We start from the raw sequence: 200,459 nt of genomic DNA, 5'->3' as shown, positions 1-200,459 counted from the left end.
GAGATATAGGTTCCAGACACCCTGTCCATACGGGAAAAATCCAGCTCGTCTATCCATTCTTCCTTAACGAAACCGGTCAAAAGATCCCGTACCATCTCTTTATTGGAAAAAAGCTCTTTATATCCTAGATCCATCTGTCCCATGACTACATTCTAGGACAACAACGGTCTTGCCACAAGAACCGGACCCCGCGAAGCATTGTTCATGGGCCTGCTGACTCGAATATCAATGTGCGAAACATAGTGGACAGCACCTTCGGATACCTAGTCTAAAGGTGATCTCGTTCAAAAAGACATTGGGACCCGTTTAGAGTATCAAATAGTCCATTTCATCCCTTTAAAACCGCTCGTCCTCTTTGGCATGGAGGTCCGGCCAAGTGACGGGATAGCGATCTAGAAGACCCTGCAACTCTTGCCTATCGATGAGCTTAACATCATTCTGCGCGGCCAGTTCGCAAATTTCCTGAGGATACCCCCTGTTCGTTACGATGCACGGAGCAAGTCCCTGTCCAAATTGCTCCCGATAATATCCCAGCCCTTTAAGGAGTTCTATAAGGGCAGGTTCGCCAACAGATTTTTCGCACTGCTCGGCCTTGAATAGATATCCCTCACCATCCTTAACGGCAAGCACATCAGCCCCACGGCTGGCTTTTGAGGAGATGAGATGGGTCTCGTATCCTTGCAAAGTCCAAATAACTGCAATCATCGCTTCAAAAAACTCCTGCGACATGCTGTCTAAGTTCTGCTCTGTGACCCGACGTGGAGAGCTAATCGTCCTGGATGTCTCTTTAGTCAAATCCTCGAAAAGATCTGTCGGATTAACTTCGATCCTTTCCGTCGGAAAGAGTGTACCTTTAGCCAAGTCCATCTTCATCCTGAGGCGTTCATCGAGTATTTCGTCGAATGATTGAAATCCCTGCCCAGTTGCCATGGGGTAGTAAACGTACACGTCTCTTTTCTGTCCGATTCGATAGGCGCGATCAGTAGCCTGGGCCTCTTTGGCGGGATTCCAATGTCTGGAGTAGTGGATGACATGGTTCGCCTCGGCAATGTTCAGACCAAATCCTGCCGCAAGGGGTGAGATCACGATTGCCTGAAAACCTGGGCGAGACTGGAAAAGATCCACCGCCTTCTGACGGCTCACTTCACCTCGTTTGGCAAGGATCGGACTCGCCGGTGTCGATCCGTTAATGATCGACACATGCTCCATCGGTAAGCCGAAGGCTTCGGACAAGATCTTTTGAAGGAGTTCCTGGATCGGCCGACGCAGAGCGAATAGAATAACTTTCTCCCCTTTATCTCTAATCTGCCTGAGGATCTCCATAGTCACCTCCAACTTTGCGGAGGTCTCAATCAGCTCTGGGTAAGGGCGTTCCTTGTGGAACCCCTCGCCCATCTCAACCAGATAGGGATGATCGGAAATATCCCTAAGCTTATTAAGAGTCTTTAAAATAATCCCCTGTGTCTTCTCATTGTTTTCGCGAGCAAGCGCAAGACGGTCTACCGTTTCTTGGTAGACCTGGCTTTGATGCGGCGTCATGGGTCGTGGAAACTCTTCAACGTATTTGGATGGCAGATCGTCCAAGATATCCTCTTTCAGGCGACGCTTGAAAAAACAACCCAACTTCCCCTGCAATGCCTCGCCAATGGCACGAATGTCTGTGTCAGGATCCTGAAGCGGCCGCTGGTAGGTTTTGTTGAACTCTTTGGCACTGCCCAAGAGACCTGGCATGATGAAGTCCGACAAACACCAGAGATCGACCAGGGTATTTTCGACAGGCGTGCCCGTAGCAGCAATCCGCACTCCCGCTTTCAACGCCTTAGCGGCATTGGTCACTAAAGTCCCCGGAGTTTTTATTTTCTGGGCTTCGTCGAGAATCGTAACCGCCCAATCGACGGCACAGAAAAACCTTTGCCGTTTACGCATAGTCTCGTAGGTCGTCAGATAAATCGCTTTCGGGAGTTTAGGGACATTATGCTCCGTATCCTTGGGGGGTAAGACACTTCCCCTCTTCCCGTAGAGGGGATTCACCCCCAAAGCCCCGTCTGGAAAAAACTTGATATACTCTTTCTTCCAATTTTCCAGGAGGGCAACCGGTGCAACGACCAAATAAGGTTTCCCTTCCGTGTTCCGAACGGCATTGTGCCACTCGACAAAAGCCAGAATCTGGAGCGTCTTACCAAGCCCCATATCGTCGGCAAGCATGGCGCCGACCGAAGCTTCATCATGAAAGCGAGAGAGCTGCTGAAGCCAGGCGACACCTTCCTGCTGATGTGGAAGAAGAGAAAAACCCTCCCCTAGATTCGGGGGCATTTCGTAGATATGTTCCAGACCTGCAGAGGTGGGGGCTGTTTTAGCAAAGTCCAGGGTTTCAACGTTTTCAAAAATAATGAGAACATCGTTGCGCGTTTTTCCAGCACTATCCCCCTTAGAGACAGCTTGTGCTTTCGAATCTCCACGCAGACATTTTTCGGCTCTGCTGTAGAGATCCTGGGCTCGCTCCAAGGGAATACCGAAATCTCCCCACGTAACTCTCTCATCGCTATTTTCCACTGCCTGTGCTATTGCCGTCGAGAGAAGGTCCAGGTCCTCTTCGTTCTTCACAACGATCTTCTGCTGCCCGCCAGTCTCATCCTCTGTCATCAAGCCTCCAAACCACATTGACTTATACGGCATGATGAACGAATAATATTTCGGCTTGTAGCAGCCGATCTCTCGTACCCTGTCGCTGAAGGAGTCCAAATCCACCAAATCGGGGTCAAAATACTCCTCGGGATGATCGATGAAGTTCTCTTTTTCTTCAGGAGAGACATAACGATGACGCTTGATCTTTTTCAGCTCTCCCTTTTGGGCTTCAGAGAAAATCACTCGGTGTCGAGAACCATCGGGAAGCGACTCTGTGTAAATATCTCGGGGTTTTTTAGCAACCTGCCTCTCAAAACGCTGGCTATCTATGGAGATCTCGGGAAGTTCGGGGGCAACGGAGATCCCCTCCCCTTCCCTGGCAAGCTTGATTCCCAGCTTTTCGGGCACATCCACCTGAGTTTCTGCGAGAAGAGGTTCAAGCTCGGCCCCGCCCTCTTTAGCAAGATCCTGAATGACCTTTAGTGCTCTCAGGTTAACAGCTAAATCTTTAGGCCCATCAAATGCGTTCGCCTCTGTAAGCACTTCACAGAGTTTAAACAGATTCAAAGGGAGAGTGTATGCGGGATTTTCATCTTGAAACAGAAGAGAACCACACCTGCCCAGAGGGAGTTTTTCCCCATGGTAATGGACGTAAAAACCCCAGTTGAAGCGAAACTCGGAATCCTGAAGATCTCCCTCCGATTCAATTCTGACGACAAATGGGAAAAGGTCAGGAAGACCGAGCATCGTCATTTCGTGAGATGAAAGGGCAGATACAGCCTCGTGGGAAACGAGGAATCCATCTCCCCGCTCTTCAGCCGAACCGTTATCGGCCAATTCACGAAGAAGGCTTAAAGCTAGAGCCTCGGAAAGATCCTGTTTTCCAGTGTCCTTTTCCATCGGTTTCGGGAAGAATACTCCATCAGGGACAAGTTGGAATGAAGACATCATCACACCCCCACCTGCGTCTTCAGCCATAAAGCAAGCGTTCTTTCCCAATCTGCATAATGGAAGAACCTGCCTTCTTCCTGATATACCTCGGATATCCGGGGCATATCCGTCTTTTTGATATCAAAAACGCTAAGCGATTCCTCCGCATCGTTTTCTATCACATCTTCAAGCCGTTTCAGTCCGTATTTCCCAAGATTCTCCCTCTTGTAGACGTAAAAAGCGTTGCCTCCCGTGCTGAACTCGATCAGAAGATAGTCCCCCGCAGTCATCACCAGGACAGCCCCCGTTCCCCTAAGCTGGCTCAAGCGAGTCCCCATTTGATTTATAATTCTTGAATCTTCTCTCAGACTATTTAGATCACCCTTATTACAAAAAATTCTGACCGATAGCTTCTCCGCATAGGGCAGCCAGAACTCCTTGCGGTCATTGTTGATCATAATCTTTTCAAAGAAAAGGGAAATGAGAGACTCGCTGATCCAGCGATTCAGGATATCCCTCGCTAGATCGAGAGCTTTCTTTTGCCTTTCACCGATCCCAGGCCAACCACCCCAATTGGCCTTGATATAGGGATCGCCGACCTTACGCATAGCCAGTTCCTTGATACGTTCCTTCCAGGACGCACCCTCACTAGGATGTTTATCTATCCAGACGATTATAGGAACGAGGATCCTGCGGAGGTCCGCGCCAATAAAGCGCTTTTCGGCCAACTTCACCAGGGAAGGAAGGACTCTGTTCAGTTTCTCCGTTTGACCCGCTTTATCGATGGCATACGGTCCACAGATAGCATCGATAGTATACGCAGCGACTTCAAAGAAATAGCTTGTGGCTTTAAGAGAATTGACGAAAAAAGGCAGCGATGTAAACCGATCCGAGGATTTCATATGGTCCGGATCCAGGAAGGACTCTAATTCTTCATGTGAGGCTTTAAGAATTTCCAACGAAAGCAAATACGGGCCTTTCTCCTCCAAAAAATAGAAATGTTCCTTCTGGAGCAAACGAACAAAACGATTTTTGTCATTGCTGATAGCTAATAGTTGTTTCAATGACGCCTGAAGGAGTTTTCGATTACCTGAAGGGATCTGGCTCCATTCTGAAAGCAGCAAATCGAAGAGGATCCGCAAAAAACGCCTTTGCGGCATGCTCCCAATAACTTCAAGGGCCAATGAAAAGTAAGGACTTTCCATGATGGACTTCGGACAAGCCTCATCTTTGTAGCTGAGAGCCCAGGCAAGATGTTTTACGTCTCTATGCCGGAAAAACCTTTGTTTCAGGCCATCGATCCCATGAGGAGCAAGATCGATAAAACTGGTAGCCACGGCCGCAAGGTCGGCGCCTGCCGGAGGCTTCCCGCTTCCAGCACAATTTTCCTGAACACGCTGCATAACCACAGATGCCGAATGCACAATCTCTTTAGTTTGACTTGAAACCACATTTCGCGCTTTTGCAGAAAATAACTTCGATTCGAATTGAAAGTTCAAGAGTTGGGATGCTTTTTCAGAAGACAGGAGACTCATTAGTTATCGACTCTCCTTCTGTATGGAGTCCCTCCAGCGTTCAAGGAAGGCGGCAATCTTTTCCTCTGCATTGGTCCTAACTCGGAACTCGACACGACGAGAGGCGCTTTTGTTTTCCACCCCATCCTTTAGAATAAGCTGGCTCGACGAAAGTCCATTGGCGGTAATCTTGCTGCGAACCCAGTCTTTGAGGTCTGGATCGCCAATTGTCGCGAGAGAACTCCGAAGAACGTTACGGGTTCTATTCTGGGATAGTTCCATATTGAGGAAATATGCCATCTCCTGGTCTTCCTTCCCCGTCCATTCACTGGAAGTGTGCCCTTCGATGCGAACTTCCTCGATAGATTCTTTATATTTCGGAGAGGAAAGAATCGTGACGTATCTCGGGAAGAAATCGCTGATGATCTCAGAGAAACGCCCCTTTACGGCATCTTTTCCCTGATCAAAAAGCACTTCCGGCTCGGTAAAGCGCAACGATAGAGTGTCTCGGTCCAGAACCGCAGACCATCGGGGTAAATCCATTTTGAACTCTTCGTTCAAATCCTGATAGAGCTCCTCCCGGAGAAGACGATAATCCTCTGCGAAGCTAACCTTTTGCTCAAATTCGTCTTCAAGACGCAGTAATGTCGAGGCAAGAATAAGGACAAAGACTAGGAGGAGCCCCGCCATCAAGTCTCCTGTCGATTGGGCAAAGGGATTTTCTTCATCGTGGGAAAGTAAGATGGCTGTCTTTTCTTTCATTAGAACGACCTCGGATTCTAGCTTTTCACCAGATCTGGCTCACGAATCCCGTCGGAGACCTTCCCCAGATATTCTTCGAACTCTTCCACCGTGCTTCCAAGATCTCCGACAGCTGTTTTAAAGTGATCCGAAAAAGCAGAAAGAGTGCTGTTTAGATTCGTCTCCACGCCTGCCTGGTACTGCTGAAGCCCTTCCCCAATCTGCTCGAAAATCGATTTGAGTCCCTGTTCGATAACCTGAAATTTTTCGACATAGCTTTGATTCAAATTCTCAAGCCTTTCAAGCTTTTGGGAGACCTGCGCCGAAATGATCTCACGCTGAGCTGCGAGTTCTTTGCCCTCTAGCTTCAAATCGGAGATGAGCTGAATCGCCTCTGACTGGACCCTTTGTATGTTTTTCATAGAGCCATCCATTTCCGTACCCACTGCGCTGATTTGAGCAAGTGTTTCATGAATTGACTGCGCCGAGGTATTGAATTTCCCCTGAGCCACACCAGCCTCTTTTATGACATCTCCCAGAACACGTCCCGCGTTATTAAGTTCCTGAAGAGTTTTGTTCTGTTCTGCCAGAATTTCGTTCATACTATCTTTAAGTCCCTGAGTGACTTCTCCCAGAACGTTGACACCGTCCCGAAACTGATCTCCCAAGGCACTGGCGGCTCTATTGGCTTCTGCGCCAAGATGCCCTGCCGAAGCAGCCAAGCTTTTTTCAAGCGTCTCTGCGCTGGCCAGTAATTTTTCAGACGCAGTCTTCATCGTATCGACTATTGAAGAAGAAATCTCCTTCGCATTCCCAACCGACTGCCCCGATGCCTCCGACAGATCCTTCGCCATGGTTCCCACTTCTTCGCGGAAGGAACCCACTGCCGACTGAAATTCCCTGGGGACCGACTCTAAGGCCTCGCCTGACCGGATCATCAGCTGTGCAAGCTCCTGTAGTTGATCCTGGGTACTGCCTGAAACTGTCTCCTGAAGCTGTGTCATCATGTCCATAATCCCATTCTGGAGCTGATCCACTATGAGTAGACTGATTTCCTCGGTCGATTTTCCTTTTTCCTGCCGCATCTCCTGAATAGCCGTCGAAAGCTGCCCCAATGTGTTTGACATGGAATTTGAAATCGCATCACCGATCACTTCGGCGAAGTCGGTGGAAAAATTCCCCAAAGATTGACTCTGTTTTTTTGATTCCTGAAGAAGATCTCGAAAGAAGTGAGACGGCCTCGTTTCCTGACCTTCCTGGTTGAGGGTAAAGAGACGCTCAAGAGAGTCTGTCACACATTCCTTGATCGTCTGCTGCTCCTTTTCCTGGAGAATCTGTGCCTCTTGAGCAGAGGATAATTTAAAGAGATGATTCAAATGAGCAATCAGCTCTGCGGTTGAACGGTGGAACCGCCCAAATGCCCATTTTTCAACAATGTTGAAGACAATCGAAAGCAGCATGCCCCAGATAGAAGTCGCAAATGCAGTGTTCATCCCAGCCAAAAGCTGAGAGATACTCCCCCTTATAGCCTCCGTGCTTCCTGTATCAAAACTGCCGACACCATAGGTCAGACCTACAAACGTCCCCAAAATTCCCCAGCCAACGAAAATCCCAGGAAGCACTGTCCAATAACGAATATTCATACATCGATCCAAAACCCGATTCGCCCCAAAATATTCGTTTGAGTCTTCCGACGTCTTTTCCATTTCATCGAGTATGTAGACAAAACTCGCACGATAGTCACGCCAGACCGCTAACAAATCACTAGAGACCTGAACCGTTTCCGGCACAGACTCAGCAGCTGGAGTCTGTTTTATGATTTGGAAATAATCCTTATCAAGAGACAATAATAACTTCCATAAAAAATAGGCTAAGGAGCCTCCTGCGAAAATCAATGAGACTAGAATGAAAAAGGCCGTAATCGAATCGGCTGAAAAACTATGAAAATCTGAGAGGGAAAATGGCACCAATAGGTTGTAAATTTCAAGTATTAGATGCATTGCTTAACCTCCACGACAATAAAAAATTTACCTTACGCTCTTTATGGTTACTATTAACCCAAGTCACTGTTTTGACTACGAATAAGGAAAGCCAGCTCCAACAGAGCCATCTGAACCTGGCCGACAAACCTGTGGTTTGTTTTTACTAAATGCTACATCCAATAAATCTATTTCGCAATTGTTTTACACATAAAAAATAAGGTCCAGAAAGAGCGACAAGTGGGAACAGCTTTTGTCATGAAGTCTCGAACTCCTCACCATGCCTGCGAAGAAAAATCCCATTCCGTTACCTCTGCACCGCTGAACTGGAGAGCTAGTTCTACAGGGCCTGCCAAGTCGAGCAGACCCCGCAAAGATTTACCTTAATAAAGACATACTCTCACAGCACCAACGGAATCAAAAAGGCCTTCGCAACCGCGTCGGCAACTTCCTTTCCCTTCAGGATTTCCAGGAGCCTCAGTGCGAAGAACGGGGTCACGGCAGGCCCCTTGGCGGTGGTTATGTGACCATCGGTCTCGACCATGTCGGAACCGATCGTGGCGCCGGTGAGCCATGACTCCATGCCGGGGTAGCACACGGCCCTTCGTCCTTTGAGAATTCCCGCCTTGCCGAACACCGCCGGAGCCGCGCATATGGCGGCCAGCTTTTTGCCCTCCGAATCATAACGGACCACCAGATCCAACAACCCTCGGTGCTCCGTATACGCCACGGTTCCGCCAGGGACCACCAGCATATCGAAGGTCCGGTTCGCCACATCGTCGAAAAGGGCGTCCGCCGTGACCGGCACGCCGTGCTTCCCCTTGACGGTCATGCATCCTGTCAGGGACGTCGTGGTCACGTCCACATTTCCCCTTCGCAGTATGTCCACCGTCGTGAGGGCCTCGGTCTCCTCGAAACCGTCCGTCAGAAAAACCGCAACTTCGATCATCGTGGATCACCTCTCATACAGTTTTAGGCAGCCGTCTAAACCGCCATCTCCTATCATACTACCGGATTCATCTGCCAACCACGGATGAAATAAGTATCCGCTTCGTTCGGATACCTATTTTGTCGGCAAAGATTCTCTTTTCTCAGTTGACCGAATTAAGCGAAAGGCATATATTCCTGTTACCCCTAGAAGGTAATATGGATAACGTGAGGAGGAACCGATATGGCTAAGAAGAAGACCCGATTGGACTTTGTGAAAATGAAGAGAGAGGGAGAAAAGGCGACCTGGATAACCGCCTACGATTTTCCCACCGCTTCCTTCGCCCAGCAGGCCGGGATGGACATGATCCTGGTTGGAGATTCCATGGGTATGGTGTTGCTAGGCTACGACGGCACCGTTCCCGTCACCATGGAGGAATGCCTGATACACTGCCGGGCGGTCCGCCGGGGAGCCCCCGACCTGTGGTGCATGGGAGATATGCCCTTCGGTTCATACCAGGTATCCGACGAGGACGCCGTGATCAACGCCATACGGTTCCTGAAGGAGGCCGATATGGACTGCGTCAAGCTGGAGGGAGGACGCAGGGTCTGCTCCAGGATCAAGGCCATAACCGACGCGGGCATTCTCGTATGCGGCCATATAGGGCTGACGCCTCAGAGCTCCGGACAGCTCGGCGGCTTCAAGGCCCAGGGAAGGGACCCTGAAAGCGCCAGAGAGCTTATAAAAGACGCCATCGCGGTACAGGACGCCGGGGCCTACGCCCTTCTGCTGGAGGCGGTTCCGCCGGAGCTTACCGAGTTCATAGCCAAAAAACTGGAGATACCCGTCTACTCCATAGGTGCCGGAGCTCCCTGCGACGGACAGCTCATAATCTGCGGCGACATGCTGGGGCTGTTTCAGGCCTTCACCCCCAAGTTCGTCAAGAAATACGCCAACGTAGCCGAGGTGGAGATAGCCGCCTTCAAGGAATACGTCCAGGACGTAAAGAAAGGCCGTTTCCCCACGGACGACCACGTCTACCACATTCACGAGGGCATGGAGGAGGATTTCCAGTCCATGCTGAGAGAGTTCGACCTGCCCACGGGAGTGGTTTGACTTTGACGTTATAGGGGGCATAAAGGAGAGAGAGCATGAACTTTAACTGCATCTGCAAAGACCCTGATTTTTCCGACCCTAGATATCCGGCCGACCTGCTGGACCTGACCATACCCAGCCACGGAAGCGACCTGTACGGAATAATGTACACTCCTCAGGGAAGAGGCCCCCATCCCACTGCTTTGATACTGCACGGATTCCCCGGAAGCGAGCAGAACGTGGATCTAGCGCAGATCCTCAGGAGAGGCGGCTTCAACTCGGTCGTGTTTCACTACAGAGGTTCGTGGGGCAGCGAGGGAGATTTTTCCTTCCAACACGTCCTGGAGGACACCAGGGCGACGGTAGAATACCTCATGGATCCGATCAACAGAGAACGATACATGATAGATCCCGCCAAGTTCGTCCTGATCGGCCACAGCATGGGAGGATTCGCCGCCCTGATGACCGGGGCGGAGATGACCGAGGTCGACAGGATAATAGCCATAGCTACCTACAACCTGGGAGCGGTGGCGAAAGAAAGGCAACGGGAGAACAGGGACGAAAGGTACGCGAAGGACACCTACGAGATGTTCATAAACTGCACCAGGCCGCTCAAGGGAACCAGCCCGGAAACTCTTCTGGACGAGATAAAGGAGAAAGCCCAGGAGTGGGATCTAAGAGAACTGGCACACCGCCTCAAGGGCAAAAAACTGCTGACCATAGCCGGATCCAGAGACGACGTGTCTCACCTGGAGATACACCACAACCCCCTGATGACGGCGCTTAGAAAGGCGGGAGTGACCACGGCAAAGGACGTGGTGATGACCACCTCCCACTCGTTTCACGACAAGAGGATAGCCCTGGCGGAGGCTATCCTTAAGTGGCTGAGCTCGGATATACCGATACGCTGAAAAACTGAAAGAGGAGGCCCGGTCGGGCCTCCTCTTTCGGTACTATTTGGTGGAAGCTACATGCCGGACTCTGGCGAATACCAGCATCATGGCCGATTCCCCGTCGGGGAAGTTGCCTACGACCTTTGTTCTTCGACGGATCTCTCGGTTCAGTCGTTCCATCGAATTGTTGGTTCTGAGCCGCTTCCAATGTTCCGAGGGAAAATGGAAGTAGCTCAGGGTCTTCTCGTAGCCTTCCTGGACGATCTTAAAATATCAAACACAAGCGATTCCGCTATAGAGAGCTGGATCAAGGGGAATATGGAGAGGGATTCGGACAAGGAGGCTCACTTCGTCGTGGCAGACAGGGAGACGGAGCGGTATATAGGGCAAATAGACTTTCACGTGATAGACTGGAAAAACCGCTCCGCCAGGATCGGGCTCGTCATAGGAGCCCCGGGGCCAGAGGAAAAGGGTACGGTTTGAAGGCCCTCAGAACCCTGACCGACTACGCCTTTCGGTTCATGAACCTGCACAGGGTAGACCTGCTGGTCCCAGAGGATAACCTTTAAGCGATAAAATGCTACGAAAGATGCGGATTCGTGGAGGAAGGCAGGATGAGACAGGCCATATACAGAGACGGACGTTATCTGGACATGATCGTTATGTCCCTTCTCAAAGAAGATTGGCCGGATACCGTGACCATATAAAGCGATGATACCCGACCAATCTCGCTATTGCGGAGATTTTCTCTCAAAAAAATCCACACTGAGCCGATAAAAATCCTCCTGATTGCTCAGCATAGCAGGGTGCCCACCTGACTCAAAAAGGAAAATATCACCATGACCAATTTTTGACATCATTTTACCGTAGGACTGTTCAAAGTAGTCTGGAGAGATAGCACACACAAACTCATCTTTTTTGCTACCGGTCATCAGGATCTCAGGCTTGAGAGAGCCCAAATCCTTGTGGAAGAACAACCCGATTTCCTTCTCATGTTCCACTATGGCTCTTGTATCGTTGTCCACGACCTGCTCCCAGTCAGAACCATGCATCGATAGGTAGAAAGACCTTGCACCAGGGTCTCTCTTGGAGAGCTCTCTTTCCTCCACTATGTTTTGTATAAAGGACCTTAAGGGCTCCTCTCCTTCAAAGCTATCGGCGATAACCCTATTCACCAGATCAGGAGCCTCTAGAGCGACGTTTATAGCGACCAGAGCACCTCCACTGCTTCCGATAAGGTTAACCCTTCCAAGCTGAGCCTCCCTCAAAAAAGCAATCGTCTGCTGGGCCTCATAAAACCACAGATCAGGAGGGAGCCTATCCAGTCTATCCGATCTTCCATGACCAAGAAAATCGATCGATATAACCCTGAAAACCTCAGCGTATCTTTCAGCAATGCCGGAAAACATTTTGGAGGAGGCTGTATTGCCGTGAAGCAACACCAAAGGGACACCAGATCCTAGTTCAGAATAATAAATATTTTTGCCTTCAAAATTAAAAAGCGCCACAAAAACACCTCCTTCTCCATTCCAGGAGCTCCGCCCAATATACATTGATGAGGGCTTCGAAGCAACAATACCGAGAACCCATCTGGAACCACGTTTCGGCCAAAGATGGAAAAGCTATCCCCGCCCAAGGTTTCCGACATGGCCCTTGCCATTACTTCCACCCCTATGTTTAGAGACCGATAGTCCAAGGGATCCTCTCCGAACTGATGGCAGGAGTGGCTCTTCCCTAGGGATATAAGTATCACGTCTCCAGGAGAGATACAGCTCTCCTCCCCTCGATATACAAACCTGCGCCGACTCCTCTCTACGAAGCCTATGACGTAGTAATTGTGAGAATGACAGGGGAACTCCTGCGAGGAGGCAAACGAGGACCAGAGCCTCAAGATAATGGAGCTTATACACGAGGTTGATTACTTCAGGCAATCTGGGGGGGAAACCCCGGAGATACTGGCGAAGAGGAAGAAAACCCTGGAAGAAGCCAAGAGAAAACACCCGGACAGATGGAGAAACAGACCGAGAAGAAACTGCTCCATCGAGGAGACGGTCTATCTGAATCCGGAGAAAGAGCCCCAGGAAAAGCGCAGAGACTGAGTCATTCCAATTCGATCTTTTTGCGACATCTCGTTTGACAGGTCCCGCTAGGCTCTCGAGAAACATCTAACCCCCGACTCGATTAACTAAAAACAAACTTTATCGACCATTATTAGAGTACATAGAAGCTGATCTTTACTAACCTACATTCCCAGGCTGAAAGCTCCCTCGGTCGTCACACCGATCGAGATATCTTCGAAACACATAGAGGCCGACGTCCTGAAGGACGTCGGCCTCTATGTTGAGATTCTATTTTACGTTGAGCTTGGATCAGTTCTTGACTATCTGGGTTCCCTCGGTGCCTTCCAGAGCCTCCAGGGCCTGGTCCAGGCTGGCTATTACCGCACGGGATCCTCCGTTCATCACGAAGGCCATGGCGGCGGATACCTTGGGGCCCATCGATCCGGCCTTGAAGTGTCCCTCAGACTGGTAGACCTTCATCTCGTCTATGGTCACCTTGCCGAGCCATTCCTCATCGGGGGTTCCGTAACGGAGGGCCACCTTGGGTACGTCGGTCAGGATCATGAAGAGGTCCGCGTCCACCTGCTGGGCGAGAAGCTCTCCCGCCAGGTCCTTGTCTATGACCGCCTCTACTCCGCCGTAGCTGCCATCGGAGCTCTTCACCACGGGAATGCCGCCTCCGCCGGAGGCCACCACGACGTAGCCGTTGTCGGCAAGCTCTCTGACCGCCTTGCGCTCCACTATGTTGATGGGCTTAGGCGAGGGGACTACCCTTCTCCATCCCCTTCCGGCGTCCTCTATCCAGCTCTCTCCGGACGACTCGATCCGGGCCTTGGCCGTGGCCTCGTCGTAGAAGGGGCCAACCGGCTTGGTCGGGTTCGCGAAGGCGGGATCCTCCGAGGACACCTCCACCTGGGTCACTATGCAGATCGGCTCTTTATCCAGGCCGTGAGCTATCAGGGCCTTCTTGAACTCCTGAACGAACATGTAGCCTATGAACCCCTGGCTCTCGGCTCCGCACACGTCCATCGGCATGGCCGGCACGCTGCCCCTGCCCGCCTCGTTCTGGATCAGTATGGCTCCGACCTGAGGTCCGTTGCCGTGGGTCAGTACCACCTCGTAGCCCGCCTCTATCATCTTGACTATCTGTGCCACCGTCTTGCGGACGTTCTCCCTCTGATCCGCTTCCGTTCCCTTCTGCCCTCTCTGAAGGATCGCGTTTCCGCCCAACGCCACGACAACTCTTTTACTCATGTTATATCCTCCCGTTCAAATTAGTCTCTCGTATTTCGGAAGAGGTATTTACCCCGTCCGGGCTCGCAGAGATGCCGCCCTTCCGAGTAGATAATCTCTCCCCGGGCCACGGTGGTAATCACCCGACCCTGTATCTCCATCCCCTCGTAGGGGGAGAAGTCCACCTTCATGTGCAGATCCTCGGCCCTCGCCGTCCACCGGGCCTCTGGGTCGAACAGAACCAGATCGCCGTCGTAACCGGGAGCCAGCCTGCCCTTGTTCTTCAATCCGTATCTCTCCGCCGGAGCCTGGGACATGATGACCGGAAGCGTCTCCAGAGGGATCCGCCCCGTCGCCACCCCTCCCGAGTAGATCAGGGGAAGGGACGTTTCCACCCCGGGAAGTCCGTAGGGTAGGTCGGAGAAGGATCCCTTCCAGGCCTTCTGCTCCGACGTGAAGGGACAGTGATCGGTGGCGACGAAGTCCAGAGCGCCGTATCCCAGACAACCCCAGAGGTATTCGCCGTCGTCCTCGCCTCTCAGGGCCGGACTGGCCGAGTAGAGGTGGCCGTCTTCTCTCCGGTAGACCTGGTCGGTGAGGTAGAGATACTGGGGACAGGTCTCGGCGGTGATGTCGAGCCCTCTCATTCGGGCCGCCTCTATTCTGGAAGCCCCCAGAGCGGAGCTGACGTGCACCACGTGGACCGAGGCTCCCGTCACCTCGCCGTAGAATGCCGCCTGATCTATGGCGGCTCCCTCGCAGATATCCGGTCTGGTCCTGGCCAGGGCCGTCATGGACGATTTCTCGTCGTCGGAAAGCTCGGCCGTCAGGGATCTTATGAGGTCGTCGTCCTCGGCGTGGACCACCGCCACGGCTCCGGTCTCGGCTATTTTGGAGAAACAGCGATAGAGAGCTCCGCTGTCGGACCGGCGTCCCGAGTCGCCGTAGGCGGTGAAGAACTTGAAGCTGGTAACGCCTTTTTCGACCGCCGAGGGTATCTCGTTTTCCCTGCCGGGAGTCCATCCGACCATCTCGCAGTGGAAGCCGTAGTCTATCACCGACGGCTCCGCCGTCTCCAGCCTGGCGTCTATATCCTGAACCAGATCGGTCCGGGGGCTTCCAACGGTGAAGTCGACCATGGAGGTAACTCCCCCCGCCGCCGCCGCCATGCTGCCGGACAGAAAGTCATCGCTGGACCGGTCTCCCCTTACCGGAAGAGCCATATGGACGTGGGCGTCCACCACTCCCGGTAAAACCAAAAGACCGTCGGCGTTCAGTTCTTTTCTGCCCTTTAGTTTAGAACCAACGGCGACGATTACACCTTCATCCACCGCTAAATCGCAGTAGGATAGCCCTTCCGGGATAACCATCCTGCCGTTTCGCACCACTAGATCATACACTAAAAATCACCTCCATGGGAGATCGAGTTTATGTTTTTTTCGATTTTTACTACCGCCGCTCCTTCTCGTAGGGAACCCCCAATGTTGCGGGGACGTTGAACCGTTTTCTGGCTACCGTGGCCACTATGGTCAGTATGTAGGGCATGGCTATTAGAAACTCGTTCGGTATAAGGGTTACGCCGGAGGTCTGAAGCTGGATGGCCATGGCGTCGGCAAGTCCGAACACCAGAGCTCCCACCAGGACCCCCATGGGGTTCCAGTTTCCCAGGAAACATATGGCGAAGGCTATCCATCCTCGACCGCCGATTATGTCGTTGGTGTACATGCCCAGAAATCCCAGCGAGTAGAACGCCCCAGCCAGGCCGTCCAATGCGCCTGCGGCCAATACCGCGCCGAGACGTACCGTCTCCACCTTTATTCCGGCGGCGTCCACTGCCTCGGGGTTTTCACCGGTTGAACGCAGTATCAGCCCGAGCTGGGTTTTATAGAGTATCCAATAGCCGACGGGGATGAGGGCCCAGGCCAGATAGGTGAGGGCGTTTTGATGGAACAGGGCCTCACCTATAACCGGTATGGACGACAGTCCCGGTACGGCTATCCTCTCGAGGGGATCCACCGTAAGGGGAAGAAGGGGAACTCCGAAGAAGACCCTGTAGAGGAATATGCCCAGTCCGGCGGCGAAGATGTTTATCGCCGTGCCCGTTACTATCTGATGCTGTTTGAGCTTTACCGTGAAGATCCCGTAGACCAGGGCCGTGGCCGTCCCTATAGCCATGGCGGCCAGCAGACCGAGCATCATGCTTCCGGTCGAATATGCGGCCACGAAACCTCCCCAGGCTCCCAGGAGGAAGATCCCCTCTATGGCGATTATCATGACCCCGGTCCTCTCGGCGTAGACCTCCGCCAGGGCTCCCATCATCAGGGGGGTGCTCATCTGGAGGGCTCCGGCCAGCAGTCCGGTAATCATCGTCGGTCACCTTCCTCTCTGGCTTTTTTCTTGCTCCTGGCGGAGGCCAGCCTTATCTGGAGAGCGTAGGAGAGTATGACGAAGAGCATGACGAATCCCTCCATTATCCCTACGATACTGGCGGGGACCCCGGAGGTCTGGACCGCCAGGTTTCCCCCTACCTGAAGGGCTCCGAAGAGTATCGCCGCCAGCACGATGCCCAGGGGATGGGCGTTACCAAGTATGGCTATGCCTATTCCCTCCGCTCCCACCATGGGGCTGAATCCCTGCACCAGCATGTGCTGTATGCCGTTGACCTCGGTGAATCCGGCCAGACCGGCGAAGGCACCGCTCACGGCGAAGACTATAACGAAGATCTTTCCCGAGTCCATTCCGGCGTAACGGGCCGCGTCTCTGTTCATGCCGACCGCCCTTATCCTGTAGCCCAGAGAGGTCCTCCACAGCAGGAACCAGGCGAGGGCCGCCGCTGCCAGGGCCAGAACGAATCCCCAGTGGAGTCTGGTGTGGGGGATCAGCTGAGGTATCCAGCTTCCCTCGGATATGACGTCGGTCTGGGGATACTCTCCCTTGGCCTCCCTCAGGGGACCTCGGAGGAGAAAGTTCATCAGAGCCAGAGCGACGTAGGTGGACATCATGCTTATGAGAAATTCGCTGGAGTTGAATCTGGCCTTGGCGAATCCCACCAGAGAGGCCCAGGCTCCTCCGGCCGCCGCCGCCAGGAGCACGCACAGAGGCAGCACCAGCCACGGAGACAGGTGTCCCAGCCTGAGAGCGCACCAGACCGAGGCGACGCAGCCCAGGTAGAACTGCCCCTGAGCCCCTATGTTGAAGAGGTTGGCCCTGAAGGCGAATCCGAAGGCCAGCCCCGTGAGTATGAGAGGGGTGGCCTTGGCGAATATGTCCGCCACGTTGTATCCGTCTCGAAAGGCCATGGCAAAGATCCTGCGGTAGACCTCTATCGGGTCCGCCCCAAGAAGGGTCATCATTAAGCCGCTGGCAGCAAGCCCCATGAACACGGAGAAGAGAGGCCACAAAACCGCTCCGGCTCCCTTTCTCTCGGTGGACTTCATATCAGCCATGGCGCACCTCCTCTATGCCTGCCATAAGGAGGCCGATACGATCCACGTCGAAGCGGCCTCTGTCGAATATATCCAGAAGCCTGCCACGATATATGACCCCTATGCGGTCCGAGAGCTTGAGCACCTCGGAGAGTTCCGTCGAGAGAAGCAGTATGGCCTTTCCCTTGGCCCTCTCCTCCATGAGGGTGGAGTGGACGTATTCCGCCGCTCCGAGGTCCAGTCCCCTTGTGGGCTGAACCGCCACGAGAAGCCGGGATCCGACCTCTATCTCCCTGGCTATGACCACCTTCTGCTGGTTTCCTCCGGAGAGGGCCTTGGCTTTGGTGACCGGAGAGGGGGTCTTTACGGAGAACCGTCGGATCATCTCCCCGGCCATCTCGGATATTCTGTCCAGCCGGAGGATACCTTTTCGTGACAGATCGAAAGAGGAGCTTCCCTTGAGCATCAGGTTTTCCTCCACCGTCATGTCCAGCACCAGTCCGTCTCTGTGTCTGTCCGCCGGGATGTAGCCCACTCCCAGGTCTATCATCCGGGAGGCCGGAAGACCGGTGACGTCCAGGCCATCGAGGACGATCTTTCCCGAGACTGCCTCTCTGAGGCCGCAGATGGTCTCGGCCAGCTCCTGCTGTCCGTTTCCGCTGACCCCTGCTATTCCGAAGATCTCCCCCTCTCTGACGGTCAAGGACAGTCCGTCCAGGGCCGCGGCCCCCCGATCGTCCTTTACCGCCAGTTCAAAAACCTCCAGACGGGGACCGCCGGTGGTCTCGTCTCTGTCGCCGGAGAGGAGTTCCAGATCCCGCCCGACCATCATCCTGGCCAGGTCCATCTCGGTGGAATCGGAGGGAGATACCGTCCCGACCAGTTTTCCGTCCCTCATGACAGTGACCGAGTCGGCTATGGCCATGACCTCTCCGAGTTTATGGGTTATGAAGATCACCGAGTTTCCCATGGAGGTGAACTCCCTGACGAAACCGAAGAGGTGCTCGGTCTCCTGAGGGGTCAGCACAGCCGTGGGCTCGTCCATGATCAGTATTTTCGCCTTTCGATAGAGGGCCTTCACTATCTCCACCCTCTGCTGCATTCCGACCGGAAGCTGTCTCACCAGTGCGTCCGGATCCACCTCCAGGCCGTATTTCCCTCCCAGTTCCTCCAGCTCCCGAGATATCCTGCCGAGGTCCAGTCCCGACATGGGAGATCCCAGACCCAACACCACGTTCTCCGCCACGGTGTGGACCGGCACCAGACTGAAGTGCTGGTGAATCATGCCTATCCCCAGGGCCATGGCGTCCTGAGGGGAATCTATATGGACCACCTGGCCGTCCACGGCTATCTCCCCGCCGTCGGGACGGTACATTCCGTAGAGGATCCTCATCAAGGTGGTCTTTCCTGCTCCGTTTTCCCCCAACAGGGCGACGACCTTTCCCGCCGGGACCTTCAGGTCCACGCCGTCGTTCGCCACCGTGCCGGGAAAGTATTTCGTTATTCCCCTGAGCTCAACCGCGGGCATCGCGGACACCTCCTCCACCTGAAATGCCGGGCGAAGAGCGATCTCCGCCCGGCGTCTTTACACTATTTCAGCGACTCGGGGAACTCGGAGGCGAAATAGAGGAGGTTTCCGGAGGTTATGGCCTTTTCGGCCTTCTCGACCTGAGCCCTCACCTCGTCCGGAACCTGGTCCGAGTAGGCCACCTTGACTATGCCTTCGGCTATACCCGCCTGGTTTACCTCGGGGGCCAGTGTTCCGTCCATGAATTTTCCAAGGGTCCATTTATACATGTCGGCAAAGTCGAAGTAGACGCTGGCCACGACGGTGCCCTTGGCTATGTCGTTCTGGTTGCTGGCAAAGCCGACGAACTTGACTCCCTTTTCCTTGGCGGCCTGGATGGCTCCGAGGCCCACCTGGTTGGCGTAGAAGAAGAGGACGTCCGCTCCCTTGTCTATCATGGAGGTGGCCATCTGCTTGCCCAGAGCGACGTCGCTCCAGGAATTGGAGTAGGCCCTGTTGGCCTTGGCCTCGGGAGACCCGATGCGGACGCCGTACTCGTAGGTGTTCATCAGACGGACCATCAGCTTGTTCGGGAAGCCTCCGACCATTCCTACCTTGCCCGTCTCGGTGGTGAATCCGGCTATTATCCCGGCCAGGTAGCTGGCCTCGTATTCCTTGGGCAGGACGGGACGGACGTTCGGCCCCTGGGACACTAGGCCGTTCACGACGCAGAAGACGCTGTCGGGGTATTTGGCAGCCACCCTGTTGGCGGCCTCGTCGAACTGGGTTCCGGCTGCCATTATGAGGTCGTAGCCTCTCTCGGCGTAGTTTCTGAAGGTGGACTCGTAATCGCTGGCCTGGACGTTCTCGACGTACTCCATGGCCGTTCCGAGCTCTTCGTTGCAGGCCACCAGTCCGGCGTAGTTGGTGGCGTTCCAGCTCTGGTCGTTTATGGGGCCCGGCAGTATCAGTACTATTTTGTGGTCTTTCGGGGCCTTGGCCTCCGCCATAGCAGGGGCTACAGCGGCCAGGGCTATACAGACCGCCATGAAGAATACGGCGCACTTTTCGGTGAATCTCATGGATCTCCCTCCTTTTACGGTTCGATAATGGTCTACCTCACGCTCTAGATGGTGCTGCTATCTATCCGACCCCGGGCGACACCTCCCTTCCATAGGAAAAGCCCGAAGGGAGGCGGATGAAATCCGTCTCCCCCGGGGAACTGCGTAGAAATCCGAAGAGTCTACTGGCGGCCTCTGCCTCCCATGGTGAGAGCCATGACCGATTTTGCCGTGTGAAGGCGGTTCTCCGCCTCGTCGTAGATGGCCGAGTTGGGGCCGTCTATGATGGAGGCGTCCACCTCGTTCTGCCGGTCCGCCGGAAGGGCGTGCATGTAGAGGCAGTCCTTGTTCGCCAGGGCGAAACGCTCCTCGGTGCACTTCCAGCCCTTGTTGGCCTCCAGACCGGCGTCTACCACCTCGGTGCTTGGGTTCTTGAACCAGGAGCCCCAGTTTTTGGGGAAGACCACGTCGGCGTCCTTGTAGGCCTCCTCCTGGTCGTGGGTTATCCTGAAGGATCCGCCGGTGCTCTCGGCGTGCTTCTTGGCCTGCTCGACGACCCAGTCGGGAAGGTCGTAGCCCTCGGGATAGGCCAGGGTGACGTCCATGCCGTATCGAGGGAACAGAAGGCTCTGGGTCAGAGGCACGGAGATGGGCTTCTTGTGGGTTGTGGCGTAGGCCCAGATGATGGAGACCTTGAGGTTTTTGACGTCGCTGCCCCTCTTCTCCTGTATGGTCAACAGGTCCGCCAGTCCCTGCATGGGATGGAACAGGTCGTCCTGGAGGTTGAGGATAGGAGCGGAGGAATACTTGGCCATGTCCCTCAGATAGGCGTTTCCTATTCCCCAGAAGCAGTTGCGGCAGGCTATGGCGTGGCCCATACGGGATAGGATGACCGCCGTGTCCTTGGCGACCTCTCCGTGGGATACCTGCATGGTGCTGGTGTCCAGGAAATGGGCGTGTCCGCCGAGCTGGGTTATCCCCGCCTCCATGGAGTTCCTGGTCCTGGTGGACTGCTCGAAGAACATGAGGAAGACGGTCTGATATGGCAGATAGGGGGTCGTCTTGCCCATGGCGAAGTCCTTTTTCAGGTCCTTGGATACCTCCAGGAGGGTGTCTATCTCCTCCTTGGTCCATTCCTCCAGCGTGATGAAGTCCTTGCCTCTAAATATCGTGTTCATCCGTAAAGTTCCCCTTTCGTTTTAATCGCAGTGTTCGTCCACGTAGATTCCCGGGATGACGGCGTACATGGCGGCGCAGGTCACCAGGTGGCTTTTCCAGGTCTTCTCGTTGGGGGCGTGGGCTTCCTCTTCCTTGCCTGGTCCGAAGCCTATGACCGGTATGCCGTGGCGGCCCATTATGGAGACGCCGTTGGTGGAGAAGGTCCACTTGTCCACGACGGGTTCCCGGTCGAACAGCATTCTGTAGCCGTCCACCAGGGTCCTACAGGCCGGGTGCTCCTCCTCCAGCTTCCAGGCGGGGAAGTAGCAGTCGGTCGGGTATACCAGGCCGGTCCAGGAAGGTCTCTCGTAGGTGTAGAGAGACACCTCCGCCTCGGCCTCCTTGACGGCCGGAAGGTTTCTGACCTCCTGAAGGGCTCCCTCCCAGGTCTCGCCCCAGGTCAGACGGCGGTCTATGGATATGGTGCATCCGTCCGCCACGGCGCACCGGGAGGGGGATTTGTGGAATATCTGGGATATGGTCAGGCTGCCCTTGCCCAGGAAGTCGTCGTCCTTCAGGTTCTCGTGGAGGGCTCTAAGCTCCATGACGATAGGGGCCATCTTGTATATGGCGTTCTCCCCTCTCTCCGGGGCGGAGCCGTGACAGCTTATGCCTCCGGTCTCTACCTTTATCTCCATCCTTCCCCTCTGGCCCCGGTAGATCCGGCAGTCTGTGGGCTCGGTGCTGACTACGAACTCGGGATGTATTCCGTCCTCCTCTATGATGTACTGCCAGCAGAGGCCGTCGCAGTCCTCCTCCTGGACCGTCCCTGTGACGAGAAGGGTGTAGTCGTCTTCGAGTCCCAGGTCCTTTATTATCTTTCCGGCGTAGACCATGGCGGCCATTCCGCCCTCCTGGTCGCTGGCTCCCCGGCCTCCTATGACGTCGCCTTCCTCCATTCCCTTATAGGGATCGAACTTCCAGTTCTTTATCTCCCCTATGCCGACCGTGTCGATGTGGGCGTCCATGGCTATCAGGTGCTCGCCCCGTCCCAGGTATCCCAGGACGTTGCCCATGGGATCTATCTCCACTCTGTCGAAACCGACCTTCTCCATCTCCTCCTTGATCCTCTTTATGACGGCCTCCTCGCCGCAGCTCTCGCTGGGCAGGGCTATCATGTCCCTGAGGAAACGGGTCATATCGTCCTTGTACTCCTCCGCCTTCGCCACCACCTGATCAAAAGGGATCTTCACGAAATAACGCCTCGCTTTCGATTTTTTTATTTTATGTAAGGAATATTCCCGTTCACCGACCCAGCAGCCCCATGGCTCCCGGAAGGGCCAGAGGTATGGCCGGAACGAAGGTTATAAGCAAAAGAACCGCCAGCTCCACCAGTATGAAGGGCAGTATCTCCCGGCTTATCTGCTCCAGGGTAAGCTTGCTTATGCCGCAGGCCACGAAGAGACAGGCCCCTACCGGCGGGGTCATCAGGGCTATGTTGAGAGCCAGGACCATGATGATCCCGAAGTGAAGCGGATGATATCCCAGCTGCACCGCCAGAGGGTGAAGGATGGGACCCAGTATTATGAGAGCCGCCGCTATGTCCATGAACATACCCACCACCAGGAGCATGATCAGAATGAACCCCATGATGACGTAGCGGTTGTCGCTTATGCTCAACATGAAGGTGGCGACCTTCTCCGGGATCTGCTCTATGGTGAGCACCCATCCCAAAATGGACGCGGCGGCTATGACCAGAAAGACCACCCCGGTGGTCCTGGCCATCTTGAGAAACAGGGGAACCATGTCCCTCAAGGTGAGGTTTCTGTAGACGAAGAAACCGAGCACCATGGCGTAGGCCACCGCTACGGCGGCCGCCTCGGTGGGGGTGAACATTCCGGAGAGGATTCCCCCCAGTATTATCAGGGGCATCAGAAGGGCCACTATGGCGTCCTTCAGTCCGACCAGCATCTCCTTTACCGTGGCTCTTCTCTCTCCGACAGGATATCCCCTCTTCTTGGATATCCTGGCTGTCATTATCATGAGGGCCACCCCTAGCAGCAGCCCCGGGACGAGCCCTGTCATGAAGAGCCCCGCTATGGATACCTGCATGAAGGCCCCGTAGATCACCATTATGTTCGACGGCGGTATGGTGGGGCCGATTATGGAGGACGCGGCGGTTATGGCCGCCGAGAAGTCCTTGTCGTATCCCTCGTCCACCATGGCCGGTATCAGCATGGATCCTATGGCGGCGGTGTCGCTGACCGCCGCTCCGGTTATACCCGCGAAGAAGATTGAAGCCACTATGTTGGCGTGGGCCAGTCCTCCCTGGAGATGTCCCACCAGTATGTTGCTGAACTTGACCAGCCTCTGGGTGATGCCGGTCTTGTTCATGATCTCTCCCGCCAATATGAAGAAGGGCATGGCCATCAGTGTGAACATGTCCACCCCTGCGAAGTACCTCTGAGGCACCAGGTTCAAGACGGCTCCACCGCCCATCTTGACCATACCGAGAAGTCCCGCCACTCCCAGGACGAACCCTATGGGCATCCCCACCGCTATCAGTATGGCGAAGGAGGCGCTAAGGAATCCGGTCATATAAAATCCCCCCGTTCACTGCTAAAAGTCCAGTCCTTCCTCTCTCTTGACCGCGTCCACCAGCTCCTCCGACATCAGGATCTCGTCCAGATCCCTGCGCCTGACGTCCAGCACCATCTTGCAGGCCAGCATGACCATGCAGATACCGGCGCTGACAGGCACCGCCATGAGCCACCATTCCATGGTGGTCCCCAATCCGGTGGCTATCTGGGACTTCCCCCTCTCGGCCATCTTGAGCCCATAGGCCAGAAGTATGTAGAGGAAGAACATGACCAGTCCGTTGGAGGCGAAGACCAGGGTCTTGGCCAGAAGCCGGGGAAGTTTTTTTATGAACATGGTCACTCCCACGTGCTCCTGCCTCCATATGCAAAGGGCCACCGACAGCAGGGCCATCCATATCATTATGTAACGGGAGAGCTCCTCGCTCCATCCCAGTGGGGATCGAAGGACGTATCGGAAGAAGACCCCGGCGAGCACCGATGCGGTCATGACGATCGACAGTATCAGTACCGGGACCTCCAGGAACCTCTCCAGACCGTTTCCGAGGCGCTCGGCCAGGGAGAAAACTCCCCGGCCCGCGCTTTTTCTATCCTTCGTCATGGACCTGTCCGGAAAGACTAATCGTCTTCCAGCTCGTCCACTGCGTCGTCTATGGCCTCGAGATAGAGATCCGCTATCTCCACGCCCTTATCGCCGAAGTTCTCCTTTATGAACACCATTGCCGAGTCCTTGCCCATCTCGCGGAACTGTTCCATGGCCTCCGGAGTCGGGGTATTGACCTCCATGCCCTTCTCTATGATGGTGGGAAGTCCTCTGTCGGATCCCTCGATAATCCGGTTTAGGCCCCGCCCGGCCACTATGGCGGTTATCGCGGAGGAGTTGACTACCTCCTTCTCCTGGTCGCTGAGGCCGTCCCAGAACTCGTCGTTCATTATCCAGCAGTAGGTGCTGTATATATGATTGGTCAGGGTGAGGTACTTCTGAACCTCGAATAGCTTCCCCAGAAGGACTATGGGAAGGGGGTTGTGTTGTCCGTCGGCCACGCCGGTCTGGAGCGCCGTGTAGACCTCGGCCCAGGCTATGGGGGTAGCGGCGGCCCCGTAGGTTTTCATGAGATTCTGATGGGTGGGAAGGGTCATGGTGCGCATCTTGAGGCCCTTCATGTCCTCCACGGTCTTTATGGGGCGAACGCTGTTGGAGAGCTGGAAGAAGCCTCCCGCCTCGCCGAAACCGAGGACCTTGAAGCCGGTTACCTTTTTGATATCCTCCTTCAGATATTCACCGAAGGAACCGTCGAAGACCTTCCAGGCCACCGCGTAATTAGGAACGGCGAAGGGGATGTCCAGGACGCCGTAAAGTGGATAGAAGGGAGCCATTCCTCCGGCGGAGGCTATGTAGCTCTGGACCACTCCGACCTTGACCTGCTCCATCGTCTCTCTCTCGTTGCCGAGCTGTCCGGCGGGGAAGACCTTCACCTGAACCGAACCGTTGGTTCCGGCCTCGACCATGCTCTTGAACACAGCCGCCATGGCTCCAGTGGCGTTCTCGAAGGGCTGCTGAGGGTTCAGATGGGCCAGTTTGAGGACCTTCGGTCCCGCCAGGGCCGAGGAACACAGGGCCACCACCAACGCCAGGGTTATAATCATCACTCTACGCTTCATATCTCAATACGCCTCCTTTTCTCCTATTCTTTGATCCGAACGGAACAGGCCGTTCGGGCCATAGCCATTAGGGTTCTCTCTCGTTAAGCGTCTCCCTCCAGTTTTTCCATACATCACCTCCTGACGAGACGTCCCTCCCTAGAGACCACCTCGCCTTCTCTCACGGCCGGTCGCCCTCTAACCCAGACGGATGGAATCCCCCTACCTGTCAGAGATGGGGAACCGTAGTCCGCCCGATCCTCCATACTGTCCAGGTCCAGCTCGACCATGTCGGCCCTGAAGCCGACAGACAGGAGTCCTCTATCATCGAAGCCGGCCCTCTTGGCCGGAAGGGACGAAAGCTTTCGGATCGCCTCCGGAAGGGTCAAGAGCTTTTTGCCCTTCACGTAACGATCCAGAACACGGTAGGAACATCCGAAGGTCCTGGGATGAGGGCAGCCGGAATAGAGGCCGTCCGTTCCAAAGCACTGAAGGGGATGGACCATAATCCTCTCCACCGAATCCTCGTCGGTGATAAAGTCAACCATGGTCAACGCCTTTCCCTCCTTAGAGATCAGGTCGAAGTAGGAATCGAAGGGATCCTGACCCCTCATGTCGCCTATCTCCCTCAGGGTCCGACCTAGAAAGACTCTGTTCTCCTCCAGATCGGCACCGGTCAGGATTATCCTGTCCCAGCCCAGCATGGAGTAGACGCCGTCCCAATCCCCTGGCTCTTCCATCTGTCCTCGGATATTTCCTCTCTCTACTTTATCACCAAGACGTCGCTTGACCTCGTTAAATCCAAGGGCGAGATACGAGGGAGGCAGCAGACTGTAGAGGGAGGTGGATCCGGCCGAATAAGGGTACTGGTCGAAGGCGACGTCGCAACCTCTCTCGGCATATCTCTCTATGGTCTCTAAAACCCTATCCAGCTTATGACGGTTTCTCTCTCCTCCCACCTTCAGATGGGAGATCTGAAGTCTTACCCCGGAGGATTCGGCAGGAGCTAGGATCTCCTCCAGGGACTCAAGTATCCGATCCCCCTCGTTTCTCTGGTGGACCGACACCACGCCGCCTCTGCTGGCGACCGTCTCGAAGAGGGCGGTCAGCTCCTTCGAGTCGGCATAGCAACAGGGATCGTAGAATAACCCGGTGGACAGGCCGAAGGCACCGGCGTCCATAGCCTCCCGAAGGATGGCGGTCATCTCCACTATGTCCCTTTCCGATGCCAGGCTCGAACGCCTCTTCCCCATGACGTAGCTCCTCAGAGGCCCGTGAGGCACCAGAAGGCCCAGGTCGACCCCGTAGGCCCCCGATTCCATCCGGTCCAGCAGCTCGGGGAAGGAGTTCCAGTTCCAGACTTCGGGACCTCTCCCCAGTATCCCAGCCACCTCCTGGGCAAGAGAGGTCTTCTCCTCCTCTCTGACAGGGGCCACGCCCACTCCGCAGTTTCCCGCAAGCTCGGAGGTATAGCCCTGGAGCAGCTTCGGAGACACGTCGGGATCGGTCATGGCCCTCAGCTCCGAATGCCCGTGAACGTCCACGAACCCAGGGACCAGGGTTTTACCTGCGAGGTCTATCGTCTCCGCCACCGGTCCGAGGTTCGAACCTATGGCCGCGACGAGGCCGTCTTTAACGGCCAGATCGGCGACGAAGGGATCTCTTCCGCTGCCGTCCACTATGGAGGCTCCGGTTATAAGGAGGTCGAACAGGATGAATCACCCTTCCATAAAAAATTCGTGCTCAAGCTTCCTCCGAGAGGTAGGTTCGCCTTGGCCCATTCGAGCCCGTATTCTCGACCTGCCGTCGTGTAGGACGGATGGGGCGACAGGACGTCGCCCCAAGCCGAGGGGGCACAGGACGTGCCCTCGGAGGCGGTCCGTTCGGAACAGGCAGGTCGAGAATACGCTTGGGCGAGACAGGGCCTAGGCGGACCTACCTCTCGGAAGACCGGCTTACTCGGAAATAACTTACAAAAGGCCCCCTCTCGAGGTCCTCAAGAGGGGGTCAGGACCTTGATCTAAGCTGACTTTATTTCAGCAATCCGGTCTTGTCGTTGAACTCTCTGATCTTCTCGTCTATTTTGTCCGCCATGCCGTGGATCTCGCCCCAGTAGTTCTCGGCATCGTACCACTGAGCGTCCAGCTCCTCCATGGACTTGCCCTGCTGTTCCACCCAGGTGTAGTACTTGAGGTCGTGGACCCTCTTTCTGTCCCTGTAGGAAAGTTCCTGCATGTAGTCCACCGAAAGACCTTTGATATGCTGGTGGAAGTCCACCGCGGCGTCTATCTCGCCGTAAGGGCCGAACTCTTCCTCCATCTCGGCCAGACGGGAGTTGTACAGCTCCATCGAGTCGGTGAGGACCGTCACTAGAACGTCCTTCTCTGTCAGCTCGTAATACTTGGCCATTTTGATGCAGGATATTATGTTGGCCGCTCCGGAGATCCCCACCAGGTCGAGGGAATCCACCAGATCCTCCGGCACTCCCTTTTTCTTAAGGTAGTCCTTTCCGGCTGGCTCGTTGAAAAGCCGGATCCAGGCCATGGAGTCCTCGTCGTCCACGTCGATTATCATGTCGGTGTTCTTAACGTTGTGGACCCAGGGCACATGCTTGTCCCCTATGCCCTCTATCCTGTGGGCTCCCCATCCGTTCCAGAGAAGGGTGGGACACTGAAGGGCCTCGGAGGCGGCAATCTTGCTCGCAGGGAAAAGCTCCTTCATGTAGTCGCCACAGGCTATGGTCCCGGCGGATCCGGTGGTGAAGGCGCAGCCGAAGTAGCGGTCGTCCTTGCCCATCACCTGCTCCAGCATCTCCTCTATGGCGTTTCCGGTGACGACGTAGTGCCAGAGGGGGTTGCCCATCTCGTCGAACTGGTTGAAGATGACCACATCGTCCCTGGTCTTCCTGAGCTCCCAGGTTTTGTCGAAGATTTCCTTGACGTTGCTCTCCGACCCCGGGGTGGCTATGACCTCTCCAGCCACTTTCTTGAGCCACTCGAAACGCTCGCGGCTCATCCCCTCGGGAAGAATGGCTATGGACTCGCATCCCAGAAGCTGGGCGTTGTAGGCTCCGCCGCGGCAGTAGTTTCCGGTAGAGGGCCACACCGCCCTCTGATTCACAGGGTCGAACTGCCCCGTCACCAACCTGGGGGCGAGACAGCCGAAGGTAGCCCCTACCTTGTGGGCTCCGGTGGGGAACCACTTTCCCACCAGGGCGAAGATCCTGGCCTTGACCCCTGTGAGGGATTCGGGAAGCTCGACGAAGTTGACCCCGTCGTACAGTCCGCCGTCCTTGACCGGCTCGTTCTTCCAGGTTATTCGGAACAGGTTCAGAGGGTCGACGTCCCAGAGTCCCACCGAGGCCAGCTTTTCCTTTATCTTGGCCGGAACCTTCGAGGGGTCCTTCATCTCCGCAAAGGTGGGAATTACGATTTCCTTTTCCCTGGCCCTTTCGACGGCGCTTTCGAGCTGTTTCTCGTTTACGGTGAGGTCTATTATGTTATACGACATTTTTAGACACACTCTCCTCGTATTTATATATTTTTATATTACAAAACAAAATTTATTGAATTCCGTCTCTACCGTTTCAGCACCTTGAGGAGCGATTCCATCGACGGATCCACCGATGTAGGTGCCTCCACCGCTTTTCTGGCCGAAGCCGCGTCCTTTAGTCCGTTTCCCGTCACCACTATTGCCACAACCTCGTCCGATCCCAGCGTTCCCTGGTTCGCCATCTTTTTGAATCCGGCGAAGGACGTCACACCGGCCGGCTCTCCGAAGACCCCTGTAGCTCGGGCCAGTTCCGTCATGGCCTCCAGTATCTCCTGGTCCGACACTGTCACGGTGGTCCCTCCGCTGGACCTCACGGCGTTCAGCGCCTTGACCCAGTTTCTGGGAGCTCCCACCGATATGCTGTCCGCCACGGTATCGGCGGGACCAAAGGTCACCCTGTCCGCTCCGGACCGTACGGCATCGTGGACGGGACAGGCTCCCTCTGCCTGGACGCCTGTTATGGCGGGAATCCGGTCTATCAGGCCGATCCTCTTGAGGTCCAGGAATCCCTTGTAGAGGCTGCTTATTATGCAGCCGTCTCCGACGGAGGTTATAACCCTGTCCGGAACTTTCCAGCCCATCTGCTCGGCTATCTCCATGGCGCAGGTCTTCTTTCCCTCCACCAGATAGGGGTTAATGGCGCAATTTCTGTTGTACCAGCCCTCCGAATCTATGGCCTCTATGGCCAGGTTGACCGTCTCCTCGTAGTCTCCCCTGACGGAGAACACCCGGGATCCGTAGACCAGAAGCTGGGTTACCTTGGCCTCAGGTGCGGCCTCCGGAACGAAGATCACGCTTTTCAGCCCGGATACAGCCGCAAATCCCGACAGAGAGCTGGCGGCGTTGCCGGTGGAAGCGCAGGCCACCACGTCTCTTCCGAGCTCCTTCGCCATGGCGGTTGCGACGGCGCTTGCCCTGTCCTTGTAGGACGCCGTGGGGTTTCTTCCGTCGTCCTTCACCAGAAGGCGACCTACTCCGTACCTCTCGGCCAGGGCCCCGGAATCGTAGAGAGGGGTCCAACCCACCTGAAGTGCCGGAATAGTGTCGACGTCCGAAACCGGAAGCAGTGGGAGGTAGCGCCACAGGGACCTGTTCGGATCCCTCGCCAGAGACTCCGCGGTCATGGTCTCCCCGATTTCCTCGTAATCGTAGAGAACGTGCATGGTCCCGTCTATGCCGCAGTCGGGACAGGTGGTGAACTCCGGATCGGGGTCGTAGGTCTTTCCACAGATGGCGCACTCAAGCTTTACTGCCTTCCCCACCTGGGATCTCCTCCTTTCGAGCAAGAAACTTCTCGGCTATGGAGCCGTAGCATTTACAGCCGAGGGCCAGTTGATCCACCTCTATGTATTCGTCCACTACGTGGGCGAGCTCCCTCCTTGAGGGGCCGAAGACCACCGTGGGAACCGACATTTCTCCTCCATATATACATCCGTTCGTGCCGAAGCCGGATCTGTTCGAGAGAATCGGTTCCAACCCCGCCTCGGCGACGCCCTCCAGGACCAGTCCTACGAAGGGATGCTCCTCCTCGATCTCCCAGGCCGGAGCGAATCCCTCGGAGCTTATCATCGCCCCGGTGTAGCAGTGCCCGTCGCCTCCGTCCAGGAAGGCCCGAGCCTCCAGGCCCGGAATATCCCTCACGGCGGAGGAAATGGACGCCTTTATGTCTCTCATCACGGACTCGGCCGTCTCGCCGGGAAGGATCCTCCTGTCGAAGGTGGCTCGGCAACGGACTGGCATGGTAGTCCTTACGTCCACCGGATAGGAGTGAAGGCTAGTTAGGGTCAAGGTCGCCTCTCCGAAAAAGGGATCCACCTTTGGCACATAGTCCTCCTTCAGCCGGGAGACGAGTCGGACCATCATGTCAGCCGAGCTGTTGTCCCCCATGGAGCTGTGTTCCATACGGCCGAAGGTATCGACCGCTATGGAGGCCCTTCCCCTCTGTCCCCGTTCCACCGTCAGGTCCGACGGCTCTCCGGACACTACCCCGTCGGGGCTCACCCTATCGGCTACCAGTTTGGATGCGGCCCTCTCGAAACTCTCCTGGTGGACCATGGCGGCCATGACGGCCCTGCCGCAGAGGGACTCTCTCCTATCCTGCTTCAGCCAGGCCAGGGCCAGCACCATGGCGGCCAAGATGCCCTTCTGATCGGTGGCACCCCGACCGTAGATCCGGCCCGATTCGACCCAGCCTCCGAAGGGATAATGGCGCCATTCTCCCGGGTCTCCCGATTCGGCATGATCCATCTGGGCCTCTAAAAGCAAGGTGGGACCGGGCGAACCGAAGTCCACCGTGCCTATCAGGCTGCCGTAACCGTCGACCTGTACGGAGTCGTAACCCAGGGACACCATGACGGACCGCAAAAAGGCGGCGATCTCTCCTTCCTCTCCCGATGGGCTGGGATATCTAACCAGTCCCTGACAGAGTTGGACAAGATCGTCCCGTCTGGCTTCGTCCATGGACATCACCTCCTGTTACAGCATACACCGAGCGTTATAAGTATCAATAAAGAAAAAATAATCCAATCCATCAGGTTGTCCTATATATAAACCGTTCCGATCGAGATTGGAGTATTATTATAGGAAGAACCTATTCCCATCTGAGGAGGGACGGCAATGTCGCTACATCAACTTAGGACCTTCTGCACCCTGGTGGAGGAAGGATCCTTCACCAGGACAGCCGAAAGGCTATATCTGTCTCAGCCCTCGGTAAGCCAGCATATCGCGACTCTGGAAAAAGAGTACGACGTTATCCTTTTCAACAGGAGGGGGAGGAGCCTGTCCCTCACCCCCGAGGGAAACGCCCTCTACACCCTGGCGCTGGACGTCCTCCAGAGATCCGATTCCATCCCGGGGAAATTCAGGGAGATGCAGGCAATGAGATACGGTAAACTGGAGCTCGGGGTTTCCACCTACGTGGGGACGATGGTCCTTCCCTCTCTGGTGGCGGAGTTCAGAAACGAACATCCCGACGTGGCCATGACGGTACAGACCGGAAACGACCCGGACATCCAGGAGATGCTCCGAAGGGGAGATATAGAGATAGCCATTCTGGAGGGGAACGCCAGGACCTTCAACGACAAAGACCTTAAGACCTTCACAATAGGAGAGGACCACATAGTCCTTGTAGCGTCGAAAGACCATCCTCTCGCAGCTCTACCGTCGGTGACCCCCTCCCACCTGAACGAAGAACAGCTTATACTCTACGAGAAGGACTGTTCCCTCTGTCCCTTCGTACAGGAGTATCTGATGGAACAGAGGGTGGGCCAACACAGGGGCACCTTCGTCAACAGCAGGGACGTGGCCAGGGCCTTCGTCAAGGCCGGTGTGGGAGTCGCATTCATAAACCACGGTACGGTTGCGGAGGACCTGAAAAGGGGTGATCTGGTGTCCCTACCTATAGAAGGATTGGAGATGAAGAGAATAGACGTGGTATGTTTCTACAGACAGTCTACCGGACTGGGTTTCGCCGGCTGGGCCTTCAGGAGAATACTGGAAAAGAGGGCGACGCTATGAATTACGGCACGTCGGATCAGGTTCACGTAACGGTGGAGATTCCCCCTCTGGACGAGAGGGTCGAGGCTAAACTCAAGGCCTATTCGGAAATCCTGGCTCGATGGTCCTCCGACAAGGTCCGGCTAACGGGCCCGAAGGACGAGGATACCATCTGGAAAGATCACGTCAGAGACTCCCTTTTCGCCCTGGAACTTCTGCCCAAGACCGGCAGGCTAGTCGACGTGGGAACGGGAGGCGGACTTCCGGGACTTGCCTGGGCCATATGCCGCCCCGACCTGGAGATAACCCTTCTGGACAGCCAGAGCAAGAAGACCGGAGCGCTGGAATCCATAGTGTCCGAGTTGGAAATAGATAACGTCTCGGTCATATGGGGACGATCGGAACAGCTGGCCCTGGAGGAAAGGGAGGTCTACGACCTGGCGGCGGCGAGAGGGGTCAGCGAGGTCGGGATAGTGGCCGAGTACCTGTCTCCCCTCGTGAAGGTAGGAGGTACGGCTCTGTCCATAAAAGGTCCGGGATACCGGGAGGAACTAGCCAAGATAAAGGGGCAGTGGGATCTTCTGGGGCTGGACTATCCAAAGATATTCGACTACTCAAACGGAGAACGCCAGGGCTTCCTGCTGACGTTCCGAAAGAAATCCCACTGTCCGGAGGTCTACCCTAGACGGCCGGGCAAGGCGGAGAAAAAACCCTGGTGGGAGGCGAAAAGATGATCACCATAGCCGTAACGAACCAGAAAGGCGGAGTAGGAAAGACCACCTGCTGCGTCAACCTGTCGGCGGAGCTGGGAAGGCTGGGACACAGGGTATTGGTCGTTGACACCGATCCCCAGGGCAACTGCTCCAGCGGACTGGGACACGACAGGGAGAGCTCTCCCAAAAGCCTCTACGACATACTGATCGACGGCTCAGAGATACAGGACGTCGTCGTGGAGACCCCATGGGAAGGTGTCTCCCTCGTTCCAGCCAACATAAACCTGGCGGGAGCGGAGGTGGAGCTTTCCTCCGCCATAAGCAGGGAGTCCAGGTTGAAAGGGTCTTTATCCACCGTTGAGGACCTGTACGACATAGCCATCGTGGACTGTCCACCGTCGTTGGGTCTCCTGACGGTCAACGCCCTGGTGGCGGCGAAACGACTACTGATCCCCATTCAGTGCGAGTACTACGCTCTGGAGGGCGTCGGTCAACTGGCCAGGACGGTGGACCTGGTAAGACAGTACCTTAACCCGAACCTGAACATGGACGGGATCGTGCTTACCATGTTCGACAGCAGGACAAGGCTGGCCAACGACGTAGTAGCGGAGGTAAGAGAGGGATTTGGCGAAGCCGCTTTCGATACCCTCATACCCCGAAACGTCACACTGTCGGAGGCACCCAGCTACGGCAAACCCATAAGCTACTATCAGGAAAACTGCAAAGGAGCCCTGGCCTACAGGGAACTGGCAAGAGAGGTGGAAGGCCGATGGCTCAGAGAAGATCTTTAGGTAAGGGACTGGACGCGCTACTTCCGAAAGACGTAACCCCTTCTATACCCAAGACCCTCCCTGTCAAGGAACTCAAACCCAACCCGGATCAACCGAGGAAGGAGTTCGACGAAGAAGGGATAAGCGAACTGGCTGCCTCCATAAGGGTACACGGCATCCTGCAACCCCTGCTGGTCACGAAAAAAGACGGCGGATACATGATAGTCGCAGGAGAGAGACGCTGGAGGGCCGCCAAGGAGGCAGGAGTAAAGGAAGTCCCGGTTCACCTGTTCGACGGAGACGACGGAGCCATAATGGAGGTCTCCCTGGTGGAGAACGTACAGAGAGAGGATCTGTCACCGGTCGAGGTAGCCATGTCCCTCAAGGAACTGATGGATCGTTTTTCGCTGTCACAGGACAATCTGGCTGAGAAGGTCGGTTGGAGCCGTCCAGCGGTGGCTAACAAACTCAGACTGTTGAAGCTACCTACGGAGGTCTTAGGTCTGATATCTGAAGGGGCCCTTTCGGAGAGACACGGAAGAGCGCTTCTATCCCTGGAATCCGCCGAGTCGACGATAAAAATGGGAAAGGTCACGGCGGAGAAAGGCTGGACCGTTCGGGAACTGGAAAGAAAGATCGCCGAGTCTACCGAGGAGTTTTCCAAGGAGAAGAGAAAAAAAAGAACCCCCTCCTGGGGAAATGACCTGTCTTCCTACGACATCGGAGTGTCTATGACCGGACGAGGCAACAAAATGAAGCTCATTCTATCGGGACTGAGCAAAGACCAGATAGAGCGGATAGGCGAGATATTATCCCGAGAAAGCGACCGGTTATTCCCCGGGAAATAAAGGAGGCTCTTCTCCATGGGACAGAAAATAGACCTAAACGACCTGGTCGTCTTCGGTAAGATAGTCTCTCTGGCGTTGTTGTTCGGAGGATATGTGCTCATGGGACTCTATTTAGGAAGATATCTGCTGAGACAGGGATACCCCGACTGGACTCTATCCGCCTGCACTATCGGGGGGACCGTTATCGGCATCCTCCACGGGATCTACGGCGTAAGGGATGTACTGAACAAGAGAGACGGGAAAAAAGGCTAGATATTTCCCGGGAAATATCTAGCGATCAGGAGGACCTACTATTATGAAGAAGATATTCGCACCCTGGCGTGCCGCCTATATCCAGAGCGTAGAAAAACCCTCGGGATGTATATTCTGCGTTTTTCCAGCACGGGAAGACGACGAGGATAACCTTATCCTCTTTAGAGGGGAGAACTGCTTCGTTATACTTAACAGGTATCCATACAACTCCGGTCATTTAATGGTGGTTCCATACAGACATACAGCCGAATACGGATCCCTGAATCCTGGAGAGGTGGCGGAGATGCACCGTCTGACCTCCATCTCTATGGACGTGATAAAGAGGACCATGAACCCCGAGGGTTTCAACCTTGGCATAAACATAGGCAAGGTTGCCGGTGCGGGAGTCGCCGATCACGTACATATGCACGTGGTTCCGAGGTGGAACGGGGATACCAACTTCATGCCTGTGATGGGAGACGTAAGGGTGGTACCCCAGTCACTGGAGGAGACCTACAGGATTTTCAAAGAAGCATGGCCCGACTAGAGGACAGATACGCCAGGATAATAAAAGAAGGACGGTTCTCCCTGAAGGAGAGGAGATCGGAGTTCATAGCTACGGCGGTGCCGGCCAAGACGGTGGAAGAAGCCAAGGAGGCTATAGAGTCTATATCGAAGAGGTACTCCGACGCGAGACATAACTGCTGGGCCTACAGGGTCGGGTTTCCAAAAACGACGGAACATTGTTCCGACGACGGCGAGCCATCCGGATCGGCTGGACGCCCTATATTGGGGGCGGTAATAAAAGCGGACCTCTACGATCTGGCCATAGTGGTGACCAGATATTTCGGCGGGGTGAAACTGGGGGTCAGAGGTCTGATAGACGCCTACTCCGCCTCCGCCCATGGAGTCCTGGAGATCTGTCCCAAAGAGGAGAGGACCGTCACAGCACCTCTGGGTTTCACCGTAGGATACGAAAACTACGGAGACTGTCTTCACCATCTGACAGCTCTTGGAATACCGGAGGAAAACGTGGCGCCGTCCTTCGGGGAGAAGGTCTCGGTAAAGGTGGAAGTTCCTATCTCACTGTTGGAGAGTGCGGAGGAGACCATGGAGGACCTAAGACTCAGAGGGATAATAAAAGGATGGGAGAGCCTTTGAGGTCCTCCCATCCTTTTTTAGGACACCTCTAAAAACGCACTTCCGAGTTTCCTCGGAGAGGTCGTTTCGGCTCCGCCCTGTCTCGCCCGAACGTATTCCCGACCTGCCTGTTTCGTACGAATCGCCTCAGAGGGCACGTCCTGTGCCCCCTCGGCTTGGGGCGACGTCCTGTCGCCCCATCCGTACTACACGACGGCCGGTCGGGAATACGGGCTCGAACGGGCTCTGCCGAAACGACCTCTCCGAGGAGTGTTTTTTATAGATGCCTTTAGTCAAATAAGATCAATATCTTCGTCACCCTATATCTTACAAAAATCAGGCCTTGAAGTCTCCCCATCTGCCGTATCTGACCACGGAGCTGTCGACTCCCTCCCTGGCCGGAACGGACTCGGCACCGTAGCCGAAGACCCCTATTCCCTGGACCTCCACGTGGGAGGGAACCTCTAGAACCGACCGGACCTGCCCTTCCTTGGGATCTCTTCTATAGACCCCGAACCAAAAGGAAGCGAGATCGAGCGAGGTGGCCTCTATCAGCATATTCTCCAGGGCTGCGGAGCAGTCCTCCAGCCATCCCAGGCTTCCATCGGGATAATCGGACAGATCGGCACAGACCGCCACGGCGAAATCGCACTCCTTGAAGGGTTTACCCTGAGACAGGACGTTTCCGAGATCGTCCAGTATCTCTCTGTCGTCCAGCACCAGAAACCTGACGGGTCTCAAATTTTTAGCACTGGGTGCCGAGGTTGCTGCGGCTATCACCGCATCCTTCTTCCAGCTTTCAACCGGCTTATCCCTGTCGAAAGCCCTGACGCTCCTGCGAGACAGCATAACTTTAAGCATATCCATGGATATCACGTCCTTTCGAGATCATTTTCCAGGAAAGGAGGTCTCGACGCAATGACACACGACCAAGAGGGGATTTTCCTCAGAAGGATCGGCTCCACCGACCTGCTCTACCTTCTGGACGAAATATCCGGCCGAACCGATCAGGCCTCCATGGCTCTAACCGAGGCGGTGAGGGAGGAGTTAAAACGCCGAGACGGTATAGGGTTGAACAACAGAAAAACATAAAATCAAACAAAACGAGTTTCACTTATCTTTCTTTTTCTCTCTCTATTGCATTCGCCGAAAGGAGATGTATAATCCGAGCTGTAAAAGATCCTAAATACGTCTCCAAAAGAGGTGTTTTCTGTGAATATGTTCAAGGCTGTGTTTTTGATTTTTGCGTTGTTCTCTCTCTGTGTTATAGCCCCTGGTTGGGTAGGCGCCGTGGACTCCCAGGAATTTCAGTCGATCCACAAACTTGCGAAACAGGGCGATTCGGAGGCTCAGAGGGTGCTTGGAGAGGCCTATGCCGCCGGTTATCTGGTTACCGCCGACAGGGACCAGGCACTCAAGTGGCTGAGCCTATCGGCCTATCAGGGCAACGCCACCGCTCAGATGAGTCTGGCCTCTCTCTATGCCAAAATGGGGCAAAAGGATAAGGCGGAACATTGGCTGGAGACAGCTAAGAGAAACGGCTGCATAGGTGCAGCCAGATCGGTATCGGAGATGGGGCTCAACAGCCTGTAGTTTCCTAAAACCGTTATGTTTCCCGGGAAACATAAAAACGAAGGAGGAACCCCAAAACTGGGGTTCCTCCTTCGTTTTTATGTCGGAGATCTCGTTTCGACGAAGCCCGTTCGAGCCAGTCTTTTAGACCTCTACGAGGATCAGCCTCAGAGATCCTCCGGTCTGGATTGTCGTCTCTGCAACCTCAGCCACTATTGCCGCTTGGTCGAACGTCAGCTCGAAACTAGAACATAAATGCACACCACCAGGTCCCCATTCCATGACGTCATGGGGATTACCGAAGGCTATTAGGGCTAACTCTTCTACCACCTGGTCCTGCGTCACCTCCACCCGCTCCCGGCGGTCGCCTCCAATAACCTAAAAAATTGACGCGCATAATAATGCGCATTATAATAACGATGTCAGGGGGAAAAGTGATGAAGTCCAGCGAAATAATCAAGATTCTTGAAAATGACGGCTGGTACTGGATCAAGACAGTCGGTAGCCACCATCATTTCAAGCATCCGACAAAGCCGGGGAAGACAACTGTAAAGCATCCCCAAAAGGACGTTCCACCCAAGACATTCAATAGCATCATGAAACAGGCGGGGCTCAAGTAACCCCGCCTCAGAAAGGAGACGACTTCTTATGAAAAAGGATGTTCGCATATATCCAGCGCTGCTCTCTGAAGACGGTAAGTATGTCTGTGTCCGCTTTCCAGACCTTCCAGGCTGTAATACTTTCGGTAAGGACTACGCTGACGCTATCGCCAGCGCAAAAGACGCTTTAGGAGGTCATTTGCTCTGCATGGAAGATGATAACGACTCCATTCCAACCCCCTCTCCGGTCAACAAGCTGCAACCAGAAGAAGACGAAGTTGCCGTTCTAATCGATGTGCGGATGGATATCCTTCGTAAAGAGGAGACAAAAAAATCCGTAAGCAAGAACGTAACGATACCGGCCTGGCTTAATGAGATGGCCATAGAGAATAAAATTAATTTTTCCAGCACCCTCCAGGAGGCCCTCAGGGAGAGACTAGGAGTGTAAAAAAAGCCCCAGCACACGCCAGAGTCTCTATTGAGTAGCGTCGAGCCTGTACTGGGGAAGGCAGAACGATATTTCAATCGTATCAGGTATGGGGCTCAACAGCCTGTAGTTTCCTAAAAATCGGGATGTTTCCCGGGAAACATAAAAACGAAAGAGGGGACCCGAATCTGGGTCTCCTCCTTCGTTTTTATGTCGGAGATCTCGTTTCGATAGAGCCCGTTCTAGCCCGTATTTCCGAAATTGCCATCGTGTAGTGCCGTCTATCTCTTCCAAGTACCGGGGAAAAAGAGCATCACTACCGTGAATATCTCTAGCCTACCTAGCAACATACAGAGAGAGAGAAGCCATTTGCCCGGAGCACAGATCCAGTGGTAGTTTTGGGTAGGACCTACCATTCCCAGACCGGGACCGATGTTGCCGAGTGTGGCGGCGACGCTGGATATAGCTGCCGTAAGGTCCAACCCCATGGCGGCCATCGCCAGGGTCGCCAGAGCGAAGAGCACGATATAGAGGATAAAGAAGGCCGTAACCGAGGTTATGACGTCGTTCCTGAGCACCGTCCCGTTGAGCCGGATCTTTATCACCTGTCTGGGATGGAGAAGCCTTTTTATCTCCATGCCCACCCTCCGCAGAATGACCATTATCCTGACGTTCTTCATTCCACCTCCGGTGGAACCGGCACAGCCCCCTACGAACATCAGAAGGAGCAGAAGAAAACGACAGTATTGAGGCCATAAATCGAAGTCCGCCGTGGCGTAACCGGTTGTGGTTACTATGCTGACCACCTGAAAGGCCGCGTCCCTCAAGGCCTTCTCCGCCGAGGAGTATCCCCCAAAGACCAGGAGAGAGAGGGTTATCGTAACGGTTGAGAACAGAATAACCTTGGTGTAGAACCGAAATTCCTCGTCCCTCCACAGGCTGAGGGGCTTTCCTCTAAGAGCCATGTAATGCAAGGTGAAGTTGGCACCGGCAAGAAACATGAAGACCGTTATGACCCAGTCGAAATAGGGCTTTCCGTACTGTCCTATGCTGCCGTTGAGAGGGGAAAATCCTCCAGTCGCCATGGTCCCGAAGGTGTGGGTCAGAGACTCGAACAGGTCCATTCCGCCGAACGCCAGGGCCAGCACCTCGGCGCCGGACAGAAGGACGTAGACCCCCCAGAGGAGCACGGCCGTCTGCTGAACCCTGGGGGTGAGCTTCTCCGGGGTGGGACCGGGAACCTCTGCCTTGAAGAGCTGCATTCCCCCTACCCCTATGAAGGGAAGGATGGCCAGACTCAAAACTATGATCCCCATTCCACCCAGCCAATGGGTCAGACTGCGCCAAAACAAGATCCCTCTTGGATTTGACTGTATGTCGGTCAAAATGGACGCTCCCGTGGTGGAAAAACCGGACATGGCCTCGAAGAAACCGTCCGTGTAGGTCTCAACCGACCCGGCAAGGTAGAAAGGCAAGGCCCCTATGGCCGAGGCCAAAACCCAGGAAAGGGTGACCACCGCGAAGGCCTCCCTTATTCCCAGCTCCTGGTAGTCCTCTCCTCTTCCCGCCAGGTAGAGGGCCGCTCCCGATATAAATCCTACAGCTATGGCGGCAAGAAACGCCCTGATATCGTTGGAACCGTCCTTCAGACTCCAGTAGAGAGGCCAAGTCATGGAGAGGGACACTATGGCACAGAGCAGCCCCAGCACCCTGGATACCAGACGAAATCTCATTTCTGTATCCCCAGAATCCTGAGAGCCCTGGGCAGAAGGTCTCCTGTGGCAAAGATGGATACGGTATCCTCTCCTTTTATGACCATGTCCCCTCTGGGAAGTATGATATTTCCCTTCCGGTTGACCATGGCGAAGAGAACTCCCTTTGGAAGCCCTACGTCCATGAGCTTTTTACCCACCACTGGGCTGTCCTTCGGAATGGTAACCTCCAGCATCTCCGCCCCTATTCTATCTATAAGGGACAAAGATCCCGCCGTCTCCGGATATCTTACGTGACGGAGTATCAAGGAAGCCAGCGATTCGTTGGGATTCACCACCGAGTCGATAGGCATATCCTCGGCCAACCTTGAGTAGAGTTCCTTGTGGACCACCGCCACGGTCTTTCTGGCCTTCATCCTGTCGGCCAGAACGGTCAGTATCATGTTGAGCTCGTCCGAGTCGGTGGTGGCGACGAATCCGTCGATATCCTCTATCCCCTCGTGGAGAAGCAGTCTCTCGTCCGTTCCGTCTCCGAAAAGGACCGTCACCCTGGGCATCTCCCCGGCCAGCTTGTCGCATTTCTCCCTGTTCTTGTCCAGTATCTTTACGTCTATGCCGGGATATCTCCTGACCAGCCTCCTGGCCAGATGAGCTCCAAGTTTTCCTCCGCCTACTATCATCACCCTGCGAAGGCCTTTGCCGCTGGAGGGATGAAACAGCTCCTGGAGGTGAAATACCCTGTCCTTGAAGGAGACCATGAAACACAGATCACCCTCCATTGCCACCCAGTCACCGGAGGGTACGAATCCCTTGTTTCCCCTCTCGACGTAAACCATCACCGCCGACAGATTGGGGTATTCCTGCCCCACTTCGCTTAGGGTCATTCCAACTATGGGAGAGTCGGATCCGACCCTGAAGGCATAGGACCCGGCCTTTCCGTCGAACAACTCCGTGGCGTGCACCGCGGCGCTGACCGCCAGAAGATCGTCTATGTCCCTGGCGACGGACCTTTCCGGAGAGTTCATGACATCTATGCCGAGGAAAGTGGCCCACTGAGGTGTATCGGTATACTCCATCCCTCTGGCCCTGGAGATGACCCTTTTGACACCGCATCTCTTGCCCACCCAGCAGGCCATTATATTTACCTCGTCCCTGTCGGTGCAGGCCACGATAAAATCTACGTCGCATCCCGACTTTATACCAGCCTGTTCCAACACAGGCGGACGGGATCCGTTGCCTATAACCACCGACACGTCCAGCTCGTTCTCCACCTTGGATCCGACCTCGAGATCTCTTTCCACGACCACTATGTCGTGCCCCTCCAGCGATAGGCTTCTCGCTATGGAATAGCCTACGTTTCCGGCTCCTACTATCACTACTTTCATGACGGCCTCCAAGACAAACGTTTTATAGAACAACCTCTCGCACAACGTATGTCACTTTATAGTAGGAGTGAGGAAAAAGCAAACCCGGTGGATATCCACCGGGTTTACCGTCATAATCGCCTATACCTCACTCATCTATCCACCAGTCGGCTCAGCTGGTTCAGGGTGGAATCCACATCCTCCTCGGTGTTGAAATAGCCGACGCTCAACCTCAGGGCTCCCTGTGGAAAACTCCCCAATGTCTTATGGGCGAGAGGAGCGCAGTGGAGCCCAGGTCTTGTCTCTATCCCCAGATCTGCCAGCTCTCCCGCCAGGGTACCGTTGTCCACACAATCGAAGTTGACTGCGAACACAGGAAGCCTGTTTTCCATATCGGAAGGACCGTGAAACTCTATTCCCTTCATGTGGACAAGTCCCTTGAGAAGCCTCTCTCCGAGCTCCTTCTCCCTGCTGTGGATAGTCTCGATTCCCGTCTCCTCTATCCACCTAGCGGCGGCCAGAAGCCCGGCTATGGCAGGTAGGTTTGGGGTTCCCGCCTCGAATTTATCGGGCATCCTCGTTGGTTGGTACTCCTCGTCGGAAAAGCTTCCGGTACCTCCCTCCACGAAGGGAGAACATTTTTCTGCGAAGGAGGGTTCCCAGACTATGCCACCTATTCCCTGAGGTCCCATCAGTCCCTTATGGCCGGTGAAACACAGGGCGGCAAGACCCAGATCGGACGCCGATATGTGGATAACTCCAGCGGTCTGGGCCGTATCGAGGACGAAGGGAACGCCTTTATCTTTGCATATTTTCCCCACCGACTTAACGTCCTGGATAACCCCACATAAATTGCTTCCATGAGCTATAACCACCATATCTATGGTCTTGCTTTCAATCAACAGTTCCAGAGACCTTGGATCCAGTCTTCCTCGATCATCACATTTAATTATATCCAAATTAACACCTTTTTTTTCCAGGGCCCTGAGAGGACGGATCACCGCGTTATGCTCCATCGAAGTAGTGGCCACGGTCATCCCCGGACGCAGATATCCCTTCAGGACGACGTTCAACGATTCGGTTACGTTGGAGGTGAAGGTGACGTATCTGGGATCGCAGTCACGATATCCACAAAACAGATCCGCCAAGGCCTCTCTGCACTCCATGACCATATCCAGTGTATCCACATCCCTCTTCGCCGCAGCCCCTCTGGCCAGGTTAGCCCCTCTGCCTGTCATAAAATCAAAAACGGCCCTGGGAACGCATTCCGGTTTCGGCCAACTTGTAGCCGCGTTATTCACATATACGGACATAACGATACCTCTTCTCATAATAAGTATTACTATATATTATTCACAAAAAAGAGCACCTGTAAAGAGATTTTCTAGGCCATCCACTATACACATGAAAGTCCGGTCCTGTTGTATCATAGGGTGCTTGTCCCCTGGATTCACCGTCACAGGTTATCCACTAAAGTGGACAACCTGTGGATAACCTGCGGAGCCCCATGGAATGTGGATCTGGAGGATTGGTCAAATTGAGTGGATAACTATCCACAATCTGTAACGTCACTGAAACAGCCACTTCTCTTTTTTCACAGGCTGTTGTAGGATAACTGTGGATATGTGGATAACTTTTGTGGACGAAAATATGACCCTTCAGAGGTGAATTTTGTGAAAGACGTGGAAAAACTATGGCAAGACATCGTGGCGGCATCTACGCCTAAACTTCCGGACGGAACGGTAGACGTGTGGCTGAAGACCTGCGTTCCCCTATCCATGGAGGACGAGGTTATTTTACTGGACGTGGCCAACGATTTTATAAAGGTGCAGATCCAGAACCGTTTCCAGAAAATACTGGAAGACACCATGAAGGATCTAGGTTACGGAAAGGGCCTGAAGCTGAACGTCGGGACCGGAGATAACAGAAAGGAACAGGAGAGAGCGGAGAGGACCATAAAGCCCGAATCCCAGGGAAAGGTGAGCGGACTTAACCCGAACTACCTATTTTCCTCCTTCGTCGTGGGCAAATCCAACAGGCTGGCCCACGCCGCTAGTCTGGCCGTGGCCGAGAGCCCTGGAGCCGCCTACAACCCCCTGTTCATATGGGGAGGGGTGGGACTGGGTAAGACCCATCTTATGCACGCTATAGGGCACCATGCCCTTCAAAACGACAGAAATCTCAAGGTAGGCTACGTCAGCTCGGAGAAGTTCACCAACGAGCTCATAACGAGCATAAAGAACAACAGAACTGCCGAGTTCAGGGCCAGATACAGGACCATGGACCTCCTGCTGATAGACGATATACAGTTTCTCGCCGGAAAGGAAAGCACCCAGGAGGAGTTTTTCCACACCTTCAACAGCCTCCACGACGGAAAGAAACAGATCGTTCTGAGCTCGGACAGGCCTCCCAAGGACATAAAATCCATCGAGGACAGATTGGTCAGCCGTTTCGAATGGGGATTGGTGACGGACATTCAGTCGCCTGACTACGAGACCAGAATAGCCATACTTACCAAGAAGGCCGAGTTCAGGAACTACCCCATGCCGGAGGACGTCATAAACTACCTGGCCCAGAACGTACCGAGCAACATAAGGGAGCTGGAGGGGGCCCTCAACAGGGTTATAGCCTGTGCGGAGCTCAACAGCGAGCCCGTCACGGTGGAAAACACCTCGGAATGGCTCAAGGACATAGTGAGACACACCTCCAAGGGTCCGGTGAGCATAAACCTCATACAGCAGATAGTGGCGGAGGAATGCTCCTTCACCGTGGAGGATCTCACCAGCAGCAAGAGGACCTCGGAGATAGCCTTGGCGAGACAGATAGCCATGTTCGTATGCAGAAAACACACCGAGAGCAGTCTTCAGCAGATAGGATCGGCCTTCAACAAAAAGGACCATACTACGGTTCTCCACGCTCAGAAGAAGATAGAACAGCTTCTTCTGGACAATGCCAGGGTGAAAGGAATTGTGGATAACGTTGAGTCTAAGCTGTGAAATCACCGAGGGTCTCGATGTGGATAACTATGCCTTTTCACTTATTCACAAAATTCTTGTGGATAGTGTGAATAACGATCCTCCGGTCCGACACATACTTATCCACGGTGGATAACTCACAGCTGCAAGGGATCAGGAGGGATATCCACATATACACAGCCCATACTACGACGACTGCTTATAACTAAATAATAAAGACCATAGAAGAACACAGAGGGAGGACTATCCACGATGAAGCTCACTATAGATAAAACCGCCTTCATGAAGAGCTGGAACATAGCGGAAAGGGTCGCTGCACAGAAGAGCACCCTAAGCGTGTTATCCGGAATACTCTGTACGGCTGAAAACGGAAATGTAACTCTACAGGCAACCGATCTAAAAACCTCCGTCAAGGTTAAATCAGAGGGAATAACTGTAGACGAACCGGGAAAAGCGGTCCTTCCCGTAAAGGTAGTTGGAGAGCTTTTCAAGAAAGCTCCTACCTCCATATTTACGGTAGAGGTAGCGGAGGGAGGTACGGGAATCCTTCTCTCCGGTAGAAACAGATATCGTTTCACCACCTACCCGGCCGACGACTTTCCTCCCCTTCCCTCTCCGGAGGGAACGTCTCCTTTCTGCATTTTGGCGAAAGACGAACTTCATAGGATCCTTGACGAAGGAGGAATAGCTGGAAGCATGGGAGAGGAATTCCCCAAATACCTGGGAGCGGAGCTTCTTCAGGTCAAATCCGGCGAATGTCACTGCGTATCCACCGACGGCAGAAGACTCTCTCTTTCCAAGGCCTATGTAGACAAGGAAAGCCCGGAACAGGACATGTTGCTGCCTCTGGCATCGGTAAGAGAGTTTCTGAGGATACTCTCCGGACTCGGTGAGGACCTTCAGGTGAACGTATCGGTAGACGGAGCTCTCGGCTATTTCCATATGGACTCTCTGGATTTCTCGGTGAGAAGGGTGGATTCGTCCTTTCCCAACTACGAGAGGATACTGAGTCCTAACACGACCACGACACTCGACGTGGATAGGTCTCAGTTCATATCGGCCCTGGAGAGGGTCGACGTGGTGGTCAGGGACCATAGCCGGATGGTGGTACTGATACTCTCTCCAGGAGGAGACCTGAAACTATCCGGAAGGGCTCCCGAGATAGGCGAGGCCACCGAGATAGTGGACGGAATAATAAAGGGCGAGTCCCTCAAGGTAGCCTTCAACGTAGGGTTCCTAATAGACGGACTGAAGGCTTTTCACGGCGACAAGGTCTCCCTTTCCTTCAACGGCCAGGAGGGACAGATGATGATGCTCAGGCCCAACGAAAGCGATTTTCTCTACATGCTTATGCCCATAAAACTCAAGAGCGCCGATCTGGACGGTCTGGACGACGGCGGAGACGACCTATAGGACATCGTGTTTTTCTCCGAAAGCGGAACCAGAAACTTCAGAAATCTTGAGACCGGAAGGATAAAGTGGGATAGAAAGCTAAACCTTCTGATAGGTCCAAACGGAGCGGGCAAGACCAATATTCTCGAGAGCCTTCACATACTCACAGGATGGGGACCGTTCAAGTCTCTAAGGAAATCGCCTCTTCTGAACTGGGACTCGGACGAGTCCAGAGGATTCCTGGAGGGGACCTTCGAAGGCGAGGAGGATGTTCTGGTTCAATCCTCGGTCACGTCTCGATGTGCCATGAAATGCGACGGAAAGAGAAGCAACTGCGCCTCAATAAGGTTCAGGGTTCCAGCTCTGGCCTTTCTGCCAGGAGATCTGGCCCTCATCGAAGGAGGACCGTCGGTCAGGAGGCGGTTTTTAGATGTCCTCTGCGCCCTTCTCTACCCGATCTACGCACTGAAACTGACCGAGTACAGACGGGCGGTAAGACACAAGAGGGCCCTTCTGTCCGAGGGAAGAAGCACCGAGCTTATCGACTCGGTAATGGCTCCTATGGCGGAGTGGATATGGACCTGCAGGGAAAAGGCATCCCTGGCCGTGACGATGGGACTGGAGAGCTTCTCCGACCTCCTTCCGGGACCGATAGAGCTGGCCCTTTCCAGAGGGGGAATCGGCCTCGCCGGGAATAATCCCATAGGATACATCGAGGGAGTCCGGTCCAGAAGACGGGCCGAGATCGGATCGGGACGGCCTCTGGTGGGACCTCACAGGGACGATCTGACCATAGACGCATCCGGGATGGAGGCATCCTCCAGGTTCAGCAGAGGCCAGAGAAGACGGACATCCCTTGCGATGGTGATGGCGGCGGGATGGGCGGTGGAGAGAAAGCTGCGGCGGTCCCCTATCCTTTTGCTGGACGAGGTGGCCTCGGAGCTGGATCAATCCGGCAGGGAGATAACGGTCGAGACCCTGGTCTCCTCGGGATGGCAGATATTCGCAGCCACCGCAGAGGACGACCTGATTCGTTGGCCCGGATCCCTATGGACCGTTAGAGAAGGACGTATAACCAGACGGGAGGAATGAAAATTAATGAGATTGGGATATATAAAGGCTCTGGCAGCGACGATACTCACACTTACTTTAGCGACGCCGGCCCTTTGCGCCGTTGAGTCGGTTTGGGGAATTCCGGCGGGATCGGGCTTCGATACGGTATCGTCCGCTCTGTCCGACAGGGGATGTTCTCTGATTCTGGACCAGTCGTCTCTCGACTTCGGTCGAGCCAGGGAGATCCTCTACAGAGGAGATTTCTTCGGCAGGCCCTGTATGGTCCAGGTATATTTCAAGGGAGGAAAGATGACTACCTTTCGTTTCTCTTTCCTGAATAAAGACGACGTTGCTAGCGGGGACGTCGGAGGCTCCATGTTGGGCAACTACTCGGATCTTACCCTCAAACTTCGTTCTAAATACGGCTACGAGAGGGAGGTTGTCTCCCACGGAGGAGGAGAGACCCAGACCTGGACCGTCGATGGAGCCAGGATAGTCCTGGCTTGCGACGGGAGATCCGTCTCGGGTCACACCACCACCCTGACCTATCTCTTCGAGGAGGACGGATCGGTCAAACCATGACGAATAAAGTATACGACGTGATAGTTGTAGGAGCGGGCCACGCCGGATGCGAGGCCGCCTTGGTAGCCGCCAGAATGGGTCACGACACTCTTCTTTTGAACCTGTATCTGGACAACATAGCCCTGATGCCCTGCAATCCCTCCATAGGTGGACCGGCGAAGGGACATCTGGTCAGGGAGATATCCGCCCTTGGAGGAGAACAGGCCAGGGCGACGGATCGCTCCGCCTTGATGATGAGATGGCTCAACACCTCCAAGGGACCTGCCGTAAGAGCCCTCAGGGCCCAATGCGATCTCCACGACTACCACTGGCACTATCGCGAAGTCCTCGAACACTGTCCCGGTCTGGAATTGCACCAGGACACTGTGGTCGGTCTGATAGTCGAGGGGGACCGGGTCAAGGGAGTTGAGACACTGTACGGTCTCTCATACCACGCCAGATCGGTAATACTGACCACCGGGACATATCTGGACGGGAGGGTCCACATAGGTAATGTTAACTTCTCCTCCGGACCTCTGGGACAGATTCCGGCCCACGGACTGGGCGAGAACCTCTTGAAGCTGGGATTCCGCATGGGAAGGCTCAAGACCGGCACCACTCCCAGGGTCCACTCGGATTCCATAGACTGGAGCGAACTTCAGATCCAGGAGGGCGAGGAGGAGCCTCAGTCCATGGACCTGTGGGATAAACCGGAGGTATATCGCCATATAACCTGCGGCGTAGGAAAGACCAACCTGGACACTCACAGGATAATAACGGAAAACCTGGACAGGTCGCCTGTGAGCTCCGGCACTATCACTGGAACCGGACCTAGATACTGTCCGTCCATAGAGTCCAAGGTGATGCAGTTTCCCGATAAGGACAGTCACACCATATTTTTCGAGCCGGTCGCCAGAGGATCCAAGGAGACATACCTTCAGAACTTCTCCACCAGCCTGCCCTACGACGTCCAGATAGAGATGACCAGGACTCTCCCGGGATGCAGGGAAGCCAGGATAATGAGGGCCGGATACGCCATTGAATACGATTACATGGACCCGACCCAGCTCACCCCTTGGCTGGAGACCAAGGCTATAAAGGGTCTCTTCTGCGCCGGACAGATAAACGGCACCTCCGGCTACGAGGAGGCCGCTGCTCAGGGCCTTATGGCCGGTATAAACGCCGTTCTACGACTAAGAGGAGAGCCCTATTTAGTATTGGGTCGCCACGAGGCCTATATAGGGGTCCTGATAGACGATCTTGTCACCAAAGGTACCAGGGAGCCTTATCGTATGTTGACCAGCCGCTGCGAGCACAGACTGCTTATGAGACACGACAACGCAGACAGAAGGCTCTCCGGCATAGGTAGAAAACTAGGCCTCCTGGACGACGGCAGATGGGAGATACTGGTGGAACGGTGGCGAAACACGGATCGAGAGATAAAAAGACTGGGATCCACGAGGATAAAGCCGTCGGATGACGTAAACTCCGATCTCGCCTCCATAGGGGAGGCCCCTATGGACAGGTCTCTTACGGGAGCGGAACTTTTGAGACGCCCCGGCGTCGATTACGACTTTCTGTCTCGATATATACCCTCTGGAGAGGATCTAGAGGGTCATATACGTCGTAGGGTGGAGGTTGAGATCAAGTACGCCGGTTACGTGGCGAGACAGGAGAGATCGGTGAAGAAGTTCGAGAGGATGGAGGCGTTGACCATTCCTGACGATTTCGACTACAGATCGATGAAGGGCCTGTTGGCCGAGAGCCTGGAAAAGCTCGAGAGGATCCGTCCTAAGACACTGGGACAGGCCAGACGTATATCCGGGGTAACCCCTACGGACCTGCAGCTTCTGTCTCTGGCACTGTCGGTCAGGAGACGGAGAGATGGCGCGGCGTAGATCCCGTCCCGAGCTCCTGAGGGGGCTGCTCTCCGGCAGACTTCCTCCGGGGCTGTCCACTGCCCTGTCAATATCGGAGGTGGATAAAGAGTGGTCCTCCATAGTGGGCACCGTCCTCGGCCGTAAAAGTCGCCCGGTAAGTCTGGACAGGGGAACCTTGGTGGTGGCCTGCGAGAGCCCCGGGGTGGCCAAGATGATATCGATGAAGGCAGGTACTGTGGCCTCCTCCGTGGAGAAAAGATGGCATCTTGGGGTCAAGTCTGTTAGGGCCGTGGTGGCCAGGATAGAGGCCAAGAGAGAGATCCCCGAGCCGGAGCCGGCCAGGGTAATCCCATCGGAGAGATCGGTGAAGGCATGCCTGAACTACACGTCCGACAAAATAGACAGGGAGGACGTAGCAGAGGCTCTGGCAAGACTTATGGCCACATACATGAAGCGTTTCCCTAAAAAGGAGGAATAGAATAATGATTCGTTTTGTTTTCTCCGTTTTTGTATTGTTTTTTATGTCTATGTCGTCTATATCCTTCTCTTACGAGGGAGATTACGGAGATAGGTTCGACAAGATGGTGGAGTCCATGCTTTTCAGAAACTCCGCTATGGAGAGTGCCGGACCTCTCAGGGCTAGGCTTGTATCGGAGGCTCCAGATATGGATGAACTCGGTCTTTGGAGGATGCTGTGGACCGGAGACGAAAGAAGCCGATGCTCTGCGGCAATGGCGATAATAGACAGGGTTTTTCCTGATGGAGATCCTTCGAGATGGGAGGAAGTCTCAGGGTTCGTTATGCCCCGGGAGATCCCTCGTGTATTGATGGCGCTGGACGGATTTTACGTGGCTCTGACCTGTTTGCCCCATATGGAAGACGGTATGGGACTGGCCGGACTGCTTCTGGAGTCCATGGCGTCCTCTCCCAGAGGGAGATATCTCTACATAGTAAACCCACCGGAGGAGATGGCCCCTGTTATAGAGGAAATAGCTTTCTCCATCGGCCTCGTAGGCGACTGGAGTCCTTTAAGGACCTGGGGACATCTTCCCACGGCGTCGCCTGTAAGGGGATATATATCCTTCGATAGGGCACTGTCCGAGGAAATGCAGTTTCTCGATAACTGGGGAACCCCTAGATCCAACGGACCGTATTGCTGGGACCGTGTAAAGGGAAAAATCTACAGGATCAAGGATCCGGACGATCCTTTTTGGATAATAGGGGGTAAATAGATATGTTTCCCGGGAAACATGAGGATAGAAGGTTCAAGACGGCTCGTTTCGAGGCTATCTGTTCGCTGGTCCTCACCGTTCTTTACTTCATGTGGTGGTATGGTTTTGCCTATCACGGTACCGATTCCGGTCCGGAAAACTACCATTATTTTATGGGGTTTCCAGGGTGGTTTTTCTTCAGCTGTGTTTTGGGGCCCTTTCTATTCTGCTTCATAGCCTGGGCCATGGTTAACCTCCTGTTCAAGGAAGTCAGTCTATCTCCGAAGGAGGAAGACGATGGAAGGGATTAACGTCTCCGTGATCGTCCCTGTGGCCCTCTATTTAATAGGCATATACGTTATGGCGGTCTACTGCAACAAGAGGCTGTCGAGATCGGATGATTTTATGGAAGAGTATTTTATAGGGAGCCGTGGAATGGGAGGCTTCGTCCTGGCCATGACGTTGGTGGCTACCTATACCAGTGCAAGCAGTTTCATAGGAGGTCCGGGAGTTGCCTATAAAATGGGTCTCGGCTGGGTGCTTTTAGCCATGATCCAGGTCCCTACAGCCTGGCTGACCCTTGGAGTTCTGGGAAAAAAGTTCGCCATAGTCGCCAGGAGAATAGGGGCTGTCACGGTCAACGACGTTTTCAGGGCCAGATACGAGAGCCCAGCTGTGGTTATAGCAGGATCGGTCAGTTTGCTGGCTTTTTTCGTGGCGGCCATGACCGCCCAGTTCATAGGGGGGGCCAGGCTCTTCCAGGGAATGACCGGTCTGTCCTACAACACAGGACTGGCTATATTTGCCGTTACGGTAATAGCATATACAACGGTTGGTGGCTTTAGGGCGGTGGCATTGACCGACGCTCTCCAGGGAGTGGTCATGATAGTAGGAACCACGGCTTTGCTCTTCGGCATAGTCTCCATGGGGGGAGGAATGGAGAACGTCGTAGCTACTTTAAGGGACATAAATCCTGATCTTATAACCCCTCACGGGCCGGATGGATTCATATCCAAGCCCTTCATACTTTCCTTTTGGGTTCTGGTCTGTCTCGGAGTGGTCGGTCTGCCTCACACTGCCGTAAGATGTATGGGCTACAGGGATTCGAGATCCATGCACGGGGCCATGGTGATAGGGACCTTCGTCTTGGCCTTCGTAATGCTGGGGATGCACCTCTGCGGGGCCCTCGGTCGGGCCGTGGTGCCGGGGATAGAGGTTGGAGATACTATAATGCCTATATTGTCTCTGAAGGTACTGCCTCCTGTGGTGGCTGGGATATTCCTGGCAGGACCTCTGGCGGGAGTCATGTCGACGATAGACTCCCAGCTTATACTGGCCTCTGCCACCATAGTGAAGGACATATACGTGAACTACGTCTCTCCCGAATCGGTGAGCTCCGAAAGAGGAATAAAAAAGGTCCGCATAATGAGCCTTGCTGCCACTGCCATGATAGGAACGGTGGTCTTGCTGGCGGCTTTCAGGCCTCCTGAGCTTATAGTGTGGATAAATATCTTCGCCTTCGGGGGAATGCAGGCAGCCTTTCTGTGGCCTCTGGTTTTGGGACTCTACTGGAAAAGGGCTAACGGAAAGGGAGCTCTGGCCTCGATGGTTACAGGGGTATTTACCTACATAACGATGGCCTCCACCATGAAAAACTTCATGGGCATGAACGTCATAATACCGACATTGCTAGTAGGTCTGGTAGCCTTCGTCCTGGTCAGTCTATGGTCGAAGAGGCCGGATGATTCGGTTATCGATCTGTTCTGGATGGAGTGATACGGTCTATTTTCGGCGGTTTTCCTCGAACTTTCTGTACCTGCGGAGGTTTCTGGATATCCTTCTCCAGTATACCTCGGGAGAGCCGCCGTAATATCTTCCCAGGGCGGTCTTGAGATCGCTGTTTGACTGGATATATCTGGACAACAGTATACACCCCGCCTTTATTCCAAGGGATGGATCGTGGAGGTCGTCGGCGGAGTTGAATCCGTAGGGCGATAGCAGGTCTTTGTGTACCCTCCAGGTAACCTGCATAACTCCCAGGGAACCGTGGGAGCTCTTGGCCTGAGGCTTGAAATGGCTCTCCGTGTTTGCCACCGCTACCGCTATATCCAGAGGCACACCGTAAAGGCTGCTGTATCTGAGGAAGGCTACGGCCTCCTCCATAGCCACGGAAGGGGAAATCCTACTGTTCTGAGAGACTATATAGGATGCCAGAGCCGTAGATTCCTCGGCGGCGGACAGCGCTATGGTCCGACAGGCTGTGGCGGATTCTCTGAGTATATTTGAGCCCGGGATGGACGGGGTTTCTGCCCTTGTGTCCTCTAATGCGGAGGCGGGCCGTGCGAAGCTATCGGATATGTCTACTTCCAAGAACTCTCCCTGAAGCTCGAGCTTCAACAGGGATAGGACTACGACCACTATCGACGCCGCTATAAACAGCATCGATAAGCTCCTTTTAATCTTTTTGTCCATTCTGTTACCACCCCGAGATCGTGCCGCATAGTTGATAGTTGTCGTTATCTTTTAAAATTATACATGACGAAACTGGATGGAATCAAATAGGGCATATCTAAAAATGCCAATTCTCGTAGAGGTCGTTTCGGCTCCGCCCTGTCTCGCCCAAACGTATTCCCGACCTGCCTGTTTCGTACGGACCGCCTTGGAGGGCACGTCCTGTGCCCCCTCGGCTTGGGGCGACGTCCTGTCGCCCCATCCGTACTACACGACGGCAGGTCGGGAATACGGGCTCGAACGGGCTTCGCCGAAACGATATCTAAGAGGAAACTCGAACATGAGTTTTTAGAGGTTTCCTTAGGTAGACGGAATATACAAGGCAGTAATCCTATGTGTTACACTGGATCCAAACTGAGTTTTACGGAGGGAGATCGAATTATGGGTTTCAAAACTATAGGGACCAAGATCACCGTGTTCGTGGTGGTCCTGCTGTTGGGAACGACGTCCCTTGTGGCAGGTCTGTCTTATTGGAGAAGCAAGGTGGCACTGGTGAGCTCCTCGGAGGACTACTGTCAGGAGGTAGTCTTGAAAAACGGCGAGTTCATAGAGGGCAAGTTCAACGAGTTCAACGGCGAGCTTCTGGCCCTTAAGGCGGCCATCCTCTCGACCTTCAACGTCGATCTGGCCTCCATGAGCGGGGAGATCTATTTCTATCAGTTCGCCTCTCAGAACACCTCTTTCGTGGGGCGTCTGGCCGAGCAGATAGACGAGGTCAGGGACATCTACATAGTGTTCAACCCCGAGGTATTTCCGGACCTTACGTCGGTCCAGAAAGTGTGGTTTACCAAAAAAGACGGCGTTCTCCAGCCCGTGATGGATCAGAACTTCACGTTAGAGGATCTTAAGAACCCCTCCGACGAAAAAACCAAATGGTTCCGTTCCGCTATCGGGTCCGACAACCCCGTCTGGTCCGAGGTCTACGTGGACGAGAACGGAGAGAAGAGGATCGACTACGATATGGCCGTCGAGATGAACGGCAAGAAGGTCGCAGTCATAGGGATGTCTCTGGATTTCTCTTTTATAGATGATGCCCTAAAGAGCAGGAAGGTCCTGGATACAGGTTACGTCTACATGATAGACGACGATGGACGTTTTCTATCCCATCCAACCTTGACCATAGACGGACCGGTCATGGCCGACGTGGACCAGGGCGAGATAGCCCCCATGTACAGGACCATGATGGAGAATAAAAGAGGTATAAATACCATCTTTTTCGGAGGAACGGACAGACTTGTGGCCTTCGATACACTGTCCAACGGACTGGTGGTGGTGGCCTCCGCTCCCGTTTCCGAGGCATTGGCGAACCTAAAGGGACTCGCCTCGGCGGTAGGTATATCCTCTCTGGTAATATTGGTACTGGCCGTGGTCTTGACGATCCTCCTCTCCAGGAGCATCACCGCTCCTCTCAAGAGGATGCTCGGTGTGGCCAAAAGGATCGAGGACGGAGACCTGACCTTCCGCAGGGAGGATATAATAATAAAGGGTCGAGACGAGGTGGTCCAGCTGGCTCACGCCATGGCCGGCATGGCAGAGAGCATGAGGGGCACGATCAAGAACGTGGTGGACCAGACAGAGGCCACGGCACGGCGTTCCGAGGCCATGTCCTCCATGATACAGCAGGTCACCTCCTCCATGGAGGAGGTAAATACCTCCCTGGAGAGGATGCTCACCATAGCCGAGGGTAACTCGGCGGCTCTTCAGGAGAGCAACGCCTCGGTCGAGGAGGTGGCCTCCGGGGCCCAGCAGTCCGCACAGGACGCCTCCAGCGGGGCCGAGGCCTCGGAGAAGGGCATATCCGAGACTGAAAACGCCGTGAAGAAGGTGCTTCACACCATAGACAGGATGGAGAAGGCCGGAGATCAGTCCTCCCGCAGCATAGATAACATCAGAGAGCTTGCCGAGGCGGTCGAGTCCATATCGGGATTCGTGGCCACCATCACCGGCATAGCGGACCAGACGAACCTGTTGGCCCTCAACGCCGCCATAGAGGCCGCCAGGGCCGGAGACGCCGGAAGGGGATTCGCGGTCGTAGCGGAGGAGGTCCGCAAGCTGGCGGAAGAATCCGGAGCGTCTGCCAAGGAGATAGGCGACCTCATAGAAGGACTTCAGGAGACCTCCAAGAGGTCCATCTATGCGACGGAGAACACCGGTTCGATTCTGTCCGAGGCTGTGAAAGAGGCCAAGGAAGCCGAGGAACAGCTTCAGAAGGCCATGTCCCAGATGAAGAACGTCAACGAGGCCATACAGAACCTCGCGGCGGTAGCGGAGGAACAGGCCGCCTCCAGCGAGGAGATGACCTCCGCCATACAGTCGGTCACAGACTCCACCATGGAATCGGTCGAGTCGATGAACTCCATTCAGGACGCCACGGAAAGGACCACCAAGGCGGCGGAGAGGGTGGCCGAGGAAGCCGAGTCTCTGGCCGAGTCGATGGAGCACCTCCAGTCCATAGTAGAAAAGTTTACCGTCGATAGGGACGGCGGACTCAGGCCCGTCGAGAGTTGATTAAAAAATTAGGGAGGCGATGCGGAATGAAGGGACCTGTTCAGATAGCCGATAAAACCTGGTGGGTCGGGGTCAACGACAGGACCACCGATCTTTTCGAGGCCCTATGGCCTCTAAATCGGGGGATATCCTATAACTCCTACATGGTGGCGGACGAGAAGGTGGCGGTCATCGACGGGGTCAAGGCCGATTTCTATCCTCAGTACGTGGAGAATCTCAAGGCAATCCTCGGTCCGGACAGGACAGTAGACTACATGATAGTCAACCACGTTGAACCGGACCACTCCGGGGCGGTGGAGGTCATGGTCCAGGCTTTCCCGGACATAACTGTGGTCGGAAACGACAAGACCCTGAAGTTCTTGACCCAGTTCTACGGGCCTCTGCCCAACTTCCTGGAGGTGAAGGACGGAGACGTTCTGGACCTGGGAGACCATAAGCTGACCTTCGCCCTCATCCCCATGGTCCACTGGCCGGAAACCATGGTGAGCTACGATACATCCACCAAGGCTCTTTTCTCCTGCGACGCCTTCGGCAGCTTCGGAGCTCTGGACGGAGGGGTGTTCGACGACCAGTTGGAGCTCGACTCCTACAGGGACGAAACCTATCGCTACTACGCCAACATAGTGGGCAAATACTCGTCCTTCGTGATGAAGGCACTGAACAAGATAAGGGACATGAAGCTGGATATAGCCATAGTGTGTCCCTCTCATGGACCGGTCTACAGGAAAGACCCGGACTATATAATAGACTTCTACGAAAAAATGGCCCGGAACGAGACGGACCGGGCGGTGTTGGTGGTCTACGGATCCATGTACGGCAACACCGCCCGGCTTGCCGAGGCGGTGGCCGAGGGAGTTCACTCCGGAGGCATCACCGACGTTACCGTCAGAAACTCCGCCACGGCGGATCTTTCCGAGCTGGTCAGGGATCTGTGGCGGTGCAGGGGGTTGATCCTCGTGGGGTGCAGCTACAACGGAGGTGTGTTCCCTAAGATAAAGCACTTCATGGACATAGTGGAGGGCAAAAAGGTATCCGGCCGTTTCGTAGGAATATGCGGCTCCTATACCTGGAGCAAGGGTGCCGCGATGAAGCCTATGAGGGCCTTCGCCGAGCAGAGCTGCTGGACCAAGGTGGAGCCGGAGGTGGAGGTATTGAGCCGTCCCGATCGTAAGGACCTGGAGGAGGCTCATAAGCTGGGGGCCAACATGGCGGAAGCGGTATCGAAAGCCTAGAGGGCATCTCTAAAAAACAGACCGACGACGGCGGACCATATGGTCCGCCGTCGTCGGTCTGGAGGTTGTTGGTATGGAGAAAAACTTGATCTACCTCGAACAGCATACCCTCTTTCGAACTTTTTCTCAAGGGGCTGCCGAAAGTTATTTGCCTAAAATATCCTTTACCGTTTCTACTCGGCTGTATCGGCCATGTCGGTCATCTGCCTTATGGCCTTTTCAAGCTCTTTCATCCAATCTCCGTAGGACGACCAGTCCCCTCCTTGAAGGGCCTTCTGGGATTCCTCCCAGGCTTCCTGGGCCCTTTCGGCCAGTTGGTGTATGTCCATACCCACTCCCGTCTCAGTTTTGAGGGATGGAATCATCTCGGGCGGGGCGGAGAGTCCCAGCAGCTTGGACAGGGCTGTTCCGAAGTCCTCTGCCCAAGCGACTCTGCCGCCGGTGGAGACTATTACCCTTTTGAGTTCCGGCAGGTCTCCCCTATCTGCCTTCAGGTACAGTGGCTGGACGTAGAGAAGAGAGTTGTCTATCGGTATGACCAGCATGTTACCCCTTATGACGTCCGATCCCCTCTGGGTCCAGAGGGAGAGCTGAGCCGATATCTCCGGGGTCTGGTCCACCAGGGCATTTACCTGGGTCGGTCCGTAGATCAACTTCTGTTTCGGGAACTTGTAGACCAAGAGCTCCCCGTAGTTATCTCCGTCGGACCTTCCTGCCAGCCAGGCTATGAGGTTATTCTTCCCCACAGGCATGAAGGGGGATATTATAGCGAACTCGGTCTCCTGCTCTCCCGCAAGTTTCATCATTAGGTAATACGAGTCCATCGTCGTCCTGTCGTCGCCGTCCCTCATGGTCTCCCAGACGTCCTCCTTGTTGTAGAAGGTGTTGGGGTTTTTCATGTGGTATGTCCTGTATATCTCGCTCTGTATTGAGAAGAGCCCCTTGGGGTACCTGATGTGTTCTTTTACCTCCGCTGGCATCTTCGATCCGTCGGTGAAGAGGTCGGGGAATATCTTTCTCCAGGTATCTATAAGGGGGTCGTTCTCGTTCATCACGTAGAAGGTCATGGTGCCGTCGTAGGCGTCCACAGTGGCCTTGACGCTGTTTCTTATGTAGTTGATCCTGGACCGCCCTCTTCCGGTTCCTATCAGTACCGGTTCGGAGTAGGGATAGTCCGCTGTGGCGGTGTAGCAGTCCTGTATCCAGAGAAGCCTGCCGTCTATAACCGCCATATAGGGATCTCCGTCGTACATCAGGAACGGAGCCACCTCTCTCAGCCTTCCCTGGATGTTTCTCTTGTACATAATCTTGCTGTCCGGTGTGAAGACGTTGGAGAATATTATCTTCGAATCGTTGAAATCGAGGGCGTAGATGAGCCTTCTCCACATCGATCCCATAGGCACCCCTCCCAGACCGCTATATACGGTCCTGGCGTTGGCGTTTCCCATAGGATAGTCGAACTCCTCTACCGTGGTGTTGACGAAGGCGTAATTCTCCGGAGTCTCCCCGTAATATATCTGAGGTCTATCTATGGACAGGGGGATGGACATCGCCGGAGGAAGGTCCTTCACCCACAATATGGGCTGGCCGCTTACGCTGACCTCGTTGACCGGGTTCATGACGATTCCGTAGCCGTGGGTGAACTCCAGCTTGGTGTTTGTCCAGGTCGGGTTTTGAAGTTCCCTCAGGTTGATCTCCCTGGCGGCTATCATCACCTGTCTTATTCGGCCGTCAACCGAATAGCGGTCTATGTCGGCGTTGAGGAAGTCGTAGTAGCTCCTTATCTCCTGAAGCTGTTTGTAGCTTCTGAGAAGAGGGCTGTACTCCCATAGACGTACGTTTCTCAGTGTGTCTGGGTCTGCCTCCAGGTTTTTTTCGGTTACCCTTTCTCCCGGTTCCACCTCCATTATGGTGAGGTCGTTCAGGTCGTAGGCCTCGTTGGTGGCCTTTATGTTGTTCTCTATGTAGGGTTTTTCCTTGGTGAACTCGTTGGGCACGACCACGTATTTCTGTATTATGTTAGGGTATACGCCTCTGAGGACGAACCCTGCCACGAAAAGGGTTCCGACCACAGCCGCCGAGAATTTCCAGGTTTTCCTGGCTATTCCTATGACCAAAAGAACCGCCACTATGGCGGACAGGGCGGTCATGACGTTGAGGGCCAGCAGGTCGGCGTGTATGTCGGTGTAGCTGGCACCGAAAGCCACCCCTCTGGGCGAGTAGAGCAGATTGAACCTCTCCAGCCAATATCCGAAGGACCAGTTAAGGGCCATCATTGCCGCAAGTATCAGTAGATGGGCCCTTACCGGCTTTGGTACGTCGGCCCGCCGCTCAAGCTGTATCTTGGGAAGGAGGGTTAGGACGTATATGGCCGCCGCCCCTGCGAGACAGAGGAACAGCAGCTGCATCAGCCAGGTCTGGAACAGTCTCAGAAACGGCAGAGTGAAGACGTAGAAGCCGACGTCCTTCCCGAAGATGGGGTCCGAGGTGCCGAAGGGGGTTCCGTTGATGAACTTCAACGCCACCTCCCATTGGTCCCTCACGCCGTTTGCCGACATCAGGGCGAGCAGCACCGCCGCCGCCAGTATTATCAGTCCGGCGAAGGGGGCCCTCAGTGGCAGCATCCGTGCGATCTCGTCCGGAAGGGGAATATCGGCGGCTCTCTTTTTGGCGAGCCTCAGAGATCCGGACAGAGCTATAAGCGAGAGGACGAAGGCCACCCCGAAGAGGGCCCATTGGGGCAGTATCCTCATCCAGAACACCGAGGTCAGTCCTCGGGCTTGATACCAGTAGTAATCGGTCAGAAGTCCCGCCGAGGCCTGTACCAAAAACAGACCGAGGCCCAGGATTACCAGGGTTATCGTAAGGGTTTTGTTCAGAGGAAAGTTGAACTTGGGAGGCATGTTTCCTCCTTCGCCTTCCCCTCCTCCGTCACCCTGTCCGAACCAGTCGCCTTTTCCGCTTGGGAACCAATCTCTGTAGGTCATGGAACCATCCTTTCCTCATCATCCCTCCAGGGAGGGCGCGGATTCTCTAAGTTTTGCCGTTATGGCCTTTCCTGTAGATGTGGCTGCCACCCCGCCTCTGCCGGTCTCTCTCAGGCTGGGAGGCAGGGATCGCCCGACCTCGTAGAGGGAGTCCACTACCTCGTCGGCCGGTATCACCGACCTTATACCGGCCAGAGCCATGTCGGCCGCTATGAAGGCCAAAGACACGAGCATGCCGTTTCTCTTTATGCAGGGAACCTCCACCAGCCCCGCCACAGGATCGCATACCAGTCCCAGTATGGATTTCAGAGTCAGAGCGGCGGCCTGGAATACCTGGTCCGCCGATCCTCCCTCCATCCAGACCAGGGCTCCGGCAGCCATGGCCCCTGCGGCACCGCACTCGGCCTGACAGCCTCCCTCGGCCCCGGCCAGTGTAGCCCTCTCGGCTATTATCTGACCTATGAAGGCCGCCACGGTCAGTCCCTCGGATAGAAGGTTCCCCTCGGGGTTTTGATGCTCCTCCCAGGAGAAAAGAACTCCCGGGAGCATTCCGCAGCTTCCGGCTGTAGGGGCCGCCACCACCCTGCCCATGGAGGAGTTGCAGGTGCTTATGGACAGGGCTATCTCCGACGCTCTGGCCGATATGGATCCCGACAGGGGATCTCTCTCCATGCGGTAGCGTCTCATCTTGGGGGCGTCGAGCTCCACTATCTTGGGGTGCATCTCCTTTCTGGTGCCATCGTCCATGGACCGTCTCATGGTTTCCAGCCTGTCCGCCATTCCCTGGAGCACATGGTCGGTGGAACACTCGAGCTCCGCCGCTTCGTTCTCCAGTATGGCCTCCAGAAGGTTAACCCCGTTTTCCTCCATGTAGGCCAGCATCTCGCTGAAGGACCTCATTATTCGATCTCCTCTCTGGCCGGGGGAAGCAGGAACATCCTGGTATAGGCGTGATGAAAGCCCTCCAGGCTCTTCAGGGATTCCTCGTCCAGGGCTCCGTCCATCTCTATGAACACCATGGCATCCTTTCCCCGTGCCTTTCTCTTGAGGGTCATCTGGGCTATGTTCAGCTTCATCCTGAACAGCTCGGACGTTATGGACGCCATCACCCCCGGTTTGTCTCTGTGGAATATCACCAGGGTCGGAAGCTCTCCGTCTATGTCCACCGGAAACCCGTCTATCTCCTGGATTCTCACCGAGCCTCCACCTATGGAGGCCCCCACCATCTCCATGGTCCTATCTCCGTCGGAGAGGACGAAGCGGACCGAGTTGGGGTGGGCTCCGTCCACGAACTCCTCCTTGAAGTGGTATATCATGCCCGATTCAGATGCTATCTCGAAGGCTCTGGGTATTCTGTCGTCGTCGGGATGCCATCCCATAAGTCCCCCTACCAGGGCCCTGTCTGTGCCGTGACCCCAGTAGGTAGCGGCGAAGCTGCCCCTGAGGTAAAGGGTGGCCTCCTTTATGTCTCCGCCCCATAATCTTCTGGCCACGTTTCCCAGTTTGGCCGCCCCGGCGGTGTGGCTCGAGGACGGCCCTATCATGACCGGTCCTATTATCTCCATAAGAGACATATCGAAACCTCCTTCTCTCCTATCCTATCGGATAAGTCCCTTTTTTGGCCACAACAGGTACATCACCGGAAGGGACAGAAAGGGCAGAAATGCCACGATACCCAGGGCGGCTCGGAGTCCCGCAGCGTCGGTGAACCATCCCAGAGGGGCCATGGCCACTCCTGCCAGTCCGAAGGAGAAGCCCATCATGAGAGAGCTGGCGGTGCTTCTTTTGTCGGGAGCCAGCTCCTGAGCCATGGCGTCTGTGGCGGGATTGCAGGCCGTTATAGACGCTCCTCCTATAACTATCATAGCCAGGGACAGAAAGCCCTCTGTAGCCCATCCTATCACCAAAAAGGTGGAGGCCAGAGGGATTATTATCTTGACGATCTTTACGTTTCCGACCTCCATGGCTATCCTCGCCGCTATCAGAGGCAGTATCGACGCGGTGAGGGACAGGAAGAACAGAAAAGTCCCCACCTTGGTGATCGAGCCTCCCTCCGACACTATCAGAAGGGGAAGGAGAAAACGGACTCCCTTTTGGGAACATTCTCTCAGGATGGTCACGGCCCATATTGGATATATCCGGCGGAACACGGAGGATAGGTTTCTTATCATGCCGACGTCGTCGCCGTCTTCCTCGGGAGATCTGTCCCTTATCCTGGGCATTGTTCTGTAGTAGACCGCCGCCAGTATAAGAGGTGGAATAACCGCTATCACAGGCATCGCCCAGTGGGGAAAGTAGCGATAGAGGGCTATGGCATAGATTGAGCTGATGGTACCTCCGGACATGCCTCCCAGCCCGAAGAGGGAGATGGCGAAGGCCAGCTCCGACGGAGGAGCCACGTATCCCAGAGAGCCCTGTCCCTGAGGGTGGAAGGTGGCAGCCCCTATCCCCCACAAAGTCACCATGGCCAGAGCCATGGCGTACGAGGTCGAAAGAGGTATCATGGATGCCCCCAGAGCCGCCGCTATGGGACCGAACATTATGGGCCAGGGCCTGGTGTGTCTGTCCGCCACGTGACCCATTATCGGCTGAAAAACCGTGTGGATCACCCCTGATAGGGACGTCAGTATACCGGCCTGGGCGTAGGACAGACCCAGATTCTTGACCAGATAGGGCAAGAAGGTGTCGAGAAACGCCGTGTGTACGTCGTTCACCAGATGCCCTGTGGATAGAAGGGCTACTTTAGTCTTGGAGGATAGAGCTTTTCCGGCGGTCGTCATGGGACGATCTGCCCCCTTTCGTTATACGGATGGAGGGCATTTTAACACCGCCGCTCCTCTATGTCACAGATCTCTCGAAACGGTTTCGGCATCGTATTCATAGACCATCCCCTCGAAGGACCTGGGCTCGGAGACGCTCTTCACCACCGCCCGGTCCTCATCGAGCTCTATTCCGGAGAGCTTCAGCGGGAACATGAACTTACCCAGATCCAGTATGGGCTGTATCTTGGCCATGGCCCTGTCGGTCAGCCCCTCGGGAACCTTGGCCCGATTGACCTTCAGGGTGTAGTCGTCAAGCCATACCTGCTTGCCCTCTTTTACCTTGAAGGTTCCGTCTATCTCTATCAATATGTTTAATCTCAAAAGTACGAGATCCGCCAGATAGTAACCCTTAGCGTAGACCTTACCGGGAGAGAAATCCAGGGCGAGGTTGTTCCATTTTTCGTCGTCGCCGAACTCCTTGCTTTTCAGGTGTGAGTTTATGTCCTCCTCCTTTATCACCGCCACGGCGTTGGTCGCCAGTATGGAGGTAACACCGGCACTCTCTGTGCCCCATGTTTCGGGGGAGGTGAAGGCAACGTCCATTCCCTCAATCGTTATCCGGTCTATCCGGACTCCTCCTATATTGGCCCCCTCCATGTCCATATAGACGTGTTTGACCAATCCGGATTCCTCCGGAGGTTCACTCAGTATCATCTGAGCTCTTTGTGGATCGAGTTCGCCCAGGAACATCCGAAAGAGCCTGTCTCCCAGGTCTTCCGCCAGGGCGGAAGACGCCGATACGGTGATCAGCGCTGTGGCCAGAGCTATGGCCTTTAAACTCTTCGTCATGTTGATCGCCCCTCCTAGTTGTTGTAATGTCTTCCGTATCTTATCATAGTAGGCAAAGGACAATAAATAGAAAGAAAAAGACGGGAGGGGGCATTCCGCGTTGAAACTGCTCAACGAGACCCCCACTCCGGAGGAGCTGGAGATATACGGGGCCTTCCAGGAGTGGATGGCATCCTACGACGGAGGCGACATAGAGGGAATAATGAAGTGGATGGCCCCGGACGTTTTATCCGTAGGCACGGGCAGGGACGAGATCAGCCGAAGTTCCGAAGCCATAAGGGAGGGCTTCTCCCGTGATTTCGGCGAGCTGGACGAACTCAGGCTGATAGACGGCTTCGTCACCGTCAAGGCCAGAGGGGACGCCGGCTGGCTCTTCTTTCAGGCCGTCTACGGTGTCAACGTCAAGGGGGAGCCCATAAGATACGAGACCAGGAGGACCGTGGTATTCCGGAAGATCGAGGGCCGATGGATCCAGGAGCATCTGCACCACTCCATACCGGACAGGACCCAGTCGGACCACCGCTCCTTTCCCGTGGGGCCCATAACCGCCGGAAGGTACTCCATACTCTTCACATCCTCCCGAGACGCCATAATAATGGCATCCCGATGGGACAGGTCCATACTGGAGGCCAATATGGCGGCTCTTGGCATGTACGGCCTGTCGGAGGAGAGGATGCTGAACTCCCGTCTGGACGACCTCATGGACGACGACGAGCTCACCGCCTTCCTCCGAAGGGTGAACTCCAGTCCCAAGGAGGGCGGGCTGTTTCAGGCAGTCCACAGAGGCCCTTCCGGTCCCTTTCCGGTGGAGATAAGCGTCAGGATAACCGAGCTGGAAGGACGGTCCATCGTCGTTATGGTCGTCAGGGACACGACCTCCAGAGTCGAGACGGAGAGGGCTCTCAGACGCAGCGAGGAGAGGCTGCGTCTCGCCATGGAGGCCAACGAAGACGGTCTGTGGGAGCTCGACGTCCCCACCATGACCATGTACGTCAGCGGCAGTTCATGGGGTGGAAGCGGCGACGTCGAGGAACGATTCCCCTATCGGGCCTGGAGAGAGATGGCCCATAGGGACGATCGGGACGACATAGATAAGGCCCTTACGGGACACCTGGATAGAGGCGACGAGTACCGGATCGAGTACAGGATGGACCGAGGCGACGGAAGATGGCGATGGGTTTTGGAGAGAGGCCGGGTGGTGGATCGAAGGTCCGACGGATTCCCTCTAAGGATGATAGGCACGATCATGGACGTGGACAGACGGAAGAGGATAGAGGAGGAGAGGTTGGAGCTCACCAAAAAACTGGAGAAGATGGCCTCCATAGACAAACTCACCGGTATACTGAACCGCCAGAGGTTCGAATCTCTCCTTCAGGAGAAGATGGATAGGAGGAGGCTTCCCCTCTGCCTCATAATGTTCGACCTCGATCGATTCAAGGATTTGAACGACGCCAGAGGCCACCTGGAGGGAGATAGGGCCCTGGTGTTGGCCAGCGAGGCGGTATCGGGCCGTCTGAGGGTGGGAGATCTGTTCGGCCGTTGGGGCGGCGACGAGTTCATGGTGGCACTGGAGCAGGATCTGGATAAATCCCTTATAGTGGCCGAGGACCTGAGAAAGAGGATATGCGATGCACTGGGAGACGGCTTTCAGGGAGTGACTGCCAGCTTCGGACTGGCTCTGTGGAACGGAAAGGCGTCCCTTGAAAATCTCTCCAACATGGCCGACGAGGCCCTATACAGGGCCAAAAAAGACGGGCGAAACCGGGTGGTTGTCTTCGACGATGCTGGTTATAATTGAGGGGAACCATAAAAAAACAGGAGGGATGTAAGTTGAGAAAAGCGATAGCCACCGATAAGGCCCCTGCGGCCATAGGTCCCTACAGCCAGGGAATAGAGACGGAGCAGTTCGTCTATACCTCCGGGCAGCTCGGGATGGATCCTGCCACCAAGGCCTTTCCCGATACGATCGAGGAGCAGACCAGACAGGCCCTGGAGAACGTCAAGGCCATCCTCGAGAAGGCCGGAAGCTCCATGGACAAGGTCGTTAAGACCACGGTGTTCCTCAGCGACATGAATAACTTCGCCGCAATGAACGAGGTCTACAAGTCCTTTTTCGTGGGAGAGTGTCCCGCCAGGAGCGCCTTCCAGGTAGCCAAGCTTCCTCTGGACGGAATGGTCGAGATAGAGGTAGTGGCCCTCAAAGGTTAAAGTCGGAGGTCGTCGGGAACTCCCGACGACCTCTTTAAAGTATGGAGGCTATGACCGGCGACAGGTTGTTTATCGCCCTGACCCCCGACAGCTCCTCTATGAGGGCCTTCACCCTGGACGCCTCTCCCTTGACCATTATGACCTCCACGCAGTGATCGTGATCGGCGTGGACGTGGTTGGTGCATATTATGACGTCGCCGAAATCGTGCTGTATGTCGGTCAGGGTCGAACAGGCCTCCCTGGTATGGTGGTTGTAGGAGATGGTCACAGATCCGTAGACGGTGCCCTTCCCCTCGGTCCAGCGGGTGTCCGAGATGGAGTCTCGGATCAGCTGTCTTATGGCCTCAGAGCGGTTGGGAACTCCCTTTCGCTCTATCTGGCGGTCGAAATCCCTCAGTAGTCCTTCCGGAACCGCCACTCCGAAACGGACCAAAACGTCTCCTGCCATTCTACTAACCCCTTTCCCCTTTCCCCCATTATATCAACTTACGTATCGACTTAGTTTTTTCAGGGAAAAATTGAAGGTTCAAAACGGTAAAAATAAATATTAGGAAGTGATGGAGAATGAAGACCAGAACAGAGAGAGACTCCCTAGGGGAGGTCCAGGTTCCAGAGGAGGCCCTGTGGGGGGCTCAGACCCAGAGGAGCCTGAACAACTTTCCCATAGGCAGGGAGAAGATGCCTCAGGAGGTAATAGAGGCTTTGGTCCTAGTAAAGAGGGCCGCAGCAGTGGTCAACGTGGAGCTTCAGGTTTTGGACGAGGACAGAGGACGAGCCATAGCCAAGGCGGCCGATAGGATACTGTCGGAGGACTTTTCCGATCAGTTCCCCCTGTCTCTCTGGCAGACCGGGAGCGGCACCCAGACGAACATGAACGTCAACGAGGTGATAGCCAGGGTAGCATCGGACGATTCCAGGCTTTCGATCCACCCGAACGACCACGTGAACCGAAGCCAGAGCAGCAACGACGTCTTCCCCACCGCCATGCACGTGGCGACGGTACTGGCGGTGGAAAGAAGGCTCCTTCCCGCACTGGAGAGGATCACGAAGGTCCTGAGGGAGAAGAGCGACCGTTACCGAGACCTGGTCAAGATAGGCAGGACCCACCTCCAGGATGCCACCCCCCTGACCTTGGGACAGGAGATAGGCGGCTGGGTCCGCATGATGGAGAGGTGTCAGTCCATGGTGATCACCTCGGTGGAATACCTCAAGGATCTGGCCCTGGGAGGTACGGCGGTCGGCACGGGCCTGAACGCCCCGGAGGACTTCGGAAGAAAGATTGCCCAGGAGATAGGGGACCTCACGGGAGTCGATTTCAGCACCGCTCCGGACAAGTTCCACTCCCTGACCAGCAAGGACGAGCTCGTGGCCTTCCACGGTGTCCTCAAGGCCCTGGCGGCGGACCTCATGAAGATAGCCAACGACGTCAGGTGGCTTGCGTCCGGGCCAAGGTGCGGGCTGGGAGAGCTTGTCATACCGGCGAACGAACCTGGAAGCTCCATTATGCCCGGCAAGGTCAACCCCACCCAGGTGGAGGCCGTCACCATGGTGGCGGTGAGGGTCATGGGAAACGACACCACCGTCGGAGTGGCCGCCAGCCAGGGTAACTTCCAGCTGAACGTCTTCATGCCCGTGATTATCGATGCGGTGCTCAACTCCATAGGCCTTTTGAGCGACGTAATGGAATCCTTCACGGACCGTTGCCTGGCGGGTCTGGAGGCCGACGAGGAGCGGATATCCCAGGTAAGGGATAGATCTCTGATGCTGGTCACGGCCTTGGCGCCTGTGCTGGGCTACGACGGGGCGGCGGCCATAGCCAAGAAGGCCCACTCCGAGGGAATTACACTGAAAGAGGCGGCGGTAGCCATGGGGACCCTGTCCGCTGAGGAGTTCGACAAGCTGGTACGTCCGGAGAAGATGGTCTAAAAGGAAGTAGGGGAGCCCGAAGGCTCCCCTACTCTTTTGGCTGTGATTTTTTTATATACTCAAACTGCTTGTTCTCAATTAGTAGTACTGCCGGATGTATCCGAATGCCTTGTCGAACAGATCCTGGTCCTTGACCTGGTACTTCACGTAAATCACTTTGCGCAGTGCCTTCTGAACCTCGCGTTCTCCGGCTTTGGTATTTTGCCAGCCAGGGAACCGGACCAGCCTCACGATCTCGTCGATGTCGGTCACGATCCGCTCGACCACCATCGGCGTCTTGCCGCTCTTCACCTCGGCGAACAGTTCGGTCAGGGCCGCTTTGGCCTTGGCCTGTTCATCGACTGGGTCCACCTGCTTCTCGGCCTGGACGACCTCCCTGGCCAAGGTCAGTAGCTCCTTGAGGAAGTCGAGGCTGTGGAGCAGGCCCTGTTCGTGCCGCTCCTTGAGCTTTTCAAGGCGTTCGCCCAGGGCGACAAACCTCGGATTATCCTTGTGCTTGCGCAGGCGAGCGATGAGCTTGATCTCGATTTCCTTGGATTTCTTGTCCGGGTCCTTAGCATCGAGCAGCCCTTCGAGTACCTCGGCGTCCATCACCAGGGTGTCCAGGTCGTCGCGCACCGTCTCCAGATGCACGTTCTCATGCACCAACTCGATGGTCTTGGCCCCCAGGGCGTGCCAGAGCAGCTTGCCATTGCCGCTCGGTGGTTTCACCGACTCATATACCTGGGTCAGCCAATTGTAGTCCTTTTCATAAAGGCCGAGACAGGGATCGGGAGACAGCGCCTCCCACAGACGGGAAAGCACCGAGTATTCTGCCGCGAACTTGTCCCGGGCCTCGTTATCCGGCAGGCAATCCTGCGCCGCGATCAGCCCCTCGTAGCCGCTGACGGTACGGTCCACGCCAGGGAAGAAAGCCAGGCATCTCGCCACCATGCCGGGCAGCTCTTCCTTGAGGTCGTCCAGATTGGTGATGACCTTCTGAACCGACTTCTCATCGAAATCGAGGGCCGTGGCTACGTCATCGAAGATGCCCAGGTAATCCACGATCAGGCCGTGGGTCTTGCCGGGGTAGACACGGTTGGTGCGGCAGATGGCCTGTAGCAGGTTGTGATCCTTCATCGGCTTGTCGAGGTACATCACCTGTAGAATCGGCGCATCGAAGCCGGTCAGCAGCTTGGAGGTGACGATCAGGAACTTGAGTGGGTCGTTCGGATCGCGGAATCGGTCGAGGAGTTTTCCCTCCTCGTCCTTGGCCAGTTTCCATTCCGCATATTCATCGGATTTTCCACCCTGGGTGTGCATGACGATGGCGCTGGCCTCCGGACCGACCAACTCGTCCATAGCCTTCTTGTAGAGCACGCAGCATTCGCGGTCGAAGGTCACTACCTGGGCCTTGAAGCCGTTCGGATCCACCTTCTCCTGGAAGTGCTTGACGATGTGTCGGCAGATGGCGTTCACCCGCGCCGGGGCCTTGATCAGAATCGCCATCTTGGCGGCCCGTTTGGCCAGGTCGTCACGATCCAGTTCGCTCAGCTCATCGGTCATCTGGGAGTAGGCTTCGTCGATGGCGTCCTTGTCGATATGCAGCTTCACGTCCACCGCCTCGAAATGGAGCGGCAGCGTGGCCTTGTCCCGGATCGAGTCCTGGAAGGAGTAGCGGCTCATATAGCCCTGCTCGTCCTCGTTCGCTCCGAAGGCCCAGAAAGTGTTGCGGTCCCGCTTGTTGATCGGCGTGCCGGTCAGGCCAAAGAGAAAGGCGTTGGGCAGCGCGTCGCGCATCTTACGGCCCAGATAGCCTTCCTGGGTGCGGTGCGCCTCGTCCACCATCACGATGATGTTCGAACGCTCGTTCAGCCTACCGTCCGCCTCGCCGAACTTGTGAATGGTGGTGATGATGATCTTGCGGGTATCGACTGCCAGCAGGCTTTGCAGTTCCTGCCGGGTGGCTGCGCCGATCATGTTCGGGATATCGGCGGCGTTGAAGGTGGCGGTGATCTGGGTGTCCAGGTCGATGCGGTCCACCACGATCATCACCGTGGGGTTGCCGAGCTTGCGGTGCATCCGCAGCTTCTGCGCCGCGAAGACCATCAGCAGCGACTTGCCCGAGCCCTGGAAATGCCAGATCAGGCCCTTTTTGGGATAGCCCTTGACCACGCGGGCCACCATCAGGTTAGCGCCTTCGTACTGCTGATAACGGCAGATGATCTTGATGCGCCGGTGCTTCTTGTCGGTGGCGAACAGGGTGAAGTTCTGCAGGATGTCCAGCACTATATCCGGACGCAACATGGACCGGATGGAGCGCTGCACGTCGACAAGCGTGCCTTCGGATTTGTTATCGCCCTCGTGCCACGGTCCCCAGATATCGATGGGCATGTGCACCGAGCCGTAGCGATAGCATTTGCCTTCGGTGGCAAAGGAGAAGACGTTGGGCACGAACATCTGCGGCACGCTCTGTTCATAGCCGTTGTGGATGTCGCTGGCCCCGTCTACCCAGGTCACCGCCGGGCGCACCGGTGTCTTGGCCTCGCCGACCACCAGCGGGATGCCGTTGACCAGCATGATGATGTCGAAGCGGCGGCCGCCTTCCTTGACCGGATAGACCCACTGATTGGTGATCACGTAATCGTTGTTGCTGAGATTCTCGAAGTCGATCAGACGCACCGGCGTGTGTTCGCCTCGCTCGCCGAAGGGCATGGACTTCTCGCCCCGCAGCCATTCGGCGAACAGCTCGTTGGCCCGCACCAGGCCTTCGCTCTGCACCGACAGCGGAATGGTCCGCAGGCGGTAGAGCACCTCGTCGGCGCGGTCGGGCTGGGCCTTGATTTCCGGGTTCAGGCGGATGAGAGCGTCGCGAATCATCGATTCCACCAACACGTTGGAGTGTTGACGGGGCAGCTCCTCGGCGGACACGAAGCGCCATTTAAGGCTTGAAATCTGAAGCGTGAGGTGTGAATCGAGATAATCAGCTTTCGGTTCGGCAACGCGCCACTGATTGTCTCGGTCAGACAGTGTGTCCAGCACGAATTGTTCAACCGTATTTCCCTCATTGAAGTAGGTCATTTCACACCTCACCCTTCAAACTTCTCTACACGTCGCCACAGAGCGTGTCGAGAACCATCTGTTCGACCGTGTTTTCTTCGTTAAACATGGGCGGTTTCTCCGTTTTTGATAAATCCGTTAACGAGCCTATCCAGCAAGGCTCTCGAATCACGGACAGAATCTTTTGCTGCCTTTCTTGCTACATCAATGAAACTCGCAGCTTGCATTATTTCCCTTTGCTCCTTATGGGTTACCTTGACAACAGGCAGGTCAGCAAAGTGGCGGAAGTATGTATGTCTGACCTTGCTGCCCTCACACCGTGCTTCCACCATCCGACGGAAACGTGATGTTTGCAGAACACGGTATAGATACTCGCTTTCGACCCCTTCGTTACAAAGGAATCTTCCTAAACGCTGGTTCAACAGACTATCGTCGCCTTCAACGGCCAAACAAACTCTCCCCATAAATCCGTCTTCGAGGGATTGGGCTGTAAGATTGACTACGACATCGCCAGGACGAACGACCCAGCCAGAGTTTTCTTGCACATATTTTTCGTCAAGATGCACCGTCGAGCCTTTCGCCCAACTGAGACTTCCATCGGGAGCAAGATTTCCGGGACGCAGCAACTTAAAACCATGTTCCGAATATGCAGAGCTTGGAAATGGTCGTCCATTTTGCATCGAACAAAGGTCATCAAGGCGAACTACAGTCCGACTTGAAGAATCGTCCGGGTTTGGGACAATCGAATCAATGAGCTTTTGCCATGAGACAGCGAACTCACTAATCACACGGGACTTTGTTTCCACCGCCTCATCCGCCGCCCACAGGATCTCGGCAATGCGCTTCTGTTCATCAATGGGCGGCAGCGGGAATTCCTGTATTTTCAGAGTCTTCCAGTTGATCGTCGGTGAGAGCGAGCCCACCGATATTTCGATGGCCCGCTCCATGAACATGTCGGATTGCAGGAAGAACGGCAAAAACTCAGGCAGAATCATATTGGGTTTTGCACGGACGACCATGGCATGAGCCGAGCAGATACCATCAAGCTCGGCCACAGCAAGCTTGCGCTGATATGCACGGCGGCGGCCGAAAATCACATCGCCCTTTTTGAAGGCCAGCTTCTGTCCGATGACATCGGAAGGGTGACCCCACTGGCGCAGATGAATCGTGCTGGGGTCGAGATGTTCCAACCCTACATAGACGTCAGTCTTGGCATCGGCAGGATCCACCCGCACAGCAACGTTCTGGGCGATATCGTCGAATTTTACTATCTTCCAACTGGGTTTCAGAGATTGTGTGCTCAACCTTTGATATCTCCTGCCATTATTCGTCTGTAACGCTCAGTTAGGGCGGTTTTACCGCCCTCCATTATCCGACAAATTTCTTTTCTTACAGAAAGGTCTTGCAGAGCTCCTTGAGTTACTATTCGTGTTTGTCCCGACCTTACATCGAGAGCCACTACATTCTCCGCATCACCATTCACGACGATGTTGGCGTTATGTGTAACCACCAGCACCTGTCGTTTCTGTTTAATCTCCCGCAGTTGCGTCACGATCAGGTCATAGATCAAGTGGTTGTCGAGATCGTCTTCTGGCTGATCAAGCACAAGAGGCTCATTGCCATATGAAAGTATAAAAGCTAGGAGCGCAGCCGTTTTTTGTCCTGGCGAACCTTGTTCCACGGGTTTGAAGCTCTCACTGTTCTTGAGGCTGTATGTAACGTTCAACGAGTCTTCGGGGTACCAACAAAGAATTCGATCTATTTGTTCTGGAGGCAGAGCTTGAATATGTGTCACAAAACGCCTATCTTTAGCCTTCGCTACCGCTTCTGGTTTGTCATGATAGAGTTCTATCAGGATTTTTTTTAACTTTACAATTTTTTCTTCCATGTTTTTGGAAGAGTTCTGCGTCAGTGTAGCCAGCAGGCCCTCATCCCCATCGACCACGCCGATGTCGCGATCAAAGCCGCCATTGCCCCGGTCGATCAGGTTACGGAACTCTTCCTCAACCGTGATCTTGTTGCCAAATGGAATGACATTGATCTGTACATATGAATTGCCGGCGAGGGTATCCTTGAGAAAGTCCTCGCGAAGCTTGGTTATCTTGGCCCGATGCTCACGGAGCTTGCCCAAGCACACTTCCGCGTCCTTCTGATGCTGCGAAAGAGTTTCTCTCTTCTTGTTGAATCCCTTAAACTTCTCCTCAAGATCTTGCCGCTGCTTAACCAGAACGCCATATGCGGAAGGATCGCCCGCACCTGCCGCGCTGAGTTGACCGAGGAGGTCGGTGTATTCTCGGTTCGCCGTTGTGATTTTCTTCGATATCTCTAGGTCTGGTCGCACTTGATTCCATACGCTCTTCGCATCATCAATCCGCTGTGCGATTGAATTCATCTCACTCTGGAGTTTTTCGAATGTTGAACGGACGCCCGCTGCAGTGTCGATCAGCTCTTTATCATCCGCATTCCCAACGTCGAAATGTTGTGAATCCAATTCTGGCGGCAACAGGCTTCCTGAAATGTCTCGGACCTTTTCAGCGGAACCTTCCCAGGTCTTTTCCCAAGAGTCGATGGTCTTGCTCTGGTTCTGCCTAAGCTGGTAAGTCTTAAGGACATCAGCATGGCCCGCCTTTTCAAAAACCTCGAGCTTGCGTTTGACGTCCTCAAGCTGACCTTTGATTACCGATTCTTCCTGAAGTCCGGCCTGAACTTCACGCTCCTGGGCGCGAATTGAGAGATATTTGGAAAACAGTTCCTCCCACTCAAGTTGCCAATCACGATGATTGACCGCCGGGGCATCATCGATAACCTGCAAGAGCGCATGGGGATGCTTCGCCAACTCGAAAATCTGCTTCTGACTGTAAATTCTGACAGGGAACCGTTGTGCGATGTCTCCCTCGGAAGTTCTCCAGGTTCCGGGAGCGGTCTCCTCCTCTATGGTGTGCCTGTCGTCGGCGTTAGACCAGGTGATTCGAAAGCGGCCACCGTCTTTTCGGAAGCCGACGGTGATTTTCGTGATATCTTTTAGCAGCCCTTCATCCTGGCGGTTGCTTGACGTTTGACTGTATTTTGTAAATTCCTTTTCAAGGCTCTTGGGGATTTCTCCCTTCCTCTTGAGAGTAATCCGCAGGAACTCCAACGAAGTCGATTTCCCGGTACCTCGTCCACCAATGATAGTGTTTAGCCAGGGGTTCAGTTGGCAGGAAAAGGATTCCCCTCGCCCCAGGTACTTCGCATCGTCAACCACGATGCTTTCGATGGTGAGTTGTCCATGGGTATTGGGGTCACTTGTGAAACTATCTGAACGTTTCAGAGAGAGAGAACCATCAATAAGTGCCAACCGTAAACCATCATAAGATGGCTCCGACATTTTTACCCAGGTAAAATGACTACCGGGATAACGCTGACCATCGGTTCCAGACGGATGATGGGAATCGGTTCCAAGAACCTCCGCCCAATTCAAATTTTTGTTGATGTAGAGCTGCGGTTTTGCCTGAGCAAGGTTTGTGACCTCCATGGCAAATACACACTTGTTGTCTAGCACCTGCTCCAGTGTGTTGCCGGTACAAACCTTAAAAAGTCCGTTGGTCTGATCGACATGAGCAGGTATAGCAAGTCCGCCTGACCTTGCAATTTCGTCAATCACCTCAACAGCGGAGCATTCAGAACAGCCGTCGCTCTTTCCCTTGGTGGCGCGATACCTCACCGCACCGAGCAGCGAATCGATATCCGAGGTGGTCTTGTTTGGGCCGAAAATGGCCAGGATATGAATATTCCCCTGAACGGTAATCTCAACGCTGGGGAAAAGATATAGCGGGCGATAATCCGCATGATTTTCGGATGCCAATTCTTGGAGTGCCTGCTTAAGTGGATCAATCCAGGCACCTGAATTGTGATCCGTCACCGCGACGCAATCGATGCCTTGCCGCATGTAGTTGAGCAGCCAATCCTTATGGGAAATCTGTTTAAACTGAGCCTGGTTATGCCCTTTCCCATAGTCATCTGATTCTGGAGTATGACTGTGGAAATCGAACTTCCACCATTTGGCACCGGTCCAGTTCCATCCGATGTTCATTCCTTACCTCCTATTCCCTCTACATTTTCAAGAACCTCAAAAAGACCCTCCATCGATTCCCGCAATGCCATCGAGCTTTGCTGCCAGTTCGCAATGGCCTGCTTGAGGCTGATCGTTTCGGCTGCTCCGTTGCTATTGCCGTTTCCGTTGTCCGATCGAACGTAGAGCGGGATGCTTAGGTTGCTGCCTTTCTCCCGCACCTCGTCATTGCTGACCACCCGGGCAAAGCCGTCCTCGTCACCGAAAGCCTTGTAGGCGGCGACAATGCGCTGGATGTGGTCGTTAGTGAGGAAGCTCTGTGCCCGTTCGCGTGTCACCTCGTTCACCGCGTTGATGAAGAGCACCTTGTTCCTGCGCTCTTTAGGCTTGTTCATCCGACAGATAACGACGCAGGCTTCCATGGGTGAGTTGTAAAAGAGGTTTGGGCCGAGGCCCAGCACACACTCCACCACGTCGTGGGCGACCAGTTTCTCGCGCATGGCCAGTTCTTCATTGCGGAAGAGGACACCATGCGGAAACAGGATTGCGCAGCGGCCGCTCTTGGCCTTCATGCTCTTGATGATGTGTTGCCAGAAGGCATAGTCGGCGCGGCCCTGGGGCGGGGTGCCGTAGAGGTTTCGGCCCCACGGATCGGCGGACCATGCATCGCGGTCCCACTGTTTGATGGAGTACGGTGGATTGGCCAGGACCACATCGAACTGCATGAGCCGGTCGCCTTCGACAAAGGCGGGGTTACCCAGGGTATCGCCCCGGACGATACGGAAGTCCTCAACGCCGTGCAAGAACAGGTTCATCCGGCCGATGGCGGAGGTGAGCAGGTTGCGCTCCTGGCCGAACAGTCGCAGGTTCCGCCACTCCTTATTCTGTCGCTTCAGGTGAGCTACGGCGGAGAGCAGCATGCCCGCCGAACCGCAGGTGGGGTCATAGATCGACTCACCCGGTTTGGGTTCGAGCATCTCGGTCATCAGATGAACCACGGTGCGGTTGGTATAGAACTCCGCAGCGGTGTGGCCGGAATCGTCGGCGAACTTTTTGATCAGAAACTCGTAGCCCACGCCCAGCTCATCTTCCGGGCAGTTCGAGAGCGAAAGCGTCTGCGAACTGAAGTGCTCGATGAGCTCGCGCAGCATGTGGTCCGGCAGGCGGTCCTTGTTGGTCCACTGAGCGTCGCCGAAGACCCCGTACAGGGTGTCGGGGTTGGCTGTTTCGATAGCCCGCAGTGCATCCTGAATGGCCTTACCGACGTTCTTGACCTTGGTGCGTGTGGCCTTCCAGTGAGCGTCCTCCGGAATCTGAAAGCGGTGCTGTTCGGGAAGCGCGGCGTATTCCTGATCGCCGCCGGACTCCTCCAGCGCATCGACCAGCTCCTCGTCATAGACGTCGCACAGGCGTTTGTAGAACAGTAGCGGGAAGATGAACTGCTTGTAGTCCCCGGCATCGATATAGCCGCGCAGCAAGGTAGCCGCGCCCCAGAGGTAGGATTCGAGTTGGGATTGGGAAATCATTGCATCTGCCTCCGGAAAATCTTGAGCCCGCATTCTGGGCATTTGCGTGGTTTCTGCGCACGCTCGACCCTGGTTGATGTGTTAGTCATGCCATTAACCCTTCTTTTTCGAGCAACGCCTTCAAACGATCCTCGGCCGCATACGCCGTCTGCAGCGATTCTTTGAGATTGGCGATGGCCTGATCGATGGTCATGGACTCTTCCTCGATCACCGGTTCCACGTAGCGGGGGATGTTCAGGTTGAAATCGTTCTCGCGGATCTCGTCGAGAGTGACCACCCGGCAGATTCCTTCCACATCCTGATTTCCTTCGTACCAGCGATGGATGTTGTCCACGTGTTCCGGCAGCAGCTCGTTCTGGGCGCGGCCGGTCTTGAACTCCTTCGAGGCGTCGATGAACAGCACCCTCTGGCGGTGGGCTTTGGGCTTGCTGTCCCGGAAGACCAGCACACACGGCGCGAGACCGGTGCCGTAGAAAATGTTCTGGCCGAGGCCGATCACCGCTTCGAGCATGTCCATCTCCAGCAGCTTTCGGCGGATCTTGCCTTCCTTGGACATGCGGAACAGCACGCCATGGGGAAGCACCACGGCCATGCGGCCGGTCTTGCGGGCCATGGACTTGATCATGTGCTGGACCCAGGCGAAGTCGCCGGACTTGGCTGGCGGCAACCCGGCAAAGTTGCGGCCGTAGGGGTCGTCGATCCAGACATCGTCCCCCCACTTTTCCAGGGAGAAGGGAGGATTGGCGATGACGCAGTCAAAGCTGGCGAGGCTGTCGCCTGAATAAAAGGCGGGCAAGCGCAGGGTGTCGCCGCGTTCGATATGGAAATCTTCCGCGCCGTGGAGAAAGAGGTTCATCCGGGCGATGGAGGATGTGGTCAGGTTCTTTTCCTGGCCGTAGAGCTTGCCCAGCATGAGGTTTTCGTCGCCGCCATGTTCTTTGACATGATGCAGCGCTTCGAGAAGCATGCCGCCGGTGCCGCAGGCCGGGTCGTAGATGGTTTCCCCGGCTTTGGGTGCAAGGATGCGAACCATCAGTGCGACCACGGAGCGTGGGGTATAGAATTCACCAGCCTTCTTGTTGGTCAGGTCGGCAAATTTCTTGATCAGATATTCATAGGCCTGGCCGAGAATGTCCGCCTTACAGTGCTCGTTGCCCAGGTTGAGCGACGAGAAGTGTTCGATCAGGTCCTTGAGCAGCGCGTCCGAAAGGCGGTCTTTGTTGGTCCACTGGGCATCACCGAAGATGCCGTGCAGGGTGTCCGGGTTGGCCTGCTCGATACAACGCATCGCCTTCTGGAGCGCATGGCCGATATTGGCGCTCTTGGCCCGGACATCTTTCCAGTGGCAGTCCTCCGGAACCTGGAAACGGTGGTTCTCGGGGAACTGGGCAAATTCCACGTCGCCGTCTGACTCTTCCAGCGCCACGGTATACTCTTCGTCATAGACATCGGAGAGCCGCTTGAAGAACAGCAGTGGGAAGATGTAGGTTTTGAAATCGGCCGCGTCGACAGGACCACGCAGGATATTGGCCGTCTCCCATAGATGTCCGGAGAGAGTCCCAATATCCAAGTCGACTGAATTGTTGTTTTCGTTCTTCCTGCTCATTCAGCTTCGTCCTTTTCTGCTCTTGTCCGCTGCTCCGCCAGACTTCGGCCATTTCTCTAGCTCCTCATGGGCGATTGGTTTTCTTGCCACGACAGAGACGGTAATGAGGATTCTGGGCGCAGTCCTCTAAAATTAAAACACTCTCTAATATATTTAGGCAGGAGCCGACTGTCAAGCGCTTTCGTCCGGATAAGGCCGTAGACGCACCGCGTTTTTGCGTCCGTTTTCGGGTATTTCCCTCCCTAGTTTATCGCTAGGAGAAAACTTCCCTGCGGTTATTTTTTTATAAAATTAACACTATACGGTTTAACGGTCAAGGACTTCACAAGAGAAAGAGACTCCGCACCTTTGATTTAGGGCTTGTAAAAAAAATAGCCGGGATAGCATCCGACGATTCCAGGTTTTCGATCCACCCGAATAACCACGTGAACCGAAGCCAGAGCAGCGACAACGAAAGAGGCGGCGGTAGCCATGGGGAGCCTGTCCGGAAAAGATGGTATAAAAGGGATTAGGGGAGCCAGAAGGCTCCCCTAATCATCTATCCGTGCTCTCTTTACGCTTTAGCGACACGTTTTATGCTTTAGCGACACGTTGTCTGAAGCTCTTCAATACCATTATCCCCAGAAGGAGTATGCCTACATAGCCGTTTATAACGTAGACTATGTTGACCAGCCTGGCGAAGGGAAGGTATATCCCGACCACCAGCCCCGCTACGGCCAGTATAATCGTCGCCGTTCTGAACCGGGGGCTCTTGTCCTCGGCTATCCTGGAGGAGACTGACCACAGAAGCGGAACCGCCGTGGTGTATATTCCCGCCACTATTATCAGGGAGAAGCCGTTCGCCAGCATGGGGTGGACCTTCTCCGCCAGTATCAGCATGGGTATCTGGCTCGCCGCCACGTCCTTCACGTAGGCCAGCAGTCCCAGGGCCACCACTATGATGGCCAGGGAGAACCCTATCGCCCCCAGACCGGCCCCGTAGGCCGCCTCTTTTCTGCTTTTGGCCGTGGCACCCATGGCCGCCAGGAAGGACGCCAGCCAGAGCATGCAGAAGCCAACGTAGGATCCGGCTGCGAATATCCAGTTGGAGGACGCCTTCATGATATTCATGGTCGGGAGCGCCTCCTGACCTCGGGCTATGCCGTCGAAGTTGCCGAATATGGAAGCCAGTCCGAGCCCTATGGATATTACCACTATGGTGGGGCCGATCCTGCCTATCACGTCCACTATCCTGCCAAGCCCGAAGGAGACGGTGAACCCGGCCAGAAGGGCCATGAGGACGCCTCCGACGTAAACGGGAAGGCCGAAATGCTGCTCGACCGTGGCTCCCGCTCCGGCTATCATGACCACGAAGGAGAGGTATATGAAGACCGTGGCGAAATAGTCGAAGAATCCTCCGAGGGTATCTCCGCAGTAATACCTGAAGATATCGCTGCTCCTCTCGAACTTCTCCTCCTGCCCCACGGTGATGAAGCTCACCCCTACGAACAGCAGCAGTATCAACGTCAGTACCGCTCCGGCTATTCCCCTGTAGCCGTATGACGTGAAGTACTGGAGCACCTCCTGCCCCGTGGCGAACCCCGATCCTATGAGAAACGCTATGAAGGCTCCTCCGAAGGTTATCACCGTCTTTACGCTGTAGTCGTCGTTATTCATAGGAAGCCCCCTTAGGATCTCCTGGCTGGAGGCCCAGCTTCAGGCCTTCGTTCCAGGCGGTCTTTGTCAGATCGGCGTCGATCCAACGATAATCTCCGTCGGCTGAGCTGTCTTGGGCTATCCTCTGGCTCTTGAGGAAGGCTCTGGCCTTGTCGACCAGTTCCAGGTCGTCTCCGGACCAGGTTCCCTGTTTTCCAAGGATGATAGAACGGTAGGGAGAGCGGTTCAGCCTGTTGTTGGCCGAAAGAGGGGCGCTCACCAGACCGTACCCCGTTCGAAGCATGGACTCTACCTCGTCAAGGACGTCGAGGGCGGTACCTTCAACCCATCGCGTCAGAGGGAGGGAATCCCTGGTTTTCTCGTTGTTGGTGACGACGATCAACTCCGCCACCTCCTCAGGCCTTGAAGATTGTCTGTTCGGAAACCTCGGTGGTCAGAGCTTCGAGCGCCTTGTTCAGGAGCTTCCTCCGGACCTTTCTGTCTCCCTCGGGGCCCTGGTCGGGAGCTCCTATGGGATGGGGGATGGCCACTCCGGGAACTATTCTGTTAGCTCCGACGGTCAGCATTATCGGAACGATGGTGGCCATCTGGACCACCGGTATACCCGCCGCGTTCTCTATTTCCCTGGACATCGATGCGCCGCATCGAGTGCAGGATCCTCAGGTGGACGTTAGTATTACTCCGTCTACGCCGCTGTCCTTCAGCTTTGCGCCTATTTCCTGGCCGAAGCGTTCGGCGTGTCCTACGGCGGTGCCTGTTCCGGTGGTGCAGTAGGCGTATTCGTGAAGCTTGCCTATGACTCCGTCTTTTTCGAGCTCCCTCATTACGTCCAGAGGAAGGACAACGTCGGGGTTCTCGTTGGCCCAGGTGGTATCGTAGCCGCCGTGGATGGACTCGTAGTTGTCCGGCGTTAGATCGTTCAGTGAACTTATGTCGTATATGCCGTAGCTCTCGGCGGAGGATACCCTTATCTTGTCCGGGTTGCCCTTGGGAACTATGCCTCCGGAGGTTATTATGGCGATGGTCGCCTTGGAGAGGTCCTCTATGGGAGCCGACGGCGGAATTTTGTCGAACACCGGCATCTCGTACTCGGTCTGGAAGGGCTGGCCGTCCATCTTCTTGAGGAGCATCTCCACAGCTCTCTGGGCGCCGTTCTTCTCGTGGAAGAACACCTTTCTGATCCCTCTGGACAGATATCCCTCTTCCATGGCGGATCCCATGGCATCGCCCTTCAGCCTCTTGAGGATCAGAGAGCTCATGGTTTTTACCGCGTCCTTCATGCCTCTGGCGCTATCGGAGGCCCGGACGATATAGGTCTTCGAAGCGTACATCTCCGCTCCGGGGTTCTCGTGGTAGAGAGCCGTCACCGTGGGTATCTTAAGCTTTTCCTCCACGGAGGCGCACACGTCGCCGCAGGCCACCCCGTATCTTCCGGCGAAGAATCCCGGCCCTGCGACCACCCCGTCGGGCTCGAAGGCCTCTATCATCTTCAGCACGTCTTCTCTGGCCTCGTCCATGTGCTCTCCGTAGTAGCTGTCGCCGCAGATAACCGTGCCTACCACCTTGGCCTCCGAGCCGAGGGCGCCGTTAAGAGCAAGTCCCGGACCGACGAATCCCGGCCTGGACTCCGGCACGACATGGGCCTTTTCCTCTCCTCCGATTCCCGCGTAAAACTGGTTTATGTAGTGGACTATCCTGAAGGTCATCGCTATATCCTCCCAGCCTAAACCCACTCCGAGCCGGTACGGTTCGTACCGATCTCGCAGGTCGATCCTATTATCGACTGAAGCTCGACGTACATCGAACCGTCCTCCCTGAGGCTGTCGTCGGCTCCTCCGGACACGTGAGCTATCGATTCGGGGTAGCCTATCACCCTGTCCATCGCGGGAACCTCCAGCATCTCGTTGACGTTTCCGGCGGAAACGAAGGCGGTGAGCTCCGGAGTCGCGTCGGCCAGCCCCTGTCCGGATCCGTCGGTTCCGGAGGCCTCGTCCGCTATGACCACAGTCTTGATTCCCAGGGCCTCGCATTTCTTGACGTTCATACAGATGTCCGTGTCGGGGTTGCCGTAGCCTTCCTCTGTGATTATGACCCCGTCGGCCCCGAGCTCGTGGGCCAGTTTGGCGTTGAAGGAAGATGTCTTCTCCTTGCCGGCCAGCACGGTGGATTCCAGCGTGGGAATCATTCCGAGGAAGTTGATCTCCTTGCCGTGAAGGGCGTAGAGTTCCTTTATGACCGGGTCGTTGACGTGATGCCAGCTGGTGTTCTTGTCGCAGGCGGACACGCAGTTCCCCGATACCATGGCTCCGTCGATTATCTCGTTCGGATGGACCAGCGTGGGAAGTATGTTCTTCATGTCCACTCCGTAAAGATAGGTGTCGTGAAGGAGCCCCTGGGTGATGCACATACAGAGATGGGCCACCTTGGGAAGGTCGGGATACTTGAGTGCCTCCTCCGCCACGGTTCCTCTCTCGAAGACCTCCACCTTGTCGATATCGGCGTCCTTGCAGCACTCAGCCAGATAAAGGCCTACCTTAAGTCCTGCGAGCCTCAATGCCTCCTCGTACTGGTGCTTCTCGAGGTCCTCTACGGGATGGGCGTTTACGACCACGTTGAAGGTCTTGGAGAACGGTGTGTGCTCCGCTCCGGGCCCGGTCATGTCGATAAAGCCCTCCTGGAAGGCCATTATCGGCCCGGCGGACACCACTGCCGCTCCGCTGAGGACCAGAGTCTTGCCGTCCCCGGCCGTCTCGTTGGGGCCCAGTACTCCCGGGAAGAATCCGCTTCCTCCCTCCAGTTTGACCCGGGGCTCTATTACGTCCTTAACCGGGATTATCCGAACCGACTCGCCCGGTCTGGCCAGGTCGATCTCCCAGCTCTCTATGCGATCGTCGTCGCTTATGGCAGCGACGGCTTCCTCTTTGTCCACGTAGAGGACGTGATTCTCCAGCCTGGTGGGGGTGCCCCATCGCAGGTCCCGGACCTCGGCCCTGTGCAGTTCAAGCCTCATGACAAACCTCCTCAATGTATTTATATCGATCTTGGAAAGATCTTTCATCTTGCAGCTAAAGTCTAGTCTCAATTGTCTGTACAATCATCGTTGAAAAAAAACATGATTTGTGGCTCAATAGAGGCGGTGGTTTGTACGGTTCATACAAAGAGGAGGTTCCCATAAAAAATGGTCATAAAGTCTCGTCCTAATTGGTCCGATTCTACCCTGAGGCGGCACGCCATGGAGATAGCCAGGTCCACATCGGACGTCATAGGCTACAACGTCATAATCACCGATACCGACGGGGTGATAGTGGGAGCAAGCGACGAGAACAGGGTCGGAGAACTTCACGAGGCCTCTCTGGCGGTCATAGCCGAGAGGAGGGGCAGCTCCACCTCAGAGGACGAGGCCAGGGGGCTCAAGGGAACCCTGCCGGGGGTTACCTATCCCATAAGCTCAATGTCCGGTTCCGTGGTGGGGTCTATGGCCATAACCGGAGACGCCGATAAGGTCCGTCCCTTCGCGTTGATAGTGAAAAAACAGATAGAGATACTTCTTAAGGAGAGGGAGTTCTTCGAGCACGCGGCCAACAGGGAGCATATACTTCAGGATTTCATCCAGGACCTGTCCACCTTCGTCCCGGGGGTCAGCAACGAGACCATCCTCCTCGCCAGGGCCTCGGAGTTCAGATACGACAGGACATGGATATACGTTCCCGTGGCGGTGGATCTGTACCAGTTCGGACGGTTCGCCCTGTCAGTGAGGAGGGATTACGTCAACCGGGAGGGGGAGAAGCCCGAGACAGTGATACAGGGCGTAAAGAGAAAGATCCTCCTGGAGATAAGGAGGATCTTCAACGGTCCAAAGGATATATCCACCATGGAGAGCAACAACCGTTTCGTGGTGCTCCACGGGGTTCGGCCTGCCGAGTCCTATCCGGCACCGTCAAATGCCGTCACGGTAACCAGGGAGAAGACCGAGGACCTTCTGGGCAGGATAACCGACGAGGGGCTAAACGCCGCCGTGGGAATAGGGTCTCCCGCCCTGGGGATTGCCGATTTGGCCGCTTCCTATAAGGAGTCCTGGAGGGCCTTGACCCTGGGGAAGAAGTTCATGCAGGGGCCCGGGGTCTACTGTATAGACGACTATCGGCTGGAGGAGATGATATCCACCGTCGCCCCATCGGTGAGAAACCGGTTCGTGCTGTCCAGCCTGAGGACCCTCCGGGAGGAGCCGGACTGGAACGAGCTCAAGGATACGATTCGATCGTGGTGCGAGAGCGGCTTCTCACTGGTCAACACAGCGAAGGAGCTTCACCTGCACAGGAATACCGTCATATACAGGTTGGACAAGATAAAGGTCTATTCGGGCCACGATCTGAGGAATTTTCGTACCTGCCTCAATCTCTACACCGCCCTGTTGCTGGACAGGTTCCTCGGCCCCGGAAGCAAGGAGTGACCGAGACTCACTCTTCTTCAAGGGGCTTTTTCCCCAATATGATGGCGCTGGCAAGGGCGCCGTCTATTTCACTTCGTCTCTCCTCGGATATTCCGGGGAACGCCGACGAGGCCGCCGACTCGGAGATGGAGTACACTTTTTTACGCCTTACCTCCACCTCGTTAAATCCCGCCTCCCTCAGTTTTATCTCGTATTCCGTCTCCTGTAGACCGCCTGAGAGGCAGCCGGACCACGCCGCCAGGTTTTCGACGAACCACTTCGGGACGGAACGGGTGAAAACCGTGTCGGAAACGCAGAGACGTCCGCCGGGACGGAGGACGCGAAAGGCTTCCTTGAAAACCCTTTCCTTATGCGGAGAGAGGTTTATAACGCAGTTGGAGATGATCACGTCGATGGACTCGCTTTCTATAGGCATATCCTCTATGTAGCCTTTGACTAGAGAGACGTTTTCTATCCCCTTGAGGTTCGATTCGGCTGTGGCGAGCATCTCGTCGGTCATGTCGAGCCCTATGACTTTGCCTTTCGGGCCGACCATCTCCGATGCTAGGAAGAGGTCCAATCCGGCGCCGCTGCCTAGATCGAGGACGGTCTCGCCGAGACTTATATTCGCTTCCATGAAGGGGTTTCCGCATCCGAAAGACTGGCCGGAAGTCTCCCCCGGCGTATTTTCCAGGGTTCCTTGGTCGTAGTTTCCGCAGGTTATGCCGAAGGGGTCCTCGCCGTTCGTGCCGCAGCAGCATCCTCCCGATCCGCAGCACGACGAACCGCTTTTTATGGCCTTTCCGTATTGCTCCTTAACGTAGTCGCGGATGTCTTTCATATCTATTAATCTCCTCTGTAAGATAAATTCCCGAACAGTCGGGAGGGAGACATAACCTTTATGGGTATGACCCCTCGGACCGTCTTTTTCGGGTCCACCAGCTGGGATATCCTCAGGTCCATGGCCAGGCTGGATAGAACGTAGGCGTCCTCCCAGGAGAGTCCCAGCCCCGCTTTAAGCATGTCCACCGCCTCGGAGGTGGCCTCCGACAGGGCCGAATCCAGGTTCTCTCCGGATACTATGACGGATAATCCCTCGGAGGTCTCAAGAATCGGCCATTTTCGTGAGCTTCCCTTTATGAGAGAGGTCCTCAGGGTTATGGTGGCGGCTACCTCGCATCCGGAGCAGCACACCTCGCCGTCTCCCATGACGGCGTGGCAGTCTCCCATGGCCAGAAGGGCTCCGGGACGGCGGACCGGAAGGTAGAGGGTCGCTCCCGGACCTATGTCCTTCGTGTCCATGTTTCCTCCGTGACTCCAGGGAGTTCCTGTCGGAAAGGCCCCCTCCTCCGGAGCTACCCCTATAACACCTATCATCGGTTTCACCGGAAGAGACAGGCCGGCGAAGAGGCACTTGCCGTCTCTTATGGGGATGATCTTTGTGGACGGACGCTCCACCGAATCTCCCAGCAGTCCCTCTCCCGGAACGGTAACGGCCACGCCGTGGTCCGCCAGATCCATTCTTATTATCTCCACCGCCAGTGTGTCTCCAGGCTCGGCTTCCTCTATGGTTATCGGGCCGGTCGCCGGGTTTATGCGGTCGAAGTCTATCTCGGAGCAGAGGGTTCCCTCCGACTTTATCTGGCCGCAGAAACAGTCGCTGGTCTCCACCTTGAAGACCTCCCCCGGTTTGACCGATGCCGCCGGGCTCATCTCCGGCTCGAAAATGTATATCGCGTCTTTCGCCGATACTTTCAACATCCTCGCTGTTCCTCCCTTCATATTATCCCCATGGAGCGGGCTTTTCTCAGGGCTTCCGCCCCGTTCGAGACTCCCAGAAAACGGTAGAGTCTGGTCACGTGGTATTTGGCGGTGGAGTGGGCTATGCCTAGATCCTCCGCTATATCCCTGTAGCTGCCGTTACCCTTGAGCAGGGCCAGAATCCTCATCTGCCTCTCGCTCAAAGAGGTCTCTTCGAGGCTCGGGACAACGTCTTCGTAACTAGTTCCGGTGACGGCCAGGGCCACCTCGGAGGCGAAGCCGGATATCCGCCTGCCGTCGGATTTCGTCCTCCTGAGAAACGAGACCATCATCGGCTTTATCGACAGGGCCTCGTCGAGAAACATCCTCACGTAGCCGTAAGGTTCGGCCAGGGCCAGAGCTTTTTCGATGTATTCGTAGGACCGTGTTCTGTCGTCGGTGCTCCAGTAGGCCGTGGAGAGGAGGATGTAGGATTCAAGCTCGTCCATAGGTCTATTGAAGTCTTGGCTTAGACGGAGAAGTTTTTCCCCGAACAGGACGGCTAAAGCAGGTTTTCCCGATGCAATAAGAGCCCTCTCGGTGGTGAAGTGTCGGTAGATGTCGTATAGGTCCGGCTGTAAAATAGGGTTTTCTCCGTAGGATATCAGCCACTCCTCCGCAGCCGTTCCGTCTCCTGAGACCATCCTTTCCCGGAATCTCCAGGCTTTGAGGTTGGGGATCAGGTCGGTGGCTCTGTCGCGGTTGATCTGTCTCTCCATCTCGCAAGCTATCATTGACGCCTCGTCTCTTCGTCCCATGGCCTTTAGAATGTGGATCAGTATCATGTCGGAGCAGAAACGGACGTCACGACGGCAGTTTACCTTCATTACAACGGTTTGAGCCTCCACCGCATGATGGTAGGCTTCCTCTAGGTGGTTTTGTTCATACAGTACCCCGGCGAATTGACATTCCCGAAGTATGATGTGATCTTGTCCCAGAAATTTCTTCAGAGGTTCCCTGTATCTAGCCATTGTTTTGTGAAGCTCCTCCATCGACAGAGCCAGGTCGGACCTCTCCCTGAGGGATCTGTGCATCAAGGGCATATTGGCGGTGAAAGTTCCGGGAGACGGGGATTTTCCGAAGCATATGGACGACGTGGGAGTCTCCTTGCCGTCTATCACCCTCTCAAGGTAGAGATTCAGAGGTATCCTGAAGTCCAGGACCTTCAGCAATGTCAGAAAGGACGCGAAGGGGCCGTCTCCGCATCTCTCCGCCCTCTTGTACAGCATGTCCATGATCTCGGTGAACCTTTCGGCGTTGCCGTCCAGGTAGTACATGAAGGCCGATTGGGCCAGAAGAGGCAGTCCCTCGTCTTCGGTGAACTTGATCCGTCCTAACACTCTCTCCTTGAAGAAACGGAATCTGCTGTGGACCGAGATCTCCTTTCTGTATTTCGTCATGGCCGTGCAGCAGTCGGACAGTCCGGAGAGGCAGAGGCACCTCACGTATAGATCCGCCGCTACCAGGTAGTCCCCTTCGTCGAAGAATATTCTGCCAAGATACCGATGTATCTCGTCGATCCTGTCTTTACTCAGCTGGGAGTTGATCCTTCTGAGCAGATACTCCCTGAAGGGGGGGAATATGCTGTATCCGCCGTCCTCCGAGTTTTCCAGGAAGGCGTCGCTGCTGCGGATGTGTTTCAGAAGGGGCTCGTAGTTTCTCGATCCGTTCAGGCTGCGGCATATATCCTCGTCCAGCCTGGGACAGGGTGCTGCCCTTACCATGAATTCCCTGACCTCCTCGGGCCATCTGTCCCACACCCGGGAGTCGAGATAGTCGTCCAGAAGGCTCCAGTCGCCTTCGTCTCCCATCAGATAGGAGTTTACCGCTACCGGCCACCCCTTCGTCTCGGATATGACCTCTTCCGATTTTCTCCGGCTCATATGGTGCTTGGTCATCATGGAGGATATCTCCTCTTCGTCCATGACGAGGTATTCCTCCGTCATCAGTGCCATATTGCCGTTCAGTATCGAGGGGGACAGCTCCTTCGGGGGGCCTTTTCTGCTGAGTATGCATAAAGTAAATCGAAAGGATGGATTTATCGCCAGCTCTGATAATATCTCCAGGGTTTCGTTGTCGGATATGTGTTGAAAGTCGTCTACGACCACGACGTAGTTCTTGTCGTTGTCTAAAAGGGACGAGACGGATCGGTACAGCACCTCCCGAGGTGGACCTGTCGATTCGGCGGCCTTGGCGAGTTTTCTGTTGGACTTCTGAGCGAAGGCCATGGCCTTCACCAGCTTGTGAACGAAACGTTCCGGAACGTCGTCGTCGATGGAGAGGTTTATCCATGCCAGCTTGTTCCTGAGGGGGCTGATCCATCGGGAGATGGATACGGTCTTTCCGAATCCCGATGGGGCCTCAATGTAGACCCATCTTTTATTTTGTATGATATTTTTGTCGAGAAAAGCTCCCATTCGTTTTCTGTATATGGTTTGAGTTCCGTATTTAGGGGGTGAGAATAGACGGTCTCTCGTCACAGGTGGAGCTCTCCTTTCGGGGGTGTCGTCGATGGAGTTGCGTTTTTCGAAAAAAAATTTCGTCTCTCTTTAAAACCTCGACCTCGGGTTATGGACGACCATGTCGTCCGGAATGTAGAATTTTATCGTGTGAAAAAACGGCGCCGTCGCCGTAATCGAGGAGGTTTTCTTTACTATGAAGAAGAGATGTTTTCTGCTTTCGCTGGTGCTCGTTCTTGCCCTTTCACTGAGTGCCTTTGCCGCTACTGTCGAATATCCCCGTTTTTCCATTGAAGTTCCCGACGGATGGAGGGTATCTCAGGACGGAAGCACCGTCACGATTATGGCGAACGATAAGTCCGCCGCTCTTACCGTGACTGTAGAGGACAACGACGGGACGGCGATAAAAGACCTCGCATATGCCTATGCCCAGCAACTCAACGCCACCGAACCGGAAGAGGATGGTGACGTGTACATGTTCGGCTTCCAGAATCCCAGTGGTGTCGAGTGCAACGCCGTGCTCTGTGGCGACGACTCCGAGTACATCATGTTGGTGATGATAGGGGATCACCCTCAGATGGAGGGTATGATCGATTCCATAGAGGAGAAATAGCCACGTTAAGATTCCGGTTTAACTGGGATTTTCTCTCTCACAGGTCAGGAGGCGGTCCTTTCGGGCCGTCTCCTATTTTTTTGGGGTCCTGACGTCGTAGAATCTGCCGTGTTCCGCCAGTTCCTTCAGGGCGGTGTGGTCCAGAAGCGTGACGTCCCTCCTGTCCAGATCTATCAGCCCTCGATCGGTCATGTCGGAGAATATCCGAGATAGGGTCTCCGGGGTAGTCCCCAGAACGGAGGCCAGTTGCCATTTCGGAATGTCCAGATGCAGGCTTCCGGGAGATTTTTTCTCCTCAGCCAGCATGATGAGATACGACGCCAGTCGCCCCGGGACCTCCTTGAGGGCCAGACTCTCCACCTGTAGCGTAAGCTCTCTCATCTTGGAGGAAAGGCCGGACATCATAGACATGGCTATCTGAGGCTCTCTGGACAACAGATCCAGAAAGGCCCTCCTAGGAAAGAGCAGCAGCTTCGAGTCGGACATGGCCTGGGCCCAGGCGGGATAGTTTTTTCCGGCGAACATGGACACCTGGCCGAAGTGGTCCCCCGGGCCGCAGACGTGGAGTATCACCTCTCGCCCCTCCTCGGACATCTTGTAGACCCTCACCCTGCCTCTGAGCACGGCGAAGAACCCCTCTCCGACCTCCCCGTCGGAGAAGATTATCTCCTTTTTTCTCGCCTTCTTGAGTATGGAGATCGAGAGTATCTTTTCGGTCTCATCCCGGGAAAGTCCGTTGAATCCGGGAATCCTCTCCATCGCCTTTTCCATGGTCACCTGGCGAATCCCCCCTCGTTTTCTTGACGTCGGTCAAGGATATATGTTTTTTCATAGTCCATTATGATAAGCGTGATGTGCGGGGATAAGTTTCCCCGTGCTTATTATAACCTTACACAGAGGGGGAGATGAAAGAATGTCCATGTTCTGTTTCCAGTGTCAGGAGACCGCCAAGAACTCGGGTTGCACCGTCAGGGGGGTCTGCGGAAAGCCCGAATCCACCGCTAACCTACAGGATCTTCTGATATACGTCTTAAAGGGGATAGCCGTCTGGGGGAAGAAAGCCGAAAATCTGGGGGTTTTGGATAAATCCGACGGGCTCTTCATAGCCCAGGGACTCTTCGCCACCATAACCAACGCCAACTGGGACGACGACCGCTTCGTCGGGCTCATAGGCGAGGCCATCAAGAGAAGGGACGACCTGAGAGCTCGTTTCGAGGCCGCCTATAAAGAGAAGGAAGGGCGAAGCTTCGACGGTTCCGTTCCGGACTGCGCCACCTGGGATGGTTCCATATCCGAGTACGCCGACAAGGCCCTCTCGGTGGGGGTGCTGGCGACGGAGAACGAGGACGTTCGTTCCCTCAGGGAGCTTCTGGTCATAGGCCTTAAGGGGATAGCCGCCTACGGAGACCACGCCGCCGTGCTGGGCTACGAGGATCCGAAGATCTACGGCTTCTTCATGGAGGCCCTGGACTCCACCACGAAGGACCTGTCTGTGGACGAGATGGTCGCCATGGTCATGAAGGCCGGCGATTTCGCTGTACAGACCATGGCCCTTCTGGACAGGGCCAACACCGAGACCTACGGCAAGCCGGAGATCACCGAGGTAGAGCTGGGGGTTCGGAACAATCCGGCCATACTTATCAGCGGTCACGACCTGAGAGACATGGAGGACCTGCTCAAGCAGACCGAGGGGACCGGCGTGGACGTCTACACCCACGGGGAGATGCTTCCGGCCCACTACTATCCTGCTTTCAAGAAGTACGACCATTTCGTGGGGAACTACGGCAACTCCTGGTGGCTTCAGAACGACGAGTTCGAGGCTTTCAACGGAGCCATACTGATGACCACCAACTGCCTTGTGCCCCTGAAGTCGAAGAACACCTACAAGGACAGGCTATTCACCACCGGTATGACCGGTTATCCCGGAGTGGTCCACATCCCCGACAGGGAGGACGGAAAGCCCAAGGACTTCTCCGCCGTGATAGAGAAGGCCAAATCCTGTCCGGCCCCGACAGAGCTGGAGACGGGAAAGATCGTCGGAGGGTTCGCCCACGATCAGGTGATGGCTCTGGCGGACAAGATCGTGGAAGCCGTGAAGAGCGGCGCTATCAAGCGCTTCGTCGTAATGGCCGGATGCGACGGTCGTCACAAGACGAGAGACTACTACAAGGAGGTCGCCGAGGCCCTTCCCAAAGACGCCGTTATACTGACGGCGGGATGCGCCAAGTATCGCTACAACAAGCTGAACCTGGGCGACATCGGTGGCATTCCCAGGGTGCTAGACGCCGGTCAGTGCAACGATTCCTACTCGTTGGCCGTTATAGCCCTCAAGCTGAAGGAGGCCTTCGGCCTGGAGGACATCAACGAGCTGCCCATCTCCTACGACATCGCCTGGTACGAACAGAAGGCCGTGGCCGTACTTCTGGCCCTGCTCTTTTTAGGGGTCAAGGATATCCGCCTCGGGCCCACCCTTCCCGCCTTCCTCTCGCCCAACGTCGCCAAGGTGCTGGTGGACAACTTCGGCATAAGGGGAATCGGAACGGTGGAGGAGGACGTGGCCGCCATCATGGCGGGCAGGTGATCCATATCGGATGAACTGCGAAGGGAGCCCGGAAACGGGCTCCCTTCGTCTTTTTCCTCACTCGAGATTCAAAAGAACCGCCATGGAATCGGTGGGGTCCGCCTGGGTCACCTCCACCATGTCTCCTATGAAAGTCTTCGCCATGGGGGCCAGGCCGGGGTGGCATATCCTTAGCCTGGCCGGTATGCCCGGCTTCCCCATGGCTCCCGTCGAGAAGAGGGTCTCCAGGGTCTTCCATAGGGATATGAGGCCGCCTCCGTTCACAGGTATCTTTTTTCCAGAGGTGGTCTCTCCCTCCAGCTCGACGACCATGAAGGTCTGCCCGCCTCTATCTTCTCTTCCCAGTTTCTTGGCTCCCACGGTCCAGCCGGTATCGATAACCGGCAGCTCCCTGATCGACCGGTCCATGGACGGAAGGGCCTCCACCTCTGCGAAGGTATCCCGATGGAACAACTCCTCTCCTATCCCTATGAGGGGACAGGAGGGATGGCCCGACACGAAGACGGTGGGCCTTCTCTCCCTGAAGTCCTCTGTCATGATGGTCCCCTTCTTACAGAGCTCTATTACAGCCTTTATCGCGTATAGAAAGCAGATAATCTCTCCCGCCTCGGGACACCTTACGCTGTCGAAAAAATCGTCGTAGACCAGCGGCTCGGGGTACAGGATCCCGTCCGGTTCGTATTCTATCGAGTCGTACCACTCCAGGGCCTGATCGGACAGGGAGTCCTTCGTCCCGATGGTGCAGGTGAAGAAAAAGGCCGATACCCCCTGTGGATCCCTGCTGAACTCCTCGTCCAGATCGTGATACCCCCTGCCGAGGGACAGTGATATCTTGTCGTTGTCGTCCACAGCCAGGCTGGTCATGAGAGGCGCCGACTCTCCCGGTATCGCCATGAAAAAAGCCGGAGGCATCCCTTCGTGGTCTCTGATGTATTTGTTCAACTTCTGGAGATCTATGCAGGCCGTGATCAGGTCTCTGGCGGCCCCAACGTATAAACTGTCCATGAATATACCTCCCTATATGCGACGTTTACCGTATTGTACATCTTTGTTCCGTAGTTGACAGCTCGATCTCTGAGGTTTATTATCTTTTATGGATACAAATAAAGTGTACGTAGTTAGTATCCATAAAGAGAAGGGAAGGGGTCGATGGGCTTGAACCGTTTTTGTAAGGTGAGTCCACTTTTAATAAAGGGAGGCACGTCGTTTTTCCCGGTTTCAACCAAGACGAAGACGGTGGATTTCCTATCCCTAGGGGGAAGGATCGAGTCGGTTGAACCATCTATGGATGAATTAACCTTGAGGTCCGTCTTTCCAGACCTCAAGGTTCTGGATGCCGGGGGATGCAAGGTGGTTCCGGGGTTCATAGATCAGCATAACCATTTCAACGGCGCCGGAGGAGAGGGAGGCCCGGAGTTCAGAACCCCTCCTGCCGAGCTTTCGTCATTTTTGAAGGCCGGGGTCACAGGAGCGGTCGGACTTCTCGGTACCGACGGAGTGTCCCGCTCTCTGGAGGAGCTTCTGGCTAAGGCCAGAGGGTTGGAGGCCGAGGGATTGAGCACGTGGATATACACCGGCTCATATCGTATACCCTCTCCCGCCATGACCGGATCGACAATGAGGGACATGGTCCTTATAGACAAGGTGATCGGGGTCAAGATGGCCCTGTCGGATCACCGTTGCTCCCACCCCTCGGTCCAGGAGATCAGGCGACTGGTGTCGGACGTCAGGACGGCGGGGATGCTGTCCGGCAAGTTCGGGGTTGTCTGCGTCCATATGGGGTCGGAGAGCTCCGGACTCAGCCCGATCAGGGAGGCCCTTCGAGGATTGGAGGTGCCGCCGGGCCACTTCGTCCCCACCCACGTGGGGCGGACGGAAGACCTCCTGAAGGAGGCGGTTGACCTTGTCCTCTGCGGCGGCAGGGCGGACATAACCGCGGACGGTCGGGCTCTTGGTGCCATAGAGGCCTTTTTGAGGGCCGGCGCCGATCTCTCCTCGGTAACCCTCAGCTCCGACGGAAACGGAAGCCTACCTAAATTCGACGATCGTAAGAGGCTGATCGGAATGGCGATGGGGTCTCCCAGATCCCTTATGGAACGGATAAAATCGGCGGTGGACGCCGGTCTGGTTCCTCTGGAGACCGTTGTAGCCATGGTCACCTCCAACGTGGCAGACGGGCTTGGGTTGAGAGGAAAGGGCCGTCTGGAACGGGGTTACGACTCGGATCTCGTGGTGCTGACCCCGGATCTGGCCATCCGTCACGTGGTCTCTCGAGGCCGGGTGATGATGGAAGACGGAGAGGTAGCGGTCAAGGGAATTTTCGAGAATTAGAGCATAAAATTAGATATAAAAAGCGGAGGCAGATCCCTGAGGATCTGCCTCCGCTTTTTGTATGAATTTGTCATTTGACAGCTTTTATCGTACACAGTAAACTTACTTCAAGTAATAAAGATAATATCTAAAGGGGATAGTTTTATGGGAAAAAGAGTGAATTTTTGTGTTCAAGGATGAAATGACCCCGAAGGAGCGGATGACGGCGTTCTCCAAGGGAGAGTCTATGGACCGCATCCCGGTGGTTCCCGACATGGGGGTTACAAAATCGGAGTTCATAGGAGTGACCACCAAAGAGTATTATCATTCGGCGGAAAAGATGGCCGAGCTGGAGATAGCTCTGTTCGACTATCTGCACCACGACAGCATAGGCATATCCACAACCTTGAGAGGAATGGCGGAGGCCATGGGGTCCAGAATAGGCTATCCGGAGGACAACATCAGCTATCTGCTGGAGCCTGTGGTGAAGGATTTCGACGACGTGGATCGTCTCGAGCCGGCGGATCCCCGTAGGGACGGCAAGCTTCCTCTGTTGCTCAAGGCCCTGGAGATCATAAAGGATACCCTGGGGGACGTGGCCGACATAGGGGCTTCCATGACAGGGCCCTTCAGCGTGGCCGCTTCAGTAGTGGGGACGGAGAATCTGCTCAAGTGGATGGTCAGGGCCCCCGAGAAGGTGCATCAGGTGATGGAGGTAATAACCGAGTCGAACGATCGCTACATAGAGGCGGTGGCCCAGCTGGGATTGGGGGTGGGGTTCTGCGATCCCGTGTCCTCCACCAGCGTCATAAGCCCCAAGCAGTTCAGGAGTTTCTCCCTGCCCTACATGAAGCGCAACGTGACCCACGTGGCCGATTGCACCGGAGGCAGGCCAACCATGCATATCTGCGGGAAGAGCCGGGCTCTATGGGAGGACTGCGTCGAGGCCGGTATAGGTAACTTCTCCATAGATAACGTGGAGGACCTGGAAGACGCCAAGAACGTGATGGGAGACAGAGTCGTTATTACCGGCAACATCCCTCCAGTCGACATTGTGGCCAACGGGACTGTTGCCGACGTGTTCCGGTCCGCTAGGGAGTGCATAAGGAAGGCCTGGGATTCCCCCAAGGGATTCATCCTCTGCACCGGTTGTCAGATCCCCAAGGGTACTCCCATGGAGAATATCAAGGCGATAATGGACGCAGGACGCGAATATGGCCGGTTGCCGATTCGTCCCGAGCTGTTAGAGGATTAGGAGGATCGGTGGAATGATGTCGGAAAAGAAGGAATCGGGCAGAGGTCTGGCGTTTCTGCCCCTGTTGGTGTTCGTGTTCGTCTATCTTGCCACGGGAGTCATACTGACCGCCAAGGGAGTGGACAAGGCCTTCTATCAGCTGCCGTCGCCTGTGGCGGTGATAATCGGGATAGTTGCGGCCTTTTTTATCGTTAAGGGAACCGTGGACGAGAAGTTCGACATGCTCGTCAAGGGATGCGGGGATTCCAACATAGTCATAATGTGCCTGATCTACCTTTTGGCCGGAGCCTTCACCACTGTATCCAGGGAGATCGGAGGGGTCGACGCGGTTGTGGATATGGGCATGGCGGTTCTGTCGCCCAAGTACGCCTCGGCGGGATTGTTCGTCATATCGGCCTTCATAGCTACGGCAACCGGGACCTCCGTCGGGACAGTGGTGGCCATGACCCCCATCGGGGTCGGGATAGCCCAGGCCGGAGGTCTCAACGTGACCCTTGCGGTTGGAGCCGTAATAGGCGGGTGTATGTTCGGAGATAATCTCTCCATAATATCGGACACCACCATCGCCGCTACAAGGACCCAGCGAGTTCGTATGAAGGACAAGTTCAACGTAAACGCCGCCATAGCCATTCCGGCGGCGATTGTCACCATAGTGCTGCTGGTCATATACGGATCTCCCGAGACGGTAGTGCCAGCCGGGGAATACAGCTACGATTTCGTCAAGGTTCTTCCCTACATCTTCGTTCTGGTCTCGGCCCTGGGTGGCATGAACGTCTTCGTCGTCCTGACCGGAGGGATCCTCTTCTCCGGGGCCATAGGTCTGTGGAACCACACCTTCTCCATGTTGGGATACTCTCAGGCCATCTACGGAGGCTTTACCGGCATGATGGACATCTTCCTGTTGTCGATGCTCATGGGCGGTCTGGCCAGGATGGTCGAACGGGGGGGAGGAATAGACTGGATACTCGGCAAGGTCAGCCAGGTGATAGGGAATCGAAAGACCGCGGAGCTCGGCATAGCGGGTATGGTCTCCCTGACTAACATAGCCACTGCCAATAACACAGTGTCCATCCTCATCAACGGGGAGCTTTCGAAAAAGCTCAGCCTGAAATACGGCGTGGACCCGAGACGCACCGCCTCGCTGCTCGACATATTCTCCTGCGTCTTTCAGGGGCTTCTGCCCTATGGGGCCCAGATATTGATAGCCGCCTCGCTTATGGGGAGCGGAGCGAACCCCCTGTCCCTCATATCGTCCTGCTGGTACCAGTATATGTTGGCTATATTCGCCATAATATCGATCTTCGTTCCCTACGCGGACGGCTATATCAGAAGGCATCCACTGACATCGGAGATCGAGTGATCCTTGACGGGATGTTGAACAACGGATACAATCCTCGAAGTAATAAATAATATTACATTGGGGAGTGTTTTTATGAGAAGTATGAAGTGTATCGCTATGTGTGCCTTTGCGGTTCTCTGCGCCTCCGTGGCCTTTGCTGCTTCGGTGGGAATAGTCGATCAGGCCTACGTCAAGGAGCATGTCGGCAAGCCGGGATTCGTTCTGGTGGACGTGAGATCTCCGGAGGTTTTCAACGGTGAATCTCCCAAAAAAGGCATAAAGGGAGGCCATATTCCCGGAGCCATCGACGTTTTCGACAAAGAATTCGACTCGATGACCCAGGCTCAGCTCGATTCCATGGGGCTGACAAAGGATGTCACCGTGATAACCTACTGCAACAGCGGCAAGAGAAGCGGTGCCATGGCCGAGAAGATGGTCGAGATGGGCTACCAGTCGGTGAAGAACTACAAGGGAGGCATAATCGACTGGCAGAAAGATCCCTCCAATAAGATCGAACCTATGGCGAAGTAGTCCATTTCCTGTAACTGAATGATGGAAATTACGAGGGATCCTTTCGGGTCCCTTTTTTTCGGGATGAATTAAGGAGTGAACGCTTTGTTTCGTCGTTTTAAAGGCTTTTTCGGAAGATATATCTGTGTTCTTGCCGTTGTGCTGCCTCTGATCGGTTTCCAGTCTGCCGATGGGGCGGTATTCATGGTGGATAAAGACAACGTCTACGGAGGAGACGGAGCCTCCTGGGACGGTGCTTTCAACGAAGCTCAGTTCGGCGTCAAGGTCGGCGAGGCCTCTTCGGGAGACGTTTTTTTCGTGGCCGAGGGGATCTACCGACCTTCCGTGGACTCGAAAGAGGCTTCGGCCGATAGAGGCGCGAGCTTTGTCATACCGGAAGGGGTCTCCCTATACGGAGGGTTTTCCGGGGTGGAGGACAGTCTCTACGAGAGAAACTACCGTGAAAATCCGACCATCCTCACAGGAGATCTGTATCTGGACGATATAAGCGACGACCGGGGCGTGACGGTGAGTGCCGATGCCGTAATTGGTATCAACAGTATCGCCGTGGTTACCACTAAAAACGTCGAGACGGCCGTCCTCGACGGTTTTGTGATCACCGGAGGGGACGGGAGAAACGGCGGAGGCATGGTCAACGTCAGTTCCAGCGTCAAGGTCTCCAACTGTACTTTCCGGGGAAACAGGGCCGCCGGAATGGGAGGAGCCATGCTCAACCAGAAAGGGGCCCCCGAGATAGCCGATTCTCTTTTTTCCTGGAACCGATCCGGTATCAGGACGAACGGTGGCGCCATGGCCAACATCTTGAGCGATCCAAAGATCGTGTCCTGTAGTTTCGAGGACAACCGGACCGGAACCGGGTCTTCCGTGCCCAAGGAATGCGTCGGTAACGGAGGGGCCATCTACAACGGAAGGGGAAATCCCACCCTGATCGGATGTAGTTTCCGTCGTAACGAGGCCGGAGCCGGTGGGGGCGCGGTCTACAATCAACGCTGCACCCCTAGGATCGAGCGGTGCGTGTTCGAAGGCAACAAAACCTCTCATAACGCCGGAGCTCTTAGAAACGAGAGCGTCGGGAACGACGGGATGATAGTCTCCTGCCTTTTCAGAGACAATTCCTCTGTGGTGGAGGGAGGAGCGATATACAACACCGGAAGCGATCTGATCCTGACCGACACGACATTCTTGGGCAATACGGTCAGTGCCGACATCGACGACGACGATAAAGGATCCGGTGGAGCCCTGTACAACGCCAAGAGCAGCCCCGTAGTGGTCAACTGTACCTTCGTGGAAAACGGGGCGAAAAACGGCGGAGCCATATACAACAGGGTGAACAGCGATCCTTTTCTCGTCAACTGCACCTTGAAGGACAACTTCGCCAGCAAGAACGGCGGCGGAATGTACAGCACCAGCTGTTCCAGCAGCACGTCCTGTGCCCTTGGACAGGGAAGCAATCCGGTGGTCCTCAACTCCGTGTTCTGGGGTAACCGTGGGGGGGAGATCTTCAACGACGGAGATTCGTCTTCGGCTATCTACTTTTCGGTCGTTCGATCCGGAGACGTTCGGGGAGGGATAAACGTAGTATCCTCCGACATAAAAGTCTCCGATCCATCTCTCGGAGAGATCGGAGATAACGGAGGTTTCTCCATGACCTGTTCCATCTCCAGAGAAGGGGCCGCCCTGGACGGAGGTTGGAGAGTGGGAGAGATACTTTCCTGCGACTTCCTGTCGGGAGACTCGGTGTGGTCGGGCAAGAGCTGGGAAAGCATTTCCGTTTCGGTGCCGTCGGTCGATCAGAGAGGGGTGCCCAGACCTCAGGGAGAAGGGGTCGATATGGGATCCTTCGAGCTGACGACCTTTTCCGAGCCCATTAAACCTTTTCCAGTATCCTCCGACGAAGTATCGGGGGACGCTCTTTCTCCAGTCCTCAAGGTAGTGATACCGGTGCCTGCCGGAGACACCCTGAAAAAAATACGTTGGCAGATAGCCAAAGACGACGGCTTCAAGGAGATAGTGTTCGATAGCGATCTTCAGGAAGACGAAGGTCTTTCGATTTCGACAAAGTCCAAAAAACTGTCCGAGACGGCGTCCCTCTCCGTACCTAAAGGTAAACTGACCTACGGAACGGACTACTACATAAGGGTTCGTCCTCTCTTCGAGAAATCCGGCTGGACCGATTGGTCCGAAACGTCCAAAATTACCACCGAGACGGTTTCCGGTTCAGACGGAGGCTGCTCCGTGGCGGGAATGGAGCCGGGCTGGGCATTCCTGCTTCTGCCATTGGCCGTGCTTATAGGCCGCTGAGTAGGTCTTAAGGCAGTCAGTAGTTTTACCTATATAGGAAATAATACCCTTGTCCTTGCGGGATGTGTCGATGTACTATGTAGGCCATCCTTTAAGATTAGGGGGAGTCTCATTTGAATTTTATCGAAAGACTCAAGTTTTTCCGTGGGCTCATATTGTCGGTCCTTTTAGGGGCGGCCTGTCTGTCGGTCTCTGGGCCGGCTATAGCGGAGGAGACGACGTCGGGCGACCTGTCCGGCGACGTCTTCTCCTTCCGTGTATTGAGGGATATGGCGGAGGAACTGGCCTCCTCGGATTTTGAGGATCCAGAAGGGGTCGTGCCGGGTTTTCTGCTGGATCTCAGCTACGACGATTGGAGAAAGATTCGCTTTAACCCGGAAGAGTCACTCTGGAGAGGAGATAATCTGCCTTTCGAGGTCCAGTTCTTTCACCCGGGGTTGTTCTACAACCGTTTCGTCAGGGTGAACGTGGTGGACGGGGGAAGGGTCGAGCCTGTGGCCTTCTCCTCCGATATGTTCGAATACGGCGACAGCTCCCTGGCCGATAGGGTTGCGGCGGTCTCCATGGATTTCGCAGGCTTCAGGGTCCATCACCATCTCAACAAAGACGACTACAAGGACGAGGTGGCGGTTTTCCTCGGCGCCAGTTATTTCAGGGCGGTGGCGAAAGGAGTTCAGTACGGGCTCTCCGCTCGAGGACTGGCTGTGGACACGGCGTTGCAGTCCGGTGAGGAGTTTCCCTATTTCAGGGAGTTCTGGCTGGACAGGCCGAAGGCTAGCGACGACGTTATGACCGTCTACGCCCTTTTGGACAGTCCCGGAATGACCGGAGCCTATCGTTTCGTGATAGATCCCGGAGAAATCACCGAGCTGGACGTTTCATGCGATCTGTTTCTCCGTAGGGACGTGGCAAAGCTGGGGATAGCGCCCCTTACCAGCATGTTCCTGTACGGCGAAAACGACAACGGACGGCCCGGCGACTTCCGTCCCGAGGTCCACGATTCGGACGGCCTGCTGACTTGTGACTCGGAGGGCAAGTGGCTCTGGCGTCCACTGTCCAACCCGAGACGGCTCTCACTGTCCTCCGTCGAGATGGCCGATCCCGTCGGATTCGGACTGATCCAGAGAGACGCAGATTTCGACCATTACCAGGACCTGGAGGCCCGATACGAGAGACGTCCGTCTCTGTGGATAGAGCCTGCCGAGGGGTGGGGAAAGGGTCGGGTCGAGCTGGTGGAGATCCCCACGAACAGCGAGATTCACGATAACGTGGTGGCCTACTGGATACCGGACAAGATGAAAGCACCCGAGGGAGAGGTCCCGACCTATCCGAAAAAACTCTCCTTCTCCTACCGCATGGGCTGGATGGCTCCCGGAGAGGCGGTCCATCCCATGGGACGCGTGGCAGCCACCAGGATGGCCGACGGAGGGGACCCAAAGACGGTTCGCTTCGTGGTGGATTTCGAGGGAGGGCTCCTGGACGATGTTCCCGAGGACGGACCTCTGTCCAGCATAGTCTACGTCGGGGAGGGAGCCAAACTAGTGGACAAGCAGCTCGTGAAAAACGACGTGACAGGGGGCTGGAGACTCTCCTTCAGGGTTACCTCCGGCGTCGACGAGTCCCTCAGGGCGCTGTTCCCCTCGATGGGAAACCGCCCCGTCATAGAGCTGTCCGCCTTACTTAAAAAAGGGGAGAACCTGACCGACCCCCTCACGGAGACCTGGACCTATGAGTGGCGTCCTTAGATCCGAGGAGCTTCGTCGAATGACCAGGGACAGAACGCTGCTCTATGCCGGATCCCTGGACGTTCCAGCGGAGATAGGACTGGATCTGGCACTGGAGGGGCTATCTCGAAGCGGTTCGTCCTCTCCGAAGGAGGCCATGGAATCCCTTTGGGATGTCTTGGAAGAGAGGAAGGAATCGATCGGTACGGAAAAATCGATACCCAGGGCGTCGGTTCCTCCTCTGAACAGGGCCGTGATGGTCTCGGAGGAGATGGACCTGGTTCCCTGGAAGACCGCCATCGTCAGGGCTCTCAGGTCCTGGTGGGACGATCTGTTCGGTCTGAGGAGGTAGGCCGATGTCGATTAAGAAGTTTTCGCAGAGCCTCTGGTATCGTAGTGCCGCATGGAGGAGGGCCCTTCTGCTGGCCCTTATACTGTTCCCGACCGCGGCGGCCTGTCGCACCATGGCCTCGGTGCTTCCGTCGAAGGGAGGGACCCCCCTGGAGGTGTTGCTGTTGATCCTCTTCGGGGTCCTCTTCGCTTGGATCTCCGTCGGTTTCTGGACCGCCTTCATGGGATTCGTCCTGCTTTTGGCTGGAAAGAACCGTTATTCTCCCTCCAACCACTGCCGGGGACGAGATTTGTCCATAGCCGACGTCTCCGCCCGGACCGCCGTCCTCATCCCGGTCTACAACGAGGACGTCAAGAAGGTCATGGCCGGTCTGGAGGCTGTCTACGACTCCCTTGAAAGGACCGGTTCGTCCGACCGTTTCGATTTCTTCGTCCTGAGCGACAGCACCGATCCGGACGTATGGGTCGAGGAGGAGGCGGCATGGCACCGTTTTTGCAGTGACAGGGACTGTTTCGGCAGGGTGTTCTACAGAAAGAGGCGAAGCAACGCCAAACGCAAGAGCGGCAATATAGCCGATTTCTGCCGTCGATGGGGAAAAAACTACCGCTACATGATAGTCTTCGACGCCGACAGCGTCATGGCCGGGAGAACCATGGTTCGGATGGTCCAGATAATGGAGGATCGTCCGGACATAGGCATACTTCAGACCCCTCCCGCCGGAGTTAACAGGGAGACCTTCATCGCCAGAGCCCAGCAGTTCGCCAACAGGGTCTACGGGCCCATGTTCGCCGCCGGGATACACTTCTGGCAGCTGGGAGACGGTCAGTACTGGGGGCACAACGCCATAATAAGGGTGGAGCCCTTCACGAGGCACTGTCAGCTTCCGAGGTTGTCCGGAAAGGGGGCTTTGAGCGGCGACATACTGAGCCACGACTTCGTGGAGTCCGCCCTCATGAGAAGGGCCGGTTACGGTGTGTGGCTGGCTTACGATCTGGACGGAAGCTACGAGGAGACCCCACCAACCCTGTTGGACGAGCTCAAGAGGGATCGACGGTGGTGTCAGGGTAACCTCCAGCATATGAGGTTGATGTTCACCAGGGGGTTCTTCCCGACCCACAGGGCCCTGTTTCTGAACGGGGTTCTGTCCTACGGATCCGCCCTGTTGTGGCTGATCTTTCTCCTCATAAGCTCGGTGCAGGCTCTGGCGGAGGTCGTACTGGAGCCAAGCTATTTCCTGGAGACCAAGACCCTATTTCCCCAGTGGCCGGTCTGGCATCCCCATTGGGCCCTGGCTCTGCTGGGTTCGACGGCGGTGCTTCTGTTTCTGCCGAAGCTGCTCAGCTTTTCGTTGGTGCTGTTGAAGGATCCCGGAGCCTCTTCCTTCGGAGGAAGAGGCAAGCTCGCCGGTGGAATATTGGTAGAGGTTCTGCTGTCCACCCTGTTGGCTCCCATAAGGATGATCCACCACAGCCTATTCGTGATCGGAACCCTGCTGGGAAAGGACGTCGGATGGGGAACCCAGTCCAGGGACGATCGAGGAACCGCCTGGGTCGATGCGGCGTCGGTCCACTGGTGGTCGACCCTTCTAGGGATCGTTTGGGGAGGGCTGCTGTATCTGGTCAATCCGTCGTTTTTCCCCTGGATTTCCCCTATAGTCCTGTCTCTGGCCTTTTCGGTCCCACTCTCCGTCTTCACCAGCAGGGTCTCGGTCGGCAGATCTCTCAGACGATTAGGTCTTTTGGTGATCCCCGAGGAGATTCGGCTTCCCCGAGAGCTGGCGGAGGTGAAGGACCATCTCGACGGAGACAGGCCTCCCTACAGTCCGTTTTCGCTGTCGGAAAGGCAGGGTTTTCTCAGGGCCGTCACCGATCCCAGGGTTCACGGCCTCCATGTTTCACTGCTTGAGTCCTGTGGCCATGAGGGAAAGAGGATAAGGCCCGATAGGCTTCCCCTGGTGGATAGGGCCATCGCCGAGGGCCCAGGCTCCCTTGGCTCCGGGGATAAGATGGAGCTTCTCAAGGATCCCGCCGCCCTGGCGGAGCTTCACCGCCGGGTATGGACCCTGGAGGATGACCTGAAGGCCTCCGAATGGGGAATAGGGTTCAGTCCTGAGGGGTGATTTTTAAAAGACCGGCCCGATGGATGATTCTACCTGTCGGGTCGGTCAGCATAGTCCGCCTTCTCGGTGTATAGGCTTCATGTTATCGTCGAAACAGCCCTTACACGTACCGTTAAAACCGTCGATCAATCGTCGACACATGTCCTCGTCGTTCTGAAATACCGTCATCCAAATGCTCCAGCGTCCATTTGATTTAGCTAAGTCGACGATTATGTTCCTAAATGTTTCGTCATTGCTTGGTTCGATTTTCTTTAACTGATCTCTTTTTCTTGTCGCCATATCCCAAGTTTCTTTTCTGTGGAGCCATCTACGATCAGAAGCCTCCCACCTGTATATAGGTTCATCCGACGGGGTTTTATCCAGTCCTACCAGTTGAATTAGCTTTTCCGCTTTTTCAATTATGTTCAATGGCATGTCTTGGTTGGGAGATACCAAACCGCCTTCAGAGTATTCAATCGCCATGAAGGTGTTGTCTCGGTCAGGCCAGAGACATTTCTCTCTAGAAACTTCCTGATTCGATTTCGTCGAGTTGCAGTTGGTGCAGGCGAGCAAGAGGTTATCCCAATCAAGCTCCCGCCTTTTACCTTCCTCTTCGGATGTCTCCGTCGCTTTTTTGGGCAAGACGTGTTCTACAGCCAGAGAGGTGTTTAATTTTGTCTCGCAGTATGAGCAGTATTCTCCGATCCTCTGTATTAGGTGTCCTCTGGCATAGCCATACTTTTTTAACTCGATAGGTTTGCCCTTTTCTTTTGGACGCTTTCCTCTAACTACCGGTCGCATTTTTTGTCTTCCCGTTTTTCCTCTTCGGATGTGACTCCGGCGGCTATCCGTTCCGCTTCCAGAAAGGCGTAGTAGGCCACGTTTTCGCTGAACGGGGCTGCTAGGCGATCGAGCTTTTCTTTAAGCTCTTTTTTCCTTGTTTCATCGGCGTCTCGGGCCTCTCGTAATGTTTTATAGTATTCTTTTGCAACATCGTACATCTTCTGATATCTCTCGCTTCTTTGAGGAATGTCGACCCCCATTATATCCTCGACTATGTCCTCTATAGACCTGTTGGAGTATGGAGCGGTCGTGCCAGGTGAGGCCTGTTCCCCGGTGTCGCAGGTTCTTTCTGCTTTTTCTTCGGTTGCTTCCAAATCTATGACCTGTCCTGGCTCAAGGGACTGTATTATAAACGGCGAATGGGTGGTGGCTATGAACTGAATCTCCGGGAACGCTTCCTGAAGGTCGGATACGACCCGCCTCTGCCACTTGGGATGTAGGTGCAGGTCTATCTCGTCAATCAACACGATGCCTTTCGTCCTTGTGGCGGCTTCTTCCTCTAGATGGGGGTTAAGCCTGGAGGCTCGATGGGCTATGTCTGCCACCATCGCCACCATGTTACGGTAACCGTCGGAAAGATGATCGAAAGGCATGGCACCCTCGTCTGTCACGATGATAAGCTCGTCTCTTTCTACGTCGTGGTAGAAATCGCTGGAGTTAGGAATACATTGGAGCACGGCGTCTCGAACGGCCTGGATGCCTTTGAAACTGCTTTTTTTCTGAAGCTCCGCCAGCGTCAGTTTCTTGAACCATTCTTCAAAGGCCTTCTGATCCGACTTGGGATCGAGGCAGAATCTGTAAGCGTCCAATCGAGATCCAGGTTTTCCCGTCTTCACGTTCCTGCGTATATCCCATAGACGTCCTGAGCCGTAATACAGATAAAGAGGCAGATCGATGGCCTCCCCCTTAACCGCTTTTTTTCGGTCTTGAGTTCCTATGGAGACGATATTCTTGGCTTTTCCCCCTCTGTCTCCCATTTCTCTGATCCAATCTATGGTTTCGTTCCGGATCGTCGACCGGGCCTGTATAAACACGTCGTCCTGTGGTTCAAGGTTGAACTGCCCACCGAGCTCTACGGACAACAGGCGGGCGTCGTCTTTTTTAACGGTACTTTGGCCGGTTTTTATTTTTGAGCCCTGAAAGTAGGTCCCTAACATGACGGCTATAGCATCCAGGATGGTCGTCTTTCCTTTTCCGTTCTCCCCTACAAGAATGGTCATCTTGGGGTGAAAACAAAAATGAGCCTTTTCGTAACGTCTGAAATTGTTTAGGGTCAAGTTGATCAACATGGCAACCATCTCCTTTTTCTAGAGAGAAGGATATCATTTTTCTTCTTTTCGACCTAGTAGTAAGGATCATATATCGAATTCGACTTTTAAATTTTTACCTAGGTCCGAAGGTGTTTTTCGGAAGCGACTGGTAGGGCACGGCGGAGCGGTCCTTCACGCTGACCCAAGGGCAGTCCTTAAGATACATCCTCCACGGAACCGTGGCATATGGTCCGGCGTAGGCCACACCGACCCTGGGGGCCGCCAGGATCCGGTCGTCTCCGATCGGATTTCCCTTCATTATCGTGAGGGGCGACGAGGGGTCGGTCAGGTCGATTCCGTACAGCTCGGAGGTGACCGCCAGAGCGGAGCACAGCTTCCCTGGGCCGTCGCAGAGCCTTTTCATGGGCTGATTTCTCCGACGGGTCATGACGTCGATCCCCTCGATGGGTTCCAGAGCCCTTATCAGCACAGCGTCCGGCGTTCCCTCCGGCCCTGTCACGGCGCACAGCTGATGGTGCATGCCGTAGACGAAGAATATATAGGCCCTCCCTCCGGGACCGAACATGGCCTCGGTGCGGGGGGTCCTCTTCATGGGCCAGGCGTGGCAAGCTCTGTCGTATGCACCGATGTAAGGCTCCACCTCCACTATCCTTCCGGCCGTAGGCTCTCCCCCAGCGAAGCTCATCAGCAGGGATCCCAGAAGCTCTCTGGCAACGGTGAAACAGGATCTTTCGTAGAAGTTTACGTCTAACGGAGAAAAACACGTCTCCGGGTTTTGACCGAAGCAAGAATACACATTATAATCTTTTCGCATAACAATCACCTCGTGTCGGGAAGGAGCTTTTAGTGTGAAAAAATTTGTGGTTCTTTGTCTGTCGGTGTTACTTGGTCTGGCTGCCCTGTCCCCCTCCATGGCTGCCGAAGTTCCAACTGTGAGGGTGAGCTACATCTTCACCACCCATCACGAACCCTTCATGGTGGCTATGTCGAAATGCGAAGGGCTCAAGGATCAGGGTATCTGGCTGGAGCAGGTAGTTCCCAAGGAGAAATACGATCTCTTCGTAGACGGAGAGAAGGTCGCCAGGCTCAACGTCGTTGTTGCCAAGAGCGGATCGGAGACGGCGGTTCTCTTCGCTCAGAAACATATCGATCTCGGAATGGGATCTCTGCCGGCCATGATGACCGCCAGGGACAAGGGAACCCCCGTCAAGGTGCTTTGCCCTCTTCACGCCGACGGAATAGGGCTCGTGGTGCCTTCAAACAGTCCCTACGGTTCGTGGGATGAGTTTTTGGACGCCTTGAGGAACTCGGATAAACCGATAAAGGTTGGATATCATTCCCCTACCAGCGCTCCCAGGATAATATTCGAAAGCGCCATGTTCGACAACGATATCTCCGTGACCCAGAAGATGGGAGAGGACGCCGACGTATTTCTGGTGGATCTCAAGTCCACATCCAACCTTATCCCCGCCCTTACGAGTGGACAGGTGGACGCCTGGGTAGGCCCCGATCCCTTCCCCGAGATGGCCGCTTTCAGAGGGGCAGGCAAGGTCCTTATGGACCTGAGGGATCTTCCTCCGGCAGGCAAGTGGTCCAACTTCCCCTGCTGCGTGGTGGCAGCCAGGGAGGAGACCATCGCCTCGGACGGACCTGTGGTCAAGGCCTTCGTCGATCTCATGACCAAGACCTGTTCATGGTGCAACGACAACAAGGAAGAGGCCGCCACGTTGGGAGCCGGATGGATCGGCATACCGGCGGAGGCCGCCAAGAAGTCGACCATAGTCTACACCACCGATCCCTCGGAGAACTGGATAACCGGAGCGGGAGTATTCATGACCTATCTGGACAAGATGGGCAAGTTCAAGGGCTCGTTCGCCGGAAAACGGCTTGAGGACGTCCAGGAGGGACTCTTCGATTTCTCCTTCGTGAGATAAGTCCATTCGATATACGACGATCCCCTTCGGCTTTTTTGCCGAGGGGGCTTTTTTTGAAAGGGGTTTCTGCGGATGATACGTTCTGGTGGGGCTCTGTTCGCTCCCATGGTGGTTCCTTTTATCTTTCTCGTTTTATGGAACGTGGTGGCGGTGCAGGTCGGAAACGACCTGATTCTTCCGGGGTTGAGGGAGGTAGGAACCCTTCTGTTCCATCCCGGTACCGACGTCATAAGCATGGGATCCATGGCAGGAAACGTCGCCGTGAGTCTTGTGAGGGTTCTCGTAGGGTACTCTCTTGCCGTTGTAGTGGCGATCCCTCTGGGATTGATCATGGGGGCCTCCAAAAGAATCTACGGTCTCTTGAACATGTTCCTCGGCCTGTTCAGGCCTATTCCTCCTCTGGCCTGGGTTCCTCTGGTGCTTGCCTGGTTCGGAGTGGCCAGCTTCGCCACCTTGGTCGGGATCGAGGAGGGGCAGTGGTATATATGGCTCAACAACCTCAAGCTTTCTATGTTGTTCATCATATTCATAGGGGCGTTCTACCCCGTTCTCAGCAACACCATATACGGGGTTTCCAACGTTCCGAAGATATTGGTGGAGTCGTCCAGGGTTTTGGGCGCCTCCGAGAGGGACCTTTTCGTAAAGGTGCTTCTTCCCGCCGCCGCTCCTTCCATCGTGACGGGAATGAGAGTGGGGCTGGGGGTGGCCTGGATGTGTCTCGTTTCGGCGGAGATGCTGCCAGGAAGCCTTTCCGGGGTGGGGTATCTCATAACCCACGCCTACACCGTGGCTAGGACCGACGTGGTCGTGGCAGGCATGGTGAGCATCGGTCTGGTCGGAGCCTTTATGGATTGGGGTTTCAGAGTCGTGGAGGCCCGGTGTTTCGGATGGCAGAGGCTGTCGAGATGACCGTTCCGGTTATATCGGTGTCTTCGCTGGAGAAGACCTTCGTGACCGAAAAGGGAGATCTGGTCAAGGCTCTGGCTCCGGTCGATCTGGAGGTGAAGTCGAACGAGTTCATATGCATAGTGGGCCCCTCCGGATGCGGCAAGTCGACCATGCTGAGGATACTTGCCGGACTGGAGACCCCTACTGGCGGTGAGGCCCGCTATATGAGTTATGAGATATCCGGTCCCGGCAGGGAGCGGGGCATGGTTTTCCAGGAATACTCCCTCCTTCCCTGGCGCACCGTGGCGGGGAATCTGGGCCTTGGGCCCGAGCTTGCAGGGGAGAAGCCCGAATCATACGGAGGATTGGTCGAGGAATATCTCGAACTCGTAGGGCTTTCGGATTTCGCCGACGCCTATCCCTACGAGCTTTCCGGCGGCATGAGGCAGAGGGCCGCCATCGCCAGGGCACTGGTTAACAACCCCGAGGTCCTGCTGATGGACGAGCCCTTCGGTGCTCTGGACGCCCATACCAGGATACTGCTCCAGGGCGAGCTGTTGAGGATATGGGAGACCCACAGGAAGACCGTTCTCTTCGTGACCCACAGCGTCGACGAGGCGGTCTCTCTGGCTGACAGGATAGTCGTCATGTCAGCCAGGCCCGGTAGGATCAGGGAGATCATCACGGTCCCTATAGAGAGGCCGAGGCGTCGTTCCGATCCCCGATTCGGCGAACTGGCCTACGAGGTGCTCTCCATGCTGGACCGAGAGGTGGGGTGCCGTTCCTGATATGGTATAGAATGGAACTATATTTCTTAGATCAGGAGGACGTCATGGGACTTATCAGAGGTTTGATGGGACACGCTACCGAGACCGATCTGGAAAAAGTTCGGGAGGAGTTCGCATCCATGTTGATCGAGGGCGAGGACGTTCAGGCGGCTTACAAGCTGGTCAGGGACATGTTCGTTTTCACCGACAAGAGGCTCATAGTCATGGATAAACAGGGTATGACCGGGAAAAAGATATCCTATCTGACCGTTCCATACGGCAGCATAGTCTGTTTCTCCAAGGAGAGCGCCGGCCATTTCGATCTGGACGCGGAGCTCAAGATCTGGGTCAGAGGGCAGGACATACCTCTTACCTACGAGTTCAAAAAGGATTCAAGCATAGAGGACATATATCGGATACTCGGCGCCGCCGTGCTGTAAAAACCTATCTGAAATAATAAAAGGGACCCCGGTTCGGGGTCCCTTTTATTATTTCAGCGGTTTTTGGAGAAATAACATGGCGTGCAACTTTTTGCGGAATAATCTTTTTTCTTTGACGAGGGGTCTCTTGCATGCTATAAAACCTGTAGTTATCTGCAAACGTTTGCGTATTTTTAAGGTTTATGTGCGTTTTTGGTACGGAGATGTCGGCTGAGTGGCTGTCCTATGTGCGTAAAAGCAGGGATATCCGAAAATATGACTTAAGTAGCCCGAAAGGAGTTGAAATATCTTGAATCAGGATACGCATTCTTCCTCCGCAGTCACGACAGGAGAAGATAAGATTGGATATCTTTCATTCTTGGAGATTATAAGACGGGTGGGGCCCGGTATAGTGCTTACTGGGGTGGTTATAGGCCCAGGAGCGATAACGATGGCGTCTATGCTTGGAGCTCAATACGGATATTCCCTTCTATGGCTTTTGATACCCATCGCTTTTATGGGAATAACCTTCATGTTGGCTTCTTATAGAATATCATTAACGACTGGCATGCCTATAATTCATGCCATTAGACATTATTACGGAGATTCTGCCGCTAAGTTCGTAGGAGCAGCGACTTTCCTAGCCTGTACGTTTTTTACAATGGGGAACATTTCCGGAACTGGTGCAGGGATGAATCTTCTTTTTGGATTGGACTGGAAACTTGGTTCGCTGATAATGATGAGTTTAATGGTTTATTGTTATTTTTCTAAAAACGTATACTCAAAGATCGAAAAAATCGTCTCAGTTTGTATCTTAGGGATGATATGTGCTTTTTATGCCACTCTTTTTGGAACCAGGGGGTTTTCTCCGGCTTATGCCGTCCATGGTTTGACTCATTGGGCCTTTCCTGCCGGAAGCTTGGTGATGGCGCTGGCTTTTATAAGCACTAATGCATCGATTATGACGGGGATATACGGTACATACCTAGGGAACGAAAAAAAATGGAAACGTGCAGACCTATCCAACGGAGTAATGTTGGCCGATGCTTCGGCCCATGTCATAGGGGTTGTTCTGATAGATGCTGCCATAATATTAGTAGGCGCTATAGTTCTGCATCCTGCTGGAAAGACATTGACCCATCCCGCCCAGATGGCGGATATGCTGATACCGATAATGGGGGATTTTGCCAGATTCGTCATGGGGATCGCTCTTTTAGGGGCGGCGTTTTCGTCATTGCTAGGCAATACTCAGCGAACTGTCGTGCTTTTGAATGCCGGTTTTGACAAACCTACCGGCCTGGATGACAAAAACATACGCTGGGAATCTTTAGTAGTTCTCTTGGTTGCCGCTTTGATTTGCTATGGTTACGGAGGTTCTCCGGTTCAATTGATCTATTTATCAAACGTAGCCACGGCTATAGCTACCCCTGTTGCAGGGTTATTCATATGTATGATCCTATGGCGTAGCGACGTGGCTCCCGAGATGGCTCCACCTCGGTTTTTACGGGTATCAATGGGAATAAGCTATTGTTTTTGTCTTGTGTTGACGGCATTTGCTTTGATAAATGTGGTTCCCAAGTTTGTTAATTCCCTGTCCCTGGCTTTTTGATTTTTCTCTTCTCCCCTTTTTTAACGTGTGGGGAGATCTATTTACCCTTAGGATGCAATATTTTGTAATATGTGTCACCTCTTATTGACAAACTCTCCGATGGGAATATAGACTTGACTTGTGCAAACGTTTGTATATTTTAGGCCTTGAGTTTTTGGATCGGTGTAAGCTGAATTTGAAAGTGTCGTTAGGGCACAAGGAGGTTTCTTTGATGAGCAAAACGAAGAGCATAAACTGGAAGACGATTTTTCCCGCTATATGTATACCCTTGACGGATGATTACGGTATCGACGAACCTGAGTTGCGCAAATACGTTCGCTGGTTGGCCTCTTTTGACGAGATCGGCGGTCTTGTCTGCAACGGCCATACCGGAGAGATCACGTCTTTGACCAGATCGGAGAGAAAACGGGTGGTCGAGATCGTATCGGACGAGGTTGGCGATCGGGTGATGATAATCTCTGGCATAAACTGCGAGAATACGGCGGAGTCCATAGAGATGGCTAAGGAAGTCAAGGAGGCAGGCGCAGATGGAATTCTCCTGATGCCTCCGCATATGTGGCTTCGTTTCGGGATGAACCCCGATGCGCCCTTTGAATACGTCAAGGATGTCGCCGAAGGCGCCGACATCGATGTCATCGTCCACCTTTACCCAGCCACGTCTAAGGCTTTCTACCCCGTGGAGACACTGGTTAAGATGGCAAACGAGATAGAGCACGTGAAATGCATAAAGATGGGTACCAGGGTGACCGCCCTTTATGAACACGATATCAGAGTCATGCGGGAAAAGGCTCCTGAATGTTCTCTAATAACCTGTCACGACGAGACGCTGCTGACCTCCATGTTCCCGGGAGTGGACGGAGCTTTGATAGGTTTTGCTGGGTGTATCCCAGAGCTCATAACAGAAGCCTGGAAAGCGATGAAGGCAGGGAATTTCAAAAAAATTCGAGAGTACGATGATAGGATACATCCAATTTCTCAGGCCATATACGGTGGAGGACAGCCTTCTGGTGAGGCTCACGCTCGTATGAAGGAAGCCTTGGTCCAGAGGGGGATATTCAAATCCGCTCTCATGCGCAAGCCTGTTCTGCCCTTGTCGGACGAGGAAAAAGCCTGGGTCAAGGACGGGGTGGAGAAAAGCGGCTGCGGGAAGGTGTCTTTCTAAGTACCTCTAAAAAATAACATTCTGGTGAGTCTAAATTAGCCTCCGTCGACGTTTCGTATGGCCTCCTCCTATGCTATAGGGAACCTTCTGTGGTCGCTCCCTTTGTGCAGGAGGAGGCTTTTGATAACCTCACATATATGTTTAAATAGAGCTGCCGTACACACGGTAGAATATGCAAAGGAGTCGATTAGAATGGCTACCCTCAAGGATGTTGCCAAGCTAGCCTGCGTCGATGTCAGCACGGCATCCAGGGCTTTGAACGACTCTCCATGCGTGCATCCAGATACGAAGGCCCGAGTGTACGAAGCGGTTAAGAAGCTGAGCTATCATCCCAATTTGCTTGCCAAGGGGCTTCGCCAGGGGAAGCGTCATACCATTGGTGTGTTGGTTCCTACCATAAATCTGTCGGTTTTCGCGGAAATATCCCAGGGAATAGAGATGGAAGCCCGCAGATTGGGGTACGAGACTGTGATATGCAACACCATGGACGATCCCGCCGCCGAAAAGGAATGCCTTAACCGGCTTAGAAGTAGCTTTCAGGACGGTCTATTGATAGCTCCTACCGGAAGTAACTCCAAGTTGATCCGCGATATAAAAGAGAGCGGGATCTCGGTTGTTCAGATAGTAAGAAGGCAGGACGATCATATAAGCAGTGTTGTCTCCGATTATCGAGAAAGTGGTTTCAAGGGAGCGAAATACCTGGTAGGCAGAGGCTGTCGCCATATCGGTCTGATCGATGGTTCCATGAAGATAATCCCCTATCGAGAGAGGTACGACGGGTATAAAGAGGCCATGGCGGAACTCGGGTACGAGGAGAACTTTGTCGAGTCTCCGGTAGTTCGAGGTGATTACTTTAAGGACGGCTACGACGGCACGAATATCCTTTTGGACGGAAACCCCGACCTCGATGGAATTCTGGCGGCTGCCGACATGCACGGGATAGGTGCTATACGGGCTCTTAAGGACCGTGGAATTCCATTTCCCGAAAAGATCAAGATAATGAGTCTGTCAGGGCATTCCATTGGAGGAATGTTGGAGACGACCATGACATCTATGGAGATGCCCTCCGTAGCTATGGGCAAGAAATCGGTTCAGATTCTAATAGACGAAATGGACGGCCCGGCAGAGGCCGTTCCTTCCAAGCAGCATGTGATGTTTCACTTTTCCCTAGTTGAAAGGGAGACTACCTGATCTTTTCCAAAAAGGCTGGCCCGGGATCGAGGAAACACCTCGATCCCGGGCCAGCCTTTTAACTCGATGTCAGAAAAAAGCCCTTGAGATAAGCGGTGCCACCTTAACTCCCAGTATAACGAACAGGGCTATCACGGCCGTCTCCACCCCGGCCCTGGGGCTCACCGATCCCATAACCAGAGCAGCTCCCAAATCGGTCAGAACGCACACCGCCAGAGCTCCCCAGACGCCGAATTTGCCGAACACCAAAACCATCAACATCAACAGAGGTACGGAAAACAGCGTCCCGATCAGGACGGTCTTCATCATCGACAGGCTTTCCTGTCCCGATATGACGTGCATCATTCCGGCCATCCTGGGACACACCACGAATAGGCCGAAGGCCAGAGAGCCGAGCAGCAGCTCCTTTCCCATGTCAATCACCGTCTTTCCACGAGATGACACGATTTTACTCTCAAAAAGTTAGTCCTGCAATACTTTTGCTTCCGTTTTTTTCTGCAATCGGTTAAGCAGCTTTTCCACCTGATCCGCCAGTTTCATGGGGCTTTCGACGGTCACGAAGGGCGCGCTGGCCAGGACCCACCTTGCCACCGATCCCAGGGCGTTTTCGTGGATTCTGACCGTCATGGTGGATGAGCCGTCGTCTTTTTGATCGAAGGTCTGGCTGGGATGCCAGGATGTCTCCGGTATAACCCGAGATAGAGGTGGATCTATCCTGAGCTTAACGTCCACCTCTTCTCCGCCTCTGTAGGCGTACCAGCATGAGGACGCGTAGTCGGAAAGACCCTGATTTTCCGGAGAGCTTTTATAGGCGGTGTCGGGCCACAGTAGGGCCTTGTCTATTCGGGATATGCGGTATGTTGCTCCTTGGGGCAGTTTGGGATGGCTTCCCCATAGGTACCAGGCGTGGGCCTGGAAAAAGACTCCCCAGGGAGATACGAACCTGTCTCTGTCGTCGGGGTTATCGTCGTAGGGCGATCGATAGGAAAAGCGGACCGGTTTTTCCTCCTGTATCGCCTTTATCAGAAGGTGGAAGGTTCTGGGATCCATGGACGACACCGGGGTGGAGACTACCGAGGCCAGACCGAGAGCCTCGCCCCTTCGGACCAGGTCTGGAGGCAATATGGATGCCATCTTGGCCCAGAGGTCCTTCAGGTCCTCTTCCATATGGGGAAGGAAATGGGAGGCCATCTTGATACCGGCCGCCAGTCCCTCTATCTGGGATTCCCTCAGCCGTATCTGTAGCACGAAGGTTCCTCTGTTCTTTAGGCTGTACGAATCGGAGGACGGATCGTATAGGATGTCGGCTCCGAACTCGTTTCTGAGATAGCTGAGGTCTCTCTGTAAAGTCCTGGCGGAGACAGACTCGGCGGTTCCCCTGATCTCCTTTCCCGGGAGTACCGTGCGGGAGCAGAGTTTCTCCATTATGGAGTTCAGCCTTTTTATCCTGTTTGATCCGATCTCTTTGGGCATCGATAAGGTCCTTTCCGTTCTGTGTTCAAGCATATATGTTACTATTTTAGCCTTTTACGGAGGATCAGTCTCCCGCCTCCCCCAGATCGGTGAGATCTTGGTAGTCTCTGTCCATATTTCGCCTCAAACCGCACAACATTCTCTCAACCTTGTTCACCAGTCTTTCCGGCGATTGTGGCACGGCCAGAGGGGCTCTCGCCATTATCCATCGGGCCACCGTCTCCAGGGCGTTGGACCCGACAGTGGCTTCTAGAAGAACCGCGTCTCTGGACAGGCGGGTTATCCTCTGTGTAGGGTGCCACAGCGTGGCGTTGACCACAGAGGAAAGTGGCGGCAGAACCAGTATGCTCACCTGGTGTTGACTCGTTCCGGGAGGGCCGGTCCAGCAAGCGGAACATAAAATACCTTCGTCGGGAGGAGTGGCGTAATTATCCCTATCCCATACGATCAGGGATTTTATCTCGTGGAGGGGGTAGGTATATCCCTCGGGACGGTCGTCGTGGCTGCCCCACAGGTACCAGTAGTCGCCCTGAAAGAAAAGTTCCCAGGGCGATACGATCAGATCGTCGGTCTCGACGGTGGAGCAGACCAGTCTGACCGTTCTTTTGGTCCTGATGGACTCGACGAGACTCTCGAAGATTCTCGGGTCCAGCGAAGTTATCGGTAGGGCCAATACGGATGCCTCTCCTATAGCCTCTCCCTTCTGGGCCAGTTCCTCTGGAAGCACCGCCTTGATCCTGCTCCATAGTGACGTCATCTCGTCCTTCAGATAGGGAAGGACATGAGCGGCCATCCTGATGCCCGCCATGAGTCCCATCACCTCCCTTTCGCTTACCGGGAAGGTCGGCACGAACGATCCCCTGTTCTCTAAGCGGTAACTTTTTTTCCAAGGGTCGTAGACTATGTTTGCACAGTGTTCGGTTCGCAGGAACTGAAGATCCCTCTCGAATGTTCTCCTTGTGTTTGCGCAGGAGGCCTCCATCAACGCATCTCCGTCGACCTCTCTGTGGAAGAGAAGCTGTCTCATTATGTTGTTCAGCCTCACGGCTCTGGCGGAAGATGTGCTTTTACCCATCTTTAAGGGGTCTGCCCGGCTATACGCCTCACGGTTCTGGATATCCTGCTGCAACGTTCTCTTATCCTATCCGAGCTCGTCTCCGAAAGGTTGGAGCGGCAGTTCCTGATGGCTATCTCGACCAGTAGCTCCATGGTCTCTGTCTCCATCAATATTTGCCCCGAGTCCGACGGAATGTCTCCGGACATCCATTTGCGGAAGTACTCTATCTTATGGTCTATCTTAGATTTTATGACGCCACTGAGCGGACCCTTCGTGGAGTCCATATCTCGGGAGAGTTCGGATAGTTCATTTATTATCTTTTTCTTGATGGAAGGATCGAGAAATTGAGTTGTACGATTCACGTTCTTCCCTCCTTTAATAGGTGTCGTCTACACTACTGTACCCATTAGGTGCGACAAGATAGGTCGGAGGGACCGTAAAAAAATTTTTTTAAGCGAAAAGAGCCGAAAGACCCATGTGCGTGGGGTTTTCGGCTCTTTTTATAGCGCTTATCGATTTTTATGCTGGTTTCAGTGATGACCCGTTCCCAAGTAGGCGGCCTCGACCTCCGGATTGGCCAGGAGTTCCTTCGACGGTCCCTCCATGATTACCCTTCCGGTCTGAAGGACGTAGGCCCTGTGGGACAGCATGAGAGCCTGTCTGGCGTTCTGTTCCACCAACAGGATGGTCATGCCACCCTCGTTTATCGTCTTGAGTTCCTTGAAAATGTCCTTTATCACTATGGGAGCCAGTCCCAGTGACGGTTCGTCCAGCAGGAGCACCCTTGGGGTCGACATGAGGGCCCTTCCTATGGCCAGCATCTGCTGTTCCCCGCCGGAGAGGGTTCCAGCGTACTGTTGCCGTCTTTCCTCCAGCCTGGGGAATAGCTCGAAGACATGGGCCAGGGTTCGGTGTATCTCCAGTCTGTCCTGTCTGGGAAAGGCGCCCATCATGAGGTTTTCCTCAACCGTCAGGGGTGCGAATACCTTTCGTCCCTCCGGAGAGAGGGACACTCCCTGGTGAACAACCTGAAAGCTTTTGCTGGAGAGAGGCTTGCCATCCAGGGATACCTCTCCGGCCTGTCTGGCCACGTCGCCCATAATGGCGTTCATCAAGGTGGATTTTCCGGCGCCGTTGGCCCCTATGACAGAGACGATCTCTCCCTCGTAAACGTCCAGGTCCACTCCTAGCAGCGCCTTTATGGCTCCGTAGCTTACCTCAAGTCCCCTGACCGAAAGAAGCGGTTTCTTGCCGTCCATCATTCCACCTCCTCGCCGAGATAGGCCTTGAGGACCTCCGGGTTGCCCTGTATCTCCTCCGGCGGTCCCTCTGCTATGACGGCACCGAAGTTCAGGCAGACCACGTGAGGACATATCTCCATCACCAGCTCCATGTGGTGCTCTATGACCAGTATGGTGAGGTCGAACTCCTTGTGTATGCCGACGATAAGGCCGTTCAGGGCCTGGACCTCCTCCGGGTTCATTCCCGCCGCCGGTTCGTCCAGCAGAAGAAGCTCGGGTCTGAGGGCCAGTGCTCTGGCTATCTCCAGCCTTCTCTGGTGCCCGTATGGAAGGGTTCCGGCCATCCTGTCGGCGTCTTTGGCCAGGTTTACCTTTTCCAGGTATTCCATGGCCTCGTCCCGGATGGTCTTTTCCGTCTTCTTCCACCGCCCCAGATGGGTGGCCGCTTCGAGGAAGGAGTAGCGGTGGTGTCTCTGTCCGGCGGTCATGACGTTTTCCAGCACTGTGGAGCCCTTGAAGAGCCTCAGGTTCTGGAATGTCCTGGCTATTCCCAGTCCGACCGCGTCGCAGGTTCTCAGCCCGTTGATCTCCTTGCCGTTCGAGACGATATGTCCCGAATCAAGGGGATAGACGCCGGTTATCAGGTTGAATATGGTGGTCTTTCCCGCGCCGTTGGGGCCTATGAGCCCGGCCAGCTCCCCTTTTTCCAGGGAGAACGACACGTCCCTGACGGCGTGTACGCCTCCGAAGAACTTATTGAGGTTGTCCAGTTCGAGTATGGCGGTCATGAGCGATCACCGCCTCTCCTGAAAAGTCGTTTCAAAAGGCCTCCTATCTCGTGCTGTCCCATCATTCCTTCGGGACGGAGGACCATCACCAGAACCAGAACCAGACCGTAGATTAGCATCCTGTACTGGGATATAGGTCGGAACAGCTCGGTGACCATGGTTATGACCGTCGTTCCCAGGATACAGCCGCTCATGGAGCCCAGTCCTCCGAAGACCACCACGGCGGTCATCTCGGTGGACTTGAGCATGTCGAACATCATGGGCTGTATGAAGGATATGAACCCGGCGTAGAGCCCTCCGGCCAGTCCGCAGTATAGGGCCGATATGGACAGGCTGGCCACCCTTATCTTGGCCACGTCGAAGCCGAGAAGAGCCGCTGCGACGTGGTCGTCCCGACAGGCCTTGAGGGATCGGCCGAACCGTCCGTTTATAAGGCAGAACGCCACTATCGCCATAACTATGAAAAACGACAGTGCCACAGGCAGTGTGGTGAAGGTGTCTATTCCGGCCAGACCTCTGGCTCCGTTGGTCAGGCTCTGCCAGTTTTCCAGTATGAGCCTTATGGATTCCGCCAGACCTATGGAGGCTATGGCGTAGTAGTCTCCCATGAGCTTCAAGGTGGGAAGTCCTATGAGATAGCCCACTACCATGGCGACTATTCCACCGGCCAGAACCGCCGGGAGCCAGGCGATGCCGTAGTCCAGGGTAAGTATGGCGGTGGTGTAGGATCCCAGGGCCAGGTAAGCTGCGTGACCGAGGGTGAATATCCCGGTGAACCCCGTGAGGAGCGACACCCCCATGGCCGCTATGGCGTTTATGAGCAACAGTATGAAAATACCTTCGGCATACGCTGACATGGTTACACCTTCTCCTTGACGTCTTTGCCGAAGAGGCCGGTCGGACGGACTATGAGGGTTATGACAAGCAGCGAGAATACCACTAGGTCTCTGAGCTGACTGGAAAGGAAGCCTGCCGTGAGCATCTCCGCAAGTCCTAGGATCAGGCTGCCGACGACGGCTCCGGGAAGGGAACCCAGACCGCCTATGACCGCCGCCACGAAGGCCTTTATGGTGATCATACCCAGCTGGGGGTACAGAGTGTAGCGGACGGAGAGAAATATTCCTCCCACAGCCGCCAGAAGTCCGGCGACGAAGAAGACTATGGAGATCAGCTTGCTGGTGTTGACCCCCATCAATCCCGCGACCCTTAGATCGCAGGCCGCCGCCCTGATCGCCAGTCCCCACTTCGTCTTGGTGAGGAAGAGCTGAAGCCCCCCCAGAAAGACGAATGCCGTCACCAGCGATATCAGGTCCAGTGCGCTGGTGGTAGCGTTTCCGAAGAGATGAACCGGAGTGGTCGGTATGACCGGCGGCAGGGCTCTGAACCGTCCTCCCGCCACTATGACGAATATGTTCTCGATGACTATGTTCATGCCCATCGAGGCTATAAGAAGATAAAGGGTGACCGAGGTCCTCTCCCTAATGGGTTTATAGGTCAGTCTCTCGGTAGCTACGGCCGCGAAGCCAGCCCCTATGAGGGCTCCGAATCCGGCTACCCAGATGTTGAACCCCGCCGAGTTCAGGGCGAAATAACAGAGATAGCCACCTATGATAAGAAAACCGCCGTGGGCAAAGTTGGAAAACATAAGTATGGAATAAACCAGAGAATAGCCGACGGCTATGAGGGCGTAGATGGAGCCCAGGGAAAGACCGTTGATTATCTGTTGTATCAGCGTTGCCACATTCCCAGCCTCCTCTCGTGAGGTCTTTATGAAAAGGCGGGTGTGCTCCCGGCACACCCGCCTCGGGATAAGCTTATTTCGCCGTTTTTATTCGGGCTTGATCTTCTTGAAGAACTGTCCCTTGCCGTCCTTGGCTATCAGGACTATGCCGTCCTTGTTGAGGGGGTTGTGGAACTCGTCCATAGTGATGGTGGCATGGTGAAGCTGTAGGTCCTTGGTGTCGGCCAGGGCCTGGGCTATCTTCACCGAATCGGTCGAGTCGGCTCTGTCGATGGCGTCGAAGAGCCAGTACATGGCGTCGTATCCGAGGATGCCGTTGACGAATTCTTTGCACTCGTCGTTGTACTTGGCCTCGTAGTCCTCGAAGAACTTGGCCATGTTGGGGTCGCTGGGGGAGACGTGGTTGATCCAGTAGGAGTTCTCCATCGACTTGCCGGCGATCTCCCACATGAACTCGGCGTAGCCGTCGCCGCCGACGAATACCAGGTCGTCCATGCCGAGCTCTCTGGCCTGCTTCATTATGAGGGCCATCTCCTTGCCCATGTTGGGAAGGACGAGTACGTCGGCTCCGGCCTCGCGGATCTTTGTGAGCTGGGCCCGGAAGTCCACGTCCTGAGCGCCCTTGAATGCCTCGTCAGCGACGGTCTCTCCTCCGTACTCCTCGAAGCTCTTTATGAAGAACTCCCGAAGTCCCTGGGCGTAGTCGCTGGCTATGTCGTAGAGCACCGCGGCCTTGGTCTTGCCGAGTTCCTTGGCGGCGAACCAGGCTATGAGCTTGCCCTGATAGGGGTCGGTGAAGCATATTCTGAAGCTGTAGGGGCGAACCTTGCCCTTTCTGTCGACAGTTACCATCGGGTTGGTGGAGACGGTGCCGATCTGGGGAACCTCGGCCCTGTTGACCAGAGCCGCCGTGGCTATGTTTATGCCGCTGGCGTTGGCTCCGACTATGGCCGATACCTTGTCTTCCTCGAGAAGACGACGGACCGCGTTGACCGCGTCTTCCTGACGACCTCTGAAATCGTAGACGACCAGCTCGACCTTCCTGCCGTCGATGCCGCCCTTGGCGTTGATCTCGTCTACGGCCAACTGCGCCGTGTTCTTCTCGGTCTGACCGTATGCTGCCCAGTCGCCGGTCAGAGCTGCCAGATACCCTATCTTGACTGTTTCCTCCGCCATGGCTCCGGCTGCCATTGTGCAGCAAAGAGCGACGGCCATACAGAGAACAAATAATTTCCTCAAGTTTACTCTCTCCCCTTTCTGATGATAAAGATACTTCAGAGTTTCACATAAAATATTGTACCAGATCCAAGGGGTGAAACAAAGCTCCGAAGGCTGATATTTCAGAAAGTTAAGAGGGCTCTTTCGAAAAAGAGCCCTCCAGTCTTCAATTCGTTCTTTTTTTCAGTTCAGAAAACGGGTTTCGTCAAAAGTATCTTATGGAGACCTCCTTGAGGTGTTTCTCCTCCAGCACCGTCGCAATGCCCTTTACTATGTTGCGTCTTATCTCTATCTCCACCGGAAGGGTGGGATCCTGGTGGGCTTCGTTTATCCTGGTTCCCACCACGAAGTTTATTACGTCGTTGTCCAGCAGCAGCCTGGCCAGCTCGGCCGCGGGGTTGGTTTCCCTCAGGCCTCTCTGGCTCTCCAGTATCTTCTTGGCCTCGGTCAGTGTGAGTATTCCCTCGGTTATGAGGTCCACTCCCTCCATGGAGGACCGGGGCGGAACTCCGGGGGACCAGCTCTCGAGGTCGGTCTCTATGGACTTGCCCAGCCTGCGGCCCACTATCTCCGCCGTGGTTCCGCCGCATATCACCTTGGTTCCCTCGAAATCCTTCAACGCGGCGGCGTACTCTCCGTCTCTGTCCTTCGAGAAGGGAGGCCCCGTAAGCAGGATGAGATTTCTGGGCCTTCGAAAGTACATCACGGCGCAGGTCATGTCGTCGCCGCTTCTCCTGGACGGCTCCTTCGAGATGGCCTCCTCCATGACTCTGACCGCCAGATCTCCGGCGGATATGTCCGGTCTTCGCCTTACCGTCTTCAGCACGAAGGAGCGACACCCCTCCTCTCCCCAGCCCAGGGGGTGGGAGTAGGTGCCCATTCCGGACTGGGTTATGCCGTCGGACATGATTATTATGCGGTCCTCCGGCTTGGTCAGTATCTCGGACATCCTTATCTTCCTGTCGTTCCACCTCGGAGACTCGACCTCCCGGTACGACAGGGGAAGGACCTCGCCGTCCCGGATCACTATGGAGGACGGGTTGTCCATCTCTATCATCCTGGTCCATCCCTTCAGGACGCTGTCCACCACGGTGAAGGTGGCGTAGCTTATCTTCCTGACCTGGCAGATCGGAAGGGCCTCCATCATTATCTCCGCCGAGTGGAGGAAGTCCATGTCGCTGGCGGCGAAGCGGAGGGCCATAGTGGCCGTCATGGAGGAAAGTATGTTTGCCTTCACCCCGCTGCCCAGTCCGTCCGAGAGCACCGACAGCACCCGGTTTTTATCGGCCATGCGGTGGCTTAGAAAGGAGTCTCCGCAGATACACTGCCCCTCCTTGGCCCTCTGTGCCACGTCCACCTCCAGAAAGAGAGGCCCGTTCAAGAGGTTCGCCCCCTGGATTTAGGGTCCGGGTCGCTTTCCGATCCGTAACCCTCGGCGATGTCCCTGAGAAGTATCTCGGTGTCCGCCATGTGCTCTCCCAGGCGGCAGGCTATCTCCTGCACGGTCGCCAGGTTCTTCCTTATGACCTCGTTGGCCCTGTGGGCTATCTGGTCTCTTCGTATCTCTCGGCGGGTGACGTCCAGTATCACCGCTCCCACCGTCAGATGAGGCTCTATGGAGAATACCGTTATCTCGAAGAGTTTTTCCCCGGCCCTGAAATGGTCGTAGTGGACGTCCTCGTCGGTGTCCAGCACTCCCTCGACCAGATGGGCGAAGGCCGGGGCTATCCGGGCCAGTCTCGCTCCCTTGAGGCCGTCGGAAAGGTCGTAAAGGCTTTCCGTCTCGGGGCCCATCAGGTTGGCGAACCTCTCGTTGCACTCCACTATGCTCAGATCGTGGTCAACTATGACGACGCCGGAGGGCATGCTCCTGAGGAGGGCGTTGGCCTTCTTCTGGGCCTTCTTCCTCATGTAGGAAACGCACATGGTAACCTCCGCCCGTCCCAGCACTAGGGCCTTCGCCATGGCACGGCAGGTGTCGTAACCGCAGCCGCCGCAGTTCAGCTCGTCCTCCTCGGAGGTCTTGCCTATCATCCTGAGGGCCAGCTTTATCTGTTCCTCCGTCACGTTTCCCTCGTCCGATCCCTGAGGTAGGTAGGGCTCGTCCACCGGCACCGAGACCATGCGGGTAGGGGCCTTCTCCAGAGGTCCGGCGAAGTCCTTGACGTTCATCCATCTAGACAGGCTGGAATGGCTTTTCTGAGAGCCCGGGCCGTTGATGCACCCTCCCGGACAGGCCAGACACTCCATGAAAACCGGAACGGAAAAGCCCCTGGGATCTACCTTGTCCAGAGCCCTCTGAAGGGAGTTCATCCCGGATATGGTCAGGAAACGGACATCGGGAAACTCTCCCGATGCCTTTATGGTCTCTATCATTCCGCCCTCTATAGGATAGTGGGTCCCCTCGTCGGCCTTGATCGGGAAGAATTCCTCCGGCCCGTCCTCGATGCGATCCAGGTCTATGCCCTTCTCCTCCAGCCAGGACCTCAGGTCCTTGAACGTCAGGGAGCAGGCCAGAATGTCGCCGTGACCGTCGGCCTCGACCTTCTTGGCTATACAGGGACCGAAGAACACTATAGGGGCGTCCGGTCCGGCGGCCTGCCGGATCAGCTTGCAGTGGGCCAGAAGGGGCGACAGCACCGGGGTGAGGCATTTTGTAAGGTGGGGAAGATACCGTCTGACGTACTCCACCGCGCTGGGGCAGGCGGTGGACAGATACAACCCCGGTCCGGCGTCCCTGAGAAACTCCGCCAGAGAGGCCGTCACTTCCTGGGCTCCCAGGGCGGTCTCCCCGATCTCTGCGAAACCCAGGGCCTTCAGGGCACGGATCATCTTTCCCGGAGACACGTCGGGAAACTCGCCCACCCAGGATGGAGCTATGGAAACGTACACCGGTTTTCCCGATCTCAGAAGCCTCTCCGCCTCTGGCCTGTCGTCCCTTATCCTCTTCGCCCCTACCGGGCATATCTCGACGCATCTTCCGCAGAGGACGCAGTGGTCCGATATCTCCTGGGCGTGTCCGTTCTCGATCTTTATTGCCTTTACCGGACAGGCCCGGACGCACTTGTAGCAGTCCTGGCAGTCGTTTTTGACCGTGTATATGGGGAAAGTTTTGGGATCCGCGGCTACAGGGGTCATGGTTTAGATCCTCCTAGAAGGGTCTCCTCCAGGATGGAAAGGATATTTTCCCTCTTAACCCCGTTGAAAAGCCTTCCGTCCACGGTTATGTTGGGGCCTTTAAGGCATTCTCCCTCGCATCTGCTGCCCTTCAGCAGGACCTGGTCTTCCAGGTCGTTGTCCTTCAGAAAGGTCTTTATCTCCTGGAGGTTTTCTTGATTTCCTCTGGAGAAGCAGGAACTGCCCATGCAAATCACTATGGTGTGGCTGGTCACCGCCCGACTCCCCTTTCCCCTTATCGATCGGATTCCTTCTAGCTCAACGACCTAACTGCCGAGGCTATCTTTTTCAGCCCCTCTTGCAGTATGGACCTCGGAGTGGCGATATTCAACCTGGCGAAGCCCTCTCCCCCCTTGCCGAACATGGCCCCGCTGTTCATGGCCACCCCGGCGTTAATGAGAAACTCGTGCAGCTCCTCCGGAGACATGCTCAGGGCTCTGAAGTCCACCAGAGGCACGTAGGTTCCCTCGGGACGCACCAGCTTGACGGAGGGGATCTCCCTGGTGAGGAATTCCTCTATCATGTCCAGGCTGCCCTCCAGGTAGTCGAGCAGTTCGTCCAGCCAGGGACCGCCGTGTCTGTAGGCCGCCTCGAAGGCCGGTATGGACATGCAGGATCCGCCCCCGACGTGGACCGAATCCAGTACCGAGTTGAACTTCTCCCTCAGCTTCTCGTTCGGGATGACCACGGCCGAGGCCTTGAAGCCCGCTATGTTGAAGGTTTTGCTGGGAGCCATGAAGACGGCGCATTTTTCCTTTATCTCAGGGGAGACGGTAGCTATCGGACGGTGGACATGGCCTTTGTAGATCACGTCGCAGTGGATCTCGTCGCTCACAAGCACGACGTCGTGTTCGACGCAGAGATCCGCCACTGCTCTGAGCTCCTCCTCGGTCCAGACCCTGCCCGCCGGATTGTGGGGGTTGCACAGGATCATCATCCTCGCCCCGTCGAGCTTCTTCTCCAGGTCCTCCAGATCCATGGTGAAGCGGCCGTTTTCGTATTTAAGCGGACTGGTCAGGGGGGTCCTGGCGTTGAGCCGTATTTCCTCCTCGAAGTGATGGTACACTGGGGGCTGGATAACGACCTTGTCGCCCGGCTCGGTGAAGGCCATCAGGGAAAGGCCCATGGCGGTGACGATTCCGGGAGAATGGGTTATCCAGTCTTTCTCTATCTCCCAGCCGTGTCTCTTGCCGACCCAGTCTCTGAAGGCGTCGTACCAGCTGTCGGGATAGCGGGTGTAGCCGAATATGCCGTGTTCCACCCGGTCTCTGAGGGCGTCTATTATCTCCGAAGGGGCCTTGAAGTCCATGTCCGCAACCCAAAGAGGGGTGAGATCCCTGCTGCCGAAGGTGTCCTCGAGGCCGTCCCATTTCTCGCAGTCGGTGCCCCGTCGTTCTATGATTTCGTCGAAGTCGTATTTTTTCATCTTTTGTCAGCTCCTTTGATCCGTGGTGCCTTTCTCTTTGCCTCACGGAGAGCCATTATATCTCGAAAATAGCTAAACCGAGTTTTTTTGTATCGCTTTAGGGGATTTTCCCTTAGAATATGCTGGGTTTTTTTGTGTCGTAATTATTTCAATCGGGGGATTGGTAGACGTGAGTACGGCGAATTTTTTCCAGATTCTGGGAGGAATAGGACTGTTTCTCTACGGCATAAAGCTGATGAGCGACGCCCTTCAGGATCTGGCGGGCGACAGACTCAGACAGCTTATAGCCTCCTTGACTAGCACTCCTGTCAAGGGTGTCATAATAGGAGCTTTGGTGACGGTCCTTATCCAGAGCAGCAGTGGAACCACCGTCATGGCGGTCAGCTTCGTTCAGGCCGGTCTGATGACCTTGAAGCAGGCGGTCGGGGTGATAATGGGGGCCAACGTAGGCACCACCGTTACGGCCCAGCTCATAGCCTTCAAGATAAAGGACTACGCCCTTCCCATAGTGGGAGTCGGTATGATTCTGGCGGTTTTCGGAAAGAGCAAGAGGCAGAAGTATCTGGGGAACGGTCTGGTGGGGTTCGGCCTGCTCTTTCTCGGCATGACTACCATGGAGGACTCTATGAAATTTCTCCGTGGCCGTCAGGACATATTTCTGGCCTTCGGACACAACCCGTTTCTCGGCATATTGGCCGGTACCGGGCTTACCATGCTGGTACAGTCCAGCTCCGCCACCGTCGGCCTGACAATCGCAATGGCGGTTCAGGGTCTGCTTCCCCTGGATTCGGCGATTCCCATACTTATGGGGGACAATCTGGGAACCACCATAACTGCCATCTTGGCATCCTTCGGCGCCAGCCGCTCGGCCAAACAGGCGGCGGCGTCTCACGTGCTGTTCAACCTGCTGGGGGTGTGTATCTTCCTGGCCGCCATGCCTCTATTCAAGCACGTGGTGCTGTCCACCTCCCACGATATAGCAAGGCAGATAGCCAACGCCCACACCCTTTTCAACGTCACCAACACACTGATATTCCTGCCCTTCACCACGCCCTTCGTGGCCCTGATAAAGAGGATAATACCCTCCGACGCCAAGGAGATGGAATCGGGCCCGCTCTATCTGGACTCTAAGCTCATATCCGCCGCTCCCGCTGCCGCGGCCGACGCGGTCCGAAAGGAAGTCCTTCGGCTCGGACACATCGCCCTGGATATGCTGGGAGACGTCCACAAGGCCTTCGTGGAGGACGATCCCAAGATGATAGACCAGGTCAACCAGACGGAGAAGATAGTCAACGAGATGACCCACAGGATCGCCAACTACGCCTCGGAGCTCTGGGAGCATCACGTCTCCAGCGACCTGTCCCAGGTGCTGTCCTCCTACGTCAACGGCCTGGGGGATATAGAGAGGATAGGCGACCACGCACAGAATCTCATCGAGATGTACGAGTACAAGAGAGAGCACAAACTGTTCTTCTCCGAGACTGGAATGGCCGAGTTCGAGCAGATGTACGATCTGGTGAGACGCTCCCTCTCCCTCAGCCTGGAGGCCATAGAGAAGGAGGACCTGGCCAAGGCCAACGAGGTGGCCGAGGTCCTGGAGGAGGAGATCGACGAGATGGAGCAGAGGCTCCGCAAGAGCCACATACACCGTCTGAACGAGGGAACCTGCTCCCCCTCCGCCGGAGTGGTCTTCATAGATATTCTCAGCAATTTCGAGAGGATAGGGGATCACGCCCACAACCTGTCACTCATAGTGAGGGACATGCACAGGCTCCACCACGGAGAGGCCTAGGCCGACTCCGTCCTGTTCCGTCCCGATTCCTTGGCCCTGTAGAGAGCCTGATCCGCCCTGGCGATGGTGGTCTCTCTGGACTCTCCGGGGTGGTGCTCCGCCACTCCCAGGCTGACCGTGATCGGTAAGACAACGTCTCCGTCCTCGTAGGGGGACGCCTCGACGGCCCGGCGGATCTTCTCCGCGGTCTTGACGGCGTCTCCCTTTTTTCTGCCCTTGAGAAGGACGATGAATTCCTCTCCGCCCCAACGTCCGCAGACATCGTCCGGCCCTATGGCTTTAGTCACCACGTCGCACACGTGTCCCAGAACCCTGTCTCCCATCAGGTGACCGTAGGTGTCGTTGACGTGTTTGAAGTGGTCTATGTCCATCATGGTCACGGAACACTGGCCTTCGAATTTTTCCAGAAGATGAGCGAAAGCCAGGTCGAATGCCCGGCGGTTCCACATGCCGGTCAGCTCGTCCACCGAGGCCAGCCTCTCGACCCTCCGCTCGTAGTTTCTGACTATCAGGGCGACCAGGGAGGTTACGACGAGGGTTATGAGCCCTCCTACCAAGATGTTTATGGCCAGGGTGTGCCTTATTGCTTTCGTTACGTCGTCTTCGTTCTGCTCTACGAACAGATACCAGTCGAACTCGGGGATGTAGCGGCTGTCCAGGTGAATGGTGTGCCCCTTCCGATCGAAGGTCCTGGAGATGGGAACGTCTTCCCTTCTGGACAGGATCTCCCTGGCCATTTCGTTCCTCTCCAGACGGTCGAACAGGGTCTTTCTGCCGTCGGTTCCGTCGTCCGAAGCACGTAGGGTTATGGTCCCCTCTCCATCGGTGAAGTAGATCTCCCGGTCGTACCTCTCTCTGTACTGGGCTATCAGCTTGGTCACAGCGTTGACCGTCAGGCCTATTCCCGTGGCTCCGATGAAATTGCCGTCGTAGTCGAAGACCTTGTAGTTTATGAATATCGTCATGGCGTCGTCGTTGGCCATGTCTATGTCGACGTTTATCTCGTAGGGGTTCCCCATCTTCTTGACCCTGTAGAACCACACGTCTCTCTCTGCGTCGGGAGATACCCTCTTCAGTATTCCGTCGGCATGATAATAGATCTCCGTTTTATTGGAGACGAAAAAGGCGGTTATGGCGTCGAACTTGATCTGTATCTCCTTTAGGTAGCGGGTCATCCTGTAGGGATCTCTCTCTCCGTCCAGCACCCAGTCCCTCACGAAGGTGTCGTGGGCCATGGAGGAGGATATGAATACGGGTATCAGGAGGTCTCTTCGTATCTCCGAGTAGACAGTATCTCCCGTTAAGGGAAGGTCGTTGTTGACGATCTCCTTTCTCAATGAGTACAGAGATACGGTGTAGTTGGCGACGCTGGTGGCGACGAAGCCAAGAAATAACAGCAGGGCCGCCAGGATCAGGTGCTTCTTGTCGGTGATACGATTCATGAAATCACGAGACCTCCGCTTTTTGACTATTCTATATGCCCAGGTTCATGGATATCCTGGAGCAGATGTCCTTGAGCTCCGGAATGAGCTCCTCTATGGCTTTCTCGTCCAACCTTACTGTTGGGGCCGCCACGGAAAGGCAGCCGAATATCCTGTGGGGTGGCTCGAATATTGGAACCGCCACGGAGATGACCCCTTCCTCTCTCTCTCCGTGGCTTATAGCGTAACCCCTTTCCCTTATGGACGCCAGCTCCGACAGAAACGATTCCCGGTCCGTTATGGTCGCTCCCGTTATGGGGTAGGCCTTCTCTATCTCATTCAGAACATAGGTTTCGTCCGAATAGGCCAGGATGCACTTTCCTCCGGCACCGGCCCAGAGGGGGAAGCGGTCTCCGACCCTAACCACGCATGACATGAATAGCAGGCTTTCCACGTGTTCGTAACATACCCTGTAGTCGTTTTCCAGGACGTAGAGGGTAACAGCCTCCTTGGTCTTGTCCCTTATCCGTTTCATCAGAGGGTAGGCATGTTTCACCACCGATATGTTGTCCTTGGCCAGAAAACCGTAATGGTAGAGCTTCGGCCCCAGGCAGTAGGACTTATCCCTGTCGTTCCTATGGAGAAGTTTAAGGGCGACCAGTGAATTGAGCAATCTGGAGACGGTGCTGGTGGAGAGATCGACCCTCTCCGAGAGTTCCTTTAACGTTAAATGGGTGTTGTCAAGGGTGAAGCAGTCCAGAATGGATATCGCCCTGTCCAGAACCCTTACGGATTTTTCGTTGCCTTCTTTTATGATAAACCCCTCCCATATGACCTTTATCCCGCTCTTTCCTGTGCTTAGCCTCGTTTTGTCCGGAACGTTACGATCCTAAACGCCGATTTCGGAAAGATCAAGCGGATAGCTTTTGAAAAAGTGTGCGAATTCCTTGACATGGAGAAAAGAGTGATGTATGTTTCAGGTACATTCCATTGCGCAGCATTCGTTACCATGTGGTGGGATTTTAGGGCGAATCTCAGTCTATGTAAAGCCCTTTCGCACGATTTTCCCGACGAGGTTCTAGTTCGGGAAGTACGGCAAGTAACCAAAGTTCAGGAGGAGATCCCATTGAACAGAGATTTGGTAGCTTTTCAATTAGTTCGTTTTCTTGAGTCCCGAGGGGTGGAGAAGGTCTTCGGCCTGTGCGGCCACACGGTCATAGGTCTCCTGGACGCTTTCAGGGAGAGCGAGCGGATCGAGTACATCTCGGTTCGGCACGAGCAGATAGCGGCCCACGCCGCCGACGGTTACTCCAGGGGCAAGAATAAGGGAGTTCCGGGAGTCCTCATGACCCATCTCGGGCCTGGACTGACCAACGCCACCACCGGGGTGGCCGAGGCCGGGCTGAACTCCATTCCCATGGTCGTCATAGCGGGAGACGTCCCCAGCAGCTACTACGGTCGTCATCCCCATCAGGAAGTGAATATGCACGGCGACGCGACCCAGTTCGAAATATACAAGCCCTTCGTCAAGAGGGCCTGGAGGGTCGACCGCCCCGAGCTCCTGCCGGAGATAATGGACAAGGCCTTCCGCCTTGCCGTCACAGGCCGTCCCGGTCCGGTGCTGGTGTCGATACCTATGGATATCTTCTCCATGGAGCTGGACGTTAAGTTCTTCCAGCGTCGCTACGACAACATGCCCGAGCTGCCCAAGCCGGGGATGGACGTCTCCGACGCCGAGAGGATAGCCCGCATGTTGGGCGAAGCCAAGAACCCCATACTCTACCCCGGCGGAGGGGTAATATCCAGCGGGGCCTCAAGGGCCCTCACCGAGCTGGCGGAGCATCTTACCGTTCCCGTACTCTACACCCTTATGGGCAAGGGATCCATCTCGGACGATCACCCCATGGCGGTAGGTATGACCGGCTTCTGGGGAACCGAGTTCAACAACTCCATGGCGATGAAGGCCGACGTCATGATGGCGGTCGGTACCCGCCTTTCCGAGGCCGATTGCAGCTCCTGGTACAGAGACGAGACATTCAACATCCCTCCGACGAAACTCGTCCACATAGATATAAACCAGGAAGAGATCGGACGCAACTACAAGACCGAGATAGGCGCCATCTGCGACGCCAAGAAGGCCCTCGAAGCCATTCTCGACGCAGCCAGGAGGATATATCCCGATGGAGTGAAGAGACCGGGACTGGCCGAGTCGATCTCCGAGTCCAAGAACGCCTACCGGGCGTCTCTGATGGAGGCTCAGACCTCCGGACAGTTCCCCATGAGGCCGGAGAGAATCCTGGCAGACCTTCGTGAGGCCCTTCCCAAAGACGGCTATGTGGTAGCCGACGTCGGCTGGAACAAAAACGGAGTCGGCCAGCAGTTCCCCATATACGAGGCGGGAACCTTCGTGGCTCCCGGCGGGCTATGCACCATGGGATACGGTCCCTCCGCCGCTTTGGGGGTCAAGGTGGCCTGTCCGGACAAGAAGGTGGTAGCTCTCATCGGCGACGGAGGAATGGGGACCAACGTTTCGCCTCTGGCCACAGCTGCGGAGAAGAACATAGCCGTGGTATGGGTGGTCATGAACAACTGCGCCTTCGGAACCATAGCTGGACTGGAATATCAGCACTACGAGCACCAGTTCGGAACCCTTTTCACCAGAGAAGGCGAGCCCTACTCTCCCGACTTCGCCGCCATAGCCAGAGCCTACGGCGTAGAGGGCGAGAAGGTCGAGTCTGCCGAGGACTTCAAGCCCGCCCTGGAGAGGGCCCTGGCATCCAACAAGCCCTATCTCATTGACGTCAGCATGGAGAACGCCCCGGTGGTCACAGCCGGATGCTGGAACATAAACGATATCTACGTCAAGAGAGGCGGCAGCAAACCCGGAAGGGTGTGGGAATGATGGTCCGTCCTCTTCCCGGAAAGCCCTTGAAGGTCCGAAAAGCCCTGTTGGGCGGAGAGGTTCCCCTGGTATGCGTCCCCCTGGTCGGCTCGACCGGGGAGGACGTCATGGCGGAGGTGGAGAACCTCTCTTCCATAAACCCGGACATCATAGAGCTGCGAATAGACGCCTGGGACGTGGTCGAGGATCTTGACTCGTCGATGGACCTCCTTCGCAAGGTCCGCTCCGCCGTGGGAGATCTTCCCATCATCCTCACCTGTCGCGGACACTGGGAGGGCGGTATCAAGGAGGTGTCCGAGTCGGCCAAGGACGGCATATACAGAGGGGCGATCTCGGAGGGGCTGGTCGAGCTGGTGGACAAGGAACTCTCCTACGGCTACGAGAAGCTCTCGGAGGTCAAGGCCCTGGCGGAGAAGGCGGGAATAGGGCTTATAGTCTCCTATCACGACTTCGACCGGACTCCCTCTCTCTCCTTCATCTACTCTCAGTTGGCTACCCAGATCCGTTTCGGCGCCGACGTCGCCAAGGTGGCACTGATGCCGAGATCGGAGGAGGACGTTCTGAAGGTGTTCGAGGCCACCCTGGCTGTTCGCAGGGACTTCCCCGACGTTCCCCTGATAACCATGTCCATGGGAGCTCTGGGACAGGTCAGCCGTCTGGCCGGAGGGCTTTACGGATCGGACCTCACATTCGCGGTCGGAAGCGCCGAGTCCGCCCCGGGACAGATCCCGGTGGAGCGGATGCGCGGGGCCTTCGATCTACTTTACCGTTAGTCGAGGAGGCAAAAAAGAAGATGGCACACAGGTATTCTCTGGCTCAGCTTACCGTTCTCGGATGGGCTCCACCCGAGATGATCTACAACGCCCACACCCTGGGTTACGACTGCGTCGGGATAAGGTCCATAACCATGGGGGTCAAGGGCGAGAACGACTACGACATCTACAGAAACAGGGAGATGTTCGACCTGACCCGCAGGGCTATGGACGAGACCGGGGTGGTCATAAACGATATCGAGCTGGCCAAGATAGCCGACGGAGTTGACGTCCGAAACTACGAGGGCCCCTTCGAGGCCGCGGCGGAGCTGGGAGTAAAGAACGTCATAAGCAGCATATGGACCGACAAAAAAGACTTCTATCTGGATCAGTTCGCCACTCTGTGCGATCTGGCCAAGCAATACGGCATCACGGTGAATTTGGAGTTCGTCACCTGGGCGTCGATCCGCACCCTTAAGGAGACCAGAGAGGTCCTAGACACGGTCAAGAGGGACAACGCCGGGATCATGGTAGACACCCTTCATCTGTACAGGTCCAGGGTGGACCCGGCGGAGCTGGACGACTGCCCTAAGGAGCTATTCCACATGGCCCATATCTGCGACGGCCCGGCGGAGATCCCCGACTGGGACGACAAGGAAAGCCTGATACACACCGGAAGGGATGAACGCTACTACGTGGGCGAAGGTGCCATCGACATAGCCGACATAGTCCGCCGTCTTCCGGACGACGTGGTCCTCTCCATAGAGCTACCCCATCTGAAGAGAGAGGGAAGCTGGGGATCGATGGAACACGCCAAGCGCTGTCTGTCTACTGCCAAGGACTACATGGTCGAAAACGGAATTTTATAGATTAAAAATTTACTGTTGCAAGGAGAGATTTGTTATGGCTAGTAAAGAGATAACTCCGGAACAGCTCGAGGTGCTGGAGAAACTTGTAGAGAAGGCCCGCCGGGTTCAGGGAATTATAGAGAACTACGATCAGGAGAGGGTCGACCGCATGTGCCGCGCCGTCGCCTGGGCAGCGGGAAATCCGGAGAACTTCGACAGACTCGGCAAGATGGGAGTCGAGGAGAGCGGAGCGGGAGACTGGAACGGACGTTACGGCAAGAGACACAAGATCCTAGGAGTTCTAAGGGACGCTCTGAGACAGAAGAGCGTTGGAATGGTGGAGTTCAACCCCGAGAAGGGACTGGCCCGCTACGCTAAACCGGCGGGATTGATAGTGTCCCTCATCCCCATGACGAATCCGGAGCTCACCCCTATCGTTACCGCAATCTACGCTCTCAAGGCCAGAGATGTGGTCATATTCTCGCCCCATCCCAGAACCAAGAAAACCACCTTCGAGGTCGTCCGTCTGATGAGAGAGGCCCTCAAGGCCATAGGCGAGCCGGAGGACTTCCTCCAGTGTGTCGAGTCTCCCAACATGGCCATGGTGAACAAGATCATGACCATGGGGGATCTTATAATGGCTACGGGAGGCCCCGCCATGACCAAGGCTGCCCACAGCTCGGGCAAGCCAGCCTACTGTTCCGGCGCCGGAAACGCCACCATGATCTTCGACGAGACAACCGACGTCGAGATAGCCGCCAGGAACACCAGGATCAGCAAGACCTCCGATTTCGGCTCCGGATGTTCCGCCGACGGGAACCTGGTTATCTACGGCGGGATATACGACGCCATGGTAGAGGCCCTGAAGAAAGAAGGGGGCTATCTGGCCACCGACGAGCAGAGGGAGATGCTGAAGAAGGCCATGTGGGACGAGGAAGGCCACCGCATAGTAGCGACCGTCGCCGTGGCTCCTCAGAAGCTGGCCAAGGCCGCCGGTTTCGAGATCCCGGAGGACCGCAAGTTCATAATGGTCGTCGGCGACGGAATCGGCAAGGAGCATAAGTTCTCCGGAGAGAAGCTTACCACCCTGCTGACACTGCATCGTTACGAAGGCGAGTTCGAGAACGCCCTGAAGATGATGGACGAGATCTACAAGGTCGGAGGCAGAGGCCACTCCTGCGGGATCTACAGCCACGACGACGACCATATCGACCGTCTTGCCCTGAGGGCTCCCGTCACCCGTATAATGGTCCGTCAGCCTCAGTCCAAGGCCAACGCCGGCAGTGCCGAGAACGGCATGCCCATGACCTCCAGTATGGGATGCGGCGTATGGGGCGGCAACATGGTGTCGGAAAACATCTCACTGAAGCACTATATGCAGAGTACCTGGGTGGCCCGTCCCATAATGAAGGACCAGCCCGACGAAGCGATACTCTTCGGGGAGTTCTTCGATCCCTCGAAAAAGAAACCGCAGTAAAACGGCAAAGTGAGGTAAGACGTAACTTTTTCCTGTTGATAGCATTATGCGTATCCTTTTCAGTAAGAGAATATGAAAATGAATCGGAGGACATTAATCATGAGACGTTTGCTTGCGCTTATGACGGTTTTTTGCAGCCTTGGGGTGTTCTTGGTTGCACCAGCTTTTGCCGATTACCCGGATAAGAACATCAACGGATATATCTCTTGGGGTGCCGGTGGAGGTACGGACAACGCTTCCAGAGCTCTGACGCCTCTAGTGGAGAAGATCATAGGTGGAAAGATCATACTTCAGAACAAACCGGGGGCGGCCGGAGCTCTGGCTACGACCCTGGTGGCCAATATGCCGGCGGATGGCTATTCTATTCTCTACAATGCGGAAGGTCCGGCGCTTTACAAGGTATTGGGATTGGGCAAATACGATTACAACGACTTCGATACCCTCTGTCTTATGGTCTTCGGTGTGGATGTCATATGCGTCAACCCCAATACTCCGTATCAGACCCTTCAGGATCTTATCGAAGCGGCCAAAGAAAACGAGGGAAAGATAAAGATGGCTTCCACCGGTACCGGCGGGATTCCATTCGTCATAGCCTCCATGCTTAGAGCTATGAAGGACGTCGAGTTCAACCTGGTCGGATTCGACGGCGACGGTTCCGGAATGGCGGCGTTGCTCGGCGGTCACGTCGAGGCCATGCCTATCAGCATGATGGGAGCGGGCACGGTGGATCTTATAAAGACCGGAAAGCTTCGTGCTCTTGCGGTCATAAACGATGAGAGGGTAGAGCAGTTACCGGATGTCCCTGCTATAACCGAGATCTATCCCGAGTTCTCCAAATATCTGCCGATAGGTCACTTCTACGGCGCTTTCGTCAAAAAGGGAACCCCTCAGCCCATAGTGGACGAGTTGAAAGCGGCTTATATGAAGGCTGTTAAAGATCCTGCATTCGTAGAGTTCATCAAAAGGCTTAACGGGATCCAACTTGCCCTTTCCGGCGAGGAAGCGGATAAATTCCTCAAAAAAAATCAGTCTAACGTTACCTGGCTTCTGGAGGAGGCCGGAGTTACAAAGGTGTCTCCCGCCGAACTGGGTATACCGAAGCCATAATTTAATCGATTACGTAGCGTAGCTGTCTCCTTTTTTCGAGGGGACAGCTACATCGGAAAGGAGTTTTTAAATTCCATGCAGGAACAGTCCAATTCAAACGAAAGAAGACCCGGAGAGATAGGTTTCGCCTTTTTGTTTATCCTTTTCGGGGCTCTCGGATTCTATTTCGCCTTGGATATGACCAGCGGTAAGTATTCTTCTCCTTCGGTAGCTCCCAAGATAGCTTCCTCGGTGATAATGCTGATGGGGGCCATCGAACTTTGGAAGGGATCTAGAAAACAGGGGAAGGGTGTGAATGCTGGTAATCTCTTCTCCTTCCTGTTCACCCGGGAGGTACTTTTCGTTCTTGTGTTGTTGGCTCTTTATTCGTTTTTTCTTCCGATATTGCATTTCCCACTGGCATCATTTCTGTTTCTTTTTCTTTCCCTACTGTATCTGCACCATTGGAAAAAGATAGGTCTTTGCTCCGCTATATCGTTGGGGACCGTGGTCGTTCTGGTAGGAGTGTTCAAGTATGTTTTTCAGGTTATGTTGCCTTAGCGGCCTCGACCTGTCGTCGTTTAACTGACTTAGAGAAGGAGAGAAATAAATGGAACAACTGCACGGTTTTATAGCGCCTTTTCTGAATCCGCAGATGATAGCCCTGGTCTGGATAGGCGTAATGGCGGGAGTGTGGGTCGGGGCTGTCCCTGGTCTGTCCGTCACAATGGCCAGCGCCCTTCTGATTTCCTTTACCTTCCCCTGGCAGCTTAACAGCGCATTGGCGTTGATATGCGGAGTTTTCGTCGGCGGTGTCTACGGAGGAGCCATTACGTCTATTCTCCTAAATATTCCCGGGGCACCAGCGGCGATAGCGGCAGGCTTCGACGGACACCCTCTGGCCAAGAAGGGCGAGGCGGGCCGAACTATCGGATTGGTGACCACGGTGTCTATATTCGGAGGCCTTTTGGGTATCGCCATTCTTGCGGTGGCAGCCCCCTTGGTAGCAAGCTTCGCCTTGAAAGTGGCTCCCAGAGACTACTTCCTGTTGGCTCTCATGGGGCTTCTTCTTATCGGAAGCATCGGCAGCGGTGATCCGGTCAAAGGGGTTCTGGCCGGGGCAGTTGGGGTTCTTCTCAGTATGGTAGGGATGGATCCCTCTACCGGCGAACTGAGATATACGTTTGGCAACGTCTACCTGATGGCAGGTATCAATTTCGTCACGGCCATGATAGGTCTTTTCGGAGTTTCGGAGGTCTTGTTTCAGCTGAGAGACCCTCATAAGACAGCGGTAAAGCAGAGGCTCGATAAAATTGTCCCTGATCTCAAGACTTTCTTTAAACACCTTCCTCTTGCTCTAAGATCCGGTCTGTTAGGGGTCTGGATAGGGGCTCTTCCGGGAACAGGCGGGGACGTGGCAGCGTTGCTTGCCTACGATCAGGCCAAGCGATCGGTTAAAAATCCTGAATGTCCTTTTGGAGAAGGAGCTATAGAAGGAGTAATCGCCCCTGAATCGGCGAACAAGGGGGCTATCGGCGGGGCGTTCATTCCTATGTTGACCTTGGGAATACCCGGTGATGCCGTCACTGCCATCATAATAGGAGCTCTTTTCATTCACGGTTTGAAGCCTGGACCGATGCTCATGATAGAAAATCCGGACATATTTTGGACGATAATATCGTTGCTCTTGATGGGAAACATAGCTCTACTCGTAATAGGGCTTATGAGCGTCAAGATGTTCAGCAAAATCATAGAGGTACCCAAAAGGATAATTCTGCCGGTGGTGGTTATCCTATCGATAATAGGGACTTATTCCATACAGAACAGTCTGGTTGACGTTTTTTGGATGATAGGGTTCGGTGTTTTGGGATATTTCATGAGAGCCTACGATTACAGTACGGCGCCTATGGTGCTGGGGATAATTCTAGGCCCTTTGCTGGACTCGAATTACAGAAGGGCGATGCAATCCGTGGGAGAAGAACTCCTTCCTTTTTTCATGGATTTCGTCAGGAATCCTCTCTCTCTATTTCTCACCCTTTGTATCGTTTACCTGGTGATATCTCAGACTTCCTGGTGGAGAAATTGGCGTTGTAAGAAAACGATGTCGGCTCAAGAGGTGTCGTTGTTAGATTGATTTTGTATAAAATATAACTAAAGAAGGGTGTTGCTATCATGCTTAAAGAAAAGACTTTCTGGGCCGACACGGAGTTCTTCGGCCTTCTGGGTAGCCCGGTAAGAAAATCGCTTTCTCCGGCCATGCACAATTCCAACTTCAAATCCCTGGGAATGAACGCAGTGTACACCCCCTACGAGGTGACCGCGGAGGAACTTCCAAAGGTTGTTCCGGCGCTGGGAGCCATGCGTTTCAAGGGGCTCAACGTCACCATGCCTCTCAAGCAGGAGATAATAAAATACCTTGACGAGCTGGACGAGATCGCCTCTCTCTGTAACGCCGTCAACACCGTCTATTGGAAGGACGGCAAGCTATGTGGATCCAACACCGACGGAGTCGGATTCGTCCACGGGCTGAAGGAACAGGGAAGATACGATCCCACCGGCAAACACTGCCTTCTCTTCGGAGCCGGAGGAGCCGCTAGAGGAGTTGCCTTCGCCCTTTGCGCTGCCGGGATCAGCTCCATAACCCTTTGGGGAAGAGCGTCGGGATACGAGAAAATTCAGAAGCTGGCCAGCGACCTGAACTCCTATCGGGTCGGGGTCTGTAAGGTGCAGTCCACCGAGGCGGGCGACATACCGAACCTTCTCAAGGAAAACGAGCTCATCATAAACGGAACGTCCGTCGGGATGGCACCCAACACCGACGCCACGGTCTTTGACACCTCCTATCTGGAAAGCCGTCACATGGTGTGCGATCTCGTCTACGTGCCTCACGACACCAAGATGCTCCGGGAGGCCGAGGCCAGAGGAGCCAGGACCCTCATGGGATACTGGATGACCATCTGGCAGGGTGCCGAGGCCTTCCGTCGCTGGACCGGAGGGAAAGATCCCGACGTGGAGATCATGACCAAGACCATGTTGGAGCATCTGACCAGAAAAGAGGGATAAACATGTCCTCTCCATCTCTTCCCCGAGAGGTCGTTATCTGCGAGGTGGGCCCCAGGGACGGACTTCAGAACGAGAGCACCCTTCTGTCCGTCGAGAACAAGCTGGCCCTGATAGAGGGAATAATCGACGCCGGGGCCAAGAGCGTCGAGGTGGGGTCCTTCGTCCATCCCAAGGCGGTTCCCTCCATGGCCGATACCGACGAAGTCGTCAAGAGGCTTAAGAAGATCGACGGAGTCGAGTACAGAGGTCTGGCCCTCAACTTCAAGGGAGTCGAAAGGGCCTGCGAGGTCGGGATTACCAAGGTCAAGGTGAGCGTCTCGGCCAGTCGAACCCACTCGAGGCAAAATAGCAACGCCACGCCGGAAGAAGTCATAGCCGGTTTCGGAAAGTGTGCCGCCTTCTGTTCCGACAAGGGGGTGGAGCTCAGCGGAGCCATATCCACCGCCTTCGGATACACCGACGAAGGGATTATATCTCTGGAGGAGATATACCCCATAGTGGACGCCTATCTGGACCTGGGGATAAGGGAGATATCCATGTCCGATACCACCGGCATGGCCCATCCCAGGCAGGTCTACGAATACATGACCGACCTGATCCGCCGTTATCCCGACGTTACCTGGACGCTGCATCCTCACAACACCAGGGGTATGGCATTGGCCAACATCTACGCCGCAATGACCGCGGGGGTGTCCCATTTCGACGCATCTTTCGCCGGTCTGGGAGGCTGTCCCTTTGCCCCGGGAGCCTCCGGAAACGTGGCAACCGAGGACGTGGTCAATATGCTGGAGACCATGAATATTCGCACCGGCTTCGATTTGAAAAAGGTGTTGGCCGTGGCACGGAAGGTGGAGGAATTCGTCGGTCACCCCGGAGATAGCTCCATGCTCAGGGTCTCTGATTTTTAGAGATAGACGATTTGGGTGATTTTATGAAGAAGATCTCCATCGGGATAATAGGGAGCGGGTTTGCATCTCATCTTCACTGTAAATATATGGCTCAGGTGGCTGGATGTTCTATCGATATGAGAGCTATAGCCGATATCGATATTGAAAAAGCTCGGAAGGTCTCTGATAAATATGGTTTTCGAAGCTACTATGACGATTACAGACGAATTTTGGACGACAAAGAGATAGATGTCGTTCATATATGTACGCCCCCTTTTCTGCACTCATCCATGGTTTCGGAGATATTGAGAGCGGGAAAGCACGTAATATGCGAAAAACCTCTAACCGGCTATTTTGGAAAAGAAGAATCCGCTTTCTCCGTGGGCGATACCGTTCCCAAATCCGTGATGTTTCGGGAAGTTCGAAAGGAACTTGCGGAAATCGAGGAAACGGTTAAGTCTAGCAATAGACTTTTCATGTATGCCGAGAACTATATCTATTCCCCAAATGTGTTGAAAGCTGCCGAAATATTACGTGCGAAGCAAAGCAAGATATTGTTTATGAAAGGGGAGGAGAGTCTTAAAGGATCTACATCCCCGGTCGCCGGTATTTGGAATAAAACCGGAGGAGGTTCTCTGATTCGGGTTGGATCTCATCCGATCGGAGGTATCTTATGGCTAAAACGGGAACAAGCCAAATCAAGGGGCGAAAGTATAGGAGTCGAAAGCGTGATATGCGATACTGCCAGAATGACCCCGTTTCTCAGTGATTACGAACGAAGGCACATCGACGTGACCCCGGAGGATGTAGAGGATTTTGCATCTTTGATGATTACTTTTACGGATAAAACCAAGGCTTTGGTTATCGCGGGAGATGTCATGTTGGGCGGGACTAAAAATTATATTGAAGTTTATTCTAATGATGTTGTTTTGGATTGCAGAATAACTCCGTCGGACAACCTCAGCAGCTATATGTTGGACGAAGACGGACTTGAGGATGTCTATATATCCGAATTGTTGCCTTCCAAGGTTGGTTGGCAGAATCCCTTTGTAGCGGAAGGTGTCCTGAGAGGTTATGTCGGTCAATTTCAGGATTTTATGGAATGTGTATCCACTGGAAGAGAACCTCTTTCCGACTTCGATTTGGCCAAACAAGTCACGGAAGTGATATATGGAGCCTATTTTTCTGCTGAAGAGGGAAAGTCCGTGCAACTTTGAAGATAACGTGATTTGGCGGCGGTTATTTTGGCGAAGCGCCTTTTCCGGGACGATCGTCACTGTCGTCGCCCAACCACCCAGCGGAGGTGATGTAGGTGAAGATAATCCGATGGCTTAACGATCACCTGGAGGAGTACGTCTTGAGCGGGCTCCTGGTGGTGATCGCCAGCGTAATGATGCTACAGGTGATCATGAGATACGTGTTCAATAACTCGCTTTCCTGGGCTGAGGAGGCCTCTCGTTACGCCTTCATATGGTCTGCCCTGATAAGCATCGGTTACAGCATCAAAGAGAGAAACATACTGAGAGTCGATACCCTGATAGAGGCCCTTCCCAGACCTATCAGAAACCTGATGACCAATCTGGGAAATCTGACCGTGGTGGCTTTCTTCGGCTACCTGTCCATATCTGCCGTGCCGGCGGTCCAGAGGGTGATGAGGAGCAGTCAGACCAGCCCGGCCCTCAAGGTCCACATGGGATGGATCTATCTGGCCGCCATCTTGGGTTTTTTCCTCGCCACCTTCAGAGCGGTTCAGCGTCTCAGAGCCGATTTTAAGGATTCGAGCGGAAAGGCGGAGCTTTAGACATGATTTTATCCATGATTCTCATCCTTCTAGGGGGCCTTATCCTGGGAATACCCATAGCGGTGGCCCTCGGCTTCTCCACCATTCTTCCCTCCCTGCTGGACTCGGCCTTCACCGCCAACGTACAGTATGTAGTTCGCAGCGTGGTCAGCGCCCTCGACAGCACTCCCATGCTTGCCATACCCCTTTTCATACTCTCTGGAAACATAATGACCAAGGGGAAGATCTCCGAGAGGCTGTTCAACTTCTTTGCCTATTTCATAGGAAACTTCCCGGCGGGTATACCGATGACCGCCATAGTCACCTGTCTTTTCTACGGAGCTATATCGGGCTCCGGTGTTGCCACCACTGCGGCGGTGGGCGGGATGGCCATTCCCTTTCTGACCTCCCTGGGCTATGACAAGGTCTACAGTGCCGCTCTTATAGCGACGGCCGGGAGTCTTGGGGTCATAATCCCTCCGAGCATTCCCTTCGTCACCTACGGGGTCGTTACCGGCGTCTCCATCGGCAGTCTCTTCATAGCCGGGATAATCCCCGGCATCTTGATAGGCCTGAGCCTCATGGTATACGCCTACATCTATGCCAAGGTTCACGGAGAGGACAGGGAAAAGATTTCCCAGAAAGTCCAAAGCCTCAGATCCTGCGGTCTCTGGGTGCTCTTAAAGGAAAGTTTCTGGGCCCTTCTGGCTCCGGTCATCATACTGGGTGGCATCTACGGAGGCATCGTCACCCCGACTGAGGCGGCGGCTGTATCGGTGTTCTATGCCCTTATCGTCTGCATCTTCATCTATAAGAGTCTAACCTTAGGTTCTTTAGGGGAGATATTGACCGATACGGTCAAGTCCTACGCTCCTATAGTGGTTCTTCTTTCTCTGGCGATAGTATTCGGTCGTGTATTGGCTCTATTACAGGCTCCTGCGGTGCTGAGGGACTTCGTCCTGACCAACTTCGCCGGAAACAAATACATCTTCCTCTTCGCTCTCAACGTTATATTGCTCATCCTGGGCATGTTTATGGACGTCGGACCGGCCATAGCCATACTGGCTCCCATGATGCTCACCTCCGCCGTAGCTCTCGGAGTTAGTCCGATACACCTGGGCATCATCATGGTGGTCACCCTGGCGATTGGCATGGCGACTCCACCGTTCGGGGTCGATCTCTTCGTGGCGGCTCCTCTCATAAAGGAGCAGGTCATGAAGGTCGGGATAAAAGCTATCCCGTTCATATTGGCCTTCATAGTCGCCCTTATGTTGATAACCTACGTTCCTCAGCTCAGTCTGGTCCTGCTCGGGTGAGGACTGGGACGATCTCAAAGCGTTTGGAGGTGAGAGATGGGTTCTTTCTACTGTGTCGTTTTGTTCCGAAGGTTTATAGGTAGATCTTTTATGATCGACGAAAACAAAGGAGGGGCAATAAATGATCAACGGTAAACGTGGTTTCGTGTTCCTAGGTCTGGCGGCGGTTCTGACTGTTCTTTTCGGATTTGCCGGAGAGAGCATGGCGGCGAAAAAGTACACCCTTCAGCTGGCAGGAGCCTATCCTTCCACCGGAGGTACTCCCAGGGCTCTGGCTACCGAGAAGATAAAGGAACTCGTCGAGGCCAAGTCCGAGGGGAACATCACCGTCAACATCTATCTGGACAGCCAGCTAGGCGGCGACAGAGAGATCCTCGAGGGCTGCCAGTTCGGCGACATCTCCATGGTCGCTCAGACCACCGCTCCCCAGGTCGCCTTCATCCCCGAACTGGCTGTCTTCGACATCCCTATGCTGTTCGACGATCTCGACGTGGCCAGAAAGACCTTCGTCGGACCCTTCAGGGCCGAGCTGAACAAATGGTACGAGAAGGCGGGCCTCAAACTGCTCCTCTTCGAGCCCATCTACTACAGAGAGACGACCAGCAGCAGAGCGCTGGAGAAAATAGACGATTTCAAGGGACTCAAGATACGTACCATGGAGAACGAGTATCACATGGCTTTCTGGAAGGCTCTCGGAGCCAACCCCACCCCTCTTAACTTCGCCGAGCTTTACGTGGCACTTCAGCAGGGACTGGTCGACGCTCAGGAGAACCCCTACGAGATCATATGGGCCAGCAAGTTCTACGAGGTGCAGAAGTACCTCACGAACACCCATCACATAGCGTTCATACTCAGCGTCACGATGAACAAGGATATGTACGACGGCATGCCCGACGACTACAAGGCCATCATCGACGAGAGCATGAAAGAGGCCTCCGACTTCCTCTTCGACCTGGCCAAGTCCAAGAACGACGAGATGCTGGCCTCCCTCGAGAAGGTTGGCATGAACGTCGAGACCCCGAACGCCGAGCTCAAGGCGGAGCTGAAGAAGGCAGCCGCTACGGTCGAGAACATGATCCGTAAGAACGTGGGAGACGGTGTTGTCGACTCCATAATTAAGGCTAGCGAGTCAGCTAAAAAATAAAAATGATTTAATTACTCGATGTCCGGTTTTTATTCCGGACATCGAGTACAGGTAATATTTTCTGAGTAATCGGAGGAGGTTTCCCTATGAAGAAAAGGATTTTCTTAGCGTTTTTGTTTTTGGTCGTGAACGCTCGGGTCGGTTTGTCCGCCTACCCGGAAAAGAACCTCCATGGCTACATAATGTGGGGTGCCGGGGGCGCTATGGACAACGTAGCCCGCGCTATTTCCCCCATAGCGGAGGAATACCTGAATAAAAAGATCATTCTTCAAAATCGTACTGGAGCTACCGGAGCCGTGGCGACTACGTTTGTCGCTAATCAACGTGCCGACGGATACAGTATCCTTTATGGAGCGGAAAACCCCAATCTTTATAAGGTGACGGGATTGTCGAAAATAGATTACGATCAGTTCGATCCCGTTTTATTGATGATGGCAAATGTCGGGGTGGTCCTGGTGGGACAGGAGTCCCCATATCAGAGCTATGAGGACTTCATAGATGCCGCCCTCTCCGGCAAGAGCATAAAGATGGGCTCTACCGGTCCTGGAGGATTGCCTTTCGTTGCGAACACCATGATAGAGAAAATTCATGGGATAAAATCGTTCAATAAAGTTCGTTTCGATGGGGAGGGTCCCTGTATAACGGCTTTGATGGGAGGGCACATAGATGCGGTCGTGGTCGGCTTGCTCGCAGGAGAGAGCTTTATCAAGTCAGGGTCTTTGAAAGGTTTGGCCGTTATCTCCTCCAAGAGACTTCCCAGCGTGGAGTCTGTTCCTGCCGTTACCGAATTCTACGATGATTATAGGAACTATCTTCCATGGGGTGCTTTTTTTGGCGCTTTCGTCAGAAAAGGTACGCCGGAAGACAGAGTCAAAATTTTGCGTGATGCTTTTGAAAAAGCGTACGAGGATCCTCGTTTCGACGAGTTGGCGAAGAATATGGGAGGTGTGAAGTTGGGACTTACGGGAGAAGAGGCCGAAAGGTACATAGAGCAGAATAAATCCGTCAGCGCTTGGCTTCTTTACGATGCTGGAGGGGCGAAGTTTTCTCCGAGCGATTTCGGTATAAAAAGGCTCGAGTAATAATTGCTTTCGCCGATAAAAGAAGATGGAAGCCCCCGAGGATGTTTTTCCTCGGGGGCTTCCAATCGATCAAGTATTTCCGGTCCTATCTCTCCGGGTCCACCAGAAAGACCGCTATCAGGCCGTACAGGCCGGTCAGGGCCACCAAGATGATCTCGTAGGGTTTGGGACGTCTCTTCCGGATCGACGAACCGACGGTAAGAAGCGCCGTCAGAGCTGCGACAATCCCTACTACGGCAGTCCTATCTCCAAGTCGGAAGGATATCTCCATATTTCCTCTCCGTCTGTGTCCGAGGTCTAAGGAAAAGGGAAAGAGGGCTCTGTAGATCTTCTTCGCCCTCGTGTCCGCTGCCCTGGACATGGTATGGTCGAAGGAAGCCACGGGCCGGTAGGAGCGATCCATCGCCAGGCCGTGTATGGTCGTCTCGTCGGACCAGGTGGCGGTCACGTAAAGAGGGTCGGTCAGTATCTTCAAGTCCATCTCGTCCGGGTTGTAGCCCTCTAGCGGAAGGGGGATGGTCTCGTAATCGTCGAATCCCAGCAGCCAGGCTCGGCCGTCTTGCCCTATGAGGAGGCCGTGATATACCTTCCTCAGGTTTTCCGAGACGAGAACGTACCTCGTCTTTATGTCCCGGTCGATAGAGGTTTTCCTGACGAAAGGCTCTCCCTTTACCCTCTTGACGTGAAACACGTCGTAGTCGTGGTCCACTATGAACACGCCGTCGTCGAATGGTTTCAGCACCGTCACCCTGGAATTTACGGAACGGGCGGGGAAGGAGAATCCCTCCTTCAGCAGTGCCCGGGTGAATTTCTCCGTAAGCTCCCGGTCCACCTGGTTGCTGTCGGCGTTGACGAACTCCATCCTGTCGTCGGTCATCCTGAAAACGTCGTCGGGAAGGACAAGTCTCGCCTGTCCCGAGTCTGTCTCCAGAAGGGGCCACACCGACGGCCTGGTGCTGTGTTTCCGAAGTTTCTCCGGGGTCATCTCCATCACCTGTCTGCCCCTCTTTATCTCCTCGATGTCGAAAGATCGGCTGTCTATCTCTATCGGCAGAAGCCCCAGCATATCCATGTTCTTCGAATATATGAAAGGCAGCATCCTCTCGAAATCGAGCCTGCCGTAGTAGTTGCCGTCCTGGTCTCCGTAGGCGATCTCCGAATGGTGATCGTCCGCTTTAGACCTCACCTCCTCAGGTATATCCCCTATAAGCTGCTCCCGGTAGACGAATTTCTTAGTCACGGGGCTGAAGAGCAGATGGGTCTTCTCCGTATCCGGTATGAATAGCTTTCTGTACGCCATGGGAAGATATATGGACGAGACCGCAATTATGAGGAGGATCAGGGATGCGGCGGATATCCTTCTCATCAGGAAAGCCTCCTGAAGCGGAATCTGTAGGCCGGAAGAAGAACTCCAGGAACGAGTAACGCGGATAACAGGACCAGTATCGGTAGAATCGTTCGGTAGGAACCGGGAGCGGTCCTATACATGTACAGCTCCGAGAGGGCTATCGCCACAGCTATAAGAGCCGCTTTCAAGTGGTACTTGGGTTCCAGCAAAGCCAGGGCCGTCCCGAGATAGGCCACGAAACCGGCCAGGCACCAGGGTGCGGCGGTCCAGAGGGACATGATCACGGCCTCCAGGGGAAAGTAGCTGGCGGTCAGGACAGCCAGTATTCCCATATCGGTCAGCAGGATGGCTCCGAGGGCGAACAACCCGAATGCCACGTGTGCGGTTACGACCTTGTGAAGCTCCACCGGAAGGTGAAGGGAGAGCCTGAACCTCTCGTCCCTCATCTCCGGCAGAAACTGGGCCGCTCCGAGGAGTGCTCCCGTTAAAAGGGGAATGGATCTTAGGCTCCCGAAGTGGACGGATCCCAGATACATCACTCTGTACCAGACTATCTCGGGATGGTCCATCACGAACATACTATGGGTCTCGGCGGCTATATAGGCCATGACTGCCATATTCAGAAACATCAGGGCCGACCAACCTCTCCAGGTTTTCAGACGCTCCTTGTATATTATCGATCGAACCATATCAATACCTCCCGGTATAGCCTATGAAAGCGTCTTCCAAGGTCATATCCCGGGGAGTCAGGCCGAAGGGGTCCACTCCCTGGGCGTCGAGCCCCGTCTCCATCTCCTCCGGACCGGCGAAGCCGAACAGCTCCCACCGATCGCCGTGGGTCTCGACGTTCTTCACCGGACCTTTCGGTTCGGGTACTCGAGATCCTTCGTTTTTGGGAAGCTCGTAACAGCGGAAGGTATCCTTGAAAGACTCTATCGAGGTGGACCTGACGGCTCCGCCTCTCTCGAGAAAGATCACCTGGTCCACGAAACCCTCCATGTCCTGTATCACGTGGGACGTGAGGAACACCGTCCGTCCCGTCCCTCTCAGATATTCGGACATATAGTCCAGAAAAAGCCTTCTGTATCCGGCGTCGAGTCCCATGGAATAGTCGTCCAGTATCAGCAGTTCCGGCTGCTGGGCCATTATCAGACCAAGGACCACCTGGGACCTCTGGCCGCAGGACATATCGCCTATTCTGTGATTAGGCTTTAGCCCCAGCAGGTCGACCAGATCGTAGTATCTCGATTTGTCCCATAGGGGATAATGAGGTGCGTAGAATCTCTCTATCTGGGATATGGTCATAAAATCGTAGGCCAGATGTCCCTCGAAAAGAAGCCCTATCCTGGCTCTGGTGGCCGGTTTCAGGTCGTGGGAGTCCTCGCCGAATACGGTACATCTTCCCGAGGATGGACGGAGAAATCCCATGAGGATCTTTATGAGGGTGGTCTTGCCGACCCCGTTTTTACCAAGAAGTCCGTAGACCTTGCCGGGGGAAATCGATACATCGAGCCCTCTGTATATCCAACGGGATCCATAACTATGACAGAGGTTCGATACCTCTATTACGTTTTTCATCTTTTATCGCTCTCCTTTGTTTGCTTTAGCTAACTAGGGTATGGTAGCACGATTTGGCGTTTTTTGCCTCAAAAAAGCCTCATCGTGTTACTAAATGGGTGAAAGATAGTATCGGAAAGCTTTCCACCGGAGGGTTATGTTTTTTATCGTTGACAAAACCCCCCGATAGGTGGTATATATCATCTCAACCGTTTTTTGCGGCTGCGAGCCGCGGAAAGGAAAAACCATGATTTCGACGTCTGTATCGAACAATCGCCTTTTTTGGTACGGCTATTACTTTAGATGCGTGGGACCTCTCGGGAGGACCGACGTCTAGACGTCGTTGGAATCTCCGGGACCGGTCCCATTCTGGGATCGGTCCCTTTTTTTATGCTTCCTGTTTTATTTCAGCACAACTGCGAAGCGACAGAGAGGAGAGGGGATATAGAAAAAAGGCGTTTGGTGGAAGAGGACGGGTGGAACCCTAGAGGGAAGCCTGAAAGCGGCGAAAGGATGTCGAAAATGAACGTTCAACTTATTATCTTGATAGCTTACATAGCGCTTCTCTTCGGGGTGTCTCTCAAGGCCCTTCAGATACAGAGACGGAGCCATATCGAAGGGGCCATGGGGTATCTCCTGGCCGGACGCAACCTGCCTCCCGTCGTGGTGGCCGCCATGCTGGCCGGTCTCGCCATCGGAGGGGCCTCCACCGTCGGAGTGGCCCAAAACGCCTACACCAAAGGCCTGTCCGCCGGCTGGTACAACGCCGCCTGGGGTGTGGCGGGAATCGTCGTAGGCCTCGTGGCGGCGGGTTTTTTCCGCAAGATGAACGTCCGTACCGTGCCTGAGATGATGGGGCGTATGTTCGGCCCCGGAGCCAGGGTTCTCGGAGCTGTGGCCCAGCTGGTCATCCAGATGGTCATAACCTCCCTTCAGTACGTGGCGGGAGGAGCGGTCCTCACTGCTCTGCTTCCAGACATATTCACCTTCCAGACCGGAATGATGGCCACCGCCGCCATCTTCATCGGGGTCACCCTCATAGGCGGATATCTGGCTGGAGGTCTGGTCAACGTCATAAACGTGGTGGTCATCTACGGAGGGATAATCGCCGCTCTGGTCAGCGCCTCCGGAACCTTTGGAGGTTTCGGCCCCATAATGGCCGAGCTTCCTTCCTCGGATATCTGGTTGGACTGGACCTCCGGCATGGGAACCGCCATGGTGTGTGCCTGGATGGCGGTCATGATAACCCAGGCGTTCTCGGTGCAGGCCATAAACCAGATCGCCTTCGCCGCCAGAGACGGCAGGTCCGCCAGAAACGGCTTCATCCTCGGAGGAATAATAATCCTTCCGGTGGGCTTTCTCTGCGCCCTCTTCGGCGTCATGGCAGCCGCCAAGTTTCCCGGACTGGAGAACTCCGCCATGGCTCTGCCCGCCCTTGTGACCTCCATAAGCCCCGCCATAGGAGGATTGCTTCTGGCCGGTCTCTGGGCCGCCGACATCTCCACAGCGGTAGGCCTTCTGCTGGGAAGCGCCACCCTCACCCTGGAGGACCTGGTGAAGCCCCTTTTCTTTCAGAAGAAGGAGCTTGATCCCGAACGGGAGGTCTTTCTCTCCCGGATCTGCGTTGTGATCGTCAGCGTGCTGACCTTTTTTCTGGCCCTCTCCGTGGTGGGCATCCTCAAGACCCTTACCTCCGCACTGGCTGTCACGGCGTCCTTCACCCTTCTGATCCTTGCCGATCTCTTCATTCCCTCCCTGTGCCGCAGGGGGTCGGGCTTCTGGACTATACTGGCATCTCTGATCGTATGGGCCGGATGGACCTTCTTTCCCGCTACCCACGTGGTCTCCCACGTGATATACCTGGAGTGGCCGGTGTGCATAGCGGTGTTCCTGCTGGTAGCACTGATCGACAGACGGCCCGCCGGAAGGATAATCGGAGAAGACAGGGCATAGGAAAGGAGATACGACAGTGATAGTTTCGTACGACGGACTGACTAGACATGTTATGGACATACTTGAAAAAGGGCTGGGTTATACCGAATCTCAGGCCCGAATAACCGCCGAGGTGCTTGTGGAGGCGGACGCTAGGGCCGTCCCGTCCCACGGGGTGGCCAGGCTGGCCTTCTACAGGAAAAACCTGGAGGGGGGATTCGCCTTCACCGACAGGGAGCCTCAGGTGGTCCGCGAGACGCCGGTCTCCCTGGTGGTCGACGGCAAATCCGGCATAGGTCCCTCCGTGGCGGCTTTCTCCATGGACCGCTGCGTGGACAAGGCGCTGGAGATAGGAACCTGTTCCTGCGTGGTCCGCGACTCGAACCACTACGGAATGGCCGGGCTTTGGGCGGAACGGGCGGCAAAGCGGGGCTGTATGGCAGTGGCCATGACCAACACCAGGAAATGCTGCATAGTGACCTTCGGCAAGGAGCGTTTGCTGGGAACCAACCCCATAGCGGTGGCCATCCCTGGATCGGGAGAGGAGATGTTTCTCCTCGACATGGCGACACCGGTGGTGGCCCACGGCAAGGTGGAGGTCTACGACAGGAGGAAAAAGCCCATGCCTCTGGGATGGGTGGTCGACGAGACCGGCAGCGTCACGGACGACGCGTCCCACATAGAGGACCTCTTCAAGAGCGAATCATCTCTGGGAGGGCATCTCTTTTTAGGAGGAGAGGGCGAGGAGCTGGGAGGCCATAAGGGGTACGGGCTCGGGCTGATGGTCGAGCTTCTATGTTCCGCTCTATCTCTGGGACGGTGGAGCCCCGAGACGTTCCAGGAACCCGGTAGCGGAAGCGGTATAACCCACTATTTCGCCGCCACCAGGCTGGATATCTTCGGAGACGAGTCGGCCATAAAAGACAGCGTATCCTCCATATTGGAATCGGTCCGGCGCAGCGAGAAGGCCGACGGCCACGACAGGATATTCGTCCACGGCGAGAAGGAGAGGGAGGCCAGAGAGAGGGCCGTTCGAGAGGGAATAGAGCTGGATCTGGCCACGGAGGACATGCTCAGGCGCTATTCCGACGAGTTCGGCCTGCCTCAACTGGAGAAACTGAAATGAGCTTGGAGTTCACTCTGTCCTACGGAAAAGGGGAGCTTCCCCTGAGCCTTCCGGAAAATCTGAAACTCGAATCGGTGCTGGAACCTCCGACGCCTCGGGATGTATCCGAGGAGGAAATCGTCCTGGATGGCCTTGAAAATCCGATAGACTCGCCCAGGTTGAGGGACCTGCTCTCTCCGGGCGAGACCATCTGCGTGGTGGTCTCCGACGTCACAAGGGCATGGCAGAGGATGTCGGTCTACCTTCCCTTTCTGGTGGACGAGATACTGGCGGGAGGGGGTAAGGAGGAGGACGTAAAGTTCATCTCCGCGACCGGAACTCACAGATCCCAGACGCCGGAGGAACACGGATTGCTTCTGGGAGACCTGGCGGACCGCTTTCAGGTGGTGGACCACGATTGCAGGGACGCAGACTCGCTGGTTTCTCTGGGGACCACCTCAAGAGGAACCCCTGTAGAGGTCAACCGCATGGTCACGGAGTGCGACAGATTGATTCTGACCGGTGCCGTCACCTACCACGTCATGGCCGGATGGGGAGGGGGCAGAAAGTCCATACTTCCCGGGGTGGCCTCATACGAAGCCATACAGGCCAACCACGTTCTGGCGCTGAAATCGGCTCCCGAGACGGGCAGGGACATGAGATGCCGCTGCGCCTTCATGGAGGACAACCCCCTCCACCTGGACATGGACGAGGCCTGTTCCATGGTAAATCCCGATTTCGTCTTCAACGTGGTAATGGGAGGAGACGGAAGGATCGCCGCCGCCGTGTCGGGACAGTGGAGGTCCGCACATCTGAAAGGCACCGAGTTGGTGAACGACCTGAACGGCGTGACTGTGGATCGAAAGGCCGACGTGGTGGTGGCATCGGCGGGAGGATATCCAAAGGACATGGTACTGTATCAGTCGTCCAAGACGGTGTTCAACTCCATAGAGGCCGTCAGAGACGGGGGTACCCTGGTGGTCCTGGCCATGTGCGACGAGGGATCGGGCAGCGACGAGTGCTTCGAGATACTGACCGGTTATTCCGACCAGGTGGCGAGGGAAAAGGTGCTCAGAGAGAGGTTTTCCATACCTCGCTACGTAGGGTATCTGCTGGCCGATCAGGCCCTGAAGGCGAATATCGTGCTGGTGTCCGAACTGAGACGGTCGGACCTGGAAGGATCGGGGATAATCGCCGTGAACTCCGTCGAGGCGGCCATGGCCGAGGTCTCAAGACTCCATCCCGAAGGAGGATCTGCCTACGTCATACCTCACGGAGGATCGGTCTTTCCCTTCGTAAAACGGTGAAATTCTAAAAGAGACGTATAAAAGCACCCCGGACATTGGTCCGGGGTGCTTTTATCATTGAGTTATCGTGTTTATCTTCGTTCTGGGACAGCTGTTCTTGAGGATGGCCCTTACCTGAGGCTCCTGGTCTATGTCGAAGAGCACCTTGAGCCCCTTTATCTCCCCAGCCTTCTCGAAGAAGGCCATGAACTGCTTTTTCCTGGTGACCAATGTCACGTGGACCACCCTGTTCCAGGGCAGAACCTGCTTCCCCTTGGACAGAAAGCTTCCGGTCTCCCGGATCACCCCCTCCTCGGAAAGGTAGATCCTCTTGGTCGTGCCGGAGAAGTACACCAGTCCCAGCCCGACGAAGACGTAAGGGTAGATCCTGCCGAAGCCGCCGGCGGAGGGACCGAAAAGCCTCCAGAGCCCCGCCGACGTCAGCAGCAATCCCGTTGCGAAGGCGGACTTCTTCATCCAGCCCGGATAGTATCCGGATTTGGACAGGCAGAACACCTCTGAGCTATCCCTTTCCGGCATAGATCAGGCCTTCTTGGGCTCCTTGCCTTCCTGCCAGAAAACCCCGATGTTCAGGTAGGTCATGACTATGGCCACGATGGGGTTGAGGTAGTTCATGAAGGCGTAGGGAAGGTACTCCAGCGTGGGAACTCCAAGGACGGAAGCGTTGTAGGCCCCGCAGGTGTTCCATGGAATGAGGACCGACGTCAGGGTACCGGCGTCCTCCAACGTCCTGGAGAGCATTTTAGCGTGGAGTCCCTTTTCTTCGAATGCGTTTTTGAACATACGTCCTGGCATGACTATGGAGAGATACTGGTCTCCAAGGAACAGGTTGCAGATGAAGCAGGAGGCCAGAACCGAGGTAACCATTCCGCCGACGCTCTTGACGCCCTTGAGGATGGTCTGGAGAAGGACCTCGAGGAAGCCGCAGCGTTCCATGATACCGCCGAAGGAAAGGGCGGAGAGTATTAGAGAGATGGTCCACATCATGGAATCCAGGCCGCCTCTGGTGAGCAGGTCGGACAGCATAACCCCTGCGTCCTTGGCCAGTTCGGGGCTTACCCCGGTGATGCTGCCCTGGGCCATGAGCTGGGATACGGCGTCGATTGTCTCCGCCGCCGCTATCTGGCCGGAAACTGTGGCCTCGTAGCCGTAGTGAAGGGCTCCTATTACGTCGCCGAAGCCGAATCCCTGGAAGAGGGACATACCGCAGGCGAAGAGGATTCCGGCGAAAAGTCCCGGCAGAGCGGGGATCTTAGCTACAGCGAGACCTATGACGATAAGAGGCGGAACCAGTCCCATCAGGCTTATGTGGAACTCTCCGGCCATGACTGCCTGGATGGCCTGGATCTTGCTTATGTCCAGGGTTCCGCCGGAATATTTGTTGCCCAGGAAGATGGTTATGGCTGCCACTATGAGGAAGGTCGGGCCGGTGGTCCAGATCATGGCCCTTATGTGGGTGAAGAGGTCGGTCCCTGCGACGGCGGGAGCCAGGTTGGTCGTGTCGGACAGAGGGGACATCTTGTCTCCGAAGTAGGCTCCGGAGATGATGATACCGGCGGTAACCGGTGCCGGTATGCCCAGTCCGGCTCCGACCCCCATGAGGGCTATGCCGACGGTTCCGGAGGTGCCCCAGGACGTACCGGTGGCCAGGGCGACCACGGCACAGATAACCAGGGTGGCGAGAAGGAATATCTTGGGAGATAGAATATCAAGCCCGTAGTAGATCAGGCTGGGAACGACTCCGCTCTGTATCCAGGAGCCTATGACCAGACCTACCATCATAAGTATCAAAATGGCCTGCAGGGCCATGGTTATTCCCTGGATGATGCCTTCCTCTATGGACTGCCAGGGAAACTTGAGAACGAAAGCGCCCCAGAGCGACACCAGTACGGCGGACAGTATGATGGGAATATGGGCGTCCGCCCCCAGTTTCAGAACCCCGTAGCTTATGAGACCGGCGCAGATGATCAGCAGTACCGCCGCCTCCATAAAGCTGGGTCTTCGGCCTTCAGATGCATTCATTTGAATGTAATGCCTCCTTTCGATATATAGAGATACCCTTTCCTTTCCCCTTTTCAAAAGCGTTCTTAGCGTCTTTTATGGATCTTTTGTCTTCCTGTCTCTCGAGATTAACACCTCCAGACGGTAGGTTTTTTCCGGGACCTTCGCCGTAGTGTGAAACATGACCTCATCTTCTCTAGGGGTTTCGCTTATCTCTCGGAGATTCGGAGATAGGCCGGCCCGGAAAAGCCTAATTTCGCGACGCATATTCATAATAGCACAATAGACCCATTATTGTGAAATGACAGAGATCGTTTTTTTTCGAGCTCCCATGGGGCAAGGGATCGGGGAAGGCTGAAGGTCTGGAAAAAAACTTTGAATAGACCTTTTTTAAGGGGCTGGACAGTTTCGATAATTCGGTGTATGTTGTGCCTAGAGATTGTACTTTTTTTGATCTAAAGTTCATTTTTGGGGTTTTAAGTTGAGGCCATGGTCTATGGAGACAGCGGATCGTCGCTGCGATGGGGACACAATTTTCAGGGGAGGTTCACGAGATGCGTAAGGAGAACGTTAAGGTAATCATTTGGGGTCTTGGTGCGATGGGCAGAGGTATGGCGGAGATGATGCTCAAGAAGACCGGATTCGAGATAGTCGGCGTCGTAGGCCGCGGTGCCAAGTTGGGCAAGAGCATGTACGATTTCCTCGATATGCCCAGAGGGGACCGCCCCGACGTCCTTATCGGAGCCGCCGAGGACGTCATCGTTCCCGGAGCCGCCGATGTGGTGCTTCTCTGCACCGATTCCTTCGTCAAGGGTGCCTTCGACAAGATAAAGTTCGTCGTCGAGAGGAAGATCAACGTGGTCTCCAGCGCCGAGGAGATGGCCTATCCCAAGGCTCAGGAGCCGGAGCTGGCCGCAGAAATAGACAAGCTGGCCAAGGCCAACGGAGTCACCGTCCTCGGCACCGGCATCAACCCCGGCCTGATGATGGACCTGCTGGTCGTCCTCTTCACCGGTGCCTGCGAATCGGTCGACCACATCATAGCCCGCAGGGTCAACAGCCTGTCCCCCTTCGGTCCGGCCGTTATGGAGGAGCAGGGCATAGGCATCACCGAGGACGAGTTCCGTACCAAGAGCGCCAACGGCGAGCTGGCCGGACACGTCGGTTTCTCCGAATCGATCAACATGATCGCCGACGCCATCGGCTGGAAGGTCGAGAAGTTCTCCCAGACCATGGAGCCAATCGTCACCCATGTGGATCGCAAGTCTCCCTACGGCTTCGCCAAGGCCGGAGACGTGGCCGGATGTTCCATGAAGGGCTTCGGAACTGTCGACGGCGAGGTCAAAATAGAGATGGATCACCCCCAGCAGATAGAGCCCCAGCTCGGCGGAGTCGACACCGGAGACTACGTCATCATAAAGGGCACCCCGGACGTCAACATGGCCAACAAGCCGGAGATCCCCGGTGGAATCGGCACCATCGCTATGTGCGTCAACATGATCCCTCACGTCATCAACTCCCGTCCGGGTCTCAAGACCATGCTGGACCTGCCGGTGCCCAGAGCAATAATGGGCGACGTCAGGGCCATGATCGAGGAGGATTAGCTACTCCTCGCTAAGTTCGGAAGGAGTGAAGGCAACCATGGAACAGGCAAGAAAAGGAGACTGGGTCCAGGTCCGCCAGACGGTCCTGACCCCCGAAGGCAGGGCGCCTCAGGTGCCGGACGACACGAAGAAGACCCCTCTTCTGCTCTGGGTGAAGGGATTCGCCCAGTCCGACGGCAAGATCGGAGACGATATAACCGTCGAGACCATGACCGGCAGAAAGGTAACGGGAGAGCTCTGCGCCATCGATCCCCGCTACGTCCACGACTTCGGCGACTTCGTTCCCGAGTTCCTCAAGGTGGACGTCCAGCTCAAGAAGCTCATGAAGGGGGAGGTGGCGAGATGACCCTTGACATGTCCTATGAGGCCGTAATGGGCCGCAAGAACGAAATAATGAAGAAGGCCATCGGCATAGACTATACCGGCTTCGAGAGCGGCGGCATCTCCTTCGACTACGAAAGGATGATGAAGGAGGCCGGTTACTCCCTCGAAGAGATCCAGGATATTCAGGGAGAGACGGGTGTCGGGAACACTCCTCTGCTGGAGATGAAGAACATCACAGCCCTGGCGAGGAAATACGCCCCGAAGGGCAAGGGAGCCAGGATCTTCGTCAAGGACGAGGCGGCCAACCCCTCCGGCAGTTTCAAGGCCCGCAGGGCCGCCACTGCCGTTTATCACGCCAAGAAGCACGGCTACAAGGGCGTCATAGCCGCCACCAGCGGCAACTACGGAGCCGCCGTGGCCTCTCAGGCCGCCATGCACGGTCTGGAATGCATAATAATTCAGGAATGTTATGATAGTAGGATGATAGGTCAGCCGGAGATACTGGAGAAGCAGAGGGCCTGCGAGGCATACGGTGCCGAGGTCGTCCAGCTCACCGTAGGTCCCGAGCTGTTCTATACCTTTCTCTGTCTTCTGGAGGAGACGGGCTACTTCAACGCATCCCTCTATACTCCCTTCGGGATAGCCGGAGTGGAGACCCTGGGTTACGAGATAGCCCAGCAGTTCAGGGACAGAATAGGCTCCGATCCCGACGCCGTGGTTGTCACCAACGCCGGAGGCGGCAATCTTACCGGAACGGCCAGAGGACTGATCAAGGCCAAGTCGGAGGGGACCAGGATAATCGGTGCTTCGGTGGATCTCTCCGGGCTTCACATGGCCTCGGATCACGACTTCAACCGCAAGTCCTTCACCACCGGCCACACCGGCTTCGGCATACCCTTCGCCACATGGCCCGATCGGGCGGATGTGCCGAGAAACGCCGCCCGTCCTCTGCGCTATATGGACCGCTATCTGCTGGTCAAGCAGGGCGAGGTCTTCTACATGACCGAGGCTCTAGCCGTGCTGGAAGGGCTGGAGAGGGGACCGGCAGGCAACACGTCCCTGACCGCCGCCTTCGTGTTGGCCCAGGAGATGGACATGGATCAGACCATCGTGGTCCAGGAGACCGAGTACACCGGAGCGGGCAAGCACCCTATGCCTCAGATAAGCTTCGCCAAGCAAAACGGCGTGGAGGTACTCTTCGGCGATCCCGACAGCGAGGTTCCGGGCAAGAACATAGTCTTCCCCGACGACCCCGGCTCCATCAAGCTCAGGGAGTTCGACCTGGAGAAGGCCCGCAGATCCTACATCCGCAACTCCGTCGCTAAGTGCGGAGTTACCGGCGAGGTATCGGCCGAGGACGTCTCGTTCCTGGCCGCCGAGACCAAGACCGACGAGGGCTTCGTCCGTTCCGTTCTGGCCAATCTTTGATGACACGGGCCACGGGCGTCTCGAAGGAGCCCCGTGGCCCGTTTTGGTATTTCTATTTCGTAGTATGGGGGGAAAGAGAAAACATGAAAAGATCCGACGATTTCGAGACCAGGCGCAAACACCTGGCGAACCTTTCCGAAGAAGAACTTAAGGCCCGCTTTTGGGAGCTGGCCGAGAAGGTGGTCGATCCCATGTTGGAGATGGGAAGGACCCATACCACCCCTGCGGTGGAGCGCAGCGTCCTCCTCAGAATGGGTTTCTCCAGCCTGGAGGTAAAACCGATAGTCGAGGGAGTCATCGCCAAGGGACTGATGCCCAAGGGGGCGGGCAACGTGGTCTGGCGTCTCTCCAAGAAGCTCGGAGTGTCGCCGAGAGAGGCCGGATTGGCCCTGGCGGAGGGCAAGCACTGGGACGAAGTGGAAGCCCTCTTCGAGGAAAGGGGATAGGACCATGACGATGAAACTCGATCCCAACAAAAGGCTGGACGTAAAGGAAATCCTCAAGGATCTGGAGAACTACAGGCCCAAGCGTCGGGGATGGCACTGGAGAGAGGGCAGAAACGAACCCCGCACCGTGGGAGATTTCGAGTATCACGAGACCTCCGAGGGGCTCGAGAACTCGATTCCCCTTCCGGGCAGCCGGGGATTCGGCTACATCGACCCTCAGCCGGACTGCGTCATCACCACGGAGATCGCCTCCGGTCGTTTCGAGGACGACATACGCAGGATGCGCATGGCAGCCTGGCACGGAGCGGACCATCTCATGGTCATCCGTACCGCCGGACAGTCTCACATAGACTCTCTCATAGAGGGAACCACCCAGGGCATCGGTGGAATCGCCGTCACCAGGAAGCAGGTTAGAGCCACCAGAAAGGCCCTCGACGCAGTCGAGGAAGAGGTGGGACGTCCCATAAACTTCCACTCCTACATCTCCGGCGTGGCAGGACCGGATATCGCCGTAATGTTCGCAGAGGAAGGGGTCAACGGAGCCCATCAGGACCCTCAGTACAACGTCCTCTACAGGAATGTCAACATGGTCAGAAGCTTCGTGGACGCCTGCGAGGCCAAGAAGATTATGGCCTGGGCGGACATCCTCCAGATCGACGGAGCCCACAACGCCAACGCCACCGCCATGAAGGCCTGGAAGGTCCGTCCGGAGCTCATGGTGCAGCATGCCATAAACAGCATCTTCTCCCGTAAGGTGGGGCTGAAACCGGAGAATATCGCTCTCTCCACCGTGCCTCCTACCGCTCCTCCGGCGCCCTGCATGAGGCTCGACCTGCCCTATGCCGTGGCTCTCAGGGACTTCTTCAGCGACTACAAGATGAGGGCCCAGCAGAACACCAAGTATATGGAGTCGGACCTTAGGGAGGCATCTGTCACCCACACCCTTAACCTGGTGATCTCCAGGCTCACCAGCGCCGACATCCAGTCCACCATAACCCCCGACGAAGGCCGTAACGTGCCGTGGCATTACAACAACGTGGCGGGGGTCAACACGGCCAGACACGCCCTTAACGGTCTCGACGGATTCAGAGAGATGGTCAAGCTCGACAGAGAGGGACCTCTGGGCGACGTCGTCCGTGAGCTGAAGGAGAGGGCGGTCCTCTTCATGGAGGAGATCCTGGAGGTCGGAGGCTACTTCAAGGCCGTCGAGGACGGCTTCTTCGTCGACAGCGGCTACTATCCCGAGCGCAACGGCGACGGAATAGCACGCCAGGCCGACGGCGGAGTCGGAGCGGGAATGCTCTTCCAGCGGGATCCGGACTACTTCGCACCCGTGTCGGTTCACTACGGCTACAACTGCATCCCCGATGAACTGAACGGAAAGGCATCCGCCGCCATAGGGGGAGATACCTTCGAGGATCCCTCCAAGATAATCTTCGTCGACGAGCTGGACGAGCACGACAACGTCAACGTCCGTCTCGCCGAGTTGGAGAAATATTACGAGACCAACCTCATCAAGCCCGAGGTCGAGTGGAGGGCCGACGGAATAATCGCCGTCAACCTCTTCCTTCCGGTGGACGAGCGTACCGCCGAGTTCGCCGCCATAAAGTGTGGCGAGAAGATGGGCCTGGAGGACGTCACGGTGGTCCACAAGCTGGCCATGCACCCCTCCGAGGGAACCTATGTCGAGTTCAAGGGCAAGGTCAAGTTCGATATAGACATAGACGAACTGGTCATCCCAGAGAAGGAGGAGACCCTGTCGGAGGAGGAGATCCGGGCGGATATAGCGGAGAACCCGATCTTCGTCGTCGCTGCCACGGTCGGCCAGGACGAGCACTCGGTCGGACTTAAGGAGACCCTGGACATAAAGCACGGCGGAATCGAGGGTTACGGCATAAAGTACCTCTACCTCGGCACCTCCTGCCCGGTGGAGAAACTGGTGGACGCCGCCATAGAGACCAACGCCGACGCCATACTGGCCTCGACCATAATCACCCACGACGACGTTCACATCAAGAACATGCGCAAGCTCCACGAGCTCTGCGTGGAGAAGGGCATCCGGGATAAGGTGATACTGGCCTGCGGCGGAACCCAGGTTACCAACGAGATAGCCAAGGACGCCGGAATGGACGCCGGTTTCGGCCGAGGATCCAAGGGAATCGACGTGGCCAGCTTCCTTATCAAGTACCGTAGAGGACAGGTGGACTAAAAAGATGAAAGTAGCCGTGTTGGTCGCGGAAATAGGGAGCACCACCACGGTGGTCAACGCCTTCGACGGTATCGGCGGTCCCTGCCCCAGTTTCATCGGGCAGGGACAGTCCTACACGTCGGTACTGGAAGGCGATGTCACCGTCGGCCTGAGAGGCGCCGTAGAAGATCTGAAATCCAATCTGGGGATCGAAGATCTATCCTGGGACGAGATGCTTGCCACCTCCAGCGCCGCCGGGGGGCTCAGAATGAGTGTCCACGGCCTGGTCTACGACATGACGGTGAGAGCCGCCAAGGAGGCGGCCCTCGGTGCGGGAGGTATACTCAAGCACGTCACGGCGGGAAAGATGCGTCGTACCGACCTGAAAAAGATCTCCGAGATAAAGCCCAACATAATACTTGTGGCCGGAGGGGTCGACTACGGCGAAAGGGACACGGCGCTTCATAATTTCGAGCTGGTAGCGGAGCTCGGACTGGAGATCCCGGTCATATACGCTGGAAACGTCGAAAACCAGGAAGAGGTAAAAGAGATCGCCGAGGAAAAGGGAATCAGACTCTACGTGGTGGAGAACGTCTATCCCAGGGTCGACCAGCTCAACGTCGAGCCCACCAGAGCGGTCATTCAGCAGGTCTTCGAGGAGCACATCATCCACGCTCCCGGAATGACCACCGTTCGAGACATGATAGACGGCCCCATCCTGCCGACCCCCGGGGCGGTCATGGAGGCCGCCAAGGTGCTCAAGGAAGCCATAGGCGACCTGGTCATCTTCGACGTGGGAGGAGCCACCACCGATGTCCACTCGGTCACAGAAGGAAGCGAGGAGATCTCCCGGCTTCTGGTGAGCCCCGAGCCCGAGGCCAAGAGGACCGTCGAGGGAGACCTGGGAGTCTACGTCAACATGAGACACATAGTCGAGACCATGGGTCGAGACGAGCTGATCAAGGACTTCCCCGACCTGGACGAACTCCTGGAGAGCGCCAAGGCCATACCGGACACGGATCGGGCCAAGGTGTTCGTCGAGAGGCTGGCTCAGGAAGCCATGTTGACCGCCATGGAGAGACACGCCGGAAGGCTTCGCCAGCTCTACGGTGCCTCCGGCAAGAGAACCATCGCCGAGGGCAAGGACCTCACCGCGGTAAAATACGTCATAGGAACCGGAGGGGCCCTCACCAGACTCCCTCAGCACAGAAAGATACTCTCCACCGCCACCACCCACGGCAAGGGACTGGAGTTGTTCCCCAAATCGGACGCTAAGATACTGGTGGACAACGACTACATAATGGCATCCCTGGGAGTGCTGTCAAAACGCTATCCCGAGGACGCCCTGAAGCTCATGCTTTCGAGCCTGCACTGGGACGAGAAAGACTGAACCGAGGAGGGAAAGGTAATGAGATATCCCGCGCTTATAGTGGACAGGGAGAAGCTTAAGGAGAACACCTCGAAGCTCGCCAAGGAGTGCCACGATCGGGGGATCAAGGTCGCCGCGGTCAGCAAGGTGTACTGCGGAATGCCTGAGATAGCCTCGGTCCAGGCAGAGTCGGGAGTCGACTGGATCGCCGACAGTCGTCTGGAGAACCTGGCCAAGATGAGGGATATCGACATACCAAAGATACTCCTCCGGCTTCCCATGATCTCCCAGGCCCGAGAGACGGTAGAGCTCGCCGACATGAGCTTCGTCTCCGAGGTGGACACCTGCCGGGCCCTGTCGAAGGCCGCAGTGGCTATGAAAAAGGAACACCAGGTGCTGCTCATGGTGGATGTAGGAGACCTCCGGGAAGGGGTTTGGCCCGACAGGGCTGTGGATACCGCCCGGGAAATAGCGTCCATGCCGGGGCTGATCCTGAAGGGAATCGGGACCAACCTCAGCTGCTACGGAGCGGTGCTTCCCAGTCCGGAAAACCTGGGACAGCTTGTCTCGGTCGCCGACTCCATAGAGTCCGAATGCGGAATCCATCTCGACATAGTCTCCGGAGGAAACTCGTCCTCCATAAGACTGCTTCTCTCGGGGGGCATCCCGGAGAGGGTCAACATGCTCCGCCTGGGCGAGTCCATGACCATAGGCAAGGAGACCGCCGACTGCACCGTGATTCCCGGGCTACACAGCGACGTCTTCACCTTCGCCGCCGAGGTCATAGAGCTCAAGACCAAGCCATCGATCCCCATAGGTAAAAAGGGACTGGACGCCTTCGGTCACGAGCCGGTCTTCGAGGACAGAGGTCTCAGAAAGAGGGCCATCGTCGCGGTGGGTCAGCAGGACATGAGGCTCGATGCCATCTCTCCGAGAGACGAGAAGACCGACATCCTCGGAGCCAGCAGCGACCACATGATACTTGACGTGACCGACGGCGAGAGGGACCTGAAGATAGGCGACGTGATCGAGTTCGACCTGTCCTACGGAGGGGTCCTGGCCGCCAGTACCAGTTCCTACGTCACAAAGGAGATTCTTTGACGTTTTTAGATCATTCTTTAGGGGGTCCTGTTTAATGTTAAAAACACGTATCGGTGTGGCAGTCCTGACATGTGCTCTCGTCTGTCTCGGGTCGGTGACGTCTTGGGCATGTACCGCTGTTTTTGTGGGAAAAGACGCCTCCGCTACCGGTCATCCACTGGTCGCCAGGATGGAGGACGGAGCTTCAGCAGTATCTAAATATCTCGTCGTGACGCCAGCGAGGGAAATCGCGGATGGCGAGACCGAGACCTTCTTCAACGGGCTGGAGTGGGGCTATCCTGAGGATATGGATGAGAGCCTTCGGTTCTTCTCCATGCCGGACTTTTGCTATCAAGATCACAGCGAGGATTCGTGGGACGGAGGGCTTTGGCCCTACAGTGCAGCCGGTATCAACGGCGCCGGAGTGGTGGTTACCGCCACTGAGACGGAGGACCGAAACTTGCTGTCCGAGAAGGTCGACCCCGGAACGCCTAACGGAGTGGAGGAATGCATGATTCCTGCTCTTATCCTGCCCCGTGCCAGGTCTGCCCGAGAGGGAGTTGCGATACTGGGGGCCGCCGTAGAAAAATTTGGCAGTGCTAAAGATCCCTACGATGACGACGGCAAGGGAGAGATCGCCGGATTGGCCATAGCGGATCACGACGAAATATGGTACGTGGAATACGCTGGCCATCAGTGGGCCGCCGTGAGGATCCCCGACGATATGTACGTTGTTAACGGTAATATAACCAGGATAGACGGATTCGACGTGGAGGACGCTCTGGGAGAGAGGAAAAACTTTATGGGATCTTCCGAGGTGTTTTCCTTCGCCCTCAAAAACGGACTTCCCGGGGTAGACCCTGAGGACCTACGCGACTTCGACTTCGCTGCCGCCTACGGTGACGTCAGTGACGAGAACATGGCTAAAGGTTCCGGCGTGAGAAACTGGTGGGGTCAGAGAATGTTCAGCCCCTCGATCAAACAGGCTCCGGGAAAAGCCAGATATCCCTTCCTCATGAAGCCCGACGAGCCTATCTCGATGGAAAAGCTTATAACCTTCTTCCGTTCCGATCAGTACAGCTATGACCATGATTTCGACTTCGAGGACTACAGGGTGGTCTCGAGGGAGAGCAACATGGAGACCCACATATTCGACATGGGCGAGACGGAGTCAACTCCCTGGCAGGTGGGGGTGGTCATGTGGGTGGCCCTAGGGCCGGCAAAGGACAGCGTCTATCTACCTTTCCACGGAGGGCTAGAGAGGAGTCCTGAGGGATTCACCGTCGGAACCGACGTCTACGACTCCGAATCTGCCTCCTGGGCCTTCCGGTCCGTTTCAGCTTTGGCTCGCAACAATATAGAGTGGCGAAAGAGGCTTCAGGACTTCTGGTCAGACTATCAGAAGATTCTTTTCGACCAAGAGAAAAAGGCTTCCGAGAAGGCCCTCGATATGTGGAATTCCGGGGATCACGATGGAGCCGTAGCATTCCTGTCGGAGAGGGATATCGCCATGGCGGAGAGGGCCGTTGAGGTAGCTCGATCTCTTGAGTCCCAGCTAATTACAGCGCTGGCCCAGGGTGATGACGGCGACTTCCAGCCCAAGATGGAAGACTTCGAGTAAGAGAGAATTGAAGGTCGGGAGGGGAACCCCTCCCGACCTTCTTTCTTCTATTCCTTAAGCTTGCTCCATCCGTCCTCTGCCGCCGCCACTATGGCGTTGGAGGCTGGGAAAAAGGTCTGCCAGGGCTGGGAGCAGTAGTCGAAAGACATCAGATCCTTCACGGAGAAACCGGCCTTTATTGCCATGGTCAGAGTGTCGATCCTCTCCGCTACCGCCTCGCCTCCGACAACCTGGCCCCCCACCAGTTTGCCCTCCTCGGTGAATATCAACTTCACCGTCACCTCGGTGGCTCCGGGCATCATGGGGAACCTGGTGGTGGTCTTACCCTTTCCCGTAACCACCTTCATCCCCTTCTTTACGCAGGTCTCCTCGGAAAAGCCCACTCCTCCGATTCTCAGGGGATCGACGACGGTGGCTGCTCCGTTGACGAAGCCGTCGTAGGTCCAGTTCGTTCCCATCATGTTTCTGGCCGCCACCTTGGCCATGGGAACAGCGTTGGTCGCCAGCTTGCCTCCGATGATCTCCTCGTCCAGGAAGGATCGATACTGACACACGTCCCCGGCGGCCCATACGTCGGGAACTCCTGTCTCCATCCTCTCGTTGACCAGTATCCCCATAGGCCCTATGGGGATCTCCGTTCCCTTCAATATGTCCACCTCGGGCCTTACTCCTACGGAGACTATGATCAGATCGTCCTCCCCTTCGTCGTTGAGAACGATCTCCCTTCCGTCGGACAAAACGGCCTTGGATACGACCTCGCCTCTTCTCTCGAGGGAATCTACCCCCACTCCGGTGATCAGATCTATTCCCTTATCCCTCAGCCCTGCCTCGACCTCCGAGACCATATCTCCGTCCATCATGGCGGGAAGAACGTGCTTCGCCATCTCCACCATATAGGTGTCCAGCCCCCTCTTTTTGAGGGCCTGGGCCATCTCTATGCCGATGTTTCCGGCCCCTATAACTAAAGCCTTCCGAGAGCCGGGGGTTATTGCCTTCAGTATGGCCCTTAGATCCTCCTCGGTCTTTACGGGAAAGGTGTTTTTAGCCCCTGCCATTCCCTCCAGAGGGGGCATAACCGGCCTGGCTCCCAGGGCGATGAGAAGCTTGTCGTAGGGCAGTTCGTCGCCGGAGGAGACCTTCACCGTCTTCTTGTCGAAATCCACCTCGGTAGCACTGTCCTTTATCAGTTTGGTCCCGGTCTCTGTGACTATATCGTCCGACTTGCAAACCCCGTCGGTCTCCAAAAGCCCTTCGACCACGTAGGGAATGGCGCAATAGATCAGGCTGGAGGGCTCGGGCCTCACCATGGTGACGTCCCAATCCGGTCTGTTCTTCCTCAACATCTTGGAGGCGGTTATACCAGCCGGGCCTCCTCCTAAAATAACGATCTTCTCCACCAAGACCACTCTCCTTCCAGAATATCTGGAGGCAATATACCACCATAGGGTATATTGCACAAGTGCCGGATAACATAAAATGATCTAGGGGGGAATGAACGATGAATAAAAGAAAGAGAAAAAAGTGGTCTGCCCGTCAGAGCTCCAAAAGAGGAACCGTTCCGGGAACTCCGGTCTTCATCGGAGAATCCAGGTCCGAGGCCGTCCGAATAGGATCGATCAGTTACGATAGGGGAGATCTGGTCGAGAAGGGTGCCCTCTCCCTCGACGACGTTCATAGGCCATACCGATCGGAAGGGGTCACATGGATCAACGTGGACGGCATTCACGACCTGAAGGTGATGGATGCTCTGGGCAAAAGGTTCGGCCTTCATCCTCTGACGATAGAGGACTTGATGAACACGTCTCAGAGGCCCAAGGCAGAGGTTTTTCCCGACTACCTTTTTCTGGTTATGAAGATGATGAACTACAACGACGAGACCAACTCGGTGGACGTCGAGCACGTCAGCCTGATCCTAGGAGAGGGATATGTACTCTCCTTTCAGGAAAAAGAGGGAGACGTGTTCGAGCCGGTTCGGGAGAGGCTGAGGGCCTCCAGGGGGAGGTTGAGGGGCAACGGATCGGACTACCTGGCCTACGCCCTTATGGACGCGGTGGTGGACCATTACTTCCTTTCGGTGGAGCGTATCGGAGATGTCATAGAGGACATGGACGACAGGCTGCTTAGCGACCCCAGGTCCGACGATCTCCAGAGGATACACGAACTCAAGAGAGACGTCATGACCCTCAGAAAGGCGGTCTGGCCTCTCAGGGAGGCGGTGGGAAAACTCCAGAAATCGGATGCATCGTTTTTTGGAAACGACCTCGACGCGTTTCTTCGGGATCTCTACGACCACACGATCCAGGTTATAGACATGGTCGAGTCCTCCCGGGAGCTTCTGACCGGAATGCACGATACATATCTATCCAGCGTCAGTAACAGGATGAACGAGGTAATGAAGGTACTGACGGTGATAGCCACCATATTCATTCCCCTTACCTTCATAGCCGGGGTCTACGGCATGAACTTCAAGTACATGCCAGAGCTGGACTGGCGTTTTTCCTATCCGGTGGTCTGGATCGTTATGATAGCCGTCGGAGCCGGGATGGTGGCCTACTTCAGGAGAAAAAGATGGCTCTGACCGCAGATGTGTCGCCATCGATGGCTAGATTCCGTTTGCATCGTTACGAGAGAGGGGAATAAACATGGATGACTTCATCTCTAAAGAAGACAAGAACAGAATAGAGTCGGGCATTCGTTCCAAATACGTAAACGTCGCGGACAACCCTAAGGGGCTGTTCAGATATCCTGTCGGACGGGACGGCCTTGAAGGATTGAACTACGATTCCGAGCTGATCGAGAGTTTGCCCGATGCTGTGGCCGATTCCTACTGCGGTGTGGGAAATCCCTTCTCTCTCGGGTCTATCGACGAGGGGGACTCCGTGCTGGATATCGGGTGCGGCGCCGGGGTCGACACGATTATCGCAGCTATGATGACAGGATCAAAAGGGCTATCCGTTGGGATAGACATGGTGCCCGAGATGCTGTCGAAAGCTCGATCGAACCTCGAACTGACAGAAATGAAAAACGTCTCATTTCAACAAGCCTCGGGTGAGAGTCTTCCCTTTGAGGACGATAGTTTCGACGTAGTTATCTCCAACGGGGTCGTTAACTTGATCCCGGACAAGGCAAGCGCAATGGTCGAGGTCTTTCGGGTTTTGAGGCCGGGAGGTCGGCTGATGATAGCCGATCAGCTTATGATCGGAGATAGCCAAAAAGACCTGAAGGAAAGGGTCGAGAGCTGGTTTCAGTGAGAGGGTGGTGCCCTGCCGGGAAAGGTTTTCCTGGCCTTGCTGGAACAGGTCGGCTTCGAGCAGGTCGAGCTTGCGGGAAAGACCGGTTTTGACAGTTCGCCCAAAACCGAAGGGGCCTTGATCCGAGGAAAAAAACCGATCGGGAGCGTTCTCTGACTCGCGAAAAAAGGCGTCGCTAGAGACTGAATTTACTTTTGGGCACATCTAAAAACTCACGTTCGAGTTTTCTCGGAGAGATCATTTCGCCTCCGCCCTGTCGCCCCATTCGTGCTACACGACGGCAGATCGGAAATACGGGCTCGAACGGGTTCCGCCGAAACGACCTCTCCGAAAAGTAGCGTTTTTAGAGATGTCCTTTTGATTCTGAGGGAGAGCCTCTCCAGGATGGAATGATCCTACTGAGAGGAACACCTCTGGATCGTTATGTAAGGCCCTGGCGTCCGGGGCCTTCTTTTTTGTGTTTGACATATGACTGACAGTCAGTCATAATTCGGCTCGAGAGTTTGATGAATAATACTTTTTGGGAGTGAGACATCATGCAGGGGAAGAAAGAGGACAAAAAGACTAGACGCAGGAGGGAGATCGTCAAGGCAGCCTGGGAGCTCTTCGGGGAAAAGGGTTTCGACGGCACCACCATAGACGACATGACCGATAGGGCCGGGGTATCCCATGGAACCTTCTACCTTTATTTCTCGTCGAAAGAGGATATCCTTCGCTATCTAGGGGAGGATGTACAGGAGGAGATGCTGTCCGGATCAAGGGAAATAGCTGCGATGAAGGAGCTTTCTCCTCAGGAACGTCTGTTTAGGATAGTCAAATACCTTCTGACCATTCACGAAGGCCAAGAGTTTCGGATGGACCTGCACGACGTGATCCATCGAAAGATACACGACAAGTTGAAGGATGACGCGATAGAGCTTTTTCTTCCTCTGATTACCTCGCTGGTAGAGGAGGGAGTTGAGGCGGGCCAGATGAATATATCCCGGCCCAGAGAGACCGCCACCTATCTGGTCCTTTTGGTGGCGGAGCTTGAGCACAGCGTCGACCAATGGGAGGGTGAAGAGGCCCGTAAAAGGGCCTCCGAGGCCCTTAGAGAGCTTTTGATACGCACCATCGGAGGTGATGAACATGTTTTTCAGGAGGATTTCTTCTGATGAAAAAAGGCGGTCCGTCGTCGGCTCCCTGCTGAGAAAGTTCGGTGTCGCATGCGGTTTCTGCCTGTGGATAGGGGGTCTCTTCATCCCGTATAAGAACGGAAATGCCCTGGAGACCCTCTCGGCGGGGAGCCCCTCACCGAGGGTGGAAAGATGAAATCCCCTCACGACTGGGCCTGTCCCGAATCAATCGGATCCGGTCCCTTCAAGTTCGTCTACTGGCGGAAGGGCGAGGAGATCCGTCTGGACAGGTTCGACGAGTATCATCACAAGGCAACGTGGATGCCGTCGTACTGAAGCCCTTCTCCAATCCCGACGCCATACAGAGAGCTCTGGAAGAGGGAGCGGTGGACTTCTACGGAGAGGAGCTCAAGCCATCTTCAGATGGATCAGGCCAGAGGTATGGACAACTTGCCCATCACGGACACAGTGGGAATAGTCTTCACAATGTTCGACTACAATCAGCGCAGAGCTCCTTGGAGCGACGGGACCTTTCGCAAGGCCATGGCTCACGCCATAGACATCGACACCATCGTGGACGTAGTGGCAGCCGGATACGTCATGCTCCCGGCCGATTCTACGGCGGCGATGGTGGATTCATCGTTCAGCCCGGAAGCCGTGGAGGCTCTGAGGCTCTCCTTGGGCATAGCGATCATCGTTCTGGTCCTCTCCATCTTCTTCATTCAGAGAGGGCTGGAGGTAATAGTGAACCCTAGGCTGAAGGGCAGGTGAGAACATGGTTTTGATGAAAGTGAAGGATCTGTCCGTGAGCTATCGCACGTTCAAGGGGGACGTTACAGCCGTTCAGGATTTCTCCATGACGCTGGAAAAGGGCGAGTCCCTGGGGCTGGTCGGAGAGGTCCTGGTGGACGGAAAAGACCTGGTCCCCATGTCCTACGAGGAGCTCAGAGAGGTCCGATGGAGGAAGATCGCCCTGATAAACCAGGCCGCCATGAACGCCTTCAATCCGGTCTACACCATAGGAGATCAGATCTGCGAGGTCATAACCGTGCAGGGCGGCATGACGAAAAAGGACGCCCTGGTATAGCCATGACCCCTGCTCTCACTTCGGGCATAGTGCTGGCGGACGAGCCGACCACCGCTCTCGACGTGGTGGTCCAGGACAGAAAACTGCGTTGAATCGCCGATCTGCAATCGAAGCTGGACCTGTCCATGATATTCGTAACCCACGATATATCGGTAGTGGCCGAGATCTGCCATAAGGCCATGGTGATGTATTCGGGTTGGAGGAGGAATAAGGGATGAGCGGAAACGATGTGGTCCTTCAGGGCAAATCTCTCTGCAAGATGTTCCCCGTAGGATGGGGACTGTTCTCCTCCGGCAAGGGGAGGCGCTAGGTCAAGGCGGTGGACGGCATAGATTTTTCCATCGCCAGAGGATAGCCTTAGCCAGGGCCCTGGTCCTTGAACCGGAGATGCTGGCGGCCGACGAGCCTGTCTCCATGTTGGACGTTTCCATACGCTCCCAGATGCAGGTTCAGGGAGGAGAGGTGCAGCCGCGAGAGACCGCCGAGGATATTCCTCTCGGAGGATCACTACGTGACCTGTTTCCGAAACGGCGAATAAACGATGGAGCTCCGGATATCGACTTATATCCGGAGCTCCATTATTTCGTTCTCTTTCGCCTTGCGGCTCTCCGATTAGATGATCGAGGCCTCCATAACCGCCTTGGACACCGCCGGGACCACCCTGGGGTCGAAGGGGTCTGGCAGTATCCTGTCGGGGGCCAGCTCCTGGGGATCCAGCACGGAGGAGATCCCGTAGGCGGCGGCGACCTTCATCTCCTCGGTGATGTCCTTCGCCCGAACGGCCAGGGCTCCCTTGAACACCCCTGGAAAGGCCAGCACGTTGTTTATCTGGTTGGGGAAATCCGACCGTCCCGTGCCCACCACGAAGGCCCCTGCCTCCAGAGCCAGCTCCGGCATTATCTCCGGCACCGGGTTGGCCATGGGAAAAACTATGGCCTTTCCCGCCATGGAGGAGACCATCTCCTTGGTCACGATTCCCGGTTTCGACACCCCTATGAACACGTCCGCCCCCTTCATTCCCTGGGCCAGAGTTCCTCGTCTCTCCTCCAGGTTGGTCATCTCGGCGATTTCCCTCTTGAAGGGGTTCAGCCACGGGGCTCCTCTGTATATGATTCCTCTGGTGTCGCACATCATGACGTTGCCGAATCCCATGCGAACCAGCAACTTGGCTATGGAGATGCCGGCGGCACCCGCTCCGTTGACGACGATTGTCATGTCGCTCGGCTCCTTTTCAATCACCTTTGCGGCGTTTATCAGGGCTGCGACGGTGACGATGGCGGTTCCGTGCTGGTCGTCGTGGAATACGGGAACGTCGCATCTTCTCTTGAGCTCCCTCTCGATCTGGAAGCACCTGGGAGCGGAGATGTCCTCCAGGTTGATCCCGCCGAAGCTCTTGGAGATCAGGGCCACAGCGTCCACGATCTCCGATGGATCCTTGCTGTCCACGCATATGGGAAAGGCGTCCACGTCGGCGAAGGACTTGAACAGGGCGCATTTCCCCTCCATAACCGGCATGGCCGCCTCCGGTCCGATGTCCCCCAGGCCTAACACCGCAGTGCCGTCGGTTACGACGGCCACCAGGTTGGATCTTCTGGTCAGATCGTAGACCTTGTTCCCGTCCTCGGCTATGGCCATACAGGGTTCGGCCACCCCGGGGGTGTAGCAGATGGAGAGATCCTCCTTGTCCTTTATGGAAGCCCTGGAGATCACCTCTATCTTGCCCTTCCATTCGTAGTGTTTTTCAAGCGATTTTTGAGATATGTCCAACGTGCTTACCTCCCGTCGTTTCCTTTTCGTCTATATCTGCCGTATGCGAATGTCAACACTGCCGCGCTCAGGATGAGTCCCGCGATATCCGTCATGGTGCCTGGAAAGATCACAGGCAGAGACGCGGGGAATAGCACGACGCATTCCACCTTGCTCAAAGGTATGGAGAAGCATCGGCCCTGTAGCGAAAAACAGAGAATGGAGACCCCTATCAACGCGCTGACCAACGTGTAGGATACCTTGGCGAAGCCGCCTACCCCCAGCAGTGCCGGACCGTAGATGAACATGAAGGGTATGATGAAGGCCGATATCCCTATCTTGCAGGCTGTGAAGGCCACGTCCATGGGCTTGGCCTTGGCTATGCCGGCTCCTGCGAAGGCCGCCAGGGCGACCGGTGGGGTGATGGCCGAGATGCAGGCGAAGTAGAACACGAACATGTGGGCTCCAAGGGGGGCCACCCCCTGCTGTACCAGGGCCGGTGCCGCCACCGCCGCGCATATTAGATAGGAGGCCGTGGTGGGCAGCCCCATACCCAGTATTATGCTGGTCACCATGGTCAGGAAGAGGCCGAATATCAGAATTCCTCCCGACATGGACACTATGGTGCTGGCCAGCTTCAGACCGGCTCCCGTCATGTTAAGGGCTCCCACGACGATCCCCGCCGTCGCGCAGGAGGCGATGATGCTGCACGAGCTCTGGGCCCCCTTGCTGAGGGCCATGAGTATGTCCTTTGGCGTCATGCGGTCGATCCATCTGACGTAGGTCACCAGTATGGCGGTTATGATTCCCCACATGGCCGCCCTTATGGGACTTGCGTTGAGGACCGACAGGACGTAGATCAGCACCAGGAGTGGCAGCAGCAGGTATCCTCGTTTAAGGGCTACCTCTCGAAACACCGGAAGCTTTTCCTTCTCCATGCCGGAGAGGCCGTATTTTACCGCCTCCAGGTCCACCATTAGAAACACCGTGTAGAAGTAGAGCAGTGCCGGTATTATGGACGCCACGATGATGTCCATATAGGGAACCCCTACGAGCTGGGCCATTATGAAAGCCGCCGATCCCAATATGGGCGGCGTCAGCTGACCTCCCGTGGAGGCTGTGGCCTCCACGGCAGCGGCGAACACGGGACGGTAGCCCGTGGATTTCATCATAGGTATGGTGAAGGCACCGGTGGATACCACGTTGGCCACCGAGTTGCCCGATACGGTCCCGAAGAGGGCGCTGGAGAGTATGGCCACTTTGGCGGGACCGCCCCGTCTGGCTCCTGACAGGCTCAGGGCCAGGTCTATGAATAGCTTTCCCGACCCGGAGGCGTTCAGGAACGCCCCGAAGACGACGAAGAGAAAGACCATGGTGGCGGAGGCTCCCAGAGGAACGCTGAACATGGCGTCCATGCCTACCATATAGCTGAGCATGCGAGACCATGAGTAGCCCCTGTGTCCCAGAAGTCCGGGAATATAGCTCCCGTAGTGGGTGTAGAGTATGAAGACGATGGCGATGCAGGGCAGTATGTTTCCGCAGGTACGTCTGGTTATCTCCAGGACCAGGCCTATCATCACCACGCTGACCACCAGGTCCATCTTGGTGGGGGCGATCCCGATTCTGTAGACCAGCTCGTCCATCTCCACGACCAGATATATGGAGCAAAGGACTCCTGCCAGCATGAGCGCCAGGTCCAGCGGAGAGATAACGTCCCTTTTGCTCCCTCTGCTGCCGCAGTAAAGGGAGAGGGTCAGCACGAAACCGAACCCGATATGTCCGCAGTAGAGGATCCACGGCGTGACCGGGCTCAGTATCAGACAGTAGATGTGAAAGAGGGACATCAGAATCCCAATAACGCACACGAAGGCTCCCCATTTGCCCGTCAGATCTCGCCGCGGCAGTCCCTCGTTTTCCAGCTCGGCCAGGTTGGGCTCGGCCGTTTTCTTCCTGAAGAACATGAAATCCCCCCTTGAATACTATCCTGTAAATTCAGCGTTAAATACGCGGCGTCCCCCTTTGCATGGCTTGCCGCGGACGAAGGATGACCTTAAAAATAGATGCGGCCCGTCCTGAAGAGCTATGACGAGTCGCATCCTTTGTCTCAAGCGATCTTTACTTGAGGATGAGGCGTTCCGGTATCTCTATTCCCTGCTCGTGATAGTACTTGAGCGCTCCGGGGTGCAGCGGAGTGGTGAGATGCTGGATCTTGTCCATGGACGCCTGTTTAGCGGTTGGATCGACGGCGATAAGCTGATCTAGGCACTCGAAGGTCGTCTTCACGATGTTGTATGCCGTTTTTTCCGACAGGTTCTTGGCCGCTATGCTGGCGTTCCAGAAGGCGAAAACAGGCACGTCCGAGCCCTGGTTCTTGTACGAACCGGCCGGTATGGAGCCCTTGGACCAGAAGGGATATTCCTGGAGGACCTTGTCCATGTCCTTTTGCTCCAGAGGGATGAAGGCCACGTCGTGGGTGGTCTCCAGGTCGAGAAGCCATGACGCCGGTACGCCGCTGACTGCGAAGACCGCGTCCATGAGGCCGTCCTTCAGGCCGTTGACCTGGGACGAGGTGGGAAGGGAGCTGATGGATTTGGGCTTGATGCCGAGCACCTTGAGCACCGCTCGTCCAGCCAGTTCGCTGGTCGCTCCCGGAGCCCCTACGCTGACGTTTTTTCCCTCCAGATCGTAGACTGACTTGATGCCGCTGTCCTTAAGGGTGTATATGTAGAGGATGCTGCTGTAGAGAGGGCAGAGCGTGCGGAAGTTCTGGTACTTCTTCCCCTTGGTCCAACCCGTTCCGTTGTAGGCGTCTCCGGCGAGCCATACCGTCGACAGCCCCAGCTCCATGTCTCCCTGCTGGATCAGCTGTATGTTGGTCGTAGGTCCTCCAGTGACCTCCACTGAGACCTCCATGTCGTCAACGTTGTCCGACAGGACCTTTGCCAAGCCGCTGCCAAGGATGTAGTAGCTGGCTCCCGCGCTTGAGGTTCCCATCAGCAGCCGTTCTGTGGCTGCCGAGGCCATAGTCGCAAAGGAGAGCAACATCACCGCACAGATGAGGTATGCACCTCGCGTCTTTTTCTTTCCCATTCTTCTCTTACCTCCCTTTTTTTTTGTGTCTTGTCCTACATGGTGTCTTCCATGGACAACTTACACCTATCCGTTCGGATAAGACTTTTCGTGAGTAGAACCGGTTTTTCTCCGGTGGTGAAGCAGATTCTGGTCATCATGAGTAAAGGATGACCCATGGGACAGAGGAGTATCTCCGATTCGTTCTCCTGAGGCAGCACCGCCTCTATGACGGATTTCGCCTTTACCAGCTCTATTCCCCGTCTCGTCATGATGTATTCGTACAACCTGCCGGACATGTCCATATCCTCTATATCGGGGATTAGGTCGCTCTTGAAGTAGGTTTTTTCAAGGATTGCCGGAGACGCGTCGTCCAGGATATATCTGGATCTGTAAAGTTCGGTCACGATACATCTTTCCGGAAGATCGAGGCGTTTTCCGACGAAGGGGGTGGCCTCGATCTTCTGTAAGGAAATCAGCTTGTGGAGACTTCCCAGGTCGCTTGGGAAAAACGACTTGACGAAGTTCCCCTCGAAACTGGGTTTGGAGACGAAGGTTCCGTTTCCCCTTCTTCGTATCAGATAGCCCTTTTCCACCAGCTCGTTTATGGCCTGCCTCACGGTGAAGCGACTGACCTGGAAGTCAGCGGCCAGGTCGGGTTCCGACGGAAGCTTGAAACCCTCCTCCCACTCTCCGCTGGTGATTTTCTCCTGAATCGTTCTGCCTATCGTTAGATAAAGGGCGACCCCTCGCCTTTCCCTGGATATCATCGTTCGTCCTCTCTCCCTATCGGCACTGTCTCTCGTTCAGGATCCTGAGGACATCCTTTTTTAAGCCTCTCTTTGCCGACTCTATGGACTCTATGGCTTCGTGGAACCGTCTCTTGTCCGATTCCAGACGTCCGTCGAGCTCTACGATCATCTGGGAGCATCGTGTCGGAGAAGGGGATCCCAGGCTTTTCTTGGCCCTTACCGAGTGTTCCGGGGTCAGTACCTCCCTGGTGTATTCCTCCGACCATCCGATTGATTTCCCCGTGACCTCCAGGGCGGCCTCGTCCACCATGTCGGAGGAGATGTCGTCGGACCGTATCCCCCTCTCCAGGCATTTTCTCACGATGTTGCCTACGATCTGGTGGGCTATCCGAAAGGGCATGTCTCTGGTCTTCACCAGCTCGTCAGCCAGGTCGGTCACGGCGGAGAAATTGCCCGCAGCCTTTTTCTCCATGTTCTCGGGCTTGATCTTTATGGTGGAGAGCGTCACGTTGAACAGGGCCAGAATAGCCTCCAGCTCGTCTGCCGCCTGCCAGAACATGCGGTAGGATTCGCTGCCAACGTCTCTGCAGTGGCCGTATGGGATTCCTTTCAAGGTGGAGAAGATGGACACGAAAGCCCCAGCCAGATGGGAGGATTTCGCCTTGACGTGCTCCAGGGTTATGGGATTTTTTTTCTGAGGCATTATGCTGCTGCAGGCTGCCACGGAATCGTCCACCTCGACGTATCCGAACTCGTCGGTGGCCCAGATATAAAGGTCTCCCGCCGTTCGGTTTATGTTCGACCCCAGGATGGAAAAGGCGGAGACAAGCTCCAGCAGGTAGTCTCTGGATGCGATGGCGTCCAGGCTGTTGGCGACGATCCCGCTGAAGCCCAGCCGATCGGCCACGTACTCTCTGTCTATGTCGAACGACGTTCCAGCGAAGGCCCCTCCTCCCAGGGTACTCTTGTTGAGCCGTCCCAGCGCCGCCTCCAGGCGTTCGTAGTCCCGTTCCAGAGCGCCGCCTATAGCGGTGAAATAGTGGGCCAGGGATATGGGCTGCGCCGGCTGCATGTGGGTGTAACCGGTTAGAAAGACCTCTCTGTTCTCCTCGCTCAGCCTCAGAAGTATTGAGCGAAGCTCCAGCACCATGGGGATCAACTTGATGACCCTGTCCCGTATGTTCATGCGGGCCAGGGTGGAGTGCAGATCGTTGCGGCTACGGGCTGTGTGAAGCCTTCCTCCCACCTCTATGCCGATGTCGGCGATGAGGTTCTTCTCCACGTTGAAGTAATAATCCTCGAATTTGGGATCCAGTTTCAGAGCTCCGGAGCCCCTTTCGTACATGTCTATCAGCCCCTTGAAGAGCCTTGCCGCCTCGTCGTGCGGAATGATTCCCTCTTTGTCGAGCATCATGGCATGTGCCATGTTGATAAGGCACATGTTATCGAAAGAGTGTTCGTTGTCCTCCATGATGGCCGGTTCGAAAAGATATTTACATACGACTTCGTTGGGTTCGGATTTCATGCGTTCACGCATAGCTTTTCCTCCCTGAATGCAGAGTGTCTAGTTTTTGTAGCATAGATGTCCAGTTGTCTGGACATCTATGCTGGTGCTATTGTAACCATTGAACGCGGGCTTGTCAAGGAAAATACTGTAAAATTCTGACACACATGCGGCTCAGGAGTATAGGATAGACGATCTATTATGGAAAATCAGAAGTTTGAGGCACCGCTGTTAACTGTGGAATACGCTGGGTAGAGGTGGACTTATGTGGAGTCGGGAGGTTCTCGGCCCCTGGAGCCTGAGGGCCGAGAACCTGCTTGCGTGGACGGTCCATAAAAGGAAAAAGTGTTCGCCTATGGAAAGCCTCGTTGGAGCTTCGATCTAGGAATAACCCAACTTGACTGATATCTCCCTGACGGTTTCCAGAAGGGCCTTGGCGAAAAGGTCCTTCCTCTGGGAATCGAACCTGATGGACGGTCCTGATACGGCCAGGGAGGCCACGATATCCCCGTTGCCGTCGAAGATAGGCGCCGCTACCGAAGAGACCCCTTCCTCTCTTTCCGCCTCGCTTATGGCATATCCTCTGGACCTTATTTTCTCCAGCTCGTCTAGGAGGGCCTCCTCGTTCGGTATGGTAGAGGGTGTGAGAGGATGGATCTGATCGACCATATCGGCGATCAGATCGTCGTCTTTTCCCTCGATGAAGGCCAGAAAGCACTTACCAGACGCCCCTGCCCATAGTGGAAGTTTTTTCCCCAGCGGAGAAGCGTGCTTCAAGGGCTGGAAACTTTCGGTCTGCTCGTAGCATATCCGGCAATTTCCCTCCATGACGTACAGGTTGACGGTCTCCTCGGTCCTATCCCTGAGTTTTTCCATGAAGGGACGACACACCGCCATAAGGCTGTTGGACGAGCGGGCCAGTCTGCCCAAATAGTAAAGCTTGGGTCCGAGGCTGAGCTTTTTGGTCTCCTGGTCCCTGTCCAGGAAGTTCCCTCCCAGCAGTTTGACGATCGTCCTGTGGGCCGTGGCGAAAGGGATATCGAGCTTGGAGGCGATCTCGCTTACTGTGAGCCGCGGGCAGTCGTCGCTGAAGCAATCCAGTACGGCCAGAGCCTTGTTGATGGTGCCTTTTTTCCTCTCTTTCATCTCATATCCCCCTTATTGGTCTAAAGATTTTTCTGAAAATCCAGATCCGTTGCTTGACTTTGCCGTAAGACGTATTATAGTTGATGTATGATCGTTATTCAAATATTATATCCACTATGCGGATAAACGGAGGCGAGTTTCTCAGATGAAGAAAAGCACGGTGCTCAAGGAAGCGATTTCCAAAAGGGATGCCCTGGTGTGCGTAGGGGTCCACGACGTCATATCCGCCAAGCTGGCGGACAGCCTGGGCTTTAAGGCAGTTCAGGTCAGCGGTTTCGGCTTGTCTGCCACATATCTTGGACTTCCCGACATGGCTTTCCTCACGGCCAGCCAGATGTTGGAGTTCACCCAGAATATAGTTGACGCCGTGGATATACCGGTCATGGCCGACATCGATACAGGTTTCGGGAACGCCATCAACGCCCGTTATATCACAGGTAAGGTCATAAATGCGGGAGTGGCAGGGATGAACATAGAGGATCAGGTGTTTCCCAAGAGATGCGGTCATCTGGACGGCAAGCAGGTCGTCTCCAAGGAGGAGATGGTCCTGAAGATAAAGGCCTGTGCCGAGGTGAGGGACGAGATGGACCCGGATTTCGTTATAAACGCCAGGACGGACGCCATTCTGAAGGAAGGGGTCGATTCCGCTATAGAAAGAGGGAACGCCTACGCTCAGGCCGGCGCCGATATGATCTTTGTCGAGTCTCCCAGCTCGGTAGAGGACATAGAGAAGGTGGTTAAGGGGATCGACGCTCCGGTGAGTATCAATCTTTTCGATAACGTGGCGGGAGGAAAGACGCCTCTCATCCCCGTGGAGAGACTCAGGGAGATCGGCGTCGCCAGGGTGAGCATTCCGGTGGGCACCACCTTCGCCGCCGTTAGGGGGATAAAGAATTATCTGGAGGCCATATCCGACGGCGCTCTGGCGGAAGGACGGTTCGATCTGGTCGCCTCCTTCGACGAGTTCAAAGAGCTCGTAGGCTTTAACGATTTCAGAAAAAAGGAGAAGGATTACCTGGTAAATTTCGTGGAGTAACTGCATCCTATAACTATCTATAGGGAGGGGTAAAGAGATGTCGAGAAAAGCTATGTCGTTCGCTCTTACGGTGGCCATGATAATCGCCTTTTCCTTGTCCGCCGGAGCTACCACTTTTATGAGGATCGGTACCGCAAGCGTCGGTGGAGGGTTTTATCAGATAGGGAATTGTATTGCCCAGCTAGGGAACGAAAAACTGGATGACGTCAACTTTTCCGCCGTCACCGGAGGGTCGATAAAGAACTGCTACAACCTTCAAAAAGGCGACGTGGAACTGGGGTTGGTCCAGTCGGCCACCCTCTACGATGCGGCCAATGGATCCGGGGTCTTCAAGGAAAAACTCGGCAAGCTTCGTTTCGTGACCGCCATATACTCCATGCCGTTTCATATACTGTACAACAAAAAGGCGGAAATATCCAAGATAGAGGATTTCAAGGGAAAGAAGATAGACTTCGGACCCATCGGAGGCGGCATTGAGGTTAACACCGCCTGCCTGTTGTCCGCCTACGGCATCTCCACCGACGACGTCAAGATGGAGCGCTTCAACAAGACCGAGTCATCCGAGGCGTTGAAGGTAGGCCGAAGCCAGGGACACGTATGGGGTACCACCGTTCCCAACGCCATGGTGACGGACATGATCCGTTCCGGCAAGGTGGGGCTTCTGACCATGTCGCCAGAAAAGGTATCGGAGGCGGTCAAGAAGTATCCCTTTTACTCTCCTGCCATCATTCCCGGAGGAGTGTACGCCGGTTACGACGACGACATGATAACCATAGCCTCTACCGGGGTGCTGGTGGCCAGGGACGATATCCCTGACGAGGTGATCTACAGTCTGCTGAAGACCATGTACGATAACTCCGATCTTCTGGGAAAAAGGCTGAGCTATTTCAGACATTTCGGCCTTAAAGCGGCCTTGAACGGACTTTGTCTGCCCATCCATCCAGGGGCGACGAAATTCTATAAAGAAGAGGGACTTATGTAGCCCTCCTACCCATGGGTGATCTTTCATGACGATAAACGACAATCGCGACGGGGGGATCGCCGAGCTCAGAAAGAGGCGATCCCTGTCGTCCCCTAAAATGCGTTTTATAGTGACGGCCCTTACCGTGGCTCTGGCATGTTTCCATCTATATACGTCCTTCTTCGGGCTTCTGCCTCCTATGCAGCAGAGGAGCTTTCACATCGGTATGGTCCTGTTTCTCATCTTCATGCTATATCCCGGGAGGAGAAACTCTCCTCCCGACAGACCGTCGGTCTTCGACTGGCTTTGGGGTTTCGTAGCCTTGACCTGCTGTTTTTACGTCTTCTTCCGGTATTCGGATATAGCCAACAGGGCGGGCATGTTCGAGTCCTACGAGATAGTCCTGGGAGTTTTCATGACGGTGACGGTCTTCGAGGCGGCCAGGCGCGTCCTGGGATATTCGCTGCCGATCTTCTGCTTTCTGTTTCTGCTCTTCGCCTATTTCGGCAGAAGCCTTCCGGGCCCGCTCATGCACTTCGGGCTTTCGGTGCCCAGGATAATAGAGGAGCTGTATCTCACCAGCGGCGGTTTCTTCGGGCTGGTAGCAGGGGTGTCCGCCACCTATATATTTCTGTTCATCCTTTTCGGCGCCTTCCTGAGCGCCACGAAGACGTCAGACTTTTTCAACGAGTTCGCCATGGCCCTTACGGGGCATATGAAGGGGGGCCCAGCCAAGATAGCGGTTCTCTCCAGTGCCCTGATGGGGACCATCAGCGGCAGCACCTCGGCCAACGTGGCCACCACCGGGTCCTTTACGATCCCTCTTATGAAGGGCATCGGGTACAAACCCCACTTCGCCGGTGCCGTTGAGGCGGCGGCCTCCACGGGAGGGCAGATAATGCCTCCCGTCATGGGAGCAGCGGCCTTCATAATAGCGGACACCTTGGGCATCTCCTATACCAAGGTCCTTCTGGCCGCCGTGGTCCCTGCCACACTCTATTTCGGGGGCATATGGTTCTCTCTGTCACTGGAGGCCTGTCGTCTGGGATTGAAGGGGCTGCCTAAAGAGGAGCTTCCGGATCTTAAGAGCACGGTCATCTCTAAGGGTTATAGGGCCTTGCCTCTCTTCGGGATAGTGTATTTTCTGGTCGAGGGCTACAACCCTCTTTACGCCGGCTGCTGGGGGATAATACTGGCCTTTCTCTTGAGCTTCCTTCGTAAGGACAGCAGGCTGAACGTCAGAGATCTGGTGGACACCCTGGAGGCAGGCTCCAAGTCGGCCCTCCCTGTAGCTCTGGCCTGCACCATAGTCGGAGTGGTTATAGGGATGATGGGCGCTACCGGCATAGCTCTCAGGGTAGGAGACGCCATCCTGGCACTGACCGGGGGCCATCTGTTGCCCACTCTGGTGGTGTCAATGATCATAGCGTTGCTCATGGGTATGGGAATGCCGACGACGGCCAGCTACGTCATGTCCAGCGCCGTGGCGGCCCCTGCTCTCATAACCCTTGGGGCTGGTGAGCTGGACGTAAACCTGTTCGTGCTCTACTTTGCCGTCCTGTCGTCGATAACGCCTCCGGTCTGCGTGGGAGCCTACACTGCGGCAGGAATAGCGGAATCCAATCCCAACAGGACGGGGTTTTCCGCCATAAAACTGGCCTTGGCCGGATTCGTCATACCCTTTGCTTTCATGTACTCTCCCGAGTTGTTGCTGACCAACGTCCACAGCTGGAGTCTGTTCGCCCTATCAGCTGTGACCGCCGTGATAGGAGTCTACAGTCTGGCGGTGTTCACCGAGGGATTCTTCCTGTTGAACCTGGGGTGGATCGAGCGACTGGTGGCTCTGGTGGCCTCCATGGCTCTAATAGTCTCCGGGACCTGGACCGACATGGTTGGGGTGGCCCTCTTGTCCGGTCTGTATCTGTATCAACGTTTCCAGATGCGCCGATGCGTCTCGGAGACAGAGACAATCGTGAGCTAGACAGGAGACGAGGATCGAAAAAACGTATCTCTCCTGACCGTTATCCCTGCCGTTTTTCCACAGCGGCGGGGATCTTTTTTTTATAACCTAGTGGAGAAGGTCGATCACGGAGAGGACCGTCGAGGTTAAACGGGTATGCGCCAAGGTGGAGGGAGTCGGAGTCGCCATGCTGTCCTTTCTGGAGGATCGGGCCAGAGATATGGGGTATTCCGCTCTGTGGCTCGAGACAGGCAAAGTCAACCTGCGAGCCGTCTCCTTCTACAAGGGGCGTGGTTATCACAGGATAGAGAACTACGGTGGCTATGTGGGCCGGGAGAAGTCGGTGTGTATGTGGACGTCGAGCACGTCAGCCTGATCCTAGGAGAGGGATATGTACTCTCCTTTCAGGAAAAAAAGGGAGACGTGTTCGGGCCGGTTCGGGAGAGGCTGAGGGCTTCCAGGGGAAGGTTGAGGGGCAACGGATCGAACTACCTGGCCTACGCCCTTATGGACGCGGTGGTGGACCATTACTTTCTTTCGGTGGAGCGTACAGGAGAAAAAAGTGGCTATAGGACATCTCTAAAAACGTTCGGGCGTGACAGGGCGCAGCCGAAAGAACCTCTCCGCCTCTCCGAGAAAACTCGGAAGTGGGTTTTCGGATGTATCGTAGATAGGAGCAAAATAGAGGTCTGCCGAATTAAGTTCGGTGGATCTCTCTTTTTGTGTTTGACATGTGACTGACAGTCAGTCATAATTCGGCTCGAGAGTTTGATGAATAATACTTTTTGGGAGTGAGACATCATGCAGGGGAAGAAAGAGGACAAAAAGACTAGACGCAGGAGGGAGATCGTCGAGGCGGGCCAGATGAATATATCACGGCCCAGGGAGACCGCCACCTATCTGGTCCTTTTGGTGGCGGAGCTTGAGCACAGCGTCGACCAATGGGAGGGTGAAGAGGCCCGTAAACGGGCCTCCGAGGCCCTTGGAGAGCTTTTGATACGTACCATCGGAGGTGATGAACATGTTTTTCAGGAGGATTTCTTCTGATAAAAAAAAGCGGTCCGTCGTCGGTTCCCTGCTGAGAAAGTTCGGTGTCGCATGCGGTTTCTGCCTTTGGATAGGGGGTCTCTTCGTCCTGTATAAGAACGGAAATGCCCTGGAGACCCTCTCGGCGGAGGGAAAGGAAGGCACGAAGGCCGTTTCTGTCATGGCTCTATCGGTCGAGGCGGCTCCGCCGTTCAGGGAGGTGCGTTTCTTCGGGGTCACCCGCTCTCTGAAGCAGGCGGTCATAGCTCCTCTCGTGTCCGGAAGGCTCGATAGCCGATCGGTCGAGGTGGGAGACGCCGTTCGTTCCAAAGAGGAGATCGCCAGGATCGACTCGAGCGAGTATTCCCACCTTGTTGCTATGAAAAAGGGGGCTCTTTCCGAGGGGATGGCCGCTTTGAATCAGGGAGAGGCCGATCTCGAGAGGACCAGTGGGCTGTATCGGGAAAAAGTCGTCTCCACCCAGAATATGGAGAGACAGAACACCTCGGTGCGCAGACTCCGGGCCAACTGCGAGGTCCTGAAAAGCCAGTTGAAGGAGGCGGAGAGAAAGCTGAAGGAGACCCATATCCGAGCCCCCTTCGACGGAGTGGTGACAAGGGTCTGTTCCGAGCCGGGAGAATATCTGACTCCGGGAACCCCGGTAGTCGAGCTGGCAAATAGAGACGTCGAGTTACAGATATCCGTTCCAGAGACCATGTTGGGCTCGGTGAAAAAGGGGGTAACCCTAAAGATCAATTTCCCGATGCTCGGCGAGAAGGAGATCTCCGGAAAGGTCCTTTCAGTGGGAGATGCTTTGGGAGACGACCAGAAAGGGGTCCTCTTTCCGGTGAAGATAGGGCTCTCTCAGGTGGAATGGCTTCGTTCGGGCATGACAGCCGAGGCGGTCTTCGAGCTACCGGTTAAAGGGCGTTTCCTCGTTCCTGTGGCGGCCGTCTGCAACGGAGACGGCGAGAGCAACTCGGTCTTCGTGGTCAGAGACGGAGTCGCCGTAAGGGTTCCGGTTCGGCCCGAGGAGGCGATAGGTGATTCGGTGACGGTAGAGGGCGACATGAAAGAAGGAGAGCTCGTGGTAATAGGCGGACACGCCTTTCTCTCCGACGGCGATATCGTGGCGGTTCGGCTATGGAATGGATCGTAAGGATTCTACGGCAGCGCAAGGTCGTCTACAGCCTGTTTCTGGGGGCCGCCTTGTTGGGGGTTTTGGCCTGGGTCTCCATGCCGAGAGAAGAGGATCCTCCTCTCTCCTACAGGGCCGGCATGATCCAGGCGGTCTTTCCCGGGGCCGATGCCGAATCGGTAGAACGACTGGTGGTGATCCCGCTTGAACGTCGGCTTTCTCAGGTGAAGGAGGTAAAGAGGATCAAGGTGACCGCCCGTAGGGGCAGCGCTCTTTTTCTCATTCATCTTCACGATGAAGTGATGGACAGCACCGCCGCCTGGGACGAGGTCCGTCGGGCTATGGAAAAGGCCAGGCCCGATCTTCCGTCGGAGGTTACCGGTCTGGTTCTGGACGACCGCATGATGGATTACGAGTCCATCGTGGTGGCTATAGGCGGAACGTCCGATCTACTCGAGCTTCGAAACGGCGCCATAGCCCTGGAAAAGGAGCTTCTGAGGCTTCCGTCGGTGTCTCGGGTGCTGAGGATCGCCGATCCGGGTGAACAGATAACCGTGGCCTACGACGACTCCACAGCCGAACGTATGGGGCTGAGCCCTCGGAATCTTCGTCAGGCTCTGTCCATGCAGAACAGGACCATGCCGGGAGGAAGCCTGGTAATGGGAGAAAAGAGCGCCGCACTTCAGGCCCATACGGAGTTCAAGAGCATCGGCGAGATAGAGGACACCCCGGTCAGACTTCCGTCGGGAGAAACCGTTCCTCTGAAAACCATAGCCAAGGTCATACACGGTCCCTCCGAGCCCGCTCGGGATCGTATGAGATATATGGGTAATCCGGCGGTAGGTCTGGGTATAGTTCCGGTTACGCCGGTCAACTCCATCGAGTTCGGCAAGGACGTAAGAAAAATCCTGGAGAGGATGAGGGAAAAACTTTCTCCCCTGGAGATAGAGGAGGTGTCCTTTCAGCCTCACTACGTCGATCTGAGGCTCAAGGGTCTGTCCAACTCCCTTTTGATGAGCATGGTCCTGGTCGGAGGGATACTGTGCTTCTCCGTCGGGTTTCGAATGGGAATGGTGGTCAGCTCGGTGATTCCACTGATAGTCCTCTCCTCTCTGGGTTTCTACGCACTCTGCGGAGGGGTGCTGAACCAGATCTCCATAGCCGCCTTCGTGATAGCCCTTGGCATGTTGGTGGACAACGCCATAGTTATGGCCGAGAGCGTGGAGGTGAGGATGAAAAACGGCAGCGGCGGAATGGACGCGGCGGTGGATTCTGTAAGAGAGCTGGGATCGCCGCTTCTCGCCGCTACTGGAACGACCGTCGCGGCATTTCTTCCTCTCTGGATGGCTCACGGTCAGGCCGCCGAGTTTCTTCGAGCCATTCCTCAGGTCGTTACCCTGACCCTTTTCCTGAGTCTGCTGGCGGCGATGATCGTCACCCCTACTCTGGCGGCACTGGCCTTCAGAAAAAGCCGAGGAAACACGGCCGACTACGGTGGACGGTTCAATCTCGGCAGGGCCATAGGGGCTTTCTCCTCCAAGCACGCCGTACTGATCCTGTTGATGAGTCTCTCCCTTTTGCTGGTAGTCGGAGGTTACGGCAAGCACGTCCGCAAGAATTTCTTCCCCGGCGCCGACCGCAACGTGGTCATGGTAGACCTGTTTCTTCCGGAAGGTGCGGACATCCACGCCATAGACGGCATAGTGGGGAAGGTGGAACGACATCTGAAAAACGAGGTCCCGTCGGTCTCACGGGTGGCCTCTTTCATAGGCAGAGGGGCTCCCAGATTCTACGCCAACATCGTACCGGCCCCCAGAAATCCACACAGGGCCCAGATGATACTTTTCACGACGTCTCAGTCGCAAAACCACTCGGTCGTAGGTGAGATACGCTCCTACCTGGGAGAGGAAATTCCTCAGGTGAACTCGGTGGTCCAGGAACTGGTTTTGGGAACCCCTGTGGACGCTCCGGTGGAGATCCGGCTGTACGGAAACTCTCTTAAAGACCTGAGATTCGGAGCGGAGAGGGTCATGGAGGCGATGAAACGGATCCCTGGAATGGTGGACTTGAGGCATACGTTGGGAAACGGAAACCCGTCTTTGGAGTTCGAAGTGTCCTCCGGGGCGGCGTTTCGCTACGGCCTGTACAGGGATCAGGTGGCTCAGGTTCTTTCGGGGCGGACGCTGGGACTGCCCGCCGGTGAATATCGCCAGGAAGAGGAGCCGGTGCCTATAGTCCTCCGCTCCGAGAAGGGGGTCTTTTTCGGTGCCGATCGTATCTCCTCGGTCTTGATGGATTCTTCCACCGGTGTTCCTCTTCAGACCGTGGCTCCCACTGAAATCGCTTGGCATCCCTCGGCTATATCCCGAAGGAACAGGGAACGATACGTGGCGGTTCAGTCCAATCTGGAAGACGGTTACGTCTACAGCGACGTAATGACTCGGCTGCTGCCGATTCTTTCTGAGACGGATCTCCCCGAAGGAGTCCGTTTCGAGATAGGAGGTGAGGCGGAGGCCTCCGGAGAGGCTCAGGGCTCCTTCAGCCTGGCCGCTCCTTTCGGACTGATAGTCCTCGTAGGCATACTTCTGGCGGGGTTCCGCTCGTTCCGCAAGGTCGGCATGGTCCTGGCAACTATCCCGCTGGCGTCTTTGGGGGTCATACCGGGGCTTCTGTTGTCCGGGGAACCCTTCGGCCTGATGTCCCTGCTTGGGGTGATAGCCCTGGCCGGAATAGTTGTGAACAACGCCATAGTGCTGTTGGACGTGGTGGAGCTTCGGCGTAAAAAAGGTCTTTCGGTTCACGAAGCTCTCACGAAGGCGGTGGAGGAACGGATCCGTCCCATACTGCTGACCAGCGGAACCACCGCGGCAGGGCTGTTCCCTCTGGCCTTCTCCTCGTCCAACCTCTGGCCTCCCATGGCCTGGGCCATGATATCCGGTCTGTGCGCCTCGACCGCACTGACCCTTTTCGTGATTCCCGCCATGTACAGAGTCCTCTATCCGGAAAAAAGCGTTTTCGCCCGACTCCTCGGGCTGATCAGAGTTCTTGTCGGCACGAAGACGGTTCGAAACGATCAAATATAGCAGCTAAAGAAAGGGGTTTTTATCTTGAACAAGGTGACTACTATAACGGAGAATTTGGTGAAGGATTGCTCTACGGACATCGAGAAGATGGAAAAAATATATCTTTTCGTGAGAGACGAGATAGTCTTCGACATGATGTCTGGAATGCTGGTGTCCTCCGATGAGGTCCTTACGATGGGTCGTGGTTCCTGCATGAACAAGGCGGTTCTCCTGAAGGATATGGCGAAAGCCGCGGGTATCCCATCCAGACTGCACTTCATGGAGGTTCGGAAGGAGGCCTTGGAGGATCTTCTTCATCCGGGAGCCTATAAACTGTGGCCCGATAGCTTCCTGCACACCTATCCGGAGGTTCGACTTTCGGATGAATGGGTGTCCATGGAGGCCACCTTCGACGCTCCTCTGCACGAAAAACTTCTGGAAAAGCGGTTGAACTTCGGCAAACACGAAGAACGAAGGAATAACAGCATAGAGTTTTCCTCCAAAGGCGTTGTAGGAGCTCAACAGGGCACGGCGATAGAGGGAGCCGAGCCTATCTTTGCCGATGATCTGCTTCCTCTGAAAAGGCATCTGGAAGAAGTTCCCGATTGGCTTGCCGAGATGGTCCCCTACCTCTGCGATATCTCCAGTAAATGGGTGAGAGAAAAAGTTCGTTCCTGATTTCTGCGGTGAATACCCCCTCTGACTCTACGACAAGGGGGTATTCCTTTTATCTTATCTCCGATGGCTTGACAAAAATAGTTAGCCAGGCGTACTATATTGCTGAAATGAAGTAAGCTCTTACTAACTAATGAATGGAGTTTGATGGGAACATGGAGGACAGACTCAAAGTCTACAGGGAGATAGCCGAGCTGATGTTCAGCGTCCATAACAGGTTCAAAGAGTTGGAAAGCAAACCGAAGGATTTCGGTACGGATGATCTTCTTTACTCCACCGAGATCCATACGATCGTGGCCGTAGGAGGAAATCCGAACTCCAACCTTACGGAGTTGGCCGAGTTGCTGGGTGTGTCCAAGAGTTCGGTCTCCAAGTTCGTCAAGAAACTCCTGGAGAAGGGTTACATAGTAAAGACAAGGGCTCGAGATAACCGCAAGGAGGTTTTCTTCGAGCTTACGGAGAGGGGATGGACGGCTTATAGAGGGCACGAGATCTTCTCCGAGAAGCTGTTCGGAAAGGTCTACGACATATTGAAAAAGGGCGAGGACGGGGACGCGTTGGTCGTCCGAAGGTTCCTCGAGGTGCTGAACGAGGAGAGCAGTAGGATCCTGTAGCGGGGATCCCCCTTGCTCGATTGTTCGTCTGTCTAGCAAAAGAGGAGATAAACGATGGATAAAAGCAACGACGTAATTCATAAATATCGGTCGAAAGCCATGGCAGGGGGGACCTTGGTCATGTTGAACGCCCTGTTCGGCATAGTGCCCCTCTGTCTCTCCCTGAGACTGGTGATGGGGTTGATGGACCGTTCCGTATCGGACGCGAGGGAAATATGGCTGTACGGCGGGCTCATCTGTGCGAGTCTGGCTCTGAAGGCTTTTTTCTACGGGTTGTCGGTATGGAAGGTTCACGACGTCGCCTATTCCTGCCTTTCGGACATAAGACTGGCAGTCCTGGAACGTCTTAAGGGATTGCCGATTTCCTTTTTCCAGAGGCGAAAGAGCGGAGATCTGGTAAACGTCGTGAGTCACGATGTGGAGCAGGTCGAGCTTTACCTGGCCCACGGACTTCCCGAGGCTATCAACGCCGTGGCCCTGCCGGTGGCGATAATACTGATGATGTTCACCGTTCTGGACTGGCGGCTGGGCGTAGCCTTGATCCTGCCGATACCTTTCGCCATGGGACTGATGAAGCTGATCGAGAAAACCAACTCGGAGGTAATGAGGCGTTTTCAGGAAAGCATGAAGAAGACCACCGGGGATCTGGTCGAGTACATCTCCACAATGCCTGTGATAAAGGCCTTCGGCCGTGACGAGTCCAAGACGGAGAGGATGCTGGCGGATGTAAGGGCCAACGCCCGATGGATAAAGAAAGCCTCCCTAGGTCTGCACATACCCATGGGGGTCATCCTCTTGGTAATGGAGTCCGGCGTGGCCGCCGCCATGATAACCGCTTGTTATCTGATGAAAGGCGGCCGTCTGAGCGGCTACGAGTACCTTCTGACTATCGCCCTGGTGGGTGCCTTTACGGGATTTTTTCTGAAATTGCACGTCATCCAGTATACCGGCACGATCTTCAAGAGATCTACGGAGAGCATAAACTCGATTCTTGACGTGCCGGACGAGAAAAGGACGGTTTCCGTGGAGGATGCCCGGTCCGGAGACATCCGTTTCGACAAGGTGAGCTTCGGCTACGACGAAAGGGGCAAGGTGCTGAACGAGGTGGATCTGCTTTTCAGGGAAAAATCGGTGAACGCAATAGTGGGTGCCTCCGGTGCGGGAAAGAGCACGGTGGCCGGTCTGCTAATGGGGTTCTGGAAGGGCTACGAGGGAAGCATCACCATAGGCGGAGTGGAGATAGGACGGATGAGCGAGGGAAACCTGCTGAATCTGGTCTCCATGGTCCAGCAGGAGGTGTTTCTGTTCAACGTCTCGGTCGAGGAGAACATAAGGCTTGGAAAAGAGGACGCCGACAGAGACGAGATAGTGGCGGCGGCGAAAAAGGCCAGGATCCACGACAGGATAATGGATCTTCCCGACGGATATGACACCGTGGTCGGCGAGGGAGGATCCAGGCTGTCCGGCGGGGAGAAACAGAGGATATCCATAGCCAGAATGATATTGAAGGACACCCCCATCGTCATTCTGGACGAGGCCACCGCCGCCATAGATCCCTACAACGAGCACCTCATTCAGATGGCCTTGGACAGCCTGACGAAGGAGAAAACGGTCATAGTAATAGCCCATAACCTGAAGGCCGTCAGGAACGCCGATTCGATAGTTGTGATGGAGGACGGCAGGGTGGAGAGCAAAGGCTCCCACGACGAGCTGCTGAAGACCAGTCGTCTCTACCGGGAGATGTTCGACTCCCGGATCGATGCTGATCGGTGGAGATTGAAAGAGGAGGCGAAGGCATGTTAGCGGCTTTGATAAAGGATCTGACCGGGGAGTCTAAACTGTGTATGTCGCTGGCCATGGCGTCCTTCACAGTGGGATCCCTTTTAAACGTGGGGATAACCATGGTAGCTCTGGACGGACTCAGACAGGTAGGCATGGGAATGCCCTTGGATTTGTGGCGTTTCGCCTTCGAGCTCGTCGGGTTGTTCGTGGCCAAGGGAGTCGCCAACCTGGTGGCGGAGATAGCCCAGCATCAGGCCGGTTTCGACACGGTCGCGACAGTCAGGGAGAGGCTCATCCGCACCATGAAGAGGATCTATCTGGGGTTCTACACAGATGAAAGAATAGGAGAGCTTAACACGGTTATCCAGAAAGACGTGGGAAACCTTCAGCCGGTGGTGGTCCACTTCTGGTCCAAGACGGTCAGCAGCATCGTCGTAGCGGCGATCGTGGGAGGCGGACTCTTCTACGTGGACTGGAGAATGGGGTTGGCCATGGTGTCACTGATCCCTGTCGCTTTGTTCGTGATGTATTCCGGGATCGAGTCCAGCGGTAGATTGCAGAAAGAGACCCAGAACGACCTGGCCGACATGGTCAGTCTCTTCGTCGAGTACACCAAGGGGATCCCTCTGGTTAAGGCCTTCGGTGCAAGCTCGTCCTTCGAGAAGAAGCTCGGAAATAGCATGTTGAAATTCGGCGAAAGCAGCAAAGCCATATCCCGATCGATCGCAGGATATATGGGCAGATATTTTCTCTTTTTGGACCTGTCCTACGGCGTTATGGTGACGGTGGGGGCCCTGCTGGTCTTCGGAGGCAAGGCGGAGGTCTTCGACTACATCCTGTTCGTCGTCCTCAGCCGAGAGTTCTACCGGCCCTTTGCCGAGCTTGAGAACTACTGGATCAATTTCATAAAGGGGAAGGACAGTTACGGCAGAATCTCCAAGGTTTTGAACGCTCCCACCATAAAACCGGCATCCCGTAGAAAGAGTCCCGTCGGAATGGACCTTCGTTTTCAAAACGTCGACTTCTCCTACGGCAAGGAGGACTTCGAGCTAAAGAACGTGGACCTGGACGTGGAGGGCAACTCTCTGATCGCCCTGGTAGGTCCGTCCGGAGGGGGTAAGAGCACCATCGCCAACCTCATCCTCCGGTTCTGGGACGTGAGGAAGGGTCGGATACTGGCGGGAGGAGTGGACATAAGGGAAATCGACTACGACGACTTTCTGTTCAACGTCAGCGTCGTGATGCAGAACGTGATTCTCTTCGAGGACACCATCTTCGAGAACATCCGGATAGGCAGAAGAAACGCCTCCAGGGAGGAAGTCGTGGAGGCCGCCAAGAAGGCCATGATACACGACTTCATAGCTGGACTGCCCAAGGGCTACGATACCCCGGTGGGGGAGAACGGAGTGGGTCTCTCCGGTGGACAGAGACAGAGGATCTCCATAGCCCGGGCACTGCTCAGGGACGCTCCTCTGGTGATTCTGGACGAGATGACAAGCGGCCTGGACCCGATAAACGAGGTCAAGATACAGAGGGCTATAGACAACCTGACCGCCAGCAAGACGGTGGTGGTAATAGCCCATCATCTCAAGACGATCCGAAACGCCGACAGAATAGTGGTGTTGAAGGACGGCAGGATAGTTGAGACGGGAAAACACGACGATCTGCTCAAAAAGGGTGGTCTCTACAGCGAATTGTGGGAGGCCCAGGAGAAGGCGCAGGACTGGGAGTGCGCCGTGTAGGTCGTTTTACTGACGAAAAAATCCGATGTGTTTTATGGTTTTCAGAAATATACCCCGAACCTGAGTCCCAGTTTTCTGCAGTGGGAGCGGATCTCCCATGAGAGCTCGTCCCAGTAGCCGTAGTCTTTTTCCACGAAGATTCGGCGATACAGCGGGATCAGTTCGGGATATTCCCTCCGTATCATCTCCAGCACCCTGGGCCTGAAGGGGCCGTTCAACTTCAGGTTCTCGAAACCGTACTCGCAGGTCCAGGGTCTGGTCGCATCGATCACTGCCCTGAAGTCGGTTATTCCCGGAAAGATGGGGGACATGAAGATCCAGGTCTCGAGCCCCGCCTCTCTCAGCAGCCTGAGGGCCTCCAGTCTTTTCCTTACCGAGGAGGCCCTGGGCTCCGCCTTAACTCTGAACGATTCGTCCAGAGAGTTCATCGAGATTCCCACCTTGGCCTTCAGCTTCAAAAGCAGATCTATGTCTCGGACCACCGCGTATCCCTTGGTCAGTATCATAAGGTCGAAATCGCACTGGCTGAAGACCATGTCCTCCAGTATCTCTCTGGTGGCCTCGAAGCGAAGTTCCAGCGGGTTGTAGCCGTCGGTGGAGGAACACATCACCACGGTCTTTCCCTGCATCTTCTTGTAGGGGAGCCTGGCGTGACACCTCTTGAGGTCCACGAAGTCGCCCCAATCCTCGGTGTGGTCGGTGTGCTGCTTTATGAACTCGGCGTAGCAGTATATACATTTGTGGGGGCATCCCACGTAGGGGTTCACCGTGAAGTCCACGCCGGGAATTTTCGAGACGGAGATCAGGCTTTTGGTCCATACCTGGCCGACGGCGATTTTTCCATGGGCGGTATCGCCGTCTTTTTCATCTCGGTCGAGCGTCATGACATGGACCTCCCTTCCTTTTCTACGGAGCTGGTTTTATTCGTGTCTCAGAGCGTCTATGGGGTTCAGCCTTGCTGCCTTGGCCGCCGGGTAGTAGCCGAAGAACATCCCCGTCGCGGCGGACACCCCTACAGCCAGAACCACCGCGAAGACCGGCACGGAGGTGTTCCAGCCGGTGACCTTGGTTATGGAGAGGGCTCCTCCCCAGCCCAGGGCAACCCCTACCAGACCGCCTATCAGAGACAGAAGCAGCGCCTCCGTCATGAACTGGATCCTTATGTCCGTGGCGGTGGCTCCTACCGCCATCCTTATGCCTATCTCCCTGGTCCTCTCGGTGACGGAGACCAGCATTATATTCATTATACCTATGCCTCCCACCAAAAGAGAGACAGACGCCACAGCGGTTAATAGCATGGTCATAACACCCGTGGCGGACTTGGTAGCCTCGACCATCTGAGTGACGTTCTGCACTCTGAAATCGTCCTCTTCGCCCTCCTTTATCCTGTGCCTCTGCCGGAGCAGCGCCTCTATCTCCTTCTGGGCGGCGTTGAGCCTTTCGGGGGAGGACGACTTTACGAATATCGACCCCACCCGACCGGGTGTCCTGGAGGGGGACAGCCTCTTCCTGGCGGTGGTGAAGGGAACCAGGACTATGTCGTCCTCGTCTCCCATCATGGACTCTCCCTTGCTCTTCAGCAGGCCTATCACCTTGAAGGGAACCTTCCCTATCCGGACCGACGCACCTATGGGGTCAGCCGAACCGAAAAGCTCGTCCGCCACGGTCTCTCCGAGAAGGCACACCTTGGCGGCCCCTCTCTCCTCGGTGGAGGTGAAGTTCCGTCCGTCCTCGATCTCCCAGTCCTTGACCGTGAGGAACGGGCCGGTGGTCCCGGTTATCCTGGTGGACCAGTTCGTGTTGCCCTGTACCACCTGGGCGGAGAAGTTCACCACAGGGGCCACCGCCGTCACAGAGGGACACTCGATCCCTATCGCCTCGGCGTCCTTGACGTTCAGCGTCTGGACCGAGCCGGACCGAACCCCTCCGGTACGGAACACGTCGGGTCGTATGAAGAGCATGTTGCTCCCCAGGGAGTTCATCTTTGCCGATATCTCCTCCCTGGCCCCCGTCCCTACGGCGAACATTATGATCACCGCCACCACGCCTATCACTATGCCCAGCACGGTCAGGGCTGACCTCATCTTGTTGGCCCACAGGGCCTTGGTGGCTATATGGGCGGTCTGGATAGGGGATATCACGATTCCTGCCTCCTGTCCTCGACGAGTCTGCCGTCTCTGAAGGTTATCACCCTCCTAGCGAACACCGCCATGTCGGGCTCGTGGGTTATCAGTATTACCGTGATCCCCTGCTCGTCGTTGAGGGTCCTGAAAAGCCTCATTATCTCCTCGCTGTTGGCGCTGTCCAGGTTCCCCGTGGGCTCGTCGGCCAGTATCAGAGGAGCCCGGTTTACCAGGGCCCTGGCTATGGCCACCCTCTGCTGCTGTCCTCCGGACATCTGGTGAGGCATGTGATCCATCCTGTCTCCCAGTCCCACCAGGTCCAACGACTCGGCGGCCCTCCTGTGGCGTTCCGAAGGGGACACCCCGGCGTAGACCATGGGTAGCTCCACGTTCTCCAGGGCGCTGGTCCGTGAGAGCAGGTTGAAGCCCTGGAATACGAAGCCGATGGAGTCGCGCCTGACGTGGGCCAGCTCGTCCGGTTTCATCTCCGCCACGTCCCTGCCGTCCAGAACGTAGCTTCCGGATGTCGGCACGTCCAGACAGCCCAGCATGTTCATCATGGTGGACTTCCCCGAGCCTGAGGGCCCCATTATGGCGGCGAACTCGCCCCGGTCCACCTTGAAGCTGACCCCCTGAAGGGCGTGGACCTCCTGGCTTCCCAGGACGTAACTTTTCCTCAGATCACGGACGTCTACCAGGGCCTGATCCAAAGAGTCCGCCCCCCTTCTTATCCGACGATCCATCGGAGGTCACCTCGACCACCACCTGGGTCTCCTCGGACACCTCTCCGGAAACCTGAACCCATCTGTTTTCCGCCAGACCGGTCTTCACCGGTACGGGAACGGGACTGTCGCCGGACAGTGTGAATAGTACGCCGCTGCCGTTGATGGACCCGCCCTGGTGCTCTCCTTCCGGTGTGGGTATGTCCACCCTGAGGGCGGCGGACGGAGCCATTAGCACGTTCTCTCGACGGTCCGTCACCACCGCCACCTCCGCCGTCATGCCCGGATAGAGGGAGAGGTCGTTGTTGGAGACCCCTATCTCCACCGTGTAGGTGACGACGTTGTCCGTCTCCGTAGGAGCCAGCCTGATCCTGTCCACCTTGCCGGAGAAGGTTCTATTTGGGTAGGCGTCCACGGTGAAGGACACGTCCTGACCTTTCTTCACCGATCCGATGTCGGCCTCGTCTATGTCGGCCTCGACCCTCATGCGTCTCAGGTCCTCCGCTATGGTGAAGAGCTCCGGGGCGGACAAACTGGCCGCCACCGTCTGTCCCTCGTCCACCTCCTTGGCCGTGACCACACCGTTTATGGGGGACACTATCTCCGTGTGGGCCAGATCTATCTCTGAACTGCTCAGTGCCGCCCTGGCCTGGGCCACCTTGCCCTCCAGAGCCCTCAGAGTGGCCCTGGCCGTCGCAACCGAGAGCTCCGCGTCGTCCAGATCCACCTTGGCTATAAGGTTCCGTCCCACCAGCTCTTTCTTTCTCGCCAGGGCCCTGTTTGCGTGGGCCAGAGAGGCTTTACCCTCGGCCAGGTCGGCCTGGGCGGTCAGAAGCGCCGCCTTGGCCTTGTCCACGCTCGCCTGAAACAGAGTGGGGTCTATTCTGGCCAGAAGTTGTCCCTTGGTCACCTCGTCGTTGTAGTCCACCAGCACCTCCGAGAGGTTGCCCGACACCTGGCTCCCGACCAGAACGGTGTTTATCGCCTCCAGCGTCCCTGTGGCGGACACCGTCTTCACCATGTCGCCCCTTTTAAGCGACTCGGTCCTGTAGGATACCCTCTGTTTCTCTCCGTCTCCTCTATACCACCAGATTCCCGCTCCGATCGCCGCGATCAGAACCAGTGCAAATAGCTTCTTCATGATCCTACATCCTCCCCATGGCCTGTTTCAGAGCGGCCAGAGCTGTCTCCCTGTCGTATCTGGCCTGAGAGAGGGATCGTTTCGCCTCTCCGTAGGTCGTCACTGCGTCGGCCACCTCGGTGGGGCTTCCCTCTCCCACCTCGTATCGTCCGTTGGCCAGCTTCAGGTTCGCCTCCGCCTGTTCCACCGTCTCTTTTGCCACCGTCACGCTCTGGTCCGCCTCGTCCAGCGCCAGCCAGGCCTTTCTAACAGCAAGCTCCACCTTCTGTCGTTCCGACTCGGCCTTCGCCTCGGCGGACTTGAGGTTGCCTCTGGCCTCGTCGGTGTCCGCCGCGGTCTGGCCTCCGTCCGATATTGGAACGGTTCCCTTGACGCTTACGGACCATTCGCCGTTCTCGAAAGGAGCGTCTCCGTTCCAGGAAAAGCCTCCGGTCGCGCTTATCGTGGGGGACAGCCCTCTGGCGGCCAGCTTCAGAGAGCTCTTGGCCTTGGCCACAGAGTGGCCGTAGGACTTTAGGTTCGGATGTTCCGCCATGGCCGTCGATATGGCCTCTGCGAGGGTCTCCACCGGACGGCGTTCCGGCGCCAGGTCCGCTATCTCGTAGGGCTCAATGTTCGGACGGCCCATCGAGTGGTTCAACTGCTGCCTCGCCAGCTCCACGGAGTGATTGGCCTTCACCAGGTCGAGCTGGGCCTTGCTCAGGTTGACCCTGGCCTGGGTGACGTCTATCAGGGCCTTCTCCCCGACGTCGTAGAAACCCTTGGCTATCTCCAGATGTTTGACGTCCTGTTCGACTATCTCCTCGGCGATCGACCGGGCCTCCAGAGAGTCCAGCAGGTCGCAGTAGGCCTCGACTATGGAATATCTGAGCCCCTGAAGGGTGGAGATGCCGTCCGCCTCGGTGGACATCATCCCCTCCCTGCTGGCCTGTACCGCGAGCCTGGTCTGCCCCGAGTCGAATATACGCTGGGTCAGTCCCACCGATCCGGAGTGCCCTCCGTCGTCTCCCTCGGAGCGGCTGTACTGGTCCGAACCCGATATGGTGGTCCTCCAGCCGGAGGCAGAGCCGGACACCCTGGCCCTGGCCGCGTCCAGGTCGCCCTCCGCGGATATCAGGTCCGGGTGTGTGGAGGCCATCTTTAGACAGTCCTCCAGCGTAAGTATCCTGGTCTCCGCCGATGCGGCCCCCGCCGCTATCGCCACCGTCGCCACAGCGGCGATCAGGCGAACGGTCACTCTATCGATCATGAAGGGATCATCTCCTCTTGTCCGTATTCGACTCATATAATACTCGCAAAGGAACTCTTGGTCCGTAAAGAAATGTCATGGTTTATCTCGGACGGCCCCGACGGGTTTGGTGGTATCATGATCGTGGAATGTAAAGGTCCATTGCGTTTATTCAGCCATGTTTCCTACATGTAGAAGGAGGGATAGAGATTGAAGAAAGCCTTCATCATCGGTACCTGCGACACCAAATTCGCCGAACTTGACTACGGCAGGAGGTTGATAGACCAGGCCGGAATCGAGACCGTGCTGGTGGACGTCGGCAGCATGGAACACGGTTTCCCGGTGGACGTCACGAATCGGGAGGTAGCGTCGTTCCACCCGGAGGGAGCGGATTTTCTCGCAGATCCTACCGATCGGGGTAAAACCGTGTCCGCCATGGGAGTCGCCCTGGAGAGATTTCTGCTCAGTCGGGACGACGTCGGAGGGGTTCTGGGAATGGGAGGAAGCGGCAACACCTCTCTGGTCACCCAGGGTATGAGAGTGCTGCCCATAGGAACTCCCAGGATGATGGTCTCCACCATGGGATCGGGAGACGTGTCCCCCTACGTGGGTCCCAACGACATCTGCATGGTATATTCCGTAACCGATATAGCAGGTCTGAACCCGATCTCCCGAAGGGTTATAGGCAACGCGGCCCACGGCCTGGCTGGGATGATGACCCGGGCTATTCCGGAGGCCGCCGGAGAGAGACCGCTTTTGGGGCTGTCCATGTTCGGGGTCACCACCCCCTGCGTCGAGACCATAAGGGAGATAATAGGCGACGAATACGAATGCATGGTCTTCCACGCTACCGGAACGGGCGGCATGTCGCTCGAGAAGCTGGTCGACTCGGGAATGATGACCTCGGTTATAGACGTCACCTTGACGGAGATATGCGACCACCTCATGGGAGGAGTCCTCTCCGCCGGAGAGGATCGCCTGGGTGCCTTCATAAGGACCGGCATACCCTACGTCGGTTCCGTAGGGGCCCAGGACATGGTCAACTTCGGCCCGATGGACACCGTTCCGGAGAGATACTCGGAGCGCAACCTGTACGTCCACAATCCTCAGGTGACCTTGATGCGGACCACCGCCGAGGAGAACCGGACCATGGGAAGATGGATAGGCGAAAAACTCAACCGCCTAACCGGGCCGGTCCGCTTCCTATTGCCCGAGAAGGGAGTCTCCATGATAGACGCCCCGGGAATGCCCTTCTACGATCCGGAGGCGGACGAGGCGCTCTTCTCCGCCTTGGAGGATACATTCGTCCAGACCGAGGCCAAAAAACTTCTGAGGCTTCCCTATCACGTCAACGACAGGGAGTTCGCCCAGGCACTTGTGGATAACTTCAGGGAAATATCCGAATAAAGAGGAGGTTTTACGGTGAAACTTGTCGAGAAAAGGGAAGAACTCATGAGGGGTTTCCGTAGCATGATCGCCGAGGGCAACCCCATAGTGGGAGGTGGCGCTGGAACGGGGATCTCCGCCAAGTGGGAGGAGGCCGGAGGGATCGACCTCATAGTCATATACAACTCCGGACGGTACCGCATGGCGGGACGAGGCTCCCTGGCGGGGCTCATGGCCTACGGCAACGCCAACGAGATAGTCAAGGAGATGGCCTACGAGGTCCTTCCGGTGGTTCGATCCACCCCGGTGTTGGCTGGCATCAACGGCACCGATCCCTTCGTCATATGGGATATGTTCTTCCGTGAGCTGGAGGACCTGGGATTCGTAGGGGTACAGAACTTCCCGACCGTAGGGCTCATAGACGGCGTCTTCCGTCAGAACCTGGAGGAGACCGGCATGGGCTACGCCCTGGAGGTGGAGGCTATCCGTAAGGCCTCTCAGGCGGGCTTCCTGACCACTCCCTACGTGTTCAGCGCCGAGGACGCTGTGGCTATGACCGAGGCCGGGGCGGATATAATAGTCTGTCACATGGGATTGACCACGAAGGGATCCATAGGCGCGAAAACCTCCAAGACCCTGGACGACTGCGTCGGGCTGATCGACCGGTGGGCCGCAGCCGCCCGAGAGGTCCGTGAGGACGTCATAGTGCTCTGTCACGGAGGCCCTATAGCCATGCCCGACGACGCCCAGTACGTTCTCGAGAGATGCACCGGTATCAACGGTTTCTACGGAGCCAGCAGCATGGAGCGACTGCCCACCGAGGTAGCCATAAAGGAACAGATAGAGAGGTTCAAGAAACTGACGTTCTGATTTTTGGACTCTAACCGCCATATACCGAACTGTATGTAGAGTGTTGTTATATCAGGACGGCTACTCAAATAATGGGTAACCGTCCTGTTTCGTTTAATCTTAAGGAACTGAGCTCGCTAAGCCGAATTTTTTAGCCATCTCTTCGTTGATGACGACCACGTTCTCGCTCTTTACCCGCCATATCCGGGCGAAAGGGGCTAGTTTTTTCTTTAAACTGTCGCTGATGGGCTCGAGCCATTCCAGAGGATGGTCTTTGATGACTAAAACTATCTTGATCTCTATTGCCCCGGAGATCAAAAGCTGAAGGGTATTGCTGAGTTTACTCGTCACCTTCTCCATGTAAACCTCAAAAGGACTTTCCAGTCTTTTTGAGGAGTCGTCCTTCGGGGCGGGGCTTGAGGATTTAGCCTCCACCATCCACATAAATTTGGCTTTCGATGTCGACTTATCCACGTCCTTAAGCAGTATGAACTCCGCTATTTGGACTTTCCCGTTTTTTTGGTTTGTCTTCTCGTAGAGGGCGCTATTCTCTATCGGGTAAACGAGCTCCGGATCGAAAGGCCCAAAAGATATGCCCGATTCCTCTATCGTCAGGGTGTCGTTGGAGGCGGTCATGATAGGCTCATTTCCACCTGTTCCTGATACAGCCGGATGGATTCGTCCACTATCGGGTTGTCCGGCATACCATCGATTAGGTTTGCCGAGCTACAGCCGGATTCGGAG

Annotated in this window: 179 protein-coding genes and 1 pseudogene (1 of these 180 only partly in view); 94 read left to right on the top strand and 86 right to left on the bottom strand. The window is 55.4% G+C overall.

All coding sequences use genetic code 11. The annotated features are described in order from the left end of the window. Positions 1-336: 336 nt before the first annotated feature. The 5 genes from L2W48_RS03280 to L2W48_RS03260 form a co-directional block, all read right to left on the bottom strand. Entirely contained in the window at positions 337-3,603 is a 3,267-nt protein-coding gene (locus tag L2W48_RS03280) for an SNF2-related protein (RefSeq protein WP_236099209.1), read from the bottom strand. Beyond that, the gene (locus L2W48_RS03275) at positions 3,576-5,090 is read right to left on the bottom strand and encodes an EH signature domain-containing protein (protein ID WP_236099210.1); all 1,515 of its coding nucleotides are present in this window, start codon (positions 5,088-5,090) and stop codon (positions 3,576-3,578) included. The genes L2W48_RS03280 and L2W48_RS03275 overlap by 28 nt, the downstream gene beginning before the upstream one ends. A 3-nt stretch (positions 5,091-5,093) precedes the next feature. Next, positions 5,094-5,831: an OmpA family protein gene (locus L2W48_RS03270; protein ID WP_236099211.1), complete on the bottom strand. Its 738-nt coding sequence runs from the start codon at positions 5,829-5,831 to the stop codon at positions 5,094-5,096. 17 nt (positions 5,832-5,848) lie between these two features. After that, positions 5,849-7,810 (bottom strand): anti-phage protein ZorA-like protein, encoded by a 1,962-nt coding sequence (locus L2W48_RS03265; RefSeq protein WP_236099212.1) that lies wholly within the window; start codon positions 7,808-7,810, stop codon positions 5,849-5,851. Positions 7,811-8,189: 379 nt separating this feature from the next. Beyond that, positions 8,190-8,738: a DJ-1 family glyoxalase III gene (locus L2W48_RS03260; RefSeq protein ID WP_236099213.1), complete on the bottom strand. Its 549-nt coding sequence runs from the start codon at positions 8,736-8,738 to the stop codon at positions 8,190-8,192. Between the two features lie 222 nt (positions 8,739-8,960). On the opposite strand from L2W48_RS03260, the gene panB reads away from it, so the two are divergent. Together panB and L2W48_RS03250 are read left to right on the top strand one after the other, a co-directional pair. Then, positions 8,961-9,833, top strand: coding sequence for a 3-methyl-2-oxobutanoate hydroxymethyltransferase (gene panB / locus L2W48_RS03255; protein ID WP_236099214.1), 873 nt, complete (start codon positions 8,961-8,963; stop codon positions 9,831-9,833). 35 nt (positions 9,834-9,868) lie between these two features. Beyond that, entirely contained in the window at positions 9,869-10,723 is an 855-nt protein-coding gene (locus L2W48_RS03250) for an alpha/beta hydrolase family protein (RefSeq protein ID WP_236099215.1), read from the top strand. Between the two features lie 42 nt (positions 10,724-10,765). On the opposite strand, the pseudogene L2W48_RS03245 reads toward L2W48_RS03250, so the two are convergent. After that, a pseudogene (locus tag L2W48_RS03245) lies at positions 10,766-10,957 on the bottom strand (transposase); the annotation flags it as partial. Between L2W48_RS03245 and L2W48_RS03240 the strand changes: the two are divergent. Continuing rightward, positions 10,928-11,188, top strand: coding sequence for a GNAT family N-acetyltransferase (locus L2W48_RS03240; protein ID WP_236099216.1), 261 nt, complete (start codon positions 10,928-10,930; stop codon positions 11,186-11,188). The pseudogene L2W48_RS03245 and the gene L2W48_RS03240 overlap by 30 nt on opposite strands. Before the next feature lie 248 nt (positions 11,189-11,436). On the opposite strand, the gene L2W48_RS03235 is transcribed toward L2W48_RS03240, so the two are convergent. Together L2W48_RS03235 and L2W48_RS13140 are read right to left on the bottom strand one after the other, a co-directional pair. Further along, entirely contained in the window at positions 11,437-12,213 is a 777-nt protein-coding gene (locus L2W48_RS03235; protein WP_236099217.1) for an alpha/beta fold hydrolase, read from the bottom strand. Continuing rightward, on the bottom strand, positions 12,165-12,596 hold the full coding sequence (locus tag L2W48_RS13140) for an AraC family ligand binding domain-containing protein (RefSeq protein ID WP_236099218.1): 432 nt from the start codon (positions 12,594-12,596) through the stop codon (positions 12,165-12,167). Before L2W48_RS13140 ends, L2W48_RS03235 begins: the two co-directional genes overlap by 49 nt. 4 nt (positions 12,597-12,600) lie before the next feature. On the opposite strand from L2W48_RS13140, the gene L2W48_RS03230 reads away from it, so the two are divergent. Beyond that, positions 12,601-12,804 carry a hypothetical protein gene (locus L2W48_RS03230; RefSeq protein WP_236099219.1) on the top strand — a complete coding sequence of 68 codons (204 nt, stop codon included), beginning with the start codon at positions 12,601-12,603 and terminating at the stop codon, positions 12,802-12,804. Positions 12,805-13,074: 270 nt separating this feature from the next. Here L2W48_RS03230 and arcC read toward each other — a convergent pair whose 3' ends face one another. The 15 genes from arcC to L2W48_RS03155 all read right to left on the bottom strand — a co-directional run bounded on the left by arcC (position 13,075) and on the right by L2W48_RS03155 (position 31,399). Beyond that, on the bottom strand, positions 13,075-14,019 hold the full coding sequence (arcC, locus tag L2W48_RS03225; RefSeq protein WP_236099220.1) for a carbamate kinase: 945 nt from the start codon (positions 14,017-14,019) through the stop codon (positions 13,075-13,077). Between the two features lie 20 nt (positions 14,020-14,039). Continuing rightward, the gene (locus tag L2W48_RS03220) at positions 14,040-15,398 is read right to left on the bottom strand and encodes a dihydroorotase (protein WP_236099221.1); all 1,359 of its coding nucleotides are present in this window, start codon (positions 15,396-15,398) and stop codon (positions 14,040-14,042) included. Between the two features lie 49 nt (positions 15,399-15,447). Then, a complete protein-coding gene (locus L2W48_RS03215; RefSeq protein ID WP_236099222.1) occupies positions 15,448-16,365 on the bottom strand; it encodes an ABC transporter permease in 918 nt (305 codons plus the stop codon). After that, complete coding sequence (locus L2W48_RS03210; protein WP_236099223.1) at positions 16,362-17,444, bottom strand: ABC transporter permease; 1,083 nt, start codon at positions 17,442-17,444, stop codon at positions 16,362-16,364. The genes L2W48_RS03215 and L2W48_RS03210 overlap by 4 nt, the downstream gene beginning before the upstream one ends. Next, a complete protein-coding gene (locus L2W48_RS03205; RefSeq protein ID WP_236099224.1) occupies positions 17,437-18,951 on the bottom strand; it encodes an ABC transporter ATP-binding protein in 1,515 nt (504 codons plus the stop codon). Before L2W48_RS03205 ends, L2W48_RS03210 begins: the two co-directional genes overlap by 8 nt. A 62-nt stretch (positions 18,952-19,013) precedes the next feature. After that, on the bottom strand, positions 19,014-20,012 hold the full coding sequence (locus tag L2W48_RS03200) for a BMP family protein (protein WP_236099225.1): 999 nt from the start codon (positions 20,010-20,012) through the stop codon (positions 19,014-19,016). 161 nt (positions 20,013-20,173) lie between these two features. Beyond that, positions 20,174-21,169, bottom strand: a complete 996-nt coding sequence (locus L2W48_RS03195; RefSeq protein WP_236099226.1) for an ornithine carbamoyltransferase — start codon at positions 21,167-21,169, stop codon at positions 20,174-20,176. A gap of 21 nt (positions 21,170-21,190) precedes the next feature. Continuing rightward, positions 21,191-22,402, bottom strand: a complete 1,212-nt coding sequence (locus L2W48_RS03190) for a YgeY family selenium metabolism-linked hydrolase (RefSeq protein WP_236099227.1) — start codon at positions 22,400-22,402, stop codon at positions 21,191-21,193. 52 nt (positions 22,403-22,454) lie between these two features. Beyond that, the gene (locus L2W48_RS03185) at positions 22,455-23,747 is read right to left on the bottom strand and encodes a TRAP transporter large permease (RefSeq protein ID WP_236099228.1); all 1,293 of its coding nucleotides are present in this window, start codon (positions 23,745-23,747) and stop codon (positions 22,455-22,457) included. A 21-nt stretch (positions 23,748-23,768) separates the two neighbouring features. Then, entirely contained in the window at positions 23,769-24,347 is a 579-nt protein-coding gene (locus L2W48_RS03180) for a TRAP transporter small permease (protein WP_236099229.1), read from the bottom strand. A gap of 17 nt (positions 24,348-24,364) precedes the next feature. Continuing rightward, on the bottom strand, positions 24,365-25,408 hold the full coding sequence (locus tag L2W48_RS03175; protein ID WP_236099230.1) for a TRAP transporter substrate-binding protein: 1,044 nt from the start codon (positions 25,406-25,408) through the stop codon (positions 24,365-24,367). A gap of 113 nt (positions 25,409-25,521) precedes the next feature. Next, positions 25,522-27,066 carry an N-acyl-D-amino-acid deacylase family protein gene (locus L2W48_RS03170; RefSeq protein ID WP_236099231.1) on the bottom strand — a complete coding sequence of 515 codons (1,545 nt, stop codon included), beginning with the start codon at positions 27,064-27,066 and terminating at the stop codon, positions 25,522-25,524. A gap of 352 nt (positions 27,067-27,418) precedes the next feature. Beyond that, positions 27,419-28,897, bottom strand: coding sequence for a pyridoxal-phosphate dependent enzyme (locus L2W48_RS03165; RefSeq protein ID WP_236099232.1), 1,479 nt, complete (start codon positions 28,895-28,897; stop codon positions 27,419-27,421). Between the two features lie 68 nt (positions 28,898-28,965). Beyond that, positions 28,966-30,201 carry a threonine synthase gene (gene thrC, locus L2W48_RS03160; protein ID WP_236099233.1) on the bottom strand — a complete coding sequence of 412 codons (1,236 nt, stop codon included), beginning with the start codon at positions 30,199-30,201 and terminating at the stop codon, positions 28,966-28,968. Beyond that, a complete protein-coding gene (locus tag L2W48_RS03155; RefSeq protein WP_236099234.1) occupies positions 30,179-31,399 on the bottom strand; it encodes a M20/M25/M40 family metallo-hydrolase in 1,221 nt (406 codons plus the stop codon). Before L2W48_RS03155 ends, thrC begins: the two co-directional genes overlap by 23 nt. 156 nt (positions 31,400-31,555) lie before the next feature. Here L2W48_RS03155 and L2W48_RS03150 point away from each other — a divergent pair, with 156 nt between their 5' ends. The 7 genes from L2W48_RS03150 to L2W48_RS03120 are packed head-to-tail and all read left to right on the top strand — an operon-like array spanning position 31,556 to position 36,157. Then, positions 31,556-32,455, top strand: a complete 900-nt coding sequence (locus L2W48_RS03150) for a LysR family transcriptional regulator (protein WP_236099235.1) — start codon at positions 31,556-31,558, stop codon at positions 32,453-32,455. Beyond that, positions 32,452-33,168, top strand: a complete 717-nt coding sequence (rsmG, locus tag L2W48_RS03145) for a 16S rRNA (guanine(527)-N(7))-methyltransferase RsmG (protein ID WP_236099236.1) — start codon at positions 32,452-32,454, stop codon at positions 33,166-33,168. The genes L2W48_RS03150 and rsmG overlap by 4 nt, the downstream gene beginning before the upstream one ends. Continuing rightward, positions 33,165-33,938, top strand: a complete 774-nt coding sequence (locus L2W48_RS03140; RefSeq protein WP_236099237.1) for a ParA family protein — start codon at positions 33,165-33,167, stop codon at positions 33,936-33,938. Before rsmG ends, L2W48_RS03140 begins: the two co-directional genes overlap by 4 nt. Beyond that, positions 33,917-34,765 (top strand): ParB/RepB/Spo0J family partition protein, encoded by an 849-nt coding sequence (locus L2W48_RS03135; protein WP_236099238.1) that lies wholly within the window; start codon positions 33,917-33,919, stop codon positions 34,763-34,765. Before L2W48_RS03140 ends, L2W48_RS03135 begins: the two co-directional genes overlap by 22 nt. Positions 34,766-34,780: 15 nt before the next feature. Beyond that, the gene (locus L2W48_RS03130; RefSeq protein WP_236099239.1) at positions 34,781-35,017 is read left to right on the top strand and encodes a hypothetical protein; all 237 of its coding nucleotides are present in this window, start codon (positions 34,781-34,783) and stop codon (positions 35,015-35,017) included. 43 nt (positions 35,018-35,060) lie between these two features. Continuing rightward, positions 35,061-35,543 carry an HIT family protein gene (locus L2W48_RS03125; RefSeq protein WP_236099240.1) on the top strand — a complete coding sequence of 161 codons (483 nt, stop codon included), beginning with the start codon at positions 35,061-35,063 and terminating at the stop codon, positions 35,541-35,543. Continuing rightward, on the top strand, positions 35,531-36,157 hold the full coding sequence (locus tag L2W48_RS03120) for an IMPACT family protein (protein WP_236099241.1): 627 nt from the start codon (positions 35,531-35,533) through the stop codon (positions 36,155-36,157). The genes L2W48_RS03125 and L2W48_RS03120 overlap by 13 nt, the downstream gene beginning before the upstream one ends. Positions 36,158-36,472: 315 nt before the next feature. Here L2W48_RS03120 and L2W48_RS03115 read toward each other — a convergent pair whose 3' ends face one another. Next, positions 36,473-37,003 carry a nitroreductase family protein gene (locus tag L2W48_RS03115; RefSeq protein WP_236099242.1) on the bottom strand — a complete coding sequence of 177 codons (531 nt, stop codon included), beginning with the start codon at positions 37,001-37,003 and terminating at the stop codon, positions 36,473-36,475. A gap of 51 nt (positions 37,004-37,054) precedes the next feature. Here L2W48_RS03115 and L2W48_RS03110 point away from each other — a divergent pair, with 51 nt between their 5' ends. Then, complete coding sequence (locus L2W48_RS03110; RefSeq protein WP_236099243.1) at positions 37,055-37,228, top strand: hypothetical protein; 174 nt, start codon at positions 37,055-37,057, stop codon at positions 37,226-37,228. Positions 37,229-37,348: 120 nt separating this feature from the next. Next, entirely contained in the window at positions 37,349-37,729 is a 381-nt protein-coding gene (locus L2W48_RS03105; protein ID WP_005660088.1) for a tetratricopeptide repeat protein, read from the top strand. Positions 37,730-37,852: 123 nt separating this feature from the next. On the opposite strand, the gene L2W48_RS03100 is transcribed toward L2W48_RS03105, so the two are convergent. Next, on the bottom strand, positions 37,853-38,053 hold the full coding sequence (locus L2W48_RS03100; protein ID WP_236099245.1) for a terminase small subunit: 201 nt from the start codon (positions 38,051-38,053) through the stop codon (positions 37,853-37,855). A 92-nt stretch (positions 38,054-38,145) separates the two neighbouring features. On the opposite strand from L2W48_RS03100, the gene L2W48_RS03095 reads away from it, so the two are divergent. Next, complete coding sequence (locus tag L2W48_RS03095; RefSeq protein WP_236099246.1) at positions 38,146-38,328, top strand: type II toxin-antitoxin system HicA family toxin; 183 nt, start codon at positions 38,146-38,148, stop codon at positions 38,326-38,328. A 28-nt stretch (positions 38,329-38,356) separates the two neighbouring features. Next, complete coding sequence (locus L2W48_RS03090) at positions 38,357-38,755, top strand: type II toxin-antitoxin system HicB family antitoxin (protein WP_005660084.1); 399 nt, start codon at positions 38,357-38,359, stop codon at positions 38,753-38,755. 260 nt (positions 38,756-39,015) lie between these two features. On the opposite strand, the gene L2W48_RS03085 is transcribed toward L2W48_RS03090, so the two are convergent. From L2W48_RS03085 to L2W48_RS03075, 3 genes are all read right to left on the bottom strand, one after another. Continuing rightward, the gene (locus tag L2W48_RS03085; protein ID WP_236099247.1) at positions 39,016-40,467 is read right to left on the bottom strand and encodes a TrkH family potassium uptake protein; all 1,452 of its coding nucleotides are present in this window, start codon (positions 40,465-40,467) and stop codon (positions 39,016-39,018) included. Beyond that, on the bottom strand, positions 40,464-41,831 hold the full coding sequence (trkA, locus tag L2W48_RS03080; protein WP_236099248.1) for a Trk system potassium transporter TrkA: 1,368 nt from the start codon (positions 41,829-41,831) through the stop codon (positions 40,464-40,466). The genes L2W48_RS03085 and trkA overlap by 4 nt, the downstream gene beginning before the upstream one ends. A gap of 131 nt (positions 41,832-41,962) precedes the next feature. Next, positions 41,963-43,123: an aminotransferase class V-fold PLP-dependent enzyme gene (locus L2W48_RS03075; RefSeq protein ID WP_236099249.1), complete on the bottom strand. Its 1,161-nt coding sequence runs from the start codon at positions 43,121-43,123 to the stop codon at positions 41,963-41,965. Between the two features lie 360 nt (positions 43,124-43,483). Here L2W48_RS03075 and dnaA point away from each other — a divergent pair, with 360 nt between their 5' ends. From dnaA to panF, 9 genes are all read left to right on the top strand, one after another. Then, complete coding sequence (gene dnaA / locus L2W48_RS03070) at positions 43,484-44,806, top strand: chromosomal replication initiator protein DnaA (protein ID WP_236099250.1); 1,323 nt, start codon at positions 43,484-43,486, stop codon at positions 44,804-44,806. A gap of 231 nt (positions 44,807-45,037) precedes the next feature. Continuing rightward, positions 45,038-46,198, top strand: a complete 1,161-nt coding sequence (gene dnaN, locus L2W48_RS03065; RefSeq protein WP_236099251.1) for a DNA polymerase III subunit beta — start codon at positions 45,038-45,040, stop codon at positions 46,196-46,198. A gap of 6 nt (positions 46,199-46,204) precedes the next feature. Next, positions 46,205-47,269, top strand: coding sequence for a DNA replication/repair protein RecF (recF, locus tag L2W48_RS03060; protein ID WP_236099252.1), 1,065 nt, complete (start codon positions 46,205-46,207; stop codon positions 47,267-47,269). A gap of 6 nt (positions 47,270-47,275) precedes the next feature. Further along, positions 47,276-47,812 (top strand): hypothetical protein, encoded by a 537-nt coding sequence (locus tag L2W48_RS03055; protein ID WP_005660077.1) that lies wholly within the window; start codon positions 47,276-47,278, stop codon positions 47,810-47,812. Next, a complete protein-coding gene (gene mnmG, locus L2W48_RS03050) occupies positions 47,809-49,689 on the top strand; it encodes a tRNA uridine-5-carboxymethylaminomethyl(34) synthesis enzyme MnmG (protein WP_236099253.1) in 1,881 nt (626 codons plus the stop codon). Before L2W48_RS03055 ends, mnmG begins: the two co-directional genes overlap by 4 nt. After that, complete coding sequence (locus tag L2W48_RS03045) at positions 49,676-50,149, top strand: DciA family protein (protein WP_005660074.1); 474 nt, start codon at positions 49,676-49,678, stop codon at positions 50,147-50,149. Before mnmG ends, L2W48_RS03045 begins: the two co-directional genes overlap by 14 nt. 4 nt (positions 50,150-50,153) lie before the next feature. Then, the gene (locus tag L2W48_RS03040) at positions 50,154-50,903 is read left to right on the top strand and encodes a hypothetical protein (protein ID WP_005660073.1); all 750 of its coding nucleotides are present in this window, start codon (positions 50,154-50,156) and stop codon (positions 50,901-50,903) included. 2 nt (positions 50,904-50,905) lie between these two features. Further along, positions 50,906-51,193 carry a YhdT family protein gene (locus tag L2W48_RS03035; protein ID WP_236099254.1) on the top strand — a complete coding sequence of 96 codons (288 nt, stop codon included), beginning with the start codon at positions 50,906-50,908 and terminating at the stop codon, positions 51,191-51,193. Continuing rightward, positions 51,180-52,658 (top strand): sodium/pantothenate symporter, encoded by a 1,479-nt coding sequence (gene panF, locus L2W48_RS03030; RefSeq protein ID WP_236099255.1) that lies wholly within the window; start codon positions 51,180-51,182, stop codon positions 52,656-52,658. Before L2W48_RS03035 ends, panF begins: the two co-directional genes overlap by 14 nt. A 6-nt stretch (positions 52,659-52,664) precedes the next feature. Here panF and L2W48_RS03025 read toward each other — a convergent pair whose 3' ends face one another. Continuing rightward, entirely contained in the window at positions 52,665-53,324 is a 660-nt protein-coding gene (locus L2W48_RS03025; RefSeq protein ID WP_005660069.1) for a transglycosylase SLT domain-containing protein, read from the bottom strand. A gap of 450 nt (positions 53,325-53,774) precedes the next feature. Between L2W48_RS03025 and L2W48_RS03020 the strand changes: the two genes are divergently transcribed. Then, positions 53,775-55,901 (top strand): methyl-accepting chemotaxis protein, encoded by a 2,127-nt coding sequence (locus tag L2W48_RS03020; protein ID WP_236099256.1) that lies wholly within the window; start codon positions 53,775-53,777, stop codon positions 55,899-55,901. Positions 55,902-55,927: 26 nt separating this feature from the next. After that, positions 55,928-57,133 (top strand): FprA family A-type flavoprotein, encoded by a 1,206-nt coding sequence (locus tag L2W48_RS03015; RefSeq protein WP_236099257.1) that lies wholly within the window; start codon positions 55,928-55,930, stop codon positions 57,131-57,133. A 173-nt stretch (positions 57,134-57,306) separates the two neighbouring features. Here the strand turns inward: L2W48_RS03015 and L2W48_RS03010 are convergent, their stop codons facing one another. The 5 genes from L2W48_RS03010 to L2W48_RS02990 form a co-directional block, all read right to left on the bottom strand. Further along, complete coding sequence (locus L2W48_RS03010; protein WP_236099115.1) at positions 57,307-60,120, bottom strand: UPF0182 family membrane protein; 2,814 nt, start codon at positions 60,118-60,120, stop codon at positions 57,307-57,309. Between the two features lie 18 nt (positions 60,121-60,138). Continuing rightward, positions 60,139-61,020, bottom strand: coding sequence for an L-serine ammonia-lyase, iron-sulfur-dependent, subunit alpha (gene sdaAA / locus L2W48_RS03005; RefSeq protein ID WP_236099114.1), 882 nt, complete (start codon positions 61,018-61,020; stop codon positions 60,139-60,141). After that, entirely contained in the window at positions 61,020-61,694 is a 675-nt protein-coding gene (sdaAB, locus tag L2W48_RS03000; protein ID WP_005660064.1) for an L-serine ammonia-lyase, iron-sulfur-dependent subunit beta, read from the bottom strand. The genes sdaAA and sdaAB overlap by 1 nt, the downstream gene beginning before the upstream one ends. Before the next feature lie 24 nt (positions 61,695-61,718). Further along, on the bottom strand, positions 61,719-62,900 hold the full coding sequence (locus L2W48_RS02995; RefSeq protein ID WP_236099113.1) for an MFS transporter: 1,182 nt from the start codon (positions 62,898-62,900) through the stop codon (positions 61,719-61,721). 63 nt (positions 62,901-62,963) lie between these two features. Then, positions 62,964-63,731 carry an LmeA family phospholipid-binding protein gene (locus L2W48_RS02990; RefSeq protein ID WP_236099112.1) on the bottom strand — a complete coding sequence of 256 codons (768 nt, stop codon included), beginning with the start codon at positions 63,729-63,731 and terminating at the stop codon, positions 62,964-62,966. A gap of 100 nt (positions 63,732-63,831) precedes the next feature. Here L2W48_RS02990 and L2W48_RS02985 point away from each other — a divergent pair, with 100 nt between their 5' ends. After that, on the top strand, positions 63,832-65,529 hold the full coding sequence (locus L2W48_RS02985) for a diguanylate cyclase (RefSeq protein ID WP_236099111.1): 1,698 nt from the start codon (positions 63,832-63,834) through the stop codon (positions 65,527-65,529). A gap of 32 nt (positions 65,530-65,561) precedes the next feature. Beyond that, positions 65,562-65,939 (top strand): RidA family protein, encoded by a 378-nt coding sequence (locus tag L2W48_RS02980; RefSeq protein ID WP_236099110.1) that lies wholly within the window; start codon positions 65,562-65,564, stop codon positions 65,937-65,939. Positions 65,940-65,973: 34 nt separating this feature from the next. Here the strand turns inward: L2W48_RS02980 and nikR are convergent, their stop codons facing one another. Beyond that, entirely contained in the window at positions 65,974-66,387 is a 414-nt protein-coding gene (gene nikR / locus L2W48_RS02975; RefSeq protein ID WP_236099109.1) for a nickel-responsive transcriptional regulator NikR, read from the bottom strand. A gap of 116 nt (positions 66,388-66,503) precedes the next feature. On the opposite strand from nikR, the gene fumC reads away from it, so the two are divergent. Next, positions 66,504-67,865, top strand: coding sequence for a class II fumarate hydratase (fumC, locus tag L2W48_RS02970; RefSeq protein WP_236099108.1), 1,362 nt, complete (start codon positions 66,504-66,506; stop codon positions 67,863-67,865). A gap of 78 nt (positions 67,866-67,943) precedes the next feature. On the opposite strand, the gene L2W48_RS02965 is transcribed toward fumC, so the two are convergent. The 9 genes from L2W48_RS02965 to L2W48_RS02925 all read right to left on the bottom strand — a co-directional run bounded on the left by L2W48_RS02965 (position 67,944) and on the right by L2W48_RS02925 (position 82,753). After that, positions 67,944-70,925 (bottom strand): type I restriction endonuclease subunit R, encoded by a 2,982-nt coding sequence (locus L2W48_RS02965; RefSeq protein ID WP_236099107.1) that lies wholly within the window; start codon positions 70,923-70,925, stop codon positions 67,944-67,946. A gap of 80 nt (positions 70,926-71,005) precedes the next feature. Beyond that, entirely contained in the window at positions 71,006-72,208 is a 1,203-nt protein-coding gene (locus L2W48_RS02960) for a restriction endonuclease subunit S (protein ID WP_236099106.1), read from the bottom strand. Next, positions 72,205-74,976 carry a TrlF family AAA-like ATPase gene (locus L2W48_RS02955; protein WP_236099105.1) on the bottom strand — a complete coding sequence of 924 codons (2,772 nt, stop codon included), beginning with the start codon at positions 74,974-74,976 and terminating at the stop codon, positions 72,205-72,207. Before L2W48_RS02955 ends, L2W48_RS02960 begins: the two co-directional genes overlap by 4 nt. Further along, a complete protein-coding gene (locus L2W48_RS02950; protein ID WP_236099104.1) occupies positions 74,973-76,481 on the bottom strand; it encodes a type I restriction-modification system subunit M in 1,509 nt (502 codons plus the stop codon). The genes L2W48_RS02955 and L2W48_RS02950 overlap by 4 nt, the downstream gene beginning before the upstream one ends. An 85-nt stretch (positions 76,482-76,566) precedes the next feature. Further along, positions 76,567-78,087 carry a type I restriction-modification system subunit M gene (locus L2W48_RS02945; RefSeq protein WP_236099103.1) on the bottom strand — a complete coding sequence of 507 codons (1,521 nt, stop codon included), beginning with the start codon at positions 78,085-78,087 and terminating at the stop codon, positions 76,567-76,569. Between the two features lie 573 nt (positions 78,088-78,660). Next, positions 78,661-79,743, bottom strand: coding sequence for a YkvI family membrane protein (locus tag L2W48_RS02940; protein WP_236099102.1), 1,083 nt, complete (start codon positions 79,741-79,743; stop codon positions 78,661-78,663). Beyond that, complete coding sequence (locus L2W48_RS02935) at positions 79,736-80,125, bottom strand: GrdX family protein (RefSeq protein ID WP_236099101.1); 390 nt, start codon at positions 80,123-80,125, stop codon at positions 79,736-79,738. The genes L2W48_RS02940 and L2W48_RS02935 overlap by 8 nt, the downstream gene beginning before the upstream one ends. 13 nt (positions 80,126-80,138) lie before the next feature. Continuing rightward, positions 80,139-81,449 carry a glycine/betaine/sarcosine/D-proline family reductase selenoprotein B gene (locus tag L2W48_RS02930; protein WP_236099100.1) on the bottom strand — a complete coding sequence of 437 codons (1,311 nt, stop codon included), beginning with the start codon at positions 81,447-81,449 and terminating at the stop codon, positions 80,139-80,141. 17 nt (positions 81,450-81,466) lie between these two features. Further along, positions 81,467-82,753 carry a glycine/sarcosine/betaine reductase component B subunit gene (locus L2W48_RS02925; protein ID WP_236099099.1) on the bottom strand — a complete coding sequence of 429 codons (1,287 nt, stop codon included), beginning with the start codon at positions 82,751-82,753 and terminating at the stop codon, positions 81,467-81,469. A 168-nt stretch (positions 82,754-82,921) separates the two neighbouring features. Here L2W48_RS02925 and L2W48_RS02920 point away from each other — a divergent pair, with 168 nt between their 5' ends. Beyond that, positions 82,922-84,193: a CdaR family transcriptional regulator gene (locus L2W48_RS02920; protein ID WP_156775072.1), complete on the top strand. Its 1,272-nt coding sequence runs from the start codon at positions 82,922-82,924 to the stop codon at positions 84,191-84,193. Positions 84,194-84,200: 7 nt separating this feature from the next. Here L2W48_RS02920 and arsM read toward each other — a convergent pair whose 3' ends face one another. The 3 genes from arsM to L2W48_RS13080 are packed head-to-tail and all read right to left on the bottom strand — an operon-like array spanning position 84,201 to position 88,452. Beyond that, a complete protein-coding gene (arsM, locus tag L2W48_RS02915; RefSeq protein ID WP_236099098.1) occupies positions 84,201-85,013 on the bottom strand; it encodes an arsenite methyltransferase in 813 nt (270 codons plus the stop codon). Between the two features lie 5 nt (positions 85,014-85,018). Further along, positions 85,019-85,933 (bottom strand): acetamidase/formamidase family protein, encoded by a 915-nt coding sequence (locus tag L2W48_RS02910; protein WP_236099097.1) that lies wholly within the window; start codon positions 85,931-85,933, stop codon positions 85,019-85,021. A gap of 17 nt (positions 85,934-85,950) precedes the next feature. Beyond that, complete coding sequence (locus L2W48_RS13080; RefSeq protein ID WP_236114967.1) at positions 85,951-88,452, bottom strand: winged helix-turn-helix domain-containing protein; 2,502 nt, start codon at positions 88,450-88,452, stop codon at positions 85,951-85,953. Between the two features lie 175 nt (positions 88,453-88,627). Between L2W48_RS13080 and L2W48_RS02900 the strand changes: the two genes are divergently transcribed. Next, positions 88,628-89,044, top strand: coding sequence for a hypothetical protein (locus tag L2W48_RS02900; RefSeq protein WP_236099095.1), 417 nt, complete (start codon positions 88,628-88,630; stop codon positions 89,042-89,044). A gap of 72 nt (positions 89,045-89,116) precedes the next feature. On the opposite strand, the gene L2W48_RS02895 is transcribed toward L2W48_RS02900, so the two are convergent. Beyond that, the gene (locus L2W48_RS02895; protein ID WP_040383042.1) at positions 89,117-89,815 is read right to left on the bottom strand and encodes a Crp/Fnr family transcriptional regulator; all 699 of its coding nucleotides are present in this window, start codon (positions 89,813-89,815) and stop codon (positions 89,117-89,119) included. A 142-nt stretch (positions 89,816-89,957) separates the two neighbouring features. Between L2W48_RS02895 and hcp the strand changes: the two genes are divergently transcribed. Beyond that, the gene (gene hcp, locus L2W48_RS02890) at positions 89,958-91,625 is read left to right on the top strand and encodes a hydroxylamine reductase (RefSeq protein ID WP_236099094.1); all 1,668 of its coding nucleotides are present in this window, start codon (positions 89,958-89,960) and stop codon (positions 91,623-91,625) included. Positions 91,626-91,682: 57 nt separating this feature from the next. Here the strand turns inward: hcp and L2W48_RS02885 are convergent, their stop codons facing one another. Beyond that, positions 91,683-92,630, bottom strand: coding sequence for a hypothetical protein (locus tag L2W48_RS02885; RefSeq protein WP_005660030.1), 948 nt, complete (start codon positions 92,628-92,630; stop codon positions 91,683-91,685). Between the two features lie 168 nt (positions 92,631-92,798). On the opposite strand from L2W48_RS02885, the gene iadA reads away from it, so the two are divergent. The 8 genes from iadA to mdoH all read left to right on the top strand — a co-directional run bounded on the left by iadA (position 92,799) and on the right by mdoH (position 103,556). Next, positions 92,799-93,956 (top strand): beta-aspartyl-peptidase, encoded by a 1,158-nt coding sequence (gene iadA / locus L2W48_RS02880; protein ID WP_236116497.1) that lies wholly within the window; start codon positions 92,799-92,801, stop codon positions 93,954-93,956. Between the two features lie 166 nt (positions 93,957-94,122). Beyond that, on the top strand, positions 94,123-95,190 hold the full coding sequence (locus tag L2W48_RS02875) for a methylcobamide--CoM methyltransferase (RefSeq protein WP_040382406.1): 1,068 nt from the start codon (positions 94,123-94,125) through the stop codon (positions 95,188-95,190). 13 nt (positions 95,191-95,203) lie between these two features. After that, positions 95,204-96,550: a Na+/H+ antiporter NhaC family protein gene (locus L2W48_RS02870; protein WP_236099092.1), complete on the top strand. Its 1,347-nt coding sequence runs from the start codon at positions 95,204-95,206 to the stop codon at positions 96,548-96,550. A 72-nt stretch (positions 96,551-96,622) separates the two neighbouring features. Further along, positions 96,623-97,060 carry a sulfurtransferase gene (locus L2W48_RS02865; protein ID WP_236099091.1) on the top strand — a complete coding sequence of 146 codons (438 nt, stop codon included), beginning with the start codon at positions 96,623-96,625 and terminating at the stop codon, positions 97,058-97,060. 84 nt (positions 97,061-97,144) lie between these two features. Then, positions 97,145-99,361, top strand: a complete 2,217-nt coding sequence (locus L2W48_RS02860) for a choice-of-anchor Q domain-containing protein (protein ID WP_236099090.1) — start codon at positions 97,145-97,147, stop codon at positions 99,359-99,361. A gap of 113 nt (positions 99,362-99,474) precedes the next feature. Further along, complete coding sequence (locus L2W48_RS02855; RefSeq protein ID WP_236099089.1) at positions 99,475-101,106, top strand: OpgD/OpgG family glucan biosynthesis protein; 1,632 nt, start codon at positions 99,475-99,477, stop codon at positions 101,104-101,106. Then, complete coding sequence (locus tag L2W48_RS02850) at positions 101,090-101,437, top strand: hypothetical protein (protein ID WP_040382405.1); 348 nt, start codon at positions 101,090-101,092, stop codon at positions 101,435-101,437. The genes L2W48_RS02855 and L2W48_RS02850 overlap by 17 nt, the downstream gene beginning before the upstream one ends. 4 nt (positions 101,438-101,441) lie before the next feature. Next, positions 101,442-103,556 (top strand): glucans biosynthesis glucosyltransferase MdoH, encoded by a 2,115-nt coding sequence (gene mdoH, locus L2W48_RS02845; protein ID WP_236099088.1) that lies wholly within the window; start codon positions 101,442-101,444, stop codon positions 103,554-103,556. Between the two features lie 45 nt (positions 103,557-103,601). Here mdoH and L2W48_RS02840 read toward each other — a convergent pair whose 3' ends face one another. The 3 genes from L2W48_RS02840 to L2W48_RS02830 all read right to left on the bottom strand — a co-directional run bounded on the left by L2W48_RS02840 (position 103,602) and on the right by L2W48_RS02830 (position 106,463). Next, entirely contained in the window at positions 103,602-104,336 is a 735-nt protein-coding gene (locus tag L2W48_RS02840) for an HNH endonuclease (protein WP_005660013.1), read from the bottom strand. Beyond that, on the bottom strand, positions 104,324-105,667 hold the full coding sequence (locus L2W48_RS02835) for an AAA family ATPase (protein WP_236099087.1): 1,344 nt from the start codon (positions 105,665-105,667) through the stop codon (positions 104,324-104,326). The genes L2W48_RS02840 and L2W48_RS02835 overlap by 13 nt, the downstream gene beginning before the upstream one ends. Before the next feature lie 94 nt (positions 105,668-105,761). Then, entirely contained in the window at positions 105,762-106,463 is a 702-nt protein-coding gene (locus L2W48_RS02830; protein ID WP_236099086.1) for a DNA-3-methyladenine glycosylase, read from the bottom strand. A gap of 34 nt (positions 106,464-106,497) precedes the next feature. Between L2W48_RS02830 and L2W48_RS02825 the strand changes: the two genes are divergently transcribed. From L2W48_RS02825 to L2W48_RS02795, 7 genes are all read left to right on the top strand, one after another. Next, complete coding sequence (locus tag L2W48_RS02825; RefSeq protein ID WP_236099085.1) at positions 106,498-107,583, top strand: ABC transporter substrate-binding protein; 1,086 nt, start codon at positions 106,498-106,500, stop codon at positions 107,581-107,583. A gap of 72 nt (positions 107,584-107,655) precedes the next feature. Then, entirely contained in the window at positions 107,656-108,492 is an 837-nt protein-coding gene (locus L2W48_RS02820; RefSeq protein WP_236099084.1) for an ABC transporter permease, read from the top strand. After that, entirely contained in the window at positions 108,471-109,259 is a 789-nt protein-coding gene (locus L2W48_RS02815) for an ABC transporter ATP-binding protein (protein ID WP_236099083.1), read from the top strand. Before L2W48_RS02820 ends, L2W48_RS02815 begins: the two co-directional genes overlap by 22 nt. A gap of 44 nt (positions 109,260-109,303) precedes the next feature. Continuing rightward, positions 109,304-109,678: a PH domain-containing protein gene (locus L2W48_RS02810; protein WP_236099082.1), complete on the top strand. Its 375-nt coding sequence runs from the start codon at positions 109,304-109,306 to the stop codon at positions 109,676-109,678. 289 nt (positions 109,679-109,967) lie between these two features. Continuing rightward, positions 109,968-111,266: an NRAMP family divalent metal transporter gene (locus L2W48_RS02805; RefSeq protein WP_236099081.1), complete on the top strand. Its 1,299-nt coding sequence runs from the start codon at positions 109,968-109,970 to the stop codon at positions 111,264-111,266. Positions 111,267-111,477: 211 nt separating this feature from the next. After that, positions 111,478-112,428 (top strand): dihydrodipicolinate synthase family protein, encoded by a 951-nt coding sequence (locus tag L2W48_RS02800; RefSeq protein WP_236099080.1) that lies wholly within the window; start codon positions 111,478-111,480, stop codon positions 112,426-112,428. 192 nt (positions 112,429-112,620) lie between these two features. After that, positions 112,621-113,619, top strand: a complete 999-nt coding sequence (locus L2W48_RS02795; protein WP_236099079.1) for a LacI family DNA-binding transcriptional regulator — start codon at positions 112,621-112,623, stop codon at positions 113,617-113,619. Between the two features lie 69 nt (positions 113,620-113,688). On the opposite strand, the gene L2W48_RS02790 is transcribed toward L2W48_RS02795, so the two are convergent. The 13 genes from L2W48_RS02790 to L2W48_RS02730 form a co-directional block, all read right to left on the bottom strand. Further along, positions 113,689-114,033, bottom strand: a complete 345-nt coding sequence (locus tag L2W48_RS02790) for a hypothetical protein (protein WP_236099078.1) — start codon at positions 114,031-114,033, stop codon at positions 113,689-113,691. A 48-nt stretch (positions 114,034-114,081) separates the two neighbouring features. Beyond that, entirely contained in the window at positions 114,082-115,092 is a 1,011-nt protein-coding gene (locus L2W48_RS02785; RefSeq protein ID WP_236099077.1) for a helix-turn-helix transcriptional regulator, read from the bottom strand. Positions 115,093-115,156: 64 nt separating this feature from the next. Then, positions 115,157-116,137 (bottom strand): helix-turn-helix transcriptional regulator, encoded by a 981-nt coding sequence (locus L2W48_RS02780; RefSeq protein ID WP_236116496.1) that lies wholly within the window; start codon positions 116,135-116,137, stop codon positions 115,157-115,159. Positions 116,138-116,169: 32 nt separating this feature from the next. Beyond that, entirely contained in the window at positions 116,170-116,511 is a 342-nt protein-coding gene (locus tag L2W48_RS02775) for a hypothetical protein (protein WP_236099075.1), read from the bottom strand. 168 nt (positions 116,512-116,679) lie between these two features. After that, the gene (locus L2W48_RS02770) at positions 116,680-117,411 is read right to left on the bottom strand and encodes an ABC transporter ATP-binding protein (RefSeq protein WP_040382398.1); all 732 of its coding nucleotides are present in this window, start codon (positions 117,409-117,411) and stop codon (positions 116,680-116,682) included. Then, a complete protein-coding gene (locus L2W48_RS02765) occupies positions 117,408-118,178 on the bottom strand; it encodes an ABC transporter ATP-binding protein (protein WP_005659993.1) in 771 nt (256 codons plus the stop codon). The genes L2W48_RS02770 and L2W48_RS02765 overlap by 4 nt, the downstream gene beginning before the upstream one ends. Next, positions 118,175-119,035, bottom strand: coding sequence for a branched-chain amino acid ABC transporter permease (locus L2W48_RS02760; RefSeq protein ID WP_005659991.1), 861 nt, complete (start codon positions 119,033-119,035; stop codon positions 118,175-118,177). The genes L2W48_RS02765 and L2W48_RS02760 overlap by 4 nt, the downstream gene beginning before the upstream one ends. A 2-nt stretch (positions 119,036-119,037) precedes the next feature. After that, positions 119,038-119,919 carry a branched-chain amino acid ABC transporter permease gene (locus tag L2W48_RS02755; RefSeq protein WP_236099074.1) on the bottom strand — a complete coding sequence of 294 codons (882 nt, stop codon included), beginning with the start codon at positions 119,917-119,919 and terminating at the stop codon, positions 119,038-119,040. A gap of 87 nt (positions 119,920-120,006) precedes the next feature. After that, the gene (locus tag L2W48_RS02750; RefSeq protein ID WP_005659987.1) at positions 120,007-121,158 is read right to left on the bottom strand and encodes an ABC transporter substrate-binding protein; all 1,152 of its coding nucleotides are present in this window, start codon (positions 121,156-121,158) and stop codon (positions 120,007-120,009) included. Between the two features lie 184 nt (positions 121,159-121,342). Next, a complete protein-coding gene (locus tag L2W48_RS02745; RefSeq protein WP_236099073.1) occupies positions 121,343-122,518 on the bottom strand; it encodes a SpoIIE family protein phosphatase in 1,176 nt (391 codons plus the stop codon). After that, complete coding sequence (locus L2W48_RS02740; protein ID WP_005659983.1) at positions 122,515-124,275, bottom strand: [Fe-Fe] hydrogenase large subunit C-terminal domain-containing protein; 1,761 nt, start codon at positions 124,273-124,275, stop codon at positions 122,515-122,517. Before L2W48_RS02740 ends, L2W48_RS02745 begins: the two co-directional genes overlap by 4 nt. Further along, positions 124,272-124,529, bottom strand: a complete 258-nt coding sequence (locus L2W48_RS02735) for a (2Fe-2S) ferredoxin domain-containing protein (protein ID WP_005659981.1) — start codon at positions 124,527-124,529, stop codon at positions 124,272-124,274. Before L2W48_RS02735 ends, L2W48_RS02740 begins: the two co-directional genes overlap by 4 nt. A 38-nt stretch (positions 124,530-124,567) precedes the next feature. Next, on the bottom strand, positions 124,568-125,740 hold the full coding sequence (locus tag L2W48_RS02730) for a MalY/PatB family protein (RefSeq protein WP_005659979.1): 1,173 nt from the start codon (positions 125,738-125,740) through the stop codon (positions 124,568-124,570). Positions 125,741-125,909: 169 nt separating this feature from the next. Between L2W48_RS02730 and L2W48_RS02725 the strand changes: the two genes are divergently transcribed. Continuing rightward, the gene (locus tag L2W48_RS02725) at positions 125,910-127,532 is read left to right on the top strand and encodes a Na/Pi cotransporter family protein (RefSeq protein ID WP_005659977.1); all 1,623 of its coding nucleotides are present in this window, start codon (positions 125,910-125,912) and stop codon (positions 127,530-127,532) included. Here L2W48_RS02725 and L2W48_RS02720 read toward each other — a convergent pair. Beyond that, positions 127,529-128,974 (bottom strand): sensor domain-containing diguanylate cyclase, encoded by a 1,446-nt coding sequence (locus L2W48_RS02720; protein ID WP_236099072.1) that lies wholly within the window; start codon positions 128,972-128,974, stop codon positions 127,529-127,531. The genes L2W48_RS02725 and L2W48_RS02720 overlap by 4 nt on opposite strands. 31 nt (positions 128,975-129,005) lie before the next feature. Next, positions 129,006-129,734 carry an IclR family transcriptional regulator gene (locus tag L2W48_RS02715; protein ID WP_268906499.1) on the bottom strand — a complete coding sequence of 243 codons (729 nt, stop codon included), beginning with the start codon at positions 129,732-129,734 and terminating at the stop codon, positions 129,006-129,008. A 345-nt stretch (positions 129,735-130,079) separates the two neighbouring features. Here L2W48_RS02715 and L2W48_RS02710 point away from each other — a divergent pair, with 345 nt between their 5' ends. The 14 genes from L2W48_RS02710 (at position 130,080) to L2W48_RS02645 (ending at position 145,290) form a co-directional block, all read left to right on the top strand. Continuing rightward, positions 130,080-131,855, top strand: a complete 1,776-nt coding sequence (locus tag L2W48_RS02710; protein ID WP_005659972.1) for a thiamine pyrophosphate-binding protein — start codon at positions 130,080-130,082, stop codon at positions 131,853-131,855. Then, positions 131,852-132,628 carry a type I 3-dehydroquinate dehydratase gene (aroD, locus tag L2W48_RS02705; RefSeq protein WP_236099071.1) on the top strand — a complete coding sequence of 259 codons (777 nt, stop codon included), beginning with the start codon at positions 131,852-131,854 and terminating at the stop codon, positions 132,626-132,628. The genes L2W48_RS02710 and aroD overlap by 4 nt, the downstream gene beginning before the upstream one ends. A gap of 20 nt (positions 132,629-132,648) precedes the next feature. Next, positions 132,649-133,476 carry a sugar phosphate isomerase/epimerase family protein gene (locus L2W48_RS02700; RefSeq protein ID WP_005659969.1) on the top strand — a complete coding sequence of 276 codons (828 nt, stop codon included), beginning with the start codon at positions 132,649-132,651 and terminating at the stop codon, positions 133,474-133,476. 34 nt (positions 133,477-133,510) lie between these two features. After that, entirely contained in the window at positions 133,511-134,932 is a 1,422-nt protein-coding gene (locus tag L2W48_RS02695; protein ID WP_005659967.1) for an aldehyde dehydrogenase family protein, read from the top strand. A gap of 99 nt (positions 134,933-135,031) precedes the next feature. After that, complete coding sequence (locus tag L2W48_RS02690; RefSeq protein ID WP_005659965.1) at positions 135,032-136,039, top strand: Bug family tripartite tricarboxylate transporter substrate binding protein; 1,008 nt, start codon at positions 135,032-135,034, stop codon at positions 136,037-136,039. A 75-nt stretch (positions 136,040-136,114) separates the two neighbouring features. Next, on the top strand, positions 136,115-136,579 hold the full coding sequence (locus tag L2W48_RS02685; protein WP_236099070.1) for a tripartite tricarboxylate transporter TctB family protein: 465 nt from the start codon (positions 136,115-136,117) through the stop codon (positions 136,577-136,579). Between the two features lie 49 nt (positions 136,580-136,628). After that, positions 136,629-138,152: a tripartite tricarboxylate transporter permease gene (locus tag L2W48_RS02680; protein WP_005659962.1), complete on the top strand. Its 1,524-nt coding sequence runs from the start codon at positions 136,629-136,631 to the stop codon at positions 138,150-138,152. A gap of 38 nt (positions 138,153-138,190) precedes the next feature. Then, entirely contained in the window at positions 138,191-139,081 is an 891-nt protein-coding gene (locus tag L2W48_RS02675) for a shikimate dehydrogenase (RefSeq protein WP_236099069.1), read from the top strand. Positions 139,082-139,083: 2 nt separating this feature from the next. After that, a complete protein-coding gene (locus L2W48_RS02670; protein WP_236099068.1) occupies positions 139,084-139,989 on the top strand; it encodes a hydroxymethylglutaryl-CoA lyase in 906 nt (301 codons plus the stop codon). Between the two features lie 23 nt (positions 139,990-140,012). Next, positions 140,013-141,185 carry a Gfo/Idh/MocA family protein gene (locus L2W48_RS02665; protein WP_236099067.1) on the top strand — a complete coding sequence of 391 codons (1,173 nt, stop codon included), beginning with the start codon at positions 140,013-140,015 and terminating at the stop codon, positions 141,183-141,185. A gap of 95 nt (positions 141,186-141,280) precedes the next feature. Next, complete coding sequence (locus tag L2W48_RS02660) at positions 141,281-141,769, top strand: TRAP transporter small permease (protein ID WP_236099066.1); 489 nt, start codon at positions 141,281-141,283, stop codon at positions 141,767-141,769. A 2-nt stretch (positions 141,770-141,771) separates the two neighbouring features. Next, positions 141,772-143,064, top strand: a complete 1,293-nt coding sequence (locus L2W48_RS02655) for a TRAP transporter large permease (protein ID WP_236099065.1) — start codon at positions 141,772-141,774, stop codon at positions 143,062-143,064. Positions 143,065-143,185: 121 nt separating this feature from the next. Then, positions 143,186-144,208: a TRAP transporter substrate-binding protein gene (locus L2W48_RS02650; protein WP_236099064.1), complete on the top strand. Its 1,023-nt coding sequence runs from the start codon at positions 143,186-143,188 to the stop codon at positions 144,206-144,208. A gap of 86 nt (positions 144,209-144,294) precedes the next feature. After that, positions 144,295-145,290: a Bug family tripartite tricarboxylate transporter substrate binding protein gene (locus tag L2W48_RS02645; protein ID WP_005659950.1), complete on the top strand. Its 996-nt coding sequence runs from the start codon at positions 144,295-144,297 to the stop codon at positions 145,288-145,290. An 85-nt stretch (positions 145,291-145,375) separates the two neighbouring features. On the opposite strand, the gene L2W48_RS02640 is transcribed toward L2W48_RS02645, so the two are convergent. The 3 genes from L2W48_RS02640 to L2W48_RS02630 are packed head-to-tail and all read right to left on the bottom strand — an operon-like array spanning position 145,376 to position 148,216. Further along, complete coding sequence (locus L2W48_RS02640) at positions 145,376-146,656, bottom strand: DUF4857 domain-containing protein (protein WP_236099063.1); 1,281 nt, start codon at positions 146,654-146,656, stop codon at positions 145,376-145,378. Next, entirely contained in the window at positions 146,656-147,327 is a 672-nt protein-coding gene (locus L2W48_RS02635) for a hypothetical protein (RefSeq protein WP_236099062.1), read from the bottom strand. The genes L2W48_RS02640 and L2W48_RS02635 overlap by 1 nt, the downstream gene beginning before the upstream one ends. A gap of 1 nt (position 147,328) precedes the next feature. Then, positions 147,329-148,216 carry an ABC transporter ATP-binding protein gene (locus tag L2W48_RS02630; protein WP_236099061.1) on the bottom strand — a complete coding sequence of 296 codons (888 nt, stop codon included), beginning with the start codon at positions 148,214-148,216 and terminating at the stop codon, positions 147,329-147,331. Positions 148,217-148,717: 501 nt separating this feature from the next. Here L2W48_RS02630 and L2W48_RS02625 point away from each other — a divergent pair. From L2W48_RS02625 to L2W48_RS02615, 3 genes are read left to right on the top strand one after another with little or no spacing between them, the layout of a single operon-like run. After that, a complete protein-coding gene (locus L2W48_RS02625; RefSeq protein ID WP_236114859.1) occupies positions 148,718-150,148 on the top strand; it encodes a sodium:solute symporter family protein in 1,431 nt (476 codons plus the stop codon). Positions 150,149-150,164: 16 nt separating this feature from the next. Then, positions 150,165-151,253, top strand: coding sequence for an Ldh family oxidoreductase (locus tag L2W48_RS02620; RefSeq protein WP_236099059.1), 1,089 nt, complete (start codon positions 150,165-150,167; stop codon positions 151,251-151,253). Further along, on the top strand, positions 151,250-152,539 hold the full coding sequence (locus L2W48_RS02615; RefSeq protein ID WP_236099058.1) for a nickel-dependent lactate racemase family protein: 1,290 nt from the start codon (positions 151,250-151,252) through the stop codon (positions 152,537-152,539). The genes L2W48_RS02620 and L2W48_RS02615 overlap by 4 nt, the downstream gene beginning before the upstream one ends. Before the next feature lie 54 nt (positions 152,540-152,593). On the opposite strand, the gene L2W48_RS02610 is transcribed toward L2W48_RS02615, so the two are convergent. Further along, complete coding sequence (locus tag L2W48_RS02610; RefSeq protein WP_005659938.1) at positions 152,594-153,058, bottom strand: PH domain-containing protein; 465 nt, start codon at positions 153,056-153,058, stop codon at positions 152,594-152,596. A 3-nt stretch (positions 153,059-153,061) separates the two neighbouring features. Next, complete coding sequence (gene nhaC, locus L2W48_RS02605) at positions 153,062-154,561, bottom strand: Na+/H+ antiporter NhaC (protein WP_005659937.1); 1,500 nt, start codon at positions 154,559-154,561, stop codon at positions 153,062-153,064. Between the two features lie 533 nt (positions 154,562-155,094). On the opposite strand from nhaC, the gene ord reads away from it, so the two are divergent. The 8 genes from ord (at position 155,095) to L2W48_RS02565 (ending at position 164,600) form a co-directional block, all read left to right on the top strand. Then, positions 155,095-156,144 carry a 2,4-diaminopentanoate dehydrogenase gene (ord, locus tag L2W48_RS02600; protein ID WP_005659935.1) on the top strand — a complete coding sequence of 350 codons (1,050 nt, stop codon included), beginning with the start codon at positions 155,095-155,097 and terminating at the stop codon, positions 156,142-156,144. Positions 156,145-156,181: 37 nt separating this feature from the next. Next, positions 156,182-156,490: a 2-amino-4-oxopentanoate thiolase subunit OrtA gene (gene ortA, locus L2W48_RS02595; RefSeq protein WP_005659934.1), complete on the top strand. Its 309-nt coding sequence runs from the start codon at positions 156,182-156,184 to the stop codon at positions 156,488-156,490. Beyond that, entirely contained in the window at positions 156,487-157,896 is a 1,410-nt protein-coding gene (gene ortB, locus L2W48_RS02590; protein ID WP_236099057.1) for a 2-amino-4-oxopentanoate thiolase subunit OrtB, read from the top strand. The genes ortA and ortB overlap by 4 nt, the downstream gene beginning before the upstream one ends. Positions 157,897-157,979: 83 nt before the next feature. After that, positions 157,980-158,342 carry an ornithine aminomutase subunit alpha gene (locus tag L2W48_RS02585; RefSeq protein ID WP_236099056.1) on the top strand — a complete coding sequence of 121 codons (363 nt, stop codon included), beginning with the start codon at positions 157,980-157,982 and terminating at the stop codon, positions 158,340-158,342. Between the two features lie 4 nt (positions 158,343-158,346). Continuing rightward, positions 158,347-160,551, top strand: a complete 2,205-nt coding sequence (oraE, locus tag L2W48_RS02580) for a D-ornithine 4,5-aminomutase subunit OraE (protein ID WP_236099055.1) — start codon at positions 158,347-158,349, stop codon at positions 160,549-160,551. Between the two features lie 4 nt (positions 160,552-160,555). Continuing rightward, positions 160,556-161,920, top strand: a complete 1,365-nt coding sequence (locus L2W48_RS02575; protein WP_005659929.1) for a GlmL-related ornithine degradation protein — start codon at positions 160,556-160,558, stop codon at positions 161,918-161,920. 18 nt (positions 161,921-161,938) lie between these two features. After that, on the top strand, positions 161,939-163,000 hold the full coding sequence (locus L2W48_RS02570; protein ID WP_236099054.1) for an alanine/ornithine racemase family PLP-dependent enzyme: 1,062 nt from the start codon (positions 161,939-161,941) through the stop codon (positions 162,998-163,000). A 34-nt stretch (positions 163,001-163,034) separates the two neighbouring features. Further along, positions 163,035-164,600 carry a C69 family dipeptidase gene (locus L2W48_RS02565; protein WP_236099053.1) on the top strand — a complete coding sequence of 522 codons (1,566 nt, stop codon included), beginning with the start codon at positions 163,035-163,037 and terminating at the stop codon, positions 164,598-164,600. Positions 164,601-164,647: 47 nt separating this feature from the next. Here the strand turns inward: L2W48_RS02565 and L2W48_RS02560 are convergent, their stop codons facing one another. Beyond that, complete coding sequence (locus L2W48_RS02560) at positions 164,648-165,997, bottom strand: NAD(P)/FAD-dependent oxidoreductase (RefSeq protein ID WP_236099052.1); 1,350 nt, start codon at positions 165,995-165,997, stop codon at positions 164,648-164,650. Between the two features lie 101 nt (positions 165,998-166,098). Between L2W48_RS02560 and corA the strand changes: the two genes are divergently transcribed. The 7 genes from corA to L2W48_RS02525 all read left to right on the top strand — a co-directional run bounded on the left by corA (position 166,099) and on the right by L2W48_RS02525 (position 170,053). Continuing rightward, on the top strand, positions 166,099-167,178 hold the full coding sequence (gene corA, locus L2W48_RS02555) for a magnesium/cobalt transporter CorA (RefSeq protein WP_236099051.1): 1,080 nt from the start codon (positions 166,099-166,101) through the stop codon (positions 167,176-167,178). A 64-nt stretch (positions 167,179-167,242) separates the two neighbouring features. Next, a complete protein-coding gene (locus tag L2W48_RS02550; protein ID WP_236099050.1) occupies positions 167,243-167,851 on the top strand; it encodes a methyltransferase domain-containing protein in 609 nt (202 codons plus the stop codon). A 536-nt stretch (positions 167,852-168,387) separates the two neighbouring features. Further along, a complete protein-coding gene (locus L2W48_RS02545) occupies positions 168,388-169,005 on the top strand; it encodes a TetR/AcrR family transcriptional regulator (protein ID WP_005659922.1) in 618 nt (205 codons plus the stop codon). Continuing rightward, positions 168,980-169,162 carry a hypothetical protein gene (locus L2W48_RS02540; RefSeq protein ID WP_236099049.1) on the top strand — a complete coding sequence of 61 codons (183 nt, stop codon included), beginning with the start codon at positions 168,980-168,982 and terminating at the stop codon, positions 169,160-169,162. Before L2W48_RS02545 ends, L2W48_RS02540 begins: the two co-directional genes overlap by 26 nt. Beyond that, positions 169,159-169,302 (top strand): hypothetical protein, encoded by a 144-nt coding sequence (locus L2W48_RS02535; protein WP_236099048.1) that lies wholly within the window; start codon positions 169,159-169,161, stop codon positions 169,300-169,302. Before L2W48_RS02540 ends, L2W48_RS02535 begins: the two co-directional genes overlap by 4 nt. Before the next feature lie 87 nt (positions 169,303-169,389). Next, entirely contained in the window at positions 169,390-169,737 is a 348-nt protein-coding gene (locus L2W48_RS02530; RefSeq protein WP_236099047.1) for an ABC transporter substrate-binding protein, read from the top strand. A gap of 4 nt (positions 169,738-169,741) precedes the next feature. Continuing rightward, on the top strand, positions 169,742-170,053 hold the full coding sequence (locus L2W48_RS02525) for an ABC transporter ATP-binding protein (protein WP_236099046.1): 312 nt from the start codon (positions 169,742-169,744) through the stop codon (positions 170,051-170,053). Positions 170,054-170,665: 612 nt separating this feature from the next. Here L2W48_RS02525 and L2W48_RS02515 read toward each other — a convergent pair. The 6 genes from L2W48_RS02515 to L2W48_RS02490 all read right to left on the bottom strand — a co-directional run bounded on the left by L2W48_RS02515 (position 170,666) and on the right by L2W48_RS02490 (position 178,270). Beyond that, positions 170,666-171,820 carry an NAD(P)-dependent malic enzyme gene (locus L2W48_RS02515; protein ID WP_236099045.1) on the bottom strand — a complete coding sequence of 385 codons (1,155 nt, stop codon included), beginning with the start codon at positions 171,818-171,820 and terminating at the stop codon, positions 170,666-170,668. A gap of 5 nt (positions 171,821-171,825) precedes the next feature. Further along, positions 171,826-173,760: a TRAP transporter permease gene (locus L2W48_RS02510; protein ID WP_236099044.1), complete on the bottom strand. Its 1,935-nt coding sequence runs from the start codon at positions 173,758-173,760 to the stop codon at positions 171,826-171,828. A 154-nt stretch (positions 173,761-173,914) separates the two neighbouring features. Beyond that, positions 173,915-174,889, bottom strand: coding sequence for a TAXI family TRAP transporter solute-binding subunit (locus L2W48_RS02505; RefSeq protein ID WP_236099043.1), 975 nt, complete (start codon positions 174,887-174,889; stop codon positions 173,915-173,917). A 35-nt stretch (positions 174,890-174,924) separates the two neighbouring features. Then, positions 174,925-175,638, bottom strand: coding sequence for a GntR family transcriptional regulator (locus L2W48_RS02500; RefSeq protein WP_236099042.1), 714 nt, complete (start codon positions 175,636-175,638; stop codon positions 174,925-174,927). Between the two features lie 16 nt (positions 175,639-175,654). Continuing rightward, on the bottom strand, positions 175,655-177,157 hold the full coding sequence (argH, locus tag L2W48_RS02495; RefSeq protein ID WP_236099041.1) for an argininosuccinate lyase: 1,503 nt from the start codon (positions 177,155-177,157) through the stop codon (positions 175,655-175,657). Between the two features lie 348 nt (positions 177,158-177,505). Next, complete coding sequence (locus L2W48_RS02490) at positions 177,506-178,270, bottom strand: IclR family transcriptional regulator (protein WP_236099040.1); 765 nt, start codon at positions 178,268-178,270, stop codon at positions 177,506-177,508. Positions 178,271-178,415: 145 nt separating this feature from the next. Here L2W48_RS02490 and L2W48_RS02485 point away from each other — a divergent pair, with 145 nt between their 5' ends. The 12 genes from L2W48_RS02485 (at position 178,416) to L2W48_RS02430 (ending at position 192,266) form a co-directional block, all read left to right on the top strand. Next, positions 178,416-179,306 (top strand): isocitrate lyase/PEP mutase family protein, encoded by an 891-nt coding sequence (locus L2W48_RS02485; RefSeq protein WP_236099039.1) that lies wholly within the window; start codon positions 178,416-178,418, stop codon positions 179,304-179,306. 37 nt (positions 179,307-179,343) lie between these two features. After that, positions 179,344-180,288: a TAXI family TRAP transporter solute-binding subunit gene (locus L2W48_RS02480; protein ID WP_236099038.1), complete on the top strand. Its 945-nt coding sequence runs from the start codon at positions 179,344-179,346 to the stop codon at positions 180,286-180,288. A gap of 25 nt (positions 180,289-180,313) precedes the next feature. Beyond that, complete coding sequence (locus L2W48_RS02475; protein ID WP_236099037.1) at positions 180,314-182,248, top strand: TRAP transporter permease; 1,935 nt, start codon at positions 180,314-180,316, stop codon at positions 182,246-182,248. Positions 182,249-182,393: 145 nt separating this feature from the next. After that, positions 182,394-182,603, top strand: a complete 210-nt coding sequence (locus L2W48_RS02470; RefSeq protein WP_236099036.1) for a GNAT family N-acetyltransferase — start codon at positions 182,394-182,396, stop codon at positions 182,601-182,603. Next, on the top strand, positions 182,579-182,968 hold the full coding sequence (locus L2W48_RS02465; RefSeq protein WP_236116495.1) for a magnesium transporter CorA family protein: 390 nt from the start codon (positions 182,579-182,581) through the stop codon (positions 182,966-182,968). The genes L2W48_RS02470 and L2W48_RS02465 overlap by 25 nt, the downstream gene beginning before the upstream one ends. A gap of 60 nt (positions 182,969-183,028) precedes the next feature. Beyond that, positions 183,029-183,274: a hypothetical protein gene (locus tag L2W48_RS02460; RefSeq protein ID WP_236099034.1), complete on the top strand. Its 246-nt coding sequence runs from the start codon at positions 183,029-183,031 to the stop codon at positions 183,272-183,274. Beyond that, complete coding sequence (locus L2W48_RS02455) at positions 183,249-184,412, top strand: efflux RND transporter periplasmic adaptor subunit (RefSeq protein WP_236099033.1); 1,164 nt, start codon at positions 183,249-183,251, stop codon at positions 184,410-184,412. Before L2W48_RS02460 ends, L2W48_RS02455 begins: the two co-directional genes overlap by 26 nt. After that, positions 184,397-187,474, top strand: coding sequence for an efflux RND transporter permease subunit (locus L2W48_RS02450; protein ID WP_236099032.1), 3,078 nt, complete (start codon positions 184,397-184,399; stop codon positions 187,472-187,474). Before L2W48_RS02455 ends, L2W48_RS02450 begins: the two co-directional genes overlap by 16 nt. 33 nt (positions 187,475-187,507) lie before the next feature. Further along, on the top strand, positions 187,508-188,131 hold the full coding sequence (locus L2W48_RS02445; RefSeq protein WP_236099119.1) for a transglutaminase-like domain-containing protein: 624 nt from the start codon (positions 187,508-187,510) through the stop codon (positions 188,129-188,131). Between the two features lie 134 nt (positions 188,132-188,265). Beyond that, complete coding sequence (locus tag L2W48_RS02440; RefSeq protein WP_236099031.1) at positions 188,266-188,742, top strand: MarR family winged helix-turn-helix transcriptional regulator; 477 nt, start codon at positions 188,266-188,268, stop codon at positions 188,740-188,742. 54 nt (positions 188,743-188,796) lie between these two features. Continuing rightward, the gene (locus L2W48_RS02435) at positions 188,797-190,545 is read left to right on the top strand and encodes an ABC transporter ATP-binding protein (protein ID WP_236099030.1); all 1,749 of its coding nucleotides are present in this window, start codon (positions 188,797-188,799) and stop codon (positions 190,543-190,545) included. Then, a complete protein-coding gene (locus tag L2W48_RS02430) occupies positions 190,539-192,266 on the top strand; it encodes an ABC transporter ATP-binding protein (protein ID WP_236099029.1) in 1,728 nt (575 codons plus the stop codon). Before L2W48_RS02435 ends, L2W48_RS02430 begins: the two co-directional genes overlap by 7 nt. A gap of 41 nt (positions 192,267-192,307) precedes the next feature. Here the strand turns inward: L2W48_RS02430 and L2W48_RS02425 are convergent, their stop codons facing one another. From L2W48_RS02425 to L2W48_RS02405, 5 genes are read right to left on the bottom strand one after another with little or no spacing between them, the layout of a single operon-like run. Continuing rightward, positions 192,308-193,150, bottom strand: a complete 843-nt coding sequence (locus L2W48_RS02425) for a radical SAM protein (protein WP_005659912.1) — start codon at positions 193,148-193,150, stop codon at positions 192,308-192,310. A 36-nt stretch (positions 193,151-193,186) separates the two neighbouring features. Then, entirely contained in the window at positions 193,187-194,407 is a 1,221-nt protein-coding gene (locus L2W48_RS02420) for an ABC transporter permease (protein ID WP_236099028.1), read from the bottom strand. After that, positions 194,404-195,099: an ABC transporter ATP-binding protein gene (locus tag L2W48_RS02415; protein ID WP_329604251.1), complete on the bottom strand. Its 696-nt coding sequence runs from the start codon at positions 195,097-195,099 to the stop codon at positions 194,404-194,406. Before L2W48_RS02415 ends, L2W48_RS02420 begins: the two co-directional genes overlap by 4 nt. Next, the gene (locus L2W48_RS02410) at positions 195,071-196,252 is read right to left on the bottom strand and encodes an efflux RND transporter periplasmic adaptor subunit (protein ID WP_236099027.1); all 1,182 of its coding nucleotides are present in this window, start codon (positions 196,250-196,252) and stop codon (positions 195,071-195,073) included. Before L2W48_RS02410 ends, L2W48_RS02415 begins: the two co-directional genes overlap by 29 nt. A 4-nt stretch (positions 196,253-196,256) precedes the next feature. Beyond that, positions 196,257-197,501 (bottom strand): TolC family protein, encoded by a 1,245-nt coding sequence (locus tag L2W48_RS02405; protein WP_236099026.1) that lies wholly within the window; start codon positions 197,499-197,501, stop codon positions 196,257-196,259. Between the two features lie 189 nt (positions 197,502-197,690). On the opposite strand from L2W48_RS02405, the gene L2W48_RS02400 reads away from it, so the two are divergent. Beyond that, positions 197,691-198,887 (top strand): Tm-1-like ATP-binding domain-containing protein, encoded by a 1,197-nt coding sequence (locus tag L2W48_RS02400; RefSeq protein WP_236099025.1) that lies wholly within the window; start codon positions 197,691-197,693, stop codon positions 198,885-198,887. 15 nt (positions 198,888-198,902) lie between these two features. Beyond that, the gene (locus tag L2W48_RS02395; protein WP_236099024.1) at positions 198,903-199,736 is read left to right on the top strand and encodes a phosphoenolpyruvate hydrolase family protein; all 834 of its coding nucleotides are present in this window, start codon (positions 198,903-198,905) and stop codon (positions 199,734-199,736) included. Positions 199,737-199,835: 99 nt separating this feature from the next. Here L2W48_RS02395 and L2W48_RS02390 read toward each other — a convergent pair whose 3' ends face one another. Both L2W48_RS02390 and L2W48_RS02385 read right to left on the bottom strand, forming a co-directional pair. Next, the gene (locus L2W48_RS02390; protein ID WP_236099023.1) at positions 199,836-200,351 is read right to left on the bottom strand and encodes a hypothetical protein; all 516 of its coding nucleotides are present in this window, start codon (positions 200,349-200,351) and stop codon (positions 199,836-199,838) included. Beyond that, positions 200,348-200,459: the final stretch of an ATP-binding protein gene (locus L2W48_RS02385; protein WP_236099022.1), read on the bottom strand. The gene runs 905 nt beyond the window's last position; the window shows 112 of its 1,017 coding nt (coding positions 906-1,017); its start codon lies beyond the right edge, outside the window; its stop codon occupies positions 200,348-200,350. Before L2W48_RS02385 ends, L2W48_RS02390 begins: the two co-directional genes overlap by 4 nt.

Source organism: Dethiosulfovibrio russensis, assembly GCF_021568855.1.
Lineage (GTDB): Bacteria > Synergistota > Synergistia > Synergistales > Dethiosulfovibrionaceae > Dethiosulfovibrio > Dethiosulfovibrio russensis.
This window is presented reverse-complemented; position numbering and strand designations above follow the sequence as displayed.

What these genes read in the sequence shown, in the direction of transcription:
- L2W48_RS03280 (WP_236099209.1), bottom strand. Translation starts at nt 3,603, where the DNA reads ATGGCTGAAGACGCAGGTGGGGGTGTGATGATGTCTTCATTCCAACTT.
- L2W48_RS03275 (WP_236099210.1), bottom strand. Translation starts at nt 5,090, where the DNA reads ATGAGTCTCCTGTCTTCTGAAAAAGCATCCCAACTCTTGAACTTTCAA.
- L2W48_RS03270 (WP_236099211.1), bottom strand. Translation starts at nt 5,831, where the DNA reads ATGAAAGAAAAGACAGCCATCTTACTTTCCCACGATGAAGAAAATCCC.
- L2W48_RS03265 (WP_236099212.1), bottom strand. Translation starts at nt 7,810, where the DNA reads ATGCATCTAATACTTGAAATTTACAACCTATTGGTGCCATTTTCCCTC.
- L2W48_RS03260 (WP_236099213.1), bottom strand. Translation starts at nt 8,738, where the DNA reads ATGATCGAAGTTGCGGTTTTTCTGACGGACGGTTTCGAGGAGACCGAG.
- panB (WP_236099214.1), top strand. Translation starts at nt 8,961, where the DNA reads ATGGCTAAGAAGAAGACCCGATTGGACTTTGTGAAAATGAAGAGAGAG.
- L2W48_RS03250 (WP_236099215.1), top strand. Translation starts at nt 9,869, where the DNA reads ATGAACTTTAACTGCATCTGCAAAGACCCTGATTTTTCCGACCCTAGA.
- L2W48_RS03240 (WP_236099216.1), top strand. Translation starts at nt 10,928, where the DNA reads ATGGAAGTAGCTCAGGGTCTTCTCGTAGCCTTCCTGGACGATCTTAAA.
- L2W48_RS03230 (WP_236099219.1), top strand. Translation starts at nt 12,601, where the DNA reads ATGGAGCTTATACACGAGGTTGATTACTTCAGGCAATCTGGGGGGGAA.
- arcC (WP_236099220.1), bottom strand. Translation starts at nt 14,019, where the DNA reads ATGAGTAAAAGAGTTGTCGTGGCGTTGGGCGGAAACGCGATCCTTCAG.
- L2W48_RS03215 (WP_236099222.1), bottom strand. Translation starts at nt 16,365, where the DNA reads ATGATTACCGGACTGCTGGCCGGAGCCCTCCAGATGAGCACCCCCCTG.
- L2W48_RS03210 (WP_236099223.1), bottom strand. Translation starts at nt 17,444, where the DNA reads ATGGCTGATATGAAGTCCACCGAGAGAAAGGGAGCCGGAGCGGTTTTG.
- L2W48_RS03205 (WP_236099224.1), bottom strand. Translation starts at nt 18,951, where the DNA reads ATGCCCGCGGTTGAGCTCAGGGGAATAACGAAATACTTTCCCGGCACG.
- L2W48_RS03200 (WP_236099225.1), bottom strand. Translation starts at nt 20,012, where the DNA reads ATGAGATTCACCGAAAAGTGCGCCGTATTCTTCATGGCGGTCTGTATA.
- L2W48_RS03195 (WP_236099226.1), bottom strand. Translation starts at nt 21,169, where the DNA reads ATGAACACGATATTTAGAGGCAAGGACTTCATCACGCTGGAGGAATGG.
- L2W48_RS03185 (WP_236099228.1), bottom strand. Translation starts at nt 23,747, where the DNA reads ATGACCGGATTCCTTAGCGCCTCCTTCGCCATACTGATAGCGGTGGGG.
- L2W48_RS03180 (WP_236099229.1), bottom strand. Translation starts at nt 24,347, where the DNA reads ATGACGAAGGATAGAAAAAGCGCGGGCCGGGGAGTTTTCTCCCTGGCC.
- L2W48_RS03175 (WP_236099230.1), bottom strand. Translation starts at nt 25,408, where the DNA reads ATGAAGCGTAGAGTGATGATTATAACCCTGGCGTTGGTGGTGGCCCTG.
- L2W48_RS03165 (WP_236099232.1), bottom strand. Translation starts at nt 28,897, where the DNA reads ATGTCGTATAACATAATAGACCTCACCGTAAACGAGAAACAGCTCGAA.
- L2W48_RS03155 (WP_236099234.1), bottom strand. Translation starts at nt 31,399, where the DNA reads ATGGACGAAGCCAGACGGGACGATCTTGTCCAACTCTGTCAGGGACTG.
- L2W48_RS03150 (WP_236099235.1), top strand. Translation starts at nt 31,556, where the DNA reads ATGTCGCTACATCAACTTAGGACCTTCTGCACCCTGGTGGAGGAAGGA.
- rsmG (WP_236099236.1), top strand. Translation starts at nt 32,452, where the DNA reads ATGAATTACGGCACGTCGGATCAGGTTCACGTAACGGTGGAGATTCCC.
- L2W48_RS03140 (WP_236099237.1), top strand. Translation starts at nt 33,165, where the DNA reads ATGATCACCATAGCCGTAACGAACCAGAAAGGCGGAGTAGGAAAGACC.
- L2W48_RS03135 (WP_236099238.1), top strand. Translation starts at nt 33,917, where the DNA reads ATGGCTCAGAGAAGATCTTTAGGTAAGGGACTGGACGCGCTACTTCCG.
- L2W48_RS03130 (WP_236099239.1), top strand. Translation starts at nt 34,781, where the DNA reads ATGGGACAGAAAATAGACCTAAACGACCTGGTCGTCTTCGGTAAGATA.
- L2W48_RS03125 (WP_236099240.1), top strand. Translation starts at nt 35,061, where the DNA reads ATGAAGAAGATATTCGCACCCTGGCGTGCCGCCTATATCCAGAGCGTA.
- L2W48_RS03120 (WP_236099241.1), top strand. Translation starts at nt 35,531, where the DNA reads ATGGCCCGACTAGAGGACAGATACGCCAGGATAATAAAAGAAGGACGG.
- L2W48_RS03115 (WP_236099242.1), bottom strand. Translation starts at nt 37,003, where the DNA reads ATGGATATGCTTAAAGTTATGCTGTCTCGCAGGAGCGTCAGGGCTTTC.
- L2W48_RS03110 (WP_236099243.1), top strand. Translation starts at nt 37,055, where the DNA reads ATGACACACGACCAAGAGGGGATTTTCCTCAGAAGGATCGGCTCCACC.
- L2W48_RS03095 (WP_236099246.1), top strand. Translation starts at nt 38,146, where the DNA reads ATGAAGTCCAGCGAAATAATCAAGATTCTTGAAAATGACGGCTGGTAC.
- L2W48_RS03090 (WP_005660084.1), top strand. Translation starts at nt 38,357, where the DNA reads ATGAAAAAGGATGTTCGCATATATCCAGCGCTGCTCTCTGAAGACGGT.
- L2W48_RS03085 (WP_236099247.1), bottom strand. Translation starts at nt 40,467, where the DNA reads ATGAGATTTCGTCTGGTATCCAGGGTGCTGGGGCTGCTCTGTGCCATA.
- trkA (WP_236099248.1), bottom strand. Translation starts at nt 41,831, where the DNA reads ATGAAAGTAGTGATAGTAGGAGCCGGAAACGTAGGCTATTCCATAGCG.
- L2W48_RS03075 (WP_236099249.1), bottom strand. Translation starts at nt 43,123, where the DNA reads ATGTCCGTATATGTGAATAACGCGGCTACAAGTTGGCCGAAACCGGAA.
- dnaN (WP_236099251.1), top strand. Translation starts at nt 45,038, where the DNA reads ATGAAGCTCACTATAGATAAAACCGCCTTCATGAAGAGCTGGAACATA.
- L2W48_RS03055 (WP_005660077.1), top strand. Translation starts at nt 47,276, where the DNA reads ATGAGATTGGGATATATAAAGGCTCTGGCAGCGACGATACTCACACTT.
- mnmG (WP_236099253.1), top strand. Translation starts at nt 47,809, where the DNA reads ATGACGAATAAAGTATACGACGTGATAGTTGTAGGAGCGGGCCACGCC.
- L2W48_RS03045 (WP_005660074.1), top strand. Translation starts at nt 49,676, where the DNA reads ATGGCGCGGCGTAGATCCCGTCCCGAGCTCCTGAGGGGGCTGCTCTCC.
- L2W48_RS03040 (WP_005660073.1), top strand. Translation starts at nt 50,154, where the DNA reads ATGATTCGTTTTGTTTTCTCCGTTTTTGTATTGTTTTTTATGTCTATG.
- L2W48_RS03035 (WP_236099254.1), top strand. Translation starts at nt 50,906, where the DNA reads ATGTTTCCCGGGAAACATGAGGATAGAAGGTTCAAGACGGCTCGTTTC.
- panF (WP_236099255.1), top strand. Translation starts at nt 51,180, where the DNA reads ATGGAAGGGATTAACGTCTCCGTGATCGTCCCTGTGGCCCTCTATTTA.
- L2W48_RS03025 (WP_005660069.1), bottom strand. Translation starts at nt 53,324, where the DNA reads ATGCTGTTTATAGCGGCGTCGATAGTGGTCGTAGTCCTATCCCTGTTG.
- L2W48_RS03020 (WP_236099256.1), top strand. Translation starts at nt 53,775, where the DNA reads ATGGGTTTCAAAACTATAGGGACCAAGATCACCGTGTTCGTGGTGGTC.
- L2W48_RS03015 (WP_236099257.1), top strand. Translation starts at nt 55,928, where the DNA reads ATGAAGGGACCTGTTCAGATAGCCGATAAAACCTGGTGGGTCGGGGTC.
- L2W48_RS03010 (WP_236099115.1), bottom strand. Translation starts at nt 60,120, where the DNA reads ATGACCTACAGAGATTGGTTCCCAAGCGGAAAAGGCGACTGGTTCGGA.
- sdaAA (WP_236099114.1), bottom strand. Translation starts at nt 61,020, where the DNA reads ATGAGGTCCTTCAGCGAGATGCTGGCCTACATGGAGGAAAACGGGGTT.
- sdaAB (WP_005660064.1), bottom strand. Translation starts at nt 61,694, where the DNA reads ATGTCTCTTATGGAGATAATAGGACCGGTCATGATAGGGCCGTCCTCG.
- L2W48_RS02995 (WP_236099113.1), bottom strand. Translation starts at nt 62,900, where the DNA reads ATGACGACCGCCGGAAAAGCTCTATCCTCCAAGACTAAAGTAGCCCTT.
- L2W48_RS02990 (WP_236099112.1), bottom strand. Translation starts at nt 63,731, where the DNA reads ATGACGAAGAGTTTAAAGGCCATAGCTCTGGCCACAGCGCTGATCACC.
- nikR (WP_236099109.1), bottom strand. Translation starts at nt 66,387, where the DNA reads ATGGCAGGAGACGTTTTGGTCCGTTTCGGAGTGGCGGTTCCGGAAGGA.
- fumC (WP_236099108.1), top strand. Translation starts at nt 66,504, where the DNA reads ATGAAGACCAGAACAGAGAGAGACTCCCTAGGGGAGGTCCAGGTTCCA.
- L2W48_RS02965 (WP_236099107.1), bottom strand. Translation starts at nt 70,925, where the DNA reads ATGACCTACTTCAATGAGGGAAATACGGTTGAACAATTCGTGCTGGAC.
- L2W48_RS02955 (WP_236099105.1), bottom strand. Translation starts at nt 74,976, where the DNA reads ATGAACATCGGATGGAACTGGACCGGTGCCAAATGGTGGAAGTTCGAT.
- L2W48_RS02950 (WP_236099104.1), bottom strand. Translation starts at nt 76,481, where the DNA reads ATGATTTCCCAATCCCAACTCGAATCCTACCTCTGGGGCGCGGCTACC.
- L2W48_RS02945 (WP_236099103.1), bottom strand. Translation starts at nt 78,087, where the DNA reads ATGAGCAGGAAGAACGAAAACAACAATTCAGTCGACTTGGATATTGGG.
- L2W48_RS02940 (WP_236099102.1), bottom strand. Translation starts at nt 79,743, where the DNA reads ATGAATAACGACGACTACAGCGTAAAGACGGTGATAACCTTCGGAGGA.
- L2W48_RS02925 (WP_236099099.1), bottom strand. Translation starts at nt 82,753, where the DNA reads ATGAGGCTTGAACTGCACAGGGCCGAGGTCCGGGACCTGCGATGGGGC.
- L2W48_RS02920 (WP_156775072.1), top strand. Translation starts at nt 82,922, where the DNA reads ATGGTCATAAAGTCTCGTCCTAATTGGTCCGATTCTACCCTGAGGCGG.
- arsM (WP_236099098.1), bottom strand. Translation starts at nt 85,013, where the DNA reads ATGAAAGACATCCGCGACTACGTTAAGGAGCAATACGGAAAGGCCATA.
- L2W48_RS02910 (WP_236099097.1), bottom strand. Translation starts at nt 85,933, where the DNA reads ATGTTGAAAGTATCGGCGAAAGACGCGATATACATTTTCGAGCCGGAG.
- L2W48_RS02900 (WP_236099095.1), top strand. Translation starts at nt 88,628, where the DNA reads ATGAAGAAGAGATGTTTTCTGCTTTCGCTGGTGCTCGTTCTTGCCCTT.
- L2W48_RS02895 (WP_040383042.1), bottom strand. Translation starts at nt 89,815, where the DNA reads ATGGAAAAGGCGATGGAGAGGATTCCCGGATTCAACGGACTTTCCCGG.
- hcp (WP_236099094.1), top strand. Translation starts at nt 89,958, where the DNA reads ATGTCCATGTTCTGTTTCCAGTGTCAGGAGACCGCCAAGAACTCGGGT.
- L2W48_RS02885 (WP_005660030.1), bottom strand. Translation starts at nt 92,630, where the DNA reads ATGGACAGTTTATACGTTGGGGCCGCCAGAGACCTGATCACGGCCTGC.
- L2W48_RS02870 (WP_236099092.1), top strand. Translation starts at nt 95,204, where the DNA reads ATGATGTCGGAAAAGAAGGAATCGGGCAGAGGTCTGGCGTTTCTGCCC.
- L2W48_RS02865 (WP_236099091.1), top strand. Translation starts at nt 96,623, where the DNA reads ATGAGAAGTATGAAGTGTATCGCTATGTGTGCCTTTGCGGTTCTCTGC.
- L2W48_RS02850 (WP_040382405.1), top strand. Translation starts at nt 101,090, where the DNA reads ATGAGTGGCGTCCTTAGATCCGAGGAGCTTCGTCGAATGACCAGGGAC.
- mdoH (WP_236099088.1), top strand. Translation starts at nt 101,442, where the DNA reads ATGTCGATTAAGAAGTTTTCGCAGAGCCTCTGGTATCGTAGTGCCGCA.
- L2W48_RS02840 (WP_005660013.1), bottom strand. Translation starts at nt 104,336, where the DNA reads ATGCGACCGGTAGTTAGAGGAAAGCGTCCAAAAGAAAAGGGCAAACCT.
- L2W48_RS02835 (WP_236099087.1), bottom strand. Translation starts at nt 105,667, where the DNA reads ATGTTGATCAACTTGACCCTAAACAATTTCAGACGTTACGAAAAGGCT.
- L2W48_RS02830 (WP_236099086.1), bottom strand. Translation starts at nt 106,463, where the DNA reads ATGCGAAAAGATTATAATGTGTATTCTTGCTTCGGTCAAAACCCGGAG.
- L2W48_RS02820 (WP_236099084.1), top strand. Translation starts at nt 107,656, where the DNA reads ATGATACGTTCTGGTGGGGCTCTGTTCGCTCCCATGGTGGTTCCTTTT.
- L2W48_RS02815 (WP_236099083.1), top strand. Translation starts at nt 108,471, where the DNA reads ATGGCAGAGGCTGTCGAGATGACCGTTCCGGTTATATCGGTGTCTTCG.
- L2W48_RS02810 (WP_236099082.1), top strand. Translation starts at nt 109,304, where the DNA reads ATGGGACTTATCAGAGGTTTGATGGGACACGCTACCGAGACCGATCTG.
- L2W48_RS02800 (WP_236099080.1), top strand. Translation starts at nt 111,478, where the DNA reads ATGAGCAAAACGAAGAGCATAAACTGGAAGACGATTTTTCCCGCTATA.
- L2W48_RS02795 (WP_236099079.1), top strand. Translation starts at nt 112,621, where the DNA reads ATGGCTACCCTCAAGGATGTTGCCAAGCTAGCCTGCGTCGATGTCAGC.
- L2W48_RS02790 (WP_236099078.1), bottom strand. Translation starts at nt 114,033, where the DNA reads ATGGGAAAGGAGCTGCTGCTCGGCTCTCTGGCCTTCGGCCTATTCGTG.
- L2W48_RS02785 (WP_236099077.1), bottom strand. Translation starts at nt 115,092, where the DNA reads ATGCCCAAAGAGATCGGATCAAACAGGATAAAAAGGCTGAACTCCATA.
- L2W48_RS02770 (WP_040382398.1), bottom strand. Translation starts at nt 117,411, where the DNA reads ATGATGGACGGCAAGAAACCGCTTCTTTCGGTCAGGGGACTTGAGGTA.
- L2W48_RS02765 (WP_005659993.1), bottom strand. Translation starts at nt 118,178, where the DNA reads ATGACCGCCATACTCGAACTGGACAACCTCAATAAGTTCTTCGGAGGC.
- L2W48_RS02760 (WP_005659991.1), bottom strand. Translation starts at nt 119,035, where the DNA reads ATGTCAGCGTATGCCGAAGGTATTTTCATACTGTTGCTCATAAACGCC.
- L2W48_RS02740 (WP_005659983.1), bottom strand. Translation starts at nt 124,275, where the DNA reads ATGACCCCTGTAGCCGCGGATCCCAAAACTTTCCCCATATACACGGTC.
- L2W48_RS02730 (WP_005659979.1), bottom strand. Translation starts at nt 125,740, where the DNA reads ATGAAAAAATACGACTTCGACGAAATCATAGAACGACGGGGCACCGAC.
- L2W48_RS02720 (WP_236099072.1), bottom strand. Translation starts at nt 128,974, where the DNA reads ATGAATCGTATCACCGACAAGAAGCACCTGATCCTGGCGGCCCTGCTG.
- aroD (WP_236099071.1), top strand. Translation starts at nt 131,852, where the DNA reads ATGATGGTCCGTCCTCTTCCCGGAAAGCCCTTGAAGGTCCGAAAAGCC.
- L2W48_RS02700 (WP_005659969.1), top strand. Translation starts at nt 132,649, where the DNA reads ATGGCACACAGGTATTCTCTGGCTCAGCTTACCGTTCTCGGATGGGCT.
- L2W48_RS02695 (WP_005659967.1), top strand. Translation starts at nt 133,511, where the DNA reads ATGGCTAGTAAAGAGATAACTCCGGAACAGCTCGAGGTGCTGGAGAAA.
- L2W48_RS02690 (WP_005659965.1), top strand. Translation starts at nt 135,032, where the DNA reads ATGAGACGTTTGCTTGCGCTTATGACGGTTTTTTGCAGCCTTGGGGTG.
- L2W48_RS02685 (WP_236099070.1), top strand. Translation starts at nt 136,115, where the DNA reads ATGCAGGAACAGTCCAATTCAAACGAAAGAAGACCCGGAGAGATAGGT.
- L2W48_RS02680 (WP_005659962.1), top strand. Translation starts at nt 136,629, where the DNA reads ATGGAACAACTGCACGGTTTTATAGCGCCTTTTCTGAATCCGCAGATG.
- L2W48_RS02675 (WP_236099069.1), top strand. Translation starts at nt 138,191, where the DNA reads ATGCTTAAAGAAAAGACTTTCTGGGCCGACACGGAGTTCTTCGGCCTT.
- L2W48_RS02670 (WP_236099068.1), top strand. Translation starts at nt 139,084, where the DNA reads ATGTCCTCTCCATCTCTTCCCCGAGAGGTCGTTATCTGCGAGGTGGGC.
- L2W48_RS02665 (WP_236099067.1), top strand. Translation starts at nt 140,013, where the DNA reads ATGAAGAAGATCTCCATCGGGATAATAGGGAGCGGGTTTGCATCTCAT.
- L2W48_RS02655 (WP_236099065.1), top strand. Translation starts at nt 141,772, where the DNA reads ATGATTTTATCCATGATTCTCATCCTTCTAGGGGGCCTTATCCTGGGA.
- L2W48_RS02650 (WP_236099064.1), top strand. Translation starts at nt 143,186, where the DNA reads ATGATCAACGGTAAACGTGGTTTCGTGTTCCTAGGTCTGGCGGCGGTT.
- L2W48_RS02645 (WP_005659950.1), top strand. Translation starts at nt 144,295, where the DNA reads ATGAAGAAAAGGATTTTCTTAGCGTTTTTGTTTTTGGTCGTGAACGCT.
- L2W48_RS02640 (WP_236099063.1), bottom strand. Translation starts at nt 146,656, where the DNA reads ATGAGAAGGATATCCGCCGCATCCCTGATCCTCCTCATAATTGCGGTC.
- L2W48_RS02635 (WP_236099062.1), bottom strand. Translation starts at nt 147,327, where the DNA reads ATGGTTCGATCGATAATATACAAGGAGCGTCTGAAAACCTGGAGAGGT.
- L2W48_RS02630 (WP_236099061.1), bottom strand. Translation starts at nt 148,216, where the DNA reads ATGAAAAACGTAATAGAGGTATCGAACCTCTGTCATAGTTATGGATCC.
- L2W48_RS02625 (WP_236114859.1), top strand. Translation starts at nt 148,718, where the DNA reads ATGAACGTTCAACTTATTATCTTGATAGCTTACATAGCGCTTCTCTTC.
- L2W48_RS02615 (WP_236099058.1), top strand. Translation starts at nt 151,250, where the DNA reads ATGAGCTTGGAGTTCACTCTGTCCTACGGAAAAGGGGAGCTTCCCCTG.
- L2W48_RS02610 (WP_005659938.1), bottom strand. Translation starts at nt 153,058, where the DNA reads ATGCCGGAAAGGGATAGCTCAGAGGTGTTCTGCCTGTCCAAATCCGGA.
- nhaC (WP_005659937.1), bottom strand. Translation starts at nt 154,561, where the DNA reads ATGAATGCATCTGAAGGCCGAAGACCCAGCTTTATGGAGGCGGCGGTA.
- ord (WP_005659935.1), top strand. Translation starts at nt 155,095, where the DNA reads ATGCGTAAGGAGAACGTTAAGGTAATCATTTGGGGTCTTGGTGCGATG.
- ortA (WP_005659934.1), top strand. Translation starts at nt 156,182, where the DNA reads ATGGAACAGGCAAGAAAAGGAGACTGGGTCCAGGTCCGCCAGACGGTC.
- ortB (WP_236099057.1), top strand. Translation starts at nt 156,487, where the DNA reads ATGACCCTTGACATGTCCTATGAGGCCGTAATGGGCCGCAAGAACGAA.
- L2W48_RS02585 (WP_236099056.1), top strand. Translation starts at nt 157,980, where the DNA reads ATGAAAAGATCCGACGATTTCGAGACCAGGCGCAAACACCTGGCGAAC.
- oraE (WP_236099055.1), top strand. Translation starts at nt 158,347, where the DNA reads ATGACGATGAAACTCGATCCCAACAAAAGGCTGGACGTAAAGGAAATC.
- L2W48_RS02575 (WP_005659929.1), top strand. Translation starts at nt 160,556, where the DNA reads ATGAAAGTAGCCGTGTTGGTCGCGGAAATAGGGAGCACCACCACGGTG.
- L2W48_RS02570 (WP_236099054.1), top strand. Translation starts at nt 161,939, where the DNA reads ATGAGATATCCCGCGCTTATAGTGGACAGGGAGAAGCTTAAGGAGAAC.
- L2W48_RS02565 (WP_236099053.1), top strand. Translation starts at nt 163,035, where the DNA reads ATGTTAAAAACACGTATCGGTGTGGCAGTCCTGACATGTGCTCTCGTC.
- corA (WP_236099051.1), top strand. Translation starts at nt 166,099, where the DNA reads ATGAATAAAAGAAAGAGAAAAAAGTGGTCTGCCCGTCAGAGCTCCAAA.
- L2W48_RS02550 (WP_236099050.1), top strand. Translation starts at nt 167,243, where the DNA reads ATGGATGACTTCATCTCTAAAGAAGACAAGAACAGAATAGAGTCGGGC.
- L2W48_RS02545 (WP_005659922.1), top strand. Translation starts at nt 168,388, where the DNA reads ATGCAGGGGAAGAAAGAGGACAAAAAGACTAGACGCAGGAGGGAGATC.
- L2W48_RS02540 (WP_236099049.1), top strand. Translation starts at nt 168,980, where the DNA reads ATGTTTTTCAGGAGGATTTCTTCTGATGAAAAAAGGCGGTCCGTCGTC.
- L2W48_RS02535 (WP_236099048.1), top strand. Translation starts at nt 169,159, where the DNA reads ATGAAATCCCCTCACGACTGGGCCTGTCCCGAATCAATCGGATCCGGT.
- L2W48_RS02530 (WP_236099047.1), top strand. Translation starts at nt 169,390, where the DNA reads ATGGATCAGGCCAGAGGTATGGACAACTTGCCCATCACGGACACAGTG.
- L2W48_RS02525 (WP_236099046.1), top strand. Translation starts at nt 169,742, where the DNA reads ATGGTTTTGATGAAAGTGAAGGATCTGTCCGTGAGCTATCGCACGTTC.
- L2W48_RS02510 (WP_236099044.1), bottom strand. Translation starts at nt 173,760, where the DNA reads ATGTTCTTCAGGAAGAAAACGGCCGAGCCCAACCTGGCCGAGCTGGAA.
- L2W48_RS02505 (WP_236099043.1), bottom strand. Translation starts at nt 174,889, where the DNA reads ATGGGAAAGAAAAAGACGCGAGGTGCATACCTCATCTGTGCGGTGATG.
- L2W48_RS02500 (WP_236099042.1), bottom strand. Translation starts at nt 175,638, where the DNA reads ATGATATCCAGGGAAAGGCGAGGGGTCGCCCTTTATCTAACGATAGGC.
- argH (WP_236099041.1), bottom strand. Translation starts at nt 177,157, where the DNA reads ATGCGTGAACGCATGAAATCCGAACCCAACGAAGTCGTATGTAAATAT.
- L2W48_RS02490 (WP_236099040.1), bottom strand. Translation starts at nt 178,270, where the DNA reads ATGAAAGAGAGGAAAAAAGGCACCATCAACAAGGCTCTGGCCGTACTG.
- L2W48_RS02485 (WP_236099039.1), top strand. Translation starts at nt 178,416, where the DNA reads ATGAAGAAAAGCACGGTGCTCAAGGAAGCGATTTCCAAAAGGGATGCC.
- L2W48_RS02480 (WP_236099038.1), top strand. Translation starts at nt 179,344, where the DNA reads ATGTCGAGAAAAGCTATGTCGTTCGCTCTTACGGTGGCCATGATAATC.
- L2W48_RS02475 (WP_236099037.1), top strand. Translation starts at nt 180,314, where the DNA reads ATGACGATAAACGACAATCGCGACGGGGGGATCGCCGAGCTCAGAAAG.
- L2W48_RS02460 (WP_236099034.1), top strand. Translation starts at nt 183,029, where the DNA reads ATGCAGGGGAAGAAAGAGGACAAAAAGACTAGACGCAGGAGGGAGATC.
- L2W48_RS02455 (WP_236099033.1), top strand. Translation starts at nt 183,249, where the DNA reads ATGTTTTTCAGGAGGATTTCTTCTGATAAAAAAAAGCGGTCCGTCGTC.
- L2W48_RS02450 (WP_236099032.1), top strand. Translation starts at nt 184,397, where the DNA reads ATGGAATGGATCGTAAGGATTCTACGGCAGCGCAAGGTCGTCTACAGC.
- L2W48_RS02440 (WP_236099031.1), top strand. Translation starts at nt 188,266, where the DNA reads ATGGAGTTTGATGGGAACATGGAGGACAGACTCAAAGTCTACAGGGAG.
- L2W48_RS02435 (WP_236099030.1), top strand. Translation starts at nt 188,797, where the DNA reads ATGGATAAAAGCAACGACGTAATTCATAAATATCGGTCGAAAGCCATG.
- L2W48_RS02430 (WP_236099029.1), top strand. Translation starts at nt 190,539, where the DNA reads ATGTTAGCGGCTTTGATAAAGGATCTGACCGGGGAGTCTAAACTGTGT.
- L2W48_RS02425 (WP_005659912.1), bottom strand. Translation starts at nt 193,150, where the DNA reads ATGACGCTCGACCGAGATGAAAAAGACGGCGATACCGCCCATGGAAAA.
- L2W48_RS02410 (WP_236099027.1), bottom strand. Translation starts at nt 196,252, where the DNA reads ATGAAGAAGCTATTTGCACTGGTTCTGATCGCGGCGATCGGAGCGGGA.
- L2W48_RS02405 (WP_236099026.1), bottom strand. Translation starts at nt 197,501, where the DNA reads ATGATCGATAGAGTGACCGTTCGCCTGATCGCCGCTGTGGCGACGGTG.
- L2W48_RS02390 (WP_236099023.1), bottom strand. Translation starts at nt 200,351, where the DNA reads ATGACCGCCTCCAACGACACCCTGACGATAGAGGAATCGGGCATATCT.